The sequence below is a fragment of the Methylorubrum sp. Q1 genome, assembly GCF_004683995.1.
Lineage (GTDB): Bacteria > Pseudomonadota > Alphaproteobacteria > Rhizobiales > Beijerinckiaceae > Methylobacterium.
Genome location: NZ_SRHQ01000007.1, coordinates 1 through 209,508, shown reverse-complemented (window position 1 = coordinate 209,508; position 209,508 = coordinate 1). Strand labels below are relative to the sequence as shown.

General features: G+C 69.6%; 180 protein-coding genes, 1 other RNA gene and 2 pseudogenes. 99 read left to right on the top strand and 84 right to left on the bottom strand.

Annotated features, from left to right (window positions below):
• Positions 1–331: 331 nt before the first annotated feature.
• From E4V01_RS09435 to ettA, 4 genes are all read left to right on the top strand, one after another.
• A complete protein-coding gene (locus E4V01_RS09435) occupies positions 332–586 on the top strand; it encodes a hypothetical protein (RefSeq protein ID WP_135298172.1) in 255 nt (84 codons plus the stop codon).
• A gap of 7 nt (positions 587–593) precedes the next feature.
• Positions 594–1,487, top strand: coding sequence for a DNA/RNA non-specific endonuclease (locus E4V01_RS09430; RefSeq protein WP_060769496.1), 894 nt, complete (start codon positions 594–596; stop codon positions 1,485–1,487).
• A 10-nt stretch (positions 1,488–1,497) separates the two neighbouring features.
• Positions 1,498–1,776, top strand: coding sequence for a hypothetical protein (locus E4V01_RS09425; RefSeq protein ID WP_060769495.1), 279 nt, complete (start codon positions 1,498–1,500; stop codon positions 1,774–1,776).
• Between the two features lie 308 nt (positions 1,777–2,084).
• On the top strand, positions 2,085–3,737 hold the full coding sequence (gene ettA, locus E4V01_RS09420; protein ID WP_135298171.1) for an energy-dependent translational throttle protein EttA: 1,653 nt from the start codon (positions 2,085–2,087) through the stop codon (positions 3,735–3,737).
• Between the two features lie 195 nt (positions 3,738–3,932).
• Here the strand turns inward: ettA and E4V01_RS09415 are convergent, their stop codons facing one another.
• The 3 genes from E4V01_RS09415 to E4V01_RS09405 all read right to left on the bottom strand — a co-directional run bounded on the left by E4V01_RS09415 (position 3,933) and on the right by E4V01_RS09405 (position 9,073).
• Positions 3,933–5,153 carry a phosphopentomutase gene (locus E4V01_RS09415; RefSeq protein ID WP_135298170.1) on the bottom strand — a complete coding sequence of 407 codons (1,221 nt, stop codon included), beginning with the start codon at positions 5,151–5,153 and terminating at the stop codon, positions 3,933–3,935.
• A 4-nt stretch (positions 5,154–5,157) separates the two neighbouring features.
• Positions 5,158–6,786, bottom strand: a complete 1,629-nt coding sequence (locus E4V01_RS09410; RefSeq protein ID WP_135298169.1) for an ABC transporter ATP-binding protein — start codon at positions 6,784–6,786, stop codon at positions 5,158–5,160.
• Positions 6,787–6,892: 106 nt separating this feature from the next.
• Positions 6,893–9,073, bottom strand: a complete 2,181-nt coding sequence (locus E4V01_RS09405; RefSeq protein WP_135298168.1) for a molybdopterin-dependent oxidoreductase — start codon at positions 9,071–9,073, stop codon at positions 6,893–6,895.
• A 223-nt stretch (positions 9,074–9,296) separates the two neighbouring features.
• On the opposite strand from E4V01_RS09405, the gene E4V01_RS09400 reads away from it, so the two are divergent.
• Together E4V01_RS09400 and E4V01_RS09395 are read left to right on the top strand one after the other, a co-directional pair.
• A complete protein-coding gene (locus tag E4V01_RS09400; RefSeq protein WP_135298167.1) occupies positions 9,297–10,214 on the top strand; it encodes a lytic transglycosylase domain-containing protein in 918 nt (305 codons plus the stop codon).
• Between the two features lie 63 nt (positions 10,215–10,277).
• Positions 10,278–11,183: an alpha/beta hydrolase gene (locus tag E4V01_RS09395; RefSeq protein WP_135298166.1), complete on the top strand. Its 906-nt coding sequence runs from the start codon at positions 10,278–10,280 to the stop codon at positions 11,181–11,183.
• An 11-nt stretch (positions 11,184–11,194) separates the two neighbouring features.
• On the opposite strand, the gene E4V01_RS09390 is transcribed toward E4V01_RS09395, so the two are convergent.
• Both E4V01_RS09390 and E4V01_RS09385 read right to left on the bottom strand, forming a co-directional pair.
• Positions 11,195–11,464, bottom strand: a complete 270-nt coding sequence (locus E4V01_RS09390) for a hypothetical protein (RefSeq protein WP_083530815.1) — start codon at positions 11,462–11,464, stop codon at positions 11,195–11,197.
• A 113-nt stretch (positions 11,465–11,577) separates the two neighbouring features.
• A complete protein-coding gene (locus E4V01_RS09385; RefSeq protein ID WP_060769488.1) occupies positions 11,578–11,997 on the bottom strand; it encodes an acyl-CoA thioesterase in 420 nt (139 codons plus the stop codon).
• A 243-nt stretch (positions 11,998–12,240) separates the two neighbouring features.
• Between E4V01_RS09385 and E4V01_RS09380 the strand changes: the two genes are divergently transcribed.
• Positions 12,241–12,909 carry a transglutaminase-like cysteine peptidase gene (locus E4V01_RS09380; protein ID WP_060769487.1) on the top strand — a complete coding sequence of 223 codons (669 nt, stop codon included), beginning with the start codon at positions 12,241–12,243 and terminating at the stop codon, positions 12,907–12,909.
• Positions 12,910–13,086: 177 nt separating this feature from the next.
• Positions 13,087–13,410 carry a hypothetical protein gene (locus E4V01_RS09375; RefSeq protein WP_060769486.1) on the top strand — a complete coding sequence of 108 codons (324 nt, stop codon included), beginning with the start codon at positions 13,087–13,089 and terminating at the stop codon, positions 13,408–13,410.
• Positions 13,411–13,433: 23 nt separating this feature from the next.
• Here the strand turns inward: E4V01_RS09375 and E4V01_RS09370 are convergent, their stop codons facing one another.
• The 3 genes from E4V01_RS09370 to E4V01_RS09360 form a co-directional block, all read right to left on the bottom strand.
• A complete protein-coding gene (locus tag E4V01_RS09370; RefSeq protein ID WP_135298165.1) occupies positions 13,434–14,798 on the bottom strand; it encodes a hybrid sensor histidine kinase/response regulator in 1,365 nt (454 codons plus the stop codon).
• Between the two features lie 10 nt (positions 14,799–14,808).
• A complete protein-coding gene (locus E4V01_RS09365) occupies positions 14,809–16,005 on the bottom strand; it encodes an FIST N-terminal domain-containing protein (RefSeq protein ID WP_135298164.1) in 1,197 nt (398 codons plus the stop codon).
• 265 nt (positions 16,006–16,270) lie between these two features.
• Positions 16,271–17,809, bottom strand: a complete 1,539-nt coding sequence (locus tag E4V01_RS09360; protein WP_135298163.1) for a YifB family Mg chelatase-like AAA ATPase — start codon at positions 17,807–17,809, stop codon at positions 16,271–16,273.
• 149 nt (positions 17,810–17,958) lie between these two features.
• Here E4V01_RS09360 and E4V01_RS09355 point away from each other — a divergent pair, with 149 nt between their 5' ends.
• Entirely contained in the window at positions 17,959–18,219 is a 261-nt protein-coding gene (locus tag E4V01_RS09355; RefSeq protein ID WP_060769482.1) for a PepSY domain-containing protein, read from the top strand.
• A 34-nt stretch (positions 18,220–18,253) separates the two neighbouring features.
• Here the strand turns inward: E4V01_RS09355 and E4V01_RS09350 are convergent, their stop codons facing one another.
• Positions 18,254–18,742 (bottom strand): DUF5991 domain-containing protein, encoded by a 489-nt coding sequence (locus tag E4V01_RS09350; RefSeq protein ID WP_135298162.1) that lies wholly within the window; start codon positions 18,740–18,742, stop codon positions 18,254–18,256.
• Positions 18,743–18,844: 102 nt separating this feature from the next.
• Between E4V01_RS09350 and ffs the strand changes: the two genes are divergently transcribed.
• The 3 genes from ffs to E4V01_RS09335 all read left to right on the top strand — a co-directional run bounded on the left by ffs (position 18,845) and on the right by E4V01_RS09335 (position 21,278).
• Positions 18,845–18,943: signal recognition particle sRNA small type (ffs, locus tag E4V01_RS09345), an RNA gene on the top strand.
• Positions 18,944–18,996: 53 nt separating this feature from the next.
• Positions 18,997–20,865 (top strand): DNA polymerase III subunit gamma/tau, encoded by a 1,869-nt coding sequence (locus E4V01_RS09340; RefSeq protein WP_135298161.1) that lies wholly within the window; start codon positions 18,997–18,999, stop codon positions 20,863–20,865.
• An 89-nt stretch (positions 20,866–20,954) separates the two neighbouring features.
• Entirely contained in the window at positions 20,955–21,278 is a 324-nt protein-coding gene (locus E4V01_RS09335; RefSeq protein WP_012253408.1) for a YbaB/EbfC family nucleoid-associated protein, read from the top strand.
• Between the two features lie 550 nt (positions 21,279–21,828).
• On the opposite strand, the gene E4V01_RS09330 is transcribed toward E4V01_RS09335, so the two are convergent.
• A complete protein-coding gene (locus tag E4V01_RS09330; protein ID WP_135298160.1) occupies positions 21,829–24,243 on the bottom strand; it encodes an exopolysaccharide transport family protein in 2,415 nt (804 codons plus the stop codon).
• 221 nt (positions 24,244–24,464) lie between these two features.
• Between E4V01_RS09330 and E4V01_RS09325 the strand changes: the two genes are divergently transcribed.
• The 3 genes from E4V01_RS09325 (at position 24,465) to E4V01_RS09315 (ending at position 28,252) form a co-directional block, all read left to right on the top strand.
• The gene (locus E4V01_RS09325; RefSeq protein WP_135298159.1) at positions 24,465–25,043 is read left to right on the top strand and encodes a polysaccharide biosynthesis/export family protein; all 579 of its coding nucleotides are present in this window, start codon (positions 24,465–24,467) and stop codon (positions 25,041–25,043) included.
• A 255-nt stretch (positions 25,044–25,298) separates the two neighbouring features.
• Complete coding sequence (locus E4V01_RS09320; RefSeq protein ID WP_135298158.1) at positions 25,299–26,558, top strand: glycosyltransferase family 4 protein; 1,260 nt, start codon at positions 25,299–25,301, stop codon at positions 26,556–26,558.
• A 131-nt stretch (positions 26,559–26,689) separates the two neighbouring features.
• A complete protein-coding gene (locus E4V01_RS09315; protein WP_135298157.1) occupies positions 26,690–28,252 on the top strand; it encodes an undecaprenyl-phosphate glucose phosphotransferase in 1,563 nt (520 codons plus the stop codon).
• A gap of 103 nt (positions 28,253–28,355) precedes the next feature.
• Here E4V01_RS09315 and E4V01_RS09310 read toward each other — a convergent pair whose 3' ends face one another.
• The 10 genes from E4V01_RS09310 to E4V01_RS09265 form a co-directional block, all read right to left on the bottom strand.
• The gene (locus E4V01_RS09310; RefSeq protein ID WP_060769475.1) at positions 28,356–28,715 is read right to left on the bottom strand and encodes a hypothetical protein; all 360 of its coding nucleotides are present in this window, start codon (positions 28,713–28,715) and stop codon (positions 28,356–28,358) included.
• A gap of 201 nt (positions 28,716–28,916) precedes the next feature.
• On the bottom strand, positions 28,917–29,318 hold the full coding sequence (locus tag E4V01_RS09305; RefSeq protein ID WP_056111238.1) for an EF-hand domain-containing protein: 402 nt from the start codon (positions 29,316–29,318) through the stop codon (positions 28,917–28,919).
• Between the two features lie 416 nt (positions 29,319–29,734).
• Positions 29,735–32,254 carry a TonB-dependent receptor gene (locus E4V01_RS09300; protein WP_060769474.1) on the bottom strand — a complete coding sequence of 840 codons (2,520 nt, stop codon included), beginning with the start codon at positions 32,252–32,254 and terminating at the stop codon, positions 29,735–29,737.
• A 550-nt stretch (positions 32,255–32,804) separates the two neighbouring features.
• On the bottom strand, positions 32,805–33,434 hold the full coding sequence (locus E4V01_RS09295) for a hypothetical protein (RefSeq protein WP_135298156.1): 630 nt from the start codon (positions 33,432–33,434) through the stop codon (positions 32,805–32,807).
• Positions 33,435–33,444: 10 nt separating this feature from the next.
• Entirely contained in the window at positions 33,445–34,332 is an 888-nt protein-coding gene (locus tag E4V01_RS09290) for an ABC transporter permease (protein ID WP_135298155.1), read from the bottom strand.
• Positions 34,329–35,078 carry an ABC transporter ATP-binding protein gene (locus E4V01_RS09285; RefSeq protein ID WP_135298154.1) on the bottom strand — a complete coding sequence of 250 codons (750 nt, stop codon included), beginning with the start codon at positions 35,076–35,078 and terminating at the stop codon, positions 34,329–34,331. Before E4V01_RS09285 ends, E4V01_RS09290 begins: the two co-directional genes overlap by 4 nt.
• A gap of 10 nt (positions 35,079–35,088) precedes the next feature.
• Positions 35,089–35,367, bottom strand: a complete 279-nt coding sequence (locus tag E4V01_RS09280; RefSeq protein WP_135298153.1) for a hypothetical protein — start codon at positions 35,365–35,367, stop codon at positions 35,089–35,091.
• Positions 35,368–35,380: 13 nt separating this feature from the next.
• Positions 35,381–35,815, bottom strand: a complete 435-nt coding sequence (locus E4V01_RS09275; protein ID WP_060769469.1) for a hypothetical protein — start codon at positions 35,813–35,815, stop codon at positions 35,381–35,383.
• Between the two features lie 38 nt (positions 35,816–35,853).
• Positions 35,854–36,840: a YVTN family beta-propeller repeat protein gene (locus E4V01_RS09270; protein ID WP_060769468.1), complete on the bottom strand. Its 987-nt coding sequence runs from the start codon at positions 36,838–36,840 to the stop codon at positions 35,854–35,856.
• 178 nt (positions 36,841–37,018) lie between these two features.
• On the bottom strand, positions 37,019–38,287 hold the full coding sequence (locus E4V01_RS09265; RefSeq protein ID WP_135298152.1) for an ABC transporter substrate-binding protein: 1,269 nt from the start codon (positions 38,285–38,287) through the stop codon (positions 37,019–37,021).
• A 231-nt stretch (positions 38,288–38,518) separates the two neighbouring features.
• On the opposite strand from E4V01_RS09265, the gene E4V01_RS09260 reads away from it, so the two are divergent.
• The 8 genes from E4V01_RS09260 to E4V01_RS09225 all read left to right on the top strand — a co-directional run bounded on the left by E4V01_RS09260 (position 38,519) and on the right by E4V01_RS09225 (position 44,780).
• Positions 38,519–39,040, top strand: coding sequence for a DUF3280 domain-containing protein (locus E4V01_RS09260; RefSeq protein ID WP_060769466.1), 522 nt, complete (start codon positions 38,519–38,521; stop codon positions 39,038–39,040).
• Between the two features lie 45 nt (positions 39,041–39,085).
• Complete coding sequence (locus E4V01_RS09255; protein ID WP_135298151.1) at positions 39,086–39,796, top strand: (5-formylfuran-3-yl)methyl phosphate synthase; 711 nt, start codon at positions 39,086–39,088, stop codon at positions 39,794–39,796.
• 5 nt (positions 39,797–39,801) lie between these two features.
• Complete coding sequence (locus tag E4V01_RS09250) at positions 39,802–40,416, top strand: uridylate kinase (RefSeq protein ID WP_135298150.1); 615 nt, start codon at positions 39,802–39,804, stop codon at positions 40,414–40,416.
• On the top strand, positions 40,413–41,987 hold the full coding sequence (locus tag E4V01_RS09245; RefSeq protein WP_135298149.1) for a DUF6513 domain-containing protein: 1,575 nt from the start codon (positions 40,413–40,415) through the stop codon (positions 41,985–41,987). The genes E4V01_RS09250 and E4V01_RS09245 overlap by 4 nt, the downstream gene beginning before the upstream one ends.
• Before the next feature lies 1 nt (position 41,988).
• Entirely contained in the window at positions 41,989–42,585 is a 597-nt protein-coding gene (locus E4V01_RS09240; protein WP_135298148.1) for a DUF447 domain-containing protein, read from the top strand.
• A gap of 41 nt (positions 42,586–42,626) precedes the next feature.
• Positions 42,627–43,160 (top strand): SRPBCC family protein, encoded by a 534-nt coding sequence (locus E4V01_RS09235; protein WP_371688515.1) that lies wholly within the window; start codon positions 42,627–42,629, stop codon positions 43,158–43,160.
• Positions 43,161–43,225: 65 nt separating this feature from the next.
• A complete protein-coding gene (locus tag E4V01_RS09230) occupies positions 43,226–43,756 on the top strand; it encodes an SRPBCC family protein (protein ID WP_135298146.1) in 531 nt (176 codons plus the stop codon).
• Positions 43,757–43,766: 10 nt separating this feature from the next.
• Positions 43,767–44,780, top strand: coding sequence for a YncE family protein (locus E4V01_RS09225; protein ID WP_245517480.1), 1,014 nt, complete (start codon positions 43,767–43,769; stop codon positions 44,778–44,780).
• A gap of 2 nt (positions 44,781–44,782) precedes the next feature.
• Here E4V01_RS09225 and E4V01_RS09220 read toward each other — a convergent pair whose 3' ends face one another.
• Together E4V01_RS09220 and E4V01_RS09215 are read right to left on the bottom strand one after the other, a co-directional pair.
• On the bottom strand, positions 44,783–44,983 hold the full coding sequence (locus E4V01_RS09220) for a hypothetical protein (RefSeq protein WP_060769459.1): 201 nt from the start codon (positions 44,981–44,983) through the stop codon (positions 44,783–44,785).
• Positions 44,984–45,035: 52 nt separating this feature from the next.
• Entirely contained in the window at positions 45,036–46,070 is a 1,035-nt protein-coding gene (locus tag E4V01_RS09215; RefSeq protein ID WP_135298144.1) for a hydantoinase/oxoprolinase family protein, read from the bottom strand.
• Positions 46,071–46,073: 3 nt separating this feature from the next.
• Here E4V01_RS09215 and E4V01_RS09210 point away from each other — a divergent pair, with 3 nt between their 5' ends.
• Positions 46,074–46,769, top strand: coding sequence for a HisA/HisF-related TIM barrel protein (locus E4V01_RS09210; protein ID WP_135298143.1), 696 nt, complete (start codon positions 46,074–46,076; stop codon positions 46,767–46,769).
• A gap of 143 nt (positions 46,770–46,912) precedes the next feature.
• Here E4V01_RS09210 and fae read toward each other — a convergent pair whose 3' ends face one another.
• The 7 genes from fae to E4V01_RS09175 all read right to left on the bottom strand — a co-directional run bounded on the left by fae (position 46,913) and on the right by E4V01_RS09175 (position 53,869).
• A complete protein-coding gene (gene fae / locus E4V01_RS09205) occupies positions 46,913–47,425 on the bottom strand; it encodes a 5,6,7,8-tetrahydromethanopterin hydro-lyase (protein WP_003604760.1) in 513 nt (170 codons plus the stop codon).
• Between the two features lie 246 nt (positions 47,426–47,671).
• On the bottom strand, positions 47,672–48,541 hold the full coding sequence (locus E4V01_RS09200) for a triphosphoribosyl-dephospho-CoA synthase (protein ID WP_135298142.1): 870 nt from the start codon (positions 48,539–48,541) through the stop codon (positions 47,672–47,674).
• Positions 48,538–49,452: a RimK family alpha-L-glutamate ligase gene (locus E4V01_RS09195; RefSeq protein WP_135298141.1), complete on the bottom strand. Its 915-nt coding sequence runs from the start codon at positions 49,450–49,452 to the stop codon at positions 48,538–48,540. Before E4V01_RS09195 ends, E4V01_RS09200 begins: the two co-directional genes overlap by 4 nt.
• A 278-nt stretch (positions 49,453–49,730) precedes the next feature.
• Entirely contained in the window at positions 49,731–50,702 is a 972-nt protein-coding gene (mch, locus tag E4V01_RS09190) for a methenyltetrahydromethanopterin cyclohydrolase (RefSeq protein WP_060769454.1), read from the bottom strand.
• Positions 50,632–51,756, bottom strand: coding sequence for an ATP-grasp domain-containing protein (locus E4V01_RS09185; protein ID WP_135298177.1), 1,125 nt, complete (start codon positions 51,754–51,756; stop codon positions 50,632–50,634). Before E4V01_RS09185 ends, mch begins: the two co-directional genes overlap by 71 nt.
• 110 nt (positions 51,757–51,866) lie before the next feature.
• Positions 51,867–52,760 (bottom strand): NAD(P)-dependent methylenetetrahydromethanopterin dehydrogenase, encoded by an 894-nt coding sequence (gene mtdB / locus E4V01_RS09180; protein WP_060769452.1) that lies wholly within the window; start codon positions 52,758–52,760, stop codon positions 51,867–51,869.
• A gap of 110 nt (positions 52,761–52,870) precedes the next feature.
• A complete protein-coding gene (locus tag E4V01_RS09175; RefSeq protein WP_193763175.1) occupies positions 52,871–53,869 on the bottom strand; it encodes a beta-ribofuranosylaminobenzene 5'-phosphate synthase family protein in 999 nt (332 codons plus the stop codon).
• Positions 53,870–54,296: 427 nt separating this feature from the next.
• Here E4V01_RS09175 and fhcB point away from each other — a divergent pair, with 427 nt between their 5' ends.
• The 16 genes from fhcB (at position 54,297) to folK (ending at position 68,166) form a co-directional block, all read left to right on the top strand.
• The gene (gene fhcB / locus E4V01_RS09170; RefSeq protein WP_060769451.1) at positions 54,297–55,385 is read left to right on the top strand and encodes a formyltransferase/hydrolase complex subunit B; all 1,089 of its coding nucleotides are present in this window, start codon (positions 54,297–54,299) and stop codon (positions 55,383–55,385) included.
• Positions 55,379–57,025 (top strand): formylmethanofuran dehydrogenase subunit A, encoded by a 1,647-nt coding sequence (locus E4V01_RS09165; RefSeq protein WP_135298140.1) that lies wholly within the window; start codon positions 55,379–55,381, stop codon positions 57,023–57,025. Before fhcB ends, E4V01_RS09165 begins: the two co-directional genes overlap by 7 nt.
• 25 nt (positions 57,026–57,050) lie before the next feature.
• Positions 57,051–57,986, top strand: coding sequence for a formylmethanofuran--tetrahydromethanopterin N-formyltransferase (fhcD, locus tag E4V01_RS09160; protein ID WP_003597588.1), 936 nt, complete (start codon positions 57,051–57,053; stop codon positions 57,984–57,986).
• Positions 57,983–58,780, top strand: coding sequence for a formylmethanofuran dehydrogenase subunit C (locus tag E4V01_RS09155; protein ID WP_135298139.1), 798 nt, complete (start codon positions 57,983–57,985; stop codon positions 58,778–58,780). Before fhcD ends, E4V01_RS09155 begins: the two co-directional genes overlap by 4 nt.
• A gap of 148 nt (positions 58,781–58,928) precedes the next feature.
• Positions 58,929–59,135 carry a hypothetical protein gene (locus E4V01_RS09150; RefSeq protein WP_060769447.1) on the top strand — a complete coding sequence of 69 codons (207 nt, stop codon included), beginning with the start codon at positions 58,929–58,931 and terminating at the stop codon, positions 59,133–59,135.
• A gap of 108 nt (positions 59,136–59,243) precedes the next feature.
• Entirely contained in the window at positions 59,244–60,878 is a 1,635-nt protein-coding gene (locus tag E4V01_RS09145; protein ID WP_135298138.1) for a HAMP domain-containing sensor histidine kinase, read from the top strand.
• Positions 60,875–61,582: a response regulator transcription factor gene (locus E4V01_RS09140; RefSeq protein WP_003597598.1), complete on the top strand. Its 708-nt coding sequence runs from the start codon at positions 60,875–60,877 to the stop codon at positions 61,580–61,582. The genes E4V01_RS09145 and E4V01_RS09140 overlap by 4 nt, the downstream gene beginning before the upstream one ends.
• Positions 61,583–61,804: 222 nt before the next feature.
• Positions 61,805–61,894: a pyrroloquinoline quinone precursor peptide PqqA gene (gene pqqA / locus E4V01_RS09135; RefSeq protein WP_012317526.1), complete on the top strand. Its 90-nt coding sequence runs from the start codon at positions 61,805–61,807 to the stop codon at positions 61,892–61,894.
• A 48-nt stretch (positions 61,895–61,942) separates the two neighbouring features.
• A complete protein-coding gene (pqqB, locus tag E4V01_RS09130; protein WP_060769445.1) occupies positions 61,943–62,842 on the top strand; it encodes a pyrroloquinoline quinone biosynthesis protein PqqB in 900 nt (299 codons plus the stop codon).
• Positions 62,843–63,009: 167 nt separating this feature from the next.
• The gene (gene pqqC, locus E4V01_RS09125) at positions 63,010–64,110 is read left to right on the top strand and encodes a pyrroloquinoline-quinone synthase PqqC (RefSeq protein WP_135298137.1); all 1,101 of its coding nucleotides are present in this window, start codon (positions 63,010–63,012) and stop codon (positions 64,108–64,110) included.
• On the top strand, positions 64,107–65,261 hold the full coding sequence (pqqE, locus tag E4V01_RS09120; protein ID WP_135298136.1) for a pyrroloquinoline quinone biosynthesis protein PqqE: 1,155 nt from the start codon (positions 64,107–64,109) through the stop codon (positions 65,259–65,261). Before pqqC ends, pqqE begins: the two co-directional genes overlap by 4 nt.
• Positions 65,258–65,992: a hypothetical protein gene (locus E4V01_RS09115; protein WP_135298135.1), complete on the top strand. Its 735-nt coding sequence runs from the start codon at positions 65,258–65,260 to the stop codon at positions 65,990–65,992. Before pqqE ends, E4V01_RS09115 begins: the two co-directional genes overlap by 4 nt.
• A complete protein-coding gene (locus E4V01_RS09110; RefSeq protein ID WP_135298134.1) occupies positions 65,973–66,338 on the top strand; it encodes a hypothetical protein in 366 nt (121 codons plus the stop codon). The genes E4V01_RS09115 and E4V01_RS09110 overlap by 20 nt, the downstream gene beginning before the upstream one ends.
• 100 nt (positions 66,339–66,438) lie before the next feature.
• Entirely contained in the window at positions 66,439–67,308 is an 870-nt protein-coding gene (gene folP, locus E4V01_RS09105) for a dihydropteroate synthase (protein ID WP_135298133.1), read from the top strand.
• Positions 67,301–67,693, top strand: a complete 393-nt coding sequence (gene folB / locus E4V01_RS09100; protein WP_135298132.1) for a dihydroneopterin aldolase — start codon at positions 67,301–67,303, stop codon at positions 67,691–67,693. Before folP ends, folB begins: the two co-directional genes overlap by 8 nt.
• Positions 67,690–68,166, top strand: coding sequence for a 2-amino-4-hydroxy-6-hydroxymethyldihydropteridine diphosphokinase (folK, locus tag E4V01_RS09095; RefSeq protein WP_135298131.1), 477 nt, complete (start codon positions 67,690–67,692; stop codon positions 68,164–68,166). The genes folB and folK overlap by 4 nt, the downstream gene beginning before the upstream one ends.
• 104 nt (positions 68,167–68,270) lie before the next feature.
• On the opposite strand, the gene xoxJ is transcribed toward folK, so the two are convergent.
• The 6 genes from xoxJ to E4V01_RS09065 form a co-directional block, all read right to left on the bottom strand.
• On the bottom strand, positions 68,271–69,125 hold the full coding sequence (gene xoxJ, locus E4V01_RS09090; protein ID WP_135298130.1) for a rare earth element methanol dehydrogenase accessory protein XoxJ: 855 nt from the start codon (positions 69,123–69,125) through the stop codon (positions 68,271–68,273).
• The gene (xoxG, locus tag E4V01_RS09085; protein WP_193763176.1) at positions 69,125–69,676 is read right to left on the bottom strand and encodes a methanol metabolism c-type cytochrome XoxG; all 552 of its coding nucleotides are present in this window, start codon (positions 69,674–69,676) and stop codon (positions 69,125–69,127) included. The genes xoxJ and xoxG overlap by 1 nt, the downstream gene beginning before the upstream one ends.
• Before the next feature lie 192 nt (positions 69,677–69,868).
• On the bottom strand, positions 69,869–71,674 hold the full coding sequence (gene xoxF1 / locus E4V01_RS09080) for a lanthanide-dependent methanol dehydrogenase XoxF1 (RefSeq protein ID WP_060772211.1): 1,806 nt from the start codon (positions 71,672–71,674) through the stop codon (positions 69,869–69,871).
• A 704-nt stretch (positions 71,675–72,378) separates the two neighbouring features.
• Positions 72,379–73,152, bottom strand: coding sequence for an ABC transporter ATP-binding protein (locus tag E4V01_RS09075; RefSeq protein WP_135298129.1), 774 nt, complete (start codon positions 73,150–73,152; stop codon positions 72,379–72,381).
• Entirely contained in the window at positions 73,133–73,867 is a 735-nt protein-coding gene (locus tag E4V01_RS09070) for an ABC transporter permease (RefSeq protein ID WP_060769434.1), read from the bottom strand. The genes E4V01_RS09075 and E4V01_RS09070 overlap by 20 nt, the downstream gene beginning before the upstream one ends.
• Before the next feature lie 39 nt (positions 73,868–73,906).
• Positions 73,907–74,902, bottom strand: coding sequence for an ABC transporter substrate-binding protein (locus E4V01_RS09065; RefSeq protein ID WP_135298128.1), 996 nt, complete (start codon positions 74,900–74,902; stop codon positions 73,907–73,909).
• A gap of 229 nt (positions 74,903–75,131) precedes the next feature.
• Here E4V01_RS09065 and E4V01_RS09060 point away from each other — a divergent pair, with 229 nt between their 5' ends.
• Positions 75,132–75,509 carry a 4a-hydroxytetrahydrobiopterin dehydratase gene (locus tag E4V01_RS09060; RefSeq protein ID WP_135298127.1) on the top strand — a complete coding sequence of 126 codons (378 nt, stop codon included), beginning with the start codon at positions 75,132–75,134 and terminating at the stop codon, positions 75,507–75,509.
• 7 nt (positions 75,510–75,516) lie between these two features.
• Here E4V01_RS09060 and E4V01_RS09055 read toward each other — a convergent pair whose 3' ends face one another.
• Both E4V01_RS09055 and E4V01_RS09050 read right to left on the bottom strand, forming a co-directional pair.
• The gene (locus tag E4V01_RS09055) at positions 75,517–76,392 is read right to left on the bottom strand and encodes a dienelactone hydrolase family protein (RefSeq protein WP_135298126.1); all 876 of its coding nucleotides are present in this window, start codon (positions 76,390–76,392) and stop codon (positions 75,517–75,519) included.
• Positions 76,393–76,509: 117 nt separating this feature from the next.
• On the bottom strand, positions 76,510–77,412 hold the full coding sequence (locus tag E4V01_RS09050) for a LysR family transcriptional regulator (RefSeq protein WP_245517478.1): 903 nt from the start codon (positions 77,410–77,412) through the stop codon (positions 76,510–76,512).
• 158 nt (positions 77,413–77,570) lie between these two features.
• Between E4V01_RS09050 and E4V01_RS09045 the strand changes: the two genes are divergently transcribed.
• Together E4V01_RS09045 and E4V01_RS09040 are read left to right on the top strand one after the other, a co-directional pair.
• Entirely contained in the window at positions 77,571–78,674 is a 1,104-nt protein-coding gene (locus E4V01_RS09045; protein ID WP_135298124.1) for an NADH:flavin oxidoreductase, read from the top strand.
• Positions 78,675–78,814: 140 nt separating this feature from the next.
• A complete protein-coding gene (locus tag E4V01_RS09040; RefSeq protein WP_135298123.1) occupies positions 78,815–79,201 on the top strand; it encodes a RidA family protein in 387 nt (128 codons plus the stop codon).
• A gap of 138 nt (positions 79,202–79,339) precedes the next feature.
• Here the strand turns inward: E4V01_RS09040 and E4V01_RS09035 are convergent, their stop codons facing one another.
• From E4V01_RS09035 to E4V01_RS09000, 8 genes are all read right to left on the bottom strand, one after another.
• The gene (locus E4V01_RS09035; RefSeq protein WP_003597628.1) at positions 79,340–80,314 is read right to left on the bottom strand and encodes a CoA ester lyase; all 975 of its coding nucleotides are present in this window, start codon (positions 80,312–80,314) and stop codon (positions 79,340–79,342) included.
• A 187-nt stretch (positions 80,315–80,501) separates the two neighbouring features.
• On the bottom strand, positions 80,502–83,270 hold the full coding sequence (locus E4V01_RS09030; RefSeq protein WP_135298122.1) for a phosphoenolpyruvate carboxylase: 2,769 nt from the start codon (positions 83,268–83,270) through the stop codon (positions 80,502–80,504).
• 283 nt (positions 83,271–83,553) lie between these two features.
• Positions 83,554–84,444 carry a succinate--CoA ligase subunit alpha gene (gene sucD, locus E4V01_RS09025; protein ID WP_003597632.1) on the bottom strand — a complete coding sequence of 297 codons (891 nt, stop codon included), beginning with the start codon at positions 84,442–84,444 and terminating at the stop codon, positions 83,554–83,556.
• 22 nt (positions 84,445–84,466) lie between these two features.
• Positions 84,467–85,639 (bottom strand): malate--CoA ligase subunit beta, encoded by a 1,173-nt coding sequence (locus tag E4V01_RS09020; RefSeq protein WP_003597633.1) that lies wholly within the window; start codon positions 85,637–85,639, stop codon positions 84,467–84,469.
• A gap of 434 nt (positions 85,640–86,073) precedes the next feature.
• Positions 86,074–86,700 (bottom strand): methenyltetrahydrofolate cyclohydrolase, encoded by a 627-nt coding sequence (gene fchA, locus E4V01_RS09015; RefSeq protein WP_060769426.1) that lies wholly within the window; start codon positions 86,698–86,700, stop codon positions 86,074–86,076.
• A gap of 77 nt (positions 86,701–86,777) precedes the next feature.
• A complete protein-coding gene (locus tag E4V01_RS09010; protein WP_135298121.1) occupies positions 86,778–87,644 on the bottom strand; it encodes an NADP-dependent methylenetetrahydromethanopterin/methylenetetrahydrofolate dehydrogenase in 867 nt (288 codons plus the stop codon).
• A gap of 261 nt (positions 87,645–87,905) precedes the next feature.
• On the bottom strand, positions 87,906–88,850 hold the full coding sequence (locus E4V01_RS09005) for a D-2-hydroxyacid dehydrogenase (RefSeq protein WP_060769424.1): 945 nt from the start codon (positions 88,848–88,850) through the stop codon (positions 87,906–87,908).
• 255 nt (positions 88,851–89,105) lie between these two features.
• Complete coding sequence (locus tag E4V01_RS09000; RefSeq protein ID WP_060769423.1) at positions 89,106–90,314, bottom strand: aminotransferase class V-fold PLP-dependent enzyme; 1,209 nt, start codon at positions 90,312–90,314, stop codon at positions 89,106–89,108.
• 650 nt (positions 90,315–90,964) lie between these two features.
• On the opposite strand from E4V01_RS09000, the gene E4V01_RS08995 reads away from it, so the two are divergent.
• The 10 genes from E4V01_RS08995 to E4V01_RS08950 all read left to right on the top strand — a co-directional run bounded on the left by E4V01_RS08995 (position 90,965) and on the right by E4V01_RS08950 (position 99,609).
• Entirely contained in the window at positions 90,965–91,777 is an 813-nt protein-coding gene (locus tag E4V01_RS08995) for a UDP-2,3-diacylglucosamine diphosphatase (RefSeq protein ID WP_135298120.1), read from the top strand.
• A 127-nt stretch (positions 91,778–91,904) separates the two neighbouring features.
• Positions 91,905–92,981: a glycosyltransferase family 1 protein gene (locus E4V01_RS08990; RefSeq protein ID WP_135298119.1), complete on the top strand. Its 1,077-nt coding sequence runs from the start codon at positions 91,905–91,907 to the stop codon at positions 92,979–92,981.
• A gap of 208 nt (positions 92,982–93,189) precedes the next feature.
• A complete protein-coding gene (locus tag E4V01_RS08985; protein ID WP_135298118.1) occupies positions 93,190–93,840 on the top strand; it encodes a ribonuclease HII in 651 nt (216 codons plus the stop codon).
• 440 nt (positions 93,841–94,280) lie between these two features.
• On the top strand, positions 94,281–94,898 hold the full coding sequence (locus tag E4V01_RS08980) for a DUF1134 domain-containing protein (protein ID WP_060769419.1): 618 nt from the start codon (positions 94,281–94,283) through the stop codon (positions 94,896–94,898).
• Between the two features lie 218 nt (positions 94,899–95,116).
• Positions 95,117–95,854 carry a hypothetical protein gene (locus E4V01_RS08975; protein WP_135298176.1) on the top strand — a complete coding sequence of 246 codons (738 nt, stop codon included), beginning with the start codon at positions 95,117–95,119 and terminating at the stop codon, positions 95,852–95,854.
• A gap of 203 nt (positions 95,855–96,057) precedes the next feature.
• Positions 96,058–96,336: a hypothetical protein gene (locus E4V01_RS08970; protein ID WP_003597646.1), complete on the top strand. Its 279-nt coding sequence runs from the start codon at positions 96,058–96,060 to the stop codon at positions 96,334–96,336.
• A gap of 155 nt (positions 96,337–96,491) precedes the next feature.
• Complete coding sequence (locus E4V01_RS08965) at positions 96,492–96,842, top strand: hypothetical protein (RefSeq protein ID WP_060769418.1); 351 nt, start codon at positions 96,492–96,494, stop codon at positions 96,840–96,842.
• 199 nt (positions 96,843–97,041) lie between these two features.
• Positions 97,042–98,310, top strand: a complete 1,269-nt coding sequence (gene lysA / locus E4V01_RS08960) for a diaminopimelate decarboxylase (protein ID WP_135298117.1) — start codon at positions 97,042–97,044, stop codon at positions 98,308–98,310.
• A 70-nt stretch (positions 98,311–98,380) separates the two neighbouring features.
• Entirely contained in the window at positions 98,381–98,932 is a 552-nt protein-coding gene (locus E4V01_RS08955) for an alpha/beta hydrolase (protein WP_060769416.1), read from the top strand.
• A 290-nt stretch (positions 98,933–99,222) separates the two neighbouring features.
• Complete coding sequence (locus E4V01_RS08950; protein WP_060769415.1) at positions 99,223–99,609, top strand: hypothetical protein; 387 nt, start codon at positions 99,223–99,225, stop codon at positions 99,607–99,609.
• Positions 99,610–99,724: 115 nt separating this feature from the next.
• Here the strand turns inward: E4V01_RS08950 and E4V01_RS08945 are convergent, their stop codons facing one another.
• From E4V01_RS08945 to E4V01_RS08930, 4 genes are all read right to left on the bottom strand, one after another.
• Complete coding sequence (locus E4V01_RS08945) at positions 99,725–100,747, bottom strand: YcjF family protein (RefSeq protein WP_060769414.1); 1,023 nt, start codon at positions 100,745–100,747, stop codon at positions 99,725–99,727.
• Complete coding sequence (locus E4V01_RS08940) at positions 100,744–102,192, bottom strand: YcjX family protein (RefSeq protein ID WP_135298116.1); 1,449 nt, start codon at positions 102,190–102,192, stop codon at positions 100,744–100,746. The genes E4V01_RS08945 and E4V01_RS08940 overlap by 4 nt, the downstream gene beginning before the upstream one ends.
• 100 nt (positions 102,193–102,292) lie before the next feature.
• Complete coding sequence (locus E4V01_RS08935) at positions 102,293–105,667, bottom strand: PAS domain-containing protein (RefSeq protein ID WP_135298115.1); 3,375 nt, start codon at positions 105,665–105,667, stop codon at positions 102,293–102,295.
• Positions 105,664–107,079 (bottom strand): O-antigen ligase, encoded by a 1,416-nt coding sequence (locus E4V01_RS08930; protein WP_135298114.1) that lies wholly within the window; start codon positions 107,077–107,079, stop codon positions 105,664–105,666. Before E4V01_RS08930 ends, E4V01_RS08935 begins: the two co-directional genes overlap by 4 nt.
• A gap of 577 nt (positions 107,080–107,656) precedes the next feature.
• On the opposite strand from E4V01_RS08930, the gene E4V01_RS08925 reads away from it, so the two are divergent.
• Entirely contained in the window at positions 107,657–107,908 is a 252-nt protein-coding gene (locus E4V01_RS08925; RefSeq protein WP_060769410.1) for a hypothetical protein, read from the top strand.
• A gap of 372 nt (positions 107,909–108,280) precedes the next feature.
• On the opposite strand, the gene E4V01_RS08920 is transcribed toward E4V01_RS08925, so the two are convergent.
• Together E4V01_RS08920 and E4V01_RS08915 are read right to left on the bottom strand one after the other, a co-directional pair.
• Positions 108,281–109,267: a GTP-binding protein gene (locus tag E4V01_RS08920; RefSeq protein WP_135298113.1), complete on the bottom strand. Its 987-nt coding sequence runs from the start codon at positions 109,265–109,267 to the stop codon at positions 108,281–108,283.
• Positions 109,268–109,399: 132 nt separating this feature from the next.
• Complete coding sequence (locus E4V01_RS08915; RefSeq protein ID WP_193763174.1) at positions 109,400–109,984, bottom strand: TetR/AcrR family transcriptional regulator; 585 nt, start codon at positions 109,982–109,984, stop codon at positions 109,400–109,402.
• A gap of 186 nt (positions 109,985–110,170) precedes the next feature.
• On the opposite strand from E4V01_RS08915, the gene E4V01_RS08910 reads away from it, so the two are divergent.
• The 7 genes from E4V01_RS08910 to E4V01_RS08880 all read left to right on the top strand — a co-directional run bounded on the left by E4V01_RS08910 (position 110,171) and on the right by E4V01_RS08880 (position 114,989).
• Complete coding sequence (locus E4V01_RS08910; RefSeq protein WP_135298112.1) at positions 110,171–111,103, top strand: quinoprotein relay system zinc metallohydrolase 2; 933 nt, start codon at positions 110,171–110,173, stop codon at positions 111,101–111,103.
• 41 nt (positions 111,104–111,144) lie between these two features.
• Entirely contained in the window at positions 111,145–111,960 is an 816-nt protein-coding gene (locus tag E4V01_RS08905) for a quinoprotein dehydrogenase-associated SoxYZ-like carrier (protein ID WP_135298111.1), read from the top strand.
• A 17-nt stretch (positions 111,961–111,977) separates the two neighbouring features.
• Positions 111,978–112,565: a rhodanese-like domain-containing protein gene (locus E4V01_RS08900; RefSeq protein WP_060769405.1), complete on the top strand. Its 588-nt coding sequence runs from the start codon at positions 111,978–111,980 to the stop codon at positions 112,563–112,565.
• A 31-nt stretch (positions 112,566–112,596) separates the two neighbouring features.
• A complete protein-coding gene (locus E4V01_RS08895) occupies positions 112,597–112,992 on the top strand; it encodes a thioredoxin family protein (protein ID WP_060769404.1) in 396 nt (131 codons plus the stop codon).
• 426 nt (positions 112,993–113,418) lie between these two features.
• A complete protein-coding gene (gene panB / locus E4V01_RS08890) occupies positions 113,419–114,243 on the top strand; it encodes a 3-methyl-2-oxobutanoate hydroxymethyltransferase (protein ID WP_135298110.1) in 825 nt (274 codons plus the stop codon).
• Between the two features lie 153 nt (positions 114,244–114,396).
• Positions 114,397–114,564: a 50S ribosomal protein L33 gene (rpmG, locus tag E4V01_RS08885; RefSeq protein ID WP_003602581.1), complete on the top strand. Its 168-nt coding sequence runs from the start codon at positions 114,397–114,399 to the stop codon at positions 114,562–114,564.
• Positions 114,565–114,806: 242 nt separating this feature from the next.
• Positions 114,807–114,989, top strand: coding sequence for a hypothetical protein (locus E4V01_RS08880; RefSeq protein WP_060769402.1), 183 nt, complete (start codon positions 114,807–114,809; stop codon positions 114,987–114,989).
• Positions 114,990–115,021: 32 nt separating this feature from the next.
• On the opposite strand, the gene E4V01_RS08875 is transcribed toward E4V01_RS08880, so the two are convergent.
• On the bottom strand, positions 115,022–115,543 hold the full coding sequence (locus E4V01_RS08875) for a hypothetical protein (protein WP_135298109.1): 522 nt from the start codon (positions 115,541–115,543) through the stop codon (positions 115,022–115,024).
• 173 nt (positions 115,544–115,716) lie between these two features.
• On the opposite strand from E4V01_RS08875, the gene E4V01_RS08870 reads away from it, so the two are divergent.
• Positions 115,717–116,853 carry a PA0069 family radical SAM protein gene (locus E4V01_RS08870; RefSeq protein ID WP_135298175.1) on the top strand — a complete coding sequence of 379 codons (1,137 nt, stop codon included), beginning with the start codon at positions 115,717–115,719 and terminating at the stop codon, positions 116,851–116,853.
• A gap of 357 nt (positions 116,854–117,210) precedes the next feature.
• On the opposite strand, the gene E4V01_RS08865 is transcribed toward E4V01_RS08870, so the two are convergent.
• Positions 117,211–117,921: a DUF4142 domain-containing protein gene (locus E4V01_RS08865; RefSeq protein ID WP_060769400.1), complete on the bottom strand. Its 711-nt coding sequence runs from the start codon at positions 117,919–117,921 to the stop codon at positions 117,211–117,213.
• 170 nt (positions 117,922–118,091) lie between these two features.
• Here E4V01_RS08865 and E4V01_RS08860 point away from each other — a divergent pair, with 170 nt between their 5' ends.
• The 4 genes from E4V01_RS08860 to bfr all read left to right on the top strand — a co-directional run bounded on the left by E4V01_RS08860 (position 118,092) and on the right by bfr (position 121,339).
• A complete protein-coding gene (locus tag E4V01_RS08860) occupies positions 118,092–119,192 on the top strand; it encodes an acyltransferase (RefSeq protein WP_135298108.1) in 1,101 nt (366 codons plus the stop codon).
• A 114-nt stretch (positions 119,193–119,306) separates the two neighbouring features.
• A complete protein-coding gene (locus tag E4V01_RS08855; protein ID WP_135298107.1) occupies positions 119,307–120,170 on the top strand; it encodes a universal stress protein in 864 nt (287 codons plus the stop codon).
• A gap of 340 nt (positions 120,171–120,510) precedes the next feature.
• Positions 120,511–120,801, top strand: coding sequence for a bacterioferritin-associated ferredoxin (locus E4V01_RS26145; RefSeq protein WP_083530813.1), 291 nt, complete (start codon positions 120,511–120,513; stop codon positions 120,799–120,801).
• 40 nt (positions 120,802–120,841) lie between these two features.
• On the top strand, positions 120,842–121,339 hold the full coding sequence (bfr, locus tag E4V01_RS08845; protein ID WP_003604433.1) for a bacterioferritin: 498 nt from the start codon (positions 120,842–120,844) through the stop codon (positions 121,337–121,339).
• A 45-nt stretch (positions 121,340–121,384) separates the two neighbouring features.
• Here the strand turns inward: bfr and msrA are convergent, their stop codons facing one another.
• Together msrA and msrB are read right to left on the bottom strand one after the other, a co-directional pair.
• A complete protein-coding gene (msrA, locus tag E4V01_RS08840) occupies positions 121,385–122,107 on the bottom strand; it encodes a peptide-methionine (S)-S-oxide reductase MsrA (RefSeq protein ID WP_135298106.1) in 723 nt (240 codons plus the stop codon).
• A gap of 91 nt (positions 122,108–122,198) precedes the next feature.
• The gene (gene msrB / locus E4V01_RS08835) at positions 122,199–122,702 is read right to left on the bottom strand and encodes a peptide-methionine (R)-S-oxide reductase MsrB (RefSeq protein ID WP_060769396.1); all 504 of its coding nucleotides are present in this window, start codon (positions 122,700–122,702) and stop codon (positions 122,199–122,201) included.
• A 393-nt stretch (positions 122,703–123,095) separates the two neighbouring features.
• On the opposite strand from msrB, the gene E4V01_RS08830 reads away from it, so the two are divergent.
• The 3 genes from E4V01_RS08830 to E4V01_RS08820 are packed head-to-tail and all read left to right on the top strand — an operon-like array spanning position 123,096 to position 125,512.
• On the top strand, positions 123,096–124,313 hold the full coding sequence (locus tag E4V01_RS08830; protein WP_135298105.1) for a homoserine O-acetyltransferase: 1,218 nt from the start codon (positions 123,096–123,098) through the stop codon (positions 124,311–124,313).
• An 18-nt stretch (positions 124,314–124,331) separates the two neighbouring features.
• Positions 124,332–125,021 carry a methionine biosynthesis protein MetW gene (gene metW, locus E4V01_RS08825; RefSeq protein WP_060769394.1) on the top strand — a complete coding sequence of 230 codons (690 nt, stop codon included), beginning with the start codon at positions 124,332–124,334 and terminating at the stop codon, positions 125,019–125,021.
• The gene (locus tag E4V01_RS08820; RefSeq protein ID WP_135298104.1) at positions 125,018–125,512 is read left to right on the top strand and encodes a hypothetical protein; all 495 of its coding nucleotides are present in this window, start codon (positions 125,018–125,020) and stop codon (positions 125,510–125,512) included. The genes metW and E4V01_RS08820 overlap by 4 nt, the downstream gene beginning before the upstream one ends.
• A 3-nt stretch (positions 125,513–125,515) precedes the next feature.
• Here the strand turns inward: E4V01_RS08820 and E4V01_RS08815 are convergent, their stop codons facing one another.
• Complete coding sequence (locus E4V01_RS08815) at positions 125,516–126,307, bottom strand: 1-acyl-sn-glycerol-3-phosphate acyltransferase (RefSeq protein WP_135298103.1); 792 nt, start codon at positions 126,305–126,307, stop codon at positions 125,516–125,518.
• Between the two features lie 429 nt (positions 126,308–126,736).
• On the opposite strand from E4V01_RS08815, the gene E4V01_RS08810 reads away from it, so the two are divergent.
• Positions 126,737–127,690 (top strand): phosphotransferase family protein, encoded by a 954-nt coding sequence (locus tag E4V01_RS08810; RefSeq protein ID WP_135298102.1) that lies wholly within the window; start codon positions 126,737–126,739, stop codon positions 127,688–127,690.
• Here the strand turns inward: E4V01_RS08810 and ggt are convergent.
• Positions 127,654–129,474, bottom strand: a complete 1,821-nt coding sequence (gene ggt, locus E4V01_RS08805; protein WP_135298101.1) for a gamma-glutamyltransferase — start codon at positions 129,472–129,474, stop codon at positions 127,654–127,656. The genes E4V01_RS08810 and ggt overlap by 37 nt on opposite strands.
• A 115-nt stretch (positions 129,475–129,589) precedes the next feature.
• Between ggt and E4V01_RS25645 the strand changes: the two genes are divergently transcribed.
• Positions 129,590–129,832 carry a hypothetical protein gene (locus E4V01_RS25645; RefSeq protein WP_060769389.1) on the top strand — a complete coding sequence of 81 codons (243 nt, stop codon included), beginning with the start codon at positions 129,590–129,592 and terminating at the stop codon, positions 129,830–129,832.
• Between the two features lie 510 nt (positions 129,833–130,342).
• Here the strand turns inward: E4V01_RS25645 and E4V01_RS08795 are convergent.
• The gene (locus E4V01_RS08795; protein WP_135298100.1) at positions 130,343–130,639 is read right to left on the bottom strand and encodes a hypothetical protein; all 297 of its coding nucleotides are present in this window, start codon (positions 130,637–130,639) and stop codon (positions 130,343–130,345) included.
• Positions 130,640–131,049: 410 nt separating this feature from the next.
• Complete coding sequence (locus tag E4V01_RS08790; protein WP_060769387.1) at positions 131,050–131,241, bottom strand: hypothetical protein; 192 nt, start codon at positions 131,239–131,241, stop codon at positions 131,050–131,052.
• Between the two features lie 141 nt (positions 131,242–131,382).
• Between E4V01_RS08790 and E4V01_RS08785 the strand changes: the two genes are divergently transcribed.
• The gene (locus tag E4V01_RS08785) at positions 131,383–131,745 is read left to right on the top strand and encodes a hypothetical protein (protein WP_060769386.1); all 363 of its coding nucleotides are present in this window, start codon (positions 131,383–131,385) and stop codon (positions 131,743–131,745) included.
• 337 nt (positions 131,746–132,082) lie between these two features.
• On the opposite strand, the gene E4V01_RS08780 is transcribed toward E4V01_RS08785, so the two are convergent.
• The 6 genes from E4V01_RS08780 to E4V01_RS08755 all read right to left on the bottom strand — a co-directional run bounded on the left by E4V01_RS08780 (position 132,083) and on the right by E4V01_RS08755 (position 146,375).
• The gene (locus E4V01_RS08780; protein WP_060769385.1) at positions 132,083–132,763 is read right to left on the bottom strand and encodes an OmpW family protein; all 681 of its coding nucleotides are present in this window, start codon (positions 132,761–132,763) and stop codon (positions 132,083–132,085) included.
• 226 nt (positions 132,764–132,989) lie between these two features.
• The gene (locus E4V01_RS08775) at positions 132,990–134,243 is read right to left on the bottom strand and encodes a GGDEF domain-containing protein (RefSeq protein WP_060769384.1); all 1,254 of its coding nucleotides are present in this window, start codon (positions 134,241–134,243) and stop codon (positions 132,990–132,992) included.
• 144 nt (positions 134,244–134,387) lie between these two features.
• On the bottom strand, positions 134,388–135,371 hold the full coding sequence (locus tag E4V01_RS08770; protein ID WP_135298099.1) for a bifunctional diguanylate cyclase/phosphodiesterase: 984 nt from the start codon (positions 135,369–135,371) through the stop codon (positions 134,388–134,390).
• Between the two features lie 247 nt (positions 135,372–135,618).
• Positions 135,619–136,611 carry a DUF808 domain-containing protein gene (locus E4V01_RS08765; RefSeq protein ID WP_060769382.1) on the bottom strand — a complete coding sequence of 331 codons (993 nt, stop codon included), beginning with the start codon at positions 136,609–136,611 and terminating at the stop codon, positions 135,619–135,621.
• Positions 136,612–136,785: 174 nt separating this feature from the next.
• Positions 136,786–139,062 (bottom strand): CHASE2 domain-containing protein, encoded by a 2,277-nt coding sequence (locus E4V01_RS08760; protein WP_245517476.1) that lies wholly within the window; start codon positions 139,060–139,062, stop codon positions 136,786–136,788.
• A 35-nt stretch (positions 139,063–139,097) separates the two neighbouring features.
• A complete protein-coding gene (locus E4V01_RS08755; protein ID WP_135298098.1) occupies positions 139,098–146,375 on the bottom strand; it encodes an autotransporter-associated beta strand repeat-containing protein in 7,278 nt (2,425 codons plus the stop codon).
• Positions 146,376–146,893: 518 nt separating this feature from the next.
• On the opposite strand from E4V01_RS08755, the gene E4V01_RS08750 reads away from it, so the two are divergent.
• On the top strand, positions 146,894–148,834 hold the full coding sequence (locus E4V01_RS08750; RefSeq protein WP_193763173.1) for a glycosyltransferase: 1,941 nt from the start codon (positions 146,894–146,896) through the stop codon (positions 148,832–148,834).
• 150 nt (positions 148,835–148,984) lie between these two features.
• The gene (locus E4V01_RS08745; RefSeq protein WP_193763172.1) at positions 148,985–149,704 is read left to right on the top strand and encodes a FecR domain-containing protein; all 720 of its coding nucleotides are present in this window, start codon (positions 148,985–148,987) and stop codon (positions 149,702–149,704) included.
• Positions 149,705–150,896: 1,192 nt separating this feature from the next.
• Here E4V01_RS08745 and uraH read toward each other — a convergent pair.
• Complete coding sequence (uraH, locus tag E4V01_RS08740) at positions 150,897–151,292, bottom strand: hydroxyisourate hydrolase (protein WP_135298095.1); 396 nt, start codon at positions 151,290–151,292, stop codon at positions 150,897–150,899.
• 236 nt (positions 151,293–151,528) lie between these two features.
• Between uraH and puuE the strand changes: the two genes are divergently transcribed.
• The gene (gene puuE, locus E4V01_RS08735) at positions 151,529–152,941 is read left to right on the top strand and encodes an allantoinase PuuE (RefSeq protein WP_135298094.1); all 1,413 of its coding nucleotides are present in this window, start codon (positions 151,529–151,531) and stop codon (positions 152,939–152,941) included.
• A 32-nt stretch (positions 152,942–152,973) separates the two neighbouring features.
• Here puuE and E4V01_RS08730 read toward each other — a convergent pair whose 3' ends face one another.
• Positions 152,974–153,906, bottom strand: coding sequence for a LysR family transcriptional regulator (locus E4V01_RS08730; RefSeq protein WP_135298093.1), 933 nt, complete (start codon positions 153,904–153,906; stop codon positions 152,974–152,976).
• Positions 153,907–154,040: 134 nt separating this feature from the next.
• On the opposite strand from E4V01_RS08730, the gene E4V01_RS08725 reads away from it, so the two are divergent.
• The 15 genes from E4V01_RS08725 to E4V01_RS08655 all read left to right on the top strand — a co-directional run bounded on the left by E4V01_RS08725 (position 154,041) and on the right by E4V01_RS08655 (position 169,098).
• Positions 154,041–155,291 carry a urate hydroxylase PuuD gene (locus E4V01_RS08725; protein ID WP_135298092.1) on the top strand — a complete coding sequence of 417 codons (1,251 nt, stop codon included), beginning with the start codon at positions 154,041–154,043 and terminating at the stop codon, positions 155,289–155,291.
• A gap of 46 nt (positions 155,292–155,337) precedes the next feature.
• On the top strand, positions 155,338–156,177 hold the full coding sequence (locus tag E4V01_RS08720; protein WP_060769374.1) for a bifunctional allantoicase/(S)-ureidoglycine aminohydrolase: 840 nt from the start codon (positions 155,338–155,340) through the stop codon (positions 156,175–156,177).
• Positions 156,174–156,671 (top strand): ureidoglycolate lyase, encoded by a 498-nt coding sequence (locus tag E4V01_RS08715; protein WP_135298091.1) that lies wholly within the window; start codon positions 156,174–156,176, stop codon positions 156,669–156,671. The genes E4V01_RS08720 and E4V01_RS08715 overlap by 4 nt, the downstream gene beginning before the upstream one ends.
• Positions 156,672–156,796: 125 nt before the next feature.
• Entirely contained in the window at positions 156,797–157,438 is a 642-nt protein-coding gene (gene rutR / locus E4V01_RS08710; RefSeq protein WP_135298090.1) for an HTH-type transcriptional regulator RutR, read from the top strand.
• 262 nt (positions 157,439–157,700) lie between these two features.
• Positions 157,701–158,795, top strand: coding sequence for a pyrimidine utilization protein A (gene rutA, locus E4V01_RS08705; protein WP_135298173.1), 1,095 nt, complete (start codon positions 157,701–157,703; stop codon positions 158,793–158,795).
• Positions 158,795–159,541, top strand: a complete 747-nt coding sequence (rutB, locus tag E4V01_RS08700) for a pyrimidine utilization protein B (protein ID WP_135298089.1) — start codon at positions 158,795–158,797, stop codon at positions 159,539–159,541. The genes rutA and rutB overlap by 1 nt, the downstream gene beginning before the upstream one ends.
• 15 nt (positions 159,542–159,556) lie before the next feature.
• Entirely contained in the window at positions 159,557–159,949 is a 393-nt protein-coding gene (gene rutC, locus E4V01_RS08695; protein WP_135298088.1) for a pyrimidine utilization protein C, read from the top strand.
• A 4-nt stretch (positions 159,950–159,953) separates the two neighbouring features.
• Positions 159,954–160,736, top strand: coding sequence for a pyrimidine utilization protein D (gene rutD / locus E4V01_RS08690; RefSeq protein WP_135298087.1), 783 nt, complete (start codon positions 159,954–159,956; stop codon positions 160,734–160,736).
• 30 nt (positions 160,737–160,766) lie between these two features.
• Positions 160,767–161,387, top strand: a complete 621-nt coding sequence (gene rutF / locus E4V01_RS08685) for an NADH-dependent FMN reductase RutF (protein ID WP_135298086.1) — start codon at positions 160,767–160,769, stop codon at positions 161,385–161,387.
• 195 nt (positions 161,388–161,582) lie between these two features.
• Complete coding sequence (locus E4V01_RS08680) at positions 161,583–162,437, top strand: ABC transporter ATP-binding protein (RefSeq protein ID WP_135298085.1); 855 nt, start codon at positions 161,583–161,585, stop codon at positions 162,435–162,437.
• On the top strand, positions 162,427–163,335 hold the full coding sequence (locus E4V01_RS08675) for an ABC transporter permease (RefSeq protein WP_135298084.1): 909 nt from the start codon (positions 162,427–162,429) through the stop codon (positions 163,333–163,335). Before E4V01_RS08680 ends, E4V01_RS08675 begins: the two co-directional genes overlap by 11 nt.
• Positions 163,332–164,297: an ABC transporter permease gene (locus E4V01_RS08670; protein WP_135298083.1), complete on the top strand. Its 966-nt coding sequence runs from the start codon at positions 163,332–163,334 to the stop codon at positions 164,295–164,297. The genes E4V01_RS08675 and E4V01_RS08670 overlap by 4 nt, the downstream gene beginning before the upstream one ends.
• 103 nt (positions 164,298–164,400) lie before the next feature.
• Positions 164,401–165,390, top strand: coding sequence for an ABC transporter substrate-binding protein (locus tag E4V01_RS08665; RefSeq protein ID WP_210234745.1), 990 nt, complete (start codon positions 164,401–164,403; stop codon positions 165,388–165,390).
• A gap of 130 nt (positions 165,391–165,520) precedes the next feature.
• Positions 165,521–166,336, top strand: coding sequence for a xanthine dehydrogenase family protein subunit M (locus tag E4V01_RS08660; RefSeq protein WP_135298081.1), 816 nt, complete (start codon positions 165,521–165,523; stop codon positions 166,334–166,336).
• A complete protein-coding gene (locus E4V01_RS08655; protein ID WP_135298080.1) occupies positions 166,333–169,098 on the top strand; it encodes a molybdopterin-dependent oxidoreductase in 2,766 nt (921 codons plus the stop codon). Before E4V01_RS08660 ends, E4V01_RS08655 begins: the two co-directional genes overlap by 4 nt.
• Positions 169,099–169,110: 12 nt before the next feature.
• On the opposite strand, the gene E4V01_RS08650 is transcribed toward E4V01_RS08655, so the two are convergent.
• The 3 genes from E4V01_RS08650 to E4V01_RS08640 form a co-directional block, all read right to left on the bottom strand.
• Positions 169,111–170,034, bottom strand: coding sequence for a LysR family transcriptional regulator (locus E4V01_RS08650; RefSeq protein ID WP_135298079.1), 924 nt, complete (start codon positions 170,032–170,034; stop codon positions 169,111–169,113).
• A 187-nt stretch (positions 170,035–170,221) separates the two neighbouring features.
• Positions 170,222–170,458, bottom strand: coding sequence for a hypothetical protein (locus tag E4V01_RS08645; protein WP_060772207.1), 237 nt, complete (start codon positions 170,456–170,458; stop codon positions 170,222–170,224).
• Between the two features lie 278 nt (positions 170,459–170,736).
• A complete protein-coding gene (locus E4V01_RS08640) occupies positions 170,737–170,985 on the bottom strand; it encodes a hypothetical protein (RefSeq protein ID WP_135298078.1) in 249 nt (82 codons plus the stop codon).
• A 768-nt stretch (positions 170,986–171,753) separates the two neighbouring features.
• On the opposite strand from E4V01_RS08640, the gene E4V01_RS08630 reads away from it, so the two are divergent.
• Both E4V01_RS08630 and E4V01_RS08625 read left to right on the top strand, forming a co-directional pair.
• Positions 171,754–171,960 carry a hypothetical protein gene (locus E4V01_RS08630; protein WP_135298077.1) on the top strand — a complete coding sequence of 69 codons (207 nt, stop codon included), beginning with the start codon at positions 171,754–171,756 and terminating at the stop codon, positions 171,958–171,960.
• Between the two features lie 71 nt (positions 171,961–172,031).
• Positions 172,032–172,301: a hypothetical protein gene (locus E4V01_RS08625; RefSeq protein WP_060769361.1), complete on the top strand. Its 270-nt coding sequence runs from the start codon at positions 172,032–172,034 to the stop codon at positions 172,299–172,301.
• A 75-nt stretch (positions 172,302–172,376) separates the two neighbouring features.
• Here the strand turns inward: E4V01_RS08625 and E4V01_RS08620 are convergent, their stop codons facing one another.
• The 12 genes from E4V01_RS08620 to E4V01_RS08565 all read right to left on the bottom strand — a co-directional run bounded on the left by E4V01_RS08620 (position 172,377) and on the right by E4V01_RS08565 (position 186,822).
• Positions 172,377–173,450 (bottom strand): BMP family ABC transporter substrate-binding protein, encoded by a 1,074-nt coding sequence (locus E4V01_RS08620; RefSeq protein WP_135298076.1) that lies wholly within the window; start codon positions 173,448–173,450, stop codon positions 172,377–172,379.
• A gap of 477 nt (positions 173,451–173,927) precedes the next feature.
• Entirely contained in the window at positions 173,928–175,472 is a 1,545-nt protein-coding gene (locus E4V01_RS08615; RefSeq protein ID WP_135298075.1) for an ABC transporter ATP-binding protein, read from the bottom strand.
• Positions 175,473–175,479: 7 nt separating this feature from the next.
• The gene (locus E4V01_RS08610; RefSeq protein WP_135298074.1) at positions 175,480–176,199 is read right to left on the bottom strand and encodes a cysteine hydrolase family protein; all 720 of its coding nucleotides are present in this window, start codon (positions 176,197–176,199) and stop codon (positions 175,480–175,482) included.
• Positions 176,196–177,224, bottom strand: a complete 1,029-nt coding sequence (locus E4V01_RS08605) for a formamidase (protein ID WP_135298073.1) — start codon at positions 177,222–177,224, stop codon at positions 176,196–176,198. The genes E4V01_RS08610 and E4V01_RS08605 overlap by 4 nt, the downstream gene beginning before the upstream one ends.
• 9 nt (positions 177,225–177,233) lie before the next feature.
• Positions 177,234–178,154 carry an ABC transporter permease gene (locus E4V01_RS08600; RefSeq protein WP_135298072.1) on the bottom strand — a complete coding sequence of 307 codons (921 nt, stop codon included), beginning with the start codon at positions 178,152–178,154 and terminating at the stop codon, positions 177,234–177,236.
• A 22-nt stretch (positions 178,155–178,176) separates the two neighbouring features.
• A complete protein-coding gene (locus E4V01_RS08595; protein WP_060769355.1) occupies positions 178,177–179,334 on the bottom strand; it encodes an ABC transporter permease in 1,158 nt (385 codons plus the stop codon).
• Between the two features lie 104 nt (positions 179,335–179,438).
• On the bottom strand, positions 179,439–180,545 hold the full coding sequence (locus E4V01_RS08590) for a BMP family ABC transporter substrate-binding protein (RefSeq protein ID WP_135298071.1): 1,107 nt from the start codon (positions 180,543–180,545) through the stop codon (positions 179,439–179,441).
• 199 nt (positions 180,546–180,744) lie between these two features.
• Complete coding sequence (locus tag E4V01_RS08585; protein WP_135298070.1) at positions 180,745–181,671, bottom strand: ABC transporter permease; 927 nt, start codon at positions 181,669–181,671, stop codon at positions 180,745–180,747.
• Entirely contained in the window at positions 181,668–182,759 is a 1,092-nt protein-coding gene (locus tag E4V01_RS08580) for an ABC transporter permease (protein ID WP_135298069.1), read from the bottom strand. The genes E4V01_RS08585 and E4V01_RS08580 overlap by 4 nt, the downstream gene beginning before the upstream one ends.
• Before the next feature lie 62 nt (positions 182,760–182,821).
• Positions 182,822–184,438 carry an ABC transporter ATP-binding protein gene (locus E4V01_RS08575; RefSeq protein WP_135298068.1) on the bottom strand — a complete coding sequence of 539 codons (1,617 nt, stop codon included), beginning with the start codon at positions 184,436–184,438 and terminating at the stop codon, positions 182,822–182,824.
• Complete coding sequence (locus tag E4V01_RS08570; protein ID WP_135298067.1) at positions 184,438–185,802, bottom strand: 8-oxoguanine deaminase; 1,365 nt, start codon at positions 185,800–185,802, stop codon at positions 184,438–184,440. The genes E4V01_RS08575 and E4V01_RS08570 overlap by 1 nt, the downstream gene beginning before the upstream one ends.
• A gap of 24 nt (positions 185,803–185,826) precedes the next feature.
• The gene (locus tag E4V01_RS08565) at positions 185,827–186,822 is read right to left on the bottom strand and encodes a hypothetical protein (RefSeq protein WP_135298066.1); all 996 of its coding nucleotides are present in this window, start codon (positions 186,820–186,822) and stop codon (positions 185,827–185,829) included.
• Positions 186,823–187,329: 507 nt separating this feature from the next.
• On the opposite strand from E4V01_RS08565, the pseudogene E4V01_RS08560 reads away from it, so the two are divergent.
• The 4 genes and pseudogenes from E4V01_RS08560 to hpxZ all read left to right on the top strand — a co-directional run bounded on the left by E4V01_RS08560 (position 187,330) and on the right by hpxZ (position 190,121).
• Positions 187,330–188,000 (top strand): annotated as a pseudogene (locus E4V01_RS08560) (cysteine hydrolase family protein).
• A 101-nt stretch (positions 188,001–188,101) separates the two neighbouring features.
• Positions 188,102–188,305 carry a DUF4089 domain-containing protein gene (locus E4V01_RS08555; RefSeq protein WP_060772204.1) on the top strand — a complete coding sequence of 68 codons (204 nt, stop codon included), beginning with the start codon at positions 188,102–188,104 and terminating at the stop codon, positions 188,303–188,305.
• The gene (locus tag E4V01_RS08550) at positions 188,302–189,717 is read left to right on the top strand and encodes an AtzE family amidohydrolase (RefSeq protein WP_135298065.1); all 1,416 of its coding nucleotides are present in this window, start codon (positions 188,302–188,304) and stop codon (positions 189,715–189,717) included. Before E4V01_RS08555 ends, E4V01_RS08550 begins: the two co-directional genes overlap by 4 nt.
• Positions 189,714–190,121: an oxalurate catabolism protein HpxZ gene (hpxZ, locus tag E4V01_RS08545; RefSeq protein WP_060769347.1), complete on the top strand. Its 408-nt coding sequence runs from the start codon at positions 189,714–189,716 to the stop codon at positions 190,119–190,121. The genes E4V01_RS08550 and hpxZ overlap by 4 nt, the downstream gene beginning before the upstream one ends.
• A 46-nt stretch (positions 190,122–190,167) precedes the next feature.
• Here hpxZ and E4V01_RS08540 read toward each other — a convergent pair whose 3' ends face one another.
• Positions 190,168–191,568 carry a nucleobase:cation symporter-2 family protein gene (locus tag E4V01_RS08540; protein WP_135298064.1) on the bottom strand — a complete coding sequence of 467 codons (1,401 nt, stop codon included), beginning with the start codon at positions 191,566–191,568 and terminating at the stop codon, positions 190,168–190,170.
• Positions 191,559–191,902: pseudogene (locus E4V01_RS08535) on the bottom strand (integrase core domain-containing protein); the annotation flags it as partial. The pseudogene E4V01_RS08535 and the gene E4V01_RS08540, both read right to left, overlap by 10 nt.
• Positions 191,903–192,261: 359 nt before the next feature.
• Between E4V01_RS08535 and E4V01_RS08530 the strand changes: the two are divergent.
• The 3 genes from E4V01_RS08530 (at position 192,262) to E4V01_RS08515 (ending at position 208,903) form a co-directional block, all read left to right on the top strand.
• A complete protein-coding gene (locus E4V01_RS08530; RefSeq protein WP_135298063.1) occupies positions 192,262–193,926 on the top strand; it encodes an integrase family protein in 1,665 nt (554 codons plus the stop codon).
• Between the two features lie 791 nt (positions 193,927–194,717).
• Positions 194,718–203,312, top strand: a complete 8,595-nt coding sequence (locus E4V01_RS08520) for a hypothetical protein (RefSeq protein ID WP_135298062.1) — start codon at positions 194,718–194,720, stop codon at positions 203,310–203,312.
• Between the two features lie 8 nt (positions 203,313–203,320).
• Entirely contained in the window at positions 203,321–208,903 is a 5,583-nt protein-coding gene (locus E4V01_RS08515) for a hypothetical protein (protein ID WP_135298061.1), read from the top strand.
• Positions 208,904–209,508: the final 605 nt, after the last annotated feature.

The following is a 209,508-nucleotide window of genomic DNA, read 5'->3' as shown; positions in this document are numbered from 1 at the left end:
AAGCCTTCACCCGTCTCTCAATGCGTTTCCGTCGGCAGGGCGGCTCTTGCAGGGCCGCACGCCCGAATCCTCGAACGCGGCCTGCCTTCGGATTTCGCCCGCCCCCGGAAACAGCTCTCCCCGGGACATATCAACGATCATTCTAGCGCAAACCGATCACGGGATACCATGATCTTGCTGCAACAGCGGCGCGTCTTTCAGAGGATTCGGCCGTTTCGTCTGCCTTCAGAGTTAAGGCAGCCCCACGATTTCACGCGTGACGCGCCCTCAATTATGGATGAAGGCTGCCTTGATCAACATCTCGCCCGCTCATCCCTGAGGCCGCCGCCCGATGCCTATCACCGCAACGTTACCGGCCACGGCCGCGCTGGCGCTCGCCCTGATCGGTGGGAGCGCGGCCTGGGCGGCGGATGCCGACAGATTCCGGCCCGGCGCGGTGAGCTGCCCCGACGACGTCCGCTGCCGCCGCCCGCCGGGACCGCCGGACCGTGACATCCGGCCGCTGATCGATCCGCTCGGGCGCCCCTGCGGCTTCCGCTGGCGCGAGACGCCGTCCGGCCCCCGCCGCGTCCGGGTCTGCTACTAGGCCGGCGATGGCGCTGCGTCCGCTCCTTCCGGCTCTTCTCCTTGTCGTCGTCTCGCACGCGGCTTTGTCCCAGGCCCTGCCGGAGTCCCGAGCCCTGCCGGAGGCGCCGGCCTGCCGCGCCCTGTTCGCGGACGGCCGGGCGCCGACGCTCACCAACCCGAAGCTCGCCGACAGGGCCGTCCCGCTCTGCTTCGAGGCCTTCGCCGTGCTCCATTCGGGTGTCTCGCGCACGCCGCTCTACGCCGCAGAGCGGCTGACGCGCCGGAGCGTGTCCGCCGCCCGAAGGGTCGAGCGCGCCGACGCCTTCCACGACGAGGACCGCCTGCCCGAGGACGACCGCGCGAGCCTCGCCGACTACCTGCGGAGCGGTTACGACCGCGGCCATCTCGCCCCGGCCGGCGACATGCCGAGCGCGGTCGCCCAGGCTGAATCCTTCAGCCTCGCCAACATCGTGCCTCAGAACCGGGCAGTGAACCGCGGCCTGTGGGCGGCGATCGAGGAGAGCGTGCGCCGGCTCGCGAGCGAGCGCGGCGAGATCTTCGTCGTGACCGGCCCGATCTTCGAGGGCCGCTCGGTCGGGGCGATCAAGGGGCGGGTGCTGGTTCCGACCCGGATGTTCAAGGCGATCTACGATCCGCGCACCGGCGAGGCCGGGGCCTATCTCGTGCCGAATGCGGCGGGCGCGGAGTGGCGCGCGGTGTCGCTCGCGACCCTGCGGGAGACGGCCGGGATCGACGTGTTCCCGGCCTTGCCCGAGGCGAGCAAGGCCAAGGCGATGGCGCTGCCCGAGCCGCAGGAATTCTCCCGCGGCGGCCCGGAATCCTTCGCAGACTTCCTCAAGCAACTGGCTGTCGATGTCCTGCGCCGGCTCTGGCGCGAGTTGATGCGCGCGATCTTCTGAGGAGTCCCCGATGCCGCGCCGCAAAGCCGATCCCGCCCTTCCCTTCCAGCCCTTCTCGGAGGATGCGGGCGTCCAGACCTTCGCCGGGTTCTCGATCGAGAACGGCACGCGCCGCCTCATTCTGCATGGCAGCCTCGACCTCACCCGCGACCGGGCGGGGTTGAAGCGTGCGAGGGCACTGAAGAGCCTGCTCGATGCGGTGGTCGCCACCCTCGAAGCGGAGGATCTGCCCGACGCCGTGCCCGAGGAGCCGGAGACGGCCGAGCCGGTGCGCAACCCCTTCGCCTGAAGCCCCAGGGCCATCGCTCGAAGGCGATCACCCTGGTTTCCTGCTGGCCTCAGTCGCCGGCGCCCGCCTCCGCGCCGCGCAGCCGCTCATGCGGCTTCGCGCGAAGGTCGGGCCGGCGCCGGGCGCCGCCTTGCCCCTGCCGGGCGGCCCTGATACTCGAACTTGAAATTCTTCATCCGCGAGCGGACGGCGCCCCGCGCGGCATGGCTCGAGCATCTTGGCTCGACAGAGCCAGCCTCGCGCGAGAGGCCACGCATCCGCGAGCGCCGGCCCGACCGGCTCCCACGCTTCACGCAGGACGAACGCACATGGCCCGCGAATTCATCTACCACATGCGGGGTCTGACGAAGACCTATGTCGGGGGCAAGAAGGTCCTCGAGAACGTCAACCTGTCGTTCTATCCCGACGCCAAGATCGGTGTGCTCGGCATCAACGGTGCCGGCAAGTCGACGCTGCTCAAGATCATGGCCGGCATCGACAAGGACTGGACCGGCGAGGGCTTCGTCGCGCAGGGCGCGCGCGTCGGCTACCTGCCGCAGGAGCCGCAGCTCGATCCGAACAAGTCGGTGCGCGAGAACATCATGGAGGGCGTGGCCGAGAAGCAGGCGCTGCTCGACCGCTACAACGAACTCGCGATGAACTATTCCGAGGAGACGGCGGACGAGATGACCGCGCTCCAGGACCAGATCGAGGCCCAGAACCTCTGGGAACTCGACTCGAAGGTCGATCAGGCGATGGAAGCGCTCGGCTGCCCGAGCGACGAGCAGCCGGTGGCGACCCTCTCGGGCGGCGAGCGCCGCCGCGTGGCTCTGTGCAAGCTGCTGCTGTGGGAGCCGGAACTGCTGCTCCTCGACGAGCCGACCAACCACCTCGACGCCGAGACGGTGAACTGGTTGGAGGGCCACCTCAAGCAGTATCCGGGCGCGATCCTGATCGTGACCCACGACCGCTACTTCCTCGACAACGTGACCGGCTGGATTCTCGAGCTCGACCGCGGCCGGGGCATTCCCTACGAGGGCAACTACTCCGCCTGGCTGGTGCAGAAGCAGAAGCGCCTGGAGCAGGAGGGCCGCGAGGACATGGCCCGCCAACGCTCGATCGCCCGCGAGCAGGAGTGGATCTCGGCCTCGCCCAAGGCGCGGCAGTCGAAGTCGAAGGCGCGTATCACCCGCTACGAGGAGCTGGTCGCCAAGCAGAACAACAAGGTCGATGCGGCGGCTCAGATCGTCATCCCGATCGACGAGCGGCTCGGGCAGAACGTCATCGAGTTCGAACACCTCAACAAGGCCTTCGGCGACCGCCTGCTGATCGAGGATCTTTCGTTCAAGCTGCCGCCGGGCGGCATCGTCGGCGTCATCGGCCCGAACGGCGCCGGCAAGACCACGCTGTTCAAGATGATCACCGGCCAGGAGAAGCCCGATGGCGGGCGGATCGAGGTCGGCGAGACGGTCAGGCTCGGCTACGTTGACCAGTCGCGCGACGCGCTCGATCCCAATGCCACCGTCTGGCAGGAGATCTCGGGCGGCAACGACATCATCTACTTCAACAAGCGCGAGATCAATTCGCGCGCCTATTGCGCGGCCTTCGCCTTCAAGGGCGGCGACCAGCAGAAGAAGGTCGGCACGCTCTCGGGCGGTGAGCGCAACCGCGTGCATCTGGCCCGCACGCTCAAGGGCGGCGCCAACGTGCTCCTGCTCGACGAGCCGACCAACGACCTCGACATGGAGACCCTGCGCGCCCTCGAGGACGCGCTGGAGGATTACGCGGGCTGCGCGGTCATCATCAGCCACGATCGCTGGTTCCTGAACCGCATCGCGACCCACATCCTCGCCTTCGAGGGCGACAGCCACGTCGAGTGGTTCGAGGGCAACTTCTCGGACTACGAGGCGGACAAGAAGCGCCGCCTCGGGATCGAATCGATCATCCCGAAGAAGCTGAAGTACAAGAAGTTTTCGCGCTGATCGCCTGATGCGGGTCTCAGCCTGATCGGAGCAGATGCCGTATCAGCCGAGCCCGCGCGGCCCTTGAGAAAAAGCCAAATCCGCCATCCCGAAGGGGTCAAACGGATTTGGTATGAGTGTCACTCACAAAACTTCCGCCCTCCTCCCCTCCGCCTCCTCCTGAGGTGGATAGACGGGAGGACGGGCGTGAACCCCTCACCACCACGCCTGCCCGGCCCCGAGCGGCGGCAGGCCGAGATGGGCCGCCACCGAAGCGCCGATATCGGCAAAGCTCTCCCGGCGGCCGAGAGCGCGCGGCGTCAGCCCCGGTCCGAAGGCCAGCACCGGCACCTGCTCGCGGGTATGCTCGGTGCCCGTCCAGGTCGGATCGTTGCCGTGGTCGGCGGTGATCACGCAGAGATCGCCGGGCTTCAGCACCGCCTGGATCTCGGGGAGGCACCTGTCGAAGGCTTCCAGCTCGGCGGCGTAGCCCGGCACGTCGCGGCGGTGGCCGTGCTCGGTGTCGAAATCCACGAGGTTGAGGAAGACGAAGCTGCCCTCCGGCAATCCGGCGAAGGCGTCGAGCGCCGCGTCGAGGCAGGCGGCGTTGCCGGCGGGCTTGATCTCGCGGCCCGTGGCGCGGTGGGCGAAGATGTCGCCGATCTTGCCGACACTCACGACCACCCGGCCCGCAGCCTCCAGCCCATCGAGCAGCGTCCCGGCGGGGGGCGCCACGGAAAAGTCCTTGCGGCGGCTGGTGCGGCGGAAGCCCTCCGCCGCGCTGCCGAGGAAGGGCCGGGCGATGACCCGGCCGACGCGGTAGGGATCGCAGAGTTCGCGGGCGATCCGGCAGGTCTCGTAGAGCCGCTCCAGCCCGAATGCCTCCTCGTGGGCGGCGATCTGGAACACGCTGTCGGCCGAGGTGTAGCAGATCGGCCTGCCCGTCCGCACATGCTCGGCCCCGAGCGCCTCGATGATCGCGGTGCCGGAAGCGTGGCGGTCGCCGAGGATGCCGGGCAGCCCCGCCCGTGCGACCAGCGCCGCCGTCAGCTCCGCCGGGAAGGCGGGCTGCATATCGGGAAAGTGGCCCCAGGCTTCGCGCACCGGCACGCCCGCAATCTCCCAATGGCCTGACGGGGTGTCCTTGCCCGAAGCGGTCTCGACGGCGTGGCCCCAGAGCGCCCGCACGGGTCCCTCGGGCGCAAGCCCTGGCGGGACGCGCCCGGTGGCGCCTTTGCAGGCCAGCCCGAGGCCGAGCGCGGTGAGGTTCGGCAAGCGCAGGAGCCCGGCGCGCAGCCCCGGCCGGTCGCCGCGTCCGGCGGCGCAGGCCTCCGCGATATGGCCGACCGTGTCGGAGCCGGCGTCGCCGTAGCGGTCTGCGTCCGGAGCGCCGCCGATGCCGACGGAATCGAGGACGATGAGGAGGGCGCGGGCCATGCGTTCAGGCCGGCTCGATCTCGGCGGTGGTCGCGGCATCCATTTCGAAGGCCGCCGCGAACAGGGTGCGGGTGTAGTCGGTCTTGGGCGCGGCGAAAATCTCCTCGGCCGGGCCCTCCTCGACCACCTGGCCGTGCTGCATCACCATGACGTAGTTCGAGAGCGCACGGACCACCTTGAGGTCGTGGCTGATGAACAGGTAGGCGATGCCGCGCTCCCGCTGCAGGTCGCGCAGCAGCGTCACGATCTGCGCCTGCACCGAGCGGTCGAGCGCCGAGGTCGGCTCGTCGAGCACGACGAAGCGGGGCTTCAGGACGATGGCGCGGGCAATCGCGATGCGCTGGCGCTGACCGCCGGAGAATTCGTGCGGGTAGCGGTCCATCGCCGCCGGATCGAGGCCGACATCGGTGAGCGCCTTCGCCACCAGGGCACGACGCTCGTCGCCGCCCTTCACCAGCCCCTGCACCGCCAACCCCTCGGCGACGATGTCACCCACCGACATGCGCGGCGAGAGCGAGCCGTAGGGATCTTGGAAGACCACCTGCATGTCCTTGCGCAGGGGTCGCATCAGGGCGGGGCCGCGCGCCTCGATGCGCTGCCCGAGGAACACGATCGGGCCCTCGGATTCGGTCAGCCGCAGCAGGGCGAGGCCCAGCGTGGTCTTGCCCGAGCCGGATTCGCCGACGACGCCGACCGTCTCGCCCGCCCGCACCCTGAGCCGCACCCCATCGACCGCCTTGACGTGGCCGACGGTGCGCCGGAGCAGCCCCGCCTTGAGGGGGAACCACACCTTGAGCGGCCCGGCCTCGACCAGTTGCTCGGCGTGATCGGGCACGGGGTTCGCCCGGCCTGTGGGCTCGGCGGCGAGCAGCCGCTGCGTGTATTCGTGCTGGGGCCGGGTGAAGACCCGATCGACCGGGCCCGCCTCGACGATCCGGCCGGCGAGCATCACGCAGACCCGGTCGGCGATGCGGCGGACGATGCCGAGATCGTGGGTGATGAACAGCATCGCCATCCCGAGCCGCTTCTGCAGGTCGGCCAGCAGCGCGAGGATCTGCGCCTGAACGGTGACGTCGAGGGCGGTGGTCGGCTCGTCGGCCACCAGCAGGTCCGGCTCGCAGGCCAGCGCCATGGCGATCATGACGCGCTGGCGCTGGCCGCCGGACAGTTCGTGCGGATAGGCGCCGAGCCGCCGCTCGGCGTCGCGGATGCCGACGAGATCCATGAGTTCGAGGATGCGGGCCCGCGCCGCCTTGCCCTTCAGGCCACGGTGGATCTCCAGCACCTCGCCGATCTGCCGCTGGATGGAGTGGAGCGGGTTGAGCGAGGTCATCGGCTCCTGGAACACCATGGTGATGTCCGCGCCGCGCACCGCGCGCATCTCCCGCTCGGGCAGCGTGAGCAGGTCGCGCCCCTTGAACAGGATCTTTCCACCCGGGTGATGGGCGGCGCCGTCGAGCAGCCGCAGGATCGAGAGCGCTGTCACCGATTTGCCGGAGCCGGATTCGCCCACCAGAGCCAGGGTCTCGCCCCGCTCGATGGAAAAGCTGACGCGATCGACCGCGCGGGTCTCGCGCGTCCCGGAGCGGAAGGCGACCGAGAGATCCTCGACGGTCAGCAGCGTATCGGACATCGAACCCCGGCGAACGAAAAACGGCCCGCCGCGATCCGGTGTCGGAGCGGCGGGCCGAGGGGTTATAGCGCGCGGGGCCGGCCGCGCGAATCGTCTTCGCGTCGCGCTACTGCGCCAGCCCGACCTGCACGAGGTTGTCGCTGAAGGTCGGCGAGTGACCCATGCCGCCATAGGTCGAGGCGCTGATGACGTTCACCGCCCCGTCCCGGTTGAGCGAGTGCCAGTAGCCGAGCGAGGCAATCACCAGCCCAGGCGGCACCTCTTCGGTCACCCGCGCCTGCCCGTGGAAGGCGCCGCGGTCGTTGAACACCCGCACCAGCGCGCCCTCGCCGATCTCGCGGCTCTGCGCGTCGGCCGGGTTGATCAGGATCGTCTGCTCCCCCTGCGCACGGACCTTGTGCGCCTCGTTGGCGTATTGCGAGTTGAGGAAGCCGTGGCTCTTGGGCGAGACGATGTTGAGCGGGTAGCGCTCGGCTTGGGCCGGATTCGTCTCCGGCCGCTCGTTGGCCGGCACGTAGCCCGGCAACGGATCGAGGGCCTCGCCACCCTGGAACTGCTCGTACATCTGCCGGAAGGGCGGGGCGACGAAGTTGCCGCTCGTGACCGCGGCCTCCGAGTAGAACTCGCACTTGCCCGAAGGTGTGGGGAAGTTGCCCTCGGCATGCGGGGTGCGCGTGTCGGGATCGCCGATGTTCAGGCGGTACCAGCCATGCTGGCGGAAATGGTCCATGCCGATGCCGCCGAGCTTCGGGCTCTCCCAATCGAGATACCATTCCATGAGCTCGGTCTCGCTCATGGAGAACTGGGGCTCGGTGAAGCCGAAGGTCTTGGCCAGCCGCCGGAACAGCTCGGCATTCGAGACCGTCTCGCCCGGCGGTTCGATCGCCTTCTGGTTCAGGGTGAAGAAGAAGTGCCCCCAGGAGAACATCATGTCGTCGTGCTCGGCCGCCATGGTGGCCGGCAGCAGGATGTCGGCGTAGCGGGCGGTGTCGGTGACGAAGTGTTCGCTGACGACCGTGAACAGGTCCTCGCGGGCGAGCCCGCGCTTGATCTTGGCGGTCTCGGTCGAGTTCGAGACCGGGTTGGCGTTGTAGACCATCAGGGCATGGATGCCGGGCTCGATCCCCGCCTCGCCGGTCAGCACCTCGCCGAGCTTGAGCACGTTGAGCACCCGCGTCCCCTCCGGGATCAGGTCCGGCCGGCAGACCCGGTCCCAGTGCACCGGGAACTCCCACAGCGGCATCTGGTAGACGCCGCCGCCCGGATCCTTCCAAGACCCCGTCAGGGCGGGAAGCGAGAAGATGGCGCGCAGCGCCTGGGCACCGCCGGCGCTCCGCTCCACCGCCACGCCGGGCCGCAGCGCCGCGTTGCGGGTGGTGGCGTATTCGCGCGCGAGTTGCCGGATGTCGTCGGCCGGGATGCCGCAGATCTCGGCGGCGTATTCCGGCGTGAAGGCCTGCGCCCGTTCCTTCAGCGGCTCGAAGCCGACGGTGTGGCGGGCGATGTAGTCGTCGTCGGTCAGGCCTTCTTCGATGATGACGTGGATCATCGCCATGGCGAGCGCGCCGTCGGTGCCGGGTTTCGGCATCAGGTGCCAGTCGGCCTGGGCGGCGGTGCGCGAGCGGTAGGGGTCGATCACGATGACGCGGGCGCCGTGGCGCTGCGCCTCCTTCACCACGTGCCAGTGGTGGATGTTGGTCGAGACCGAGTTGCAGCCCCAGATCACGATGAGCTTCGATTGGGCGAAGCTCATCGGGTCGGTGCCGTTGGTCGGGCCGACGGTCAGCAGCCACGCGGTGCAGGAGCCCGAGCCGCAGAACGTCTTCTCGGCGACCGTCGCACCGAGCCGGTTGAAGAAGGCGTCACCCACGGTGAGACCCTGCACCACGCCCTCGTTGCCGAGATAATTGTAGGGAAGGATCGCCTCCGCCCCGTGCGTCTCGATGATGCCGGTGAAGCGGCGGTGGATCTCGGCGAGTGCCTCGTCCCAGCCGATCCGCTCGAACTGGCCGCTGCCCTTCGGGCCGGAACGGCGCATCGGGTAGAGGATGCGGTCGGGGTTGTAGTGGTGGCGGTCGAAGTCCTTGAGCTTGCCGCAGAGCGCGCCGCGGGTCATCGGATGATCCGGGTTGCCGCGCACATCGATCAGCCGCCCATCCTCGACGGTGTAGATCATCGAGCAGGTGTCGGGGCAGTCGTGTGGGCAGGCGCCGAGCCGGGTGACGGCTTCGGAAACGGACTTTGCAGCCGCCTCGGCATCGATCTCCGAGATGCGCTCTTCGAGCATCGTGTTCCTCCTCGTGAGGCCGGATCTTGGCGTCCGGCTCTTGCAAGCATCGAGCCTAGCGCGCGGAATACCAGAAAAATAGTGCCATTCTTAGAATCTCACTAAAGTACAACTCCCTCACGAAGCGTCGGGCGCGGCACAATGATGCTCCTCGGCAGGGCAAACCGTGCCGCGGAAGCGGGCAGCCATCCCCTTCCCGGGCCGGCGCCCTAAATCAGCCGCCGTGCCTCGTCTCGTCCTCGTTCTTCTGCCGGCCGCCCTCGCCGCGCTCGCCGGTCCCGCGCGTGCGGCCCCCTCGCCCGAGAGCGAGACGGTGGAGCAGGCGCTCTGCCGGCTGATCGAGGATTCGGCCAAGGCGCGGAAGCTGCCGGTGCCGTTCCTGACGCGTCTGATCTGGCGCGAGAGCGCGTTTCGCGTCGGCGTGGTGAGCCCGGCCGGCGCACAGGGCGTGGCGCAGTTCATGCCGGGCACGGCCAAGGATCGCGGGCTGACCGATCCGTTCGACCCCGAACAGGCGATCCCGCACGCGGCGCATTTCCTGGCCGACCTCAGGCGGCAGTTCGGCAATCTCGGGCTGGCGGCGGCGGCCTATAACGGCGGGCCGGGGCGCGTCTCGGCCTGGCTCGCCGGCAGCGGCGGCCTGCCCGCCGAGACGCGGGCCTACGTCATCGGCGTCACCGGGCGCCCGGCGGAGGATTGGCGGCCGAACGCCGGCGTCGAGATGCCGGAGGGCGCCGATCCGGCGGCGAAGACGTCCGAGGGCAAGAAGGCTGAAGACATGCCGCCCCCGCCAGAGGCCGAGACGCAGAGCTGCCTTCAGGTCACCGCCGCCCTGCGCATCCCGTCGCGCGGGGACCGCTTCGCCCTGTCCGTCGAGGGTGGCCCGGCCGCGCCCTGGGGCGTGCAGCTCGCCGGCAACTTCTCGAAGTCGCTGGCGCTCGCGAGCTTCCAGCGGGCGCGCGTGCGCTACACCAGCGTGATCGGCGAGGTGCGGCCGATGATCGTCGGCACCCGCCTGCGCTTTCGCGGCACCCGCACCTTCTACCGGGTGCGCATCCCGGCCGAGAGCCGGAACGCGGCCGACGGCCTCTGCCAGAAGATCCGCGGCGTCGGCGGCGCCTGCATCGTCCTGAGGACATAACTCCCAACGTCGCCACCCCGCGGCCATGAATCCGCCGCGACCGCCGGGTCAATCACGGGTCACATGATCAAGGCATTCGTCTCCCTCGTCTCGCTGGTCTGCCTCGGGCTCACCGCCTTAGGGCTGAGCGGATGCTCGCCGCTGGCGCTGTTCGATGCGCTCGGGCCGCGCGACAAGGGCGGGCGCCTCGCGATCCGCGACGCGGCCTACGGCGCGGATCCGCGCCAGCGCCTCGACGTGTTCGTGCCGACCGTTCCCGTGGCGCGGGCGCCGGTGCTGGTGTTCTTCTACGGCGGCTCGTGGAACAGCGGCAGCAAGGACGACTACGCCTTCGCCGCGCAGGCCCTGGCCGCGCAGGGCTTCGTGACCGTGCTGCCGGATTACCGGCTCTACCCGAAAGTGCGCTTTCCCGACTTCCTGAAGGACGGGGCGGCGGCCATCGCCTGGGTGCGCGACAACATCGCCGCGCAGGGCGGCGATCCCAGTCGGATCGTGCTCGCGGGCCATTCGGCGGGCGCCTACAACGCGGCGATGCTGGGGCTCGACCCCGAATATCTGCGCCAGGCCGGCGTCGATCCGCGGGTCATCCGGGCGGTGGCCGGCCTATCGGGCCCCTACGACTTCCTGCCCTTCGACCAGAAGACCTCGATCGACGTGTTCGGGCAGGCACCCGACCCGGAGGCGACGCAGCCCGTCTCCTACGCCGGCGCCCACTCGCCGCCGACCTTCCTCGCCACCGGCGACAAGGATACCGTGGTGCGGCCCCGCAACACGGCGAGCCTCGCCGCGCGCCTGCGCGAGGCCCGCGTGCCGGTGCAGGAACGGGTCTACGAGGGCCTCGACCATGCCGACACGCTGCTGTCGCTCTCGGTCAGCTTCCGCCGCAAGGCGCCGGTGCTCGCCGAGATGAGCGCCTTCCTGCACCAGCATGCGGGCGCGCGCCGGCTCACTACGCTGACGATGCACTGATTTTCATGCGGTCAGCGAAACTGGTGCTTGAAATCCCAGCTTCGATGCGCCGCCTCTTCTCCGTTGATCAGAAATTGTATATCGGCACCGCGATTTTCGGGCCAGACGACAAGGTCGCGCTCGCCAGCAAAATCGATTTGGACAGGGTGATCGTCTTCGTTTGCGATCCAAATCAAGGTTAATTCATCGCCCGGCTCGAGCTCGAAACACTCTGGCAACGGCTCGACTGATACATAGATCGGGCCGTCTTTGCGGTTCACAATTTTCTTCGTCACAAGCATGATCAAAACCCCAAGACCGCTTGGCCATTCGCGGCGAATGGCCCTCAGGGTTTAGAGCTGACGCAGGCTCTATAGAGCGCGTCCATGTCGCAGCGATCCGCCATTTGGAGACATCACCCCTCCCGCTCCTCCGGGATCGGCCGCGGCCGGCGGTCGGGCCCGATGGCGACGAAGGTGAAGAGGCCTTCCGTGACCTTCATGGTAGCCTCGCCCTCCCGCTCCCGGCGCCAGACCTCGACCTGGATGCGCATCGAGGTGCGGCCCGTCTGCACGATCCAGGCATAGAGGCTCACCTCGTCGCCGACGAAGACCGGGCGGTGGAAGGTCATCGCCTCCGCCGAGATCGTGGCGCAGCGCCCCCGTGCCCGGCGGGCGGCGACGTTGCCGGCGGCCATGTCCATCTGCGCCATCAGCCAGCCGCCGAAGATGTCGCCGGCCGGGTTCGTGTCGGTGGGCATGGCCACGGTGCGGATCACCGCCGGCCCTCGGTCGGTGGGCTGCACGGACTCGGCGCAGGGCAGTTCGCTGGTCATCGGAAGGCTTTGCGAATCCTAGGATAAGCCTAAGCCTAACGGTGCCGTGGCGGCGCGGCCACCGCACCCGGTGACGGTGCTCCGGACTTGTTTCGCGCTGGCCCCCGCACCTCACCGCGGGCGTCCCGGCCCCGATCGATCAAATGCGACGGATCGCGTTAACCGATTTTTAACTCGGCGATTGCGGGAACCGGACGGCCGTGAGAGCTTCATTAACGGAAGCTTAACTGCTCGGTCAGGGCCATGCGTATCGCGTTCTCCAAGCTCTGTGTCGTCCGGCCCGCCCTCACGACCCGCCTGCTGGCGGGCCTCGCCCTGGCCGGGGCTCTTCTCATCGCCCCGGCCCCGCGCGCCGAGGCGCAATCGACCGCCGCGCTGCCCGCCATGAGCCTGTCGGCGGTCACCACCGGTCCCGCCCGGCCGATCGCCGCCTGGGCCGAATTCTGCGAGCGCTATCCGGGCGAATGCGCGGTCGATCGCACCGAGGCCGCCAGCATCACCCTGACCCCGGCGCTGTGGCAGACGATCAACGCGGTCAACCGCCGGATCAACCGGTCGGTGGAAGCGGTGACCGATGGGGACCATTGGCACGCCGCCGACCGCTGGGATCTCGCCGAGGACGGCCGGGGCGATTGCGAGGACTTCCAGCTCCTCAAGCGCCGCCTGCTGGTCGAGGCCGGCCTGCCGCGCCGGGCGATGCGGATGACCGTGGTCATCGACGAGAAGGGCGAGGGCCACGCGGTCCTCACGATCATCACCAACCGCGGCGACCTCGTGCTCGACAACAAGACCAACGCGGTGCTGCCCTGGCGCCAGACCGGCTACACCTTCGTCAAGCGCGAGAGCCAGGAGGCGGTGGGCTGGATGGCGCTCGGCCGCGACGCCTCGCCGCTCACGGCGGCCAACCGCTGAGGGGAACTTTCTCAGCAATTTTTCCCGGTCCCAAATCGGGACCGGGCCCGGATCTGGTGCGTTAGCAGGCTTTAACGGTTCGGCGGCCAAGGTTGACGAGAGGTTTCCGCGAGCGCGTGCCGCCCCGGAAACCCCTGTCACCGCCTCAGGTTCGCCGTCCCAGGGTCCGCTCGTCCCATGCGTCGCGTCCTTCTCGCCAGCCTCACGACCCTTGCCGTCCTCGCCGCCCTGCCCGCGCGGGCGGAGAGCCCGGAGGGTGTGCGCCACGCGGCGTGGCAGGCCTGTCTCGACGAGGCGTTCGCAGAGCAGATCCGCACCACCAGCCGCAGCTTCGCCGCCACCAAGGCGGTTTCCACCTGCCGGGACCGCGAGGAGGCCTATCTCGGCGTGCTCGCCGGATCGCCGCTCCTCGACGGCGAGGACGTCACCCGCATCCGCCCCGCCCTCGTCGCCCGCGCGCGCGACCGGCTGATGGGTGAGCGGCGTTTCAGCGCCCTCTGAACCCCTTCCGGTGTCCCGACCCTTCACGCCAGCATGTAGGCGAGCAGCGAGCGCAGTTGCGCCGGCTTGATCGGCTTGTGGACGAGTTCGGCCCCCGTGGCCTGGGCGCGGGCGGCGATGTCGGCCCCGTGGTCGGCGGTGGTGAGGATCACCGGCGTCACCCAGCCCCGGTTGCGCCGCAGGTAATCCACCACGTCGAGACCGCAGGCGCCGTTGTCGAGGTGGTAGTCGATCACCATCACGTCCGGCCGCGCCAGACCGGCACCGAGGGCGGCCACCACGCCCGCAAGATCGCGAAACACCTGCACCTCGGCATCCCAGTTGCGCAGGAGCCGCTGCAGCGCCTCCGCCGTCGAGGCGTCGTTCTCGATCGCGAGCACCCGCGCGCCCGTCAGCGCCGTCGCCAGCGGTGCCAGGGTCACGCGCGGGTCCGGACGTTGGGTGGCGACCGGCAGGGTGAGGCTCAGCCGCGTGCCGTGGCCGGTGCGGGAATGCAGTTCGATGGCATGCCCCAGCGTCGAGGCCATGCGCTGCACGATCGACAGGCCGAGCCCGAGGCCGATCCCGCCATCGTCGCACTCGCGCGCGCCGCGATAGAACTCCTCGAAGACCAGCGCCCGCTCGGCCTCGGGAATGCCGCAGCCGGTATCGACCACGTCGATCCGGCAGAGCTTGTCCCGCCGCCGCGCGGCAATCAGCACGCCGCCGCTCTCGGTGTAGCGGATCGCGTTCGAGACGAGGTTCTGGAGGATGCGCTGGAGCAGGATCCCGTCGGTCTCCACCACGAGGTCGGCGCAGCGGGTGACGAGGCGCAGCTCCTTGCGCTCGGCGAAGGGCCGGAAGCTGGCTTCGATCCCGGCCACGAGGTCGGCAAGCCGCACCGGCTTGACCACGGGCCGCACGATGCCGGCATCGAGCTTCGAGATGTCGATGAGCGCCTTGATGAGGTCTTCGATCGTCTCCAGGCCGCGCTCGACCTGCCGGGCGATCCCCTGCGCTTCCGGCCCCGGCGCGAGGTCGGTCAGCGCGGAGAGCGAGAGCCGGGCGGCGTTCAGCGGCTGGAGCAGATCGTGGCTGGCCGCGGCCAGGAAGCGCGTCTTCGAGCGGTTGGCGGTCTCGGCCTCTTCCTTGGCGGCCTGCATCGCCGCGTTCGAGCGCTCCAGGCTGTTCATCAGCGCGGTCAGCTCTTCGGTGCGGGCGCGGACACGGCCCTCCAGCATGATCGCGGTTTGAAACAGCGAGTAGGCGCCGCCCTGCTGATCCATGGTGCGCTCGACATGGGCCATCAGCGCCGCGTTGATGCGCTCGAGCTTGGCCACACGATGCGTCAGGGCCTCGATGGTCTGCGGTTCGGAGGGCGGTTCCATCCAGAGGCCTGGGCGATTCATCGGGCCGTCGTCACGTCGCGATCTTCGCGCCGCGGCGGTCCGGAGACTCGGCCCGGCCGATGGCGATACCCGTAAAAGTCTGGTTCAGGTGCATCGAGCGGTACTGCTCGCCGTAGGTTTCGAAGCCGACCACGCCGTAGCGACGGTACAGGTCGGCGATGCGGTGGCGCACCTGCCGGCTCTCGGCATCGAGCCGGCGAAACACGCAATCGAAACCGATCACGAGGTCGAGCCCGCCGAGCGACGCGTCGAGGCTTTCGAGTTCGGCCCGCGTCGCCTCGACGATGTCGCGGGGCTGCGCCAGTGTCAGCACCACGCCCTCGCCGATGGCGCAGAAGAAGGTCATCGAGCCGTCCGGCTCCACCCGGCTGATCGAGCGGCAGTAATACTCCCCGCCGATCTTCACCGCGAGCGGGTAGGCGGCAAAGCTCATCGTCGAGAGGTTTTCCGGGTCGAGCCCCACCGCCATGGCGTATTCGCGTGCCGCGGGCTCGGCGTTGAGTTCGGTGACGCGCCGCTCGTCCTCGCGGGCGGCGGTGACCACGAACTTGCGGCTCGTCGGCTCGAAATTGTCGCTCTTGAAGATCCGGATCGGGAAATCGGTCTCGACCAGAAGGATTACCGCCGCCTCGCGGCAGACTTGGCCCTCGTGGATCAGCACGGTGCTGCGGAAGGCGAGATCGTCACCGGCCGAGCCGCCGATCAGCGGGATGCCGTCGAGCGCCCAGGCCACCGCCGAGACCACCGTCTCCTCCGCATTGGCGAGCGAATCGATCAGTGACAGGGCGAAACGGTGGCCGCTGCCGCCCTCCGGCCGCACCCCGTCGAGGGTCCGGCGCAGGCCGCGCACGGTCGAGGCCGCGCCCTCGACATCGAGCCGGGCAATGTCGGTGAGCAGGCCCGAGACGATCCGGAATCCCTGGCAGGGAAAGGCGATGGCGACGAGGCCGCGGTCGATCGAGCCCGCCGGGCTGATCCCGCCGGAGGTGGAACAGCCGGTGAGCCCGATGCCGGGAAACTGCGCCGCGAGCGCGGCCGTGAGGATTTCCGCGTCGTAAGCCGGCGAGAAGAAGACGATCAGATGGCCGACGACCGACCGGTCGATGGCCCCCGCCACGGCCGCGACCGCGTCCAAAGCCTCGCCCGCATCCGTCCAGGCCGTCTGGATTCCGCACAGATGCCGTTGCATCTGCGTGCCCTGCGCCACCGCCTCGCTCCCTCGCACAGGGTCTGTTCCGGCAGGCCAGCCGTCCCTGACATATTGTGCACGACTATGTGCGCCGCGAAGGGGCGTGGCAATGGCCGGACCCGCGCCGGCCAGGGCCATCGCATGAAGGCGATGCCCACGGTTTCTTGCTGGCCTCAGTCGCCGGCGCCCGCCTTCGCGGTCTCAGGCTCTCGCCCCGCGCGGCGCTGTTCGCGCCGCGAAGCCGCTCCTGCGGCTTCGCGCAATGGCCCTGGGGGCCGGCGGGTCACGCCGCGGCCGCCGGCCGCTCGCCCCGTGCCCGGTAGGACAAAGCCTCGGCCAGATGCAGCCGCCGCACCTGCGCCTCGCCGTCGAGGTCGGCCAGTGTCCGGGCGACCCGCAGCGTGCGGTGGAAGCCGCGGGCGGACAGCCGCATGGTCTCGGCCGCGTGGCGGATCAGCGCCGCACCCTCGGCATCGGGCGCGGCCGCCGTCTCGATGGCGGCGGCCGGGCAGGTCGCGTTGGTGGTGGCGGCGGGCAGGCCGAGGGCGGCGTAGCGCGCGCTCTGGAGGGCGCGGGCGGCGGCGACCCGCGCCGCGGCCTCGGCCGAGCCTTCCGCGGGCGGCGGCAGGATCAGGTCGGCGGCGGTTACCGCGGCGACCTCGATTCGCAGGTCGATCCGGTCGAGCAGCGGCCCGGAGATACGGGCGCCGTACTGGGCGACGCAGCGCTCGTTCGGCCCCCGGCGGCAGGCATAGCCGGGCTCCAGCGCCATGCCGCAGCGGCACGGGTTCATCGCCGCCACGAGCTGGAACCGCGCCGGGTAAGTCGTCCGGTGGTTGGCGCGGGCGATCATGATCTCGCCCGTCTCCATCGGCTGGCGCAGGGAATCGAGCACCTGGGGCGTGAACTCGGGCAACTCGTCGAGGAACAGCACGCCGCCATGGGCGAGCGAGGCCTCGCCGGGCCGCGCGTTGAGCCCGCCGCCGACCAGCGCCGCCATGGAGGCGGAATGGTGCGGCTGGCGGAACGGCCGCCGGTTCGAGAGGGCTCCGCCCTTCAGCTCGCCCGCGACCGACTGGATCATCGAGACTTCGAGCAGTTCGCGCGGGCCCAAGGGCGGCAGGATCGAGGGAAGGCGCGCGGCGAGCATCGATTTGCCGGCGCCCGGTGGCCCGTTCATCAGCAGGTTGTGGCCGCCGGCCGCCGCGATCTCCAGGGCGCGCTTGGCGCCCTCCTGGCCCTTGATGTCCCGCAGATCCGGCATCGGCCCGGCGGGGGCCGCCACCGCGGGCTGCGGCCGGGCCATCACTTGGCTGCCCTTGAAGTGGTTGGCGAGCTGGATCAGCGAGCGCGGCGCCAGCACGTCCATGTCGCCGGCGGCCCACGCCGCCTCGGGCCCGGTCGCGGCCGGGCAGATCAGGCCCAGGCCGCGCCCGTTGGCCGCCATCGCCGCGGGCAGCACGCCGGCCACCGCGGTGATCGAGCCGTCGAGCGCGAGTTCGCCGAGCACGCAATAGCCGCCGAGCGCGTCCGCGGGCAGCGCGCCGATGGCGCCCATCACCGCGAGCGCAATCGGCAAATCGTAATGCGAGCCCTCCTTCGGCAGGTCGGCCGGGGCGAGGTTGACCGTGATGCGCTTGGCCGGGAGCGCCAGCCCCGAGGCGATCAGCGCCGAGCGCACCCGCTCGCGCGATTCCGCCACCGCCTTGTCGGGCAGGCCGACGATGGTGAAGGCGACGGCGCCGGCTGCGATCTGCACCTGCACGTCGACGGCACGCGCCTCGATCCCCTCGAAGGCGACGGTGGCGACGCGCGTGACCATGGTGCTGCGGCAAGCTCCGAACCCGGAGGTTGCAACCTAAGCAGCACTACGCGCGCTGGCAATCACGAGCGGAGCCTTATGAAGACCGGCAGGAACAACCGGGACGATCAGCGGTTCGCCCGGCGTCTCTCTCAGTATTGGAGCGTCTCATGTCCTTCCGCCCCCTCGCCGCCTTCGCCATCGGCTTCGCTCTCCTCAGCGGTCCGGTGCTCGCCGACGAGAAGCTGCCGCCCGACCAGCAGGCCAAGGTCGAGGACGTCCTGAAGAAGGAGGGATTCACCAAGTGGAAGGAGATCGAACTCGACGACGGCATGATCGAGGTGGACGACGCCATCGACGCCAACGGCAAGCAGTTCGACCTCAAGCTCGATCCGAAGACCCTGGAGATCGTGAAGCGTAAGGCGGAGTAAGGCATCCGCTCCCGGAGGGGTCGCCCCTCCGGGACTACCGCAGTTTCTCGAAGTAGGCGCCGCTCTCGGCCACGCCCTGCCCGTCCGGCTTCAGTCCCTGCCAGCGCGTGACCAACGCCCGCCCCTTGGCGAGGGTGAAGAGGGGCTGGCCCGGCTTGTAGACCGCCACCCCGTACGTATTGACCGTTTTGCCATCGCCGTAGCGATCGAACGTCACCGCGAGATCCTGCCCCTCCTGGCGGGTCCGGCAGCGGAGCGTCTCGTCGGATTGGAAGCCCCGTATGGTCAGAACGCATCCGTCGCTGACATCGGGCGCCAGCAGCACGAGGTCGTAATTCACAACGACGCCCGTACCGCCGGCTGTGCGGCCGGCCGCGTGCTCGTAGCGGTAATGGCCCTGCCAACCTTTGAGCGCCCCCTCCTGTGCCGGTGCTCGGGCCCGATCCTGCGCGCCGGCGGGTACGGTTAGGCCCGCAACTAGCGCCAGGACGGCGAAGCGTGCCGGAATCGTGGTCGTCCGCATGGCCTCTCCCTGTTTCGGCCCTTCGCTTACCCGAAGCATGGCCGCGCTGTCGGAGGGGGGCAACCCGCTTGCATCCCGCCGCGCGGGCCGTCATATACGGCGCGGGAGGTTGGCGAGGGACGTTTCACTCGCCAACCGGGTCAGGTCCGGAAGGAAGCAGCCCTAACGAGACCGAGCGGGTCTTCGTCCAGCCTCCCACCCTCGCCGCCCGTGGGCCGGGCGGCCAGCCTTCCCCAAAAAGTCCGAACGGCGGCATGGACGAGACGCACGGCACGTTCCCCGACGAGCCGGGCCTGCCCGGCATGCCCGCCCCCGCGCCGGCCGCGGCCCCCTATCGCGTCCTGGCGCGAAAATATCGCCCCCAGACCTTCGATGACCTGATCGGCCAGGGCGCCATGGTGCGCACGCTGGGAAATGCGTTCGCGGCCAACCGCATCCCGCAGGCCTGGATGCTCACGGGCGTGCGCGGCGTCGGCAAGACGACCACCGCCCGCATCCTCGCCCGCGGCCTCAACTACCTGCGCACCGGCCAGCCGGATACCGGCCCCACCGTGTCGATGCCGGAACTCGGCCAGCACTGCCAGGCGATCATGGAATCCCGGCACATGGACGTGCTGGAGATGGATGCCGCCTCGCATACCGGCATCGACGATGTGCGCGGCATCATCGACGGCATCCGCTACTCGCCGGTCTCGGCCCGCTACAAGGTCTATATCGTCGACGAGGTCCACATGCTCTCGGAGAAGGCGTTCAACGCCTTCCTGAAGACGCTGGAGGAGCCGCCTCCCCACGCCAAGTTCGTGTTCGCGACCACCGAGATCCGCAAGGTTCCGGTGACGATCCTGTCGCGCTGCCAGCGCTTCGATCTGCGCCGGGTCGAGGCCGACGTGCTCTCCGCCCACCTGAAGAAGATCTGCGCAGCGGAAGGGGTGGAGGCCGAGGACGAGGCGCTCGCCGCCGTCACCCGCGCCGCCGAGGGCTCGGTGCGCGACGCGCTCTCGCTGCTCGATCAGGCCATCGCCCACGGGGCGGGCGCGGTCTCGGCTGCGGGCGTGCGCGACATGCTGGGCCTCGCCGACCGCTCGCGCATCGTCGATCTGTTCGAGGCCGTGATGCGCGGCGACGTGCCGGCCGCCTTCGCCGAGATCCGCGCGCAGTACGACGCGGGTGCCGACCCGGCGGTCGTGCTCTCGGATCTCGCCAGCTTCACCCATCTCGTCACCCGCCTCAAGCTGGTGCCGGGGGCGGAGGCCGACCCGACCTTGAGCGAGGCGGAGCGCGTGCGCGGCGTGGCGTTCGCCGGGCGCCTGCCGGTGCGGGCGCTGTCGCGGGCGTGGCAGATCCTGCTCAAAGCGCTGCCCGAAGTGCAGGCCGCCCCCCGCCCGCTCGCCGCCGCCGAGATGGCGATCGTACGGCTCGCCTATGCTGCCGACCTGCCGACGCCCGACGAGGCCCTGCGCCAGCTTCGCGCCGACATCGCCTCGTCCGAGGGCAACGGCGCCGCTCGCCCGAGCCTCGGGCGCGACGGCGGTTCCGCCATGGCCTCGCACGGCTCGGCCGCGTTGCAGATGGCGCCGCCCGCCCCGCAACCCTCGCCCCGGCCGACCCTGGCCGCGGTTCCCGCCCCCGTCACGGCCGCTGCGCCCCAACCCGCATCGCGCCCGGCTCCGGTGGCCCCTGCCGGTCCGCGGCTCGGGCGCTTCGAGGACGTGGTCGCCCAGGCCGAGGCGGCCCGCGACATCGCCCTCAAGGTGGCGCTGGAGCGCGACGTGCATCTGGTGCGCTTCGAGGAGGGGCGGATCGAGTTCCGCCTCGCGCCCGGCGGCCGGCAGAGCCTCCCGACCGATCTCGCCCGCGCCCTCGACGCCTGGACCGGACGGCGCTGGCTGGTGGCCCTCTCCAAGGAGCCCGGCGCGCCGACGATCGCGGAACACTCGCGGGCGGCCGAGGAAACCCGCCACCAGAACGCCGCCGCCCACCCGCTGGTGCGGGAAGTTCTGTCGCGCTTCCCCGGCGCGCAGATCGTCGATGTGCGGGACAAATCGCCGGAGACCGCCGACGCCGCGGCGGACGGCGCCGGGCCGGCGGCCCCTCCGCCCGAAGAGACGGACGACGACGCCTGAGGCTCACCCCTCACCCTGGCAAGCCGGGGCCCCTGCGCCTAAGTGCGGGGATCTGACCCTTTCTCGACCGGAACCGGAGCGAACCCACCATGCGCGACCTCATGGGCATCATGAAGCAGGCCCAGGCCATGCAGGAGAAGATGGCCTCGGTTCAGTCCGAACTCGAAGCGGTCGAGGTGTCGGGCGCCTCCGGCGGCGGCGCCGTGACCGTGCGGATGACGGCCAAGGGTCAGGTGCTCGGCGTTTCGATCGATCCGAGCCTGATGGTCGCCGACGAACGGGAAATCTTGGAAGATCTGATCGTCGCCGCCTGCAATGACGCCCGCGGCAAGGCCGAGGCGACGGCCCAGGAGAAGATGGCGGAGCTGACGAAAGGCCTGCCGCTGCCACCCGGCATGAAGCTGCCGTTTTAGGGTTGATTCGACGGGATCGGCGGCGGGCTGTTCGGTCCGCCGGCAAGGTCCCGGCAGAGTGGGTGCGGCGTCCTGCCGCATGCTGTCGTGAGGGCGAGATCGATCGCCCTCACACGACGTTCTCCCGTCGAATCAAAGCGACAAATCAGGGACTTGGCCTGATCCGGCCATGGCATCTCGGGCGTGCGGCCAAGGCCGCCATCTGAACGTTCGCCGAACGAGGCGGCACAACTCTAAATTTTGTTAAAGAACCGATTTCACCAAACAGGCAAGGTGGATGGGCCGGGTCGAACGCGGCCCCCCTTAGCGAGGCTCGGCGGTTCCGCCGGTTCCTCCGATCTGGACCGGCGGAACCACCGCCCTGATTCGGGGAGATACCGTGCCAATCCTGCTCTCGGCTCCTCTGGTCGCCGCGTGCGTTGCTCTCGCGGCCCTTGTGGGCACCAACCTCTGGGCCCTGCGGGTCGCCGCCGCGATGACCGCGACGGAAGAAGAGCGTGGGACGGGTTGCTGAGCCGGCGCCTCGCCCCTTCGGAGGTCAGCCGGCGTGTCAGGCCGAAAGCCGCAGAGGCGTCCCGTCCAGGGTCGGAGTAAGGTCCGCGTCCTCGCCGTGGCGGGCAACCACCACCCGGCCGACGCCGGTTTCCTTGGCGAGGCGATAGAGCGAGACCAGAGCCGGGTCGTCGGACGCCGCATCCGAGGCGATCACGATCGAATCCATGCAGGGTCCGACCGCGGGAATGAGCTCGGCGCCGTCCTCGGCATTGCGCGCATCGAGGCGGCAGAGCACCCAATCGTAACTCTGCGACAGGGCGTTGAGCCCGATGGCGAGACCTTGCGGCTCCTCCACCAGCACATCGAGAGGCGCCGAGCCGCGCTTCACCGCGTGGAGACGCGAGCCCCGCACCGGTTGGATCACGTCGAGGAAGTCGGCCGCACCGGCCACCAGATCGGTCAGTCCCGGCTCGGACGGCCCGGAGACCGCGCCATTCACATCAACCAGCAACGTCTGGCGGCGCGGGCCGAGCACCCGGGCGAGATTGGAGGCGAGACCGGGCGTGCCGTCGGCGCGCGGGGTTTCGACCACGAGCACACAGCCCCCCTTGGACGGCCCCGTCAACGGCCCGGTCAACGGCCCCTTGCCGTGCGACTTGCCCGCTCCGTTCTCCAACCGGGCGATCAGCCCATCGAGATCGGCATAGGAGGCGGAGGATTTCGCGGGGACGCCGAACCCGTCCCTGTCCGCTTTCGCCCCATCCGCTTGCGCGGCCGCCTCGGCTCCGATCGGCGCCGTGCTGGCGAAGACCGGGTGATGCACCGTCGCCGTCGCCCTCAGGGAATTGGCGAAGGCGAGGGCCGGGGCGAACCGCTCTGTCGCAGAGGCCGGATAGGCGCCGCCATAGACCGGCTCGTAGGCAGGACGGCGCGACGGGGGCGGCTCCGGCTCGGGATAGAAGTCGCGCGGGCGATCGGTTCGGGCGCTTTGAACGAAGGGCTCTCCCTCATCCCCGTTGCGGTCTCCGCCCGGCCCGGACGGCGTGACGAGGAGATGGCGGCCGATGACCCCTGCGCTCGCGAGCAGGAAGGCCAGCATCGTGGCGAAGGCGACGATCGGCAGCTTCTTCGGGAACGAGGGCAGGTCGGGCACGATCGCACGGGACACCACGCGGGCATTGGCCGGGCTGGCATTCTCGGCGTCACGCGCGGCGGCCTCGCGGTAACGGGCGAGATAGGATTCGAGCTGTTCGCGCTGGGACTTCGCCTCGCGCTCCAGGGCACGCAGTTCCACCTCGCTGGTGTTGCCCTTGGCGACCACATCCTGCTGGCCCTCGACCGCCGCGCGCAGGCTCTCGACCCGAGCGCCCGCGATCTTGGCGTCGTTCTCGAGGGTGCGCACCACCCGCTCGGCAGCGGCCTTGATCTGACTCTCGAGATCCTGGACCTGGGCCGTCAGCTCCTTGATGCGCGGGTGGGCCGGCAGCAGCGTGCGCGATTCGAGGGCGAGCTGCGCACGCATCGCCATGCGGCTCTCGACGGTGCGCCGAATCAGCTCGTTGTTGGCGACATCGGGGATCTCGAAGGCACGGCCCTCCTTGATCATGTCCTTGAGGAGCTTGGCCCGGGCGGTCAGGTCCGCCTGGATCGTGCGCGCCTGCGAGAGCTGGCTCGACAGTTCGGAGAGCTGCTGGGACGAGAGCGGCTGAGCCGCTGCACTGCTCCCCGTGCCGATCAGGCCGTGCTTGGCGCGGAACGCCTCGACCTTCGCCTCGGCTTCGGCCACGCGGGCGCGCAGGTTCGCGATGTTGTTGCCGAGCCAAGTCGAGGCGTAACGGGCGGTATCGACGGAGGCCGCCTCCAGCGAGGCGAGGTAGAGGTCTGCCACCGTGTTGGCGCCGCGCGCGGCGAGTTCGGGGTCGCGCGATCGGAACTCGACGGCGAGGATGCGCGACTTGCCGACCGGATAGACCAGCAGGTGGTCGAGGTAGCTTTCGAGAATCCGATCCTCGGATGGACGATCCATCGGCGCCGAGACGAGCCCGAGCATCATCAGCGTGCGCCGGATCGCCGAGCTGCCCTCGGCCTCCGGATCGAATTCGGGGTTTCCGACCAGCTTCAGGCTGCGAATCGCTTGGCGGGCGATGTCGCGCGACATCGCCACCTGCACCTGGCTCGCGACGGCCTGCTCGTCGATCGGCTGGGTCTGGTCCGTCCGCTCGGCGGCGGTGCGGGCGAAGGCAGGATCGCGGCTTTCCAACAGAACCTTGGCTTCGCCGGTGTAGCGCGGGGTCACGACCTGCACGAAGACGCCCGCACCGAGCGCGGCCACGAGCGTCGGCACCGCGATCCAGGCCCAGGAGCGGCGCAGGACGCCTCCAATCTGCGCCACCGCCAATCCATCGCCGGGCCCACCGGGCCCGCCGGTGGGCGGAAGAGACGGATCGGTCGACAGCCTGAGGCGCGGCATGGGCAGTCTTTACGAAGGCAGGACGCGGATCGGGGCGATCGATCCGTCTCGGGCCAGTAAAGGTCGTTAAGGTTGACTTCCCGTTAAGAGCCGCGGCCGGGCGTCGTCGGCATTCGAGACGAGGCGTCGAACCCGAGAGGTGATTCCGGTCGGTCGCGCGGCCGGATCAGCATTCGTTAACCATGCGCCGTTAAGTAACGCCGAGGTTCTTCACAACGGCGATGGCGATGCAGCGGCGCGCATTTCTCCTGGCCCTTCCGTCCATCCTGGCGCTCGGCGGCTGCCTGCGTCCGGATTTCCGGACCGTCGATCTCGATGCGACCGGCACCGGGTCCATTGGCACGCGCTACGCCCTGGCAGCGGGCGACAAGCTTAGGGTCATCGTGTTCGGGCAGGATAACCTGTCCAACATCTACGCGGTCGATGGCGGCGGACGGATCGCGATGCCGCTGATCGGCGTGGTTCAGGTGGGCGGGCAGACGACCGCGCAAGCTGCCCGGCTGATCGAAGCCAAGCTCGCCGCCGGATATGTGCGCGAGCCGCACGTGACGGTCGAGGTCGATGCCTACCGGCCCTTCTACATCCTCGGTGAGGTGACGACCTCGGGACAGTACCCTTACGTCAACGGCATGACCGTCGAGACGGCGGTGGCGATTGCCGCGGGCTTCGGCCCACGGGCGGCACGCGACTACGCGGTGCTGACCCGCGAGGGCCAGGGTGGGCTCATCAACGGCATCGTCCCGATGTCCTACCCGGTGCGGCCGGGCGACACGATCGTCGTCAAGGAGCGGTTTTTCTGAGTGTCTCTCACAAAACGCCCGCCGCGCTGTCATCGCCAGAGCGAGAACGGGCAGAGACCGGGAGTTTCGTGAGGCACTCTTAAGCCGTCTCATCGCAGCATTCACCAACGCCTAACCGCGATCCACGAAAGCCGGGCGGCAGAGGCCTCCGCGTGCCCTTTGCGCTTGCTCTTTAACCGGGTGCTGACCGCCCCGTGACGATCTTCCGCCGGATCGGGCCCCGCATCGGGGCCGTCCGCGCGGAGACCGACTGCCGTGGCCTCTCCCTTCGCCACTTCTCTGACCGCCGCCCTGACGCCCCAGGGGCCGACGGCTCACCCGGTCGCGGACCTGTCGTCCCGCGTGGGCACCGGTGAGCGGCACCGCATCCTCCATGTGTTCCGGGCCCCGGTCGGCGGCCTGTTTCGCCACGTCATCGATCTCACCCGCCTCCAGGCGGAGGCCGGGCACGCCGTCGGCCTCATCTGCGATGCCTCGACCGGGGGCGAGCGGGCCGAACGGACCCTGGCGGATCTGTCCCCCTACCTCGCGCTGGGCGTCACGCGCGTTCCGATGCGCCGGAACCCGCATGCGAGCGACCTTCAAGTCTTGCGCGCGGTGCGGGCGCAAGCGCTCGCCGTCGGCGCGGACGTGCTGCACGGGCACGGCGCGAAGGGCGGCGTGTTCGCCCGCCTCGCCCCGCTCGGCGCGGCCGGGCGCGGGGTGATCCGCGCCTATACCCCGCATGGCGGCAGCTACAATTACCGTCCGGGCACGGCCCTCCACCGGGTCTACATGGCCGCCGAGCAAGTGATGGCGCGGGCGACTGACCTGTTCCTGTTCGAGAGCGAGTACGTCGCCTCGCGGCATGCCGCTTTCGCGGGAGGCTCGCCGCGCCTTGAGCGTATCGTCCACAACGGCATCGCGGAAGCCGAGTTTGCCCCGGTGGAGACGGCGGATGACCCGTTCGATCTCGTCTATGTCGGTGAACTGCGTGAGGCCAAGGGATTGCCGGTGCTGTTGCGGGCGCTCGCGCGGCTGAGGGGCCAGGGCCGCGACCTCCGGCTTCTGATGGTAGGCTCCGGCCCTGATACCGAGAGCATCGCCGCGATGGCCGAAAATCTCGGTCTTCGCCATGCCATCGCGTTCGAGCCGCCTCAGGCAATCCGGCCCGTGCTCGGACGCGGCCGGGTCATGGTCGTGCCCTCACTCGCGGAATCCTTGCCCTACGTCGTGCTGGAGGCTGCGGCGGCCGGACAGCCCCTCGTGGCGACCAATGTCGGCGGGATCCCGGAGATCTTCGGGGCCTTCTCCTCCGATCTGGTTCCACCCGGCGATTGCGAGGCTTTGAGCACCGCCATCCTCCGTATCCTCGATGAGGAGCCATCGCGCCGGCAGGGCCGCACCCGAGCGCTCAGCAACTCGCTGCGCACCCGCTTCTCCATGAACCGCATGGCGACCGACGTGTTGTGCGGCTACGCCGCCGCCTTCAGCGCCAAACGCATGCGGACCGTGTCTGTCCCCGCGGCGGCTTGAAAGCGGACGGCGATACGCTCGATGTCCCCGTTTCCCACAGCCCAGCTCGCCCGCACATTAGGCTTTTGTGAAGGTCGTTCCGGCACACTCGACGGCCGGAGAGGCTCGATGTTTTCACGTGGAACATTCCGATGAGCGCCATCGACGTTCGGGACCTGCTCAAGGTCGCGCGGGAGAACGGCTCACTGACATCCGTGCCGGCGCCGCTCGCGCTCTACAGCGACGAGAATCCTGACTCCGCACCGTCCGTATCCGCATCGATTCCTGCCCCGCCCCCGCCGAAAGCGACTTGGCTGTCGCCGGTCGTGCTGGCCGGTTGCGTGCGGCTCGCTGAATTCTGCGGCTTGATCCTGCTTGGCTTGGCTCTGCATCAGGCCTTGCTGCGCGGCGTCGTGCCGCTCGCCCCGCGCTACCTCGCCGCCATTTTGGCGGTGACCATAGCGGCGCTCGGACTTTTCCAGGCTTCGGGCAGTTACCGGATCGGCGCCTTCCGCGATCTGCCGAGAACGGCCGTGAAGCTCGCCACCGGCTGGTCCATCGCGTTCCTGATGGTGGCCGCGGCCATGGTGCTCGGCAAGGTGGCCGACCATTATTCCCGGATCTGGCTGCTCAGCTACTACATGGCCGGCCTCGGAGTGCTGCTCGGCGGACGCGCAGCGCTTTCGGCCTTCGTGAACCTGCAGATGGCCAAGGGGCGTTTCGACCGACGGACCGCAATCGTCGGCGGCGGACCAGCGGCCGTGGAACTGATCCATGCCCTGGAAGCGAGCGGCGACAATGGGATCCGCATCATCGGGATCTTCGATGACCGGGGCGATGATCGATCCAGCACGGACGTCGCCGGCCACCCCAAGCTCGGCAATGTCAGCGACCTCGTCACCTACGCCCGCCACGCGCCCGTCGATCTCGTGGTGTTCACCCTGCCGATCTCCGCCGAGACGCGCATCCTGCAGATGCTCGCCAAGCTCTCGGTTCTTCCGGTCGACATCCGCCTCTCGGCCCATGCGACCAAGCTGCGCCTGCGCCCGCGCGCCTATTCCTATCTCGGCGGCGTGCCACTGCTCGACGTGTTCGATAAGCCGCTGGCCGATTGGGACGTCATTCTGAAGGGCGCGTTCGACCGCCTCGTCGGCCTGCTGCTGCTGCTGGTCCTATCACCGGCGATGATCGCCGTGGCCCTCGCAGTGAAGCTCACCTCGCCGGGGCCGGTCCTGTTCCGGCAGAAGCGCTACGGCTTCAACAACGAACTGATCGAGATCTTCAAGTTCCGCTCGATGTATGTCGATCTTTGCGATGCGGGCGCATCGCAACTCGTTACCAAGACGGATGCCCGGGTGACGCCCGTGGGCCGCTTCATCCGCAAGACGTCGCTGGACGAGCTGCCGCAGCTCTTCAACGTGATCCGCGGCGATCTCTCGCTGGTCGGGCCGCGCCCGCATGCGGTCCAGGCCAAAGCGGCGAACACCCTCTACGATCAGGTGGTGGACGGCTACTTCGCCCGTCACAAGGTCAAACCCGGCATCACCGGCTGGGCGCAGATCAATGGCTGGCGCGGCGAGACCGACACCAGTGAGAAGCTCCAGCGCCGGGTCGAGCACGACCTGCACTACATCGAGAATTGGTCGATCCTGTTCGACCTCAAGATCCTGCTCACCACGCCGCTGGCGCTCTTCAAGACCGACAACGCGTATTGAGGATCCTTGAGACCACGAACGGGACGGGGCCCAGGACCGCCAGAGCGCAGTCCTGGGCCTCTTCATGTTTCGAGAAATGATCCGACTTCGCCGTCGCGCCGGATCAGGGCAGTGCGCCGGCCTTCTCCTTCACCTTGGTCATCGTGTCCTGGCAGGCCGTCTCCTGGCCGGCTTTGTCCTGCTCCTTCGCCTTGGCGAGCAGGGTACGCGCTTCTTCCACGCCCGCTTTCGTCGGCTTAGTCGAGGGGTCGGATGGGGCGCCGGCCGGCGGCTTGTCGAGGGCCTTGGGTGAGTTCGAGGAGGTGACGCCGCCCGGCGGCTCCTTGCCCGTCACCTGCTCCGCCCCGGCACTGTTGAGCCGGCGCTCCACCGTGGAGATGTCGTCCTTGCAGTTGACGGCCAGGGCGGGGCCGGCAGTGACGAAGACGGCGAGGGCAACGGGCAGAGTCAGGGCAATGCGCATGGGGTGGGGGCTCCTCCGAATCAGCTTGTGACGAACAGGTCCCGTGACCGTCCGCCTCGGCCGGAACAGTCCTCGAAGGCCCCTCCGTGTTCCGCTCTGCGACGCTTCGCCCAACGCCGGAGAACCGCTGACGGACATAGAAAAGGGGTGCGGATCTCGCGATCCGCACCCCTGTTCGTCCCGGACGAAGTGTCGGGAAATTTAACGGATCAGGTTGACCAGGGCCGAGCCGGCCGGGCTTGCCAGTTCCTTGGCGTCGATGGTGCCGTCGTTGTCCGGGTTGGCGGCCTTGAACTGCGCCTCGACGGCGGCGAGGTATTCCTTCTTGTCGAGGGTGCCGTCGTTGTCCGGGTCGAGCTTCTTGAGGTCGGCTTCGCTGACGCGGCCCTTCAGCTCCTTGGCATCGAGCGTGCCGTCCTTATCCGGATCGAGCTTGTCGAAGGCAGCGGAGCCGGCGGCCAGGGCCTCCTTGAGATCGATCGTGCCGTCCTTGTCCGGATCGAAGGCGGCGATATCGACCTTCGTGGTCGTCGTCGGGGCGGCGTAGGCCGGAGCGGCGACGAGCGCGGCGAGAAGAACGGCAGAGGAGAGGCGGAACGCCATCGGGGGCAAACTCCTGATCGAAGAGGCCCGGCAAAACCGGGCAAACGGCAAAATCGCGGAGACGCTCGCGACCGCCATGCCTCGGGCAAACATGCCACGGGACAAGCGGCCGTTCGGCCTCGCTTCGATTGCGTAACTTGCCCGGGAGACATTGGCAATAGGCAGGATGAAAATCACAGATCGCGTCTGAAGCATCGTCCTGGATGCCGATCCGGGACGATGCTTCAGGCGCTTGTTTTCGCTTCACTTTTCCCGAAAGCCGGAGACCACCTTTCGGGATGGTGCTCGAGCCCGCCCCCTGGAGATGAGGTCGAATATGGAAGCGGCGCGGTTCAAGAGAACCGCGCCGCTCGCGTCGACCGAGAGATGTCCCGGACCGGATTCGGTCCGGGAGCGTGTTCGGGCCTGAGATCCGCTCAGCCCTTCCGGACCAGCGGGAAAGGCTCGACCACGGGGGCCGCAGGCGGCGGCTCGAACAGGATACGCAGACCACCGAAGGCCGCCACCGGCGCGCCGGGCGCGAGGCTGCGGTTCGAGGTGGCGTTGGGCACCCGGACGATCGGAACCTCGTTCACCGGCGAGAAGGTGCCGAAGGTCGCGTAGTTGGCGTTGAAGGCGTTCTCGACGTAGCCGTAGAGCTCGATGTTCGACGCCACGCGGTAGCTCGTGTTGAAGCCGAACACCGCGAAGTCGCCGGTGGTCTTGTTCTGGTTGGTCGGGTCGCCGACGAGGAACTTGCCCGTGGCGAAGCGCGCGAGCGCGCCGACCCGCCATTCCGGCGTCACCTGATATTGCACGCCGACCTTGAGCTGGTGCGGCGCGACGCCGGGCAGGCGGTTGCCCGGACGCACGAGCACGACACCGCTCTCGTCGCCGCCCGCGCTGTTGAACGGGTTGCCGGGTGCGGCGAGTTCGACCGGCGACTCGAAGGTCGCATCGACGAAGGCGTAGTCGATGAAGGCGTTCCAGCGCGGCGCGTTGTAGAACAGGCTCGCCTCGACGCCCTGCCGCTTGGTCGAGCCGACGTTGCGGAAGTAGGCGCGGCCGATCGTGTCGGGGGCGGGCACGAACAGGATGTCGTCGTCGTTGCGGGTCGAGAAGAAGCCGGCCTTCCACGACAGGATACCGCCGAAATACGCGTCGGGCTGCGGGATGCGGCCGCGGACACCGGCCTCGACCGTGCGCGCCACGACCTGCTTCAGCGGCGGATCGCCGACGAAGAAGTTGGTGAGCGAGCAGGGCGCCTGCGGGTCCGCGCAGGACAGTTCGGCCGGGGTCGGGGCGCGGTTGGCTTCCGTGTATCCGCCGTAGGCGACGAGGTAGTCGGGGATGACCTTGTAGGTCGCGCCGATGCCGGGGTTGAAGCGCTGGTAGTAGTGGTCGCCGTTCAGCGCCGTACCGATCTGGTCGCGCAGGATGATCTTGGCCATGTTGAACCGGCCCTGCAGCGTCAGGGTCAGCCGGTCGGTCAGGTCGGTGTTGTTGTTGAAGTAGATGCCGCCGTAATCGTTCGAGGTCCGCACCGAGACCGGCGTGATGATGCCGTCGTCGCTGGAGACGACGATGCCGGGGGGCGAGAAGCCACGGTCGAGCGTGAGGCCGCCGATGGAGTTGTCCGCCGTGAAGCGGGTGCGGCCACCGTCATAGGAGCCGCCGAGCACGAAGCGGTTCGGCAGGCCGAACAGCGTCTCGCGCACCACGGTCTGGACCGTGGCGCCGAAATTGTCGGTGTCGGTGCGGGTCTGGTTGAGGAAGGCGTAGGGTCCGCCCTCGTCGAAGCGGTCGGCGAAGGTCGGGTTGATCCCGCCGAAGTTGAAGGTGCGCAGCCGGTCGGTCCGCACGGGGTTGCCGGTGCGGTCACGCAGGAAGAACTGGTTGTCGTCCGCGCCCTCGGAGCAGACGAAACGCTCGTCGACCTCGCAGTTCTCCACGTCGGCGGCGTCACCGTTGGCGGTGCGCTGGCGGAACAGGCCGTAATAGGCGTTGCCCTGCACGGTGATCGTCGGGGTGACGTCGTAGGTGCCGGAGAGCTGGAAGCGCAGGAAGTCGTTCTTGGTCTGGTCGGGATAGGTGAAGACGTCGCTGCGATCGGCCTTCAGCAACTCGACCGGGGCAGTGCCGTTGCCGGTCAGGCTGTTGCTGGCACCGATGACGTTGAAGTGGAATTCGCTCTTCTCGCCCTGCACGCCGAGATCGGCATAGATCTGGTTGAGCCGTGAGGGCGAGTGCTTGCGCCAACCGTCCTCGCCGAGCTTGGTGCCGGCGACGTAGAGGCCGATATTGTCGATGCGCTGGCCGTGCTGGAACGCCACCGCGCCGCGCCCGAACGAGCCGCCGAGCACGTTGATCTCGCTGCCCTGGTAGGTGAAGCCGTTCTTGAGCGTCACCGCCAGCGAGCCGCCGAGCGCGTTGAGGCCGAAGGCCGGGTTCGAGCCCTCCAGCTCGATCCGATCGACGGCGATGTCGGGGATCAGATCCCACTGCACCGTGTCGCCGAACGAGGTGTTGAAACGGGCGCCGTTGAGGTAAACGGCCACGCCCTGCGGCGAGCCGCCGAGCGGCGAGGCCTCGAAGCCGCGATAGGTGATCGTCGGCTGGAAGGGATTGCCCTGGGCGTTGTTGACGCTGATCGAGCCGACGCGCTCGTCGAGCGCCCGCACCGTGCTGGGAAAGCCGACGCGCGAGACGTCGCCCGAGGTCAGCACGCTCGTGTTCTGCGGCAGCTTGTTGCGGTCGATGCCGTCGAGGACCGTGACTTCGCGCAGGCCCGACGCGGTCGAGGTGGAAACCACCCGGCGCGAGGCCGCGACCGGCGTATTCGAGACGACGCTGATCTCTTCGAGCGTAACGGCCTGTCCACCGCCCGCGCCTTGCGCCATCACATGTCCCGGAAGCAGTGCAACCGATGCGATGAGGCTGCCTCGCAGCACCCGCATTGTCATTCCCCAGCCCTTATCATTCGTGCTTGCGGCCCGTTCGAGCGGAACCGTCGCCGGATGTTGCTGAAGGAGGGGGGCAACGACAATCGCTGCCGAGCTTCTACAGGACCAATTATGATGAGACGCTCAAGCTTCCGCCGAAGCGTGGTGTTCCGGCAACATGTTTCTGCCGTTCCGTCAAAGACTTACGGATAAAAAGGCAGACCCAACCAGGATCATTCGGCAACGGCTGGGCAGCTTTTGTCAGCCGCTCCGAACAAGATCGCGACAGGTCTTTCTCGCCCGAAAATCGGGCTGCCCGCACATCCCGCCGCTTCGTCACAACCAGAACAGCCGATCCCGGAACGCAGCCCGAAGTCGTTTCGCCCGAGCCAAGGCCGCATTGCATCAGACAGCAAAAATGCAGGGCGGCAGTTCTCAAGGCAAAACGCTTCCACCTCCGGGGCCTGGCCTGAATCCCGGCACGGACTCGCGGACCGGCCGGCTCAATACGCTCGTGCCGCGGCGTTCGGCGGAAACGGATTCGTCCATTCCGACCGCAAGCGGGTCAGAGATGCGCCTGGATTCGGCGGGCAATCTCGCCCAGGCGCTGCTCCAGAATCGTCGGTACCTCGCAGACATAGGAGACCGACTGGTTGCGCTCGTCGAAGATGCGACGGTCCCAGTTGAACCGGCTTTCCAGGTCCGCGACGTCCTTGGAGGCGACCTTGGTGGAATCGGATTCCGGGCTGTCCTTGAGTTCGCTCACCTTGTCCGCCTCGTCGCGGATGCGTTCGGCGAGACGGCGCTGGCCCTGGGCGTAGCGGCTGATCCCGTTCATCACCGTGCTGCGCTCGCCGTTGATGATCTCGAACACGCCGGCGAAGACGCGGGTCAGGCGCTTGCCCTTCTCGGCCGGATCGGCCTTCTGCGCGAACTCATCGAGCAGGGTGTCGACCTCACGCAGTTCGGTGCGGCGGGAGGCGAGCTTGCGGGCGAGCTGGGCCGCCTCGCGGTCGCTGCCCCATTCACCGGCCTCGGCGAGATCCGGTCCGGTCCAGAACGAGCCGTAGCCCAAAGTCGTCACCTTGCGCTGCGGGCAGGGCCAATCCGGATCGGCCTTGGGCTGCGCGAGCGCAGGAGCCGCCGCGAGGACCAGGGCGAGGCAAAGCGGGGCACGAACGGAACGAGGGATCATGGGAGGTCTCTCAGGCGGCTTCGCCGGCCGGTCCGCCGCGCCGGGCCATGATGCCGCGGCCCGGATCGTAGGCGATCGCGGCGAGGGTGAAGAACAGGAGGCCGGTGCCGATCACGACGGCGCAGGCGACCGGCTCGAAGCGCCCGTAGAGAGCGAAACGCACCAGTTCGACCGCGTGGGTGAACGGGTTGGCCTGGCAGATCAGGTAGAGCCACTCGCTCGATGCCCGAACCTGCCAGAGCGGATATAGGGCAGAAGAGGCAAAGAACATCGGGAAGATCACGAAATTCATGACGCTGGCGAAGTTCTCGAGCTGCCGCACCAGCGAGGACAGGAACAGGCCGATCGCACCGAGCATCAGCCCCGAGGCGAGGAAGGCCGGCAGGGCGGCGAGGTAGCCGATGGGCGGAATGTCGGTCTCCCAGAACCACGCGATCGCCAGGAACGCATAGGCCTGGACGATGGAGACGCTGACGCCCGCGATCAGCTTGGCCAGCAGCAGCGACCAGCGCGGATAGGGCGAGGTCAGCAGCACCTTCATCGAGCCGACCTCGCGGTCGTAGACCATCGAGAGCGAGGACTGCATGCCGTTGAAGAGCTGGATCATCACCGCGAGCCCCGGCACCACGTAGGCCTCGTAGAGCACGTAGGTCTCGTAGGGCGGCGTGATCGAGGTGCCGAGCGTGTTGCGGAAGCCCGCTGCGAAGATGAACAACCAGACGAGCGGGCGCACCATCGCCGAGAAGAACCGCTCCTTCTGATGGAAGAAGCGCAGCAGCTCCCGCCGCACGATGCCGCCCAGCGCGATGAGATAGCCCACCGCATCGAGCCGGCCCGCATGGGGGACGGGCTTGGCGGCGCCCTCGGTGCGGCCGGCGGTGTTGGACGAGGAACTCATGCGGCGGACTTCACGGCTCTCTTGTCGGGCTCGGCGACAAGGCGGCGGAAGGCGGCCTCCAGCGTCTCGCCGGGGCCGCCGATCTCCCCGGCGCGACCGCGGGCGACGATGCGGCCCTTGTGCAGGACCACGGCGTCGTCCTCGGGCGCGATCTCCTCGAAGATGTGGGTCGCCCACAGCACCGACAGGCCTTCCTCGCGCACCAGGGCGCGCACGATGGCGACGATGTCGGCGCGGGATTCGAGGTCGAGGCCGACGGTCGGCTCGTCGAGCAGCAGCAGGCGCGGCGCGTGGATCAGCGAGCGGGCGATCTCGATGCGCCGCGACTGGCCGCCCGACAGCGTGCGGATCTTGTCGTCGCGCCGCTCGGACAGCCCGACGCGGGCGAGCAGAGTCTCGATGCGCGCACGCGCGGCCGCCCGGCCGATGCCGTGCAGGCTGGCATGGTAGTGCAGGTTCTGCGCGACGGTGAGGTCGGTATCCAGCGTCCGCGCCTGGAACACGACGCCGAGGCCGGCGAGCGCCCGCGACGGCTCGCGGTCGAGGGGATGGCCGAGGATCGAGACCCGGCCCTCCTGATTGTTGTAGAGCCGGGTAATCACCGAGAACAACGTGGTCTTGCCCGCGCCGTTGGGCCCGAGCAGCGCCATGAAATGCCCGCGCTCGACGGTGATCGACACGTCGGACAGTGCGGCGCGCTGGCCGAAGCGGTGGCTGACGCCGGCGACCTCAAGAGCCGCGCTCATCGTGCAACGCTCACTTCGGCAGCGCCCGCTTGGCGTCGTCGAGCGCTTCCAGGCACTCGTCGAACTCGCCCTCGCCCTGTTCGCGCTCGGCGATCTTCAGCGCGCGGGTGAGTTTTTGCGGGACGGCCTCGGGCACCAGCTTCTCGACGCGTGCCTTCACCGCGGCAATGCCGTCGGCGCAGGCGGCCTTGTCGTCGGCGAGCGCCGGGGTGGCGAGCACCACGAGCGCAAGCAGGGCGCCACCGCGGAAGCCTCTGGGTGCGGCAAGGGAGGTGCGTGTGCGCATCATGAGATGTCCCCCGTCACTTGACCGTAATCGTGCCGGCCATGCCCTTCTCCTCAAGCCCTTGCGCGTACCACTTGTAGGCACCCGGCTTGATGGCGACGAATTCGATGGCGATCTCGCCGGGATCGTCGAACTCGAGATGGTCGGGCGGGCCGCCGCCGTGGATCTCCTTGTGCTCGATCACGATCTGGTTGAACCAGATGTAGCGGAAGAACTCGGGCGCGTAGAATTTGTATTCCTGCCGCCCCTTGGCGACGATGCGCAGGCGATACGCCTTGCCGGCTTCCAGCTCGATATCCTTGTTCTCCACCACGAAGTCGTTGCCCTCCTCGTTTCCGAGCACGAGGTCGGGCAGGTTCTGCCGCTTCTTGGTGAGGTCGAGGGCGCCCGCCGGGGCGCTGGCGAGCATCAGGGCCGCAGCGGCGAGGCCAAGGCGCGTCGTCCATGTCATGTCGCTTCCTCCCATCGCCGTTAGCCGGCGAACTGAACTCATTTCTTCGAGATCGCCACGCCCCAGGGCAGCAGCCCGACCGGGATGCTTTTCACCACCTTCAGCCCGTCGACATCGATCACCGACACGTCGTTGGAGGTGCCGTTGGTCGTGTAGAGCTGCTTCTCGTCGGGCGTGAAGGCGAGTTGCCAGACGCGCTGTCCGACGGGCAGGTACTTCTGCACCTCGTAGGTCTTGGCATCGACCACCGCGACGCGGTTGGCCGGCCCGAGCGCCACGAAGGCGCGGGTGCCGTCCTTGGTCAGGCGCACGCCGACGGGCTGGATCTGCTCGTCGGTGACGCTCGGAATCTTGAAGGTGATCTTCTTGATGACCTTGCGGGTGGCCACATCGATCACCGAGACCGTGCCGCCGACCTCCGCCGACACCCAGAGGAACTTGCCGTCCGCCGAGAACTCGGCGAAGCGCGGCCGGGCATCGACCAAGACGTTGTCGATCACCTCGAAGGTCTTGGTGTCGATGAAATGGGCCATGTTGGTGGTCTCGGAGGTGTTCACGAGAATCTTGCCGTCCGGCGACAAGCCCATCCCCTCCGGCTCGACGCCCACGGGCACCTCGGCCAAAACCTTGTTCTTCTCGATGTCGAGGATGGTGACTTGGCTGTCGTCCTCGTTGGCGACGTAGAGCGGGTTGCCGCTCTGATCGAGGATGAACTGTTCCGGGTCGGGCCCGGAGCGCAGGGAGCGGACCACCTTGCCGGTCGCGGTGTCGAGCACATCGATGCGGTCGTCGTCGCTGGCGCAGACGAACAGCTCCTTATCGTCCTTGGAGAGCGTCACGCCGCGCGGGCGCCGCCCGACCTTCCAGGTCCCGGTCACCGCCAGAGTCTCGGTATCGATGACCGAGACGGTGTTGGCCTTTTCGTTGGTGACGTAGGCGGTAAAGGCTTGCGCGCTCCCTGCGCTCCCGAGCGATACGCCCGCGAGCAGCGCGCATCCCAGTCCTGCCCTCAAGCGAGCGACCATCGGCGTCCTCCCTGTCGTTTCCGGCGCGTCGTCTTGCGCGCCTGCGTCCACATCGGCTGGAGCGACATGGCCCCCGCGGCCCCGTCGCTCAAAGAAGAAACAGATGATCGGCAGAACCTCACCGGGCGGTGGATTGCCGCATCGCCCGCAGACACGCCCGGATCGCTCTCGCGACCGGTCACGGCAGCTTGCACGCGGTCTCCGGCATGTCGGCCCCCAGCGTATCGAGCGGCGTGCGCTGGTGGATGAAGCCCTGCTCGGGCGCCACCGAGACCATCGCCTTGGGCTGCACCACGATGACCGGCTGGCGCAGCTGGTGGTCCCAGGGCCGATAGGTCAGGGAGACGCCCTTGTAGGCGGGCAGCGAGAATTCGGGCTTCACGAGGTGGGCCGCGAGCGTGGCCGGATCGGTGCTGCGCGTCTGCGTCGCCGCCTCGCCGACCGTGCGCACCGCTGCCCAGACCTGATAATCGAGCGGCCGCATCAGGCGGCTCGCGAGCCGCCGGAAACGGTTCTGCGCCTGGGCCGCGCCCCAGGTCTCCAGGGTCGGGTGCCATGTGGTCGCGATCAGCCCCTGCGTGCCGGCCACGGGGCGCGGATCGACGGTGCGGAACGGGACGTAATCACCCCAATCGCCCTCCTCGTCGGCGACCACCGCCAGATCGTAGTCGAGCCCGCGGGTGAACACCATCGCCTCGGCCCGGGTCGGCGTGTCGCCGCGGGCCTTCGCCAGGGGCCCGAAGGTCCAGGGTTTTTCCGCGGTGATCTTGAGGCCGAACTTGCGGGCGGAGTTCCGCATCGCCTCCGCGTAGGCCTTGTCGCGCTCGGTCGGGCCGGTGATCAGAAAGAGCTTCCGCCAGCGCATCAGCGTCAGGTACTGCGCCAGCGCATCCGTCTGCATGGCGCGGCTCGGCAGCACGTGGAACAGGTTGGCGCGGCAATCGGCCCCGCGCAGGCGGTCGTCCGGCGCGCCGGCATTGAGGACGACCGCGCCCGTCTCCTTCAGCGCGTCGGCCACCGCCAGCACCTCGGTGGCGGGCAGGGCCAGCACGAAGAACCGCACGCCCTTGGCCGAAAGCGCCTTGGCCGCCTCCACCGGATCGCGCTCGCCGTCGAGGGCGACCTCGTCCAGTGCGAAGGTCTGCTTGGTGAAGCGGCCGGTGGTGTTGTTGTCCTTCACCGCCATGCGCGCGCCGGCCACGCCGAGGTCTTCAGGATCGGCCTCGGCATCGTAGGACGAGGGCGCCGGCACCGGGCGATAGAGGATGGCGATGTGGGTCTCGGAGCCGGGGACCGGCGCGGGCGTCTCGGCGGCGGGGGAACCCGGCGGCGGCTCGCCGGTGGCCGCCTTCGGCTCCTGGGCGCGGGCATGGATGGGAGCGGCCAGGAAGGCGGCCGGGCTGGTCGCGAGACCGGCGGCGAGGAGGAGCGGAACGGACAAACGCATTGCCCGGCACGCTAGCAACATCTTGCCACCGGCCTCAACGAGAGAAGCATAAGATTTTCATAAGATGCGCGATCGAGCGACCGCGGGGCCGGCTTTGTCACGCGTCGCATCGCCGTTGCCGAACATGCCGACACGCTCCGGGGGCGGTCGCGCCGACGCTTGCCAAATCCTCCGGGAAACCGAGTTAAAGCCCGTCCGCGCGGCCCCGCGCCCGTCCGAGGCTCTCACCCCATGCGACTTCGCGCCCTCCTGCCCGCCCTCGCTCTCCTGTCCACGCTGAACGGTGCAGCCTCGGCGGAGGATGCGGCACGCAAGGCTGCGATCTTCCCGGCGGAGGTGAACGATCCGACGCTGGCCTACGGCCGCAAGCCGCTGCCGGCCGACCAGAAGCGCCTCGACCTCGTCACCGACGTGCTGCGCAAGCAACTGGCCGAGAAGGGCGGCCTCGAGAGCGTCGATCTCGGCCCCCAGGCGGAAGAAATCCGCAAGGAGAGCCCGCTCTACAAGTGCAACGACTGCGTCGCTCCGATCGCCAAGGCGCTGGGCGCGGAACTCGCCGTGACCGCCTTCGCCGACAAGGGCGCCAACCAGTTGTTCAGCCTCGTCGTCACCATCGCCGAGGCCGAGACCGGCAAGGTCGTGCGCCGGGGCCAGGTCGTGATAAGAGCCAACACCGACGACGATTGGTCCCACGCCACGCGGTGGATCGTGAAGAACCGCCTCCTGGCCGAGCCGCTGCCCGGCCGTTCCTGAGGCGGGGCTTGTGCGGGCGCGCAAGGCTGAGCAAGAACGTTTCCCGTGTCCGACATCGTATCGATTTCTTCCGCGCGTCCCCGCCTGCTCGTCAGCGTCCGTGGGCCCGACGAGGCGCTGACGGCGCTCCGGGCCGGTGCGGACCTGATCGACGCCAAGGATCCCGAGCGCGGGGCGCTCGGCGCGCTGCCGCCCGAGACCGTGCGCGCCATCGTCGCGGATGTCGGCGGGCGGGCGGTCACCAGCGCCGTGGCCGGCGACGGCACCGGATGCGAAATCGCTGTGGCCATCGCGACCATTGCCGCAACCGGCGTGGATTTCATCAAGATCGCTGTCGGTGCCGCGGACGATGCGGCTTTGGCCGAGGCCGCCGCGCGGGCGCCGGGCCGCGTCATCGGCGTGCTCTTCGCCGAGGATGACGTGGCCGCGGATGGGCCGGCACGCCTCGCCGCAGCCGGCTTTGTCGGTGCGATGATCGACACCCGCGGCAAGAACGGCACCACGCTTTGCACTCTCATGGCCGCGCCGCAGCTGGCGGACTTCGTCGCCGGATGCCGCGCGCACGGCCTGATGAGCGGGCTTGCCGGCTCGCTCGGCCTCGGCGACATCCCGGCGCTCGCGCGGCTCGACCCCGATTATCTCGGTTTCCGCGGCGGCCTGTGCCGCGCCGGCGACCGGCGGCAGGCGCTGGACGGCGCGCGGGTGGCGCAGGCTGTGACCGCGATGCGGGACGGCCCACGGGCCGACGCGGCGTAAGGCATATGACAGGCGTCCCCCCCGCCCCTCCCCGCTTCACGGGAAAAATCGACGGCGCCGTGGTCAAGATCGGCGGCAGCCTCGTCGCCGACCGCGCGCGGCTTTGCGCCATCCTCGCCGAATGCGTGGAGGAACCACCGGTCGCGATCGTGCCCGGTGGCGGCGCCTTCGCCGAGGCGGTGCGCACGACCCAAGCGGCGCTCGGCTTCGACGACACCCTCGCCCACTGCCTCGCCCTCGACGCCATGGGCCGCATGGCCGAAGTGTTTTGCGCCCTCGAACAGCGCCTGACCATCGCCGCGAGCCCCGAGGCCGTTGCCGATGCCCTCGCACAGGGCCGCTCCGTGATCTGGGATCCGGTCGCGCTCAAAGCGGGTCATGCCGAGATCGCCGAAAGCTGGGATGTCACCTCCGACAGCCTCGCCCTGTGGCTCGCCGGCAGGCTCGGCGTCGATCGTTGCACGCTTGTAAAGTCGGCAAAACTTCCGCTTCAGGCCGATCCTGCAGCCCTCGCACGAGCCGGCTTCGTCGATGCCGCGTTCCCGCGTTTTGCCGCCGCTTATCGCGGCGCGATCGTGATCCGGGCCCCCGAGGATGTCCGCCAAAGGCACGCCGCATGAGCGCGCCCGAACATCTCGTCTTCATCACCGGCAAGCTGGCCCATGCCCGCCTCGAAAAGGTCGCGGCCACGCTGCCGGCCGAGCGGTTCACCTGGAGCATCGCCGATGCCGGGGTGAAGGTCGCCGCGCTGATGACCGAAGAGATCATCAAGCGCCGGGTGCAAATGCCGGAGGGCGCGACCCGGATCGTCCTGCCCGGCCGCTGCCGTGCCAACCCGGAGGCGCTGAGCGCCCATTTCGGCCTTCCGGTCGAGCGGGGGCCGGACGAGATCGTTGATTTGCCGGCTTATCTTGGCCTGACCGGGCGCAAGGTCGATCTCTCGCGCCACGACCTGCGCATCTTCTCCGAGATCGTCGATGCCTCGAAGATGACGCCCGACCAGATCCTGGCCAAGGGTCTCGACCTCGCCCGTCGCGGCGCGGACGTGATTGATCTCGGGGGACTGCCCGACACCGCGTTCCCCCATCTCGAAGACAGCGTGCGGGCCCTCAAGGGCGCCGGTCTGAAGGTCAGCGTCGATTCCTTCTCGCTGGACGAGTTGACCCGCGGGGCGCGGGCCGGCGCCGACTATCTCCTCAGCCTCAATGAGGAGACGCTGGACCTCGCCTTCGAGACCGACGCGGTGCCGGTCCTCGTGCCGATGCGGCCCGACGACCTGCCCTCCCTCGACCGCGCCATCGAGCGGATGGAGCGGGCCGGCCGGCCCTTCATGGCCGACCCGATCCTGGAGCCGATCCATTTCGGCTTCGTCGATTCGATCTGCCGCTACCGCGAGATCCGGGCGCGCTGGCCGAACATCGAGATGATGATGGGCACCGGCAACCTCACCGAACTGACCGAGGCCGACAGTCTCGGCGTCACGGCGCTTCTCGTCGGCATGTGCTCGGAACTCAGCCTACGCAACGTGCTGATCGTGCAGGTCTCGAACCACACCCGCCGCACGGTGGAGGAGCACGACGCCGCCCGCCGGGTGATGTACGCGGCCAAAGAGGACGCCGCCCTGCCCAAGGGCTACGGCCGCGACTTGCTGGCGCTGCACGACAAGCGCCCCTTCGTGCAGACCTCCGATGAAATTGCGGCTCTCGCCGCAGAGGTGCGCGATCCCAATTACCGCATCGCCGTCGCCGAGGACGGCATCCACGTCTACAACCGCGACCGTCACACCACCGGCACCGACGCGATGGCCTTCTTCCCCGAACTGAGCGTGGAGAGCGACGGCGCGCACGCCTTCTATCTCGGCGGCGAGTTGACCAAGGCCGAGACCGCGTTTCGCCTCGGCAAGCGCTACGTGCAGGACGAACCCCTCGATTGGGGTTGCGCTGCCGACCGCACCCAGGAAGACACCACCGCCTTCAAGGCAGCCGGACCGACGAAATCGGCGCACACCAAGCATAGCGGCCCCGCGGCGCCCGCCGCCGAGCGCGCGACCCAGGCCGATCCGGAGCGCGACGCCGCACCGCCGCGAACCGAGACCGGGGATGGTACGGCATCGGAGCGCGACCCGCTCAGCGAGCCGAAGGGCGGCCGCATCGTCTGCGGCCGGCTGGTGCCCGACGAGGACGGGAATTGAGATGCCGCTGATCTTGGAGACCGTCGTCACCACCCTGTCGGCGGCCGGCGCACTGCATCTCGTGCCGTTCGGCCTGATCCGCGAGGGCGAGGATTTCGTGCTCGCCCCGTTCCGCCCCTCGCCCACGATCGACAACCTCGCCGAGCGCCCCTACTTCACGGCCTCGGCCCCGAGCGACGTGCGGGTGATCGCGGGCGTCGTCACCGGGCGGCGCGATTGGCCGGTGGTGGATTGCGATCACATTCCCGGGAGACGCCTCGCCGAATGCTTCGGCCATGCCGAGTTCGAGGTGGCGGCGATCGAGGACGATCCGCAGCGCCCGCGCTACCGCGGGCGGATGGTGCATGCGGTGAGCCACGTGCCGTTCATCGGCTACAACCGGGCGCAGGCCGCGGTGATCGAGGCGGCGATTCTGTCCACGCGGCTCCACATGCTGGAGCCGGAAAAGGTCCTGACGGAGATGGCCTATCATGCCATAGCCATTTCCAAGACCGCCGGCCCCGCCGAGCGCGAGGCCTGGGACTGGATCGAGGACAAGGTCGCGGGAGCCCTGGGACGCACCGGCCGCGTCCTCGACGGGACGAGCCGCCCCCTGTGAGGCGCCGACAGACTGAACCGATGCTCAAGGAGATTTCCGGTTTGAAGCGGATCGCATGGCTCGCCGCCGCGGCGCTCGCCGTCACCACGGTCGGGGCCGAGGCGCAGCACGCGCCGACCCGGCGCAAGATCGTCGAGAGCGTCACCATCGACGCCTCACCCGACAAAGTCTGGGCGGTGGTCGGCAACCCCGCCGATGCGGGCTGGATCGAGAACGTGGCGCGCGGCGAACGGCAGGGCAGCGCGGACAAGCCGATCTTCCGGCTGACGCTGAAGAACGGCCACGTCATCGTCGAGGAGAGCCGCAAGCTCGATCCGGAGCATAGAAGCTTCGGCTATTACATCCTCGAGAGCGAGGTCACCGACCTGCCGGCCAAGGATTACTCGGCCACGATCTCGGTGCAGCCCGAGGGCGCGCAGGCGCGGGTCGAGTGGCGGGCCGCGTTCTACCGCGGCCATCCGAACAACGACCCGCCGCCCGAACTCAACGACGAGAATTCGGAGAAGCGCGTGCGGGCCTGGATTCATGCCAGCCTTGAGAACCTCAAGGCCCGGCTTGAGAAGAGCGGCTCCTGACACAAGTCGCTCGAACGAGGGGTGAGGCTGCCATGCTGGGCGGCCTCAACGGGAGGAGAAAAACGATGAAATTCAGGACGCTCGCCGCCGTGGCGGCGCTTGCCACGGTGACCTTCGCCGCGCAGGCCCACGGCCCGACCCGGCAGAAGGTGTCGGAGTCGATCGAGATCAACGCCCCCGCCGACAAGGTCTGGGCGATCGTCGGCAACTTCCAGGACGGAAGCTGGATTCCGGTGGTCGAGAAGACCGAGGGCAAGGGCGGCAACGAGGTCAAGGCGACCCGCACGCTGACCCTGAAGGGCGGCCCCACGGTCGAGGAAGAGCTCGCCAAATACGACGCCGAGAAGAAGCTCCTCATGTATCGGATCACCAAGGTCGACGTGAAGACCCTGCCGGTGAACGATTATTCCTCGACGATCGAGATCGAGGGCGACGGCGCCAAGACCAAGATGACGTGGCGCGGCGCGTTCTATCGCGGCTACATGAACAACGATCCGCCGCCCGAACTGAACGACGAGGCCTCCAAGAAGGCCGTGCTCGGCCTCTACAAGGCGGGGCTGGAGAACGTGAAGGCCAAGGCCGAAAAGGGTTCGTAAGGGCTCGACGATGCGAAAGGCCGGCGCACTTCGATTCACTCGGCGGAGGCGCCGGCCGTCCCACCCTCTCCTCCGCAGCGGGGGGAGATTTTGGGCCTGGGGCCTCGTCTGCTTGGCTTGGCTGCCCGCCCACGCCCTGGCACAGCAAGCCCTCGTCACGGCGCAGCTCGGCAACGCCGTCGAGATCATCGACCTCGGGTCCAAGACAATCCTGCAATCGATCCCCGTACCGGGGGCGCCGGCGGGCATCGCTCTCTCACCCGACCGGAAGACCGCCTATGTCACCCGCCCCGAGGGCCACGGCGTCTCGGTCATCGATCTCGACGCGCGCCGGGTGACCGCGAGTCTCGATCTGCCCGGTGGCCCGCTCGGCATCGGCGTCAATCCGAAATCCGGCGAGGTTTACGTCGCGGACTGGTACGGTACCCGTGTCTTCGTGCTGCGTCCGAATGCGGCGGGCCTGACGCTGGAGGGCGAGATCGCCACCGGGAAATCCCCCTCGGGCATCGCGGTGACGCCGGACGGCGCCACGCTGCTGGTGGCCAACCGCGAATCCGACACGGTCTCGATCGTCGACGTGGGAAGCCGACGGGAGACGCGGCAAGTGTCCGTGGGCCAGCACCCGTTCGGCCTGACCCTCTCGGCGGACGGTCGCCACGCCTACACCGCCAACGTGGTCTCGAACGATGTCTCGGCCATCGACGTCGCCGCCGGCCGCGAAACCGGCCGCGTCACCACCGGCCAGCGGCCCTACGTGATCGCGTTCGCTGCCGGCAAAGGCTTCGTGACCGACCAGTATTCCAACACCGTGACGGTGTTCGACCCCGCCACCTTGAAGACATTGGCCGCGATCGATGTCGGCGATCACCCCGAGGGCATCGCCGCCACCCACGACGGGAAGACGATCGTCGTCGCCAACTGGGGCGACAACGCCCTGAGCCTGATCGACCCGTCGAGCCTTCAGGTCACCGGCACGATCGGGACCGGCGACGGGCCCCGCGCCTTCGGGGACTTCCTGCGATAGCGTCAGGCGGCCGCGGGCGGCTCACCCGAGCCCGTCTCGGCCGGCGAATTGAGGACGTCCTCCAGCTCATCCACGAGGCGGTCGATCTGGTCCTCGCTCGCCAGCACCCGTGTGGTCCGGCCGTCCTCCGTGACGAAGGCCAGCTCGATCGCCTCCCCGGTGCGGGTCGCCAGGATGCGGGCGAGCTTGTTTCCTGCAGTCATGCGCATCTCCTCGTGACATGTCCCCGTCAACGCGCGGGAACGGCCGCGTTCCTCACCCGATCAAGCCGACGGCCACCGCCGGGCCGCAGGTCGAGACCCAGGCAGCATCGTCACCGTTCAAGCATCCGGCGATGGTCTCGGTGAGCGGCACCGGGCGGCGTCCGAGCCGGGCGGCCAGCCGCTCGGCCAGGAAGCGGCCGGCGCCGCAGACCACGAGCGGCGCATCCGCGGGCAGATCGGGGCGCGAGAGCAGTACGGCGGCGGCATCGTGCAGGGGGCGCAGTTGCGCCTCTGCGAACCACGCGGCCAGCGCCCGCCATTCCTCGGCACTCCCCTCCCCCCGGTCGCGGCCGACCATGCGGGCGAGCCGGATCTCGGTCTCGGGGATCGACTTGCCCTTGAGGTCGGCGCTGTATTGCTGGTCGGCGCCCTCCGGCAGATCGCCGGTGAGCCGATAGATGTCGGCGGTGCTGGCGAAGGTCTCGGCCATCAGCCGCGTATGCCGGCCGCGCCAGGGCGCATGGGTGGCAAAGGCCAGGAGCGGCGTGCGCACCACGCCGGTATAGACGAGTTCGCCCGTCTCCAGCCGCTCGGCGTCGCTGTAGCCCTGCGCGGCGGGCCGGCCCGCCACGATCGGGATCAGGTCGGCGGTGGTCGAGCCGATATCGACCAGCAGCGCTTGAGGGACGTGCCGGCCGATCAAGGCGGCGGTGGCGTGCCAGTTGGCCGAGGCGATATCGGCCGCATGCGCGCGGGCGTTGTCGGCCGAGACGAAGCCGGCGCGGCCGGCATAGATCCGCACGCTGCCTTTGAGCGCCGCCGCCGCCCAGGCCGAAAGTTGATGCACCCCGTCCGCCCGGTCGGCGAAGCAATCGGTCAGCTCGCCGGTCATGGTGACGGCGTGCACGGCCTCGCCCCGCACCCAGTCCGGCAGTTGCGCGAAGGTCTCGTCCAGGGCGGGGACGCCGCGCCAGAGCCGGCAGGGCGCCTGCACCGCCTCGACTACGCGGCCCTCCTCGACGAGCGCCGCCTTGACATGCACCCCGCCGAGATCCCACCCGATGACCCTGGTTCCAGTCCGGTTCACGCGATGTCTCACGGTTCTGAGGGGCGGCCGTTTCGGCTGATCCCGGTGATCGACCTGCGCCACGGGCAGGTGGTGCGCGCCCGCGCGGGCGAGCGTGACGCCTATGCCCCGATCGACACCCCCTTGGCCAGAGGCTCGCGACCCGCCGACGTGGCCCGCGGCCTTCTCGATGCCGTCGGGGGGGACCGGCTCTACGTCGCCGACCTCGACGCGATCATGGAGGGCCGGGCGCCCGACCATGCCAGCCTCGAGGCGGTGGCCAGCGCCTGCCCCGGGGTGACGCTGTGGGTCGATGCCGGCTTCTGTGATTTCTCGGGCGTCGCGCGTTTCACCGCGTTCGGGCTCGGTCGCCCGGTGATCGGCAGCGAGAGCCAGCGGGATGCGGACCTCGTGCGCGCGCTCGGCAACCGTGCCGTGCTCTCCCTCGACAGCCGGGGCACGGAACGGCTCGGACCGGACGCCCTGCACGACGATGCGGAGACGTGGCCCGAGGATGTGATCGTGATGACGCTGGCACGGGTCGGCACCGGGTCCGGCCCCGATGTCTCAGGGGTGTCGCGGGCCGTCGAGGCGGGCGGGGGTCGGCGGATCTACGCGGCCGGCGGCGTGCGCGGGCCGGAGGACGCGGCACGCCTCGAAGAGGCCGGGGCGGCCGGAGCGCTGGTCGCCTCGGCGATCCATGACGGGCGGCTGCGCTGAGGTTCAGGCACGCGCCCAAAAAGAAAGGGACGGCCGAAGCCGTCCCGATCCATCAACTATCGTCCAAGGAAGATCGAAGCCAGTCGCTGGAGCAGACCCCGCGGTGCGGGCGGAGGCTCGCTCTGCCCAGGACTGCCTCCGATCTAAGCGTTGGCGGCGAAGGGGTGGGTCGCCGACTTGCGCTGCTCGGTGACGACCGAAGCCTTCGGCTCGCCGTTAACGGCGCGCTGGATCGAGAGCTTGGTGGCCTCGTAGTTGTACTTCTGGATCTTGGCGTCGTCGGCCGCTTCCCAGTGGATGAACACGCCGACCAGCACGTACAGGTCGTCGGCTTCGTCGGCCGGGATGATGCCTTCGGCAACCGCGTCCTGCACGGCCATGGCGACGCCATGCTGGGCCGGGCCGAACATCTGAACGGCCTGACGGGCGTCGTTGATGGTGACCTTGTTGAACATCAGCGTGTTCGGCTTGCACGGCAGGTTCGGCGCGATCACGGCGAGCAGGCTGGTGAAGCCGTGCTTGTTGTTGACCAGACCGTTGCAGAAGGCCGTCTCGGCGGGCGAACCGCGCGGTCCGATGATGAGGTCGATGTGGGCGACTTCGTTGCCGTCGCCGACGAGGGCCTCGCCGACCTGAACCTTGGTGATCTTTGCCATTCGGGGTCTCTCCCTGGATTCCGGAAAAAAGGCCTGGCCTGAGAGGAGGCGAGGCCTGGAAGCCATCCTTGTTTGCGGCGCCCGGCTGAGAGCCGAGCCGGTTTGCCCGGATAGCGGGGCGGACCCTACAGCGGGCCATTCCGCCGAACAACCCGCGCAAAGCCCTGAAATCGGCGATTTTTTGGAAGCCGGGGGGCCTTGACGCGACAAGATTCGTCCCCTCGCGGGCGAGGGCCCGACAAACGCTCAGACGGTCTCGCCACGGGCGGACAGGAGGGCGTCGAGAAACAGCGTCGCGACGGTGAAGTCGGCGCTCGTGCCGGGATTGAGGCCGGCCTGCTTCAGCGCGCGGTCGTAGGCGAGGAGCTGCTCGACTGGCGCCGTTGCGAGATCGAGGTCTGCGAGAGTCGCCTGCGCTTGCACCCGCACCGCCTCGGCCCGGTCGGGGCCGTGCTTGCGGGCGATGTGGCTGTCCGGCACGGCCATGAGATAGGCGAGATGAACCGCGGTCGTCGTCCAGGGCGGGACGAGCCCGCGCGCCCGCGCGCCCACCAGCGCCGGCAGGCCGATCGCGAACAGGTCGCGAAAACCGTCCGTGTAGGCGCGGGCGATGCGGTCGCGCGGGGCGGCCTCCGCCATCGCCGCGCGCAGCGGCGGGACCGCTCCGTCATCGGTTCGGGACACGTCGTGGCGCTCGGCCCGGCCGAGGCCGCCGGGATTGGCCCGGCGGATCGCCGCGAACACGTCGCGGGAATCGGAGGCATCGAACCCCGCCAGCACGGCGTTCAGGGCCTCGGTCAGCGGGCCGGGCTGCTCCGCGGCATAAGCGAGCGGGGCGCAGAGGAGCAGGATGCCGAGATTGGTGTTCTGCTCGACGGCGGCGAAAGTCGCCTCGACCCCGCCGCGCACCCGCTGCCCGACGCGCGCCCCCGCGCCAGCGAGCGGCGGTGCCGACACGTCGGCACTGGTGACGAAATCAGCCACGACCATGCGGTGGCCGGGGGCGTAGCCGTGGACGTTGCCGGGTTTCAGCGCGTCGAGTTCGGCGAGGCAGGCGGCCCGGTAGAGGTCGGCCACCGTCGCCGCAGACAGGCCGCCGGGCGGCGTCCCGCTCATCCGAGCGCCGAGACCAGCCGCGGCGGGCGAGCGGCGCGCACCGCGTTGAGGAAGCCGCGCGCCACCGCCCCGGCGATGTCGACCTCCGTCACCTGCTGCAGGCCGGACCAGGCCGGCATGGAATTGACCTCCAGCACCAGAAAGCCGCCTTCGCCATCCTCGACGAGGTCGATACCGGTATAATCGACGCCGACCGCGGCGGCGGCGGCCTCGGCGAGTTCGGCGGCGCGGGCCGGCACGTCCCAGGCGAAGGGCCGGCCGCCGCGGTGGACGTTGGTGATCCAGCCGTCGCCCTCGCGGATCATGCCGGCGATCGCCCGGCCCTCGCAGACGAAGACGCGGTAGTCGCGCCACAGCCCGTCGGCACGGGCGACGTAGCGCTGAAGGTAATAGACACCGCTCACCGCCTCCTGCGCCGGCAAATCATCGGGGTTTTCGAGGAGCATCAGCCCTTCGCCCTGCGAGCCGAACAGGGGCTTGAGCACGATCGGTTTTCCCGGCCGCGCCTCGCGGGCGACGATCTCGGCCGCCGCCTCGCGCTTCGAGACGACGAAGGTGTCGGGCGTCGGCAAGCCGGCGCGGGCGATCAGAAGCGAGGTCGCCGCCTTGTCCACCGAGCGCTCGATCGCCGTCGGCCCGTTCCAGACGGTGACGCCCGAGGCGACCAGCGCGTGGAGCACGCCGAGCCGCATGGTGGTGGCCTCGAACGTGCCGCCGGCGATGGTGCGCAGCAGGACGCCGTCGGGCAGGCCGTCCTCGAAGCCGGGCACCCGCAGCGGCTCACCGCCGCCGGTGACCACGGCGACGTCGGCGAGCGAGAACAGCACCGGCTCGATGCCGAAGCCCCGCAAGGCCTCCCGCAGCCGCGCCTTGTGCCAATTGCCGTTGTCGGCCGCGAGCCCGATGCGCATTCGCTCTTTTTTCCGTTTTTCTCAGAGCCTGTTTGACCGAGCTGATCGGGTGTTCGTGCCGGTCCTCATGCTGAGGTGCCGAGCGAAAGCTCGGCCTCGAAACACGCCGGAACGACCGATCCTGCGGCACCGGTCCCTTGGGGTCCGCGTCGCGGCGTGCTTCGAGGCGGCTGACGCAGCACCTCAGCATGAGGAACGAGAAGCTTGCCAGAGCACTCCGGTCAAATCGGCTCTCGACGAACCTCTCCCGAGAGGGGGGAGGGTCTCACATGGGCGCGTTACGCGAACGACGCGTCCACGAGCTGCGGCTCCAGCCGGCCGCCGCGGAACGACTTGCCGGTCTTGACCGAGGTGACGATGGCCTCGGCCGGCGAGAACAGCGCGCCGTCGATCTTGTAGAAGTCGCCGTTCACCCGCGAAAAGATCTCGGCGAAGGGCGCGCCGTGATCGGCCGAGGTGGTGGAGGGGATCTGCTCGGCGAGCTGCTTGGCATCCGCATCGTCGGCATCGACGAAGAGCTGCACCCGGCCGCCGTAGATGATGGCGTCGTTGGTGCGGCCCATCGCCTGGATGAAGTCCGGGTGCGGCGGCGAGAGCGGAGCCGAACCGATGCCGTCGAGGATCTTGTGCAGGTCGAAACCGACGGTGTGGGCCTTGTGCAGCGCCACTTCCAGCACGCGGGCGACGACCTGGGTCGAACCGGCCAGACTCTGGGTCGGGGCGTAGATGAAGGTCACGTTCTCCGGGGCGATGCCGGTCTCGCGGGCAACCTTGTTCACCACGGAGGCCGGCGGGGCGCTACCGGATTCGAGGACGAGCGCGGTCGTCGTCGCATTGTCGCGATAGCCGAGCTCCTTGTAGAGTTCCTCCACCACGGCCACCGCACGGCCGGGCCCCGAGCCGAGGGCGAAGAAGCCGGAATCGCCCTCCTCGTCGGCGAGGCTCCAGCCGGCATATTGCGAGCCGAGGCAGGCCAGCACCGGATCGGCGGAGTGGACGACGACGGTGTAGGGCCAGGAGGCGACCGGGCCGACCGGCGCGATCGTCACGGTGCCGAGGCCGCCGAGGCAGATCTCGGCGATGCGCCGGCCGGCCTCGATCGAGCCGCGGGCGTTGGCGCCGGCATCGACGGTGCGCGCGCCGTTCTCCTGGGCGACGATGAGCCGGAGCTTGGCCGCGTCAGCGACGAGGCTCTCGACCAGCGGCCCGGCCAGGGCGTTGAGGCTCGGCGCGCTCGTGTTGGAACTCATGACTGTTCTCCGTCTCCTCCAGCAGCACGCGGACCGTCTCGGCCCTCGCCCGCAATTCTTGCTTGACCGCCGCGGCGTCCGGCCCGGAGGCCGTCACCGTGCAGAACGGCGCGTCGCGCGCCACATGGCTGCCGGCCCGCGGCCGGTCCCGCACGTGATCCGGCCAATCGAGCGGCGGCACCGCCGCGCAGGTCCGGGCCGCGTAACAGATCTCGGCGCCCGTCGCATCCGCCGGGGCGGCCTCGATTGACGGCATCTGGCCGAGCGCCGCCTCGATATGCTGAATCAGGAGCGGCGTCGGGCGCCTGTCGAGCACGTCGAGGGTGGCGCCGGGGCGCGGATTGATCTCCAGCAGCCACCATGTGTCGCCATCGACGAGGCAATCGGCGCTGGCGAGGCCGGAGAGGCCGGTGGCGCGAGCGAGCCGAAGCGCCGCCTCGGCGATCTCCGCGGTGACCATGGCCGGGACCGGCTCCGCCTCGCCGCGGCCGCGGGCGAGCGCGCCGGCATAGCGGAACGCCCGCAGTGGCGAGGGCGCCTGCCACTGCTCGGTCAGCGCCAGGGGTTCGATGCGGCGGCCATCGGACAAAAAGTTCAGGGCAAAGGCACGGCCGGGCATCCGGGCCTGGAGGTAGTGACCCGGCGGGGCGGTGCCGGCCGCACTCGCGCGGATATGCGAACCGCCGCAGCCCCCCGTCTGCTTGAGGAGCCAAGCGCCGCGCTCCGTGACCGGGCCAGCGGTGATCGGCGGATGCGGAATCGCGAGGCGTTCGCACAGGTCGGCGAAACGGAACGGATCCTTGAGGGCAGCGACGGTCTCGGGGCTGGCACCGAGCAGGCGATGGCGGGCGGCGATCTCGGCGATGAGATCCGGCGCGCCCTCGAATCCACTGCCGAGCACCACGCCGAGGACGCCGCCGGCTTCCTCCGACAACGCATCGAGCCCTGCCAGCACGCCGGCCCGGTCGCGGGCACCTGCACCGAAGCGGCCGGGCAGCGGGCGGTGGCTCTCGGCCAGCGCCAGCGTGTCCTCGTCGCCGAACAGATCGAGCACGAACGGGCGAAAGCCCGCCCGCCGTGCGGCCTGCGCCAGCGCCCGACCGGACTGGGCAGCGATCAGGATCGCGTCGCCCTCCCGATGCGGAGGTGGGTTCAGGTTCGGGCTCAGCCGGCGATCTCGACGGCGAGCTTGTAGGCGTCGCGGAAATCGAGACAAAGCGGCTCCTGCGCCTCCAGCATCTTGCGGAACATGCGGCACTGGGTCTGGTACTTGACGTTGCCGACCGCCAGCGCGCCGATGCCGACGCCCTTGCCGGTGGGCAGGGGCACGTCGACGGCGTTCACGTCGATGCCGGCGATGCCGGCGGGCGGTACGGCGTTGACGTCGGAGGCCACCAAGAGCTTCGGCGCGGATTCGAGATCCTCCGCCGTCAGGATCGAGACGCCGGCGGGGCCGGCCGAGAGGATCACGTCGGCGTCCGTAATTGCGGCGCGGCGCGCCTCGGGCAGGGTGCCGTCCACGGCCCCGACCTCGATGCCGAAGCGCCACTTCATGGTGAAGGCGATCTTCGAGACGCGCTCCTCGCCGTCATGGCCGACGAGCACGCTGTGCGCCCCCTCCAGCGCGCCGATCACCGCCGCGACGTAGGCGACCACGCCCGCGCCGCCGAAGATGACGATACGCTTGCCCTTCAGGTCGGTGCCGAACCGCGCTTTCAGCGCGCGGGCGACCTCGGCGACCATCGCCGCACCGGTGGTGAAGGAGCCGGCCGGGTCGGCGAAGACGTGGTTGACGAAGGGAGGCACGAAGGCCTTCTTCGCCCGGTCCACCATGTCGAGCGCCAACTCGGCGTTCTTGCCGCCGATGAAGATGCCGGTGCGCACGCCGTCCTGCGGCGCGCGGGAGAAGATCGAGTCCTGCGTCAGCGAGACGACATCGGTGAGATCGACACCCGTATAGGGGATCAGCGTCTCGAAGCCGGCATCGATCGCCATGTTCACGTCGAACGGGCTCATGTGTTTGAGCGGCGTCAGCATGTGCAGGATCGAGCGGGCCATGGTGTTCGTCCTCTCGTGACCGCGCCTTTGCCGGGCGCTTCAGCTGCAAAACCGGAACGATTGGCGCCGGTCAAGCGCAGGTTTCTTTGAACCGGGAAAAAGAAAAAGCTCTAAACTTCCGCAACCGAGGCGCCGACATTGCGTCCGCGGGCGATGACGAAGCGCAGGCGGCCGGGCCGCGCCAGCCCCGCCACCAGCGCCTCCGCCTCCCTCTGCGAGGGCACGAGTGCGAAGCCGGTCGGCCCCCAGGAACTCTGACCGTAGCCGGGCACGCCGGCCTGCGCGATCGCCGCGAGAGCGTCGGCCACGGCAGGGCTGGCGAAGCGCCCGCCCTGGTGCGGGGCGAAATGGTCGCCGATCCGCTTCTGGATCGCGGTGATGCCGGCGCCGAACCCGTTCGGCTCGGCCGTCGCGGCGGCGGGCAGCACCTGCATCAGCACGATCCGGCAGATCTCGGCGGCCTGCCCCGCATCGAAGGGCGGCAGGTCGCGGAACGCCTCGGTCTCGCGGGAGCCATGCACACCGGTCATGGCCTCATCGAGGATCAGCACGACCCGCCAATCCTCCGGATAGGGCAGCCGGGCGATGACGGGCGGCGGCGCACCGGAGCCGTCGCGCCCGCCGTCCACGATCAGCCCGCCCTCGGTGAAGGCGGCGAGCCCGACGCCGGAACGGTTGCCGCGGTCGAGCACGTCGGCGAAGTCCGCCGGCGCGAAGGGACGTCTATTGAGGCGCGCCAGCGCGGCGGCGACGGCCAGCGCGAGCTGCGTGCCCGAACCGAAGCCGGCATGGGCGGGAATCGATTCCTCGACCTCCACCGCCACGGCCTCCGGCACATCGAGATAGGCGGCGGCCGCCAGCAGGTTGGCGCGCACCCGCTCGGCCTCCGGGCCGCTGGCGGAGGCTCGCTTGGCGGGGCGGGCGACGAGTTGCACCGCCGGTGCGTCGAGGGCGAGCCCGATGCTGCCGAAGCGGCGCCCGAGGCCGCCATTGAGATCGAGGAAGCCGAAATGCAGGCGCGCGGGCGCGCGGACCCGCACGCCGACCCCGGCCGGCCGGGATGTCGTCGCGCTCACGATCTCAGCCGTCTGGTCCGGGACCTCGGCCACGGTCTCATTCCCTTCCGCCGACGTTGCCGGCCCAGCCGGCGCGGACGCGCCCAACGGTGGGGGCGGCTTCTCACATGCTGCGGCGCCCGCGACAACCTCACTCGCGACAACCGCATCGGCATCCTCGCAAATGCCGATGCGGTTGTCGCCGCGCCGAACCCTTTTCGCGCGAAACCCCGGTGATCGGAGAGAGTGGCTCGACGAACGAAATCCTGATGCAAACTTCGGCGGGGGCTTGCGGCCTCCGGCACAGGAATGCAAAACCACCCGGCTCCCTTCGCGGAGCCGGTCCGAGCCACTTCCCCCGAACCCGCATTCCGGATTTCGAGGCATTGAGGCTCCACCAGGGGCGCCCGCGCCCTTCGGACGTGACCGTCTTTCGCCCCGCCTCGACGCGGGGATGCCCGAAGAAGCACGGTGAGGAAGCATGGCAGCCTGGGTGAAGGGAGGCGCAGCGGATGGTGACGCTGCGGTCGAGGCCGCGGCCGACCTGCTCGCCGCCTCACGCGTGCCGGTGCTGGCGGGCTTGAGCGCAGAAGTCTCGGCGCTGCGCGCCGCCTACCGGCTGGCCGAGACCCTCGGCGCCTCGCTCGATCCCGTTTCCGGCCCCAGCGTCTACGCCGAACTCGGTGCGCTCAGCGCGGGTGGTGCGATGAGCACGACACGGGCCGAAACGATCGGCCGGGCGGACGTGGTTCTGATCGTCGGCAACCGTCCCTGGGACGGTGATCTGATCGCCGAGATCGCCGCCGCGGCCCCGAGCCGCGGACGCGCGGCGGGTACCGAGCGTGCCCTGCTCTCGCTGGGCGGCCCTCAGAACGGCGCGATCCGCCACGTCGCTTATGCGGCGGATGCCGGTGGCCTCGCCATTTCGCTCGGGCACCTGCGCGCCTTCGCCAAGGGACATCTCGCCGGTGAGGCCGCCTTTGCCGACCTCGCCAAGCGCCTGTTCGCGGCCCGGTACGGCGTCGTCGTCTACGACCCGGAGGAGGTCGGCGAACTCGGCGCGGAAATGCTCCAGGGTCTGATCCGCGACCTCAACGAATCCACCCGCTTCTTCGCCCTGACGCTGGCCGACCCGTTCCAGGGCCGGGCCGCCGTACAGCTCTCCGCCTGGACCACGGGACAGGCGCCCCGCGTCGGTTTCGGCCGGCATCAGCCCGAGCACGATCCCTGGCGCTTCGACAGCGCCCGGCAGATCGCCGAGGGCGAGGCCGACGCCGCCCTGTGGCTCGCCTCGCTTCCCGCCCCGCGCCCCGCCTGGCTCGGCAGCCTGCCGACGATCGCCATCGTCGGCGAGGGCTCTCAGGAGGCCGCGGGCGAGACGGCGGAGGTCGTCATCACCGTGGGCGTGCCCGGCCAGAGCGTCGGCGGCGCTCTCTGGAACGACCGGCGCGGCGTCATCGCCTATGCCGAGGCCAGCGATCCATCGAAGACGCCGGCTGAAACGGAGACTGCGGCCGGCGTGCTCACCCGCATCCGCGACCGCCTGATCGAGAAGGGTGTCTCATGCTGACCCGTATCCACGGTGGACGGGTGGTCGATCCCACAGCCGGGCGCGATGCCGTCGGCGACGTCTGGATCGAGGATGGCCGCGTCGTCGCCCCGAGCGAGCGCGCCCCCAATCAAACCATCGACGCCACGGGCTGCGTGGTGATGGCCGGCGGCGTCGAGGTGCACTCGCACATCGCCGGCGGCAACGTGGTGATGAGCCGCCTGCTGCTGCCCGACCTCTACGTCAGCGAATCCGCGCCCAACGGCCATCCCTTCGCCCATGCCGGCGGCTCGGGAAGCTGGATCGGCGCCAATTACGCGCGGATGGGCTACACCACGGCGGTCGAGCCGGCGCTGCCGCCCTCGAACGCGCTCGCGACCCATCTCGAACTCGCCGACATCCCGCTGCTCGACCGCGGCGGCCTCGCGGTGCTCGGCAACGACGATCACCTGCTCCAGCTCCTGCGCGACGGCGAGGGCAAGCAGGCTGTGCGCGATCTCGTGCAGCAGACGCTGGCCCATTCGCGGGGCCTGGGCGTCAAGTGCATCAACGCGGGCGGCGCCTCGGCCTTCAAGGACGGCGTGTTGAAGCTCAGCCTCGACGACGAGATCCCCTGCTACGGGCTCTCGACGCGCACGATCATGTCGGCGCTGCTCGACGCGGTGGAAGAGATCGGCGTGCCGCACCCGCTGCACGTCCACTGCAACAATCTCGGCCTGCCCGGCGCCGACGACTCGCTCGTCGCGACTTTGGAGGCGGCCGAAGGCCGGCGCATCCACTTCGCCCACGCCCAGTTCTACGCCTACGGCGTGGTCGATCCCGAGAACCCGATGACCGGCGGCTTCCGCTCGGCGGCCGAGCGGATCAACGCGGCGATGGAGGCGCATCCCAACGCGACCTACGACGTGGGTCAGGTGGTGTTCGGCCAGACCGTGACGATCTCGCTCGACATCCTGCGCCAGTTCGGCGGCCGCAAGGGCGCCAAGCCGAAGAAGTGGGTGATCTCGGCGGGTGATGCCGAGGGCGGCGGCGTGGTGCCGTTCCTCTATCGGCCGCGCGGCCCCGTCTCGTCGCTGCAATGGGCGATCGGCCTGGAATTGATGCTGCTCTCCTCGAACCCCGAGCGCACCATCCTGACGACCGACCACCCCAATGGCGGCGTCTTCACCGAGTATCCGCGCATCATCCACCTGCTGATGGATGCCGAAGAGCGCGCCAAGGAAATCGCGACGCTGCCGGCGATCGTCGGCGAACGCTCCGGCCTGCCGAAGATCGAGCGCGAGTACAGCTTCAGCGAAATCGCCCAGCTCACCCGCTCGGGCCCGGCCAAGCTGCTCGGCCTGACCGATCGCGGCCACCTGCGCGAGGGCGCCAAGGCCGACGTCGCGATCTACCGCGACGAGCGGGATCGCACGGCGATGTTCTCGCGCGCGAAACTCGTGCTGAAGGACGGCCGCCCGATCGTCGAGGATGGCGAGGTCGTCGCTTGGTTCTCGGGCAAGACACTCAGCCTGAATGTCGAGGCCGATGCGGGCATGGAAAAGCGCGCAGAGAGCTACCTGCAGGACCGCTTCGGCGCCGGGCTCGACACCTTCGCGGTGCCGGACGCCGCCTTCCCGGAGAATACCGGGACGTTCGAAGACGTGGCGTGCCGGGCGTGATGTCGAGGGTGATGGAATCGAATCGATGAGCGACTTCACCCTCAACGGCATCAAGGTCGAGGATACCTTCGCCGAGGCCTTCGACGTCGCGGGCACCGCGATCATCGTCACCAACGACACGCCGAAATGGGCGATGATCGCGGCGACGGTGATGACGGGCTTCGCCACCTCGGTGATCGGCTGCGGCGCCGAGGCCGGCATCGATGCCGAACTCTCCCCCGACGAGACGCCGGACGGACGCCCGGGCGTGCGCATCCTGCTGTTCGGCTTCGAGCCGAACGGGCTGAAGGACCAGCTCCTCAAGCGCGTCGGCCAGTGCATCCTCACCTGCCCCGGCACAGCCTGCTTTGCCGGCGTCGAAGGCCCGACCAAGATCAAGCTCGGCGGCGCGATCCGCTATTTCGGCGACGGCTTCGCGGTCGCCAAGCGCCTGCCCGACCATGAGGGCAAGATGCGCCGCTACTGGCGCATCCCCGTCATGGACGGCGAGTTCCTGTGCGAGGATTCGGTGCGCGCGGTCGACGGCGCGGTCGGCGGCGGCAACCTGCTGTTCCTCGGCCGCAAGCATGCCGACACGCTCATCGTCGCCGAGATCGCGGTCGAGGCGGCCAAGGCGATCCCCGGCGCGATCCTGCCCTTCCCCGGTGGCATCGTCCGCTCCGGCTCGAAGGTCGGCGGGCGCACCAAGGGCATGATGGCCTCGACCAACGACGCCTACTGCCCGACGCTGAAGGGCCGGGCCGGCTCGGCGCTGCCGCCCGAATGCGGCGTGGTGCTGGAAATCGTCATCGACGCCCTGACCTCGGCGGCGGTCGCCGAATCAATGCGCGCGGCGCTGCACGCCGCCACCGAGATCGGCGCACAGCACGGCCTCGTCGCCGTCACCGCCGGCAATTACGGCGGCAATCTCGGCCGGCACCACTACCACCTCCGCGACCTGTTGGAGAAACCCGCTGCATGAGCACGCTGAGACTGCGCGGTGATCTGCCGGAGCGGGTCGACCTTCTCAACATCACCCCCCTCGCCCTGAGCGGATTGTCCGAGGCCGAGGCGGGCAAGCTCGCCATCGGCACGAGCCGCCGCGGCCTGACCCTCGGCGACGTGTTCGAGATCAGCCTCGACGGCTCCGACAGCCTCGTGATCGAGGGCGGCTCGTCCCGGCTCGACCGGGTGGGTGCTGCGCTCTCGCAAGGCTCGATCCGGGTCGAGGGCGATGTCGGCCAGCGCCTCGGCGAAGGCATGGCGGCCGGCTCGCTCACGGTGACGGGCTCCGCCGGCCCCTATGCCGGCACGGGCGCCACCGGCGGCACGATCACGATCGAGGGCGATGCCGGCGACCACGCGGGCGGCGCCGTCTATGCCGCCAAGGCCGGGCTCGACGGCGCGACGCTCGTCATCAAGGGCGCGGCCGGCGACCATCTCGGCGACCGCATGCGCCGGGGCATGATCCTGGCGGGTTCGGCCGGTGCTTACGCCGGCTCGCGCATGATCGCGGGCACGATCCTCGTCTCCGGCGCGCTGGGCGACCATCCGGGCTACGGCATGCGCCGCGGCACACTGGTCGCGGGCAGCCACGGAACCCTGCTGCCGACCTTCGTCGAGACCGGCACCCCCGACCTCGTCTTCATCCGGCTGCTGGCCCAGAGCCTCAAGCATCTCGGCGCGGCGCAGGCCAGCCTCCTCGGCGGCACGCTGCGGCGCTACTCCGGCGATCTCGCGACGCTCGGCAAGGGCGAACTGTTCGTGCCGGCCTGATCCGGCACGATTTTTCCGAAAGCCGCCGGCAAGTCGCAGAAAAATGACTTGCCGGCCTGCCGGATTCTCCCACCTTGCCTCGGATCAGAGGCGCGGGACACCGATCCGGTCGAGCCGACCGCGCCCCCTCCGAGCCGAGGCCGCGCGCATGTTCCTGCTCCTGTCCGTCTGCCTGATCGCCCAGCCGGCGAAGTGCCACGACGAGCGGATCAACCTGAACTACGACAATCCGAACCCCTTCCTGTGTCTGCGCAACTCGCAGAGCACGCTCGCGGCGTGGCAGGAGGAGCATCCGGACTATCACGTGAAGAGCTGGCGCTGCGCCCCCAAGGCCAGCCTGCCGAACGACCTGTAGGAGCGACCTGCGAGCGGGCCGGGAAAAGCCGGCAATGCGAGCCGGCTTGAGACCCCGCCCCGGCGGTGACATGGTCCGCCCGCCGCCACCGCGGCGGAGAGGGAGACCATGCGTTCGCTGAGAGTTCGGTTCGCCCTCCTGCTCGGCGGCACGGCGCTGATCGCCCTGCTGGCGGCGACCGGCGTTTTGTGGTCGATCCGGCTGACCGAGAACGTCATCGAACGCACGCTGGCCGCCCAGCACCGGCTGGAGCTTCTGGCGGAACTGTCGGGACGGCTGGCGCAGTACGGCTTTGCCGCCATCGACAGCGTCGGCAATCCGGACGCGCCGCCCGAGGCCCTGTCGGTGACCCGCGACCGGGTCGATCAGGCGCTCAACCATGTCGATGACGCCATCGGCAACGGCATGGCGACCAGCGCCAACCTGGAGGACCGGATCCAGTACGTCGCCCGCACCCGGCCGCTCGCCAATGTGCGCGCGGCCCGCGCGATGCTCGACCGTCAGGTCACCCTGGTGCGGCGCGAAACCGATCCCGACCGTCGCAAGACGGCGATGCAGGGCGCGCTCAACGCCTTCGGCGCCATGACGGGACCGCCACTCTCCCTGCTGATCGAGGCGGAGCGGCGCAGCATGACCGCCGGCTCCGAGGCGGCCCGAACCCTTTCACGGCGGCTCACCGCCGCCGCGCTGGCCGCAACGGTGCTGGCGCTCGCCTTCGTCGGGGTGCTCTACCGTTCGGTCACACGGCCGACGCTGGCGCGCATCGAGGAGATCCGCCGGGCGGCCGGGGCCGTCGGCAGCGGCGCGCTCGAGACCCGGCTCTCGGTCGAGACCCGCGACGAACTCGGGCTTCTGGTCGCGAACTTCAACCGCATGGCGGCGCGCCTCGCCCGCCGCGAGGGCCGGCTCGCCGCCGACCGGGCCGCCCTGGAGGACACGGTGGAGGCCCGCACCGCCGATCTGCGCGCGGCCAACGAGCGGCTGGAGATGGTGGACCGCTCCCGGCGCCGCTTCTTCGCCGATGTCAGCCACGAGTTGCGCACCCCGCTCACCGTCATCCTGGGTGAGTGCGACCTCGCCCAGCGCTCGGCGGAGCGCGCCGCCGGCCGAACCGTGGAGTACGGACCGGTCTTCACCACCATCCGCAAACGAGCCCAGCGCCTCAAGCGACGGGTCGAGGATCTGCTTCGTGTGGCCCGCTCGGAATCCGGTCAGATCGAGCTCGACCGGCGCGCCGTGAGCGCCGTCGAGGTGCTGACCGACGCCGTCGACAGCGCCGGCTCGGAGGCCGCCCGCCGCCGGGTCGAGCTGGTGCTGGAACCGGGCGACCACGACATCGAGATCGCCGCCGATCCGGAATGGCTCCGCCAGGTTGTCGAGAGCCTGATCGACAACGCGCTGCGCCACGCCACCGGCCTGACCCGCATCACCGTCTCGCTGAGCGAGCACGACACGCCGCAGGGCAGCCGGGCGCTGGTCACCATCGACGATGACGGCCCCGGCTTCCCCGCGGGCGGGGACGGGCTGTTCGAACGCTTCCGCCGCGAGGCCCGATCGGGAGAAGCGGGATTCGGCATAGGTTTAGCTCTGGCGCGATGGGTCGTTGAGCGCCATGATGGCGCGATCAGCCTCGGCGGAGCCGAACACGGCGGCGCCCGGGTGGTGATCGACCTGCCCTCGCTCGACGATGGCGTCGCGCCGGAATCCTACGGGGCAGGACACGAGAGGATCGGCGCCGCATGACGACGCGCGTATTGATCGTTGAAGATGATATCGACATCCGCGGCATCCTGGCGCGCGGCCTGGAGGCGGAAGGGTTTTCCGTCGGCGTGGCCGGCCGGGTCGAGGACGCGTTGAGTGCCGCCCGCGACGAGGCGCCGGAGGCGGTGGTGCTCGACATCACCCTGCCCGACGGTTCCGGCCACGACGTCTGCCGCAGCTTGCGCGAGGGCGGCTATCCCGGCGCGATCCTTTTCTTGAGCGCCCGCGACGAGGTGCGCGACCGGGCCGAGGGACTGGCGCTCGGCGCCGACGACTACATCGTCAAGCCGTTCGTGTTCGACGAACTGCTGGCCCGGCTCCAAGTCCACCTGCTGCGCCGCCGCGAGGCGGACACCCCGCGCACCGTCTTCACCGCAGGCCGGCTGACCCTCGACGTCAACATCCGTCAGGTCAGCTTCGGCGAGGCCTCGGCCCGGCTCACCCCGCGGGAGGCGGAGCTGCTCGCCCTGCTGATGCAGGAGGTGAACCGGCCGATCTCGCGCGGCGAGATCTTCGACCGGCTGTGGGCGAGCCAGGGGGGCCTCTCCCTCAACGTGGTCGATGTCTATGTCGGCTACCTGCGCTCGAAGCTCTCGGATTTCGTGCGGCTGGGCGGTCCGGTAATCGTCACGGTGCGCGGCAAGGGCTTCATGCTCGATCTGCGCGGCCAGGATTTTCGCCACTGACCCCCGCGGCATTTCGCTCCGGCCACTGGCGTTAAACGAAAGTCTACCCCGCCTCCTCACGCGAACTTTGGGAAGAAACGGCAAGCTGGCTCTTGCAGGCGGGGCCGGAATTGGCGATATACCTCCAGCGTGCGAAAACGAGTGCGTCGCCAGTATCTTACGATCCTCTTAATCAATGGGATCGAAGGGTGCCGGCGTTCCATAAAGTCGAGGAGAAACACCATGAAGTGGGCTGCCCCCATCGTTTCCGAGATCTGCGTCGGCATGGAAGTCACGAGCTACGAGTCGGCCGAGATCGACACCTTCAACTAAGGTGTTTCGAGCCGGGCCGCAGGGCGCAGACATCAGCGGGTTCTCACCATGCATGTCGTGATCCTCGGTTCGGCCGCGGGCGGCGGCGTTCCTCAATGGAATTGCCGCTGCTCCATTTGTTCTATGGCCTGGGCGGGTGATCCTCGCGTCAAGCCACGCACGCAGTCGAGCATCGCGGTCTCCCCTGACGGGGAACGCTGGCTCCTGCTGAACGCCTCCCCCGACATCCGCCAGCAGATCCAGGCCAATCCGCAGATGCACCCGCGGCAGGGCCTGCGCCACTCGCCGATCCACGCGGTGCTGCTGACCAATGGCGATGTCGATCACGTCGCGGGCCTTCTGACCCTGCGTGAGGGCCAGCCCTTCACGCTCTACGCCACGCCCGGCATCCTGGCCTCCGTCTCCGATAACCGCGTCTTCGACGTGATGGCCGCCGAGGTGGTGAAGCGGCAGACGATCGCCCTCAACGAGACCTTCGAGCCGGTGCCCGGCCTCTCGGTGACGCTGTTCTCCGTCCCCGGCAAGGTGCCGCTCTGGCTGGAGGACGCCTCGATGGAGATCGGGGCGGAGACCGAAACCACCGTCGGCACGATGATCGAGGCCGGAGGCAAGCGCCTCGCCTATATCCCCGGCTGCGCCCGGGTGACGGAGGATCTGAAAGCCCGCGTCGCGGGGGCCGACGCGCTCCTGTTCGACGGCACGGTGCTGGAGGACGACGACATGATCCGCGCGGGTGTCGGCACCAAGACCGGCTGGCGCATGGGGCATATTCAGATCAACGGCGAGACCGGCTCGATCGCCTCCTTCGCCGATGTCGAGATCGGCCGCCGGGTTTTGATTCACATCAACAACACGAATCCGGTCCTGATCGAGGACTCGCCGGAGCGCGCCAGCGTCGAGGCGCGTGGCTGGACCGTCGCCCATGACGGGCTGACCCTCGATCTCTGATCGGACGGGACGCTGCCGGTCCGGGTCGGCCTGGAAATTTAGTGCCGGACTGATTATGTTTTGCACGATCCAATCGCGCGGCAGAGGCCCTGCCCCGATCGGTACCGGGCCCCATTTAAAAATAACGCCAGGAAATGCGACTCGAAGCTCGGGGGAAACCGAACGCCATGACCGCCCAATTCCCGCCGCCCGTCCCGGACACTGAGCAACGCCTGCTGAGCCACAAGGAGCTCGAAGCGGCGCTCCGCGACATCGGGGCGCGGCGCTACCACAACCTCCACCCGTTCCACCGGCTGCTGCACGACGGCAAGCTCTCGAAGGACCAGGTCCGGGCCTGGGCACTCAACCGCTACTATTATCAGGCGATGATCCCGGTGAAGGACGCGGCGCTGCTGGCCCGTCTGCCGGATGCACAGCTTCGCCGGATCTGGCGCCAGCGCATCGTCGACCACGACGGCGACCATGAGGGCGACGGCGGCATCGAGCGCTGGCTCAAGCTCGCGGAAGGCGTCGGCTTCACCCGCGACTACGTGCTCTCGACCCGGGGCATCCTGTCGGCGACCCGCTTCTCGGTCGATGCCTATGTCCACTTCGTCTCCGAGCGCAGCCTGCTCGAGGCCATCGCCTCCTCCCTGACCGAGATGTTCTCGCCGACGATCATCTCCGAGCGCGTCGCCGGGATGCTGAAGAACTACGACTTCATCACCAAGGACACGCTGGCCTATTTCGACAAGCGCCTGACCCAGGCCCCGCGCGACGCCGACTTCGCCCTCGATTACGTCAAGCGGCACGCCACCACGCCCGAGATGCAGCGGGCGGCGATGGACGCGCTGACCTTCAAGTGCAACGTGCTCTGGACGCAGCTCGACGCGCTCTACTTCGCCTACGTCGCCCCCGGCATGATCCCGCCGGACGCGTGGCAGCCGGGCGAGGGCCTTGTCGCCGAGAACAACTCCGCCGAGGCCAGCCCCACCGCGGCGACGGCTGAACCCGCGGCCTTCTCGGGCAGCGACGTTCCGCGCCTGCCCCGCGGCGTGCGCCTGCGCTTCGACGAGGTCCGCAACAAGCACGTGCTGCTCGCCCCCGAGCGCACCTTCGACCTCGACGACAACGCCGTCGCGGTCCTCAAGCTCGTCGATGGCCGGAACACGGTTTCGCAGATCGCCCAGATTCTGGGCCAGACCTACGACGCCGACCCGGCCATCATCGAAGCCGACATCCTCCCGATGCTGGCTGGCCTCGCGCAAAAAAGGGTTCTGGAGCGATGAATGCACCGACCCCCGCCCCCTCCCCCGCGGAAGTCATTCCGGCGCCCGTGGGTCTGCTCGCCGAGCTGACGCACCGCTGCCCGCTGCGCTGCCCGTACTGCTCGAACCCGCTGGAGCTCGACCGGCGCTCGGCCGAGCTGGATACGCAGACGTGGCTGCGGGTGCTGACGGAGGCGGCGGGTCTCGGTGTGCTGCACGTCCACCTGTCGGGCGGTGAACCGACCGCCCGCCCCGACATCGTCGAGATCACGGCCAAATGCGCCGAACTCGGCCTGTACTCGAACCTGATCACCTCCGGCGTCGGCGGTGCGCTGGGCAAGCTCGACGCGCTCTACGACGTCGGCCTCGACCACGTGCAGCTCTCCGTACAGGGGGTGGACGCGGCCAACGCGGAAAAAATCGGCGGCCTCAAGAACGCGCAGCCGCAGAAGATGCAGTTCGCCGCCCGCGTCACCGAACTCGGCCTGCCGCTGACGCTGAACTCGGTGATCCACCGCGGCAACATCCACGAGGTACCGGGCTTCATCGACCTCGCGGTCAAGCTCGGCGCCAAGCGGCTGGAGGTGGCCCATACCCAGTATTACGGCTGGGCCTACGTGAACCGCGCCGCGCTGATGCCGGGTAAGAGCCAAGTCGACGAATCGATCCGCATCGTCGAGGCCGCGCGCGAGCGCCTGAAGGGCCAGCTCGTCATCGACCTCGTGGTGCCGGACTACTATGCCAAGTACCCGAAGGCCTGCGCCGGCGGCTGGGGCCGCAAGCTGATGAACGTGACGCCGCAGGGCAAGGTTCTGCCCTGCCACGCCGCCGAGACCATCCCCGGCCTCGAATTCTGGTACGTCACTGACCACTCGCTCGGCGAGATCTGGACCCAATCCCCGGCCTTTGCCGCCTATCGCGGCACATCCTGGATGAAGGAGCCCTGCCGCTCCTGCGACCGGCGCGAGAAGGATTGGGGCGGGTGCCGCTGCCAGGCGCTGGCGCTCACGGGCGACGCGGCCAACACCGATCCGGCCTGCTCCCTTTCGCCGCTGCACGCGAAAATGCGGGATCTTGCCAAGGAAGAGGCTGCCGAGACCCCGCCCGATTATATATACCGCAGCATCGGGACGAATGTGCAAAACCCGTTGAGCGAAAAGGCACCCCTTTGAGACGATCCTTTCTGGCGGTCGCCCTCTCGGCCGCCCTCGTGACGACGCCTTCCGCCTGGGCGGCTTCCGACACCACTCCGGCGGCGCCCCAGGATACGGCGGTCAAAGATCCGGCAACCAAGGGCACCGCACCGGACGCCAGCGACCTGCTGTTCGAGCAGCCGCAAATGAAGAACACGGCGCCCGGCAGCACCCTGACCTACGATTACGCGCGCCGCAGCGGCATCGAGCGCGGCCCCTACGGGCCGCCGCTCAGCGACACGATCAAGCTCACGGTCGATCCCGGCAAGAGCGCCGAGAGCCGCGACATCCGTGTGCAGATGTTCTCCGGCGGCAACCGCCTCCCGGCCGGCCCCTTCACCGACATGCCCGGCAACCCCGTGCTGAGCCTGTTCCTCGAGAACCACCTGAAGGGTCTCGCCAGCCTGCTGGAGGCCAACCCGCGCTACATCAAGAACGCGATCCGAAAAGGTCTGCGCGACAAGGCGACGGTGACGCCAGCGCCGGTGTCCTACAAGGGCCGGACCGTCGAGGGCTGGCGCGTCGAGATGAAGCCGTTCGCGGGCGATCCTCAGTCGGAGCGGATGCGCGGCTTCGAAACCATCACCTATACCTTCGTCGTCGCGCCTGACGTGCCGGGAGAGATCGTTTCGATCCAGGCCCGCGCCCTGAAGCCGGATGGCGGCGAACTCCTCGAAGAGAGGCTCGATTATGACCAGAAGGATTCCTGAGGCGCTCGCCGCCGCGATGCTCGCTGCTGCGATGCTCGCCGCGCCCGCTTTTGCCGACGACAACGACTATCCGACGGATGTGCGGGCCGATTACGTGTTCGGCTGCATGGCCGCCAACGGGCAGACCCGCGAGGCGCTGGAGAAATGCTCCTGCTCCCTCGACGCGCTGGCGTCGATCCTGCCCTATGACCGCTACGTTCAGGCCTCGACCATCCTGTCGATGCGCCAGGGCATCGGCCAGCGCACCGCCGCGTTCAAGTCGACCAAGATGTTCGACGACAAGGTGGCCGAGCTGCGCCGCGCCCAGGCCGAGGCGGAGATCCGCTGCTATCGCGGCGCCTCCTGAGACGCGTCGGGCCGGGGATGGGGTCGAGGCCGATTGGATCTGGCGCAACCCCGCCGGAGGGGCTAGGCCGGCAAACCCGGCCCCTCACCCTCGAGACGCGATGCCGCCCGACGACTCTCCTCCGCCGACGCGCCTGAAGACCCTGCTGCCCGGCCTCGGCCGGCGCACGCTGGTGATGGGCATCCTCAATGTCACGCCGGACTCGTTCTCGGACGGAGGCCGCTTCGAAGGCGTCGAGCCGGCGCGCGCTCAGGCCGCTGCGCTGACGGAGGCCGGAGCCGACATCCTCGACATCGGCGGGGAATCGACCCGGCCCGGCCACACGCCGGTCCCGGCCGCCGAGGAGCAGGCCCGTGTCCTGCCCGTGATCGAGGCCGTGGCACCGGGCCTGTCCGTCCCGATCTCGATCGACACCTACAAGGCGTCGACGGCGGAGGCCGCGCTGAAGGCGGGTGCCACCCTCGTCAACGACGTTTGGGGTCTGCAGCGCGAGCCGGACATCGCCCGCGTCGCGGCCGACCATGGCGCACCGGTCATCGTCATGCACAACCGCGAAACGATCGACGGCTCGCTTGACATCGTCGCCGACATGCTGCGCTTCTTCGAGCGCTCCCTCGACATCGCCCGCCGCGCCGGCATTCGCGACGCCGACATCGTGCTCGATCCCGGCATCGGCTTCGGAAAGAGCTGGGAACAGCATCTCGAAGCCCTGCGCCGCCTGCCCGAAATCCGGGCGCTGGGCTTTCCCCTCCTCGTCGGCGTCTCGCGCAAGAGCCTGCTCGGGCGCCTGCACGACCGCGAGACGGCCCCGCGCGACCGACTCATCGGCTCGCTCGCCGCGCACGTGCTCGCCGGTTCGCTCGGAGCCGACATCGTGCGCGTTCACGACGTGGCGCCGCATGTCGAGGCGCTGCGGGTGCTCGACGCGGTGATGCGCCCGGAGGGCGGGCGTGGGACGATCCATGGCTGACCGCATCCTCGTCCACCGCCTCGCGGTCTTCGCCCGTCACGGCGTGCTGCCGGAGGAAGAGCGGCTGGGCCAGCGCTTCTACATCTCGCTGGAATGCCGTCTCGACCTCGGGCCGGCCGGCCGCAGCGACGACGTGGCCGCCACCGTGAGCTATGCGGATCTCGCCGAGATCGCCCTCGACATCGCCACCCATCGGCGCTTCGCCCTGATCGAGGCCTTGGCCGAGGCGATTGCCGAGACCTGCCTCGCGCGATTTTCCCGGATCGAGACGATCGCGGTGCGGATCGACAAGCCGAGCGCGCCGATCCCCGCCGTGCTCGACTACGCGGCCATCGAGATCGTGCGGGGCCGTGCCGACAGAGCCGCGACGACGGAGACGCCATGACGCGCGCCTATCTCGGGCTCGGCAGCAATATCGGTGATAAGGCCGCGATGCTGGCCCGGGCCGTCGAGCACCTCGCGGCGACGCCCGGCATCCGGGTCGTGGCGCGCTCCGCCGATTACCGCACGCCGCCCTGGGGCGATACGGATCAGGACTGGTTCCTCAACGCGGCAATCGCCATCGACACCGAACGGACACCGCACGGGTTGCTGGAGGTCTGCCTGTCGATCGAGGCGGCGCTCGGGCGCGTCCGCGAGCGACGCTGGGGGCCGCGCGTCATCGACATCGACGTGCTGGCCTATGAGGGGGCGCAGGTGTCCGACGAACGCCTCGTTCTGCCGCACCGCTTCGTGCGCGAGCGCGCCTTCGTGCTGGTGCCGCTCGCCGAGATCGCCCCCGACCTCGTCATCGGTGGCGAGACGGTCACGGAGGCCCTGGCCAAGCTCGATCCGACGGGGATCGAACGGGCCGAATGAGAAAAGGCCCGAACCGGGGTTCGGGCCTTTCAGAGCGCATTCCGAAAAAGCCGTGGCTGGTTTGTCGAAAGAAGGCGCGCTCTCCCGCGTCTTCTGATCCGGCATCACTCGTCCGCGGCATCGAGAGGCTTGTTGTCCTCCTCCGCCAGCAGCGGCACCTCGTATTCCCGCAACACCGCCTCAATGTCGGCCTTGCGCTTGCGCAGCACGGTGTTGAGGCTGCGCTTCCAGTCGTTCTCGTTGTGGCGGACGCCCATGGAGACACGGAAGGTCAGCGGCGGCCGTCCCGGCTCGTGGAGCAGCGGCACGACATCCATCGGCACGCCGCTCTGCTTGGCCAGCCAGCCCGCAGCCGGCCCCCAGAGGATCGCCACGTCGATCTTCTTCTCGGCGAGATCCGCGATTACTTCCGCCGCGACCGTCTGATGCTTGCGCTCGGCCCCGAAGGCGTAGGGCGCGTAGGCATGGATCCGCTCGCCGACGAGTTTCAGCTCGCTCAGGCGGTTGGAGGGCGGCGTCCCGGCGATGATGCCGATCTGCTTGTCCTTCAGCCGCGGGTCGTCGAGGCGCTTGAGGTCCGACAACGCGCCCTTGCGCGCGACCAGAACGTAGGCCGAGCGGTAATACGGGTTGGTCGCCTGGACGATGTCGCCGCCCGACGTGCCGATGATCAGGTCGCACAGACCGGTGCCGAGGGTATTGCGGACGAATCCGGGCCCCTGGGTCAGCCAGTAATAGCGCAGCTTGACCTTCAGCTCGTCAGCGACGATCTGCGCGATCTTGTTCTCGAAACCGCCGCCCTTGCGCTCGGAGAACGGCATATTGCCGGGATCGCTGCAGACACGCAGGACATCCTGCGTGACCAGATCGGGCAGATGCTGCGCATGAGCGGGCCGCGCCCCTGCCGAGAGCAGGAGCGCGGCGACCGCGACCGAAACGGGTGCGCTTGAGCGGGTCATCAGCCGCCCAGGCACTCCTTCTCGACGGTCTTGGCGCTTTCGGGCTTGTCTTCCTTCTCGCCCGGACGGGCCCGGCCCCAGGCACCGGCGGCGCGGGCGCGCAGGTACACGTAGAGGTCGTTGGCGTAGCACATCACGTTCTTGTTGTCGCCGAAGGCGGGCATCACCTGGTTGGCGGTGTTGCTGACCTCCTGCTTGCCGCCGGCGAGGATGCCGTAGAACTCCTCGTAGGAGAGGCGCTTCAGCGAGTCCTTGAGAGCGGGCGCGTAGGTCGAGCCCATGCCGTCCGGGCCGTGGCAGACGTGGCACTCGGCGTGATAGCGGCGATAGCCGGAATAGGTGAACCAATCGACCTTCTTGCCGTCGTTGGTGATGCGGAAGGTCGGGTGACCGTCCTTATCGAAGTACTTGCCGTCCTCTTCCTTCGCCGCGGCGGCGGCCTTGAGCACCGGCTCGTCGATCTCTTTGGCGTTCGGATCGAGCTTGTTGGCGAGTTCGGGCTTGGCATCCTGGGCGAAGGCAACGGTGGCGGCGGGAACCGCTCCGAGCAAGGCTGCACCGACGAGACCAAGAAGAGCGGTTCTTTTCATCGAAGACAACGACGTTTCTCCCGAGACCATCATGTTGCACCGCAACGTAGTCGTGCGGCTACCAAGCAGGCCCTACAGCATAATCATAAAATCATAAAGATGCCGGCGCGATTTCCCGCGCCGGCATCCTTCAGGCTCTATGTCGCAAGCGACTTAGTTGTTCGGCAGCGAGAAGACCGTGAGCTGGCCACCGAGGTTGGTGTAGCTCGACAGGGCCGCATAGCCACCCACCGCGCCGAGACCGGCGTTCGGGTCGGTCAGGCCGGCCGCGAGGCCGATGCCGGCCCAGCCGCCGACGCCCGAGAGCACGGCGACGTGCTGCTTGCCCTTGTGCTCGTAGGTCATCACGTTGCCGATGATGCCCGACGGGGTCTTGAACTTGTACAGTTCCTTACCCGTCTTCGAGTCGACGGCCTTCAGGAAGCCTTCGAGCGTGCCGTAGAACACCACGTCACCGGCAGTGGCGAGCGCGCCGCCCCAAGCCGAGAACTGCTCGGGGTTGGACCACTTGATCTTACCCTGGAGGTTGTCCCAGGCGATGAAGTTGCCCATGCCGCCATGCGAGCCCGGAGCCGGGTACATGGAGAGGGTCGCACCGACGTAGGGCTGGCCCGGGGTGTAGGTCACCCGGAACGGCTCGTAGTCCATGCAGACGTGGTTGGTGGGCACGTAGAACAGGCCGGTCTTGGGCGAGAAGGCCGCCGGCTGCTGGTCCTTGGTGCCGAGAGCCGCCGGGCAGATGCCCTTCGAGTTCACGTCTTCACCGTTCTGCTCGGTCGAGTACTTCGACACGACCAGCGGGCGGCCGTAGGTCTTGGAACCCTTGTCCAGGTCGACCTTGGTGGCCCAGTTCACGACCGGATCGAACTTCTCGGCGACGAGCACCTCACCGGTGGCGCGGTCGAGCGTGTAGCCGAAGCCGTTACGATCGAAGTGCGTCAGCAGCGGACGGTCCTTGCCGTCGAACTTCTGATCCGTGAGGATCATCTCGTTGATGCCGTCGAAGTCCCACTCGTCGTGGGGGGTCATCTGGTAGACCCACTTGGCCATGCCGGTGTCGGGGTTACGCGCCCAAATGGTCATCGACCACTTGTTGTCGCCCGGACGCTGCTTGGGGTTCCAAGTGGAGGGGTTGCCCGAGCCGTAGTACATCAGGTCGAGCTTGGGATCGTAGGAGAACCAGCCCCAGGTGCAGCCGCCGCCGGTCTTCCACTGATCGCCTTCCCAGGTCTTCAGCGAGGAGTCCTTGCCGATCGGCTTGCCGAGCGAGGTGGTCTTCTCGGGGTCGACGAGGAGCTGATCGTCCGGGCCGATCGAGTAGCCGCGCCACACCTTCTTGCCGGACTTCAGGTCGTAGGCGGTGACGTGGCACTGCACGCCGAACTCGCCGCCGGAGATGCCGACGATGACCTTGTCCTTCACCGGGAGAACGGTGGCGGTGTTGGTCTCACCCTTGGACGGGTCGCCGTTCTTGACCGACCAGTTCACCTTGCCGGACTTGGCGTCGAGCGAGACGAGCGTGGTGTCGGCCTGGTGCAGGAGGATCGCGCCGTCGGCATAGGCCAGACCACGGTTGACCGTGTCACAGCACATGACCGGGATCACGGACGGATCCTGCTTGGGCTCGTACTTCCACACGATCTTGGCGCCCTGGTCGAGGTCCAGCGCGTAGACGATGTTCGGGAAGGGGGTGTGGACATACATGATGTTGCCGACGACGAGCGGAGAGCCCTCGTGGCCGCGCAGCACGCCGGTCGAGAAGGTCCAGGCGACCTGGAGGTTCTTGACGTTGCTGGCGTTGATCTGGTCGAGCTTGGAATAGCGGGTATTGGCGTAATCGACCGTCTGGAGCACCTGCTCCGCCGGGTTGGCGACGCCCTTCATGACGCTTTCGTTGGCAAGGGCCGGGCTTGCAGCCGCGAGACCCGCACCGAGTGCGAGGAGATGTACCGCTCTCATGGATTCCTCCGACAAGTCTTATCCGCCGCTGGATAGCAGCCCGCTACCCACCGTTGATTGACCTGCTGTTTGCGACAGGGATGATATTCGCTCCGGCAGCTCGCGCCTGCCGCACAGGAATTAGGATTATTCCATACTTCCCGGCGACTTACCCGGCTGGGCCCGCATCCCTCAGCGGCTCCCCGAAACCGAAGCTTGAACGAACTCTAAGAAAATTTCGGGCGCCGTCAACTCGCTTTCGCGCGTCGAATGTCGCAGTCACGCCGGCCTTTATCAGGAAAGTTGCCCGCTAAATTCAGCTTATTGCATTGCACAATTTGATGGGCGGCGCACACTTCTCAAGTTTGTTTTGACGACCTCCGCCCCTCTACCATGGATACGAATGCGCCAACCGCATGGGATGACCAAATTTTCCCATCGCCCATGCGTCCGTAGCACTTTAATTCCTGCCTTCGGCGCCGGGCATGCGCGTTCGCGATGCCGCACTGCAAACAGTCCGGCCCGTCGCACGACGCGTCAACGGGGCCGAGGGCTGCCCGATCCTCCTCGTGCGGGGCGGGAAATTTTTGCAATGAACCGCTCCGTTTATCCTTAAGGAACGGCCGCCATCCCCAATGGGACACCGCAGAGGGGCTGCGATAGCCTCCGATGAGCCTTCGACGCGCCTGCGGCTTGAGCAGCGCGCGATTCTCTGGGGCGTGATTCTACTGAGCGACGATGCCGGGAAAGCGGGCGGCGAGACCCCGGCGGGTCGCGTCGGCCCAAGGCCGGTCCCGCTCGCCGCGCGGCCGGTCGAGGGGCAGGCTCGCCAGCAGCCGGGCGGGGCGGGGCGAGACCAACAGCAGACGGTCGGCGATCTCGATGGCCTCGGCGACGTTGTGCGTCACCATCAACGCGCTCGTGCCCGAGCCGGCCACCGCTTCGACCACCAGCGCCCGCAGGGATGCGGCGGCCGCGTCGTCCAGGGAGACGAAGGGCTCGTCGAGAACGAGGATGCGCGGCTCCAGCGCCAGCGCCCGTGCCAGCGCCACCCGGCGCTGCATCCCGAGCGACAGCGCGCCGGGATAGTGTGCGCGCCATGCTGCGAGCCCGAGCGACGCGAACAGGCCGTCGAGGTCGCGCGCCCGGCGCTCGCGCGGCAGGCCGAGCCGCACGTTCTGCTCGATGGTGCGCCAGGGCAGCAGGCGCGGATCCTGAAACACCATCGCGATACCGGCCTGGGAGGGCTCGGGCGTCACGCTGCCCTCGAAGTCGCGGTCGAGGCCGAGGAGGATGCGCAGTGTCGTGGTCTTGCCCGCGCCCGAAGGCCCGATCAGACAGGTGATCTCGCCGGCATGGAGTTCGAAGGCGAGGCCACGCACCGCTTCGACGGCCTCGGTGCGCGCCTTGCGGCCACGCTTGCGGTAGACCTTGCGGTCCACGCGCACCGTCAGCAGCGGCGCGGTCTCGGCGCCGGGTTCAGCGCCAGCGGCGGACATGGGCGTCGAGGGGCTGGAGGAGGAGGGAGTCGAGGGCGAGCATCACGCTCATGAAGACGAGGCTGTAGCCGATCACCGCGGTGACGTCGAAGAGCGTGAAGTAGTAGTTGATGGCAAAGCCGACCCCGTTGGGACGGCCCAATAGTTCCACCACCAGCACGATCTTCCAGGCGAGCGAGATGCCGGAGCGCGCCGCCGCCACCATGAAGGGCTGGAGTTGCGGCAGCAGCACATGGGCGATCCAGGTCCGCCGGTCGAAGCGATAGGTCGTCGCCATCTCCTCCAGCCCCGGATCGAGGCCGCGGGCGCCCTCGCGCATGATCACCGCGACATTGGGCAGCTTGTTGAGCGCCACCGCGACGATGGCCGCGGTCTCGGTCAGCCCGAGCCAGACATAGGCCAGCACCGTGATGACGAGGGCCGGCGTGTTGAGGACGACGAGAAGCGGCGTATCGAGCAGCCGGTCGGCAAGGCGCGAGCGGCCGAGGGCGATGCCGAGCAGCACGCCGAGGCTCATGGCGATCACGAAGGAGACCGCGACCCGGGCGAGCGTGACGCCGACATTGAAGAACAGGCTGCCGCTCTGCGCCTCGCGCAGGATGAACGCGAACACCGCGCTCGGCGCCGGCAGGGTCCGCGTATCGGCATAGGCGGAGATGCCCTGCCAGAGGACGAGAAGGACGGCGAGGGAGAGGAGGCGCGCGAGCAGGGCCATGCGGAAGGTCAGCGGACCGGAACCGTCATCGTGCCGTCGTCAGCCATTGCCCGAGGCGTCGAGATAGAGGTCCGGCGGCAGGCTCTTGCCCACGCCGAGGAGTTGCGCACCCGCGAGCCGATCCAGCGCCGCATAGATGCGCTCGCCATCGGCGCGCTCGGCGGCGATGGTCCGGCGCGGGATGCCGGCGAGGAAATCGCGCTTGAGCGTGGCGAAGGTGGCGTCGTCCTCCGCCGCCATCAGCGGGCGGACCGTCTCCCACAGGGCCGGCTCGTTCGCGAGCGCGTCCTTGGCGGCGGCCGAGGCGCGGGCGAAGCCTCGCACCACCTCGCCGCGGTCGGCCACGGTGTGGCCCTCGTAGAGATAGCCGATCAGCGAGACGGCGCCTTTGGCGCCAAAAGCCCGCATGACGTCGTCCGCCGAGATCAGCCGCCTGAAGCCCTTGGCTTCGAGACGGGCGCAGAACTGCCAGTAGAGCAGAGCTGCGTCGAGTTCGCCGGTCTCCAGCTTCTGCGCCAGCAGCGGCGGCGCGCCGTAGGCGATCTGCGCGACGTTCTCGAGGTCGAGCCCCGCCGTCTCGCGACCCTGTGCCCTCAGCAGGATCCAGTTCTTGTCGAGCGCACCGCCCGCCACGCCGAGCCGCTTGCCCGAAAGCCCCTTCAGATCCGTGATCGGACTTCCCGCGGGCACCATCAGTGCCCCTTCCGTGGTCGAGTAGGGCGAGAAACGCACCCCCCGCCCCTCGTTGCCGAGGCGGGCGGCGAAGATCAGGTCGCCGACGATGGCATCGACCTGACCGCCGAGAAAGGCGATGCGGGCGGCGTCGTTGCCGGCAAGCTTGACGATATCGAGGGTGAAGCCGTTGGCCGTATCAAAGCCGCGCGCCTTGATGACGGCAGCCTCCCAGGCGGCGGTGCCGAAAGGCAGCACGCCGAGCCGGAACGTCTCGCCCGCCGCCTGCGCGCGGCGCCCCGTCGGCAGCGTCACGGCCAGCGACAGAGCCGCCGTCGCGAGCATTCCGCGCCGTGACAGCATGGGCGTCCTCATGAATTATCGGTCAGGCCGTTCCGTCCCCGGCGGAGGCGGAAGGTTTCTGTTGAATTTTTTAATAGGGACTCGCCTCCGCCCCGTCCACAGCCGGTCCCAGCGTTTCCGCTGCGACATGCGGGCCGCCGCCGCTCAAGGGTCAAGCTCCCACCGATCCCGGCTTGCGCCGCCGCCCGTCCCGACGCAGGTTTTCACCGTATCGGATGGGAGTGAGACGATGACGCAAGCACGCGAAGACGTCCTCGACGACGCGACGGTCGAGCGGCGGCTGAAGGAAGATCTGCCGCATTGGCGGCTGGAGGAGGGCTGGATCCGGCGCACCTACAAGACCGCTTCGTGGAAGAGCACGCTGATGGTCATCAATACGGTGGGCCATCTGGCCGAGGCCGCATGGCACCACCCCGACATCACCGCCTCCTACGCCTGGGTCGAGGTCCGGCTGATGAACCACGCCGCCAAGGGCATCACCGAGAAGGATTTTTCGCTGGCAAAGAAGATCGAGGAGGTGGTGGGCTGGCAGCCGGGCGCGGAGGGCGGCGCCCTCGAAGGGACGCCGACCGATCCGCGCTTCGCCTACATCAAGTACGACAAGTGAGCCGGATTCAGGCGACGCCGTGCTGCCGGAACCAGTCCTGCAGCCGCTTCCAGCCGTCCTGTGCCGGCTCCGCGCGGTAGCTCGGACGGTAATCGGCATGGAAGGCGTGCGGTGCCTCGGGATAGACGACGAAATCGCAGGTCTTGCCGGCGGCCCGGCAGGCCTCCTTCATCCGGTCGATCGTGGCGACCGGAATGCCCTGATCGGCCCCGCCGTAGAGGCCGAGCACCGGCGCCTTGAGGTCGGCGGCGACATCGACCGGATGCTTCGGCGTCAGGGCCGAGCTATCGCCCACGAGCCGCCCGTACCACGCCACGCCCGCTTTCACGCCCGGATTGTGCGCGGCGTAGAGCCAGGTGATGCGCCCGCCCCAGCAGAAGCCGGTGATCCCGAGGCGGGCCGTGTCGGCCTTGCCCGTGCTCTTGGCGAAGGCGACCGCCGCATCGAGGTCGCTCATGACCTGCGCGTCGGGTACCTTTGAGACGACCTCGCTCACGATCTGCTGAATGTTGGTCAGCGCCGAGACGTCGCCCTGTCGGGCATAGAGTTCCGGCGCCAGGGCGAAGTAGCCGAGCTTGGCCAGCCGGCGGCACACATCCTTGATGTGCTCGTGGACGCCGAAGATTTCCTGCACGACCAGGATCGTCGGAAAGGGACCGCCCTCGGCGGGCATGGCCCGGTAGGCCGGGATCTCGCCGTCCTGCGTCGGAATCTTCACCTCGCCGGCGATCAGGCCGTTCGTATCCGTGGTGATCGTGGTCTGGGCCGCGACGGGCTGCGCGGCGAGCGCGAAGCCCGTGGCGAGACTCGTGGCGATCACGGTGCGCCGTGAGAGGGTCGTCTGAGCCGCGAGGCTCCGCAGGTCGGCATCGAACGCGGTCATGCGCACCACTCCGGGGTGAGAACATCGAGCGGGCCGAGGCCCGGCGATGGAAGTAGCGGCGCATCGGCGAATGGCGACGGTGGCACGCGGCGTTCCTCGCTTTCGCTGGGCGTCCGGCTAGGCCCCCTCGCTGGAGACAGCCGGGGCCGCGCCCAACTCCGCCTTCAGCGCATCGAGGAAGTGGCGCACCCGTGCCGGAAGGTGCTGCCGCGTCGGGAGGACGGCCCAGATCGCCAGCAGTTCGGGCTCGGTCTCGGTCAGGTTCAGTGCGACCAGGGTGCCGTCGGCGAGGTCCTGAGCCACGTCCCAATAGGTCAGCAGGGCGAGGCCGGCCCCGGCGAGGCAGGCTTCGCGCACGGCGTCGACGCTGTTGGCCGCCAGGCGACCGCCGACTCGTTTGGTGAAGGGCCGCCCGTCTCGGCGGAACGGCCACGCATCCATCGCATGCAGCGTCAGGCAGGCGTGGTCATCGATCTCCGCGAGCCTCTGCGGGCTTCCGCGAGCGGCCAGGTAGCTCGGGGCGGCGCAGAGAATGCGCGGGTTGTCGGCCAACCGGACGGCGACGAGATCTGATGTCTGCAGGGTGGCCACGCGCAACGCGACGTCGATCCCCGAGGCGACGATGTCCACGATGCTGTCGCTGAAGGTCAGGTCCACCTGCAGCAGCGGGTTCTCGGCCATCAGACGAACGGCAAGCGGCACGACGAGCGCCCGCCCGATCCGGTTGGGCGCCGTGACGCGCAGGACGCCGCTCAAGCCTTCGTGGCGCTCGACGAACAACGCCGCCGCGGCCTCCCGCGCTTCGAGCATCGCTCTCGCGAAGGGGAGGAAGGTCTCGCCGTCCGTGGTCAGGGCGACCGCTCGGGTCGTGCGATGCAGGAGGCGGACTCCGAGTTCCGCTTCCAACCCGGCGAGGCGGCGGCTGACCGCCATCGGCGAGTGTCCCGACAGCCGCCCGGCGGCCGACAGGCTGCCGGTCGTGACGATCGAGCAGAACAGGGCGACGTCGGACAGATCCATCGTCATATCATGGGGCGATAAGATCCTTATCGTCCAGCCGCGCTACCGCGTATCGGCGGCGGCCGCTACCTCGGGATAGACACCGGCGCAATACGCCGGCCGCTCCCTCGTACGGAAATCTTCCGGACGGACAGGAGAGCGTCGAGGCGGAGACCGCAATGAGCACGAGCCACGATCCCTTCTTCACGCCTATCGATATAAACGGCGTCGCGCTGCGCAATCGCTTCGCGGTCGCGCCGATGACCCGGGTGAGCGCGACCGAGGACGGGAGCGCGACGGCGGAGATGGCGCGCTACTACGAACGCTTCGCCCGCGGCGGCTTCGGCCTCCTGATCACCGAGGGCCTCTACACCGACCGGGCCTTCGCCCAGGGCTACCAGCATCAGCCTGGCCTCACCGACGCGGCGCAGGCGCACGCGTGGCGCCCGGTCGTGGAGGCCGCCCACCGTCACGGAGCGCGCATCGTCGCGCAGCTGATGCATGCGGGCGCGATCAGCCAGGGCAACCGCTTCCGCGACGGCACCCTCGGCCCCTCGGCGGTTCAGCCCCGGGGCCAGCAGATGGCGTTCTATTACGGGCAAGGTCCCTATCCGACGCCGCGCGCCATGACCGAGGAGGCCATCGCCGACGCCGTGCAAGGTTTCGCCGATGCGGCCGGCCGGGCCGTCGGCGAGGCCGGCTTCGACGGCATCGAGATCCACGGCGCGAACGGCTACCTCATCGACCAGTTCATGACCGATCACAGCAACCGGCGGACGGATCGCTGGGGCGGCGATGCGTCCCGGCGCGTCGCGTTCCTGCTGGCGGTGTTCGGCGCCGTGCGGGCGAAGGTCGGCGGGCGGGTGCCGGTCGGCGTTCGGATCTCGCAGGGCAAGGTCAACGACTTCGCCCACAAATGGGCCGGGGGCGAACGGGACGCCGAGGTCATCTTCGGCGCGCTCGCGGATGCGGGGGCCGACGCCATCCACGTCACCGAGCACGAAGCCTGGGCGCCCGCCTTCGAGGGCGTCTCCGACAGCCTCGTCGGCCTCGCGCGGCGATACGCGCCGAAGATGCGCCTGATCGCGAATGGCGGCCTCCACGACCTGGCGAGGGCGCGGGAGACTTTTGAAGCCGGGGCCGACCTCGTGGCGCTCGGCAAGGGCGCGCTCGCCAATCCGGATTTCCCCGACCGCATCCGCACCGCGCGGAACGTGGCCGCGTTCGATCCCGCGCTCCTCGGGCCGATCGCCAACATCAAGCCGAGTGAGCTGGCCGCCTGAGTGTCTCTCACAAAACGCCCGCTGCGCTGTCATCGCCAGAACGAGAACGGTCAGAGACCGGGAGTTTTGTGAGGCACTCTGAAACGCGAGCCCGCGGGCGGCGGACCGAACGCCATCCGACCCCAGGAAGGAGCAGGACGATGCTGGAACAAGTGATCACCGAGCCCGACAACTACGCGCCCTTCCTGCTCTCTCAGGGCATCCGCTACGGCAACCTGCTCTTCATCTCCGGCCAGGCAGGCGCGGGCGACGATGGCCGGATCGTCGCGGGCGGTTTCCGGGCCCAGGGCGAACAGGCCTTCGCCAACCTGCGCCGCGCCCTGGAGGCCGGCGGATCGAGCCTGAAGGACGTCGTCAAGGTGACGATCTTCGTGACCGACATGGGTCACTTCCCGGATGTGGTCGAACTGCGCCGCCGGTTCTTTTCGGCTCCCTACCCCGCCGACACGATCGCGGAGGTGAAGGCGCTCTATGATCCAGAGGCGATGATCGAGATCGAAGCGATCGCGGCCGTGCGGGCGGCGTGATGCCGGCGGGGCGCTGATCCGGCTCTCTCCATCGGACGAGCCGCCGCCACGCGACAGCGATGGCCGGCTCCGGGCGATGGGCCAAAAGAAAATGGCCGGGCGAACCCGGCCATCCTCCGTTCTACCGGTGGAAAGAGATCACTTCCCGCCCATCGCGTCGGCCTTCTGGATCAGCGCCTCGGCCATGCGGATCGAGGCGATGTCGATGAGGCGGCCGTCGAGCGAGACGGCGCCGCGGCCGGCCTTGGCGGCCTCTTCCATGGCCTCCAGAATGCGGCGGGCCTTGGTGACCTCGGCCTCGGAGGGGGTGAACACCTCGTTGGCGAGATCGATCTGCGAGGGGTGGATCGCCCACTTGCCCTCGAAGCCGAGCGCGGCGCAGCGGCGGGCGGCCGAGGTGTAGCCGTCCGGATCGGAGAAGTCGCCGAAGGGACCGTCGATCGGGCGCAGGCCGTAGGCACGGCAGGCGACCAGCATCCGGTTCTGGGCGAACAGCCACGGATCCTGCCAGTGGGTCTGGCGGTTGCCGGCCTCGTCCTTGTCGGTGAGCACCGAGTAATCGGCGTTGACGCCGCCGATCACGGTGGAGCGGGCGCGGGTGGAGGCGGCGTAGTCGGCGACACCGAAGGACATCGCCTCAAGGCGCTTGGAGGAGGTCGCGATCGCCTCGACATTGGCCATGCCGAGCGCGGTCTCGATCAGCACCTCGAAGCCGATCTTCTTCTCGCGCTTCTTGGCCTGCTCGATCTGCGTCGTCAGCACGTCGATGGCGTAGACGTCGGCCGGCACGCCGACCTTGGGGATCAGGATCATGTCGAGGCGCGGGCAGGCCTCGACGATGTCGACCACGTCCCGGTACATGTAGTGGGTGTCGAGACCGTTGATGCGGATCATCATGGTCTTGTTGCCCCAATCCAGGTCGTTGAGGGCCTGGATGATGTTCTTGCGGGCCTGCTCCTTGTCGTCGGGCGCGACCGCGTCCTCGAGGTCGAGGAAGATCACATCGGCCTTCGAGGCGGCCGACTTCTCCATGAAGGTCGGGTTGGAGCCGGGAACCGCGAGTTCCGAGCGGTGCAGGCGCGGGGTGGCCTGCTGAATCAGGGTGAAGCTCATCGGGAATCCTCCGTTCTGTGAGACCGTCTTGTCGTGCGCGTGGTCACGCGTGGGAGACACGTGCCGCACTTGAAAAGCATCGTCCTTTTCCGAAAGCCGGCGGCCACCTTTCGGGACGATGTTCTATCTCGCGCGCCCGGGCCGGCCGTCCAGCCGGGCCCGGAACACGTCGCCGAGATTGTATGCATTATCCAGTCGCGCCGAAGCCGACGGCGATGCAGTTGATCGACAGCAGCAGCGCGGACTTCACCGCCTCGCGCTTGTCCTCGTCGGTCTCGTTGCGGTAGCGGCGCAGGAGCTCGACCTGCTCGCGGCTGACCTGATTGATGGTCGGCAGCCGCCCGCGCAGGCGTTCGCTGAATTGCGGGAAGCGCTGGGCGAGTTCACTGTCGCCCGACACCCGCAGGACCATTTCCCGCGTCAGCGCGTATTCCGCCTCGATCATGCCGAAGATGCGCGCGCGGACGGCCTCGTCCTCGACGAGGCCGGCATAGTCGCGGGCGATCTCGAGATCGACCATCAGCAGCGTCTTCTCGACTTCGTCGAGGACGAGGCGGAACACCCGGCAATCCCGGAACAGGCGCTTCAGCAGGGCTTCGCCCGCCTCGCCGCGCACGTCGATGAAGCTCTTCAGGCCCGAGCCGACGCCGTACCAGCCGGTGATGACGTGCCGGTTCTGCGACCACGCGAACACCCAGGGGATCGCGCGCAGATCCGAGAGCGACTTGGCGCCGAAGCGCCGGGCCGGGCGCGAGCCGATATTGAGCAGCGAGATCTCGTCGAGCGGGCTCGCCGCCTGGAAGTAATCGACGAGGCCCTCGGCCTGGAGCAAATTGACGTAGGCCGCCCGCGAGGCGCCCGAGAGCGCTTCCAGGGCGTCGTCGAACTCGGCGCGCGAGCCGTTGCCGTTGCCCTCCGAGAGCAGGGCGTGCTCGAACACCGAGGCCGCCAGCAGCTCCATCTGGTAGGCGGCGGTGCCGCGGTTGGCGTATTTGAACGAGACGACCTCGCCCTGCTCGGTGATGCGGAAGCGGCCCTGGATCGAGCCCGGCGGTTGGGCGGCGATGCCGCGATGGGTCGGCACGCCGCCGCGGCTGACCGAGCCGCCGCGGCCGTGGAAGAAGGCGATCGGCACGCCGAGATGGTTGCCGAGCGTCGTCAGCCGCACCTGCGCCTTGTACAGCTCCCAGTTCGAGGCGATGAAGCCGCCGTCCTTGTTGGAGTCGGAGTAGCCGATCATCACTTCCTGAACCCCGCCCTGCCAGCGGGTGGAGCGGCGCACCACGGGGATGCCGAGCAGCTCCTTCATGATGGCCGGCGCGGCGCGCAGGTCGTCGATGGTCTCGAACAGCGGCACGATCGGCAGCGGGCAGATCTCGGTGCCGGTCGCGTCGAGGAAGATGCCGGCCTCCTTGGCCAGCAGGTAGGCGCCGAGCACGTCCACGGTCGAGCGCGTCATCGACAGAATGAAGGCGCCGAACGCCTCGCGGTCGAGGGTATCGCGCATCTCGCCGACCAGGGCGAAGGTGGCGAGCGTCTCGCGCGCGTCGTCGGGCAGCCGGTCGGCGAAGTCCTCGAACGAGGTCTCCGGCGTCCGCGGCCGGGCGAGTTCGGTGAGCAGCCACTCCTTCCAGGCGGGGGAATCGAGCGCCGGCGGCTCGCGGTCGCCGTTGCGGAGCTTCCACAGGGCGTGCAGCGTCTTGGTGGTGCGGGTCGAGTTCTCGCGCAGATCCAGCCGCACGGTCGAGAAGCGGAAGATCTCGACCATCCGCCGCACCGGCCGCACGATGTCGGTGGCGAGCGCGCCGCACTTGGCGTCGGCCAGCCCCTTCTCGAGGGTGCGCAGATCGTTGATGAGCCCGTCCGCGCTCGGATAATCCGGCCCGACCGAGCGGGCGCCCTTGTTGCGGGCGATCGTCGCTTCGAGCTTGCGCAGCACGCAGGAGAGGAACTGGCGGTAGGCTTCGCCGGGATTGCGGTTGGCGATGGCCCGCGCCTCGCCGGACTCGGCCAGCATGTGCGCGAGTTCGCTGCGGAAGGTCTCGGGCACCGGCAGCGAGCGCTCGGTGATCGAGAGCACCCGGCCGAGATGGGTGATGCCATCGCGGTAGCGACGGAGCGATGCCAGCGCGTTGCGCTGGAGCGTCTCGCGGGTCACGCTCGCCGTGACGTAGGGGTTGCCGTCGCGGTCGCCGCCGATCCAGCTACCGAACTGGAAGAACGGCGGCACCTCGAAGGTCTCGTCGGGATAGTACTGCGCGAGGCTCTCTTCGAGCGAGAGCAGCATCTCGGGCAGCATCTCGAACAGGGTCTCGTCGAAGAAGTGCAGGCCCCAGGCGACCTCGCGCTCGACGGTGGCCTTCTCCAGATGCAGCTCACCCGTCATCCAGATCAGCTCGATCTGGTCGCGCAGCTCGTTCATCAGGCCGTTGCGCTCGCGCTCGGTCCAGCGCGGCAGTTCCAGCTCGCGCAGCACGAGGTAGATCCGGCGCAGCTTCTCCAGCACCGTCACGCGCTTGCCCTCGGTGGGATGCGCGGTGATGGTCGGGCGGATGCGCAGGTCCTTGAGCAGCGCGTGGATCCGCTGCGGGCCGATGCCCCGGGCGGAGGCCTCGGCCAGAACCTTGGCGAAGGAGCCGTTCAGCGCCTCGCGGCCCTGGTCGCGCTCGACGTGGCGGCGGCGGCGCATGGCCGCGTTCTGCTCCGCGATCGAGACGAGCTGGAACCAGATGCCCTGCACCTGAAGCGCGCGCGCCAGCATCTCCGGCGTGAAGGAGGAGATGTCGGCGCGGCCATGCAGCACGTCCTCCAGCTCGGGCTCGTGGCGGCGGGCCACGTCGAGCAGGGCGTGGAACAGGATGTCGAGGGCGTCCTCGGTGGCCGTGCCGGTGATGATCGGCGGCGCGAAGGTCGTGTCGGTCGCGGCTGACGGCCGGGCGTGCAGCGTCTTGGTCATGGGATCCCCCCTGGCGAGGTTCTCTTTTCGGAGTTCCGCAGGCTGATGCCTTCGGGCGGGCAGATGGATTCGATCGTCGGGGCGCTTCCTCTCCGCAGGCCGGAATGGAGACCTCGTGCGTGTTTGCCCCAACCCTCACCCTCATCCTGAGGTGCTGGAGCGGAGCGGAAGCCTCGAAGGATCTTCCAGGAATCGCACGCGATCTGGAGGACCCTTCGAGGCCGCGTCGCGGCACCTCAGGGTGAGGCGTCGGATAGGAGAAGCGCCGCCGACGGAGAGTGCCTCACGCCGCGCGGGCGAGCACGTCGGCCACGGTGCTGCCGAAGGAGCCCGGATCGGGCGCCACGGTCAGGCCGTAGGAGCGCATGATCTCGGCCTTCTCTGCGGCGCTGTCGCCGGTCGCCGAGATGATCGCTCCGGCATGCCCCATGCGGCGGCCCTTGGGGGCGGTGAGGCCCGCCACGAAGCCGATCACGGGCTTGGAGAAGTTCTCCTTGATCCAGGCCGAGGCTTCGGCCTCCTGCGGCCCGCCGATCTCGCCGATCATCAGCACGGCTTCCGTCTCGGGATCCTGCTCGAACAGGGCGAGGTGGTCGAGGAAGGAGGAGCCGTTGATCGGGTCGCCGCCGATGCCGACCGAGGTCGAGATGCCGATCCCGAGTTCCTTCATCTGCGCGGCGGCCTCGTAGCCCAGGGTCCCCGAGCGCGAGATGACGCCGACCTTGCCCGGCAGGTAGATGTGGCCGGGCATGATGCCGAGCATCGACTTGCCGGGCGAGATGATGCCGGCGCAGTTCGGGCCGACCACCATCGTGCGCTTCTCCTTCGGATAGCGCCGGAGGTAGCGTTTCACCCGCATCATGTCCTGAGCGGGGATGCCGTCGGTGATCGAGCAGACGAGCTTGAGCCCGGCATCGGCCGCCTCCATGATCGCGTCCGCCGCGAAGGGGGGCGCCACGAAGGTGATCGAGGTGGTGGCGCCGGTCGCCTCCACGGCCTCCTTGACCGTGTTGAACACCGGCACGCCGCAATGGGTCTTGCCGCCCTTGCCCGGGGTGACGCCGCCGACGACGTTGGAGCCGTAGGCGATCATTTCCTTGGCGTGGAAGGTGCCCTTGTCGCCCGTGATACCCTGGACCAGGATCGGGGTCTTCTCGTCGATGAGAATGCTCATGGCGTGATTCCTCCCCCGTTCGTCAGTGCTTGGCGCCGTGGCAGGCTTCGACAGCCTTGCGCGCGGCTTCCGTAAGGGTGTCGGCGGTGATGAGGTCGAGCCCGCTCTCGGCGAGGATCTTCTTGCCTTCATCGACGTTCGTGCCGGCGAGCCGTACGATGAGCGGCACGTCGATCTTCACCTCGCGCGCGGCCTTGACCACGCCCTCCGCGACCCAGTCGCAGCGATTGATGCCGGCGAAGATGTTGACGAGGATCGCCTTCACGTTGCGGTCCGAGAGGACGAGGCGGAAGGCCGTGGCGACGCGATCCGGGCTGGCACCGCCGCCCACATCCAGGAAGTTCGCCGGCTCACCGCCTGCGTGCTTGATCATGTCCATGGTCGCCATGGCCAGGCCCGCGCCGTTGACGATGCAGCCGATCTCACCCTCCAGCCCGATATAGCTGAGATTGTGCTCGGCGGCCTGGGCCTCGCGGGGATCGCCCTGGGACGGGTCGTGCATGTCCGCGATGTTGCGGCGGCGGAACAGAGCGTTGTCGTCGAAGGACATCTTGGCGTCGAGTGCCAGCACCCGGTCGTCCTTGGTGACGACGAGCGGGTTGATCTCCAGCATGGTGCCATCGCAGTCGCGGAACGCCCGATAGGCGTTCATGATGGTCTTCACCGCGGCCGAGACCTGCTTGATGTTGAGGCCGAGCTGGAACGCGATCTCGCGGGCCTGGAATTGCTGCAGGCCGACGGCCGGCTCGACCACGACCTGGATCAGGGCCTCCGGCTCCTTGGCGGCGATCTCTTCGATATCCATGCCGCCGCGCTGGGAGGCGATGACGCGGACGCGCTCGGCCTTCCGATCGAGGACGTAGCCGAGATAGAGTTCACGCTCGAACGGATCGGCGGTCTCGACGTAGACGCGCTGCACCGGCTTGCCCTCGGGGCCGGTCTGGAGCGTCACGAGACGTTTTCCCAGCAGGTCGCGGGCGGCGTCGCGCACTTCGTTGTAGGTCCGGCAGAGCTTGATCCCGCCCGCCTTGCCGCGGGCGCCGGCATGGATCTGCGCCTTCACCGCCCAGAACGAGCCGCCGAGCTCGGTCGCCGCGTAGACCGCCTGATCCGGGCTGAAGGCCACGGCGCCCTTCGGGACGGCGACCCCGAAGCTCGCGAGCAGCTCCTTGGCTTGGTACTCGTGAACGTCCATCGAGACCTCCTTCGCGTTTCCGTCGTTCTTGTTGGGCCGACCTTCGCGGAAAAATTACTTTTCGGGAAGCGGGTCAGCTCTCAATTTTTTCTTTTGTAGTGCTTCAGTTTGCTTGCCCGTCAGTGACTTAGCGGGCTTCCAAACTGCGAATCGTCCCGGGTGGGGACGGAGCATAGCAACGCTCGTCCGATCCGCCTCCTCATCCTGAGGCGCCGGCGCGAAGCGTCGGCCTCGAAGGGTGCTGCGGCGGCCGCGCGATCCCTGGAGGATCCTTCGAGGCCGCTTCGCGGCTCCTGAGACACAGGGTCGGACGGCGGGCATCCGCACGCTGTCCTAGCGAGCCGACGCCATCGAGCGCTCAGCCCCGTCCGGAAACGTCCCGCCCCTGAACCGCCTCGCGTTCGATCGCGAAGATGGCAGGAGGCGCGATCGGCTCAGTTCACCTTGGACTTCACGGCCTCGTAGATCCGCTCGTTGAGCGCGCCCGCCTCGGCCAGCAGGCCCTCCAGTTCCTTCAGCCGCTCCTCGGCGAAGGCGCGGTCGTCCAGGCCCTTGGCGTTGACATAGACGTTGAGAGCCGCCGAGCGCAGGCCGGCATAGGCCGAGAGCACCGCGACGCCCGCGTCCGAAATCACGTTGAGATTGCCCTTCTCGGCGACGATCCCGGCCAGATCGATGACTTCGCGGCAGACGCGGCAGCAGGCGAGCGGCACGTCGGTCGCGGTCTTGAGCGCTTCCTGAATTTTTTGGGCACGCGCGGACTTCTCTTCGTCGGTGTTCTTCGGCAGCCCGTAGGCGCCCATCACCGCGTCGAAAGCCTCGACGTCGTCGGCGATCATGCCGGTGAGCGTACGGCGCAGGCCTTCCGACTTCTCCAGCACCTGCTTGAGGTCGGCCTCGACCTCGACGTACTTCTTCTTGCCGATGGTGAGGTTGCACACCATCGAGACCAGCGCCGCGCCCATGGCGCCGGAGATCGCGGCGGCACCGCCGCCTCCGGGGGTCGGGGCCGAGCTCGCCAGGCCGTCGAGGAATGTTTCGATCGTCTCGTTCGCGGCCATGGGTCCCTCCCCGTCCGGTTCTTGCTTGCAGTGGGCAGCGCCGACGGAGGCCGGCGCCGCCTCTCAGGCTGTGAGCGTCAGGCCATTTCCTTGGCCAGCGCGTAGATCTCCTCGGCGTCGAACACGCCCTCGGTCGATTCGAACAGCTTGGCGATGCAGGCGCGGTGCAGCTTGAGCTTCAGGCCGCCGATGCCGAGCGCGCCGAAGCTCTTCTTGCTGTGGCGCTCCTTGGCCTTGTCCATGGCGTCGATGCCGCCGAAGCCGAGCGGGGGCTGGGCATTGTAGTCGGCAACGATCTCGATCGAGGCCTCGTCCTTCCAGCCGGATTCCGGCAGCAGTTCGATACCGATGGCGCCGGCCGAGAAGATCAGGTTCTGGCCCTTCACCAGGGCGACGCGGGAGGCCTCGTCCGGGGTGGCGGCGGCCGTCACGTTGACGCCGAAGCGCTTGTTGACCGCATCCGCCGCCGCCTGTGCCCGGTCCTGCTGGCGGGCGGCGATGATCACCTCGGCGCCTTCCTTGGCCAGCAGCGCGGCCGAGCGCATGCCGACCGGGCCGGTGCCGGCGAGCACGACCGCCTTCTTGCCCTGGACCGAGCCGCCGGCCGCCTTGACGACGAGGGCGACGCCTGCGGCGGCCGTGGTGTTCGAGCCGTTCGAGTCGAGCATGGTCGAGACGCGGAACGGGCCGAAGAAGCGCTTCTTCACCGCCTCGAACACCGCCTCGCCCGCGGCCATGTTGCCGCCGCCGACGAAGATCGCGGTCGACTTCTTCTCCGAGCCGCCGCGGGTGTAGATCGTGCCGTCCACGAGCGCGCCGACATTGTCCGTCGTCACGTTGCCGTAGCCGGTGATGTGGTCGGCCCCGCCGTCGTAGCCGACGACCGTGTCGAACACGCTCGGAACCGCGTCGGTGTCGAACAGGAAGAGAAGTTTTTTGGTCATTTCGCCTCTGGCTGCTTGAGGACCGCGCGGGTGAGAGAGCACGGCGCGTTTCGTAGAGATGGCTCGGCACCGAGCGCTGCGGCGGCCCGACGCCCGAAAATCTCGCTTACTCGAATGCCCTACCCTCGTCCTCATCCTCGGGTGCCGGAGCATAGAGCAAGCCTCGAAGGGTGCTCCAGGGCGCGCGCGGGACCCGGAGGATCCTTCGAGGCCGCTTTGCGGTACCTCAGATGAGGCTTTCAGGTGGGACACCCGTAGGGACTACGCCTCGACGACGTTCTGCGGCTTGCCCGCGACGAAGGCCTCGACGTTGTCCACGAGCTGGTCGGCGAGAATCTGCATCGCCTCCTTGCTCGCCCAGGCCACGTGCGGGGTGACGATCAGGTTCGGCAGATCGGCGTCGCAGAGGATGTTGCCGTCCTTCGGGGGTTCCTGGGCCACGACGTCGAAGCCGGCGCCGCCTATGGTGCCGTCCTTGAGCGCCTGGAGCAGGGCCGCCTCGTCCACCAGCCCGCCGCGGGCCGTGTTGATGAGGATCGCGGACCGCTTCATCTTCTTGAGTTGCTCGGCCCCGATCATGTTCTTGGTGTCGGGGGTCAGCGGAACGTGGAGCGTGATGACGTCGGACTGGGTCAGGATCGTCTCGAGATCCACGAGCCCGTCCTGCGGGAACACGTCGAAAGCCAGCACCTTCATGCCGAGCGCCTCGGCGCGCTTGGCGATCGACTTGCCGAGCGCCCCATAGCCGATGATGCCGAGCGTGGAGCCGGCGATGTCGTAGATCGGGTAATCGAAGTAGCAGAACTGCTTCGACTTGTTCCAATCCCCCCGGCGCACGGAGTTCGCGTAGGGCACGATCGCCCGGCGCAGCGCGAACATCAGGCCCACCACGTGCTCGGGCACGGTGTTGAAGGCGTAGTTGCGGATGTTGACGACCGTGATGCCCTGCGCCTTCGCGGCGGCCTTGTCGACGACGTCCGTGCCCGTGGCGGCCACCGCGATCAGCTTCAGGTCGGGAAGCTGCTTCAGCGTATCGGCGCGCATCGGCACCTTGTTGATCATCGCGATCTCGGCGCCCTGAAGGCGCTCGACGATCTCCTCCGGCGTCCAGGTCGACTCGTATTCCTTGTACTCGTGCGGAAAGTTGAATGCGCGCACGGTCGCGTCGAGCGACTCGCGATCGAGGAAAACGACTTTCTTTGTCATTCTGGGCCCCTTCCGGATCGACCGGCGGGCAATCGTGTCTCTCACAAAACCCCTGCCGTCCCGTCGTCGCCGGAGCGAGAACGGTCGGTGACCGGGCGTTTCATGAGGCACCGACGCCGGCCTCGTTTCCTCACCTGTCTCGAAGCGTCTCCCGCGGAACGCCGGCAAGCCGGACGTTTCCACGGGGCGCCCTTCTCATCTAGCGGAAGCGGCGCCGTTGGAACCGGCGTCGCCCCCAAAAATCAGGCGCTCAGATCAGGCCTTGGCGAGCGGATTCTCGCGCAGGTAGCTGGAGGCGGCGGCAACGCCCGAACCGGGGGTCACGTTCACGCCGTTGTCGATGAGCGACATCTCGGCACCGGCGATGGCGCCGAGCAGGGACAACTCGTTCAGGTCGCCGACATGGCCGATGCGGAACACCTTGCCCGCGACCTGCGACAGGCCGGCGCCGAGTGCGAGGTTGTAGCGCACATAGGCGTGCTTGATGATCTTGGCCGCGTCCACACCCTCGGGCGCCAGGATGGCGGTGACGGTGTCGGAGTTCCATTCCGGCGACTTGGCGCAGGTCTTCAGGCCCCAGGCCGCGACGGCCTGACGGGTCGCCTCACCGAGCACGGCGTGGCGGTGGTAGACGTTCTCCAGACCTTCTTCGAACAGGCAGGCGAGCGCCTCGCGCAGGCCGTAGAGCAGCGGCAGCGGCGGGGTGTAGGGGAAGTAGCCGGTCGGGTTCTGCTTCTTCTGGTCTTCCCAGTCGAAGTAGACGCGGGCGAGCCGGTCGTTGCGGCCGGACTGGCCCTCGGCGGCCTTGAGCGCCTTCTGGCTGACGCAGATCACGCCGAGGCCGGCGGGCAGCATCAGGCCCTTCTGGGAGCCGGCGATGGCGCAGTCGACCTTCCACTCGTCGGCCTTGAAGGGCAGCGAGCCGATGGAGGACACGCCGTCGACGAACAGCAGCGCCGGGTGGCCGGCGGCGTCGATCGCCTTGCGCACGGCGCCGATGTTGGAGGTCACGCCGGTCGCGGTCTCGTTATGGACCACCATGACGGCCTTGATCTCATGGTTCTTGTCGGCGCGCAGGGCCTCCTCGATCTTCTCGGGCTTGGCGCCGGTGCCCCACTCCTCCTCCTGGACGATCACGTCCAGGCCGAGGCGCTGGGCCATGTCGATCCAGAGATGGCTGAACTGGCCGAAACGGGCGGCCAGCACCTTGTCGCCACGGGCGAGCGTGTTGCTCAGCGCCGATTCCCAGATGCCCGTGCCGGAGGCCGGGAACAGGAAGATCGTGCCTTCGGTCGAGCCGAACACCTTCTTGGTGTCCTCGAACAGCGGCTTCGTCAGCGACGGGAAATCGACGGAGCGGTGATCCTCGGACTGCACCATCATGGCGCGCATCACCCGATCCGGGATGTTGGTCGGGCCGGGAACGAACAGGTGGTTGCGTCCCGGACGTCTCGTTGCCGCCATGAGAATTTCCTCCAATCGAATTGTTCTGGGCAGAGCGGCCCTTCGCAGCCGCGATCCCGCCCGATCCTGATGGCGGGCGCAAGCCCGCCGCGAAACGTCGTTCAGTCCCACCGCAAAGCCGCGCGCAAAAGGCCTTCCGCCGACCGGGACCGTACCACTGCGATGTCGGATCGTTGACCGTCCCGGAGCGGCGAAGCGGCCGTCGTGCCGTCCGCGTCGCGGCGCGTGCAGCCGCGCCGGTCGCCTCCAAAGGACCGAACCCTCGATAACGTCAGCCCGGCGCCGCATTCAAGCGCGCTCCTGCTGAGTGTCCAGCGCTCCCATCCGTCGCGGCCATTCCCACACCTCTGTCGGGTGCTGCTGCGCATGCACGAGGCACGCGCGGCGGATGACCTTGGCTGCCGTTATGCCTCCCCCGCCGGGGAATGGAAAACGGAAAAAACTGAACCGAAAAACAAAAAGATTTTTGCATGCACCGGCCGCGGGGAGGGTCTGCGGCGAGCCGTGGGTGGGCGCGGCGCCTGAAACCGGGGAGACCGCGAAGCGCGGAAGCGGGGCAGAACGATGCACCCCGCCGTCATCAAACTGAGATCGGAATGCGATTTGGCTCTCCCCCGTCGCGGTGCGGTTGTGAAGAGCCGAGGGCGCCAGTGTCACAGGATCCGGAATCGACCATCCGCGTTCGGACGCTCTTCTTGTCCGATCTGCATCTCGGCACCAAGGGCTGCCAGGCGGCCCTGTTGCTCGACTTCCTGCGCGACGTCGATGCCGACACGATCTACCTCGTGGGCGACATCGTGGACGGCTGGCAGCTCCGTTCCGGCTGGTACTGGCCGCAGGCCCACAACGATGTGGTGCAGAAGCTCCTGCGCAAGGTGCGCAAAGGCGCTCACGTCGTCTACGTGCCCGGCAACCACGACGAGTTCCTGCGCGACTATATCGGCATGACCTTCGGCGGCATCGAGATCGCCGACAGCCGGATCCACGTCGCGGCCGACGGCAAGCGCTACCTCGTCATCCACGGCGACCAGTTCGACATGGTGGTGCGCCACTCCAAGTGGCTCGCGCATCTGGGCGACTGGGCCTACACCACGGCGCTCACCGTCAACACCGTGGTCAACCGGGTGCGCCGCCGCCTCGGCCTCGCCTATTGGTCGCTCTCGGCCTGGGCGAAGCTCAAGGTGAAGAACGCGGTCAACTTCATCGGGCAGTTCGAGACCTTCCTCGCCACGGAAGCCCGGCGCCAGGGCGCGGACGGGGTGATCTGCGGCCACATCCACCATGCGGCCCACCGCGAGGTCGAGGGGCTGATCTACCTCAACACCGGCGATTGGGTGGAATCCTGCACCGGCATCGTCGAGCATTACGACGGCCGCATGGAGGTGCTGCACTACCCGACCCTGCTGCGCGAGCGCCGCGGGGCGGAGGCCTTCGAGCCCGAGATCCGCCGCGCTGTCGCCTAGAGCGTCGCCCTGGATATCGGATCCAGGACGGCGCTTCAGGCTCTTGTTTCTGCATCATCTTTTCCCGAAAGCCGGCGGCCGCCGTTCGGGATGACGCCCCGCCCCCTCACGGACAGACGAGACCCGCATGAGGCTGCTGCTCGCCACCGATGCGTGGCACCCGCAGGTCAACGGTGTGGTGCGCTCCGTCGAGCGCATGGCCGAGGCCGCGGCCGGCCTCGGCGTCGAGCCGCTGATGCTGACGCCGGCCGACTTCCCCTCCCTGCCGATGCCGGGCTACCGCGAGATCCGGCTCTCGCTGGTCACCCGCGGCCGGGTGCTGTCGCGCTGGAAGCGGCTCGCGCCGACCCATGTGCACATCGCCACGGAAGGCCCGATCGGCCACGCGGTGCGCGCCGCCTGCCTGTCGCGGGGACAGGCCTTCACCACGAGCTACCACACCCGCTTTCCCGAATACCTCGCCGCCCGCGCGCCCGTGCCGGAGGCCTGGAGCTATGCGTGGCTGCGCCGCTTCCACGCCGCGGCGAGCGGCACCATGGTCAGCACGCCCTCCCTCGAACGGGAGCTGGCGGGGCGCGGCTTCACCCACCTGATGCGCTGGACGCGCGGCGTCGACACCGACCTCTTCCGCCCCCGTGACGGTGAGGCCGGGGCGAACCCCTTTCCCGATCTGCCGCGGCCGATCTTCCTCTCGGTCGGCCGGCTCGCGGTCGAGAAGAACCTCGCCGCCTTTCTCAGCCTCGATCTGCCGGGCTCCAAGGTCGTGGTCGGCGACGGGCCGGACCGGGCGCGGCTCCAGGCGCTGGCGCCGGACGCGCACTTCCTCGGCGCCCTCACCGGCGAGGCGCTGGCACGGGTCTACGCGCGTGCCGACGCCTTCGTGTTCCCGAGCCTGACCGACACCTTCGGCATCGTGCTGCTCGAAGCGCTCGCCTCCGGCCTGCCGGTGGCGGCCTATCCCGTGACCGGCCCCCTCGACGTGATCGGCGGCACCGGCGCGGGCGCCCTCGATGCGGATCTGCGCGCGGCGGCGCTCACCGCGCTCGCGATCCCGCGGGAGCGCTGCCGGGCGGAGGCGATGCGCTACACCTGGGCCGAGAGTGCGCGCCAGTTCTACGACAACATCGCGACCGCCCACGCGCTCGGATCGGTTCAGCGCTCCGCCCGCCATCCGAGCAGCGCCCCGCTGCCGCGCCCCGGCTGAGCGAGGCCGGCATTCCGCGAGGATCGACCGGATGTCGCCGGATTCATGGTCGGGCCGCCCCCTTGTCCGCGGGGTTTGAGTGCCTCTCACAAAACGCCCGCCGCGCCGTCATTGCCAGGGCGAAAACGGTCGGAGACCGGAAGTTTTGTGAGGCACTCTTACCTGCCCCGGGATGACGGGGGAGCGTGAGAATGCCAGGGTCCGCGCCATGGCCCTTCGACCGAAATCCGTCAAAGCCCCACGCCCGTTCGATCCTGCGCTTGCCGCGACCTATCCGGCGGTGATCGGCTGCGACGAGGTCGGGCGCGGCGCCCTGTGCGGTCCGGTGATGGTGGCGGCCGTGTGGTTCGACCCCGTCGCCTTCCCGCCGGAGATCCTGGCCCGGCTCGACGACAGCAAGCGCCTGGACCGTGCCGTGCGCGAGGCGCTGACCCCGCTGATCCGGGCGCATGCGCGGGTCTCGCTCGCGGCGGGCTCGCGGGCGTTGGTGGACCGGGTGAACGTGCGCGGGGCGACCCTCGACGCCATGCGCCGGGCCGTCACGGGCCTCGGGCTCGACGCGACCGTGCTGGTGGATGGGCGCGATCCGATTCCCGGCCTGGCGCAGAGCTGCCGTGCGGTGATCGGCGGCGACCGCCTCGTGCCGCAGATCGCCGCCGCCTCCATCGTCGCCAAGACGTTTCGCGATGAGATCATGCGTCGGCTCGCCCCGCGCCACCCGGCCTATGCCTGGGAGCGCAACGCCGGCTACGGCACCGCCGCCCACCTCGCCGGCCTCACCGCGCAAGGCCGCAGCCCGCACCATAGACTGAGTTTCACGGGACGGTTTGAGGCCGCGCGCGGCATCTCGGACGCGTGACGGCGTACCGGTTGGCTCCTTGCCGGTGCCATCGAGTCCCCCCCTCTTGCCAGCAGCCATGGCCGTCCGGGGGAAGTCGAAGGCGAGCCGAGTCCGATTCCCGGAAGCCCTCGCGCTCATCCGCGGTGCCCTTCGGCGCGCGCCGCTTTCGCACGTTCACCTCGCCCGTCGAATGTTCGGCGAGACTTTCGACCATGCCTCGGTTTCCGACGGATCGGCGAGATTGCATTCGCGACGGGACCGGATCGGGCGTCTCCCGCCATCCGCACGACCGCCTTGCTTAACCGCCCGTTAACCCAAACTTGACTTGATCGGACCTGAGACTGCGCGCTCCCTGCGTGCCTCGATCCGATGCCGCTTCCGTTCAGGGAAGCGCCTGCGCGCCGGGCAAGCCTGGGCGGGCATCAGGGCGGGCCAAGGGAGCCGGTAGGGAGACCGACATGCCGCACGATCCCATCCGAACGGGGGGTACGACCCGCCGCGCCGCCCTGCTCGGCCTCTCGGCCGGGCTGTCCGGCGGCCTCCTGGCCGGGGCCGCCCCCGCTCTGGCCTATCAGGACGACGGCGTGCGCCCGGACTCGTTCCGCGCCGCCGAGGTGGTCGAGAACGGGCACCGCTTCTTCGGCAGCGTATCCCGCGGCCTCGCGCTGACCGTCGAGGAGGCGACCCGGCGCTGGGGCGAGCCCAACGGCTACATCCTCGGCCAGGAGGCGTCCGGCGCCATCGTCGGCGGCCTGCGCTTCGGCGAGGGCACGCTCTATACCCGCAATGCCGGGCAGCGCCGGATCTACTGGCAGGGGCCGACGCTCGGCTTCGATGTCGGCGGCGACGGCGCGCGCACCATGATGCTCGTCTACAACCTGCCCGCCGTGCGCGACCTCTACCGCCGCTTCGGCGGCGTCGACGGCTCGGCCTACTTCATCGGCGGCTTCGGCATGACGGCGGTGACCGACGGCGGCATCGTCGTGGTGCCGATCCGCTCCGGCGTCGGCGCCCGGCTCGGCATCAATATCGGCTACCTGAAATTCACCGGCCGCCCGACCTGGAACCCGTTCTGATCTTGTCCCGAACGGCCACAGCCCGACGCCGTGCAGTCGCTCGGAGAGAGTGGGCAGGGCGCCCCCTGCGACAAGCGCCCGCGGGTGCGGTCGCCGACGCTTGAGGGCCGAGGGAAGACACGGCGCTTGCCTCCGCGCGGGCAAGACGGGCAAAAGACGCAGCGGCCGGACCTGCCCGGCCGAGGCGGCGTGAGGGCCCCTGCGTGATCGAGACCGTGATGATCTTCGGGCTCGGCTTCCTGCTGGCGAGCCTGTGCGCCCTGACGATCCTGCCGACCGTGAGCGCCCGCGCCAGCCGTCTCGCCCGGCGGCGGATCGAGGCGACCCTGCCGGTGAGCGTGTCCGAGGTCGTGGCCGAGCGCGACCATCTACGCGCGGAATTCGCCGTCGTGCAGCGGCGGCTGGAACGGAAGGCCGAAGCGGTCGCCGCCCGGCGCCACGCCGACATGGCCGCCATCGGGACCCGCACCATGGAGGCCGAGGCTGCGGTCGCCGCCCGGATCCGCAGCGAGGCCGAGGTGGCCCGCGCCCTCGAGCGCATCGCCGGGCTCGACCGGGACCTCGCTTCGGCGCGGGCCGAGGGCGAGACGGGGCTCGCCACCCTGCACGCGCTGGAAGAGGCCCACCGCGCGATCCTCGACGATCTCAAGGCGACGCGCCGGATGCAGGCCACGACCGCGCCGTCGGGCGCCGAGGGCGAGACCGTCGGGCCCGCCTCCACGGCGGCCGAGATCGAGGCGCTGCGCGCGGAATTGACGGCGGCCCGGGCTGCGCTGGCCGCACGCGGGAGCGACGACACCGCCGAGCTGCGCCGCCGCATCAGCGAAGTCGCCGACGCCTTGGTGCGGCACGACCGCCTGCCCCAAGACCGCCTGCCCCAAGATCGCCTTCCTCAAGATCGCCTTCCCCAAGCCGGAGCCTTTTCGGCCACCTCCCCTGCGCTCGCCGAGAGCTGAAACGCACCGAGCGGCGCCGGCCGGGGGGACTACTCTGCCCCTGTCCCATCGAGCGTCCCTTGCAGCGTCCCGCACGAGCCCGTAAGCACCGAACCATCTTGCGTTTGCCCCGGACCCGCCTTGTTTCGAACAAGCGGGGGCATCATCGCGCCCGGACCTCCTCTCACGAATCTCTCCCCACGAACCGCGATCGAGCGAACATCATGGCTTTGAAGCTGACGCCTCTGGTTCTCGCCCTCACGGGTGCGGTCGCCGTGTTGGCTGCTCCGGCACAGGCGCAGCAGTCGAAGCGCGGCAACGAGACGCTCAAGAAGTACTGCACCGGCGATTACCTCAGCTATTGCGGCAATCTCGACCCGGACGATCCGGCCACCGATCAGTGCTTCAAGACCAACTGGGCCAAGCTCTCCGAAAACTGCCGCCGGGCGATCGACGCCTACGCGCCGCCGAAGGATTCGCAGCGCGGCAACAAGAAGAGCTGACAACCGCGCGGGGGGAACCTGACGGAAGCGGGTGCGCACCGGGCCTCCCCTGTCTCGCGCGTCGTCCCGCCCGAGACGTTGCGGCCTACCTTTCGGGGCGAGGCTCCAACGGCTAAGCTAGCGCCGCCCAGCCGGAAAGACCGCCGGAAACACCGATGCCCGCCCCTTCCGCCCGCCTCTCGATCCTGATCGCGCTCGGCCTCACCCTGGCCTGCACGGCCTGTGGCCGGCGCGGCAGCCTGGAGCCGCCGAATGCGGCCCTCTCCGAGACCGCTCCGGGGACGCGGCCCGGCGTTCCCGCCTCGGCGCGGAGCCTGCCGGGCAGCACGGTCTCCGTGGGCGATCGCGGCGCGGCCCCCGATCCGGAAGCCGTGCAGGCGGGCGACGAACTGAGTGCCGCGGCGATCCCGGCGGGCGGCGACGGCGTTCCGGTCACGACCTCCCGCGGATCCAAGCGCGGCTACCGGATCCCCAAGGAGCCGTTCATCCTCGATCCGCTTCTGTAGCGGGCCGCCGGAGCGCGCCCGTACCGAGGCAAGGCTCCGGTTCGAGAGGGGTACAGAACTTCCGATCGTCGATCCTCCCCCTGCGGGCATTCCGGTGCAGCGGGAGTTTTGCGAGAGACACGTAGACAGCGCACCGCGCGCGGGGGCATTCGGATGCGCCGATCCCCATCCGGCGGGCGCGGCGGCGGATTCTCCTGACATGCACCACTTCCACTACCGGGACGGGCGCCTCCACGCCGAGGACGTCGATCTGACCGCGCTGGCCGAGGAGGTCGGCACGCCGTTCTACTGCTACAGCACCGCCACCCTGGAGCGGCACTACCGCGTCTTCGCCGAGGCTTTCGCGGGCGACGATGCGCTGGTGTGCTTTGCCATGAAGGCGAACTCGAACCAGGCGGTGCTCGCCACCCTCGCGCGCCAGGGTGCGGGCATGGACATCGTCTCCGAGGGCGAATTGCGCCGGGCGCTGGCCGCAGGCGTGCCGGGGGAGCGCATCGTGTTCTCCGGGGTCGGCAAGACCCGCGAGGAGATGGCCGCGGCGCTCGATGCGAACATCCTCTGCTTCAACGTCGAGAGCGAGCCGGAACTCGCCGCCCTGTCCGAGGTCGCCGCCGCGCGCGGGCGCAAGGCGCCGGTCTCGATCCGCGTGAACCCGGATGTCGATGCGCTGACGCATGCCAAGATCTCGACCGGCAAGTCCGACAACAAGTTCGGCATCCCGATCTCCCGTGCTCGCACGGTCTATGCCGGGGCGGCCCGTCTGCCGGGTCTCGAGATCGTCGGCGTCGATGCGCATATCGGCAGCCAGATCACCGACCTGACTCCGTTCGACAACGCCGCGCGCCTGCTCTGCGAGCTGGCCCGCGATCTGCTCGCCGACGGGCACCGGCTGCACCACGTCGATTTCGGCGGCGGCCTCGGCATTCCCTATCGCGACGACAACGCGCCCCCGCCCGATCCGGCGGCTCTGGCCGCGATCCTGCGCCCGCATTTCCAGCCGCTCGGCCTGCGTCCCGTCTTCGAGATCGGGCGGATGATCGCCGGCAATGCCGGCATCCTCGTCACCCGCGTGATCTACGTGAAGCCGACGGACGAGAAGACCTTCGTCATCGTCGACGGGGCGATGAACGACCTGATCCGCCCCACGCTCTACGAGGCGTTCCATGCCCTGCGCCCGGTGCGCGAGCCCGCTCCCGACACGCCCCGGCTGACGGCGGACGTGGTCGGCCCGGTCTGCGAGAGCGGCGACTATCTCGCCCTCGGGCGCGAGATGCCGATGGTGGCACCGGGCGACCTCATCGCGGTGATGAGCGCGGGTGCCTACGGTGCGGTCCAGGCCGGCACCTACAACAGCCGCCGCCTCGTGCCCGAGGTGCTCGTGACCGGCGACCGCTCGGCCATCGTGCGCCCGCGCCCGAGCTACGACGACCTGATCCGCCTCGACCGCCTGCCCGACTGGCTCGCGTGACGCTCTCGGCGGAGCCCGCGTGGTCCGCCGCCCGTTGCGTGAGGACGCCGCCCGTCCGAGAAGACCGCCCATGAAGACTGCCGATTGCGACATCCTGATCCTGCCGGGCTATGCCGGCTCCGAGGAGGAGCACTGGCAGGCGCGCTGGGCGGCCCGGCTCAAGACCGCGCGGATCGTTGCGCAGGACGACTGGCACCAGCCTGACCCGGAAGCGTGGCGTGCCCGCGTCGCCGAGGCGGTGGCGGCGGCGACCCGGCCCGTGATCCTCATCGCCCACAGCCTCGGCGTCGTCGCGGCGGTGGAGGCCGCGCCGCGCTTCCCCGAAGGTGTCGTGCGCGGGGCCCTGCTGGTGGCCTTTCCCGACATCGAGGCGGGGGCCGACCTGCCCGAGAGCGTGCGCGCCTTCGCGCCGGTGCCGCGCGATCCGCTGCCCTTCCCGTCGCTGCTGGTGGCGAGCCGCACCGACCCGCACTGCACCTACGAGCGGGCGGAGGACTATGCCTATGCCTGGGGCTCGGCGCTGGTGGATGCGGGCGAGGCCGGCCACATCAACGTCGCGAGCGGGCACGGGCCCTGGCCGGAGGGCCTGATGCGGCTGGCTGGCTTTCTAGCGCCGCTTTAGAGCGCCCCACAGAGCTCCCGGTCTCTGACCGTTCTCGTTCTGGCGATGACAGCGCGGCGGGAGCTTTGTGAGAGACACTCAGTCGTGCGGCCCCGCCGGGCGGTCGAACAGGGTATTGCGGATCAGGGGGTTGCCCGATTTTCCATCAAATGCTTGGGCACAGGGATGGGAATGCAGTTCTAAAAAGTTTCTTCGATCCAGGGCGAATCGGGAACTTAAATTTCCTCAATTGCTTTCTCCGGGCAGACCGACCGGCAGTGTCGGTCGGACAATTTGGGAGGGACGCCATCGTGACGCTCACGAAGACCATCGCTACCGCCACCGCTTTTGCCTTCATCGCCGGCTCTGCGCTCGCCGCTCCGTGCAACACCGGCAGCACCAACGCCAAGGCCCCTGGCGATTCCTCTGCTGCGAACAGCAGCACCAGCAGCGGCGCCGATGCCGGCTCCAAGAACCTCGCGGGTGGCCAGCAGCCGGCTTCGCCCGGCACCGTCGGCGCGATGAACAATGTCGGGGCCGGTCAGGGTGTCGGCAACAAGCCGGGCTCGGACCAGACCAGCTCGGCCAAGAACACCGCCGGCGGCGACCAGCCGGCCGCGCCGGGCACGGTTGGCGCGATGAACGCCGCCGGCCATGACCAGAAGCTCGGCGAGAAGAAGGGCGGCGACGACTGCTGATCGCTGCGCTCAATCCGTCCATAACGGAAGCTCCCAGGCCGCCCGGCCTGGGAGCTTCTTGCTTTCGGGGCGCTGCCCCGGTCCCCGCCAAAGGGATGATCCCTTTGGAAACTCTCTATTCCTTGGGCTCGCTACTCCGAAAAAGCTGGCCGGCGACGTCGTTGACGGTGGGCGGGCTGACGCGGACGAACGGCAAGGGCCGACAGACGGCCAGCGCCGCGAGGCCGAAGCGCGCGGTCATGAGGCCGTTGAGCACGCCCTCCCCGAGCTTGGCCGAGACGCGGGCAGCGAGCCCGAGGCCGAGCACTTGGTGCAGCATACCCTCGCCGACCGCCATGCCGCCGGTGACGGTGAGATGGGCGAAGGCCGCACGGGCGAGCCGCAGGAAGCCGAGCAGGCCGGGCCGCCCACCGTAGATCGCCGCGATCCGGCGGAGCAGCCGGGCGGCGGAGAACACCACGAAGGCGACATCGACGATGGCCCGCGGGCTGAGCGCCGTCACCGCCGAGACCTGGCTCGCAGCCTGGGCGATGGCCGCCTTGGCCTGCCGGTCGAGGGGGATAAGCAACTCGCCCTCGGCCAAAGCCAGCCGGTCGTCCACGTCGAGGATCGCGTCGCCGACCGCGTCGAGCCGGCGGACGGCGCCTGCGAGCGCCGGCCGGTCGGCATAGAAGCCGCGCAGCTCCTGCACCACGCCCTGCGCTGCGGTGTGGTCGCGGGTCGCGAGGGCGGCCAACGCGCGCTCGCGCAATGCCTCGATCTTGCGCTCGCGCCAGACGCCGAGCGCCTCGCGGGCGACGATCGCCGTGAGCGCGATCACGGCGACGGCGAGGAGCGCCAACGCGACCCAGCCGAGCCAGGGTGCGGTGGCGAACAGGTCGGCGATCAGCCGTTCCAGCGAAAGCCCGACGGCGATGGTGACGAGGCCGCCGAGTGCGCTGAACAGGATCGACAGCCAGGGCGCGCGGCGCTTGGGTGCGACCGGCACGGCAACGCCGTCGGCGGCGTCCACGATCTCGTAGGGCTCGTCGACGAGGCGCACCTCCGGCCGCGGCGGGGCTTCGGCGGTCGCGGCCTCCGGCGGAGGCTGGTCTGCGGCGGGGATGCGGAAGGCGCGCGGGCGCTGCGGGTTGGTCACGTCAGCTTGTCCCCGATCAGGAACTGCATGGCCCGGTCGAGCCGGATTTGCGGCAGGTGGCCCGCTCGGCCGAGCGCGTCGGGCTTCACCGGCGGCGGGCGGAAGCGGGGGAAGCGGAACGAGCCCGCCGGAACCGCGCCGTCGAGCACCGCCTGCGGGTCGGCGGGCAACTCGCCGGGGAACACCGCGGCCTCCGACAGCCCGTCGAAGATCTCGTCGCCGACATGCTCCCCCGCCTCCGGCGTGCCGGAGACCGCGCGGAGCACTTCGCCGCCGTCGTGGACCGTGGTCTCGCGGGTGGCGCGGACGGAGGCGAGCGCCACGGTGCCGACCCGCGCGCCCGCGGCCTCGGTGCGGCGCATCGCCCGCGAAACGAGAAGGCGCAGCAGCGCGTCGAGCCGGTCGTGGCTCGACTGGTGCAGATGGTCGGCCTTGGTCGCGGCGAACATGATCCGCTCGGCCCGCGGCGCGAAGAAGCGCGAGAGCAGGCTGTTGCGCCCGATCCGGAAGGCGAGCAGCACCGCGTCCAGCGCCTCCTCCAGTTCGGCGAGGGCGGCCGGGCCGGAATCGACCGCCGAGAGCACATCGACCAGCACGATCTGCCGATCGACGCGCTGGAAATGCTCGCGGAAGAACGGCTCCACCACCTTGCTCTTGTAGGCCTCGAAGCGGCGCTCCATCAGCGCGCCGAGGCTGCCGGGGACTTGGCTTTCCTCCAGGCGGTCGAGGGGGGCGAAGGTCAGCATCGGCGAGCCGGCCAGATCGCCCGGCATCAGGAAGCGACCCGGCGGCGTGGTGGCGACCGATTCCGCGCCCGCGCGCAGCGCCCCGAGATAGGCCTTGAAGGCGTTGGCGGCGCGCTCGGCCAACACCTCGTCGAGGGGGGCCGCGGGGTCGAGCTCCTGCATCAGCGCGAGCCAGGGCGCGGCGATCTCGGCCCGCCCCGCCCGGCGGGTGCCGGCGATGGTCGCGCGCGACCACGCCACGTAGCTCTGATCGACCAGGGCGAGGTCGAGCAGCCACTCGCCGGGATAGTCCACCACGTCGAGCATCAGCGTGCCGGGGCCCGAGCGCCAGCCGCCCGAGCGCTCGTACTCGATCTCCAGGCGGAGCTGGCTGATCCGGTCGGTCGAGCCGGGCCAGCGCCGGGCCTCGGTGAGGGCGGAAAAGTTCTCCTCGAACGGGAAGCGCGGCACGTCGTCGTCGGGTTGCGGCACGAGCCGCGCCCGGCGCAGACGGCCCGCCTGCGTCGGCTCGAAGGCGGGCAGTGCGTGGCCCTCCACGAGATGGTGGATCAGCGCGGTGGTGAACACCGTCTTGCCGGAGCGGGCGAGACCGGTGACGCCGAGCCTCAGCGTCGGCTGGATCAGGAGGTCGCTGGAGGCTTCCGCGAAGGCCTTGATCGCGGAGCCCGCTTGCGCGGCGTAGTCGAAGAGGGGCGGCAAGGCAGGCTCTGGCGGCAGGCTTCGGCGGGGAAGCGGGACGGGCTGTCAGGTGGCGCGGGGAGGCTGCGATCTCAAGACGCGGAAAGGTTTCGGAGGCATCTCACGCCGCCCTGAGGGCCCTGATCGTTCCGAGCGTATCCGTCCGCAGCGTCGCGAGGCGGTGGATCAGGGCGGGAAGCGCGCTGCCGTCCCGGCAGGCGTCCTCGATCTCCCGGCACAGCTCGGAGAGGGCGATGAAGCCGAGGGCGCCCGCCGCGGCGACCATGGCGTGGGCGTCGTAGGCGAGCTGGTCGCGGTCGAAATCGGGCCGGTCCGGCTCCGCCCCGTCCGGGAGGAGCCACAATTCGAGGTCGAGTTCGAGCAGGGACAGGAGCGACAGCACGCGCTCGCGGCCCATCGTTTCCTGCACGGCGGCAAAGGCGGCGCGGTCGAGCAACGGCTCGCCGTCACCGTGCCCGCGATCCGCGAAATCCGGCGGCCCGGTTTCGGGGCGAGGACCGAGGATGTCTTCGGGCGGACCTGCCGGGGATGGCGCCTCCCGCGCCCGCTCGGCGCCGACGGCGCGCCAATGCTCGATCACCGCGCAGAGCTGGGCACGCTTGAACGGCTTGCCGACATGGTCGTCCATGCCCGCCGCGATGAATTCCTGCACCTGCCCGTCGAGGACGTTGGCGGTCATCGCCACGATCGGCAGGCGGGCGGCGGGGCCCGGCATGGCGCGGATGCGGCGGGTCGCGGTGAGACCGTCCATGCCCGGCATCTGCACGTCCATCAGCACCACGGCGTAAGGGTCGGCGCCGGCCTCCGGACCGTAGGTGGCCTCGATCGCCGCGAGCGCCGCCTGCCCGTTACCCGCCACATCGACGCGGTAGCCCTGCACTTCCAGCACGGCGCGGGCCAGCGTCTGGTTGATCGGCACGTCCTCCACGAGCAGGAGCCGGGCCGGTCGCGCCGCCTCCGGGCGATGCGGTCCGGTCGCCGGCTGGGCGGCGGGCGGCGTGGCGGCGCGCGGCAGGGCCAGGGTGAACCAGAAGGTCGAGCCGGCGCCCTCCCGGCTCTCGACGCCGATCTCGCCCCCCATCATGGTGACGAGGCGGTGGCAGATCGCGAGCCCCAGGCCCGACCCGCCGAAGCGCCGGCTGATCGAGCCGTCGACTTGGCTGAAGGGCTTGAACAGCCGGTGCCGCTGCGAGGGCGCGATGCCGATGCCGGTGTCGCTGATTTCGAAGCGCAGCGCTTCCGCGGTGTCGCCGTCAGCACGAGGAGCGGAGCCCTCGTAGCGGGCCGTGAGGACGACGGAGCCGGCCGGCGTGAACTTGACCGCGTTGTTGAGCAGGTTGAACAGCACCTGCCGCAGGCGGTTCGCGTCGCCGACCACGCTCGCGGGCAGATCCGGATCGATCCGCGCCTCGACGGTCAGCGCGCCCTTGAGGGCGGTGCCGCGCATGATCGCGACCGTGTCCTCGATCAGCTTGCCCAGAGCGAAGGGAAGAGGGTCGAGTTCGAGTTGGCCGGCCTCGATCTTGGAGACGTCGAGAACGTCGTTGACGACGGTGAGCAGGGACTCCCCCGAGACGCGGATGAGCTCCAGGCGGCGCTGATCCTCCGGATCGTGGTCCTTCCGGTCGAGGAGCAGGTCGGCATAGCCGAGGATCCCGTTCAGCGGCGTGCGGATCTCGTGGCTCATGGCCGCGAGGAACTCGCTCTTGGCCGCACTCGCCCGCTCGGCCTCCACGGTGGCGGCGCGGGCCTCGGCGGTGGCGGCGCGCAGGGCCGCCTCGGCCGCCTTGCGCTCGGTGATGTCGAGATGCAGCCCGAGCATCCGGTAGGGGCGGCCGTCGCCCTCGTAGAGCGTGCGGCCGGAGGTGTAGAGCCAGCGCTGGCCCACCCGGTATTCCGCGATGAAGCGGGACCGCGAATCGACGGCGTGGTGGATCCGGTTCCACGCCTCGACGACGTCGTCGGGGTGGATGGTCGCGGTCCATTCCGTCGGCGACAGGGCGCGCGGTTCACCGGTTTCGGGCAGGCCGTAGAGGCGCACGCTCTCCGGCGAGAGCACCGTGATGCCGGTGCGCAGGTTCCAGTCGAAGGTGCCGGCCTCCGCACCCTCCAGGGCGATGCCGAGCAGGCGGCTCGTATCCTCCACGGACAGCCGCGCGGAGACGATCTCGTCGATGTCGAGCGCGGTGCCGATCCACTCGGTCACCTCGTCCGGCTTGGCCACGCTGCGGATCGGCGTCAGCGACAGCTTGTGCCAGCGGTAGGAGCCGTCCCGCGCCTTCAGGCGCCACTGGCCGTCGTACCCCCGCCCGCTGGCCCGCGCCGCCTGCCACGCCGCCTCCATGGCGGCGGCGTCTTCGGGATGGTTGCGGGCGAGCCGGTGCGCCCGCGCGGCGCCGATCGGTCCGTAGTAGTCCTCGAAGCGCGCGTTGACGTAGGTCGCCTCGCCGCTGCCCGGATCGATGGTCCAGACGAGAAGCGGCAGGGCGTCGGCGAGGCTGCGGTAGCGCATCTCGCTGCGGCGCATCTCCGCCTGGATCTGCACGCGGTCGGTCACGTCCATGAGGATGCCGAACAGTCCGATCGTCCGGCCCGCCTCGTCGTTCTTGCAGGTGCCGCGCACCATCACGTCGCGGATCGTTTTGTCGGGCCGCACGAACCGCGTCTCGAACTCGAAATCCTGCCCGCCCGCGATCGCCGCGGCGATGATGGCCTCGACGCGCGCGCGATCCGCAGGATGGCACAACTGGGCGAGGCCGGGATGCCGGGCCGTCGGCGCTGCGGTGTCGAGGCCGGCGATGCGCAGGAGACTCTCGGAGTAGATCGGTCGGCCGCTGGCGAAGTTGAGGCGCCAATGCCCGACCTGGGCGATCTGCTCGGCCATGGAGAGGAGGGAGTTGGCGCTTGCCCGCAGCTCGATCTCCACGCCCTGGGCGCGGATCGTGCTCTCGTGGATCTGCCGCAGCGCCCGCTCGCTGGCGAAGGTGAGGTTGTCGCGCCGCAGCCGCATCTGCGCCGTCACGATCTCGGCGAGATCGCGCAGGGCTGCCGCGTCCTCCGGGGTGAAGTCGCGCGGCTGCGGATCGACGAGACAGAGGGCGCCGAGCCGCACGCCCGGCCGCAGGATCAACGGTGCGCCGGCATAGAACACGATGTGAGGCGGCCCGGTCACGATCTCCAGGCTGGAAAAGCGCGGGTCGCGGCGGGCATCGGGAACGACGAGCATCGCATCCTGCGCGATCGTCCAATCGCAGAAGGAGCCTTTGCGCGACGTCTGCGTCGGCATGATGCCGGCGCAGGCCTTCAGCCATTGCCGCTCGGCATCGACCAGGGAGATGTAGGCCGTCGCGACCCCGAACAGGCGCTGCGCCGTCCGGCACACGGCGTCGAACTGCGCCTCGGGATCGCTATCCAGAATGCGCAGCGCGTGCAGGGCCGCGAGGCGCTCGGCCTCGCTCGCCGCTCCCGTGGTCACGGCCTCACCTCCGGTCCCGACACCGCGCCCCCGCCTCCGATCCTACTCGCGCGCGCTCCGCCTGTCCCTGCCGGCGATACAACGCTTGGATGTCCTCCGATGCGCCGCGGGAGGAGGAGGGTCAAGGACGCACGTGCCGCGCGCAGGCGAGCCACCTCCAGCGCCCAGACCATCCCCAGCATCATGTAGACGTGGCGCCACTTCTCCACGTCGATCTGCATCGCCTGGAGGAAGAACATCAGCAGCGCCGGGAACACGATCTGCGCGTAGGCCCGGTAGGGCGAAGGGCGCAGCATCAGCCGGAAGCCGACGAAGGAGGTCGCCGCCACGAGGGCGATGAAGGCGGCGCCCGCGAGCCAGCCGCCGTTGGCGAAGCTGCCGATGTAGGAGTTATGCGGCTCCAGGTTGAAGATCTGGCGCCAGCGCAGGGGGCCGAGGCCGAGCGGCTCCTCCAGCAGCATCCCCATGCCGCGGATCTGGTTGCCGAAGCGGCCGGTCTCGCCCTCGTCGTAATCCTGCGTGACCGCGGCGCGGGTCTGGAAGGTCTGGGCGACGCTGTCGATCGAGAGCAATCCCGCCAGCGCGACCACGCCGAAGCCGATGGTGACGAGACCGAGCGTGACGATCCGCCGCCGCAGGGCCCGCGAGCGGCTCGTCGTGTAGAGCGCCACGACCATGACGGCGACCGCCACCACCGTCCCGCCCCAGGAGCCGCGGGAGAAGGACAGGAAGATGCCCGCCATCACGACGACGAGGCTGAGCAGCGACAGGATCGGCCACCGGGTCGCGCCGGAGAGGAGACGGTGGATCAGGTAGAGGGCGCCGAGCGTCAGGAAGGAGCCGAACACGTTCGGATCCTGGAAGGTGCCCGAGGCGCGGCCGTACTTGTAGAACAGATCCTCGATGCCGAGCAGTTGCAGGTAGCCGACGATGCCGAGACCCGCCGAGAGCACACAGCTCGCGGTATAGGCCTTGAGCGCGACCTCGATGCGCGCCTGCGTGTCGTCGGCGTAGAGCATCGCGAAGAAGATGCAGGTCGCCGCGAGGTAGAAGAGCTGCACGGTCCATGTCACGGACAGCGGCTCGTCGAGATAGGGCAGCAGCGCGATCCCCATCGCCGTGAGGTAGGCGAGGAGCAGGAGCACGAGGGGCAGCGCCCCCCGGTGCAGGCGGATGCCGAGCGCCAGCCACAGCACGATCGTCGGAATCGCCACGAGGTCGTAGGGCGAGGCGTCCGAGAAGGCGAAGCAGGCAAAGAAGATGAACGCCGCGTGGAGGCCGCTCGCCAGGCCCTGGACCGCGCGGCGGGCGGGGACGCGGCCCCAGGCGCCCGCGGCCCATGGTGATGAACCCGCGGCCCACGGCGAGGCGGTGGCCGTCGCACCTGTCGGCGCGGCTGTCATGGAGGACATCGGCGAACTCGAACTCTCGCGGGGCACCGCGCACGCCACCCGCCCGAGCCCCGCGACGCGGCACCCGGCGGGATTGCGGCCCCCTCAACCGGGCTGATCGAACCACCGAAAGGTTGCGTTTTAACCAACAGCCCAGGATGCGCAGCACGCTCCGCTCATTTCAAGGTGCGGGCGCGGCTTCCAGCAAACCTGAGATCGTCATTCCGTGCGTGCACGGGGTCAGCCGCCCCTGCCTGCGAGCGATGCCGGGACGGGGACGTACCGCCTCCCGAACGACAAGACCGAGACGGCGCGCTCGATGAGCGCGGACACATCGCGACGGCTGATGTGCCCAAGCTATCTGTCGGAATGATCGTTCTCCCCGAATAGGATCGGTCCAACGGTGGATTTTCAGCCGGACCGGATCGATCTCGACTTTGACGAGACGGCGCCGAACAATCAGCTGCGCGATTGTTCCGGTTCACCGCGTGCGCCACGGCACGGCGCTGCGGACAAGCACTCCCCATCTTCAGTCTATCGAAGAACATGGAAGTCTGGACCGCCAGACTATCCCGAGACTGAGTGTTGGAGAAATTTGATGAAGACTCGTATCGCCGCTGCCGTTGCCGCCGTCGTCCTGGGCATCGCCCCGGTCACATCCGCCCTGGCCTTCAGCGAAAGCCATGGTCGCCCGATCCCGATGGCGTCCGGCTGGACCAGTTCTCTCGGCGTCCATGACGGTCCGTACCACGCTGCCTGCCCGATGAACTCGGCCGCGGAAGGCAACGCCAACCAGCAGAACTTCCCGGTCAAGCAGTATGGCCAGACCGCGGGCGGCAACCGCTGCTGAGTCCCCGGCTCGATCCGGCCGGATCAGGCATGATTTCTCAAAACCTCGCTTTTTAACGCGCCCCGTCTCGCCGAAACGGCACTGACATCGGTGATGGGCGTTTCGATCGGATACGAATGGAGAATTTCGACAGATGCGGATGATGCAGGCATTTTCTTACGGGATGATCGGTGCTCTCGCGATCGGCCTCGCGACCACCGCGATCGGCTCCGCGAACGTGTTACTCAACCTCTGACGCCGAACGCGCCCCCCTTGATTGCCCCTGATCGAAGGGTCTGGCCGGCAGGCCGGCTCGGAGATCGGCAAAAAGAAAGGGCCGCCCGCGAGGGTGGCCCTTTTTCGTGCGCGGTGCCGGATCGGCGGTGCGTCAACTCAGACCTTGCAGGCGAAGAAGCCTTCGCGGATCGCTTCCGGATCGAGGTTGCGGCCGATGAAGACGACGCAGGAGACGCGCGGCTCGTCGGCGCCCCACTCCCCCTGGACGTCGCCGTCGAGGATCATGTGAACGCCCTGGAAGACGAAGCGCTTGGGCTCGTCGGGAAAGGCGACGATGCCCTTGCAGCGCAGGATGTCCGGCCCCTGAACCTGGGTCAGGTTCGAGATCCAGGGCATGAACTTCTCCGGATCGACCGGGCCGTCGATCTTGGCCGAGACGGACTGCATCTGCTCGTCGTGGTGATGGTGGTGGCCCTCCTCCAAGAAGTCGGGCTCCACATCGAGGATGCGCGCGAGGTCGAAGGCGTTGCGGTCGAGCACCTGATCGAGCGGGATCGCGCAGCGCTCGGTGCGGTGGATCTTGGCCCAGGGGTTGATCGCGCGGATCTGGCCCTCGACCCGGTCGAGATCCTGGCCCGAGACGAGATCGGCCTTGTTGAGCAGGATCACGTCGGCGAAGGCGATCTGGTTCTTGGCCTCGGGCGCGTCGGCGAGCCGGTCGGTGAGCCACTTGGCGTCGGCCACCGTCACCACCGCGTCGAGCCGGGCGGCCTCGCCGACATCCTGATCGACGAAGAAGGTCTGGGCGACGGGGGCCGGGTCGGCGAGCCCCGTGGTTTCGACGATGATCGCGTCGAACTTGCCGCGGCGCTTCACCAGCCCGTCCATGATGCGGATCAGGTCGCCGCGCACGGTGCAGCAGACGCAGCCGTTGTTCATCTCGAACACTTCCTCGTCGGCGCCGACCACGAGGTCGTTGTCGATGCCGATCTCGCCGAACTCGTTGACGATCACGGCGTAGCGCTTGCCGTGCTGTTCGGTGAGGATGCGGTTGAGCAGCGTCGTCTTGCCGGCTCCGAGATAGCCGGTGAGCACGGTCACGGGGATCTTTTGGGAGGCGGCGAGGGCGGAAGCGTCGGACATGGAAGGCCTGGGTCGATTGCGCGGGGACGGAACGTCAGGCTGTCATATTGTATCAACGGGCGTCCATGAAAGGCCGCGCCGTTGCAACGCAGCGTCTTGGCAGCCTGCTGGCAGCCTCTTGGCAGCCTCTTGTCAGGCTCCGCCGTTCGAACGGACCGGCCGCAGCCCGTCGCTCAGGGCCGCCAACGTCCGCCCGAACCCCTCCGGCCCGGCGAGAAACCGCTCCAGCAGCAACGACCCCTCCAGCGTCGCCACGATCATCCGGGCATGGGCCTGCGGGTCGAGGCCGGCGCGGACGCTGCCGGAGATCTGGCCCTCCTCGATCACGCCGGCGAGCCAGGCGATGTGCTTCTCGAAGAAGGCGGTGATGGCGCGGCGCAGGGCCTCGGGCAGCGTCTCCAACTCGACGGCGAGCGCCGCGCACAGGCAGCCGAGTCCCCGTTCGACCCCGCCGAGATAGAGCCGGCCATAGGCCTCGACCCGCGCCACCCCGTCGGCGGTCTGGCCGGAGATGTCGTCGAGCGCCGCGTCATAGCGCGCGTCGTAGGCCTCGATCAGCGCTTGGGCGAGCGCTTCCTTGGTGCGGAAATGGTGGTGGATGCTCGCCTTGCGGATGCCGACCGCCTCGGCGAGGTCGGCGTAGCTGAAGCCGGAATAGCCCCGGCCGCGCACCAGGATCTCGGCCTCGCTGAGGAGCGATGCGCGCGTGTCTCTCATCATCCGTCCGTTCGTATCAGGCCGATCACGTGCTCGCGATGGCGCCGCTCATTTCGCGATCGTGGCACTTGACGGCTCAAAAATCTACCTACTAGATGGTTTGCACTATATCGATAAATACACCGGGGAGAAGCGGCCGATGGCGGCACGGATGTGCCTGGGTGACGGGTCCAGCGGAGGCGGGTGTTGAGCGCCCCCGTCACACGTCGCGCGGCTCTGTTCGGCGGGTTCTGCCTGTGCTGCCTGCCGCGGGCGGGCTTTGCCGTCGATGCCCTGACGATGGAGGAGGTCGCACCCGGCACCTTCATCCGGCGCGGGCCCGATGCCGAGGCGACGCCGGAGAACGCCGACGGGATCGCCAATATCGGTTTCATCATCGGGCGGGATGGGGTGTTCGTCACGGAATCCGGCGGCAGTCTCGCCGACGGGCAGTGGCTGCGCCGGGAGATCGCTCGGCGCACCGACAAGCCGATCCGCTACGTGATGCTCACCCACGTGCATCCCGACCACGTCTTCGGCGCTGCGGCCTTCCGCGGCGACAACCCGACCTTCGTCGGCCATGCCGGTCTGCGCGGCGCCCTCGATGCGCGGGGCACGTTCTACCGGCAGCGGCTCGCCGAGATCCTCGGGGAGGAGAAGGCGGGCGAGGTGGTCTACCCGACGATGGAGGTGAAGGAGGGCGCCGAGATCGATCTCGGCGACCGCACCCTTCGGCTCACCGCCCACGGCCATGCGCATACGAGCTGTGACCTGTCGATGCTCGACACCGGCAGCGGGCTGCTGTTCCCGGCCGACCTGCTCTTCGTCGGCCGAATCCCCTCGCTCGACGGCAGCCTGCTCGGCTGGCTCAAGGAGATCGAGCGGCTGAAGATGGTGGGCGCCACCGACGCCGTGCCGGGCCACGGCCCGACGCGGGTGGCCTTCGCGCCGGCGATGGCCGACCTCGCGCGTTATCTCTCGGCGCTCCGCGACGAAACCCGCAGGGCGGTGGCCTCCAGCGTGCCGATCGAGACCGCGGTCCGGACCGTTGCGCTGGGGGAAAAAGACAATTGGGCGCTGTTCGACACCTATAACGGTCGCAACGTCACCCAGGCCTACCAAGAACTCGAGTGGGAATAGATTCACCCCCGCCTCGGGGGCTTCCGGGAAGGAAACGCGCCATGAAACGCCTGATGCTCGCCCTTAGCCTGACGCTCTCCGCGGCGGTGCTCGCGCCCGCTCCGGTGCTGGCCGGCGCCACCGACACCGACGAGGAGCGCGCCGCCCGTTGGGCTGAGATCAAGACATCCATCTTCGGTGACCGGAAAGTCGAGGCCGGCGAGAGCGCCGTGACCATCGACGCGCCCGCCCGCGCCCTCGACGCCGCCCTGGTGCCGATCGGCCTGACGCTCGCCGACAAGGACAGCGTGAAGGGCCTCTACTTCATCATCGACGACAACCCGTCGCCCTATGCCGCGCATTTCACCTTCGGCCCGGCCGCCGACCCGGGCGAGATCAAGATGCGGGTGCGGGTGAACAACTACACCAACGTCCACGCGGTGGTGGAGACCAAGGACGGGCGGCTCCTCGAATCGGCCAAGTTCGTCAAAGCCTCCGGCGGCTGCTCGGCGCCGATGGGCATGAGCGACGAGGAGGCGATGAAGGGCATGGGCGAGATGCGCATGAAGTTCGTCGGCGACGTCCAGCCCGGCAAGCCGGCCGAGGCGACGCTGATGGTGCGTCACCCGAACTTCTCGGGGATGCAGATGAACCAGATCACCCGCGACTACACCCCGGCCCGCTACATCCAGAAGCTCGACGTGACCTACGGCGACCAGCTCGTGTTCAGCCTCGACGGCGACATCTCCATCGCCTCGAACCCGGTCATCAACTTCGCCTTCAAGCCCGAGGGGCAGGGCCCGATCAAGGTCGTGGCCTCCGACAACCAGGAAGGGCGCTGGCAGCAATCCTTCCCCGTTCCGTCCGCGAGCAACTGACGCCGATGGGGAGAAGCATGCGGGTGATCGCCAGACATGCGGCGTTGGCCGCCCTCGGCCTGATGCTGGGCGCGGCTGGCCCGGCCGACTCGCCGGTCAATGTGCCGGAGCCGGAGGGTCTCTATACCGGGCCGCCGAAGGGCTACACCCCGGCGACGCTCAAGGGAGCGACGGTCATCGACCTGAAGGGGCTCGAAAAGCTGCTGCCGGAAGGGCCGGTCCTCATCGATGTGGTGCTGGCCGACCGCCGGCCCGAGGGCTTGCCCGCCGACCGGCCCTGGCTGCCGACGCACCGCTCGCTCCCCGGCGCGGTCTGGATGCCGGGCGCGGGCGGCGCACCGCTGGCGCCGGAGAAGGAGGAGATCTTCCTGCGGCGGGTCGCCGAACTGACCGGCGGCGACCGGGCCAAGCCCGTCGTGACCTTCTGCCGGCCGGAATGCTGGGGGAGCTGGAACGCCGGCAAGCGGCTGGTCGCGGCCGGCTATAGCCGCGTCCACTGGTTCCCCCTCGGCGTCGAGGGCTGGCAGGACGACCACGACACCGCCGTCGCCAAGCCCGATCCGGCCTGGATGCGCGCGGACAGCGAGCGCGCGCCCCAGCGCTGAGCGTGTGAGCGAGAATGCCGTGAGGACACCGATGACGAACCGCCGGCACGTTCTCGCCCTCGCGGCGGCCTTCCTGGTCGGCGGCCAGCCCGGTTCCGGACGGGCCGCCGATTCCGCTGCCTACGACCAGAACGCCTTCGAGGCGGCGCAGGCGGCGGGGCGGCCCATCCTCGTGCAGATCTCGGCGCCGTGGTGCCCGATCTGCCGGGCGCAGAAGCCGATCCTGGCCGCGCTCTCCGCCGACCCGCGCTTCAAGACGCTTGCCGTCTTCACGATCGACTTCGACGCTCAGCGCGACCTCGTGCGCCGGTTCGGAGCGCAGATGCAGAGCACGCTCATCGTCTACAAGGGCGGCAGCGAGGTTGCCCGCTCGGTCGGCGAGACCCAGCCCGAATGGATCGAGCAGCTCCTCGAAAAAGCCCTCTGACACGTTTTCGCCACGATTCGGCCAAGTCCTCCCAAGAGTCTAAATTTCGAGCAATCTCAACCGCCTCGATCTTCGGGCTATACCATTGACACCGGCCGGGATGTGGCGGAAAAACGGCAGGCCCGGAGGCGGTCCGAAGTCTAGGGAGGAAACGCCCGAAAAGGGCGAGCAGGGCGACCGAAGCGCATTTCACGTTGATGGCCGGCCGCCGCTTTCGGCGGCCGTCGCGTGAAGGAGCCGGTACGCCGCAGGAGAAGGCAGGCCCCTCCGGGCGATCCTTCTCGTCGTGACACTTCGCATCCGATCCACCGGAACCGGCCCAATGGCCTCCTGCGGGGCGGCGCGAACGGGCTTATAGAGGCGTTCCGCACGCCGCGCCCGATCCGACGGGCGCCCCCGGGAACGCCAGACTCCGGATCACGAGCCATGTCGCAGGTCGTTCAAACGCGCCGTCTCCAGGCGGTCGATCTGATCAAGCGCAAGGCCGAGGGGCGCAAGATCATCGCGCTCACCGCCTATCACGCCCACACCGCGGGCATCGTCGATGCCTATTGCGACTTCGTGCTGGTGGGTGATTCCCTCGGCATGGTCATGCACGGCATGGAATCGACCCTGCCGGTGACCCTGGAGATGATGATTCTCCAGGCCCAGGCCGTGATGCGCGGCACCTCACGCGCCCTCGTCGTGGTCGACATGCCGTTCGGCTCCTACGAGGCGAGCCGCGAGCAGGCCTTCCTCAACGCCGCCCGCGTCCTCAAGGAGACGGGGGCCGGGGCGATCAAGCTGGAGGGCGGGGCGCGCTTTGCCGAGACGGTCGCCTTCCTGACCGAGCGCGGCGTGCCGGTGATGGGCCATATCGGCCTCACCCCCCAATCGGTGAACACGATGGGCGGCTTCAAGGTGCAGGGCCACGGGGCCGGCGACGAGGACCGCCTGCGGGCCGATGCCCGCGCGATCAGCGATGCGGGCGCCTTCGCCATCGTGCTGGAAGGCATCGTCGAGCCGGTGGCGCGGGCCATCGCCACCGACCCGGCGATTCGCGCGGCGACCATCGGCATCGGCGCCACCGCGGCCTGCGACGGGCAGATCCTCGTGCTCGAGGACATGCTGGGCCTGAGCGACCGGGTACCGCGCTTCGTCAAGAGCTACGGCTCGCTGCGCACCCATATCGAGGAGGCGGTGCGCGCCTATGCCGACGAGGTGCGGGCGGGCCGCTTCCCGGACGAGGGGCACACCTACCCGCCGCGGTGAGCGGGCGGTACGGTCCGTGGCTTGACGAGACGCCCCTCATCGGGCATTGACCGCGCCGGAATTCGGCCGGGGCTTCCCGGCCTTTTGCGTTTCGCCCGCGCTGGCGCCGCCACCAGCGAATCGCCCCTCGACCCGCTTTAGGAGCGCCACGCCATGGCCAAGGCCGTTACCGTCAAGATCCGCCTCGTCTCGACCGCCGATACGGGCTACTTCTACGTCACGAAGAAGAACTCCCGCACGCAGACCGAGAAGATGGTCATGAAGAAGTATGACCCGGTCGCGCGCAAGCACGTCGAGTTCAAGGAAGCCAAGATCAAGTAAGGCGCTCTCGCGGAACGCCCGGACGCCGACCGCCTTCGGGTCGCGTCGGCGCAAACGGGGGCGAGACACGAAGCGTCGGCTTCCTCGGGAAGCGATGCGGCAAGGCCGCTCCGGCATCGGGGCGGCTTTTTCGCATTCCGGTGCCCGCTTCATTCCGGCATCGACACATCTTCACGGATTGCTGAAGAACCGGGGCGGTCCGGCGTAACGCTCGCGCAAGGGATCGCGTCTAGGGTCGGCGCATGAACGCCTTGCCCAGCTGCCTCGCTCCGGCCGGTATCGGCCTCACCATCGCCTCGGCCGCCACCGTCCTGGAACGGTCCGGCTACGCGCATTCAGCCGAGATCACCGTGGGGGCCGCCCTGGTGGCGACCGCGCTCGTGGTGTTGATGCGCGCCGCCCCGACATGGTTCCGGGCGAGCTGACGCTTTCGATAGGACACGGCCGGTCGTGGGAGTCAGGCGCGGTCGAGCCGGGTGGTCAGCATCCGCACCTTGAGGCGGGGCGAGAACGGCAGGCCCGCGAGCACCCGCTCCCGCCGCACCACGTCGCCCGCCCGCGGTTCGCGCGCGCCGACGACGCCTTCCCCTCGCGCGGCGATCCGAGCGGGTAGAGCACTGTGCGCCCGCCGCATCCGGCCGAGCGCCATATCCGGCCGCGCCGTGCCGACGAAGCGGTCGAGGCTGCGGATCCAGCCCTCCGCCGGGATGTCGCCGGGCTCCAGGCAGAGCAACCACTCGCGCCGCGCCATCCGCGCGCCCGCGCCCCATGGGTTGGCGCCGGGCGGGCGCACCACCAGGGTCGCGCCGCTGCCCTCGGCCACCGTCTCCAGCGCGGGGCAGGCCTCCGCCGTCACGATCACCGCATCGCCCACGAGCCCGGCCGCCACGCCCGCGACGAGTGCGCTCAGCGTGTCGGCGAGGCACTCGATCGCGGCGGGGTCGGCGGATCGCGCCACGTGGATGAGGCCGGAGATCATGCGGGGGCGAATACCCGATTTTCCGCCTTCGCAAAGCACTCGTTGCGCTGTCTTGGCCTTCGACGGCCCCGGAGGGCGGACAAAGCCTACACCTGCACGAAACTTGTGCATCCCCGCTTTTCATGTTCGCTTTATGTTCTTAAAAAGGACCCGAGCGTGGCAGCGGCAAGATGGTGGGGCTCAGGGTGGGGAACGGACAGACGCCGCTTCGGGGCGGGCCGGGCGGCTTCTCGCACGGCGGTTCTCGGGTCGCGCCGGAGGCGCGGCGCGGTCGCGGGGCGACCGCCAACCCGGAGGGACGCTTCGAGGCGACCCGTCACGAGACCTTCGACGATGGCTGGCCGGAGGAGGGAGAGCGCGTCCGGCGCACGGAGGTGACGCCGGAACGCACCCGCCACATCATCACCCGCAACGCCTCGCCGGACATCTCGTTCGACCGGTCGATCAACCCGTATCGCGGCTGCGAGCACGGCTGCGTCTATTGCTTCGCCCGGCCGAACCACGGCTATGTCGGGCTCTCGCCGGGGCTCGATTTCGAAACGCGCCTGTTTTCCAAACCCGATGCCGCCGTCCTGCTGGAGCGCGAGCTGTCGGCGCCGGGCTACCGGCCGCGGACCATCGCACTCGGCACCGCGACCGACCCCTACCAGCCGATCGAGCGCACGCACGGCATCACCCGCGCCGTGCTGGAGGTTCTGGCCCGCTTCCGCCATCCCGTCGGCATCGTCACGAAGTCGAACCTGATCCTACGTGACCGCGATCTCCTCGCCGAGATGGCGGCGCAGAACCTCGTGAAGGTGGCGATCTCCGTGACCACCCTCGATCCGGATCTCGCCCGCCGCATGGAGCCGCGCGCGCCGCATCCGCGCAAGCGCCTGGAGGCGATCCACGCTTTGAGCGAGGCGGGCGTGCCGGTGATGGCGATCGCTGCGCCCATCATCCCCTCACTCAACGATCACGAGATCGAAGCGATTCTCGAGGCGGCCCGGATCGCGGGGGCGCGAGAGGCCAGCTACGTGCTGCTGCGCCTGCCCCACGAACTCGACGAACTGGTCGGCGACTGGTTCTCGGAGCATTATCCGGGGCGCAAGGCGCACGTCTTCTCCCTGCTGAGCGGGGCCCGCGGCGGCAAAACCTACGACGCCGCCTTCGGCACCCGCATGATCGGCCAGGGCCCCTATGCCGACCTGATCCGCCGCCGCTTCGCCCTTGCCAAGCGCCGCCTCGGCTATCCGGAAGAGCCGGTGCGCCAGACGACGGAGCTGTTTCGCCGGCCGGAGAGAGCGGGGGATCAGCTCGCTCTGTTCTGAACGCGACTCTGGCGCAACGAGCGTGGGATTTTCGGAGGAACGAAGCGAGCGTGACGGTTCGGCGATAAGTGTCCCGACTTGCCCGCGGCAACCGGGGCCATCCTGAGGTTTACGGTGCTGTCCGCCCACCGCTCGCGGCGGCATGCGCGGGGCGATCGCCTGAAGGGGCAGATGCCCGATCCGACAAACGAAAAGAAGCGGCGGACCCGAAGGTCCGCCGCTTCGCAATGTTCGTATCAGGCCGGTGCGTATCGGCTTGGCGCGCGATGGGCCGCCTTGGTGTCCTCCCGAAACTCCCGCTGCGCCGTCCTCGTCAGAGGAAGAACAGTCAGAGATCGGGCGTTTGGCGAGGCCCTCTTAGCGGGCGCCGGGAAGGCGCTGGGCGTGGGCGTAGTGCTGCTGGAGCACAGGCAGGGCCTGCTGAGCGTAGTTGCGCAGAGCCGGGTTCGGGCCGGACTGGGCGTAGGACTGCGCCATGCTGATCGACATCTGATGCGCCATCACCTGCTGCTGGCCGTAGAGGCGGTCGAAGCGGGCGCCGGGCGGGGTGGCGTTCAGCTCGGCCAGCATCTGCTGCTGCTGCGGGTTCGGCGGCACCACGGTGGTGCCCGCGGTGGTGTCGACGTCGAAGGCCTGCGCCCCGGCGGCCGCGCCGCGGCTCAGGCCGGTGCCGGCCCCCTCGAGCGCGCCGATCGGGCCGCCCTGCAGGGTACCGCCGACCACGCCGGTCGCGACACCGGTGGCCGCACCGACCGCGCCGCCGGCGATGGCGAGCGGAGCCTCGACCAGGCCGCCGACGAGACCGCCGGGGCCGGCCTGACGGGCGGCCATGTAGTTGCGCTCGCCGCCGGCCAAGGCGACGTTCGCGGCCTGATGGTCACGCAGCGCCTCGCGGGCATAGGCCCGCACAGAAGGATTGCGGCTCTTCTGAAGTGCGATCTGGGCGGACTGGATCTCGAAGGCATTTGCCTGCATGGCATCCAGACGGAAATCGCCCCCGACCTGGGCGAAGGCGGGGGTCGCCATGGCGACGACCAGAGCGGACGCAGCAACGTATTTCTTCAGCATACCAAACCTCAAATATCGGATTTTCGACATACGAACTGACCTCAGAAACCGGATCAACCGATCGAGGCCGTGAAGATCTCTTCGACGCGACAACGACGACCTTCCACACTGGTTCCCGAAATTTGAATAAGCTTTTTCGTCCCGACCCCATCCGGGGAAAACTGGTCCTCGTGCAGGGGCTACGGGCCCTGGCCGCGCTGATGGTGGTCGTTCACCACGCGCAGAACGAGGCTGCGGCCCTGGCTGGGCGGACGGGAACGGACTTCGTCGCGCGTCACGGGCTGCCCTGGCCGGCGGGCGTCGATATCTTCTTCGTCACCTCCGGCTTCATCATCGTCCACGCGGCGGCACCGCTCTACGGACGCCCCGGAGCACGGAGCCGCTTTGCCGCGCACCGCATCGCTCGCCTCGTCCCGCTCTACTGGCTGGTGACCGGGCTCTACCTCGCCCTCGGTCTCGCAGCGCCGACTCTGCTTAGCGGCGAGGGTGGCGCGCCCGACGTCGCACGCACCCTCGCCTCGTTCCTGTTCTGGCCGATGGCCCGGCCCGACGGGGCGGTGCTGCCGCTCTACGGCCTGGGCTGGACCCTGAACTACGAGATGGCCTTCTACGCCCTCTTCGCCCTCGGCCTCGGCTTCTCGCGGCGCGGGGCCGTGGCGTGGCTCGCCGGCGCCTTGGTGCTCCTCGTTCTCGCCGGGCAGGCGGTGCCCGCGCCGCCGGTCCCTCTCGCCTTCTGGTCCGATCCGATCGTCCTCGAATTCGCACTCGGCGCCGGGCTCGCTCTCCTTAGGGCCGAGGGGATGCGCCTGGGTTCGCCGGTTCGGATCGCGCTCGCCGCGGCGGGTCTGTTCGGGCTCGCCGCCAGTGCAAGCCTGTTCTCCGAGCCGACGCTGCGCCTTCTCGCCTGGGGCCTGCCCGCCGCGCTCCTCGTGGCGGCGGCGGCCCTCGGCCGGGATCGGCCCGAAGCCGTGCGCGGCGGGATCGCCGCCTGGTTTCTCGGCGCGGCCGAACGGCTGGGCGACGCCTCCTATGCTCTCTACCTGATCCATCCGTTCGTGCTGCGGGCGGTCCGCGAGGGGCTGCTGCGCACCGGCCTCGCGCCCCTGCTCGGACCCTGGCCGAGCCTCGTCGTGATGGTCGCGTTGACCCTGCCGGCCGCGCTCCTCGTCCACCGGCTGGTGGAGCGGCCCCTGAACCGCCTCGTCCGCCGCGGGCTCGACCCCGCACCCTCCGTCGAAGCCTCGAAAAGCGCCGCGACGCCCGAGAGATGAGGCACGGATGACAGCGGGGATGACAGCGTGATGGGCGGTTTTCCCGAACCCCGTTTCGCACTAGCCTCCGGCCGTCACGTCCCTCTCGTTCCTCGCACGCTGCGGAGGCCGGCCATGAAGACCCTGCTCGTTCCGGTCACCCTCCACGACGCCCTGCCCTCTGTCTTCGCCACGGCGGTGCTGGTGGCGCGCCGCTTCGGCAGCCTGATCGAGGGCGTGGCCCTGCGCCCGGCGCTCGCCGAATACGTGCCGGTCGACATGGTCGGCGGCATGACGTGGCTGCGCGACGAGGAGGCCGACCAGGCCGAGGCGCAGGATGCGGGCCAGCGCTTCGTGGCGGCGATGGAGGCGGCCGGTCTGCCCCGGCGCGAGCCCGGCGCCTCCTGCGCCCCGGATGCGGCGGCCAATGCCGGTCCGCGCTACCGCTGGCAGCCCGACGTGCCGCCGGGCGACGCCTTCCTCGGCCAGTATGCGCGGCTGTTCTCGGCCACCGTCGTCGGGCGCCCCGGCGCCGATGACGGGTCGCCGCGCATGACCACCTTCGAGACCGCCCTGTTCGAGAGCGGGCGCCCGATCCTGCTTGCGCCGCCGGTCGCGCCGGCCTGCCTCGGGGAGGCGGTCCTGATCGCCTGGAACGGCTCGACCGAGACGGCCAGAGCCGTCGCCTTCGCCATGCCCTTCCTGCGCCGCGCCCGGCGGGTGCTCGTGGTCAGCGCCGAGGGCGGCATGGTGCCGGGACCGAGCGCGGAGGACGTGGCCCGCTCGCTGGCCTGCGAAGGCATCGAGGCCGCCCACAAGGCGCTGCCGGCAGGCCGCCGCACCCCTGGCGAACTCTACCTCGACACCGCCGAATCGTTCGGCTGCGACCTTCTGATCAAGGGCGCCTACACCCAGAGCCGCCTGCGCCAGATGATCTTCGGCGGGCCGACCAGCCACATCCTGTCGCATGCGACCGTGCCGGTGCTGATGGCGCATTGAGCCGCGCGACCGGCAGCGCCAGAGTTCGGCAGGCGAATTTCACGTTTTCGGCGAAGGCGTTCGCTTAGGCGTGCACCGGCGGATGACAATCCCGTAGCGCGGAAAGGCCGGTCGCGACGAAGGCTCGTGCCGCATTCAATCGTGCCCGTCAGGAGTTGCCAGAGGCCGGATCGGCCGCTAAAGTGCTGAAAAGCTTGAAGTTTTCAATCATTCTAATCTGCATCTGCCTCAAATCGGCCGGTTTCCGGTGGCTTTGAGCGGCGGGAATGATCGGAGACTTCGGGCTGCGCGGCTCACGCGGGCCGGGCTTCCCGACAGGCACGACAGGTTGCGATCCCGCATGATTGTCTGCTCTTGCAACGTCCTCTCCGACGGACAGGTGCGCGCGTGCCTGCAGCCGGGTCCGGGCTGTCCCCGCACCCCGGCCCAGGTCTATGGCTGTCTCGGCTGCAGTCCGAAATGCGGACGCTGCGCGCGCACCATCCGCTCGATCCTGCGCAACGCCATGGACGAAGCGCAGGCGCACACCGCCGCGCATGGCGGTGCACATGCCTGTTCGACGACCTGTGAAGCGTCTTGCAGTTTGGGATCATTCCAAACTACAAGGGAGCCCGAGGGCGTCGCAGCCTGAGACGATCATTCGTCCCGACGCCTCGCGAGGAGAGAGGTGAATGAAGGGCGACGCTAAGGTCATCGAGTATCTCAACCGCGGCTTGCGCAGCGAGTTGACGGCGGTCAGCCAGTACTGGCTGCACTTCCGCCTGCTGAACGATTGGGGTTACGTCGATCTCGCCAAGTTCTGGCGCAAAGAATCCATCGAAGAGATGAACCACGCGGATCGGTTCATCGACCGGATCCTGTTCCTCGACGGCTTCCCGAACCTGCAGGAACTCGATCCCCTGCGGATCGGCCAGAACGTTCAGGAGATCATCGAGTGCGACCTCGCCGCCGAAAACGAGGCGCGCTCGCTCTATCTCGAAGCCGCCAAATACTGCGACTCGATCAATGATCGCGTCTCCAAGCGGCTGTTCGAGGATCTGGCCGAGGACGAGGAAGGCCATATCGACTTCCTCGAGACCCAGCTCGACCTGATCGGCCAGATCGGCCTGCCGCTCTACGCCCAGCGCCATGTCGGCGGCCTGGAGCAGATCGCGCCCGAGAAGGAGTGATCGCTCTTTCCCCTCCCCCTCTCGTGGGGAGGGGAGAAAGTCTCCTCAAGCCGGCGGGCGGCCCACCAGAACCGGCTGCGCGTTCGCCCGCTCGGGAAACAGGGCCTTCAGATCCCGCAGCTTCGGTGCGTCGTTGACGGCGATGTAGCTGTTGGTCGGGTGCAGGCTCATATAGTCCTGGTGATAGGCTTCCGCCGGGTAGAAGGCGCCGGACTCGATCTTGGTGGCGATGGGCTTCGAGAACACCTTCGTCCCGTCGAGCTGGGCGATGTAGGCCTTGGCGACCTTGGCCTGCTCCGCATCCGCGGGGAACAGCGCCGAGCGGTATTGCGGGCCGGTATCGGGGCCCTGCCGGTTCACCTCGGTCGGGTCGAGCGCCACCGAGAAGAAGATCTGCAGCAGCTCGTCGTAGCGGACCAAAGCCGGATCGTAGGTGACCTGCACCGCTTCCGCATGGGCGGTGCGGCCGGTGCCGACCTCGTCGTAGCGGGCGCTCGCCCGGGTGCCGCCGGCATAGCCCGAGACCGCGTTCTTCACGCCTTTCACGTGCTGGAACACGCCCTGCACGCCCCAGAAGCAGCCGCCCGCGAAGGTCGCCGTGCGCAGGCCCGAACCCTCCTTCGCGGTCATCGCCGCCTCGGGCAGGCGTTGCCCACCCTCCTCCGCCGCGGCGGGCGCCAGGGGAAGGGCTGCACCGGCGAGCAGGGCGAGGCCGACTAGGCCGCCGACGAGGCTGGATGTGCGGGGACGGAAGCGTTCGCGGGTCATGATCCTGAATCCTTCCAATGCATCATCCCGAAAGGCGGGCTTCGGCTTTCGGGAAAAGGGTGATGCAAAAACAAGAGGATAGAACATCGTGTCAGGCGGGGCCGTCGGCGGCGGGCTCGAAGCGCAGGGACACGCCGTTCATGCAGTAGCGCAGGCCGGTGGGCTTCGGGCCGTCCTCGAAGACGTGGCCGAGATGGCCGCCGCAGCGGCGGCAATGCACCTCCGTGCGCCGCATGCCGTAGGCGCCGTCGACCTGCGTGCCGACCGCACCGGGGAGCGTTTCGAAGAAGCTCGGCCAGCCGGTGCCGCTCTCGAACTTGGTCTTCGACGAGAACAGCGGCAGGTCGCAACCGGCGCAGACGAAGCGGCCCGGACGCTTCTCACCGTTGAGCGGGCTCGTATAGGCCCGCTCGGTGCCGTGCTCGCGCAGCACCCGGTAGGCGGCGGGCGAGAGCCGCGCACGCCACTCGGCGTCGGATTTCTCGACCTCGAAGCCCGCCGCGGAGGCGGGACCGGTCATCACGGATGTCAGGCGGGAGGCCGCGAGGAGCCCCAGCAGCGAGGCTCCGGCACGCAAGGTCTGGCGGCGGTTCATGCGCGAGGACTCCGATGGACTGCGGTCCGCCGGCTCCGAAGGGAGACGGGGTGCCTCCGATGCCGGCGACGTGACGGGGATGATCAATCGCGCGCAATCGATAGCACGGAACCGGTAGGACCGCCGCGAAGACGAACCGCCGCAGGCCGTTCCGGCCTCGGCGTCACCGGCGCAACTCTCACGCGTCTCTTCAGCCCGGTTGTCCCGGATCCGCCCTCGCGCCGCGTTGACGCTCGGGGATGCGCACACTACCTGCTATGAGCAGCCGGCCAAGACAGGCCCCCGAGACAGGCTCGCGGGTGCATCGTCTCACCCGCCCGCCCTCAAGACCGGCGGGACCGTCGGTGCCGGGCCGCTTGGGACCGGTTCCAGGGCCGGCACCCGGGACACGCGATGGATTCCACCCTCACCCAGAACGCCGAGCGCGGCGCTGAGATCATCCAGCGGGACGATGCGCGCCGAGCGGTCTACGAGACCTCGCTGGCGTCCGACCCGCGCAGCCCGGTGATGCTGTTTTCCGCCGACGAACCACTCGCGATGGATTCCGGGGCCCGACTTGGCCCGTTCCAGATCGCCTACCAGACCGCCGGCACCCTCAACGCCGCGCGCTCCAACGCGGTGCTGATCTGCCACGCGCTCACCGGCGACCAGCATTTCGCGCAGCCCCACCCCGTAACGGGAAAGCCCGGCTGGTGGGAGACGTTGGTGGGGCCGGGCAAGCCGGTCGATACCAACCGCTACTTCGTCGTCTGCTCGAACGTCATCGGCTCGTGCATGGGCTCGACCGGACCCGCCTCGCTCAACCCCGAGACGGGCCGCCCCTACGGGCTCGACTTCCCCTTGGTGACGATCCGCGACATGGTCCGCGCCCAGGCGATGCTGCTCGACCGGCTCGGCATCCCCGACCTGTTCCTCTGTATCGGCGGCTCGATGGGCGGGATGCAGGTGCTGCAATGGGCCTCGCTCTTCCCCGAGCGGGTGTTTGCCGCCATGCCCATCGCCACCGGCGCGCGGCACTCGGCCCAGAACATCGCCTTCCACGAGGTCGGCAGGCAGGCGATCATGGCCGATCCGGCCTGGGAAGAGGGCCGCTATCTCGAGGCCGGCACGAGGCCGTCCAAGGGGCTGGGCGTCGCGCGGATGGGCGCGCACATCACCTACCTGTCCGAGCCGGCGCTGCACCGCAAGTTCGGCCGCCGCCTGCAGAACCGGGCGGCGCCGACTTTCTCCTTCAACGCCGATTTCCAGATCGAGAGCTATCTGCGCCACCAGGGGCTCAGCTTCGTCGAGCGGTTCGATGCCAACGCCTACCTCTATCTGACGCGGGCGATGGACTATTTCGACCTCGCCGAGGACCATGGCGGCGTGCTCGGCAACGCCTTCCGCGGCTCGAAGACCCGCTTCTGCGTGATGTCCTTCACCTCGGACTGGTTGTTCCCGACCGCCGATTCCCGCGCCATCGTCCACGCGCTGAATGCGGTCGCCGCTCCCGTCGCCTTCGTCGAAGTGGAGAGCGACAAGGGCCATGACGCCTTCCTGCTCGACGAGCCGACGATGTTCTCCGCCGCGAAGGGTTTTATCGACGCGGCCGCGCGCGCCAGAGGCCTTTGAGAGCTGGACTGTGAGACGATGAGCGAGAGCTTCACCGATGCCGCCTCCGGCGTTCCCTGGGAAGCCGCCGAGGCGCTGCCCCGTGGCGAGGGCACGGCGCGCGTCGATCATATCGTCGTGCTCGGCCTCGTGCCGCCGGGCGCGCGCGTCCTCGACATCGGCTGCGGCGACGGCTCGCTGCTAGCGCTCCTGCGCGACCGCCGCGGCGTCGATGGCCGCGGCATCGAATTGTCGCGCGAGGGTGTGAACGCCTGCCTCGCCCGCGGCCTGCCGGTGATCCAGGGCGATGCCGACACGGATCTCGCCAACTACCCCGACGACGCGTTCGACGTCGTGGTCCTGTCCCAGACGATTCAGGCGACCCGCAATCCGCGCATCGTGCTGGAGCACCTTTTGCGGATCGGGCGGCAGGTCATCATCTCGTTCCCGAATTTCGGCCATTGGCGGGTGCGGGCCGAACTCGCCTTCCGCGGGCGGATGCCGGTCACGGAGATCATGCCGGAGACGTGGTACGAGACCCCCAACATCCACCACTGCACGATCCGCGACTTCGTCGGCCTGTGCCGGGATGTCGGCGCCCGCATCGAGAAGGCGACCGCCCTCGACGTGCGGGGACGGCCGATGCGCTTCTCGATGCCGTGGTGGTTCTGGAACCTGATCGGCGCGCAGGGCGTGTTCCTGCTCCGGCGCGGGGCCGGGCGAGGGTGAGACGGGTAGTCGTCCTCGGGCCGCCCGGCAGCGGAAAATCGACCCTGGCCCGGCAACTCGGCGCCCGGCACGGCCTGCCGGCGTTCCATCTCGACCGCGCCTATTGGCGCCCCGGCTGGATCGAGGCCGAGCCCGCCGCCTTCCGCGCCGAGGTCGAGCGGATCGCCGCCCTCCCCGCCTGGGTCATCGACGGCAACTATACCGACACGATCGCGCCCCGGTTCGCGCGCGCCGACACGGTGATCTACCTCGACATGCCGGCTTGGCGCTGCACGGCGCGGGTGCTGCGGCGGACGCTGTCGAGCTTGGGGCGGGTGCGGCCCGCAGGACCCGAGGGCTGCCCGGAGCAGCTCACCCTGGAATTCCTGCGCGACACCGCACGCTGGAACCGCATCCGCCGGGTGCGCAACCTCGCCCTGGTCCAGAGTTTCGCCGGACGCCGGATCGTCCTGCGTGGGTCCTCCGCCGTCCACCGTTTCGCGGCCGGCTGATCTTCACAGCGTCCCGGACGTATCCGGTGCGGGCGTCGAACCGCCCATCGCCACGGCGATCGGGTGGCCGTGGCGGGCGAGGTCGTCCCGGCCCTCCGCCAGCAGCGCGTCGGAGGCCGTCTCGATGCGGGTCTGCAGCTCCTTGAGGAAGGCGGGACGCGCCAGCCCCGGCGGGATGACCGGCAGAAACTCGATCACCGTGGTGCCCGGCATCCGGCGAAAGCCGCGACGGCGCCAATAGAGGCCGGTGTTCAGCGCCACCGGCAGGCAGGGCACGTTCAGCGCGGCGTAGAGGTGGGAGGCGCCCTGCTTGTACGCGGGCGGGGCGCCGGCCGGGCGGCGGGTGCCCTCGGGGAAGATGATGAGCTGGCGCCCGTCGCGGATGGCCTGCGCCGCCGCCTTGTTCATCGCCGCCATCGCCCGAGTGCCCTTCGAGCGATCGATCGGCACCATGCCGCCCCGGGCGAAGTACCAGCCGACCACCGGAATCCACATCAGCTCGCGCTTGAGCACGTAGCCGAAATCATCGAACGGGATCGTGAGCGCCAGCGTCTCCAGCGCGGATTGATGCTTGGCGGCGACCAGCAGCGGGCCCTTGGGGATGTTCTCCAGGCCGCGGAACTCCACCCGCGTCCCGCCGATCACGCGCAGCAGAAACACCACCGTGCGGCCCCAGAACTGCGCCACCCGGATCGTGGCCTTGCGCGAGGCAAGCGCCGGACTTCCCAGGATCGCGATCAGGGCCGTCGCGACGTAGAAGGAGAGGTTGAAGGCGAGCGAGCGGAAGAGGAGCATCGGCGGTCCGCGTGAGGATGGCGCTCCTTTACCGTGTGCGCCTGCGCTTGCCCACCGCCGGGCCGAGGAAACCCGTCGCGCGGCGTAGCACCCGCCTCCACCGCTTTTCCGGCCAGCCGCCGATCCGATGAAAGGCTTTCATCCGGGGGGATTCAGCGCCTGGTGCCGTGATCGGCGCGCGATGCAGGGCAAGCCGCGGAGATTCCCGGCATACACTATGGTGCCGTCTTGGTTTTGTAATTTTGATTATAGAAAATTACTTTTGTTACTTTAAATTAGCGAACTTGAACGCCGACAACGAGCACGTATTCGAATTATCAAATGAGATTTTCCGACGAATAGCCTGGCTGTATCAAGGTAGCGAGGGGGACGGATGGGCTTGTTCGCACGCGAGCGAGCCTTTCTCGGAGCGTGCTCGGAGCCGCAGCCATGATCCGTGCCCTGTCGATCCGTGCCCTATCCTTGCCTGGACATGCCCCTCCCGTCGCGGTGCCGGATCGCATCGGGGCCGGCCGCAGCTCCGAGGTGTTCGCCGAAGGGCCGGACCGGGTGGTGAAGCTCTACCGGCAGCCCTTCGAGCCGGAGGCGGTTGCGAACGAGTGGGCCGCGAGCCGCCTCGCCCATGGTTTCGGCCTGCCGGTGCCGAAGGCGCTCGGCATTGTCCGACGGGCCGGGCGCACCGGCATCCTGTTCGCGCGCCTCGATGGTTCGCCGATGACCGTGCGCTATGCCTGCAACCCGGTCGGGTTGCTCCTGGCGCTGCGCCGGGTGGCGCGGATCCAGCACGCGATCCATGCCTGTCCCGCCCCCGGCCTGCCCTCGCAGCATGCCCGTCTCCGGGGCCAGATCGAGGGGGCGCGGGTGCCGGAGCCCCTGCGACAGGCGGCACTCGCCGCCCTCGACCGCCTGCCGAGGGGCGACCGCCTCTGTCACGGCGACGTGCATCCCGGCAACGTGATCGCGACCTCGGCCGGGCTCCGCCTGATCGACTGGCAGAAGGCCGCCGCGGGCGATCCGGCCGCCGACGTGGCCCGCTCCGAACTGGTGCTTCGCTACGGGCGGCTCGGCCCGGCCTGGTTCAGCCGGCTTCACGCCGTGCGGATGGCGCGTCGGCTGAGCGCGGCGTGGTACGTGGAAGCCTACCGCGCGGCGAGCGGCCTGCCGCGGGACGCCATCGCCGCGTGGCGCCTGCCGGTCGCGGTCTCACGCCTGTTCGGGCGCCCCTCCGACACCGACGCCGAATTGCTGGCGGCGATCGAAAGGCTGGCGCGCGAAAGCCCTGATTTCGAACAGGCGAGCCTTTTCGCGGGCCCAGGACAGAGCCCTGCTCGAGGGCAGTCCGGGCGTTATCGCTCAGGCCCCTCGGCCAGCGTCCCCCGCTGACGCGGGTCGGAGGCGCCGGCGAGCAGGCCCTCCTCGGCCATCACCGAATTGGCCGAGCCCGAAGTCGCGCCGACCTTCACGTTGTGGCCCTTGGCCCGCAACAGGGCCAGCGTATCGGGTGAGACGCCTTCCTCGGCCATCAGCACGTCGGGCTGCCACTGGTGGTGGATGCGCGGCGCGGCGACGGCCTGGGCGAGGTTCATGCGGAAATCGAGCACGTTCACGATGACCTGAAGCGTGGTCGTGATGATGCGGCTGCCGCCGGGACTGCCGGTGACGAGAAACAGCTTGCCGTCCCGGAACACGAAGGTGGGCGTCATCGAGGAGAGCGGGCGAGCACCCGGCGCCACGGCGTTGGCCTCGCCGCCGACGAGGCCGTAGGCGTTGCGCGCCCCGGTCTTGGCGGAGAAGTCGTCCATCTCGTTGTTGAGCAGCACGCCCGTCCCTTCGGCGACCAGCCCGATCCCGTAGGAGAAGTTCAGCGTGTAGGTGTTGGAGACGGCGTTCCCCTCCGCGTCCACCACCGAGAAATGCGTGGTCTGATCGGACTCGTAGGGCAGCGGGTTGCCGGCGCGCACCTCGGCGGCGGACTTCGCCCGCTCCGGATCGATCTTTTCGCGCAGGGTGGCGGCGTAGGGCTTGGCGGTGAGCCCTGCGACCGGAACCTGCGTGCGCGACGGGTCGCCGAGCCAGGTGGCGCGGTCGGCATAGGCCGGCTTCATCGCCTCGGCGAGCGTGTGAAGCGCCCCCGCGCTGCCAGCGCCCATGCCGGCGAGATCGTAGCCCTCGAGGATGTTGAGGATCTCGATGAGATGCACCCCGCCGGAACTCGGCGGCGGCATCGAGACGATCTCGTAGCCGCGATAGGTGCCGCGCACGGGCGTGCGGATCTCCGGCCGGTAGGCGGCGAGGTCGGCGGTGGTCATGATCCCGCCTGCGCCCTGCACGGCCGCGGCGATCTTGTCGGCGATCGGCCCCTCGTAGAAGGCATCCGGTCCCCGCTCGGCGATCGCCTTCAGAGTGTCGGCGAGGTCGCGCTGGATGAGCGTCGCGCCGCGGGGGAGCACGTGGTCGCCCTGGAAGAAAACCGCCCGGCTCGACGGCCATTGCCCGAGCAGGCCGGACGCCCGCGGCAGGGAATCGGCCAACCCCGATTCGACCGGGATGCCGTCACGGGCGAGCTTTTCTGCAGGGGCGATGAGGTCGGCCAGCGTGAGCTTGCCCGAACCGTAGCGCCTGTGGGCCTCGGCGAGGCCGCGCACCGTGCCGGGCACGCCCACCGCCTTGCCGGTCCGGGTGGAGGCGGCGCGGTCGGGCTCCCCTTGCGGGTTCAGGAACATGTCGGCGGAGGACGCGGCTGGGGCGGTCTCGCGGTAATCGATCGCGATGGTTTCCCCAGCGGCTTCCTTCGGTACTTGCCGACCCGTTTCCTCGCCCACCTCCTTGGCCGCGGCGCGGTGCACCATCATGAAGCCGCCACCGCCGAGATTGCCCGCCCGCGGCAGGGTGACGGCGAGCGCGAAGCCGACCGCCACCGCCGCATCCACGGCGTTGCCGCCCTTCCTCAGGATCTCGACGCCGACGCGGGTGGCGAGTGCGTCCTGCGACGACACCATGCCGCGGCGGGCGAGAACCGGCAGGAGGCGGGCCTCGTCCGACTGGATCGGCGGCGGTTCGGGCGCGGGCGGCACCGCTTGGGCCTGGGCCTGGGCCGGAAACGGCACCGCCAAGGAGGCGATGAGGAGAAGCGCGCGGGCGGAGCGAACGGGTGAAGTCGGGCTCATGCCCCGAGCTTATCGCAAATGTGGGGCGCAGCCACGCTCCCCGCGAACGACCATTTGTCCCCTGGCGCGCCCCATCGGGTACGAGGCGCGCCTTGTTCGGGCATCGTTGCATCCGATGCCGGTCGCGGCGAAGCTCTATCGCCCGCTCAACGCCGGCCCGCCCGCAGTGCCGCCGGTGCCGGGCGGTCCGCTGGTGGGCGTGCCGCCGATCACGGCGCCGGGTGTGCCGCCGACGACGGCCGGCTTGTTCGGGGTGCCGACCGGGGCGCCGGCCGTGCTCGGGCCGGGCACCGGCTGCGAGCCCGTGGCCGAAGCCTTCGGGCTCGGCGGCGAGGGCCGTGCATCCGCGCCGGCCTGAGCCATGGCGGCTGCCGGGAGGCTCACGGTCAGAGCCAGCGCGATCGTCGTGAGCCGCATGAGATGTCCTGTCCGAGGCAAAGGGTGTCCCTCAACCCGGCGGATCCGGGAAAGTTCGCCTCGGCCGATCACGATCGCCCTCGGTTCGGGAACGTTCCTCGACGCGGTGGACCCCGGTTCGGCGATCAGAAAGCGCGCCGAAGCAAACATCGCCAGACGCCGACCGGATGTCGTCGGGTCGGATACGGCAGGGCGCGAAGGGCGCCCCGCGAAAGCCTGTCCAAGGGGCCGAAACGGTCGCTCGGACGTCGAGCGGAGCGAAAAGTCGAGGCCACGGCGGCCGTCGGCGTTTGAGGCCCGAGGAAAACAGGGTGATCGCGTCAGGCGATCACCCCGTCAGGTCAGTTGCTCAAGCATCGTCCTGGATACCGGAACCAGGACGATGCTTGAGGCCCTTGCTTTCGCATCAACTTTTTCCCGAAAGCCGGCAACCACTTTTCGGGACGATGCTCTAGCGATTGCCGAGCCGGTATCGGGGGGCAGCCCATGCCGGGTCGCGCAGTTGCGGCTCCGTGCGCCGCATACGGCGGATCCGGTGCTCGGCTTCCGTCGGCTGGTGATAGCGCAGCGAGTCCTGATGCGCGTGGAAGTGATGATCCCAGTGACGGGTGCTGGGATGCCAATCCACGGTCTGGGCCGGGTGGCCGGCGATGACATCCGGCTGCGGCAGGGCGGGAGCGGCGGAGGCCGCCGTCGCGCCGATGGTGCCGAGCACGAGGCCGGCGGCGAGGATGGGGACGATCCGCATCTTCCGTGTCTCCTCCACGCACGATGATCGCGCGTTCCGATATGTCATAAAACGTTCACAAACCGATTTTTCGTCCCGTGCGATCGGACGAAGCCGTGATAAAAATCTTTGAAATGACCGGAATTTAGTGGGCGACGTGCCGTGCCGCACCGGCTCGGACATTCCGTCTCGCGCGCCCGGACAATTCGTGCGCTGCGTGTATCGGCGTGCAACGCGTGTCGGGATTCGACGCCGTGGGGGGGGCCGAGTGCCGTTCCGCCATCGTCCAGCGGCTGGGAGGCCGGCATCGGAGTGCCGGCGTCCGCCCCCCCGAATCGGCGGAGGCGCGGCGCCGACACCGGTCATGAATCGCAGGGGGGGCTGTGACGGCTGGTGCCGGGCTCGGACCTTCGCCAGCCGTACGCGCGGGTTTAGGCGGCGTCCTCGACGTCGTCGCCGTCAAGGATCGTCTCCAGATCGCCGGTGAGCGCATCGAGTTGATCGGCGCTCGCGCGGATCTTGAACTTGGTTCCGTCCTCGGCTTCCACCGCGATCTCGATGTGGTCCTCGACCTTGGCGGCGAGCGCCTGCTTGAGCGTGTAGGTGGTCACGTCCTTGGCCATGCGGCTTCCTGTCGGCGGTGTGTCGTTGGGAGGTGGGAAGCGCCGGGAGGCAGAGTCGTTCCTTCGATCGTCCCGTCATCGGCGCCGGCGGCCGGGGACCCGTTAAGTCGGCCTTGATGGCTTCGGGAGCATCTCGCCGCTATGAACGCGCCACGGATTCTCCTTGCCCTGTTCGTGATCGGCGGCAGCCTCGGCGCCGACGCTGCGGCGGCGCGCACGCGCGACCTCGGAGATCTCGAAGCGGCCTGGCATGACTGCGTCCGCGAGGCCTCTATCCGGCAACCGCCGGGTCAGAGCCGGGCGGGGGCGCAGCGCAACGTCCTCGACGAGTGCCGGGAACACGAGGACCAGTTGGTGGCCGCCACCATGCTCGAACACGCCCGCGAGGACGAGGCCGCGAGACGGACCGGCCTCCCCCTGACGGCCCGGGCAGGCGCCTGGGCCGCCTCCGTCGCGGCCTACGTCGTCGATCCCGTCACATCCTGGCTGCTGGGGTGGCGCTAGAGCATCATCCCGAAAGGTGGTTGCCGGCTTTCGGAAAAAGGATGATGCAAAAACAAGAGGATAGAGCATCTTCCGACGAAGGGGCAGCGGTTCGTCGATAGAATGCGCGTCGCAACAAGGACCGAGAGACGCCGGCCTGATGCCATCAGGTCGGAGCCGGCTCCCGGCGCTCCCGTCACGCCCACGCGATCCGATGTTTCAAGGCCCGTGTCCGCGAGCCCGGACGGTGACGGGACACGGGCCTTGCAGCATGGCCCCGGCCATCGTCGCCCGCTTTCGCGATGGACGACGCTTTCGGGACATGCGCCGATCGGGCCGGACCGAGACCGGCCGCCGATCAGAAGCGGTAGCCGATGCCCGCGCCGACGATCAGCATGTCGAGCCTCACCGTTGTGGTGCCGGAACCGATCCGGGAGACCTGCGGCGGCAGGAAGATCTTCTTGATCTCCATGTTGGCGTACCAGTCGCCGCCGAGGTGATAATCGAAGCCGGCCTGAAGAAGCGGCCCCAGTTGCGGATCGGCCTTCATCTCGGTGATGAGAGGCTTGGCCGGCTCGTAGGCGATCGGGTGCGTGTAGCCCGCGCCCGCACCGATATAGGGGTTGAAGGTGCCGTGCGGCAGGAAGTGGAACTGGACCGCGCCGGTCATGGCAAGGCTCCAGGTCGAGCCGATCGTCAGGTCGCCGATCAGCGACCCGCGGATCGAGGTCCGGGTCGACGCCACGCCGACCTGACCGGCCAACGCGAAATGATCGGACAGGAAATACGTCACGTCGAGATCCGGCAGGGCGCGTGCCGGGGTGATGACGCGGCCGCCGATCGGCTCGACCCGGGAGAACTGACCGACCGGGATGGAGCCGACGACGCGTCCGCGGACGAGGAAGCTGCCCGCGGTCAACCCGCCTCCAGAGGCCGTCATCGTCGCTGGCTCGGCGGCTTGACAAGGGGTCGAGAGCCCGAACAGGCCGCCGCCGAGCGCGCCGAACACGGCCGCGAAAAGGCTCGATCGCGCCGGCATCGGCTTCGCTCCCGACGCTTCGCGCCGAACGGGTCCCCACCTGCGTGGCGCGCAGGCGAGACGATGGTCCCGCCCGGAGGACGGAAGGGACGAGGGAGGGCGGTCGAGCATGGGTTCTGTTTTCGGACCTTGAGGAAAATCGTTTCGGCGCGCCTCACGGCATGCCCGCCCACGGACTGTTTTCTCTGGGTCCGCAGCGGTCCGAGGGTCGGTCCCTGAGTGAGGCTCAGGCGAGTTCGGATCGCGGCTGGCCGACGACCTGGATGACCTCCATGGCCTCGCGAAGCCCGGAGGGCGGCTCCGTTCGGGCGGCGCGGGTGTCCGGCTGAGGCGGCGGCGGTTCGAGGCACACGCGATTGCGGCCGGCTCTCTTGGCGTCGTAGAGGGCCGCGTCCGCCCGTGACAAGGCGGCGTCGATCCGCTCCTCGCCGACGGCCACGAACGCAACCCCAATGCTGGCGGTCACGGGCACGGACGCTCCGTTCACGGTGAAGGGCTGCCCGGCGACGGACTTTCGCAGGCGCTCGGCGACGGCGGCGGCCACGGTGGCGTCGGCTTGGTCGAGCACGACCAGGAACTCCTCGCCGCCCCAGCGGGCGACGAGGTCGTCCTTGCGCATCGCGCCGCGCAATCGCTCGGCGAAGCCGACCAGGGCCGCGTCGCCGCCGTCATGGCCGTAGGTGTCGTTGATCGCCTTGAAGTGGTCGATGTCGGCCATCAGGATCGCGCATCGCAGCGGGGAAGGAGACAGGCCGGCCCGCCGGCTCATCGCCGTGAACAATCCGCGCCGGTTCGCCAGCCCGGTGAGCCAGTCGGTGTCGGCCAGGCGGATGAGCTTCAGGTGCGCGCGCTCGCTCACCATGGCGAGATAGCCGACTTGGATGAAGACGCCGCACCACAGATCGAACACCAGCGAGTAGACCCCGCTCTCGGGCGAAGCGAGGCGCTCGCTCGCGAAATGGACCACGCCGATCGTCAGGATGAAGACGCAGAAGTATCCGCAGAAACCCGCCAGGACGATGTACTGCGTCCACAGGCGCATCGAAGCGGGCGTTCTCAGGATTTCCCAGATGCACAAAGCCGTGCTCAGCGCGGTGCAGGCGAACACCGCAATCAGACTCCACGACATCGGTGCACCGGCCTGGAGCAGAATGCCGTAGGACAGGCCGCTGAAGAGGGCGAGCCCGACGGTCGGCAGGATGAGGGGCGTGCGCTCGTGGAAGAGGCGCAAGCCGACCCAGGACACGGCGAGGCTTGCCCCGTACAGGACGTAGATGGCGCTTCCCCTGACGGCATTCAGCGGCACGCTCGGCGGATCCCCGAGCATCAGGATCGAGGCCGTCAGCGAGCAGCAGAGCGCGCCGGCCCAGATCCCGAAATAGATCTCGCGCGGATGCCGCAGCAGGGTGACGAAAAACACCAGAACAAAAGCGAGGCGGCTGCTGATACTGGCGACCTGAAGGGTGTTGAAGTCGAGCATGACCGTCCAGGTCCTTTACGGAAGACCCGCGCGTGGGAGCGCTCCTGCCTCGGAGCGGATTGCCGGTTCGGCGAATGGCACTCTAAACAGTGGTCCGGAGTCGATCTCGTTTGCCCCGGCCGCGAGGTCGGGCGGCAGGGCGCATCACGGGGCTGCGCGTTTCAAGGATTTCGTTCGTCGTCCGGCCTCGCCCGATCGCAGCCTGTGCGCCTGCTCCCTCAGGAGCGCCGTCGCGGCCGCGCCCGTGACAGGCCGGCTGAACAGGAAGCCCTGCAGGTCCGTGGCGCCGATCTCGCGAAGCATCCGGGCTTCATCCTCGGTCTCGATTCCCTCGGCGGTCACCGCCATCCCGAAATGATGGGCGATGTCGTGCATCGTCCGGACGAGGAACCAGCTCTCGCGCGCCTCATCGAGGCCTGTGATGAACGTGCGATCGATCTTGAGCCTGTCGAAGGCGAAGCGCTGCAGGTAGCCGAGCGACGAGAAGCCGGTTCCGAAATCGTCGAGGGCGATGCTGACGCCGAGGGCACGGATGGCCGCGACGCCCTTGAGCGCGACGGCGACGTCACCCATCGGAACCCCCTCGGTCAGTTCCAGTTCGAGCCGACGTGCCTCAAGTCCGCTGGCTCGCAACGCGGCGATGACCCGGTCCGCGAAGTCCGGATCCTGCAGTTGAACCGGGGAGACGTTCACCGAGACCCGGCAGAAATCCGGCCATGCCGCCGCCTGCTGGCAGGCGGCCTCGAGAACCCAGGCTCCGATCGGGCCGATCGCTCCCGTCTCCTCGGCCAGGGGGATGAAGTCAGCGGGTGATACCGGCCCCAGGGACGGGTGCTGCCAGCGCAGCAACGCCTCGCAACTGGTGATCGCTCTCGTCGCCGCGGACACGATCGGCTGATAGACGAGAAAAAACTCCCCCCCGGCCAGGGCCGACCGGAGATCCTCGGCCTGCAGATCCTCGATGCGAGCCGGGACCTGCGGAGCGGCCATGGCGCCGGTCGCGGAGCGCTCCGAATCGAGGCGCTGTGCAGTCAAGCCGGCCACGGCCGAAAGCTTGACCGGATCGATGCAGTGCCCGTCCTCCGAACGATGCAGGCGCTGCGACGGAACAGCAGGCTCGAGTCTCATGGAAGGCGCTTTATGTAGAATGCTGCACGCATCGTGGTTCGAGCCGCCCTCACGCTTGTTCCGAATCATCAGCTATCGGACGTTCAAGCCAACAAAAGATAATCGGCAGAGCCTAAGGAAAAGTTATCGTATGTTTGCGTAATTTCCCTCCTCGGCCACCCCTAACAAATTCTGAAGCACAGCAACGGCTCGAGACGCTTGCTCTCAGCAGAACAGGATACGACGCTCGATCCTTTTCTCGGTTTCATCAGGTTTCTTTTCTTCGCATCGGGAGGAGCTGTTTGACCGCTCTCGAGGCCGGCGCCAGGATTTTGCCGGCGATCGGGATCAGCGCGAAGCCGGCGAGCAGTCCGACCACGCCCGCGCCGCCCGCCGTCACCAGCCACGCGATGACGCCGCCGAGTGCCGGCACGGCCCCGCTCGCGGCCACGGCCGCCTCGTGGATCACGTGCTCAGGGCCGGCGAAGCCGTAGCCCGCGAGACTGTGGACGATGATGCCGCCGCCGACCCAGACCATGGCCGCCGTGCCGACGAGGGCCAGCGCCTTGAGGAACACGGGCATGCCGCGCACCAGCCCGCGGCCGATCGCGGCCAGCACGCCGCTGCCCCGCCGGGCGAGCGCCAGACCGATGTCGTCGGCCTTCACGATCAAGGCGACGGCGCCGTAGACCGCGAGCGTGATGCCGATCGCGACGAGCGCCATCACCACGGCGCGTGACCAGACCGTGCCATCGCCCAAGCCCGACAGGGTGATGGCCATGATCTCGGCCGAGAGGATGAAGTCGGTCTTGATCGCGCCGGAGACCCGCTGGTCTTCCAGAACCTGCGCATTCGGTGCGGCCGCCCGCGCCTTCGCTTCGGCCGTGTGATCGTGAGCCGCGTGCGGCACGATCATCTCGTAGATTTTCTCGGCACCCTCATAGGCGAGGTAGAGGCCGCCGAGCAGCAGGAGCGGGGTGATCGCCCAGGGCGCGAAGGCGCTGAGCAGCAGCGCGGCCGGCAGCAGGAACACCAGCTTGTTGATGAGCGAGCCGCGGGCGATGCGCCAGACGATCGGCAATTCGCGGTCCGGCGAGAAGCCGACCACGTAGCGCGGCGTGACCGCGGCATCGTCGATCACGACGCCGGCCGCCTTGGTCCCGGCCTTGGCGGCCTGGGCCGCAACATCGTCCAGCGACGCGGCCGCGACCTTCGTCAGGGCGACCACGTCATCCAAGAGGGCTAGCAGTCCGACGCTCACAGTCGCCTCATCCCGTTCTATGCTCGGCGAGCATATGGCGCAGCGTAGCGGTTAAGCGAGGAGGCGGCCCGCGAGGCAGGGCGCGGATCGCTCTCACGCCAAGAGCCGCGCGCCCGTACCGGCCAGAGCATCGTCCTTCGTCGAAAGCCGGCAGCCGCCGTTCGGGGCGATGCTCTATTTCGCGGTGGCGACCGTGACGCCGTCCCAGTCCTCGGGCGGCGGCTCACGGCGGAAGGCTCCCGCACGGGCCGCGTAGAGCGCGTAGAGGCCGTCGATCCGTAGATCCTGCGCGAGCCCCTTCGCGAGCATGCGGCAAGCCTCCGCACCCGCGTGGGTCTCGTCCCATTGCCGGGCGCGATAGGCCGCGATCATCGCGGCGTGCCGGGCCGCGAGCTGCCGGAACGGCTCGGACCGCCGAAAACCCTCGTCGCCGACGAGGGTGAAGAGCGTCTCGGGCTCGCGCTTGCCCTTCACCCGCACGCGGTCGATCTCGATCACCGGGTAGCGGTCGCAGAGAGCCTCCGCTGTCGCCGCGCCGAGGACGATCTTCACCCCGTAGAGCTTGGATTGTCCCTCCAGGCGGGAGGCGACGTTCACGGGGTCGCCGAGCACCGAGTAGTCGAAGCGCAGGTCGGAGCCCATGTTGCCGACGACGCAGGCCCCGGTGTTGATGCCGATGCCGATGTCCAGCGGGAGGACCGGGTGCCCGCCCGCTTCCGCCTCGCGCCGACGCGCGGCGTTCAGGGCGTCCATCCGCGCCAGCATGTCGAGGGCGGCGGCCGCCGCCTGGGCCTCGTGGTCGTCGACGGGCAGCGGCGCGTTCCAGAATGCCATGATCGCGTCGCCCATGTATTTGTCGATCGTCCCCTGCCGCTCGAGGATCGCGTGGGTGAGCGGCGTGAGGAATCGGTTCATCAGGGCCGTCAGCCCGGCGGGATCGTCCTTGTAGAACTCCGCGATCGCGGTGAAGCCGCGCACGTCCGAGAACATGATCGTCAGGCGCCGTTCCTCGCCGCCGAGTCGCAGCGGCTCGGGCGAGTGGGCGAGCTGCTCCACGAGGTCCGGCGACAGGTAGCGGCCGAAGGCGGTGCGGATCCGCTTCCGTCCGGCCTGCTCGCGAAAGTAGTTGGTGAAGACGAGAGTGAGGTAGACGAGGAAGGTCGTCAGCAGGGGGTAGGTGGCATCGAACAGGATGCCGTGCGCGGAGAACCGGTACCACGACAGAAACACGAGCTGCGCCGCGACGATGCCGCCGAACAGCAGCAGGCCGAGCGCGCCGAGGATCGGGGCGAACAGGATGATGGCGAGCGACACCGCCGCCGTGGCGCCGGCCTCGATCAGGGTCGCCTCGTTCGGTACGGTGAGGGTGGCGCCGGTCAGCAGGTTTTCGAGGAGTTGCGCGTGGATCTCGACGCCGGGCATCGAGCGGTCCAGCGGCGTGGTGCGGTTGTCGAGCAGGCCGACGGCGGAGGTGCCGACGAGGACAATTTTCCCGCGCAGCCGTTCGGGTGGAGTCGTACCGTTCAAGACATCCTTGGCGGACACATAGAGCCCCGGATCATGCGGGCTGAAACGCACCCAGATCTGCCCCCGCGGATCGGTCGGCACCGTGAGGTCGGGCAGGCGGATCGAGACGACGCCGGTGTCGTTGGTCCGGATCAGCAGGGTGTCCGCCCCGGTCGCCACCCGCAGGATGTCGAGCGCCAGGGTCGGGACGACGGTGCCGCCCGCCCGCAGCACCATCGGCACCCGCCGCACCACGCCGTCCCGCTCGGGGCTGATGGTGAAGACGCCCCGTCCCGCGGCGGCCCGCTCCAGCACCGGCAGGTTGCGGATCAGGCCGGGAAAGCCGATCAGCGCCGCCTCCGGATCGAAATCCGTCCCCACCACGGCGGTGCCGGTCTGCGGCGGCGGCCCCTCCCCCGTCCAGGCGATGGGCGTGCTCGCGGCGGTCTGGCCCAGCACCACCGGCATGCGCCCGATCGCCTCGGCGAAGACCCTGTCGCTGTCGGGCTGCGCCCGCAGGTCGGCGCGAGCGGCCTCGCTCAGGTCCGGCAGGGTCTGCGCCAGGAGCGGCGGCGACAGGCGGTCGGGCTCGGAGAAGACGATGTCGAAGGCGACGATCGCTGCCCCGGCCTCTTGGAGTTTCCGGCAGATTTCGGCGAGCCGCGTGCGCGTCCAGGGCCACTGGCCGAATTCCTTGAGGCTGGCCTCGTCGAGATCGACGATCGCCACCGGGCGCTCGGCCGGCGGCACCCGGGGTGCCAGCACTTGAAGCGCGTCGAAGGTCCGGACGCGCAGGGTCTCGACCGCCGGGGGATCGGAGATCCGCAACAGCAGCAGCAGCACGAGCAGGCCGCCGGCCAGCAGCCGGCCCGGCCCGATGCGGCGGCCGAGGCGGCCGACGGGGCCCCGGCTCGCGGACAGGGCGGGCATGACCGTCCTGCGCATGCGCGGCCCTTCCCGCCGATCCTCGTGCAGCGGCGTCAGAACGCGTAGCGCACCGAGGCGCCGCCGTGGATGGTGTCGCCGACGGGCTGCGGCCCGAGCGTGCCGAGGACGAACCCGTCGAGCGCGAGATCCTGCTGGATCCGGTAGCTGATCCGCGCCCCGTATTCCGCCCAGGTCAGATCCTTGATCGGTGTCGTGAACGGCACGTCCGCCACCGTCCCGTTCAGGCCGCTCTTCAGGCCGAAGCCGTGGGCGACGCCGAGATTGAGCTGCGCCTCGATCGCGGTGCCGAACAGGTGCGTGTATTGGCCGCCGAGCTTGGCGATGTTGATGATGTCCGTGCCACCGCGGCTCGCCAGGGCGTAGGGGTTCGGGGCGAGCAGACCCTCGTTATAGGCGCCGGCATATTGCCAGCCGCGGCTGTACTCGACGGCCGCCGCGACCTCGTCCTGCGGCGAAAGCCGGGCGACATAGCCGACCCGGCCGAAGACCGAACCACCGAGGCTCGACACCCGTCCGGTGCCCTGGCCGGTCATGTTCCCGAAGGTGTATCCTCGGCTGTAGGTCGTGTTCTGGCTCGGCGCGAACAGGCCGCCGACATCCACGAACGGCCGCGCCGAACCGAAACCGGCGGGATCGTAGCGCAGCAGGCCGGCGAAGATCGGCCCGCCGGAGACGCGGACCCGGCCGCTGTCGTAGCCGGTATAGGCGAAGCCGCCGATAGCCATGAGTTCGTCGGTGAGCGCCTTACGTCCCTGCGCGCCGACGCTGTAGGAGCCGGCCATGCCGAAGCCGCTGAAGCAGTCGCCGCAACTGATCTGCTGGTTGAAGCCGGTGAGCACGCTGCCGAGGACGCGCTGCGTCACGAAGGCGCCGAAACGGTCGCGCGCCAGCCCCTGCGCCGAGGCGATCGCGCTCGTCAGATCCGGTCCCGGCGGCTCGGCCGGGCGGCCGGGTTCGGCCTCGCCGAACTGGAGGTAGGCGCTGCCCGCGTCGTAGCCGACGATCGGTTGGAGGCCCCGCACCGGTGCGGTGAAGCGAACCGTGGTGAACTGGCCGGTCAGCCCCGCGCTCGCCACCAGGATCGGCAACCGCACCGGCGTGGTGTAGGCGAGGCTGGAGGGCGTGATCTGCAGGATCCCCCCGGAGGCGATCGTCGCGGTCGCCGGGGTGACGAGCCGGCTCGCCGCCGTCAGCGACAGCGTCGTCGCCAGCGTCGAGCCCGCGCCGAGCACCACCGGCCCCTCCGCCGTCAGGGTGCCGGTGGGGTCGGCCGCGTTGCCGGGCGCGACAAATCCCCCGGATTGGACCGTGAGCGCGCCGACCCGGCCGGTTCCGGTCAGGCCCGCGCCGGGCTCGACCGTCAGGATCGACGCCCCCGTGAGCGCCCCGTCGACCTGGAGGATGCCGGCCGTGACTGCGGTGGCGCCCGTATAGGTGCCGGTGCCGGACACCACCAGCGTGCCGAGGCCGGTCTTCTCCAGAGCGCCGGGCCCGGAGATCGAACCCGACAGGGCGACCGCTCCGGAGCCGGAATCGATCGTCGCGGCGGCGGGGCCTTCGAGGCGGATCGCGTTCTCCACGGTGTAGCCGCTGCCGAGGAAGGCAAGACGGGTGCCGGAATCGAGCGCGATGGCGCCGCTGCCCGCGGCCCCCGGACGGCCGAGCGCCAGCGTGCCGCCGGTGACCGTGGTCCCGCCGCCATAGGTGCTCGCCCCCGTCAGGGTCAGCGTGCCGGACCCGACCTTCGCCAGTGCGAGGGCGCCGCCCGCGCCGTCCTGCAGCACGGTCCCGGCGGTGCTGCCGGCTCCCAGCGTCAGCACCGCCGCCGGGGCGCCGGCGTTCTGGATCACCCCGCCCTCCCCCGTCAGGGTGCCGATGCCGAGAGCGTTGCCCGCCAAACTCACGGTGCCGGCATTGGTCAGGGCAGTGAGGTCGGCCAAGGGCCCGGACAGCGTGAAGCTTGCGCCGGCCCCGTTCGTCACCGCCCCCGCGATCCGGCCCTGTACCGTGACCGTGGCGCCGTTCGTCAGTGCGCCGGTGACAAGGCTGCCGGGGCCGAGTGCGAGGCTGCCGCCGGTGACGGTCACCTCGCCGTTCAACGTCCCGGTATTCGTCACCGCGCCCGCCGTGCTCGTCAGCGCACCGGCCGTACCGCGGTTGGCGAAGCTGCCGCTATTGGTGACCGGCCCACTGAGCGTGCCGTCGTTGGTGGCGGAGCCGGCATTGGTGAGACCGCCGCCCACCGTTCCCAAATTGGCGAAAGCGCCGCCGGCCCCTGTCGTCACCGAGGAGGCCAGCGCGCCGCCGGCCACGAGCGCCAGCGTGCCGGCCTCGACCGTCGTCGCGCCGGTATAGGTGCCGGCGCCCGTCAGGGTCAGCGTGCCGGATCCGAGCTTGCGCAGGCCGATCCCCGCCGCCTGCCCGGTCAGTCCGGTGGCGATGGTGGCGGAGACGCCGGCATCGACGGTGACGAAGCTCTGACCTGCCGTCGTGAAGGGGTCGCCGGTCAGGTTGAGCGTGCCGGTCCCGCCGAGCCGATAGCCGTCGGCGGTGAACTGAAGGCCCTGGATGTTCCGAGCCCCGGCCACCGTCACCGTCCCGGCGCTCCCGGCGAAGAGGCCGACGCCGGAGCGCCAGACGTCGTTGATCTGCCCGCCGGGCAGGCGGGTCCAGTTGGTGCCGCCCACGCTCCACGTGCCGGTGCCACCCTGGCCGCCGGCCGCGGCGCCGGTGGTGTCGGCGCCATCCCAGAGCTGCACCGACTGGTTGCCGTTGACCAGCAGCACGTTCACCTGGGCCGGGATGTCGGTATAGACCAGCGCGCTCGTGCCGGCGCTCGGCGTGGCGATGCGATCGAAGCCGCCCGAGACCGTGCCGCCGTAATTGAACAGCCGGTAGGCGCCCGAGACCGGCGCGGCCGTGGCGCCCGCCGCCGAAACGAGGCTGAGCGTGCCGCCGAGCCCGAGATTGCCGCCGACATTGATGAGGTCGTTGCTCGCGCCGCCGACGATTCCCGGGCTGCCGAACTCGAACAGCGAGGTCGAGCCGGGGTTGAGGGTGTAGTTGCCGGCGACCGTCAGCGTACCCGGCGAGTTGCCGGCCGAGACGGTGCCGCCGTTGACGATCACCGAGCCCGCCACGGTGCCGGCCCCCAGCAGGGTGCCGCCGGCATTGACGTTGACGCTTGCCGTGTTGGCCGTGGTGTCGCCGAAGGTGCCGTTGACCGCCAGCGTCCCGGCATGGATGGCGGCCGTGCCCGTGAACCGGGCCGCCGGCCCGTTGCTGCCGGTGAGCGTCGTGATGCCCGTGCCCGATTGGCTCAGGGTGCCAGAGCCGGAGATGACGCCGGCAAAATCCAGCCGGTCCGAACGGTTGAAGGTCAGCGTGCCATTGGCGACGACATCGCCGGGGATCGCGCCGGCCGTGCCGCCGTTGCCGAGTTGCAGGGTGGCGCCGGCATTCACTGCTGTGCCCCCGCCATAGCTGGCGGTCCCGGTCAGGACCACGCGGCCGGCCCCGCCCACCGTGAGCCGGCCGGGGCCGGCGACCACGCCGGTCAGGGTGAGGCTCGCGCCTGCATCCGGCGCCAGCGTGCCGCCCGCGGCGCCGAGCGTGAGCGCGCGGCCGGTGGTGAAGTCGGCTCCCGTGGCGAGCGCACCGCCGCCGAAGCTCAGGCCGCCCGTCGCCGCGCCGAGGCTGGCATCCCTCGAGACCAGGATCGTGCCGCCGTTCAGCGCCGTGCCGCCGCTATAGGTGTTGGTGCCCAACAGCGTCAGCGTGCCTGCCCCGACCTTGATTAGGCTGCCCGCGCCGGAAACCGTCCCGGAGAAGCCCGTTGAGCGTCCGTCGCTGCCCGCGGTAAGCGCGCCAGCCCCCAGCGTGACGCTGCCGGCGCCAGCGAGCGACCCAATGGCTTGTCTGAAACCGGCGAGGTCGAGGGTCGCGTCTCCGGCCACGGTGAAGGCAGAAGTGCCTGCGAAGGCATTGTTGATCCCGGCCCGCAGCGTGCCGGCCGAGACGAGGGTTGCGCCGGTATAGCTGCTCGGGCCTGCGAGCGTCTGCGTCCCACCCGCGAGTGTCAGCCCACTGGCGCCGGTGATCGCGCCGGAGAAGGTGCCGGCGGCGTTAGTGAGCGTCAGGCGATTGAAGCCGAGGTTCACCGTTCCAGTTTGACCGACGGCGGTGTCAGACAGGCCGGCGATCGCGGTGCCGCCGTTGGCCAGCCCCGCGATGTCAAAGCTGGCACCCGTTGCCAGCGCTACACTGCTCGACGATGCAATCGCGCCCGAACTAGTGAGCGCCAGCGTGCCGCCGCTCACAGTGGTGGCGCCGGTATAGGTGTTGCTGCCCGTGAGCGTCAGCCGGCCGCCCGCGAGGGCAAGGCCGCCGCCGGTTGTGTTGAAGAGGCCGCCAGCATCGCGGATTGTGCCGGCGAAGCTGCTCGAGCTCTCAGTGATGGTGAGCGTCTGCGCGCCCAGCGTGACGGTTCCGGAACCCGACAGGGCGATGAGGCGCGCGCCCGCAGTGGTCTGCGACAAGTCGAGTTCGCCACCGACACCGACCGAACGCGAGGCGGCGATCGCGCCCGGGCCGGCGAGCGCCAGCGTGCCATCGCTCACGGAGGTGATGCCGGTATAGGTATTGGTGCCCGTAAGCGTCAGCTGGCCAGCACCAAGAGTGAGGCCGCCCCCCGCTGCATTGACGAGGCCTCCGGTATCGCGGATCGTGCCGGCGAAGCTGGTCGAGCCTCTGGTAACGGTGAGCGTCTGTGCGCCGAGGGTGACCGTCCCGGAGCCCGACAGGGTGACAAGGCGCGCGCCCGTGCTCGTCTGCGACAGATCGAGTTCGCCGGAGACGCTGACCGAGCGTGAGTTGGCGATCGTGCCAGAGCCCGCCAGCACCAGCATCCCGGCCTCAATTGTTGTCGCGCCGGTATAGGTGTTGGCACCGCTCAGGGTCAGGGTGCCGGCCCCGGTCTTCGTCAGCCCGCCCGTGCCGGCAAGCGGCCCAGCCGCGACCATCGCCACGCCCGGAACCGCCTCGATCGCCCCACCGGCCGGCCCCAGGGTGACCGTCCGCGCCGTCGAGAGGGCGGCGGTGGCCCGGAGCGTTCCGCCGTTCAGCAGGATCCCGCCCGACGGCGCGCCGAGACCGGCATCCGCGCTGATCGCGAGCGTGCCGCCCAGAACCTGCCAGGGGGTGACCGCCGGCGTCGTTCCGGTGAGCGTCCAGACCCCCGTATCGACCTTCTGGAAGATGCCGAAATTCTGGTACTGCGGCCCGATCGCGGCCACGGAGAACGTGCCGTCGGCGGCACCGCCGAGGCTGAGCCGGTCGGAGGCGCTGAAGGCGGCGACCGTTCCCTCGATCTGCGCGGTCGAGGTCAGGGTGAGGCTGTTGAGCCCGCCGGTGAAGCTGATGGCCCGGCCCGTCTCCGCCGCGGCGGGGCCGGTGGCGCCCGCGCCGACGGCGATGAGGCCCGAATTGACGACGGCGAGATTGGCGCCGACGACGGCCGTTCCACCCAAGCCACCGCCTGCCACGGCGCCGCTCGCGCCGGTGGCCCCCGCACCGCCTGTAATCCTCCCGGCATTGATCAGGGTGCCGCCGCCGGGGGCGAGCACGCCGATCCCGCCGGCGCCGCTGCCGGTTCCGCCCGTCCCACCCGCGACGAGACCCGCAGCGAGGTTGGTGAAGCGGCTCGCGCCCTCGAGCAAGAGGCCGGCACCGCCCGTGCCGCCGATCCCGGCCGCGCCCGTCGCGCCGGAGACTTCCAAGAGGCCAGCGGCCCCGCCTGCCCCGCCCCGGCCACCGGCGATGCGACCGGAACTGGTGAAGTCGGTGCCGATGAGCTGCGCTCCGATGCCGCCCGCGCCGCCCTGGCCGCCGGCTCCGCCCCGGCTCTCCGGGCTGAAGCCCGGCAGACCGCCTGCTCCGCCCTGTCCTCCGTCCCCGCCGAGAAGGGTCCCGGCATTGCCGGGGGCGGTCGCGCCACTGATCCGCAGCCCGGTGCCGCCCGTGCCGCCGATGCCGCCCGTGCCGCCGGAGGCATCGGGCGGACCGATCGGCCCTTCGGAGTTTCCGGTGGCCTGGCCGCCCACGCCACCGATGCCGCCCGCTCCGCCGGCCACGGTGCCGATGTTGCCGAAGCCGTCCGCACCGGTCAGTTGCACGCCGACCCCGCCGCGGCCGCCGGCCCCGCCCGTCCCCCCGGTCCCGCCGATGGCGACCGGCGCTCCCGACGGTCCCACGAATTCGACGAAGCCGGGCGCGCCGACGGCGCCGCCGCCGCCCGTGCCGCCGGTGATGGTTCCGGCATTGGACAATCTGGCGCCGGCCGGCCCGGAGAGCCCGGCGCCACCTTCGCCGGCCGCGCCGAGGATTGTACGCGGAGCCTGGCCGGGAAATCCGAGGCCGCCGCCGAGGCCGCCGGCCCCACCCGCAATCGTGCCGCCCGCCGCGTTGAGGAAGGGGCTGCCGCCGGACAGGAACACGCCGATCCCGCCCGCGCCGCCAGCCCCTGCAGTGCCGCCATCGGCCCGCGCCGTGCCGCCGCCGGCACCACCGCCGCCGCCCAGGATCGCCCCGGCATTGGTGAAGGAGACCGTTCCCGCGTTGCGAAGCCCGATGCCGCCCTCGCCGCCGCCGCCGCCGGCTTGCGCGTCGCCGCCCGCGCCGCCGGCCCCGCCCTGCAGGATTCCGCCGGCCCGGTTGGCGCTCGCCCCCCCGCCCCCCGCGACGATCGCGCCCTCGCCACCGGCCCCGCCGCCGCCGCCGCCCTGAAAGCTGCCGGGCGCCGTGGCATCGTAGTTCGTCGCGTTTCCGCCCCGGCCACCGTCGCCGCCGGCCAGCGTCGCCGCATTGTCGATCAGGGGACCGGTGCCGTTGCCGCTCGCGCCGCCGCCACCGCCGCCCGCGCCGCTGGTCGAGAAGATCGGCGCCTCACTGCCGTCGCCGCCGTTCGGGGAGCCGCTCGTGCCCCCGGCGCCGGACGCGCCGCCCGGGCTGGTCACGAGCGGTCCGTCGCCGTCGGGGAAGGCATAGCCGCTGCCGCCGGCCCCGCCGGCAAGGCCCGGCCCGCCGCCATTGCCGCCCCCGCCGGCCCCGGAATTCCCCAGGTTGCCGCCGGGATCGGCGCTGCCTGCGGGCGCATCGGCACCGGGCCTGCCATTGCCGAGCGTGCCGCCCGACGAACGGCCGCCGGCTCCCCCGCTCGCCGGCCAAGCCGGTGCGCCCTGGAGCAACACGGCGAGCACGGCACTCCCGACGAAGACGGTCGTAAGCAGCGCGTCGCGCTGATGCTGAGCCATGCCCCTAACCCCGTCTCGCCGTCGCACCGAGACCGCCAAGTCTCGGAACATGCAGAACCGCGCGCTTTTTTCCGTGATATTCAGTCACGAGCCCGAAGCCGAGCCCTATTTATCAAATCGTCTCACGCATAGCCGGCGCTTCCAGCGGCGTTGCGGCTCCATCGATTGTGCATCTCCGAGTCAGAATCTGCACGCATCGGCGGAAAAATCTCTCCGACCGGAACAGTCCCTACCCGGAGGCGGGTTTGCCGGCGGAATGATTGCGCCTCTGCTGTCATGCCCGGTCGATGGCCGCGGGACGATACCGTCTTGCTCCCTCGCCATGAAGCCGGACACTGTCGGCCTTGCCCGTCTTCTAGTTACGGAGGATACGAAAACCTCACGATGCGTGGCAAATGGGCAACAGGACTGCGGGTCTCTTGCCGACGTCATCCGGTCGTGTTTCCCAGGATCGAGACGGAGACCGGTGATGCGGACAGGCGTCGGACCCGTTCGGACATCGGGGCATGAGGGGGCGGATGCCGACGATCGGCCTGTGCATGATTGTCAGGGACGAGGCGCATGTCGTGGAGCGCTGCCTCGACAGCGTCCGCCCGCTCATCGACGCCGCTCTCATCGTCGATACCGGCTCCGGGGACGGCACACCGGAGATCGTGCGCACCTATCTCGCCCGCCACGGGATTCCCGGCTCGGTGATCGCAGAGCCGTGGCAGGACTTCGCCCACAACCGCAGTGCGGCGCTCGCGGCCCTGCGCCGGAACCCCGCGATCGACTACGCGCTGGTGATCGATGCGGATGACCGGCTCGTCTTCGCGCCCGGTTTCGACCCGGTGGCCTTCAAGGCCGGCTTGGTGGCCGACGTCTACGACCTCGCCATCCATCACGGGCCGGCCGTGTACCGCCGCCCACAGCTCTTCTCGAACCGTCTGGCCTTCCGCTACCGCTCGGTGCTGCACGAGTTTCTCGACATCCCGGCCACCGCGCGGTCGCACGACGTCGCGGCCGGGCTGCACGTCGTCTATGGCGGCGACGGGGCGCGCTCGCGCGATCCCGAAACATTCGCCCGCGACGCCGCCCTGCTCAAGGCGGCTTTGGCCGGCGAGGACGATCCGTTCCTGCGCGCCCGCTACACCTTCTACCTCGCCCAGAGCCTGCGCGACGCCGGCCGGTTCGATCAGGCGATCGAGGCCTATCGCGCGCGGGCCGAACTCGGTTTCTGGGAACAGGAGGTGTTCGAGAGCGGGCTCAACGCCGGCAAGCTGATGGCACACCAAGGCGCGCCGACGCAGGCGGTCCTGTCGGTGCTCGACCGCGCGATCGCGGCCGTGCCGGAACGCGCCGAGGCGCATCATGCCGCCGCCCTGATCTGCCGCCAGCGCGGCGCGTGGGACCGCGGGCTCGCGGCCGCGCAAGGCGGGCTCGGCCGTCCGCAGCCGGAGGCCGGCCTGTTCCTTCAGCCCTGGATCTACGAGATCGGATTGCTCGACGAGTTCGCGGTCAATGCCTACTGGGCAGGCCGCGACATGGACTGCCTCGTCGCCTGCGCGATCATCCTGTCGCGCGAACACCTCGATCCGCCGACCCGCGAGCGGGTGCGGGCCAACCGCGACTACGCCTATGACCGCCTGCAGGCGCGCGGCTCGCTCTGGACCGGGACGCTGAAGGACCGCACCCCGCGGATCGCTGTGGTGACGGCCTACCGCGCGGACGATTCCAAGGCGCTCCGGCGCTGCATCGCCTCGGTGGCCGGCCAGACCGTGGCGGCGGACCATCTCCTGATCGCGGAGGGCCCGCCGCAGGAGGGGCTGGATGCTCGGGTCGCCGGTCACATCCGCCTCGGCGGGAGCCATGAAACGGGCACCCGCGCGGCCTGGGCGGCCGGCGGGCTGCTCGCGGCCGCGAAGGGCTATACGGCAATCTGCTTCCTCGATGCCGGGTGCTGGTACGATCCGGACCATATCGAACGCTGCCTCACGGCGGCGCTCCGCGTCGGGTTCGAGCGGTGCGGGATCGTCACGGCCTCCCGCCGGCTCCGGCGCCCCGACCTGACCGCTCTGCCGCTTCCCGAGGAAGCCGCGGACCGCTTCGTCGATGCCAGCGGCTACCTGTTCCTTCCGGTGGGTTTTCGCCTGTTCGGCCATTGGGCGCTGACGCCCCGGCCGCTGGCCGAGATCGAAGACCGCGTGTTCCTGCTCGGCGCAAGGGCGAGCGGCCTTGCCATGGGCCGAACCCAGTCGGCGACGGTCAACCGCATCGCCACCTACGCGGCCGCCTATCGGGCGCTCGGCGAGACGCCGCCCGCCGGCGCCCGGAACCAACCCGACCACGCCGGCTTCCGGGCCTGGATCGAGGCCCTGCCGCCGGAGGCGATCGCGACCATCCGGCAGCAGACCGGCGCCGATCTGCGCGACCTCTACCGGCCCGATCCGTCGGCCTCGGATGCCGGGGGTGCCCCGTAGGCTCCCTGTCTTGGCCCGACGCGGACACTTCGAAACCGGGTCGTGCGCGCGCCGTCGATTTGCAACACCGCCGGGAAAAGCTTGTGGCAGCGTTGCTGCGGCCGGTTTCGCGTCTACGATAGTGTGACGTCACCAATGGACCGCGCCGCGATGAGCCTTGCCAGACGGATCTGTGTCGCCGGCTTGGGCAATGGCGTCGCGCTCGGCCTCGCGATCGGCCTGGCCGGACCGGTATCGGCCCAGCAGATCGGCGCGACGACGGTCGTGAAGAACGACGTGTCCCGCCTGAAGGGGGCGCAGAAGAACAGCCTCGCCGAGGGCGACACGGTGTTCCGCGACGAGGCGGTGCAGACCGGGGCGGACAGCCTCGCCAAGCTCGTCTTCCTCGATCAGACCAATCTCTCGATCGGGCCGAACGCACGCATCGCCCTCAGCCAGTACGTCTATTCGGACGAGCGGCCGGCCGGGAAGGTGGCGCTCAACCTGTTGAAGGGCACCTACCGCTTCGTCACCGGCGACCTCGACAAGAAGGCCTACGAGGTCAAGACGCCCGTAGCGACGATCGGCGTCCGGGGAACCGTGTTCGATGTCTGGACGACGGGCGCGCGCTCGGTGATCACCCTCGTCGACGGCGAGGTCCGGGTCTGCACGCGCCAAGCCAGCCCGCAGGCCTGCCTCACCCTGGACCAGCCCGGCGCCGTCGCCATCGTGACCGCCGGCGGCGTGAGCCCGGCCCGGCCCGGCTCCGCGACGCGTTTCAGCTTCGGGGGCTATTGCGGAGCCAATCCCGGCCTGTGCACGCCGACCCGCTTCTCGGAGAAGGGCAGCGGACCGCAGCCCGCCGCCTTCGCGGCGCTGTGCGGCCGCTGAGGCCATCTCCGAACGCAAGCCTGCGCGGGGTCGCCTCCTTCCCAATTCCGGCCGGTCGTCTCCGGCAAAAGCCTCGTGACAGAGCCCACCTTCACCACCCGCGGTGACTCTTCCGGACACCTCGAACGCACTGCGCGGGGAGGTTCTGTTCTTCCTGTCGAACGTTCGGGCCGCCGCCTGACGACCGGAGCCCTATCCGACCTGATGGCATCGGGCGGACATCTCCGGTCCACTGCTTTGGCGCACATTCCAAAGAACCGGCGATCACTTCGCCGGAATGCGCGCTCAAGGCGACGCGGGTTCCACCGTCATGGCGTCGGGCGCGGGTATGCTGCCATCGGACCGGCCGGAAACCCGCCGGGCGGGGCCCGTGCGGGACACGCGCATCACGGCCCGCCCCCCGGAAAAGAGTCGCCAGCGCGCAACACTTCGTCTTTTCTTGTGAAACAGGGCGCCGACCTCTCCAAATCCGTCAAGGTTTGGCTATCAGCCTGATCCGGTCACCTCGTGATTGATCGCCGCCATGCTGTCCGTCTCCCGCGCCGTCGTGTCGAAGCACCGTGAAATTTCCGCGCTGCTCGCGACCTATGCCATGTTCCTCAGCGGCGTCTTGATTCTGGCCTGGGCAGCATAAGAGTGCCGCCCGAAACGCCCGGTCTCCGACCGTTCTCGCTCTGGCGATGACGGCGCGGCGAGAGTTTTGGGAGAGACCGAGAGCATCGTCCCGAAAGGTGGTCGCCGGCTTTCGGAAAAAAGATGATGCGAAAACAAGAGCCTCAAGCATCGTCGTGGATCAGGTATCCAGGACGATGCTCTAAGTCCTCCGATCAGAACGCGACCTGCCGCGGCGGCGCAGGCACCGCGACGTCCCCTCGATCGGATCCTGCCGTTCTCGGTCGCGATCCGCTCGGGCGGTGCCCGGAGCCCGTGCGAGGGCTGCTGTGAGCGGTGGCGTGTCTTCGTTCCATCGGAAGGTGTCGGGCGGCTTGTTCCGCCCTGCCTATGCCTGATCGAGGATCGCGGAGGCGTCGAGCCCGTTGGCCGTGACGAGGCTGCCGCCCTTCGATGCTCTCACCCTGCGGGCTGCCTCGGCATCGGCCTGCCGCACGACACCTGTCCCTGACCCTGCACGCACTTTGAACTCGGCGCCCGCGTGGAGCCGAGCGGCGTCAGCGGCGGAGCCGTGCGGGGCTCAGCTTCCGCGATAGGTGCTGTAACCGTAGGGGGAAATCAGGAGCGGCACGTGGAGATGAGCGGGAGCGTCCGGACCCTGCGGCGCGATCCGGAAGCGCACGGGCACGATGTCGAGGAAGGACGGCGGCTCGCCGCCGGCGGCGCGGGCGAAATAGGCGCCGACCTCGAAGGCGATCTCGTAGATGCCGGGCGCCATCGCCTCGCCCGAGAGGAGGGGCGCGTCGCAGCGGCCGTCGGCATTGGTGGCGGCCGTCTTGAGGAGCGTGCGGGATTCGCCCTCGATGCGCAGGAGATGAAGGGTCAGTCCCGCCGCCGGGCGTCCGGCGGCCGTGTCGAGCACGTGGGTCGTGAGTCGCCGGGCATCCGTTGGTGCGGCGGGGTTTGCGACGGCCATGGGATGCGGCTCCTCCACCGGAATTGCCGGGCGACGAGCGGCTGCCCGAGGGCCGCGCTTTGCCGGCACCGCAACCCTTGCAGATCGTCTCCCCCGCACCAACCCGGATTTTCGGGAGCAGCTTTCGAAAAGTCCGACAGATCCGGAATCCGCGCGGCGCTATCGTTGCATCTTGGCAACCTTCCGAAGCGAGTCGGAACGATCCGCGCACCTGCGCGGCAGACCCGGGGTCATCGATGCACACCTCCCGCGACCTGATCGGATACGGCCGCAACGTGCCGCAGGCGGATTGGCCCGGCGGCGCCCGGATCGCCGTGCAGATCGTGCTCAACTACGAGGAGGGGGGCGAGAACTGCATCCTGCATGGGGATGCGGCCTCCGAGGCGTTCCTGTCCGAGATCGTCGGCGCCGCGCCCTGGCCGGGCATGCGCCACATGAACATGGAATCGCTCTACGAGTACGGCGCCCGCGCCGGCTTCTGGCGACTCTGGCGCCTGTTCACCGAGCGGGGCGTGCCGGTGACCGTGTTCGGCGTCGCCACCGCGCTCGCGCGCAACCCGGAGGTCGTGGCCGCGATGCGGGAGGCGGATTGGGAGATCGCCAGCCACGGCCTGAAATGGATCGATTACCGCGACATGAAGCGGGCGGAGGAGGCCGCGCAGATGGATGCGGCGATCCGCTTGCACGAGGAGGTGACGGGCGAGCGCCCCCTCGGCTGGTATACCGGCCGCTCTTCCGTCAACACGCTGGAGCTCGGCCTGGAACGGGGCTTTGCCTATCTCGCCGATTCCTACGCCGACGACCTGCCCTACTGGCTGTACGGGCGGGCCGGCACCGGCCTCGTGGTGCCCTACACCCTCGACGCGAACGACATGCGCTTCGCCACCGCGCAGGGCTTCAACACCGGCGAACACTTCTTCACCTATCTGCGCGACAGCTTCGACGCGCTCTACGCGGAGGGCGCCGCCGCGCCGAAGATGATGTCGGTGGGGCTGCACTGCCGCCTGGTCGGCCGGCCCGGCCGCATCGCCGCGCTCGCGCGCTTCCTCGACCACGTCGCCGCCCATGACGGCGTCTGGCTGGCGCGCCGCATCGATATCGCCCGGCACTGGACGGCGCGGCACCCGGCCGAAGCCCTACGCCCGAGCACCATGAGCGCGGCTCAGTTCCTCACCCGGTTCGGCGACATCTTCGAGGACACGCCGGAGATCGCGCTCCGGGCGTGGCAGGCGGGCCTCACCGCCCGCGAGGACAGCGCGGAAGGGCTCCATGCCGCCCTCGTCGGCGCCCTGCGCAGCCGGCCCGCCGAGCAGCAGCGCGCCCTCATCCGCGCCCATCCCGAACTCGCGGGGCGGCTCGCCCAGGCGGGGCAGTTGACGCAAGACTCCACCGCCGAGCAGGGCAGCGCCGGCCTCGGCGCGCTCTCGGCCGAGGAGCTGGCGCGGTTCGAGCGGCTGAATGCGGCCTACCACGCGCGCTTCGACCTGCCCTTCGTCATGGCCATCAAGGGCAGCGGCCGCGAGGCGATCCTGACGGCGTTCGAGCAGCGGCTGCGCAACGATCCCGAGCAGGAATTCCAGGAGGCTTTGCGCCAGATCGAGCGGATCGCGTGGCTGCGCCTGAAGGACCGGCTGCCCTCGGAGAGCTGATCCGCGCGCGAGCGGCCTCCCGGCGCCCAACCCTACCGCGCTAAGCGCCGGCCGATCAGGTCGAGCCCGGCGCCGACATGGGCGCGCAGGGCCTCGGTCGTCATCTCGATGAAGGTCTTGGCGCGGGCCGGCAGCATCTTTCGCGAGGGATAAACCACGCCGAGGGTCACCGGCATGGGCGGCGTGCCCGGCAGGACCGGCACGAGGCGGCCGTCGGCGAGGTAGGGCGCCACCTCGAAGACGGGCTTGAGGGCGATGCCCTGCCCCTGGAGCGCCCATTCCGTCAGCACGTCGCCGTCATCCGCGTCGATGCGCCCGGAGACCGGCAGCGTCACGATCTCGTCGCCGTCGCGCAGGCTCCAGCGGAACTGCTCGGATCCGGGAAAGCGCAGCAGCAGGCAGGCATGATCGATGAGGTCCGCCGGGCTCTCGGGGGCGGGATGCGCGGCGAGATAGCCCGGGGACGCGCACAGGATCCGTTCGACATCGGCGACCTTGCGCAGGGTGAAGGTCGAGTCGCGCATCTGCGCGAGGCGGACCGCCACGTCGACCGCCTCCTGCACGAGGTCGAGCAGATGATCGGACAGCCGGAGGTGGACGTCGGCCTCCGGATGGCGCCCGCGGAAGGCGGGGATCAGCGGCGCCACGACGCGCCGGCCCAGGGTCAGCGGGGCGGTGACCTTCAGCGTCCCGCGCGGCGCGGCGCCCTGGGTCTCGACGCTCTTCTCCGCCCGCTCCACGGAGGCGGCGATGTCGAGGCAGCGGTCGTAGAAGACGCGGCCGGCTTCCGTCAGGTTCATCCGCCGCGTCGTGCGGGTGAGCAGCAGGCAGCCGAGATGCTCCTCCAGCGTCTGGACGCGGTAGCTGACCACCGAGGGCGACAGGCGCAGCGAGCGGCCGGCCGCCGAGAAGCTGCCGCTCTCCGCCGCGCGCATGAAGATGCGAACACTCTCCAGGGACAGCATCCGCCCTCCGAGTCCTGCGGCCTCCCGACACGGCCCCGATTTCGCGAAAATTTCGAAAACTGGCAAGGAATTTGATGGGCATACAGGCCCGCCGACAGCGGTAGAATTGCAGCCGGACACTGGAGGGAGAGGCCGTGGAGAGCTTCGTCTGGGAATGGGGGAGCCTGCTGCTGCGCTGGCTCCACATCGTCGCGGCGATGGCCTGGATCGGCTCGTCGTTCTTCTTCATGCATCTCGACGCGTCGCTGAAGCGGACGCCGGACATCCCGGCCGGGGAAGGCGCCGCGGCTTGGCAGGTGCATGGCGGCGGCTTCTACGAGATGCGCAAGTATTTCGTCGCGCCGGAGCATCTCTCCCCGGACCTCACCTGGCACAAGTGGCAGGCCTATACGACGTGGCTGTCGGGCTTCGTGCTGCTGGCCTGGATCTACTACGCGCAATCGCGGCTCTACCTCGTCGATCCGGCGGTGATGGACCTGTCGGCCCCGGTCGCGGCGGCGCTCGGCGTCGGGGCGCTGGCGCTCGGCTGGCTCGTCTATGACCGCATCTGCCACTCAAGGCTCGGCGAGAGCGAGGCCGGCCTCGCCACGGTCGGCCTGCTGGCCATCACGTTCGCCGCCTTCGGCTTCTCGCAGGTGTTCAGCGGCCGCGGCGCCCTGATCCATACCGGCGCCCTGATGGCGACCTGGATGGCCGGCAACGTCTTCTTCATCATCATCCCGAACCAGCGCAAGGTCGTCGCCGCGCTGCTGAAGGGCGAGCGGCCGGACCCGAAGCTGGGCAAGCAGGCCAAGCAACGCTCGGCGCAGAACAACTACCTGACCCTGCCGGTCGTCCTCCTGATGATCGCGAACCATTACCCGATGCTGTTCGAATCGAAGGCGACGATTCCGCTCATCGTCGCGCTGGTCACCGCCTCGGGCGCGGTGATCCGCTACTTCTACAACGTGCGCCATGGCGACCACGCCCGCTCGCCCTGGTGGGCCTGGGCCGCGGCCTCGGCGGGTCTGGCCGCCGCCTTCGTCCTCGCCGTCGCCGGAAGCGCCGGGGGGCGTGCGGTGCTGGGCCTGCCGCCGCAGGCCGAAGGCCCGCCGGCCACCGCCCTCGCCTCGGCCGGTCACGGGGGCGCTGCGCCGCCGGACCCCATCGTCGAACTCGTCGCGGGGCGCTGCGCCATGTGCCACGCAGCCGAGCCGATCTGGGACGGGATCGGCGTCGCGCCGAAGGGCGTTCGGCTCGATACCGCCGAGGCCATCGGCCGTCAGGCCGAAGCGATCCGGCGGCAGGTCGTGCTGACGCACAACATGCCGCCTAACAACGTGACCGAGATGACCGAGGCGGAGCGCGGCGTGATCGCAGCCTGGCTGGCGGACGCTGCGCACTGAGATCCCCGCCCCGACTTCGCCATTCACGACAACGGAATTCCTCCGAATGACCGCTTCCCCCTACAATCCGCCCTGCGGCGGCCTGCCTCCCCAGACGGCGCTGATGACGGGCCGGGCCGTATTCACCGAGGCCTACGCCGTCATCCCGAAGGGGGTGATGCGCGACATCGTCACGAGCGTACTGCCGTTCTGGGAGGGCACGCGGGCCTGGATGCTGTCGCGGCCCCTGTCGGGTTTCTCCGAAACCTTCGCGCAGTACCTGATGGAGGTGGCGCCCGGCGGCGGCAGCGAGCGGCCGGAGCCGGACCCACGCGCCGAGGGCGTGCTGTTCGTGGTCGGCGGTCGCCTCCGCCTCGTCCTCGAAGGACAGGCGCATGCCCTGCGCCCCGGTAGCTACGTCTACCTGCCCCCGGGGGCGGCCTGGAGCCTGCACGGCGAAGGGTCCGAGCCGGCGCGCTTCCACTGGATCCGCAAGGCATACGAGCGCGTCGAGGGCCTCGCCTGCCCGCCGGCCCTCGTCACCCACGAATCCGAGATCGCCCCGGTGGCGATGCCGGGCACCGACGGCGCCTGGGCCACCACCCGCTTCGTCTCGCCCGAGGACGTGCGCCACGACATGCACGTCAACATCGTCACCCTGCGGCCCGGCGCCTCGATCCCATTCGAGGAGACGCATGTGATGGAGCACGGCCTGTTCGTGCTGGAGGGCAAGGCGGTCTACCGGCTCAACCGCGACTGGGTCGAGGTGGAGGCCGGCGACTTCCTGTGGCTGCGCGCCTTCTGCCCGCAAGCCTGCTACGCGGGCGGCCCCGGCCCCTTCCGCTACCTGCTCTACAAGGACGTGAACCGGCACGCTTCGCTCGCGCCGTTCGGAGCCTTCCGATGAGCGAACGGCGGATCCCCGTCGAGCCGCTGACGCGGGAAGCCTTCGCGCCGTTCGGCACGGTGATCGACAGGGCGGCCGTCGCCCCGCAGCCGATGAACGGCGGCCGGGCCCGCCGCTTCCACGACCTCGCGCGGGTGGTCGTCGCGGGCGCGGAGGGGCAGGTGGTGATCGGCTTCGTCGAGGCCGATCCCTACGCGCTGCCGCTCCGCCTGAGCCTCGTCGAGCGACACCCGCTCGGAGCCCAGGCCTTCATCCCCCTGAATGCCGCGCCGTTCCTCGTCGTCGTCTGCCCGGACGAGGGCGGCAAGCCCGGTCGGCCGCGGGCCTTCCTCACCGCTCCCGGCCAGGGCGTCTGCTACGCGCTCGGCACATGGCACGGCGTTCTCACACCGCTCGACCGCCCCCAGGATTTCTGGGTGATCGACCGGGGCGGCCCAGGGGTGAACCTGGAGGAGCATCCCTTCGGCGAGCACTGGATCATCGCGCACGCGTGACGGTCTTCGACCGCGCGGGAGGAGCGGCCCGGTCGCTGCGCGGTGCCGGCGATTGGTCGCGCGCGCGGGATCGGATACGTGATCCGAGAGCCGCGCAGGGCGGTGACGGATCGGGAGGCTCGGGCGTGGTCGGAAGCGAGATCGGGGCCCCGGCACGCCGACAGCGCCGCGACGGTGCCCTGCGCCGGGAAGCCGTGCTCGATGCCGGACTGGAGGTCTTCTCGACCGTCGGCCTGCACGGCGCCAGCCTCGACCAGATCGCCCTGCGCGCCGGGCTCTCGAAGACGAACCTGCTCTACTACTTCCGCACCAAGGAAGACCTCTACGTCGCCGTGCTGCGGCGCGTGCTCGATGTCTGGCTCGACCCGCTTCATGCGCTCGACGCGGAATCCGAGCCGGCCGAGGCGCTCAAGCGTTACATCCGCTCGAAGATCACCCTGTCCCGGGACGCGCCGCGGGCCTCGCGGCTGTTCTGCCTGGAGATCGTGCAGGGCGCGCCGCTGCTCCGCGCCGAACTCGAAGGCCCCCTGCGGGACTTGGTCGAGGCCAAGGCCGCGGTGCTGCGCGGCTGGATCGCGGACGGGCGCATCGCCCCGCACGATCCCCGCCACCTCGTCTTCGCGATCTGGGCCGTCACCCAGCACTATGCCGACTTCGCGGCACAGGTGGAGGCCATCACCGGGCACGACCTCAGCGACGAGGCCTTCTTCGAGCAGACGGTGGAGAGCACCCAGAGACTGATCCTGGCGAACCTCGGACTGACCTGATTCGCCCTTTTCCCGTCTCGATATCGGAAGACGTCGGCGGGAACCGCACCAAGCGTAAGCAGAAGCGGCCCGCCGCGCGGGCATCGCGCGGAGAGTTTGTGCAAACGGTCAAATATCGGCTCTCAGAGTTTGACCAAATGGTCTGATTCGCTACCGTCCAGATCTGTCGCCGGCCCTTCAAAGCGCCGGCCGGACGAGCGAGCGAGGGTTTGTCATGACCCAGGCCACAGATCACGCCAAAGATCACGCCAAAGATCACGCCATGAATATCGGCGTCTTCATTCCGATCGGAAACAACGGCTGGCTCCTGTCGGAGAACGCCCCGCAATATCTTCCGAGCTTCGAGCTCAACAAACAGATCACGCTCAAGGCGGAACAGTACGGCCTCGACTTCGTGCTCTCGATGATCAAGCTGCGCGGTTTCGGCGGCAAGACAGAGTTCTGGGACCATAATCTCGAATCCTTCACGCTGATGGCCGGGCTCGCCGCGGTTACGAGCCGGATCAAGCTCTACGCCACGGCCCCGACCCTGTGCCTGCCGCCGGCGATCGTCGCGCGCATGGCCTCCACCATCGACTCGATCTCGAACGGCCGCTTCGGCATCAACCTCGTCACCGGCTGGCAGCGGCCGGAATACGCGCAGATGGGCCTATGGCCCGGCGACGAGTATTTCGGCCGCCGCTACGAGTATCTCTCGGAATACGCGCAGGTCCTGCGCGAGCTGTGGGGGACCGGCCACAGCGATCTCAAGGGCGAATTCTTCCAGATGGAGGATTGCCGCCTGAGTCCGCGCCCGCAGGCGGAGATGAAGATCATCTGCGCCGGGCAGAGCGCCGCCGGCATGGCCTTCACCGCCACCTATGCCGACTACAATTTCTGCTTCGGCAAGGGGGTCAACACGCCGACCGCCTTCGCCCCGACCGTGGAGCGGCTGGAGGAGGCCAAGGCGAAGACCGGCCGCGAGGTGTCCTCCTACGTCCTGTTCATGGTCATCAGCGACGAGACCGACGAGGCGGCCCGCGCCAAGTGGGAGCACTACAAGGCCGGCGCCGACGCCGAGGCGATCGCGTGGCTCGGCCTCCAGGGCGCGGCCGACACCAAGTCCGGCGCCGACACCAACATCCGCCAGATGGCCGACCCGACCTCGGCGGTGAACATCAACATGGGCACCCTGGTCGGTTCCCACGCCACCGTCGCCGCCCTGCTCGACGAGGTGGTGACGGTGCCGGGCACCGGCGGCGTGCTGCTGGTCTTCGACGACTTCCTGAAGGGCCTCGACGATTTTGGCACGAAGATCCAGCCGCTGATGCGCTCGCGCCGGCACGTCACGGGCGAAGCACTGGCGGCGGTGGCGTGATGGCGGCCGATGCCCCCGCGGGCTACCGCGATCCGTCCGGCCGCCACGGCGCGGTCGCGCTGCCGGCGCGGCCCGAGCCGATCGCCTTCGACGCGGACACGACCGTGCTCATCGTCGTCGACATGCAGAACGCCTACGCGACGAAGGGCGGCTATCTCGATCTCGCCGGCTTCGACGTGTCGGCGACCGGCCCTGTGATCGAGCGGATCGCCCGGGCCGTGGCGGCGGCCCGCGCGGCCGGTATCCGCGTGGTCTGGTTCCAGAACGGCTGGGACCCGGACTACGTCGAGGCCGGGGGGCCGGGCTCGCCGAACTGGCACAAGTCGAACGCGCTCAAGACCATGCGCCGCCGGCCGGAGATGAACCAGAGGCTCCTGGCCAAGGGCACGTGGGATTACGCCCTCGTCGATGCGCTGACGCCGGAGCCCGACGACATCGTCCTGCCCAAGCCCCGCTACAGCGGCTTCTACAACACGCCGCTGGACAGCATGCTGCGGGTGCGCGGCATCCGCACGCTGGTCTTCACCGGCATCGCCACGAATGTCTGCGTGGAATCGACCCTGCGCGACGGCTACCACCGCGAGTATTTCGGGATCGTGCTCGCCGACGCCACCCATCAGGCCGGCCCGCCCGCCCTGCAGGAGGGGGCGCTGCGCAACATCGAGACCTTCTTCGGCTGGGTGTCGGACGTCGCCGCCTTCGAGGCTGCGCTCGCTCCGAACGAGACCCGCCGCATCCCCGCCTGACCGGAGACTGCCCCCATGCCCAAGACCGTCGTGATCCCGCCCGGCACCGGCAAGCCGCTCGCGCCCTACGTGCCCGGCACCCTCGCCGACGGCGTGCTCTATGTCTCCGGCACCCTGCCGCTCGATGCGGAGGCGAACGTCGTCCACGAGGGTGATGCCGGCGCGCAGACCCGGCACGTGCTGGAAACGATCAAGGGCGTCGTCGAGGCCGCGGGCGGCTCGATGGACGACGTCACCTTCAACCACATCTTCCTCAAGGACTGGGCCGATTACGGCGCGATCAACGCCGTCTATGCGGCGTATTTCCCCGGCGAGAAGCCGGCGCGCTACTGCATCCAGTGCGGGCTGGTGAAGCCGGACGCACTCGTCGAGATCGCCTCGGTGGCCCATATCGGCAAGCCGGCCTGAGCCGATGGCCGCGCTCATCCACCACGCGGTGCACGGGCCGGAGGGCGGGCGCGCCGTGCTGCTCTCGCCCGGGCTCGGCGGCTCGGCCCATTACTTCGCGCCGCAAGTGCCGGTGCTGGCCGAGCGCTTCCGGGTCGTCACCTACGATCACCGCGGCACCGGGCGCTCGCCGGGTCCGCTCGAACCGGGCCACGACATCGCGGCCATGGCCCGCGACGTCCTCGACCTGCTCGACCATCTCGGCATCGGCACGGCCGATATCGTCGGCCACGCGCTGGGCGGCCTCATCGCCCTGCAACTCGCCCTCACCCATCCCGAGCGGGTGGGACGGATCGTGGTGATCAACGGCTGGGCGGCGATGGACCCGGCGACCCGCCGCTGCTTTTCCGCCCGCAAGGCGCTGCTGACGCAATCCGGCCCCGAGGCGTTCGTGCGCGCCCAGGCGATCTTCCTCTACCCGGCGCCCTGGCTCTCCGAGAACGCCGCGCGGGTCGCGGACGACGAGGCGCAGGCGCTGGCGCATTTCCCCGGCGAGCAGACGGTGCTGGCGCGCATCGCCGCGCTGGAGGCCTTCGACGCGACCGGCGCACTCGGGCGCCTCCCGCACGAGACCCTGCTGATGGCCGCGCGCGACGACGTCCTCGTGCCCTTCACCGCCTCGGAAATCCTCGCGGCCGGGCTCCCCAACGCCCGCCTCGACCTCGCGCCCGAGGGCGGCCACGCCCACAGCGTCACCCGCCCCGAAACCTTCAACCGCACGCTCCTCGACTTCCTCGCACGTCCCTGAAGCGACCCGACCTCACGAAAGGCCGCCGCCATGACCGAGTTCAAGACCGAGTCCGAGAGCGCCGCAGCCGTCCCCGTCGATGCGGCCGCCTACCGCGAAGCGATGTCCCGGCTCGCGAGCGCGGTGCATCTGATCACCACCGACGGGCCGGGCGGGCGGGCCGGCTTCACCGCCTCGGCCGTGTGCAGCGTCAGCGACGCGCCGCCGACGCTCCTCGTCTGCGTCAACCGCGCCTCCTCCGCCTACGCCGCCCTCACCCAGAACGGGACGCTGTGCGTGAACACCCTCGGCGAGGGCCACGAAACGGTGGCGGGCCTGTTCGGTGGCCGCACGCCCGTGGACGAGCGCTTCGCGGCCGGCACGTGGCGGCGGCTGCGCAGCGGGGCGCCCGCGCTCACCGACGCCCTCGTCAGCTTCGACTGCCGCATCGTCGGGCGCCACGGCGTCGGCAGCCACGACGTGCTCTACTGCGCGGTCGAGGCTGTCGCCGCGTCGGGGCAGGCCGACGCGCTGCTCTACAGCGAGCGCCGCTACCGCACGCTTCCCCGCGCGCCGCGGAGCGGATCCGCCCCGGCCGAGCCGGCGCGCGCCGCCCGCGCCGTCGGAGCCCGGCCCGCCGAAGGGCCGGCTTTGGCCCTCAGGAGCGCCTGAGCGGCGATCCGGCGCGGCCAATCTCGGCCGCCGGGCGCCTTCGCGCCGTTCGGCGCGGACGGCACGGAAAATGCTCGATCCGGTGCTGCGAAGATGTCCGGCGGCGGGCCTTCCTTCCCCTCCCCCTCGGCCTGCCCCCGGCTCCCGGACGCCCCATCGAGAGCCGACCTGAAACCCACGGAACGAAAGCCTGCCATGTCGCGTGCCGGCGCCCTCGCCCTCAAACAGCCGCCCGAGTTCGAGCAACCGGCGCCCTGCGCGGTGCCGGCCGCGCCCGTCATCGCCGCGCGCGGGCTGTCGCTGACCTACACCACCGCCGACGGGCCGGTTCACGCGCTTGCCGACGTCGATCTCGCGGTGGCGCCGGGCGAGTTCGTCTCCTTCATCGGCCCGTCCGGCTGCGGCAAGACCACGTTGCTGCGCTGCGTCGCCGACCTCGAACGGCCGACCGGCGGCGAACTGACCGTCAACGGCGTCGGCGCCGAGGCGGCGCGGCTGCGGCGCGACTACGGCTTCGTGTTCCAGGCGCCGGCGCTCTATCCCTGGCGGACGATCGCGCGCAACGTCGCCCTGCCGCTCGAGATCTTCGGCGTGCCGCGCGTCGAGCGGCGGGAACGCGTGGCGCACTACCTCGACCTTGTCCAGCTCACAGGCTTCGCCAACAAGTATCCCTGGCAGCTCTCCGGCGGCATGCAGCAGCGGGCCTCGATCGCCCGCGCCCTCTGCTTCGATCCGAAGTTGCTCTTGATGGACGAGCCCTTCGGGGCGCTGGACGAGATCGTGCGCGACCACCTCAACGCGCAGCTCCTCGCGCTGTGGCGCAAGACCGCCAAGACGGTCCTGTTCGTCACCCACTCGATCCCCGAGGCGGTCTACCTCTCGACCCGCGTCGTGGTGATGTCGCCGCGCCCCGGCCGGATCATCGACATCGTCGACTGCACCGCGCTCGGGCGGGAGCGTCCGCTGGAGATCCGCGAGACGCCCGAGTTCCTGCGCCTCGGCCAGCGGGTGCGCGAGGGCCTGCGCGCCGGTCATGCCTATGACGCGTAAGGCGGCGTCCTTTCCCCGCGGCCGGGCGCTGCCGGTGGCCGGCGTCGTGCTGGCACTTCTCGTTGGCTGGTATCTCGCTGCCCTGCTCGGCAACTGGAACGCCGCCGCGGACGCGCTGGCGAGGGCCGGCGCGGCGCCCGACGCCGCGGGCATCGCCGCGGCGACGATGGCGCAGGAGCGGCCTGTCGTGCCGGCACCGCATCAGGTGGTCTCGGAGCTGTCGCGCAGCGTCCTCGGCGTGCCGCTGAGCTCGAAGCGCAGTCTCGTCTATCACGCCTGGGTCACCCTCTCGGCGACGCTCACCGGCTTCGTCATCGGCGCGCTGTTCGGCATCGCCCTCGCGGTCGCGGTCGTGCACCTGCGCAGCGTCGAGGCGAGCCTGATGCCCTGGATCGTCGCCTCGCAGACCGTGCCGATCCTGGCCGTGGCACCGATCATCATCGTGGCGCTGGGCGCGGCCGGCCTGACCGGCCTGCTGCCGAAGGCGGTGATCGCGGCCTATCTCTGCTTCTTCCCCGTCACGGTCGGCATGGTGAAGGGGCTGAACGCCCCCGACCGGATCCAGCGCGACCTGATGCGGACCTATTCGGCCTCCCGCGGGCAGATCCTGGCGCGCCTGCGCTGGCCGGCCGCCCTGCCCTACCTGTTTGCGAGCCTGAAGATCGCCGTCGCGGCGAGCCTCGTCGGCACCATCGTCGCCGAACTGCCGACCGGGGCGCAGGCCGGGCTCGGGGCGCGGCTGCTCGCCGGCTCCTATTACGGCCAGACGATCCAGATCTGGGCGGCCCTGTTCGCGGCGGCGGCGCTCTCGGCGCTCCTCGTCCAGGGGATCGGCCTCGCGGAACGCGCGACCGCCCGCGCCCTCGGCGCCCGGCCCTCAGCAGGAAGTGCCCGATGACGCATCGCGCCGCACGGATCGGCCTGCTCACGCCCGCCGCGCTGATCGGCGGGGCGGCGCTCGCCATCGCCGCCCACCGGCCCGGCCTGGCCGGCGCGGCGGGGCCGGGCTTCTGGCTCGCCGCCTTCCTGGTCTGGCTCGCCGCCACGCTGGCCGCGCGCGACCTCGCCGCCCTGGAGCCGGGCCATGCTGCGGCCCGCCGCCTCGTGCGGCTCGCCGTGCCGGTGCTGTTCGGGATCCTCATGCTGGTGCTGTGGGAGGTCGTCGTCGTGGGCGCGGGCGTGCCCGCCGTGCTGATGCCGCCGCCCTCGGCGATCGCCGCGCGCTTCGCGACCGCCCTTCCCGTCCTCGGGGCGGATTTCGTCCAGACCTGCCTGAAGTCGGCCCTGCCGGGGTATGTCATCGGCAGCCTGTCGGGCCTCGGCGTGGCGATCCTGGCCGACCGGCTGCCCGTTCTCGGGCGCGGCCTCCTGCCGGTGGCGAACGTCGCCTCCGCGCTGCCGATCGTCGGCATCGCCCCGATCATGGTGATGTGGTTCGGCTTCGACTGGCCGTCGAAGGCCGCGGTGGTCGCGGTGATGACCTTCTTCCCGATGCTGGTCCAGGCCGGCGCCGGCCTCGCCGCCACGGGTTCGATCGAGCGCGACCTGATGCGCACCTACGCGGCGGGCTATTCGCGCACGCTCCTGAGCCTGCGCCTGCCCATGGCGCTGCCCTTTCTGTTCACCGCCCTGAAGGTCAACGCGACGCTGGCGCTGATCGGGGCGATCGTGGCCGAGTTCTTCGGCACGCCCATCGTCGGCATGGGCTTTCGCATCTCGATCGAGGCGGCGCGGCTCTCCCTCGACATGGTCTGGGCCGAGATCGCCTTGGCGGCCCTGGCGGGGTCGGCCTTCTACGGCCTCATCGCCCTGGCCGAGCGCGCCGCGACCGGCTGGCACCCGTCCGTGCGCGCCGGCTGACGGAGGAGGCCGCCCGCATTCGTTCGAAAAACCACGGCCGAAGGCCGCAGGGGTAAGTCCCGAAGGGGACAGGTTGAAGGAGTCTGAGATGGCGGGGAAAACGATGAGAGCGCTCCTCTGCGCCGGGGCGGCGCTGCTCGGGCTCGCGGCGGGCGGCGCGCGGGCGGCGGAGCGGGTGACGCTCCAGCTCAAATGGGTGCCCCAGGCGCAGTTTGCCGGCTACTACGTCGCCCAGGCCAAGGGCTACTACGCCCAAGCCGGGCTCGACGTGACGATCAAGCCGGGCGGGCCCGACGTGGCCCCGCCCCAGGTCATCGCGGGCGGCAGCGCCGACGTCGTCGTCGATTGGATGCCCTCGGCGCTGGCCTCGCGCGAGAAGGGCGTGCCGCTCGTCAACATCGCGCAGCCGTTCAAGAAGTCGGGCCTGATGCTGACCTGCCGGGCGGATACCGGCATCAAGTCGCCCGCCGACCTGAAAGGCCGGACGCTCGGGGTCTGGTACGCCGGCAACGAGTACCCGTTCCTGGCCTGGATGGCCAAGCTCGGCCTCAAGACCGACGGTTCGCCCGGTGGCGTGACGGTGCTGAAACAGGGCTTCAACGTCGATCCGCTGATCCAGAAGCAGACCGACTGCGTCTCGACCATGAGCTACAACGAGTACTGGCAGGTGATCGATGCCGGCTTCAAGCCGGAGCAGCTCGTCGTCTTCCGCTACGAGGACCAGGGCGTCGCCGCGCTCGAAGACGGGCTCTACGCCCTCGAACCGAAGCTGAAGGACAAGGCCTTCGTCGCCCGGCTGGCGAAGTTCGTGGCGGCCTCCGAGAAGGGCTGGGCCTATGCCGCCGCCCATCCCGACGAGGCGGCCGAGATCGTGCTGGAGAACGACGCCAGCGGCGCCCAGACCGAAACGCACCAGAAGCGGATGATGCGCGAGATCGCCAAGCTGCTCGACACGTCCGGCGGCCGGCTCGACCCCGCCGATTACGAGCGCACCGTCGCCATCCTGCTCGCCGGCGGCACCGACCAGCCCGTCATCACCCGCAAGCCCGAGGGGGCCTGGACGCATGCGGTGACGGCGGCCGAGGGTCAATAGCGCCGGAAGCGGCGGCGACGCCCGGCGCCGCGCGGCCCCGGACGTCGTATAAGGCGGCTTCGGCCGTCTCCGCCGTCGAACGAAGCCTCGAACGAAGTCTCGAACGAAGTCTTGCAGCCCGGCCTCCCCGATGGATCTCGACACGATCACCGCCGTCCTGAGACCGGGCTCCCTCGACGCGTTGCCCCCTTGGCGCGAGGGCGATGCGTGGCTCGCGGGCGGGACGTGGCTGTTCTCCGAGCCGCAGCCCACCCTGGCCCGGCTGATCGACCTGTCCGCTCTCGGCTGGCCGGCGGCCGAGCTGTCCGAGGCGGGCCTGCGCCTGTCGGCGACGGGGACCATCGCCGAACTCGACCGGCTCGACCTGCCGAAGGAATGGATCGCCGCGCCGCTCGTCGGGCAGTGTTGCCGGGCCCTGCTCGGCTCGTTCAAGATCTGGAAGCGGGCGAGCGTCGGCGGCAATCTCTGCCTCGCCCTGCCGGCCGGCCCGATGATCGCGCTCACCGCCGCCCTTGACGGCACCTGCGTGCTGCACCGCCCCGATGGCAGCGAGCGGCGCCTGGCCGTCATCGACTTCGTGCTGGGGCCGCAGTGCACGGCGCTCGCCCCCGGCGAGATCCTGCGCTGTATCGAACTGCCGGCGACGGCCCTGCGGCGGCGCACGGCCTTCCGCCGTATCGCCCTCTCTCCCGAAGGCCGCTCGGGCGCGCTGGTCATCGGAACACGCGACCGGGGCGGCGCCTTCGCCCTCACCGTGACGGCTTCGACGCCGCGCCCGGTCCAGTTCGGCTTCGACGCCCTGCCGACGATGGATGCTCTGCAAGGCGTGATCGCGGCCGCGATCCCTGCGGACGGCTGGTACGACGACGTCCACGGCGCCCCGGATTGGCGCCGTCACGTCACCGGGCGGCTCGCCGAAGAGATCCGGGAGGAACTCGCCCGATGAGGCTCACCGTCAACGGGCAAGTTCAGGAGGCCGCAGCCCGGCCCGGCCAGTGCCTGCGCACGCTGCTGCGGGATCTCGGCTGGTTCGGGGTCAAGAAGGGGTGCGACGCGGGCGATTGCGGCGCCTGCACCGTCCATCTCGATGGCGAGCCGGTCCATTCCTGCCTCATGCCCGCCTTCCTGGCGGAGGGGCGCGGCGTCACCACGATCGAGGGCCTCGCCGGCCCCTGCGCACCGGGGGACGGGCCGCCCGAACACCTCCACCCGATGCAGGACGCGTTCTGCGCCGCGCAGGGCTTCCAGTGCGGCTTCTGCACGCCGGGCATGATCATGACGGCGGCCGTCCTCGACCAGGGCCAGCGGCAGGATCTCGGCACGGCGCTCAAGGGCAATCTCTGCCGCTGCACCGGCTACCGGGCGATCCGCGACGCGGTGGCGGGGATCGCCCATGCCGATTCTTCGCAGATGGCGGAGGGCGGCCCGGTCGGCCGCTCCCTGCCGGCCCCGGCGAGCCGCGCCCTCGTCTCCGGCCGGGCTGCCTACACCTTCGACACCGCCGTGCCGGGTCTGCTGCACCTGAAGGTGCTGCGCGCCCCCCACGCCCATGCCCGTATCCGGGCCATCGACCGGGCGGCGGCGCTGGCGGTGCCCGGCGTGGTCGCGGTGCTCGCCCACGAGGACGTCCCACGCCGCCGCTTCTCGACCGGGCGGCACGAGAACCCGCTCGACGACGCCGCCGACACGAGCGTGCTCGATTCCGTGATCCGCTTCCACGGCCAGCGCGTCGCGGTGGTGGTCGCCGAAAGCGTGGCGGCGGCAGCCATGGGCGTGCAAGCGCTGCGGGTGGAATACGACGTGCGGCCCGCCGTGTTCGATCCGGAGGCGGCTTTGCACCCGGATGCGCCCCTCGTCCACGATCCGGCCGACCGCGACCCGCCGCGGCCCGGCGACGATGCACCGCCGCTCCTCGCCCACCCGAACCTCGCCGCCGAGGCGCACGGGGCCATCGGCGATGTCGAGGAAGGCTTCGGCCAAGCCGACCATATCCACGAGGCGGAGTACGTCTCGCAGCGGGTGCAGCACGTGCATCTCGAAACGCACGGCGCGCTCGGCTGGCTCGACGCGGACGGGCGGCTGACCCTGCGCTCCTCGACGCAGGTGCCCTTCCTGACCCGCGACGCCCTGTGCCGCCTGTTCGATCTCGACCGGGACCGGGTGCGCGTGCTCTGCGGCCGGGTCGGCGGCGGCTTCGGCGGCAAGCAGGAGATGCTGACCGAGGATCTCGTGGCGCTCGCCGTGCTGCGGACCGGCCGCCCGGTCTCCTACGAGATGACCCGCGAGGAGAATTTTTGCGCGGCGACGACACGCCATCCGATGCGGGTGCGGGTGAAGGCCGGCGCGCGGGCCGACGGGCGCCTCACCGCGCTCTCACTGAAAGTGCTCTCGAACACCGGCGCCTACGGCAACCATGCCGGCGGCGTGCTGCACCACGGCTGCAACGAGAGCATCGCCGCCTATGCCTGCCCGAACAAGCGGGTGGAGGGCTACGCCGTCCACACCCACACCCTGCCGTCCGGGGCCTTTCGCGGGTACGGTCTGAGCCAGACCATCTTCGCCGTGGAGTCGGCGCTGGACGAACTGGCCCGGGCTCTCGGGATCGACCCGTTCGCGATGCGCCGCCTCAACGCGGTGCGGCCCGGCGACCCGATGGTGTCGACGAGCCTGGAGCCGCACGACGTCGTCTACGGCTCCTACGGGCTTGACCAGTGCCTCGACCTCGCCCAGGCCGCCCTGGCGGACGGCAGCGGCGAGGCGCCGCCGGGGCCGGACTGGCGCGTCGGCGAGGGCATGGCGATGGCCATGATCGACACGATCCCGCCGCGCGGCCACGTCGCCCATGCCCGCATCCGTCTCGAACCGGACGGAACCTATGCCCTCGCGGTCGGCACCGCCGAGTTCGGCAACGGCACCAGCACCGTGCACGGACAGATCGCCGCCGAGGTGCTCGGCACCACGCCCGAGCGCATCCGCCTGATCCAGGCCGACACCGACGCCGTCCGGCACGATACCGGCGCCTACGGCAGCACGGGCACCGTGGTGGCGGGCCAAGCGAATGTCCGCGCGGCCACGGCGCTCGCGGACCAGCTTCGCGCGGCCGCCGCCGAGCGGTCCGGCGTCAAGGCGGACGCGTGCCGCCTGACCCGCGACGGCGTCGAGACGCCCGCCGGCCTCATCGCCCTGACCACCCTCGCACAGGGCGCCGCTTTTGAGGCCGCGGGCGAGGCCGACGGGACGCCACGCTCGGTCGCCTTCAACGTCCAGGCCTTTCGCGTGGCCGTCCATCCGCAGACCGGCGAGATCCGCATCCTCAGAAGCGTCCAGGCGGCGGATGCCGGCCGGGTCATCAACCCGGTGCAGTGCCGCGGGCAGATCGAGGGCGGGGTGGCGCAGGCGCTCGGTGCGGCCCTCCACGAGGACTATCGCTTCGACGAAGCGGGCGCGGTCGTCACGCGGACCTTGCGCAACTACCACATCCCGGCGATGGCCGACGTGCCGGTGACCGAGGTTCGGTTCGCCGACACCCACGACACGGTCGGTCCGCTGGGCGCGAAATCGATGAGCGAGGCGCCCTACAACCCCGTCGCCGCCGCCCTGGCCAACGCGATCCGCGACGCCACCGGCGCGCGGCTGACCGCGACGCCGTTCGCCCCCGACCGGATTTTTCGCCAGGTCATGGCGGCGCAGGAGACGGCGGACGCATGACCTCTTCGCCCGTCAGGCCGCCCGCGCCGCCGCCTCGCGCTCCGCCTGCTCGACCAAGCGGCGGATCAGCCAGCGCCCGGCCGGTCCCGGGGGATGGTCGGTGCGGTAGATCACGGTGAGCGGCAGCCGGCGGCGCCGGGCCTCGGGCAGGTTCAGCTCGACGAGGCGGCCCGCGGCGATGTCCGCCTCGACCATGTGCGCGGGCATGCTGCCCCAGCCGATCCCGGCGAGCAGCAGGGTGTGCTTGGTGCTCAGATCCGACAGCCGCCACGTGCGGTTGGCGACCACACCGAACTCCTGGTCCTGCGACAGCGGGGAGCGATCGGTGATGACGAGCTGGACATGCTCGCGCGCCGCCCCCGGCACCAGGCCGTCCGCCCCGGCAAGGGGATGGTTCGGCGCGGCCACGGGCAGCATCTCGACGTCGCCCACAGAGATCAATTCGAGCGGGTCGCTGTCGCGGGTCCACAATTCCACGGTGATCCCGAGATCGGCCCGGCCGTCTGTGACGAATTGCTGAGCTGCACCGAGCGCCTCGACATTGAGGCGCAGGGACACGGTCGGGAAGGCGGCCTGGAACGCGGTGAGCGCGTCGATGAGCCGGGCGCCGGGCATCAGCACGCTCGACACGAAGCCGAGTTCGGCTTCGAGACCGCTGAGCAGGCCGCTGACCTTGGCCCGCAGCGTGTCGATGCCGTGGGCAACGGTGCGGGCCTCCGCCAGCACCGCCCGGCCGCCTTCGGTGAGTTGGGGCCGGCGCGTCGCCTCGCGGTCGAACAAGGCCAGACCCAGCTGAAGCTCCAGATTGGCGATCGTGTAGCTGATGACGGAGGTCGCGCGGTTCAGCCGCCGCCCGGCCGCGGCGAAGCTGCCGGTCTCCACCACGGTGAGGAAGACCCGGAGCTGGTCGAGTGTCGGCGTCCCCGGACCCTGCATGCGCTCTGCCCCCAACCCGGCGTCCCGCCGCCGCGGCGAGACCTCCGACAAGCAAGCGCGAGGCCGCGGCCGAGAACGACCGAAGCCGACCCCCTCGCGAGGGCCGGCTTTAGGATGCGCACGGATTTCGGGACCGTCCGCGCCGAGGAATCCCGGCGATCGGGCGTTTCGCTCGAACGGACGGCCGTCAGCGTGCGTGATGCATCCGCCGCACCGAGCCGGTGTTCAGCTCAGCGTCCGCCGGCAGGGTTCCGAGACGGGCATCGCGCGCCGAGGAACGCTGCACGGCACCGACATCGGCGATGAGGCCACCCGGGGCAGTGACGGCGGGGATGCCCGCCGGGGCGTTATAGCTCTGGGCCAAGGCCGGGCCGGTCACACCGACGGCGAGGGAGAAAGCGAGAGCGGCAATGATGCGGGTCATGGGATACTCCATCGGCGAGTGGCGGGGACGGCCGGTTCATCCGTCCTCTGATGCAGCGAAGATGGACCCCTCTGAGCTTTCCGAAAACTGGAATAAGATCGAACGAACCGTTCGAGAAAGTTGAAAAGCCGAAGGTGAGTCTCCGGCCTCGGCGAGGCCGGGCCCGTTCGAAATCGGGCGAGTGGGCCCGATTGGGCCAATGAAAAGGGCCGACCGCTTTGGTGTGCGGCCGGCCCTTCGGGCCGTCGAGACGGAGGTCGTCAGATCGTTTGGATGCGTCAGCGCCCGTGATCGGCGCGAGCGCCCCGCACGGTGGAGCCGGTGGTGTAGACGCCATCGACAGACACCGTGCCGTGGCGGCCGTCACGATCCAGGTAGCGCTCGACGTTGCCCGGGCCGGCGATGCCGACGAGGCCGCCCGGAGCGGTGACGGCAGGGATGCCGGCCGGCGCGTTGTAGCTCTGGGCCGAAACCGCGGTGGTGAGGGCGAGGCCGAGGATCGCGCCTGCGGCAATGCGTGAGATCATGTCGTCAATCTCCGAGTCGGGCTGCGGCGTCGCGATCAGAACATCCGACGTCGTATGTCCCAGAAACTGAGCATCGATGCCTCGCAAAACAACAGGAAGTGCTTTGGCCCTGTGCACATAGATACGGCACAGCCGAGATGTGAGGTTCGAGCCCCTCGGCGTTCGAACCTGAAAACACAAATTCGCCTATGGCCTTAGAACGAATTTGCGGAATTTTTCGACAAAGCGGGGGACCTGGCACGCCTCTTTCGCGAGGAGTGCTGTTGCGCACCCATCCCCCTTTCCGTGCCCCCCAATGCGGGGCGGCCTCACCGCTCAGAGCTTTATAGGGCGGCAGCCCTCTTGCGACGGTTTCATCGATGTCGGCATCGCGCTCCTGACGGTCACCGACGCGGAGAGGCTGAACCATATATCGAAACGCACGCGGCGCCCGGCATCTCGATCGCCAACCCGCACGTCCGCACGCTGCCGGAGGGCACCCGGCACAGGCGGCGGAGACCGACCAAGTCGGCGTCGAGCGGCCCACCGACCGGACGGGCCTGACGAACCCTGGCGACATGCGGACTTTCACGCCCACAGGCGCGGCGGCCCGAGCGGCCTGTTTCACGTGAAACACATTCTTTACCTTTACAGCCAGCCGCTGCCGCGGGCGTTACGGCCGCGGCAGCGGCTTCCCGAGTGAGCTGCTTGAACGGTTCCGGCGGCACGGCCCTTGCTCACGCCAACAGCGCAAAGGGTGGCCGCGACGGCCCCACGGGAGCCTCGACAATGCGCGTGAGACGGACCTTTCTCGGCCTCGGCCTGCCCCTCCTCGCCTGGTTCGTCGCAGCCTTCTGCCTCGGCAGCGGCGTCGTCACCGCCCCTGGTGCCCGTGCGCAGGGCACGGTGACGCCCCCGGCCGGCCAATCGCGCGTCACCGCTCCGGGCGGACGGCGCGGAAAGACCGCCCGTTCGCACCGGAAGCGTCATCGGTGAGGCGCATCCCAAGGGTCCTGCCGCCCGGCGACATCGCCCGCTCCCGCCTCCGCAACCGGAAAGTCCGTCCCATGCGTCTCATTACGACAGCCACGCTCGCCCTGGGCGTTCTCGCGGGCCTGGGTGGTGCCGCCTTCGCCCAGGGATCGACCGGTGCCCCGGCCGGCAGCCCGGGAGCGACCGCCCCGGGCGGCACGGAAGGGGCAGCTGCCCTCCCGAACGAGCGGGAGGCGTTCCGCTCGGGCGAGGCGATCCCGGCCGCACCCGGCACCGGCGTGCCGGTGGAGACGGCCCCGCCCCCGGCCGAGGAGCGCCGTCTGCCGCCCCGGCCGCGTCCCTGACGGGCATCGAAACGCGAAGAGGCGCCGCCGGATCGCCCCGGCGGCGCCTCCTTTTTCAGGGATTTGCGCCCGCTTCTACTGCGTCAGCCGGTCGTCGATCCCCTTCACATACCAGTTCATGCCGAGGATCATCGGATCGGGGGCCTGATCGCCCTCCTTCACCGCGACCGAGCCGTCCTGCTTGAGCACCGGCCCCTGGAAGGGGTGAATCCTGCCCTCGACGATCCCCTTCTTGGTCTCCTCGGCCAGCGCCTTCACGTCGTCGGGCATGTTGGTGAAGGGTGCCAGCACGACCATGCCGTCCTTGATGCCGGCCCAGGTGTCCCCGCTCTTCCACGTGCCGTCGAGAACGGCCTTGGTCTGCGCGATGACGTAGCCGTTCCAATCGTCGACGATCGAGGTGAGCTGCGCCTTGGGGGCGAAGCGGTACTGGTCGGAGGATTGGCCGAAGGCGAGCTTGCCGGCCTTCTCCGCCTCCTGCAACGGCGCGGCGGAATCGGTGTGCTGGGTCAGGATGTCGGCGCCTTGGGCCAGGAGCGCCTTGGCGGCCTCCGCCTCCTTGCCGGGGTCGAACCACGTGTTCACCCAGACGATCTTGATCTTGATGTCCGGGTTGACCGATTGCGCGCCGAGCATGAAGGCGTTGATGCCGCTCACGACTTCGGGGATCGGGAAGGAGGCGATGTAGCCGACGGTGCCCGACTTCGACAGCTTGCCGGCGATCTTCCCGCAGATGTAGCGGCCCTCGTAGAAGCGGGCCGAGTAGGTCGAGACGTTATCGGCCCGCTTGTAGCCGGTGGCGTGGGCGAACTTCACCTTGGGGAACTTCTTGGCGACCTTCAGGGTCGGCTCCATGAAGCCGAAGGAGGTCGTGAAGATCAGGCCGGCACCCGAGCGGGCGAGCTTCTCGATCGAGCGCTCGCTGTCGGCCTCGGGCACGTTCTCGAGGAAGGTCGTCTCGACCTGGCCGGGCAGCGCTTCGGCGAGCGCCTTGCGGCTGAGGTCGTGCTGGTAGGAATAGCCGTAATCGGCGACCGGGCCGACATAGACGAAGCCCACCTTGAGCTTGTCCGCCGCCCGCACCGGAGCCGCCGCGACGGCCGCGCACAGAAGTGCCCCGGCCACGCGCGTGACGATGCTGCCCATCATGAATGTCTGCCCCTTTTCGACGGCGTTGCCCGCCGCGGCTTGCCGGCGCTGCGCATGGGCGCCCGAGGGGATTTCAGAGCAAGACCAGGGCCAGGACAGGCCGCGGGAGCGGGAAGCGCTGAGCGGATGCCGATGGAGCCGATCGATGACAATCAGCGGTTCGGCCGGTTTTTGGGCATGGGGATTAGTGCGCCGGTCTGGCGTCAAAGCCATGCTGATCCGGCGCTGCCGGGCAGCGTGCCCCTGAGACGGCGCATCCAGCCCGCCCATGTCATCGCATCGCCGCCCTGGCGGACGAGCGCATCAGGCGGCCGCGCGCCAAGCGCACCTCAAACCCCGTGCCTCCGGCGCAAAACGACGGCGACAGCGCCAGCCGCCCGACACGGCAAACTCCCAACCACACCGTCATCGAACGCAACTGTAATGCTCACCAAGCGGATCAAGGTGTGACCCCGTGAACCTGAAGCAGTCCCCGACCTAGTGATGCCCCGCCATGTGGCGGCCGATCACCCCGGCCTCGGCCGCCGCGGCGGGCGTTTCGTAGACGAGGCGTCCGTCCGACATCACGCAGATGCGGTCCGACAGTTCCAGAATCTCGTCGAGATCCTCGCTGATCAGCAGCACGGCGGCGCCGGCGTTGCGCGCCGCCACGATGCGGGAGCGGATCTCGGCGACCGCCGCGAAATCGAGGCCGAAGCAGGGATTGACGACGATCAGGAGGTCGACCGGGTCGGTGAGTTCGCGCGCGAGCACGGCGCGCTGCACGTTGCCGCCCGACAGCGTGGCGATCGGCGCCTCCGAGGAGGCGGTCTTGACCTTGAAGCGGGCGATCAAATCCTTCGCCCGTCGGCTCATGGCGCGTCGGTCGAGCCAGAGGGTCGGGGCACCGGCGGGATCGTCGCCGCGCCGGTCGAAGGCGCGGAAGGCGAGATTTTCGGCCACCGACATCCGCGGCGCGCAGGCGTTGCGCAGGGGCTCTTCGGGAATGAAGCGCACCCGGTGCCGACGGCTCTGCGCCCGCGTGCCGCGATAGGGCTCGCCCTGCACCGTCACGCGCCCACCCGTCGCGCGGATCTGGCCGCCGAGCACGTCGGCGAGTTCCTTCTGCCCGTTGCCGGAGACGCCGGCGATGCCGACGATCTCGTGGGCGCGCACGCGCAGATCCGCGACATCGATCCGCCGCAGGCCGGAGACATCGGTGGCGGTCAGGCCGTCCACCCGCAGGATCTCGCGCTCCGGGTCGGGTTCGCCGACCCGCGCGGCGACCGTCCGCACGGTGCGCTCGCCCACCATCATCGCCGCCATGTCGTCCCGCGACAGCGCGCCGACCGCGCCGCCGCCGACGAGCCGCCCGCGCCGCAGGACGCTGAGCGTGCGGGCGAAGGCTTCGACCTCGCGGAACTTGTGGCTGATCATCAGCACCGTGAGCGCGCCCGCATCGGCCATGCCGCGCAGCAGGCCCAGCACCTCCTCGGCCTCGGCCGGCGTCAGCACGGAGGTCGGCTCGTCGAGGATCAGGAACCGGGCCTTGAGGTAGAGCTGCTTGACGATCTCGAGCTTCTGCCGCTCGCCCGCCGCGAGTTCCGCCACCGGCCGGTCGAGGTTCAACCGGAACGGCATCCGGGCCATGAAGTCGGCCAAAGCTGCGCGCTCGGCCTTCCAATCGAGGATGGCGGGGGCGTCGGCCCGGCCGATGACGAGGTTCTCGGCGCCGGTCAACGAGGGCACCAGCGTGAAATGCTGGTAGACCATGCCGAGGCCGCGCCCTTGCGCGCCCTTCGGCCCCGTGATCTCGGCCTCGCGGCCATCGACGAGGACGGAGCCGGCGGTCGGTGCGTAGAAGCCCATCACGCATTTGACGAAGGTCGATTTGCCCGCCCCGTTCTCGCCGAGCAGGGCGTGGAAGCCGCCGGCCTCGATCTTCATCGAGACGTCGTCGAGGGCGGTGAAGCCGCCGAAGCGCTTCGTCATGCCGATGGTCTCGACGCCGAGGGCGCCGGAGAGGGAGGCAGCACTCGCCATGGCGGCCTCAGCCCATCGCCGCGAGGATCGCCGCGGAGGAGGCGACCGCGCCGAACACGCCGCCCTGCATCGTCACCATCTTCAGGGCCGCCTCGTGGTTGCCGCGGTCGGTCGCGGCGGTGCCGTCGGAGACGATCACGCATTCGAAGCCGCGGTCGTTGGCCTCGCGCATCGTGGTGTGGACGCAGACATCCGTGGTGATGCCGGTCAGGATCAGGTTGCGGATGCCCCGCGTCGTCAGGATCAGTTCGAGGTCGGTGGCGCAGAACGAGCCCTTGCCCGGCTTGTCGATGACGATCTCGCCCGGCAGCGGCGCCAGTTCCGGGATGATCTCCCAGCCCGGCTCGCCGCGCACCAGCACCCGCCCGCAGGGGCCGGGATCGCCGATGCCGGCCCCGATCCGGCGCGAGCGCCAGCGCTTGTTGGCGGGAAGATCCGCGAGATCCGGCCGATGGCCCTCGCGGGTGTGGATCACGGGGTAACCGCCCTTCCGCGCGGCGGCGAGGAGTTGCCCGATCGGCTCGATCGACGCGCGGGTCAGGGCGAGGTCGTAGCCCATGGCATCGACGTAGCCGCCCTTGCCGCAGAAGTCGGTCTGCATGTCGATGATGACGAGCGCCGTGGCCTTCGGATCGAGCGAGCCGTCATAGGGCCAGGGATAGGGCTCGGCGGCGACGAAGCGTCCCCCGTCGCTCGCATCGGTGGAGGGGAAGGGGATGACGCTCATTCCGCCGCCTCCCGAGCCGGGGTCGTCGGGTCTTCACCATAAGCACGTGTCGGGGCGGGGAAACCGCACGACGTGCCGTCCGTCACCTGCACCGCATTCTCCCACGGCAGGCGGTAACGGCCGGCGGCGAGGTCGTGCATGTAGGTGTAGGGGCAGTCCCCCGCGCCGCCCTTCACCGCCGTGTAGCCGCGGTGGCCGAGCTGGTAGATGTTGTTCTCGACGCCCCAATGCGCCCGCGCCTCGCGCACCAGATCCGGCCGCACCTCGGCGGTGATGATCTCGTCGACGCGGCCGGTGGTGCCGTGGGCGATGATCGCGCCGTCGAAGTCGACGATCATGCCCTCGCCCATCGAGTCGAAGGTGCCGTCGGAACCGCACATGCAGACGTTGGCGGTCACCATCAGGTTGCAGAAGGCGTTCGCCTGGTTGGTGAAGCGCCAGGATTCGCGGATCGGCGCGGTGTAGCCGGCCGTGCGGATCATGATCTCGGCGCCCTTGTAGGCGCATTCGCGCGCCATCTCGGGGAACATGCCGTCGTGGCAGATGATGAGGCCGATTTTGGCCCCCCTCGGCCCCTCGATCACCGGGATGCCGAGATCGCCCGGCTCCCAGGGCTCCACCGGCACCCAGGGGTGCATCTTGCGATAATAGAGCTTCAGTTCGCCCGTATCGTCGATGATGAGGCCGGAATTGAACGGGTTGCCGTTCGGGTTGGCCTCCATGATCGAGAAGCAGCCCCAAATCCGGTTGTCGCGGCAGGCCCGCTTGAAGGCGGAAACCTCGGGCCCGTCGAGCGTGCACAGGATCTCGGGACGGGTGTCCATCGACAGGCCGTGCAGCGCGTATTCGGGAAAGACGACCAGATCCATCGTCGCCAGATTGGCGCGGGCCTTGGCCACCATCGCGACGATGCGGTCGGTCTGTGCCGCGATGTCGGCCCGCGTGGCGATGGTCGGCAATTGAAGCTGCACGAGGCCGATGACGACGCCGTTCGGGGATTTGTTCAGTCCACCGAGACCATTCATGAGGCGACCTTACTTGAGGGACAATTCGCCCGGCGCGCCCGTCAGCGCCCGGTCCGGCGAGGAGGTGGCGATCAGGAGCGCCAGGGTGAGGACGTAGGGCGCGGCGTAGAACAGGTAGTAGCCCTGCGAGATGCCGACGGATTGCAGGGCCGGCCCGAGCGCCCCGGCGCCGCCGAACATCAGGGCCGCCCCGAAGCAGGCGAGCGGATTCCAGCGGGCGAAGATGACGAGTGCCACCGCCATCAGACCCTGCCCGGACGAGATGCCCTCGTTCCAGGAGCCGGGATAGTAGAGCGAGAGATAGGCGCCGCCGATCCCGGCGAGCACGCCGCCGACGGCGGTCGCGAGAAGCCGCACGCGGTCGACGTCGTAGCCCATGGCGCGCGCCGCCTCCGCGCTGTCACCGACGACGCGCAGGATCAAACCGGCCTTCGTGTTGCGGAAGGCCCACCACAGGAACACCGCCAGCGCGGCACCGGCCAGGAACAGCACGTTGACGCGCAGCGCCGCCTGCACCTGCGGCTGATCGGACCAGAAGCCGAGGGGGATCGCCGGCAGCGGCGGGGCCGAGGGCTGGATGAAGGGCTTTCCGAGGAAGAAGGCGAGGCCCGAGCCGAACAGCATCAGAGCGATGCCGATCGCCACGTCGTTGACGCGGGGAAAGCGGCAGATGAAGCCGTGCAGCCCACCGAAGGCGCCGCCCGCGAGTCCCGCGACCGCGACGCCCGCCCACGGGCTCCCGCTCAGCACGGCGGTGGCGTAGGCCGACATCGCCCCGAAGACGAGGATGCCCTCCAGCCCGAGATTGATGCGTCCCGAGCGCTCGGTGATGGTCTCGCCGAGGCTCACGAACAGGAACGGCGTCGAGACGCGGATCGCCCCGCCGATCACGGCGAGCACCACGGTTCCCAGGCCGAGATCGTCGCTCATTCCGTCGGCCCCCTACCGGCTCTCACGACGCCGCTCCGCGCTTCTCGGCCCAGAGATGCGGGCTGAACAGCTTGAAGCGCCCGTAGAGCGTCTCGCTGACGAGCACGACGAGGAAGAGCAGCCCTTCGAGTACGAGGACCGTGGCGTCGGGCAGCTGCATCCGGCGCTGGATCAGCCCATTCGAGGCTTCGATGCCGCCGAGCAGGAAGGCCACGGGCAGGATCGCCAGGGGATTGTGGCGGGCGAGGAAGGCGACGAGGATGCCGGTATAGCCGAAGCCCGCATTGAGCGAGGCGTTGGCGTTGCCGTGCACCGCCGCGACCTCGAAGAAACCGGCCAGCGCCGCGCAGGCGCCGCCGAGCGCGGTGAAGCCGACGACGAGCCGCCCGACCGGCAATCCCTGAATCTGCGCGGCCCGCACGTTGCCGCCCGCGATGCGCGCGGCGAAGCCGATCGTGGTGCGCTCGGTCAGCCCGTAGGCGGCCAGGCAGGCGAGAATGCCGATGCCGAGGCCCCAGTGAACCTCCAGGCCCGGCATGGGGCCGACCGCGAACGCCTCGCCGATCGGCCAGGTGGAGGGCTTGTTGAGGCTGCCGGCGTCGCGCAGCAGGCCCTCGATCAGGTGGTTCGAGAGCGCGATCGCGATGTAGGACATCAGCAGGCTCGCGATGGTCTCGTTGACGCCGCGATAGGCGCGCAGCGCGCCGACGGCGCCGATCCAGGCCGCCCCGGCCCCTGCCGCGGCGAGTGCCATCAGCGGCACCGCGAGCATCGGTGGAAAACCCTGGAGCGGCTGCGCCGCAGCCGCCGCGGCGACGCCTCCCAGCACGATCGCGCCCTCGCCGCCGATCACCACGAGTCCGAGCCGGGCGGGCAGAGCCACGCAGAGCGCGGCGAGCAGCAGGGGCGCGGCACGCTGCAGGCTGTTCTGAAGGGCGAAGGGCGAGCCGAAGCCGCCGCGCCAGACGAGGTCGAGGAAAGCGAGCGGGCTCTTTCCGAGGGCGAGGAGGAAGAGGGAGAACAGCAGGAAGCCGGCGATGACCGCTCCGATCGGGATCGCCAGGGCCTCGGCCCGGCGCGCGAGCCAGGCCCGGGCCTGGAGCGAGGCCGGCGGATGGTCCGGGCTGCTCACGGTGCTCTCCACGAGCGGCCGTGCAGGGGCGGTGGTGTCAGCGGCCATCGCTCAGTCCTCGCCCGCCGAGCGGCAGAAACCGTGCCAGGCCGTCCTCACCGCCCCACCCCGATGCGCAGGCTCGCCGGCACCGCGCGACGGCGGGGGCCGCATCAGGCCGAGCCCTTCACACCCTCGACGAGGTAGTTGGTCTTCTCCAGCTCGATCGCGTTCTCGGCCAGGGCCGTGCCGGGGCCGGCGATCTCGTTGCCCTTGTTGTCCTTGAGCGGGCCCCTGATGATGGCGAAGCCGCCCTTCATCATCTCGGCCTTGACCGCGTCGGCGTTGCGGCGTGCCGCCTCGGACACCGCGGGCCCGTAGGGGCTCATCTTCACGAATCCGTCCGGCAGGCCGCCGCGCACGAAGTTCGGGGGCGCCTTGCCCGCCTGCATGTCGGCGACGAAGCCCTTGTAGATCGAGGCCCAGTTCCACTCGGCGCCGGTCAGGTACTTGTCCTTGGCGAGCGCCGACTGGTCGGCGTGGTAGCCGCAGACGAAGGCCCCGCGCCGCGCGGCGGTCTCGACCACGACCTTGGGGCCGTCGACGTGACAGGTGATCACGTCGGCGCCGCCGTCGATGAGCGCGTTGGTCGCCTCCGCCTCCTTGACCGCGAGCGACCATTCGCCGGTGAAGATCACCTGCAGGGTGATGGACGGGTCGACGCTGCGCGCGCCGATGAGGAAGCCGTTGACGTTGTTGAGCACCTGCGGGACCGGCTTGGCGGCGACGAAGCCGAGACGCTTCGACTTCGAGGCGTGGGCGGCGGCGATGCCGTTCAGGTACTGCCCTTGCGCGATGTAGCCGAAATACGAGCCGGCGTTCTTCGGGTTCGCCTCGGTCCAGAGGCCGCCGCAATGGCGGAACTGCACCTTCGGGTTCTTCTTGGCCTCAATCAGCACATGCGGGTCGAAATAGCCGAAGGAGGTCGGGAAGATGAGACCCGCCCCGTCCAAGTTGATCATGCTCTCCATGGACTTCTGGACGTCGGTGGTCTCGCGGACGTTCTCCTCCTCGACGACCTGGAGGCCGGGGATCGCCTTGAGGGCGGCGGCCCCTTGGGCGTGGGCTTGGTTGTAGCCGTAATCGTCCTTCGGCCCGACATAGATGAAGCCGACGGTGAGCGGGCCGGCGGCCCGGGCGCGGCCGAAAGGCAGCGCGCCGAGCGAGAGGGCGGCCGCACCGCCGAGCAGGTGCCTGCGGGAGAAAGAATGGGCTGACACGAGGCGTGATCCGTCTTTCAAGGCCGGCTGCACAATCTTGGCCAGCATTGATCCGGTTCCAGGCGGAGAAAAGAGCAAAGTTTCAGCACCGAAACTCCGATCAACCGTCAGGGAAAATCCTGTCGAATCGGATGATGCGCCCAAAAAGACGTCCGCCCATGCATCCTTTCGCGCCAACCATCCTCCGGGGCGGCCCGCCTCATCGACTCGGGGCGAAGACGCGGCCGAGCGCGGCCGGCGCCAGCGAGCCGCCCCGGCGCCGGCCGAGCGACAGCAGGACCAGCGCCAGGATGGTAGCGAGGTAGGGGGCCGCCGAGAGCAGCTGGCCGGGCAGACCGAGACCCGCGGCCTGGGCGTGGAGCTGGAGCACGGTCGCCCCGCCGAAGAGCAACGCCCCCGCGGCCACCCGCAGCGGCTGCCAGGAGGCGAAGACCACGAGCGCGAGCGCGATCCAGCCCCGTCCCGCGGTCATCGCTGGCGCCCAGAACGGCGTGTAGGCCAGCGACAGGTAGGCGCCCGCCAGCCCGGCGCAGGCGCCGCCGAACAGAACGGCGAGGAAGCGGACCTTGCGCACCTTGAGCCCGAGGGCGTGGGTCGCGGTGTGATCGTCACCGATGGCGCGCAGCGTCAGCCCGGCGCGGGTGCGCCAGAGGAACCACCACACCCCCGCGACGAGGAGGAGGGCCGCGTAGACGAAGGCGTCTTGTCCGAACAGCAGCCGGCCGATCCCCGGCAGGTCGGTGAAGCCGGGCAGGTGGAGATGGGGCGCGGGATCGCGCTTCATCCCGACATAGCCGGCGCCGACGAGGCCGGAGAGCCCCAGCCCGAGGATGGTCAGGGCCAGTCCCGAGGCGACTTGATTGGCCGCCAGCCCCACGGTGAGAACGCCGAACAGCGCGGCGAGCAGCAGGCCCGCTCCGGCCCCGCCGAGGGCGCCGAGCCCGGTCGATCCGGTCTCGGTGGCGACGGCGAAGCCGGCGGCCGCGCCGAACACCATCATGCCCTCGACGCCGAGATTGAGCACGCCGACGCGCTCCACGACGAGTTCGCCGATGGCGGCCAGGATCAAAGGGGTGGCCGCCGCCAGCACCGTGACGAGCACCATCTGGACGATGTCGAGGCTCATGGTGTCACCCGCGTGCTCGTGCCGCCCGGCACGATCCGAACGTGGTAGCGCGTGAGCACATCGGCCCCGAGCACGAGGCAGAGCAGCAGCCCTTGGAAGGCGCGGGTCAGGTCGAGCGGCAGCTTCAGGTCGATCTGCGCCCCCTCCCCGCCGATCGTCGTCAGGGCGATGACGAGCGCTGCAAGCAGGATGCCCGGCGGGCTGAGGCGCCCCAGGAAGGCGACGATGATCGCGGTGAAACCGTAACCGGGGGAGATCTCGGGCTGGAGCTGGCCGATCCGCCCGGCCACCTCGCAGATGCCGGCAAGACCCGCCGCGCCGCCGGAGATCGCGAAGACCGAGAGCGTCAGGCGCGCGTCCGAGAAGCCGGCAAAGCGCGCCGCCCGCGGGCTCGCGCCGACGGCGCGCACCTCGAAGCCGAACAGGGTGCGCGCCAGGACGAGGGCCGCCAGCACGATTCCCAGAAGGCCGATCAGCACGCCCGCATGGAGCGACTCGCCCTCCATCAGCAGGGGCAGCCGGGCGGCGTCCTCGAAGCCGACGCTTTGCGGGAAGTTGTAGCCCTGCGGATCGCGCAGGGGCCCGCGCACCATGTAATCGAGCAGCAATTGCGCGACGTAGACGAGCATCAGGCTGGTCAGGATCTCCGAGACGCCGAGCCTGACCCGCAGCAGCGCCGGGATCATCGCATAGGCGATGCCGGCGAGCGTGCCGGCGAGCAGCATCGCGGGCAGGATCCAGAAGGTGGGCCCCTGGAAGCCGTGCGCGGCGACCGCGACCCAGCCGCCCGCGAGGCCCCCGGCCACGTACTGGCCCTCCGCCCCGATGTTCCACAGGTTGGCGCGGTAGCAAAAGGCGAGACCGGTCGCGATCAGGGCGAGCGGCGCGGCCTTCAGCGCGACCTCCTGCAGCGACCAGACCTCGCTCAAGGGCGCGACGAAATAGGTGAGGAAGGCCTGTTCCGGCGGGACGCCGAGGGCCGCCACCGCGATCCCGCCGATCAGAACCGCGGCGAGGAAGGCGAGCGCGGGCGCGAGCAGGTCGAGCCAGGGCGACCGGCGCGCGCGGGGGAGGAGATCAAGGCGCATCGCGCATCCCGTTCATTCCTGGCTCGGCTCTCGCACCTAGGGGGATCGGGTCCGGCAGGGGCTCAATGCACCGGCGCGGCGGTTCGGATCGCAGGTGCCGAAGGTTCGTCGGATTGCGGTTCGCCGGACTGCGGCTCCGGCTCGCCGGCCCCGCCCATCAGGAGCCCCAGGGCCGCGCGGCTGGTCGCAGCGGTCGGGACGGGCCGCGAGAGCGCGCCGGCATGCAGGACGGCGATCGAGTCCGCGATCTCGAACAGCTCGTCGAGATCCTGGCTGATCACGATCACCGCGGCACCGCGGCCGGCGAGATCGAGCACGGCCTGCCGGATATGGGCGGCGGCGGCGGCATCGACGCCCCAGGTCGGCTGGTTGATGACGAGGATGCCCGGCTCGGCCAGGATCTCGCGCCCCACCACGAATTTCTGCAGGTTGCCGCCCGAGAGCGTGCCGGCCGCCGGGTCCGGGCCGGCGCCGCGCACGTCGAAGGCGTCGATCACCCGCCGGGCGAGCGCCCGCGCTGCGCCAAGCCGCAGCAGGCCCAGCCAAGTGAGTGGCGCTGTGGCGTGGCGGGAGAGCAGCGCGTTCTCCGACAGGGTCATGGACGGGACGGCGGCGTGGCCGTTGCGCTCCTCGGGCACGAACGCGGCTCCGAGCCGGCGCCGGGCATTGACGCCGAGCTGGCCCGCCGCCCGGCCGTCGAGGCGCACGGCCCCGGCCGCCGGGGCCCGGCTCTCGCCGGACAGGACGTCGAACAGCTCCGCCTGCCCGTTGCCGGCGATGCCGGCGATGCCGAGGATTTCCCCGCCCGCGACGCAGAGCGCGATGTCCCGCAGCGGCGTCCCGTGCAGGCCGGGCGCGGGCAGCGACAGACGCTCCAGCACGAGGCGCTCGGCGCGGCCCGCACGGGCCGCCTTCGGCCGCACCTCGCTCACCCCCGTGCCGACCATCATCGCGGCGAGCGAGCGGGCGGTCTGCGCCTGCGGATTGCAGGCGCCGACGACCCGGCCACCCCGCAGGATCGTCGCCCGGGTGCAGAGGCGGCGCACCTCGTCGAGCCGGTGGGAGATGTAGAGCACGGCGCGGCCCTCGTCGCGCAGGCGTTCCAGCACCGAGAACAGCACCTCCGCCTCGCCCGGCGTCAGCACCGAGGTCGGCTCGTCGAGGATCACGAGCTTCGGGTTCTGGAGCAGGCAGCGCACGATCTCGATGCGCTGGCGCTCGCCCGCCGAGAGCGACCAGACCGGCCGCGCGGGATCGAGATGCAGGCCGTAATCCTTGCCCAGCCGGGCGATCCGCTCCGCCAGCGCCCGGCCCGTCAGCCCGGCGGGCATGACGAGGGCGATGTTCTCGGCGACCGTCAGGTTCTCGCACAACGAGAAGTGCTGGAAGACCATGCCGATGCCGAGCGCCCGCGCGGCCTCGGGGTTCGCCAGCCGCACGATGTCGCCCTGATGCGTGACGACGCCTTCCGTCGGCTCCAGGAGGCCGTAGAGGATCTTCATCAGGGTCGATTTGCCGGCGCCGTTCTCGCCGAGCAGGGCGTGGATCTCCCCGGCGCGGATCTCCAGATCGATGCCGTCATTGGCGGTGAAGGCGCCGAAGCGCTTGACGATGCCGTAGGCCCCGAAGAGCGGGGTCGGGCCTTCCCGCAGGCCCGGCACGGCGGATGCGGCCGCCATCACGCCGTTCCGAACAGGGTGCGTGCCAGCCGGCCGTGCTCCTCGCGCAGGCGCCCCGTCTCGATACCGAGGGGCTGCCCGTCGATCACCCGCCAGCGCCCCGCCACCATCACCCGGTCCGCCCGGTGGGCGCCGCAGAGCACCAAAGCCGCGAGCGGATCGTGGGCGCCGGAGAAGCGGAGTTCGTCGAGGGTGAACAAGGCCAGATCCGCCTCGCGGCCGGGCTCGATCCGGCCGATGTCACTGCGACCGAGGCAGGCGGCGGAGCCCTTCGTCGCCCAGCGCAGGGCGTCGAGATGGGTCACCGCCTCGGCGCCGTAGGTCAGGCGGTTGATCATCAGGGCGTGGCGCACGCCCTCCATCAGGTTCGAGCTGTCGCTCGAGGCCGAGCCATCGACGCCGAGGCCGACCGGGGAACCCGCCGCCTCCAGCTCGCAGGTCCGGCACTGGCCCGAGGCGAGGACCATGTTCGAGGTCGGGCAATGGCACACGCCGACGCCCGCCGCGCCGAGGCGCCTCACTTCCTCGTCGTTGAAGTGGATGCCATGGGCGAGCCAGGCCCGCGGCCCCATCCAGCCGACCTCTTCGAGATAGTCGACCGGGCGCTGTCCGAACGCCTCCAGGCAGAAGGCGTTCTCGTCGAGCGTCTCGCCGAGATGGGTGTGCAGGCGGCAATCGTGGCGCTCGGCCAGGGCCGCGCTCTCACGCATCAGCCGCTTCGTGACGTTGAAGGGCGAGCAGGGGGCGAGCCCGATCTGCACCATCGCGCCGGGCGCGGGATCGTGGAACAGGCCGAGCACCCGCTCGCTGTCGGCCAGGACGGTGTCGTCGTCCTGCACCAGCGTCTCGGGCGGCAGGCCGCCGTCCTTCTCCGACAGGCTCATCGAGCCGCGGGTGACGAAGGCGCGGATGCCGAGGCTGCGCGCTTCCTCGACCTGGATGTCGACGGCCGCCTCAAGCCCTCGCGGGAACAGGTAATGGTGGTCGCCCGCCGTGGTGCAGCCCGACAGCAGCAGTTCCGTATAGGCGAGCCGCGTCGCCAGCCGGAAGGCGTCCGGCGTCAGCCTCGGCCAGATCCCGTAGAGCGCCTGAAGCCAGGGAAAGAGCGGCTTGTTGATCGCGATCGGGTGCGCGCGGGTGAGCGTCTGGAAGAAGTGGTGATGCGTGTTGACGAGGCCGGGGATGACGACGTGGCGCGAGGCGTCGAACGTCTCATCGACCGGGTGGGCGGGCCGGGCGCCCGCGGCCACCACTTCGGCGATGCGGGTGCCCTCCACTACGAGCCCGCCGCCGGCCCCGTCCGCGAGGATTGCCAACGGATCGCGAAGCCAGAGACGGCGGGGGCGGGCACTCGGTTCCATCATCCGGCCTCGTGTTCCTGTCGGGGATCAGAAGATGTGGAAGGCGACGCCGGCGAGGAAGCTCTTCTCCTCGGTGCCCTTGAAAGTCGCCCTCTCCTGATTGCCGAACTTGTTCAGCCAGTACTGGAAGCCGATGAAGACATCGACCTTGTTGGGCTGATCGTAGACGAGCTTGCCGAGATCGAGCACGAGGTTGGTGCGCGACAGGAATTCCAGCCCGCGCGGCGGGTTGAAGGCGAAGGCGGCGGGGTTGTTGCTGATGCCGCGGCCCTTGGGCAGGACGATGTTGTTGAAGCCGGCCAGCGTCAGCGGCAGGCCGGTGAAGGTCAGCGGCAGGCTGTAGACGATCTCGAATTCGGGGACCGTGTTGAAGCTCTGGTCGCGGTCGGGCTGCGTGTTGAAGCCGTTGCGGTTCCATTCCTTGTAGGCGTGGACCGACAGGTTCAGGAAGCCGGCCGGCACGTCGAAGGCGAAGTTCAGGCCGCCGACGACGTCGCGCTTCTTCGAGCCGAAGGCGTCGTTCTGCGAGTTGGCGTCGAAGCCGAAGGAGAGCGACACCTCCTTGACGATGCCCGGGACCATGAAGGCCTTGGTGTTGGTCAGGGCGTTCAGGCTGAGCGTGCCGCGGTAGAGGCCGTAGGCTTCGGTGTTGCCGTAATCGGCGAAGGTCGGAATGCCGCCGGGCGCGTTGGTCGTGCCGGCGGGGAATTGCGAACCGGACTTCAGGATGTCGAGGGTGAAGAAGTTCGTGCCGTAGGCCCAGGCATCCGCGTGCGAGATGTTGAGGATGTGCTTGGGCGCCTCGCGCGAGCGGAAGCTGCCGTCGGGGCGCTGGATCTGGATGCCGGGCGTGACGGTCGGGAATTGGTAGCGGTAGCTGACCTGCGTGTCCGCGAAGAGGAAGAACGGCACTTCCTTCGCGGCCACCGCCTCGGGCGCCCGCTTCTCCCCGAGATCGGCCGCAACCGCCGTACCGACCGTGAATAGCGACAGCGCAACCGCTGCAAGCCCTCGAACCGACATTCTTCGTTCTCCCGGACCTTCCGTGGATCGGGCGGCAGCAACGGGGGTGCCAACACAATGCAGGCCGCGGCCCTCGGCGCCGGCGCGGCAGCACAAGTCACAAATCCGCAACACATTCTCGGACTTGCCCGGCTGGGTCGCCAGTGCATGGCCGGGATCAGGACTCCTTTTTACAGCCGGCAGGCGTTGGCGGACGAGCCTTCATCGCGACGGGCCCCCCATGGAACCTTTTCCAGGCCGCCCACCATCCGCTCATGCTGCGCATGTCATGGACATGATGCCGGCAGGACCGCGGAGTGGAAGCCGTTTGCGAGCACGGCCATTCGCGCGATGCGACGGGAGCCGACGGTATGCCGCCGCCGGATGCACAGCCCGGCGCCAGCCTGACGACACTTCGTGCATCGGAGACGATGATCGGGCACGATTTTTCGGGAGCCGAGCGCCATCATCGCGGCGGCCCGGACGCGCTCCGGCCTCCGGCCCCGCGCGATCGCTCCGAGGTAGCCCATGCCCGCCCCGCAGCCCCTTCTCGACGCCGAACCCGCACCCCTGCCGTTCGATCCGGCCCGGACGGCCCTCGTCGTCATCGACATGCAGCGCGACTTCCTCGAACCCGGCGGCTTCGGCGAGAGCCTGGGCAACGACGTCTCGCTGCTCGCCGCCGCGGTGCCGCCCGCCCGCGCCGTCCTGACCGCCGCGCGCGCGGCCGGCCTCCTCGTCATCCACACCCGCGAGGGACACGCGCCCGATCTCTCGGACGCCCCGCCGGCCAAGCTGGAGCGCGGCGCGCCGACGGCGAGCCGGGCCCGATGGGCCGCATTCTGATCCGCGGCGAGCCCGGCCACGACATCGTCCCCGAACTGGCCCCCCTCGGCGGCGAGCCGGTGATCGACAAGCCGGGCAAGGGTGCCTTCTACGCGACCGGGCTCGCGGCCCTGCTGGAGGCACGCGGCATCGAGACCCTGATCGTCTGCGGCGTGACGACGGAAGTCTGCGTGCACACCACCGTGCGCGAGGCCAACGACCGCGGCTATCGCTGCGTCGTCGTCGCCGATGCCTGCGGCTCGTACATTCCGGCCTTTCACGAGGCGGGCCTCGCCATGATCAAGGCCCAGGGCGGCATCTTCGGCTGGGTCTCGCGCTCCACCGCGGTGACCGCCGCCCTCGGCCAAGCGTGAGCCGCTCCTGAACGGCGGAACGCGCCGTGGGCGGGCCCCGCCGGAGTGGCGCGGCCATTGCACCGGACCGGCCGCGAAGCGCCCGATCCCCGAGGATGCCGATGACCGATCACGCTGCGGAGACGCCGACGCCCGATCTCGACACCTACGCCGCCGCGGCGGCAGCCCTGCTGGGCCTCACCCTTGATCCGGCCTGGACCGGGTCGGTCGTCGCCAACCTGCGGGTGCTCCACGCGGCGGCAGCGCTCGTCGGTGGGTTCCCGCTGCCCGACACCGCCGAGGCGGCGCCGGTCTACACGGCGTGAGCGCGACGACGGATTGGAGCCGCGCCCCGGCCGCCGACATTGCCGGGGCCGTATCGGCGGGGACGGTCAGCGCCCGCGACGTGGTCGCCGCCGCGCTGGATCGCATCGCCCGCATCGATCCGGCGGTGAACAGCTTCACCGAGCGCTTGGCCGAGCGCGCCACCGCCCGCGCCGCGGACCTCGACGCCGCGCAGGCTCGGGGCGACAGGCTCGGCCCCCTGGCCGGAGTGCCGTTTGCGGTCAAGAACCTGTTCGACGTCGCCGGGCTTCCGACGCGGGCGGGCTCGCGGATCAATCGCGAGCGGGCGCCGGCCTCCCGAGACGCCGCCCTGGTCCGGCGGTTGGAGGCGGCGGGCGCCATCCTGGTCGGGACGCTCGGCATGGGCGAGTACGCCTACGACTTCACCGGCGAGAACATCCACGACGGCAACACCCGCAATCCGCACGCCCTCGGCCACATGTCCGGCGGCTCGTCCGGCGGATCGGGCGCGGCGGTGGCCGCCGGCCTGGTGCCGGTCGCACTGGCCTCGGACACCAACGGCTCGATCCGCGTGCCCTCCGCCTTCTGCGGCTGCTTCGGGCTCAAGCCCACCTACGGGCGGTTGAGCCGGGCCGGGAGCTTCCCCTTCGTCGGCAGCCTCGATCATCTCGGCCCGATGGCGCGCTCGAGCCGCGATCTCGCCCTCGCCTACGACGCGATGCAGGGCCCCGACCCCGAGGACCCCGCCATGGCGCCCCGCCCGGCCGAGCCCGCGGCGCCGGACCTCGACCGGGGCGTCGCCGATCTGCGCATCGCGGTGGCCGGAGGCTACTTCGCGCGAGGGGGCGACCCGGACGCCTTCGCCGCCGTCGCGCACGTCGCCCGCGCGCTGGGCGCGCGCCGCAGCATTGCGATCCCGGAGGCGGCCCGCGCACGGGCGGCGGCGTACCTGATCACCGCGGCCGAGGGCGCCGCGCTGCATCTCGACCGGCTGCGCGGCCGGGCCGGCGACTTCGATCCGGCGGTGCGCGACCGGCTCATCGCCGGGGCGATGCTGCCCGCCCCCTTCGTCGAGCGGGCGCAGCTGTTCCGCCGCTGGTATCGCGACGCCGTGCTGGCGCTGTTCCGCGAGGTCGATGTGATCCTCGCGCCGAGCACGCCGGTCCGGGCACCGCGCTCCGGCCAGACGACCTTCGTCCTCGACGGCGTCGAAATGCCGGTGCGGCCCAATATCGGCGTGTTCACGCAGCCGATCTCGTTCATCGGCCTGCCCGTGGCCGCGGTGCCGGTCTGGCTCGACGGCGGCCTGCCGCTCGGTGTGCAGGTCATCGCCGCGCCCTGGAACGAGGCGCTTTGCCTGCGGGTGGCGCATCACCTCGAACGCGAGGGCGCGGTCCGGGCGCCGGTCGCGGCCGTGGAGGACACGCGATGATCATCGACGATCCCGCGGTGAAGGCCGAGGTCGAGGGGGTCTTCGCGCTCTACGAGGCGGCGCTCGTGAGCAACGACGTCGCGACGCTCGAACGGCTGTTCCACGACGATCCCCGCACGATCCGCTACGGCGCGGCGGAGAACCTCTACGGCATGGACGCGATCCGCGCCTTCCGCCGGGCGCGGCCCTCGCAGGGCCTCGCCCGCGACCTCTCTGGCACCGTCATCACCACCTTCGGCCGCGACTGCGCCGTGGCGATGACGCTGTTCCGGCGCGAGGCGGCCCCCGGCCGCGTCGGACGCCAGAGCCAGACCTGGCTGCGCTTTCCCGATGGATGGAAGGTGGTGGCGGCCCATGTCAGCGTCATCGACGACGCGACCGATGGGGACGCGAGCGCCCTCTGACCCGGCGGCCGGGGGCCTGATCGATTGCGACGGGCCCGCGGTGACGTCAGTGGGCTTGCGCGACCTCGGCCTGACGGATCGCCGCCTCACGGGATTCCGCCCTGCCGCCGAATCCGTTGAAGAACAGGTTCAGCCCCACCGCCGAGATCGCAGCGAGCAGGATGCCCGATTCCAGAAGCGGATGCAGCGCGTGCGGCATCTGCTTGAAGAAGTTCGGCGCGACGAGCGGGATCATGCCGAAACCGACCGAGACGGCGACAACGAACAGGTTGTTGCGGTTGCGCGCGAAATCGACGCCGCCGAGGATGCGCGTGCCGGTCGCGCCGACCATGCCGAACATCACGAGGCCGGCTCCGCCGAGCACGCATGGCGGCACGGCCTCGACCAGGGCTGCGAGCTTCGGGACCAGTCCGAGGCCGAGCATGATGATGCCCGCGGCCACCGTGACCCAGCGCGAGCGGATGCCGGTGACGCCGACGAGCCCGATATTCTGCGAGAACGAGGTGTAGGGGAAGGTATTGAAGATGCCGCCGATGACGGTGCCGAGCCCGTCCGCGCGCAGGCCGCGCGTCAGCCGCCGCTCGTCGACCGGGTCGGCGGTGATCTGCGACAGGGCCAGGAACATCCCGGTCGATTCGATCATCACGACGATCATCACTAGGCACAGGGTGACGATCGAGACCGGATCGAAGCTCGGCCAGCCGAAGGCGAAGGGGCGCACCATGTCGAACCAGGGCGCCGCGGCGACACGGTCGAGTTCCACCAGCCCGGCAAAGCCGGCCAGCACCATGCCGAGCGCGATCCCGATCAGCACCGAGGCCGAGGCGACGAAGCCCGTGGCGTAGCGGGTGATGGCGAGGATCGCGCAGAGCACGAAGGCCGCGATGCCGAGATAGACGGGGGCGCCGTAGTTCGGGTTGCCAAGGCCGCCGGCGGCCCAGTTCACCCCGACCCGCATCAGCGAGATGCCGATGACCAGAATGATGGTGCCGGTCACGACCGGCGGGAACAGCGGCAGGAGGCGTCCGATCACCGGTGCGGCGACGAGGCCGAACAGGCCGGAGGCGATGACGGCGCCATAGATGCCGGTGAGGCCGATCGCCGGGTTCGTGCCCATGGAGAGCATCGGGCCGACGGCCGCGAAGGTGACGCCCATCATCACCGGCATGCGGATGCCGATGCCGGGCAGGCCCCAGCTCTGGATCAGCGTGACGATCCCGCAGGCGAACAGGTCGGCGCTGACCAGCATGGCCACCTGCTCGGGCGGCAAGTTGAGCGCCCGGCCGATGATGAGCGGGATCGCCACGGCGCCCGCATACATCACGAGCACGTGCTGCAGCCCGAGCAGACCGAGGGCCGCGGGGGGAACCCGTTCCTCGGGCCTAAGGGCCACCCGACCTTCGATCTCGGACGCGGAATCCGGCGGGGAAGACGCCATCAACACCATGGGGGAGATGCTCCGAACATCCGGGCACGGCTGCAGGTGTTGTGCCAAAGAGCGACCACGGCCTGTGCCGCCTTCGGCGAGCAGACGATCTCCTGTCGCAGGCACTCGTTGCGCAGCTTGCCGACGAAGCTCTCGCAAGACCTGTTCTCCCGCGGCGCGCCCGGCGCGATGTCCTGGATCTGCGGCCCCGTCTTGGCGCCCACTTGCGCAGCGCCTTCGAGATCGTCTCAGGACCATCGTCGCCGCCGATGTGCTCGGGGATGCCGCCCAGGCACATCGCGTCAGCCAGCGCATCGATCACGCTGAGACCGTTGATGCGCCGTTCCACCTTCAGTCTGCGTCTTCAGGAAAGAGGCGGTGCTCCAGCCGACGCCTTGACGACCGGGAGCGACAGAGCGCTGCGCTGAGGGATGGTACAGAGGTCGTGCAAGGCACGACCGGGTGCCGGGCAGCGTCCTCGAAGAACTGGCCGACGCATTGCTTTGATCGGGGATTTGGTGGAGCGGGCGATCGGGATCGAACCGACGACATTCAGCTTGGGAAGCAGAGTCGATCGAGATCCGGAGTTTAGGCGAATTAAATCGAGACAAGTTTATCGGCTTCAAGTCGTTGATCTTCATGTGTTTAGCGATTGTATGAGGGGGCGTATCCCGTAGCATTCTGTTGTACGGGGCCCGTTGTACGGAGGCACCGATGAGCGAGGGCGAAACGAAGGTACGGTTCCAGCCCTGCCCCCCTGTCCGGCTTCCGGCAGCGGGCGACGGAACGAAGGTCGTAATGCCTCTCGAGAGCGTGACCGTGGTGATGACCAACGACATCGTGGTGCAGGCCAAGCGATACGTCGATGGCGGCCGTCTTAAAGGAACGATGATCGAGTGGAGGGACGCGAGCGAACCTGGGCTCGTGCTGCGCCTGCGACCCAAGTCGGCGACTTGGTTCCTTCGCGGCCGACTCAGGACGTTCCGCCTTGGGAGTGTCCAGGACACCTCCCTCTCCATTGCCCGCGAACTATGCCGTGGCGCCGCCCAGGTCGACCGGCTGAAGTCGGACGGCCGTACGTACATCAAGGTGATGAGGGGCGTCCTCGACGCCCGCGGAGGCGAGGCGTTTTACTACGCGAACAATAAGGCGTGGATCGACGAAGAGGGGACCTTCAACGGTCCCGAGGTGCCCATGACCGGAGACGTCTGGACCTTCCACTACCTGCGCAAGGCATTCATCGAGGAGAGAACCGCGGACATGTCCCCCCGCTGGGTGTCCCAGTACGCGGCGATACTGCACAACCCCGCCTTTGAGGCACTGGAAGCGGTAGAGGTGCCGAAGCTCTGCCTCGCTGACTTTACCGCCGCGGAGGCGCGCATGAAGAGCGCTGGAATGCCGAAGTCGATGATCTGGCGGACGGTCTGCCAGACGAAGGCGATGATGGAATGGGCGCTCTGCGAACGGTCGGGTTACTGTGGCTTCAAGGGTGACGAGGTCGCGTGGTGGTCGCGCTGGAAGTTCCGGCATAAGACGGGATCGGTGGAGAGATCGCCGACCGTCTCCGACCTCGCGCGCACGTTGGTGCTGGTCGAGCATCTACGGGACACTACGCCGCCCGGTCGCCGCCAGGTCGCCGCCGGCACAGTTGGAGCGCTGTGGGCCATCGTGCTGACCGCCCAGAGGATCGCGCAACTCGTTGGAACTCCAGCCAACCGCATCTTCGATCTTGCCGAACCGGATCCTGATTGGCGGACGCTGAACTGGACCGCCGACGAGATGAAAAGCGTGCTCGGAAGCCGGCGGCCGCACGCTCTTCCGGTCCCGGAGAAGGGGATCGCGATCCTTGAGGCGTACCGGTCCTATGCCGAAGGCGGAAAGAGCCGGTGGCTTTTTCCGAGCGGCCAGGGCGTCGGACATGTCAGCAGCGCGGGAGTGGAAGGACTGCTGCGACGACTTCGCGGTGTCCGCTACAAGCGCAGGCCCAAAGCCGAGACCCAGCGCCGGACGGGCCGTCGGCCGACGCCGCGAAGCGGGTTTTCGCGGACGACGTCCGACAGCCTCTTCGCAAAGTACGGGATCGAAGAATGGACTCCCCACGATGTCCGGCGGTCGCTCGCGACCTTCCTCGACGAGGAGGAGATGGGCGGTGCGGGCTCGGCAATCCTGGCGCACGCCGACGACCGCAAGACGGACGCGAAGATGGCGGATCGCATGATGGCGGTCACCCGCCTCCATTACAGCAAAGCACAACGCATTCCCTTGAAGATGAAGGGAATGCGCCTTTGGACGGAGGCAGTGTTTGCTGCCTATGAACACGAGACGAAGACATTCGGCGAGGCGTTGCGACAGGGTACGATTGTGCCTCTCGATAGGTAGCTTTAGAGATTCGCCTCCTTTGCGTCTTCGGCTTGAGACGTGGCGGATAACTGATGCGCGAATACGCGTGCTTCTGCTTGCACTCTTGGGCCTGTCGCACTCTCGGTGCCGTCGGCCTTACCCAGCGTGATTCAGCCGTGCTTCAAGCAGATCAAGTTCGGCTCGACCGCACACCTGTCGCTTTACGAGTTTGAGGCGGGTGATTCGCTCCTCAATCTGGCCATTCGACCAGGGCCCGGCCAGCGCCGCAACAACATCTACGGCCTTGATCATCGTCGAGCGACAGCGGCCACGGCTATCTTCGCCAGCCGCCTCGCTCCATCCGGCGTTCGATCCTAAGCTCTCCTCGCTCAAAAAATCAGGGCCTATGCTCGGATAGAATCCCCAACCCCTATTTGATGTCGCTGTTCCGCCATTTCGGGGTGACTTGCAGATAATGCCTTAACGAGTATTGATTTTAATTAATGACATATTTTGTCCGTGCGTGATCGTTTCGATCTGTCGCAACATCCAATTGTAGCAGATGTTCGCGTTACGCCCACCCCCGACGGTCCGGCTGCTCGTTGCATCCTCTCTTGGCTGCATCACCCAAAAATTCCGTAGCCAAGCGGAGAATGATTTGTAATCTTGAGTTTAATCATCTTGGATTCCTCGGCTGAGTCGTCGTCCAAGAGGTGGTGGGGGCGGCGATGACGGCAGACGGAGGAGGCAAGACAAGGCCGAAGCCTGGGTGCGCTCGATCAACAACTGCGCGCGTCACGAGGCGCACAGTCCTCGGCGGCGCGGCCTCCTTGGTCGCCACGAGCGCGATCGGAGCGGCGCAGGAGGAGGCCTCCCCAGATTACCGACTCGCCTATCTGGATGCCGAGCGCCGCGACGCCGTGGCTCTACTCGATGCTAACGAGCGAGTTCACCTGACCTGGCGGACCCGCGACTTCGGTGACAGCGCGGCCTTCTCGATCGACCGCGCGAGCATCCCGCGGATCGAGCTGACCGGCAAGGCCGAGGAAGCCGGGATCAGGGTCCCGCGCAACGGCGGCGACATCCAGGAACTCCGCTACGTCCCGGGCCGGTGGACCCTCACCGTCACCAGCGCTTCGCTGCCCGACCCGAGGGGACGGACGTTCACGATGACGTTTGTCATCGAGCGCCCGACGCCGCAGGCGCCCTGGACAATCCGCCTTTCATCGACGGGGTGGTGGGATGGGCGCGATGACCTGACGTTCGGGAGGATGCTCCTCAATACCTTTCTCGCCCACGACCCCAACGCGCCCGCTCTGACGGGACTTCTGGCCGAGATCCCCGAGCGCCGCGCCGGCCCCGTGCTCAAAGGCCTGTTCGGACCGCGCATCGAGGGAAGGGGGTCGCTCCGCCTGCAACTCAACAGGGACTTCACCTGGCGCCTGGAACCGAAAGACCGGGCGACGGGCGAGTTTTATATCCTGCACGTCTTCCTGACCTTCCGTCGGCTCGACGTGCGGCGCCTGTTCCGAGAGGGCGAGGACAGGGCCACCGGTGCCATGAGGGACACGCTTCTCTTCGACGCGGAAGCGCCGCCGGGGGCCGGAAGGGGCACCACGCTCGGCCTCTACGGGACCGTCGGCGGCATCAAGGCCGAGGATGCGTTTCCGATCCTGGAGCGCCCGCAGGGGCGCGCCCCGGTCCTGGGCTTTGTCGCCGGCAGCCGCGACGGCGCCGGCAACTCGGTAGCGGTGCGCGTGCGCTTCGACGACGCCGTTCCACCGCGTCTCGCGGCAGAGTTGCAGGCGAGGCTGCGCCACTGGGGCGATCCGGAGAGGACCGTCGCCGGCTGCATCCTCCAGGCGAACCGGAAGGGCCGGATCGGGACGGTGGCGGTGGTCACCCGTGAGGCCGGGACCGAGCGCACGGACGCGGCCTTCGAGGTCGCTGACATGGAGATCGTGCGCCAGGGCGAGCCGGGCCGGCCGGTCAGAACCCGGCTCCGCTTCGCCCCCGTTGCGGAGGACCACCGGGTCGCGACGAGCCTTGGCGTCTACGACGTCGCGGCCCTGCCGCCGCTCAGCCCGCGGCCGGGCTCCCCAGGCCGGGTCGAGCCGATCGAGATCGTCACCGCCGATACGGGGGGCGACCGCACGCTGCGGCGCTTCTCGGCGCGCCTCGCCCTGACCCATGCGGCGATCCCGCTGCCCGAGCGGCACGACGAGGCCGACCCCGGCAGCCCTCGCCGGCAGCGGCACACCTCCCGGCTCGACTTCGACGCCGCGGAAGCGTTCTTCCACATCCCGCTCGTCGAAACGCCGCATCCGGGCTCGGCGGACGCGGTCGTACCTCTCGGCCTGCCGGGTCCGGTCCCGAGCCACGGCGAGCTCGCCCTCGACCGCGCCCGCCTCACGGTCATCCGGCCCGACGACCTGCTCGCGCTCAAGTTCCGGTTCGCCGACCTCGTGCTGACTCTGCCCTGGCGCGGCGCCGGCGGGCCGCAGGCGCGCCTCGCCCCACGCGGCGGTCGCTCGCCGGCCCGGGCGGCGCAGCCCGATGCCGGCGAGCGACCGATCCCGTCCCGGGATGGGCGGCCGCTGCTCGCCGTGGAGTTCCCACCGCAGCACGTCTTGGAGCAGGCGATCTTCCGCCAACTCCCCGAGCCTGTCACGTTGCCGGAACTCGTGCCGGCCAAGGACGCGGAAGCGTTCGCAGCTCACTTGGCGCTCCTTGGCCGGCCGAAGCGGTGGCGCGGCCTCCCGGTGGACGGGACGCTGGCCTCCCAGCGCATCGAGGCTCGTAAGGCCCTTCAGGCCCTCAATGACGTCTCCGGCGAGCGGGCAGCCGTCAAGACGCTGATCGAGCGGTTCGCCGAGGAGGCCGCCGCCCGGACACTGCCCAAGGAACAACGGCTCTATGCCGGGCCCGCCTTCCTCGATCCGGATGCGCGGCGGCTCGCCGAGGCGATCTGGCGCGATCTCGTCAGGCCCCCGGTTGAGCCCGAGCCGCTCTGGCCGGATGTGACGCTGCCGCGGGACGTGCGCCAGCGAGTGCTCAGAGAGGCGGGACTCTCCAAGCCCGAGGAGCTGTGCAAGCCCGATCGGGACTTGGACCTGCCCGCCCAGGATGCGATCCTGCGCGAGAAGGACCGTCGTGACGCCGGCTTCGTCGCCTTCCGTCACGCCTATCACCGGCGCTACGAGGCGCTGGTGGCGGGCGACACGGCGCAGAAGCCGGATCCAGCCGCAGCCGATTATCGCGGTCGCGAGTGGCTCACGCGGAACAAGGTTCTGCTAGGTCCGGACTTGCTGCAGTTCGTCAGGGACTCGATCTCCCCCGCGGGGCGGATCCCGCTTCCCGCCGAGGCACGTCTGTCGGGCCCGAGCCGGATCGTATTCCGCATCAATCCCGACGACCACGAGGGCGAGCGGGCGGGAGGAGCGATCCCGTTCTCGCTCGAGGGGCTGACCAACTGGGCCAGCATGGACATGGCGGTGGTGCGCCGGGCGGAACGGCTCATGGCGCTGCCCCTCTCCGGCCGCCTGCCGCCGCGCTGGCAGCGCGAGGTTCTTGCCGACGACGCCGCGATCCTGACCTTCCAGGGCTTCACCCGCGCCGACCGGCCCACACGTGCCGCCGACGCCAAGGATCTGGGGCGAGAGAACCGCGACGTCAGCCGCGTGAGCACGACCGAGCGGCTCGCCGAGGTCTACGAGGCGTCTCGCCACGAGCCGGGCCCGTTCGAGACCGCCCTCGAGCTTCCCGCCCGCCTGCACCTGTCGCCGGCCCAGACGGCGACCTGGAAGACGCCGTCTGCCGCCGTCCAGCGCGCAATTGCGCCGGCCGGGGCCGCTGGCGCGGAGGTCCGGCCGCTCTGGACGGCGAGCCTCGTCGACGTAGGCGAAGACGCGGGCGTGCGCGCCGTCTGGTCACCCGACTTCCGGCCGGCGGCCCTGCTGTCGGCGGACGGACCAGGCTCGCCCCCGCGCGGGCCGTGGAAGCCTTGGGCGATCCGGCGCGGGCTCGGGACGCGCAGCGACCTTGCCGAACTCGAGGGGCAACGCTTCCTCACGGGCCTCGACGCCTACGACCGGCACGAGGTCGTGGCCCTGAGTTCGGTGCACGGCCTGCCCGTCGCCGGGCGCTGGAAGGCCGGGGGGGGCCTCGATACGAAGGGCAGCCAGATCGAGCCGCCGCCGGGCTTCCGCCTTCGCGACATCGAGCGCACCACCGGGGACGGGCAGCTCGCAGGAGAGGACCTGCGGGACTGGACTGCGATCTACCAGCCGCGACCGCTGTCGGTAACGGAGCTGTCGCTCAGCGCGCTGGGCGGGTCGATCAACCTCGACACGACCTTCGTCCCACCGGCCGCCGCGCGCACGAAGGCGGGCAACCTGTTCGATGCCTTCTCGGTCGAGCGCTGGCGCCAGCGCACGGTGCTCGGCCGCGACGTCGTCGTCGAGGTGGTCTATAAGGGCTTCCTGTTCCCGCTTGGCCACACCGCGAGCCTCGTCAAGCTCACCGAGAGGCTGATCGTCGATGCGGGCGACGGCGCGCCGACGGCGGTCCTGATCCAGCGCAAGTTCCTGAAGGTCGCAGACCCGGTCAAGACCTATCCCGCCGAAGGCCAGCCCAACCGCAGCCGGCGCTGGTCCTGCCAGGAGCTCGAGATCCTCACGCTCACGACGCCGGACCTCGTGGATCCCGCCGCGGAGTTAGGAGGGACCGCGGACTGCCCCGGCGGGCCGCTCGAGGTCGAGGACGTCCTGGCTAGCGGGCGGCTGACCTTCACCGGGCCCGGCGCCACCGGCCTCTGCTTCTGGCCCCGGATCGCTGGCCGCGACGGCGCCGAGGTCTGGTTCGAGATGCGGGTCGCCGGCGAGGCCGTGCCGCTGCGCCTGCCACTCCTGTTCGTCGACAACCAGGCCGCCAACGACCCGGCGACCGTTGGGGCTGTGGTGAGGTACTACAACGACCGGGTGCCGGAGGACGGGGCCAAGGCCGGGACCGGGCCGGTCCGCTACCTCGACCGCCGCGGCCAGCCCGTGCGCATGGCCCCCGAAACCACTCCCGGCGACACCACCTACGAGACCGCTTGGTGGAGCGTGAAGGCCGAGGGGCGCGAGAGCCCGGCGCCGCGGACCGGCGATCCGGACACGCCGCAGAACGACCACTACGTCCGCAGCCCCCTGATGATCGGGCGGGACCAGCCGCCCTTCTATCCGCTCGTCGCGGCGGCGTCCTGCCGCCTCACCCAGGCCGAGCGGCTGTCCGGGAGCGGCCCGATCTGGCGGACGGTCGCTTACGATCCGTTCTATGTCCGCGCCGGCTTCGGGGAGGACAACCCGATTGCGGGCGGTGAGACGAAGAACGTCCCGGAAGCATTCCTGATCGTGCGGGACGAGGTCCACAAGCTGGAATTCGCGGGCCGGGGCAATCTCGCCGGCGGCGTCGCCCATCCCAACATGAACATCGTCGCGCTCTCGCGGCGCTACGGGCCTCTCAGCGTCAACGCCGCGCCGCCGAGAGCAGCTCCGCTCCCGCCCGGAGAAACCGCCCCCGAGGCCCGTCCCGTCGCTACCTCCTACCTCACCGCCAACGACGGCAAGAGCCCGTTCGATGCCGGGAATCCGTTGAAGGCGATCCTTCCTGACGACGCCCGCCTGCTCGGGCTCGTGTCCCTAGCGGACCTGCTGAAGGTCGCGGTCGGCCAGATCGCAAACCGGCATCCCGAGCTGCGCGAGGTGGTGGATTACGGCTCGCGGACGCTGCGGGAGGGCGCGCGGGAGGCGCGTGCGCTCCTGCGCGACACGGTGATCCAGCCGCTCAAGGACATAATTACGGCGGTTGAGGCCAAATGGGCCGAGATCGCCGCGCGGCAGGCCGGAGACGGATCGACGACGGCCAGCCTCGGCAAGGCCTTCCCGCAGATCGGCGAGGCGATCGGGGCGCTGCGCGGGAGTCTCGAGAAGTGCCTGAACGCGGGCACGAGCGACGCGGAGTTCATGGCGAACCTCGCCGCCACGCAGGCGGCCGGGCAGCGGCTGATCCGGACCCTCGACGCGATCGCGCAAGATCCGCTCGCGTCAATGTCCGACCAGCAGCTCGGCATCATCCGCGAGCTGAAGAGCCGGTTCGACGCCGTCCTGGCCCTGGTGCGCGGCCTGACGAAAGACCTGAAGTCGCTCCCCGGCCTGCTGCTGGGGCGTCTCGTCGCCCCCCTCGTCGCGGAGGCGGGCGTCGCGGTGCGCCGCTTCCTCGTCACCGTGCCGATCCCGGCGGAGGCGGAGTCGCTGCGCGCGAAGGTGTCCGTGCAGGTGGACTTGGCCGTACGCGGCGCTTTGGCGGAGGCGCTGTGCGTCGGCGCCGTAGCGAATCCCTGCACCGTGCCGGTCGACACGCTGGGCGCGCGTCTCACTGCGCTGCCGGTGTCAATCACGACGAAGCTCGAGGCCGCCGCTAAGGACCTCGACGACGATCCCGATCTGAAAGATGCGCTCAAGCGCCTCGTCACACGGCTGGCCGACACGCAGCTGCCCGCGGCCATCGGGCCGATCAAGGACGCCCTCAGCGGCTTCGACCCCGGCGGCGCGCTAGACAAGGAGCTAGAGACGCTCCGGGGCAGGCTCGAGGAGCGGTTCATCACCCCCGCCGTCGCGCCCCTGCTCCAGGCTCTCGGGGCCGGGACCCTGAGCGCCGCGCCCGCACGCATCGAAGAGTTGGCGCGGATGCTCTCGGGGGACGCCCTCCTCAAGGATCCCGCCGCCTTCCTTCGGGAATTAGGAGCTTTCCTGCCTCCCGTGGCGACGCTCCTCGCCAAGCTCGACGAGTCCGCGCGGATCGGCGAGATCGGCGCTGCGTGTGCCGCCCTCCGGCAAGGCCTGTCGCGAGCGGCCGACGCCGTCCTCCCGAGCGCGGACGACATTGACAGGCTTGCCGGCTGCATCGTGCGCCTGAAGACCTCGACTGGGTCCGGCACCTGCACGGTCACGGCCAGCGCGACGTTCAGCAGCGCCGCCCTCGCTGCGTTGACGACGCTGCAGGAGGCGGAGCAGGCGGCGTCCGGTTCGGATCAGGAGGCAATAAAGCGTGCCCGGGACGCACTCTTCGCTACAGCAGGCGCGCTCGCGGACGCGCTCGCCGGCTTAGCCGATGTCCGTCGTGAGCTCTCGGCCCTGCTGGCGGGCGGTCAGACGGGCTGCGTCGTCTCGGGCGCCGACCTTCCCGCCGCGATGCGTCGCCTCGCAGGCGCACAGAAGCTTCTCGTGCTCGCCGTCATGGCGTTCGGCCGGCAGGCCGCGCAGGCGCGCGAGGCTCTCGAAAGCATGCTCCTCGCCGCCGCTGACCAGACTGCCAAGCGGAAGGCCGGGGAGGCGATCGCGGCGCTGCTGGACTTGGCGGCCGGAGGCGTGCGCACCGTCGCGGCCGTGACGGCAGTTAAGGCGCCGGATGCGCTCGCGGGGGTCCAGGCCGCCCTGAAGGAGGCGGGGGACGCTCTGGAGCCGCAGTTGCCCGCCGTCGCCGGGGAGCTAAAGGCAGCGGCCGGCCAGATCGGCGAGGCGATCCCGCTCGCCAGAACCGGACAGGACGATCTCAAGGATCTCGCCAACAGGCTAGACGCCGCCGCCGACCGGATCCGCACGGCTCAGCCCGCCGCGCTCGCAGATGCCGCGCAGGCGGCGAAGACCGTCCTCGACGGCGTCGCCGCACGGATCGAGAGCCTTCGCAGGACGGTCCTCGCCGTCATCGAGCAGGCCGCGCTCGACCTGCTAACGCGTCTGGCGGCGCAGGGTGAGGCCCGGCTCCAAGACGCGCTCAAGGGGATCGTCACGGCCCTTCAGGCGCCGCTCGACGGCCTCGTCGCGTTCTACGCGGCCGTGACGGTGCGCCGGACCGAGATCGCGGCCGCGGTCGCGAAGGTTCGGGCCGAGACCCCGCTCGTCGACACCCTCCTGCGCAGCCTCGAGACGCAGCTCGGCGTGGACGACCTCTTCGTCGTCCACGATACGGTCGGCGGCGCGAAGCAGGATCGTCTCGCGCGGGAGCAGGATCTCGTGAAGCAGGCCCGCGACGCCGCCAAGGACGGCAAGGCCGTCGCGGTCTTCGCGGCGCTCGACGGGCTCGGCCAGATCTGGGCGGCCCCCGCGCTCGTCGAGTTGGTCGAGCGCTTCGGCCGGATCGACGCGTCGCAACTGCGCGTCGCCCTCGTGCGCGCTCTCGACCTGCGGGCATTCCGTCACGAGATCGAATCCCGCATCCGCGAGCTCATCCCCACCCGCGCCCGGCTGTCCTATGACCTTGGCGGCGAACTCGACGAGTTCCCGAAAGGCGGCAACCCCTTCCTCAAGCCCGAGGGCGACTCGAGGCTCGCGATCCAGACCCTGGCCGAGGTTGACCTGCTCGACGCGGCCACACCGGCGAAAGTCACGGTCACCGGTTCGGTCGGCCCGTTCAAGATCAACCTGATCCCCGGGATCTTCGAGGCGGTGACTATCGGCTTCCGTGGGCTCACCTTCACGGCGGGCACGGGGCGGTCACCGGATTTCGACGTGCGGTTCGGACGGACGGAGATCGGCAAGGACGCGAAGTTCCTGGACGACCTCCAGGCCTATCTCTCGCCGCGCGGGGGCGGGCTCAAGGTCGGGCTCCTGGCGGAGGAGCCCGGGATCGAGGCGGCCTACGGGGTCAATCTCGGCAGCTTCGGCGTCGGCACCCTGAGCTTCTCGAACGTGGTCCTGTTCGCTGGCGCGGAGCTGCCGTTCCAGAACAGCCCGGCCCGCTTCCGGGTCTCGATCGGCCGGCCGGAGGCGCCGTTCCTGATCTCCTCGACGATCTTCGGCGGCGGCGGCTATCTCAGCTTCGTCACGGACACGCAGTCGGGCTTCAGGTCGTTCGAGTGCTCGTTCGACTATGGCGGCGTGTTCGCCTTCGGCTTCGGCCCCTTGAGCGGCAACGGGCAGGTGACGCTCGGGCTCTACGTCAGAATCGGCGCGACCGCGGAGGATTCCGAACTCGGCGGCACGTTCATGGCCCGGGGCTCCGCCTCCATCGCCTGCTTCGGCTTCTCGACCTCGCTCTTCGTGCGCCTGAAGCAGCAGGGGCGCGGAGGGCCGGTCAAGGGCGAGGCGACCTATACCTTCTCGTTCTCGCTCGGCATCGACGACATCGAGTTCAGGGTCCGGGTCAGCAGCGACCAGGGCACCAAGATGGGCTCGCAGCAGGGAACGGGAACGGCCTCGCTTCCCTCCGACCTCCTGCCGCCCTTCGTCCGCGTCGAGTGGGCCGCGATGACGCCCGGCAAGAAGCCCGCAAGCCGAGCTCCGAGGCCGCCGCGCCTCAAGGTCGCCTCGCGGTCGCAGCGCGCCGACTGGACGGGCTACCGCGACTACTTCGATGCCAGCCTCTCCCCCTGCCAACCGATCTGAGGGGCGGCATGCCCGACGACACCAATCATCCCCCCATTCCCGTCGGCGTCGGTGTCCGGATCGTGCCGGCCGGAATCGTGTGGCGGGCTCGGCACCGCTTCCTGCGCGCGGCGCTGATCCTTTCGCCCGTCGCGCCCGACCGCCGGAACATCGGCAGGACGGTCGATCTCCGGCAATGGCCAGAACTGATCGAGCGCGACCTCGCCGGCGCCGATATCGGCAACTTTGCCGAGATTGGCGGGAGCCCGGTCGCCGTCATAGTCGCGCCTGTCGACCGGGAGCATCCTGCTCCCGGCGCGAATGGCGGCGCGGCGCGGCGAGTGCCCGCCATCCGGGCCATGTACCACGACCGCCGCGCCCTTCCGGGTGGCTCCCCACCGGACATCGCGAGCTGGAAGTCCCGGCGCGCGGCCGACGTCACGGCGATCGGAATGCTGTGGCGCAAGCTCCTCGCCCCGGCGGACAAGCCGGAGGACAAGACGAAGGAGTGGGAGGCCCTTGCCCGGGTCATCAAACCGGGCGGTACGAAGTTGCTCGAAGAGCTGAAGGTGCCCGCCAACCCGCCCGCCGGGCCGCCCGACGCGTCGGGCGTGTCGGGCATGCAGCCCGGCGGGACGGCCGCAGAGACCGTCGCGGTGAGCCCGATGGGCCGGGCCGCGGCCGCCCTTGTCCTGTCGACGGAGCGCGCCCGCTGCCTGATCGAGCGGCTGAAATCCTCCAGATCGGCGGGTGCCGCCGCCCCGCGGCCGGTCAACCTCGCCTACGAGCCGTTCGAGCCCCTCGACTGGGGCAGAGGCTGGCCAAGCTGGGCCGGCCCGGTGCCGAGCCTCGTCCGGCACGCCAGTGCCGAAGGGACAGGCGCGCCGGCCGGGCCGCAGGCGCTGCAGGAGCGGCTGCTCGCCGCGGACGTCGCGGCAGCCGCAGAGCAGGCCCGCAGCGCCGCGGCCGGTAAGGCCTCTCCCCGGGATCCGAGCCCCGCGGCGAGCATCATCGAGCGGGCGGCCACGAGGCGCATTGACGAGATCTCCAGGGCCGTCGACGACGCAGTCGACCGCCACGGCAGTGCCACGGTGCACGGGACTCCGCCGCCGGAGCAGCCCGGCAGGTGCCCGCAACTCCCGATCGACGAGCAGGCCCGCGCCCGCCTCCTCGGCATCCAGTCGCAGCCGTCCCTCGCCCGCCTGTTCAATCTCGTCGTTGACGTGCTGATTCCGATCGAGGAGGTCGAGGCGGTGGTCCTCTCCTCCCAGGCCGTCGCGACGCGGGAGGGTATTGCGAACCGGGTGCGCTTCGCGTTCCTCGCCGGCGTGATCGATGCGCTCGGTGCGGAGCGGCGGGTCTGGACTGCCGCCAAGGCCCGCCTCTCGGACGAAGGCGGTCCCGACGTGTTCGCGTGCACGCAGGACGAGATCAAGGCGGCGCTCGAGGCGACCAAGCCCGAGGATTATCGGAATGCGCTGATCGGCGGCGCCATCGAGTTGGTGGACGGCTACCTGCCGCTCGCCGCGTCCGAGACGACGGCGTGCAAGGCCGACTACCGTTTCGACGTCACGTCGATCGATCTGAGTCAGGCTCTGGACCACCGGCGGACGGCCCTGTCCGATCCGGATGCGAAGGGCCGCCAGTTGCTGACGCTGCGCACGGCGGGGCTCGCGCTGCTTGATCACGGCCGGCGACGCGCCGCCACCGGCGCCTTGCTGCGCAGCCTCTCGCGCACCGCGCCGGACGCGGTCGAGATCGTTGACGCCACGGACCTGACGGCGGGTTACCGCCTCGACGTCGGCGTCCAGCAAGGCGGCGTGATCGAGTGGCGCGACTTGTGCCGCCGCACGATTGCGTTCGGCGACCCATCGGACGTGACCCAGCCGGTGATCCGGGACACCGAGTTCGGCCGCCTGCTCGCGCAGGTGATCCCGCTGGCCGCCGACCGGGCGGCCTATGACGGCGCGACCCTCGTGCTGCCAGCGCGACTCCAGCCGGAGGGCAAGGGGCAGCGGGCCTACGTCGACGAGACCGTGGCCAATTGGCTCGGCGCTCCTCTGGGGATCGATCCCGAGGCGGACGAGATCGCCCTGAGGGAAGGCTGCGCGCCGCTGCGCCTGTCGCAGACCTATTCGCTCGCGCCGCCAGCCGGATGGACCGCCGGAGCGGCATGGCAGATTCCGCGGCTGGTGCTCGGTGCGGGCTATTACATGCGCATGCGCGCCGTGCTGGCTGGCGGCATCGTGCGTGGCGGCGGTCCTGGCCTGGGAGATGACGTGGCGCCTCACCTCGCGATCCCGAACGAGACGGCCGGGCCGCGCCGGCACCTGCGCCACGAGCGGATTGAGGCGCCGCTTGTCTCGACGCCCCAGCCGATGCTCGAGCGCCCCCTCGACGGGGTGCGGGACGGGCTGCGGGAGACGGGGACGTCGGTGATCCTGCGCTCGCGCAGGCAGTCCGACGGGACCATGGCGGTTGATCCGCCCCATGCGCGCTCCGTCCGGGTCGTCGTTCCGCCGGGGGTCTCGGCCACGTTCGCCGACGAGCACAAGCAGGCCCTTTCCGCCGTCGAGGCCGTCATCGCGTTCCAGGACGAGCGGGTCGGGTCCTGGATGGGACCGCGCGACGGGATGAGGGACGTCGATTTCGATCACGCCCGGGCCGGCGGCTTCCCGGTCTGGACCTTCGATGCAGGGACGGCCGGGGCCCTCGACGACGGCGTCGGCTTCGGGCAGCCCTTCTCGCCGAAGGCCAATGGCGACAGCGTCTTCCGGCCGCGGACCGTCGACCGGCCGCGCCGGCTGCCCTATCATCCCGACCCGATGGCGGAGTACCTCGTCATCCAAGTCCGGGAGGAGGCAGGCAAGCCTCTAGCGGACAGGCCGCTCGTCGTTCCAGTCCGTCCCCGGGGCGTGACCGCCCCGGATGTCCGACCGGTCGCAATCGAGTTCGTGGCGCAGCCCGTCTCCTCTAAGACCACGACCTCCTCCAAGGGCGACGCCGTCCTCGGGCTTGAGGCGGAAGACGGGACGATGATGCATGCTGACGCGGCGTTGTCCGTCGCGAAGCGCCCTGCCCTCTTTACCCTCGACGCTGCCGGACGCCTGCTGCGTGGGACCCCGCGGGCGGGCGTGAGCGTCGGCGTCTCGCGGGTCGAGGTGAGGCTCCCGCCGGGAACGGTGGCCGACGTCGTGATCTGGTGCCTGCCCACGGCGACGAACCTCGCCCGCCATTTCGACGTCGTCGAGACGGCGGCGCTCCTCGCCAGCTACGATCCGGGGAGTGGCGAGGCCTGCAAGCCGGGCCAGGACTTGGCGCGGACGATCGCCGACCGGATCGGCGCCGGGGAGAGCGAGGTCCGGGCAGCCCTTGACAGGGAGGCGAAGGTGCGCGCGGGCTCGGTCACGACGCTCGGCCAGCGGCAGCTCGAGGGCGCGACGATCCGCGCCGTCAGCGGATTCGTCCACGCCATGGCGACGGCGGCGGGCGCGCCGGAGATCGCTGCCTCGATCGTTATTCGGACGGTGCACGCCGTCGATCAGCCCCTTTCGGTGCCCACCGGCGTTCTGTCCGTGCATCGCCTGAGCACGGCGACGCGAACGGCCGTGCTGGAGCGCGGGGAGGCGATGCCGCCCGCGCCTGAGCCGGGCGAGGCGGGGATCCTGATCGCCGGCACGGTCACGTTCGATCCGGCCACCACGGGCTTCGTCGAGATCGTCGCCGAGGGTGAGAGCCTCGTCGGCGGCCGATTCGATGATCCGGACGAGCGCAAGCGCAGCCTCGATCAAGTCGCGCGCGGGCTGTGGCCGATCGACCCGGCCAGGAACGCGCCCAAGGACCCCCGCGACGTGTACGGATTCTCCGTCGCGCCGGACGACTCGGTCACCTTCGAGCGCGAGCAGGCCGTCCTGCTGCGCATCGATTCGCCGGCCGGGATCTGGCCGTCCTCCGATCTCCTAGAACTGCAGCGAGCGGCGGCCAAGGCGGAGCAGGCTGCCAAGGCGGGGAATGTGGACCGGCTGGCGCTGCGGGCGACGACCCCCTTCGTACTCGCCGACACGCGGGCGCGCCGCCTCTCGCTGACCGTGCGGGTCGGATCGCGCACCGCCAACTCCTTCCGGAACGGCGCGAGCGGCCGGATGCTTGAGGCCGCGAAGACGGTCCTCACCGGCACGGCGCAGACGGTGATTCTCCCGGCCACTAAGGCGCCGGCCCAGCTCGTTCCGCTGACGGTCGCGCCCTCGGCCCGGATCACACCCGCGTCGCGAGGGCCGGGCTCCGCCGTGGTCGTGCGCGAGCCCATGCTGCGCGTGACCTGGCGCCGGCCGGGCGCCACCTCGGGCGCGAACGAGCGGCTCGGCTTGGTGCTCTGGCCGCCTGAGATCCTGAGCGACCGCATCGGCCCAGATCACGATACCGTCGTGCGCGACTACGATGGGGCGGACTACCTGGCCGCTTTGCAGCGGCGCGACATCGACATGCGGGGCTTCTCCGACGCCGATCTCGGTCCCGGCGGCGTCTACGTGACCCGCTGGGGGCGCGACCCGATCAAGAGCGGGCCGGGGCCGCTGGGCTGGCTCATGCCCGCGGATGCCTTCGCGGATCTCGGCACAGCGCCGATCGACAGCCCGTCCGCTCCGAAGGCGCAGCGTTGGGACGCGCTCGCATGCGCCGATGCGGAGGTCGTCTACGTGCCGCGGGCTACGATGCCGATCCCGGGCGGGACGCCGGGCGCTGACGGAACCGGAACCACCATGGAGGTGGCGCTGCTCACCTATCGACCCCGCTTCGATGCCGACCGAGAGGTCTGGTACGCGGACGTCGCGTTGAGCGGCCTCGGAGTGGCCGCGCCGTTCGTCCGCCTCGGCCTCGTGCGCTACCAACCGCTGGCCGAGAGGGTGCTGAGGGTCTCGGAGCCCGTGGTGGAGTGGGCGCAGATCATGCCCGGCCGCCGGGTGGTGGCTACGGCGTCCCGCACAGAGCGCGGCCTCGTCACCGTGACGGTCACCGGTCCGGGCTCCTTCCACGCGGCGGCGGAGCCGGACGGGCACGACGCAGCCCGCCTCTCATGGTGGCGCCAGCGCCCGCTAATGCGGATGACGGTGCTCAGGCGCGGTCCCGACGGCGTCGAGACTCCGGCCCGGCTGGCGGATCCCGATGGTACCATCCGGAACGGCAAGCGGCACCCCTGGGCGGAGCGGACCTTCATCCCCCGGACCCAGGCCGAACTCGACTGCTACCTGACGCGGTTCGACGCCGACAAGCCATGCCCTGACCCGCCTCCGGGCATCCACCTGCCGCTGCCGGACTGCGCCGTCCTCCCCAACCCTGATCGACAGGCGGCGGGATCCCTGTGCTGGACGGGGACGTTCCGGCTCGCGACGGACCCGCTCGACGACGCGCAGGTCGAGCATGTGGTCTTCGTCGAGGAAATCGATGCGATGCGGCCGGCGACCTACGCGCAGGAGCCTGTCGACGAAGGCGCTGCCGACTTCCCCAACGACGATCAACTCGTGCTCTCGGGCCCGCGCTTCGCCGCCCGCGTCGAGATAGGTCCGCATGCAACGGAGGCGGACAATTCTGCCAAACGGGGACGAGGAGCTTCGTGAGCATCCCCGTCCCCGCCTAGTCTCGCGTCCCGACATCCGACAGGAGATCGCCATGACAGGTTACCGCACGCTTGCCGTCATCGTCCTCTGCCTCGCTGCGATTGGCGCCGCCCACGCACAAGGCGCGACTGTACCGATTCAAACCTGTGGCGATCTCGGCACCGACAATCGTCCCAATTGGTGCGCGCGCCCGACCAACGGCGGGCCCATCCAGGGCAAGTCCGGATGCCGAAGGGTCAGTGACACGAAATTCGAGTACATACATTGCTCAGGATCAGTCCATGAAATTTCAGGATCTTCCCTTTGCTGTCTCAGTAGCAGTCAATGCCCCGGTGCAACCTATGTCGGAGATTGTTTGAATTAAGCATTTTCGGAGGGAGCGGGTTCTGCTTTGGCGAAGGCGTCGATCGAGAGGGGAGTGGCTCCTGCTTCGGGGGCCGTACTGTTGGAAAACCGATCGAAGGCGCTCCCGCCCGCGAGCCGCGAGTTTGGACCAGACAGGAGGAACGCTGTGGACCGCATCTCACGCCAATTCGCCTTGCTGGCTTGGCTGCTCGTGGCCCCGATGGCGGGGCCAGCGATCGCCCAGGAGATCAATCTCGGTA

Coding starts and splice junctions, on each gene's coding strand:
- E4V01_RS09000 (WP_060769423.1), bottom strand. CDS start 90,314: ATGGCGGCAACGAGACGTCCGGGACGCAACCACCTGTTCGTTCCCGGC.
- E4V01_RS08565 (WP_135298066.1), bottom strand. CDS start 186,822: ATGTCGGTTCGAGGGCTTGCAGCGGTTGCGCTGTCGCTATTCACGGTC.
- E4V01_RS08895 (WP_060769404.1), top strand. CDS start 112,597: ATGACGAACCGCCGGCACGTTCTCGCCCTCGCGGCGGCCTTCCTGGTC.
- E4V01_RS09410 (WP_135298169.1), bottom strand. CDS start 6,786: ATGTCCGATACGCTGCTGACCGTCGAGGATCTCTCGGTCGCCTTCCGC.
- E4V01_RS08660 (WP_135298081.1), top strand. CDS start 165,521: ATGGATCTCGACACGATCACCGCCGTCCTGAGACCGGGCTCCCTCGAC.
- E4V01_RS08785 (WP_060769386.1), top strand. CDS start 131,383: ATGAACGCGCCACGGATTCTCCTTGCCCTGTTCGTGATCGGCGGCAGC.
- rutB (WP_135298089.1), top strand. CDS start 158,795: ATGGCGGCCGATGCCCCCGCGGGCTACCGCGATCCGTCCGGCCGCCAC.
- E4V01_RS08770 (WP_135298099.1), bottom strand. CDS start 135,371: ATGAGACTCGAGCCTGCTGTTCCGTCGCAGCGCCTGCATCGTTCGGAG.
- E4V01_RS08920 (WP_135298113.1), bottom strand. CDS start 109,267: ATGTCCGACGCTTCCGCCCTCGCCGCCTCCCAAAAGATCCCCGTGACC.
- rutD (WP_135298087.1), top strand. CDS start 159,954: ATGGCCGCGCTCATCCACCACGCGGTGCACGGGCCGGAGGGCGGGCGC.
- E4V01_RS08855 (WP_135298107.1), top strand. CDS start 119,307: ATGAAGACCCTGCTCGTTCCGGTCACCCTCCACGACGCCCTGCCCTCT.
- E4V01_RS08570 (WP_135298067.1), bottom strand. CDS start 185,802: ATGATGGAACCGAGTGCCCGCCCCCGCCGTCTCTGGCTTCGCGATCCG.
- E4V01_RS08720 (WP_060769374.1), top strand. CDS start 155,338: ATGACCGCTTCCCCCTACAATCCGCCCTGCGGCGGCCTGCCTCCCCAG.
- E4V01_RS09305 (WP_056111238.1), bottom strand. CDS start 29,318: ATGGCGTTCCGCCTCTCCTCTGCCGTTCTTCTCGCCGCGCTCGTCGCC.
- E4V01_RS08675 (WP_135298084.1), top strand. CDS start 162,427: ATGACGCGTAAGGCGGCGTCCTTTCCCCGCGGCCGGGCGCTGCCGGTG.
- E4V01_RS09335 (WP_012253408.1), top strand. CDS start 20,955: ATGCGCGACCTCATGGGCATCATGAAGCAGGCCCAGGCCATGCAGGAG.
- E4V01_RS09435 (WP_135298172.1), top strand. CDS start 332: ATGCCTATCACCGCAACGTTACCGGCCACGGCCGCGCTGGCGCTCGCC.
- E4V01_RS08630 (WP_135298077.1), top strand. CDS start 171,754: ATGCGCGTGAGACGGACCTTTCTCGGCCTCGGCCTGCCCCTCCTCGCC.
- E4V01_RS09260 (WP_060769466.1), top strand. CDS start 38,519: ATGCGACTTCGCGCCCTCCTGCCCGCCCTCGCTCTCCTGTCCACGCTG.
- mtdB (WP_060769452.1), bottom strand. CDS start 52,760: ATGGCCCGCTCGATCCTGCACATGCTGACGCCGCTCAAACACATGAGC.
- E4V01_RS08915 (WP_193763174.1), bottom strand. CDS start 109,984: ATGAGAGACACGCGCGCATCGCTCCTCAGCGAGGCCGAGATCCTGGTG.
- E4V01_RS09145 (WP_135298138.1), top strand. CDS start 59,244: ATGCGTTCGCTGAGAGTTCGGTTCGCCCTCCTGCTCGGCGGCACGGCG.
- E4V01_RS08880 (WP_060769402.1), top strand. CDS start 114,807: ATGAACGCCTTGCCCAGCTGCCTCGCTCCGGCCGGTATCGGCCTCACC.
- E4V01_RS08760 (WP_245517476.1), bottom strand. CDS start 139,062: ATGCGCAGGACGGTCATGCCCGCCCTGTCCGCGAGCCGGGGCCCCGTC.
- E4V01_RS08555 (WP_060772204.1), top strand. CDS start 188,102: ATGACCGATCACGCTGCGGAGACGCCGACGCCCGATCTCGACACCTAC.
- msrA (WP_135298106.1), bottom strand. CDS start 122,107: ATGACCCGCGAACGCTTCCGTCCCCGCACATCCAGCCTCGTCGGCGGC.
- E4V01_RS09165 (WP_135298140.1), top strand. CDS start 55,379: ATGCTGACCCGTATCCACGGTGGACGGGTGGTCGATCCCACAGCCGGG.
- E4V01_RS09150 (WP_060769447.1), top strand. CDS start 58,929: ATGTTCCTGCTCCTGTCCGTCTGCCTGATCGCCCAGCCGGCGAAGTGC.
- E4V01_RS08750 (WP_193763173.1), top strand. CDS start 146,894: ATGCCGACGATCGGCCTGTGCATGATTGTCAGGGACGAGGCGCATGTC.
- rpmG (WP_003602581.1), top strand. CDS start 114,397: ATGGCCAAGGCCGTTACCGTCAAGATCCGCCTCGTCTCGACCGCCGAT.
- folP (WP_135298133.1), top strand. CDS start 66,439: ATGCCGCCCGACGACTCTCCTCCGCCGACGCGCCTGAAGACCCTGCTG.
- E4V01_RS09200 (WP_135298142.1), bottom strand. CDS start 48,541: ATGAGCGGGACGCCGCCCGGCGGCCTGTCTGCGGCGACGGTGGCCGAC.
- E4V01_RS08930 (WP_135298114.1), bottom strand. CDS start 107,079: ATGTCCTCCATGACAGCCGCGCCGACAGGTGCGACGGCCACCGCCTCG.
- E4V01_RS08655 (WP_135298080.1), top strand. CDS start 166,333: ATGAGGCTCACCGTCAACGGGCAAGTTCAGGAGGCCGCAGCCCGGCCC.
- E4V01_RS08795 (WP_135298100.1), bottom strand. CDS start 130,639: ATGCGGATCGTCCCCATCCTCGCCGCCGGCCTCGTGCTCGGCACCATC.
- E4V01_RS08745 (WP_193763172.1), top strand. CDS start 148,985: ATGAGCCTTGCCAGACGGATCTGTGTCGCCGGCTTGGGCAATGGCGTC.
- bfr (WP_003604433.1), top strand. CDS start 120,842: ATGAAGGGCGACGCTAAGGTCATCGAGTATCTCAACCGCGGCTTGCGC.
- E4V01_RS09355 (WP_060769482.1), top strand. CDS start 17,959: ATGTCCTTCCGCCCCCTCGCCGCCTTCGCCATCGGCTTCGCTCTCCTC.
- fhcD (WP_003597588.1), top strand. CDS start 57,051: ATGAGCGACTTCACCCTCAACGGCATCAAGGTCGAGGATACCTTCGCC.
- E4V01_RS08990 (WP_135298119.1), top strand. CDS start 91,905: ATGAGGCTGCTGCTCGCCACCGATGCGTGGCACCCGCAGGTCAACGGT.
- E4V01_RS09010 (WP_135298121.1), bottom strand. CDS start 87,644: ATGACCAAAAAACTTCTCTTCCTGTTCGACACCGACGCGGTTCCGAGC.
- E4V01_RS09210 (WP_135298143.1), top strand. CDS start 46,074: ATGTCTCACGGTTCTGAGGGGCGGCCGTTTCGGCTGATCCCGGTGATC.
- rutC (WP_135298088.1), top strand. CDS start 159,557: ATGCCCAAGACCGTCGTGATCCCGCCCGGCACCGGCAAGCCGCTCGCG.
- hpxZ (WP_060769347.1), top strand. CDS start 189,714: ATGATCATCGACGATCCCGCGGTGAAGGCCGAGGTCGAGGGGGTCTTC.
- E4V01_RS09250 (WP_135298150.1), top strand. CDS start 39,802: ATGACAGGCGTCCCCCCCGCCCCTCCCCGCTTCACGGGAAAAATCGAC.
- E4V01_RS08640 (WP_135298078.1), bottom strand. CDS start 170,985: ATGATCTCACGCATTGCCGCAGGCGCGATCCTCGGCCTCGCCCTCACC.
- E4V01_RS08680 (WP_135298085.1), top strand. CDS start 161,583: ATGTCGCGTGCCGGCGCCCTCGCCCTCAAACAGCCGCCCGAGTTCGAG.
- E4V01_RS08585 (WP_135298070.1), bottom strand. CDS start 181,671: ATGAGCCTCGACATCGTCCAGATGGTGCTCGTCACGGTGCTGGCGGCG.
- E4V01_RS08530 (WP_135298063.1), top strand. CDS start 192,262: ATGAGCGAGGGCGAAACGAAGGTACGGTTCCAGCCCTGCCCCCCTGTC.
- E4V01_RS09040 (WP_135298123.1), top strand. CDS start 78,815: ATGCTGGAACAAGTGATCACCGAGCCCGACAACTACGCGCCCTTCCTG.
- E4V01_RS08875 (WP_135298109.1), bottom strand. CDS start 115,543: ATGATCTCCGGCCTCATCCACGTGGCGCGATCCGCCGACCCCGCCGCG.
- msrB (WP_060769396.1), bottom strand. CDS start 122,702: ATGAACCGCCGCCAGACCTTGCGTGCCGGAGCCTCGCTGCTGGGGCTC.
- E4V01_RS09380 (WP_060769487.1), top strand. CDS start 12,241: ATGCGTATCGCGTTCTCCAAGCTCTGTGTCGTCCGGCCCGCCCTCACG.
- E4V01_RS08865 (WP_060769400.1), bottom strand. CDS start 117,921: ATGCTGAAGAAATACGTTGCTGCGTCCGCTCTGGTCGTCGCCATGGCG.
- E4V01_RS08670 (WP_135298083.1), top strand. CDS start 163,332: ATGACGCATCGCGCCGCACGGATCGGCCTGCTCACGCCCGCCGCGCTG.
- E4V01_RS09065 (WP_135298128.1), bottom strand. CDS start 74,902: ATGCTGTCACGGCGCGGAATGCTCGCGACGGCGGCTCTGTCGCTGGCC.
- E4V01_RS08810 (WP_135298102.1), top strand. CDS start 126,737: ATGATCCGTGCCCTGTCGATCCGTGCCCTATCCTTGCCTGGACATGCC.
- E4V01_RS08595 (WP_060769355.1), bottom strand. CDS start 179,334: ATGGCCGCTGACACCACCGCCCCTGCACGGCCGCTCGTGGAGAGCACC.
- E4V01_RS09425 (WP_060769495.1), top strand. CDS start 1,498: ATGCCGCGCCGCAAAGCCGATCCCGCCCTTCCCTTCCAGCCCTTCTCG.
- E4V01_RS09315 (WP_135298157.1), top strand. CDS start 26,690: ATGAGCGCCATCGACGTTCGGGACCTGCTCAAGGTCGCGCGGGAGAAC.
- rutA (WP_135298173.1), top strand. CDS start 157,701: ATGAATATCGGCGTCTTCATTCCGATCGGAAACAACGGCTGGCTCCTG.
- E4V01_RS08515 (WP_135298061.1), top strand. CDS start 203,321: ATGCCCGACGACACCAATCATCCCCCCATTCCCGTCGGCGTCGGTGTC.
- E4V01_RS09285 (WP_135298154.1), bottom strand. CDS start 35,078: ATGAGCGCGGCTCTTGAGGTCGCCGGCGTCAGCCACCGCTTCGGCCAG.
- E4V01_RS09070 (WP_060769434.1), bottom strand. CDS start 73,867: ATGGCCCTGCTCGCGCGCCTCCTCTCCCTCGCCGTCCTTCTCGTCCTC.
- E4V01_RS08780 (WP_060769385.1), bottom strand. CDS start 132,763: ATGCCGGCGCGATCGAGCCTTTTCGCGGCCGTGTTCGGCGCGCTCGGC.
- E4V01_RS09290 (WP_135298155.1), bottom strand. CDS start 34,332: ATGAGTTCCTCGTCCAACACCGCCGGCCGCACCGAGGGCGCCGCCAAG.
- E4V01_RS09155 (WP_135298139.1), top strand. CDS start 57,983: ATGAGCACGCTGAGACTGCGCGGTGATCTGCCGGAGCGGGTCGACCTT.
- E4V01_RS08790 (WP_060769387.1), bottom strand. CDS start 131,241: ATGGCCAAGGACGTGACCACCTACACGCTCAAGCAGGCGCTCGCCGCC.
- xoxJ (WP_135298130.1), bottom strand. CDS start 69,125: ATGACCCGCTCAAGCGCACCCGTTTCGGTCGCGGTCGCCGCGCTCCTG.
- E4V01_RS08665 (WP_210234745.1), top strand. CDS start 164,401: ATGAGAGCGCTCCTCTGCGCCGGGGCGGCGCTGCTCGGGCTCGCGGCG.
- E4V01_RS09275 (WP_060769469.1), bottom strand. CDS start 35,815: ATGACATGGACGACGCGCCTTGGCCTCGCCGCTGCGGCCCTGATGCTC.
- E4V01_RS08905 (WP_135298111.1), top strand. CDS start 111,145: ATGAAACGCCTGATGCTCGCCCTTAGCCTGACGCTCTCCGCGGCGGTG.
- sucD (WP_003597632.1), bottom strand. CDS start 84,444: ATGAGCATTCTCATCGACGAGAAGACCCCGATCCTGGTCCAGGGTATC.
- E4V01_RS09265 (WP_135298152.1), bottom strand. CDS start 38,287: ATGCGTTTGTCCGTTCCGCTCCTCCTCGCCGCCGGTCTCGCGACCAGC.
- puuE (WP_135298094.1), top strand. CDS start 151,529: ATGCACACCTCCCGCGACCTGATCGGATACGGCCGCAACGTGCCGCAG.
- xoxF1 (WP_060772211.1), bottom strand. CDS start 71,674: ATGAGAGCGGTACATCTCCTCGCACTCGGTGCGGGTCTCGCGGCTGCA.
- E4V01_RS08730 (WP_135298093.1), bottom strand. CDS start 153,906: ATGCTGTCCCTGGAGAGTGTTCGCATCTTCATGCGCGCGGCGGAGAGC.
- pqqA (WP_012317526.1), top strand. CDS start 61,805: ATGAAGTGGGCTGCCCCCATCGTTTCCGAGATCTGCGTCGGCATGGAA.
- E4V01_RS08615 (WP_135298075.1), bottom strand. CDS start 175,472: ATGGCGAGTGCTGCCTCCCTCTCCGGCGCCCTCGGCGTCGAGACCATC.
- pqqB (WP_060769445.1), top strand. CDS start 61,943: ATGCATGTCGTGATCCTCGGTTCGGCCGCGGGCGGCGGCGTTCCTCAA.
- E4V01_RS09110 (WP_135298134.1), top strand. CDS start 65,973: ATGACCAGAAGGATTCCTGAGGCGCTCGCCGCCGCGATGCTCGCTGCT.
- E4V01_RS09350 (WP_135298162.1), bottom strand. CDS start 18,742: ATGCGGACGACCACGATTCCGGCACGCTTCGCCGTCCTGGCGCTAGTT.
- fae (WP_003604760.1), bottom strand. CDS start 47,425: ATGGCAAAGATCACCAAGGTTCAGGTCGGCGAGGCCCTCGTCGGCGAC.
- E4V01_RS08600 (WP_135298072.1), bottom strand. CDS start 178,154: ATGAGCGACGATCTCGGCCTGGGAACCGTGGTGCTCGCCGTGATCGGC.
- E4V01_RS09325 (WP_135298159.1), top strand. CDS start 24,465: ATGGCGATGCAGCGGCGCGCATTTCTCCTGGCCCTTCCGTCCATCCTG.
- E4V01_RS08610 (WP_135298074.1), bottom strand. CDS start 176,199: ATGAGCGTCATCCCCTTCCCCTCCACCGATGCGAGCGACGGGGGACGC.
- panB (WP_135298110.1), top strand. CDS start 113,419: ATGTCGCAGGTCGTTCAAACGCGCCGTCTCCAGGCGGTCGATCTGATC.
- E4V01_RS08645 (WP_060772207.1), bottom strand. CDS start 170,458: ATGACCCGCATCATTGCCGCTCTCGCTTTCTCCCTCGCCGTCGGTGTG.
- E4V01_RS08980 (WP_060769419.1), top strand. CDS start 94,281: ATGCCGCACGATCCCATCCGAACGGGGGGTACGACCCGCCGCGCCGCC.
- E4V01_RS09390 (WP_083530815.1), bottom strand. CDS start 11,464: ATGCTTGTGACGAAGAAAATTGTGAACCGCAAAGACGGCCCGATCTAT.
- E4V01_RS09300 (WP_060769474.1), bottom strand. CDS start 32,254: ATGCGGGTGCTGCGAGGCAGCCTCATCGCATCGGTTGCACTGCTTCCG.
- E4V01_RS08925 (WP_060769410.1), top strand. CDS start 107,657: ATGAAGACTCGTATCGCCGCTGCCGTTGCCGCCGTCGTCCTGGGCATC.
- E4V01_RS08620 (WP_135298076.1), bottom strand. CDS start 173,450: ATGATGGGCAGCATCGTCACGCGCGTGGCCGGGGCACTTCTGTGCGCG.
- E4V01_RS08605 (WP_135298073.1), bottom strand. CDS start 177,224: ATGAATGGTCTCGGTGGACTGAACAAATCCCCGAACGGCGTCGTCATC.
- E4V01_RS08985 (WP_135298118.1), top strand. CDS start 93,190: ATGGCCCTTCGACCGAAATCCGTCAAAGCCCCACGCCCGTTCGATCCT.
- pqqE (WP_135298136.1), top strand. CDS start 64,107: ATGAATGCACCGACCCCCGCCCCCTCCCCCGCGGAAGTCATTCCGGCG.
- E4V01_RS09270 (WP_060769468.1), bottom strand. CDS start 36,840: ATGGTCGCTCGCTTGAGGGCAGGACTGGGATGCGCGCTGCTCGCGGGC.
- E4V01_RS09230 (WP_135298146.1), top strand. CDS start 43,226: ATGAAATTCAGGACGCTCGCCGCCGTGGCGGCGCTTGCCACGGTGACC.
- E4V01_RS09240 (WP_135298148.1), top strand. CDS start 41,989: ATGCCGCTGATCTTGGAGACCGTCGTCACCACCCTGTCGGCGGCCGGC.
- fhcB (WP_060769451.1), top strand. CDS start 54,297: ATGGCAGCCTGGGTGAAGGGAGGCGCAGCGGATGGTGACGCTGCGGTC.
- ettA (WP_135298171.1), top strand. CDS start 2,085: ATGGCCCGCGAATTCATCTACCACATGCGGGGTCTGACGAAGACCTAT.
- E4V01_RS08815 (WP_135298103.1), bottom strand. CDS start 126,307: ATGCTCCTCTTCCGCTCGCTCGCCTTCAACCTCTCCTTCTACGTCGCG.
- E4V01_RS09005 (WP_060769424.1), bottom strand. CDS start 88,850: ATGACAAAGAAAGTCGTTTTCCTCGATCGCGAGTCGCTCGACGCGACC.
- E4V01_RS08900 (WP_060769405.1), top strand. CDS start 111,978: ATGCGGGTGATCGCCAGACATGCGGCGTTGGCCGCCCTCGGCCTGATG.
- E4V01_RS09295 (WP_135298156.1), bottom strand. CDS start 33,434: ATGATCCCTCGTTCCGTTCGTGCCCCGCTTTGCCTCGCCCTGGTCCTC.
- lysA (WP_135298117.1), top strand. CDS start 97,042: ATGCACCACTTCCACTACCGGGACGGGCGCCTCCACGCCGAGGACGTC.
- E4V01_RS08715 (WP_135298091.1), top strand. CDS start 156,174: ATGAGCGAACGGCGGATCCCCGTCGAGCCGCTGACGCGGGAAGCCTTC.
- E4V01_RS09430 (WP_060769496.1), top strand. CDS start 594: ATGGCGCTGCGTCCGCTCCTTCCGGCTCTTCTCCTTGTCGTCGTCTCG.
- E4V01_RS08650 (WP_135298079.1), bottom strand. CDS start 170,034: ATGCAGGGTCCGGGGACGCCGACACTCGACCAGCTCCGGGTCTTCCTC.
- E4V01_RS09385 (WP_060769488.1), bottom strand. CDS start 11,997: ATGACCAGCGAACTGCCCTGCGCCGAGTCCGTGCAGCCCACCGACCGA.
- E4V01_RS09405 (WP_135298168.1), bottom strand. CDS start 9,073: ATGCTCGAAGAGCGCATCTCGGAGATCGATGCCGAGGCGGCTGCAAAG.
- E4V01_RS08625 (WP_060769361.1), top strand. CDS start 172,032: ATGCGTCTCATTACGACAGCCACGCTCGCCCTGGGCGTTCTCGCGGGC.
- fchA (WP_060769426.1), bottom strand. CDS start 86,700: ATGGCCGCGAACGAGACGATCGAAACATTCCTCGACGGCCTGGCGAGC.
- E4V01_RS09245 (WP_135298149.1), top strand. CDS start 40,413: ATGAGCGCGCCCGAACATCTCGTCTTCATCACCGGCAAGCTGGCCCAT.
- E4V01_RS09020 (WP_003597633.1), bottom strand. CDS start 85,639: ATGGACGTTCACGAGTACCAAGCCAAGGAGCTGCTCGCGAGCTTCGGG.
- E4V01_RS26145 (WP_083530813.1), top strand. CDS start 120,511: ATGATTGTCTGCTCTTGCAACGTCCTCTCCGACGGACAGGTGCGCGCG.
- E4V01_RS08970 (WP_003597646.1), top strand. CDS start 96,058: ATGGCTTTGAAGCTGACGCCTCTGGTTCTCGCCCTCACGGGTGCGGTC.
- E4V01_RS08975 (WP_135298176.1), top strand. CDS start 95,117: ATGATCTTCGGGCTCGGCTTCCTGCTGGCGAGCCTGTGCGCCCTGACG.
- E4V01_RS09050 (WP_245517478.1), bottom strand. CDS start 77,412: ATGGATCTGTCCGACGTCGCCCTGTTCTGCTCGATCGTCACGACCGGC.
- E4V01_RS25645 (WP_060769389.1), top strand. CDS start 129,590: ATGCCGGTCGCGGCGAAGCTCTATCGCCCGCTCAACGCCGGCCCGCCC.
- E4V01_RS09370 (WP_135298165.1), bottom strand. CDS start 14,798: ATGAATCGCCCAGGCCTCTGGATGGAACCGCCCTCCGAACCGCAGACC.
- E4V01_RS09140 (WP_003597598.1), top strand. CDS start 60,875: ATGACGACGCGCGTATTGATCGTTGAAGATGATATCGACATCCGCGGC.
- E4V01_RS09375 (WP_060769486.1), top strand. CDS start 13,087: ATGCGTCGCGTCCTTCTCGCCAGCCTCACGACCCTTGCCGTCCTCGCC.
- E4V01_RS09395 (WP_135298166.1), top strand. CDS start 10,278: ATGATCAAGGCATTCGTCTCCCTCGTCTCGCTGGTCTGCCTCGGGCTC.
- E4V01_RS08955 (WP_060769416.1), top strand. CDS start 98,381: ATGAAGACTGCCGATTGCGACATCCTGATCCTGCCGGGCTATGCCGGC.
- E4V01_RS09045 (WP_135298124.1), top strand. CDS start 77,571: ATGAGCACGAGCCACGATCCCTTCTTCACGCCTATCGATATAAACGGC.
- E4V01_RS09055 (WP_135298126.1), bottom strand. CDS start 76,392: ATGACCGCGTTCGATGCCGACCTGCGGAGCCTCGCGGCTCAGACGACC.
- E4V01_RS08775 (WP_060769384.1), bottom strand. CDS start 134,243: ATGCTCGACTTCAACACCCTTCAGGTCGCCAGTATCAGCAGCCGCCTC.
- E4V01_RS09060 (WP_135298127.1), top strand. CDS start 75,132: ATGACGCAAGCACGCGAAGACGTCCTCGACGACGCGACGGTCGAGCGG.
- folB (WP_135298132.1), top strand. CDS start 67,301: ATGGCTGACCGCATCCTCGTCCACCGCCTCGCGGTCTTCGCCCGTCAC.
- E4V01_RS09280 (WP_135298153.1), bottom strand. CDS start 35,367: ATGATGCGCACACGCACCTCCCTTGCCGCACCCAGAGGCTTCCGCGGT.
- E4V01_RS08575 (WP_135298068.1), bottom strand. CDS start 184,438: ATGGCGGCCGCATCCGCCGTGCCGGGCCTGCGGGAAGGCCCGACCCCG.
- E4V01_RS09340 (WP_135298161.1), top strand. CDS start 18,997: ATGGACGAGACGCACGGCACGTTCCCCGACGAGCCGGGCCTGCCCGGC.
- E4V01_RS08755 (WP_135298098.1), bottom strand. CDS start 146,375: ATGGCTCAGCATCAGCGCGACGCGCTGCTTACGACCGTCTTCGTCGGG.
- E4V01_RS09035 (WP_003597628.1), bottom strand. CDS start 80,314: ATGAGCTTCACCCTGATTCAGCAGGCCACCCCGCGCCTGCACCGCTCG.
- E4V01_RS09225 (WP_245517480.1), top strand. CDS start 43,767: ATGCGAAAGGCCGGCGCACTTCGATTCACTCGGCGGAGGCGCCGGCCG.
- pqqC (WP_135298137.1), top strand. CDS start 63,010: ATGACCGCCCAATTCCCGCCGCCCGTCCCGGACACTGAGCAACGCCTG.
- E4V01_RS09195 (WP_135298141.1), bottom strand. CDS start 49,452: ATGCGCATCGGGCTCGCGGCCGACAACGGCAATTGGCACAAGGCGCGG.
- E4V01_RS09360 (WP_135298163.1), bottom strand. CDS start 17,809: ATGGTCACGCGCGTCGCCACCGTCGCCTTCGAGGGGATCGAGGCGCGT.
- E4V01_RS09330 (WP_135298160.1), bottom strand. CDS start 24,243: ATGCCGCGCCTCAGGCTGTCGACCGATCCGTCTCTTCCGCCCACCGGC.
- E4V01_RS08540 (WP_135298064.1), bottom strand. CDS start 191,568: ATGGTGTTGATGGCGTCTTCCCCGCCGGATTCCGCGTCCGAGATCGAA.
- E4V01_RS09415 (WP_135298170.1), bottom strand. CDS start 5,153: ATGGCCCGCGCCCTCCTCATCGTCCTCGATTCCGTCGGCATCGGCGGC.
- E4V01_RS08830 (WP_135298105.1), top strand. CDS start 123,096: ATGGATTCCACCCTCACCCAGAACGCCGAGCGCGGCGCTGAGATCATC.
- rutF (WP_135298086.1), top strand. CDS start 160,767: ATGACCGAGTTCAAGACCGAGTCCGAGAGCGCCGCAGCCGTCCCCGTC.
- mch (WP_060769454.1), bottom strand. CDS start 50,702: ATGAGTTCCAACACGAGCGCGCCGAGCCTCAACGCCCTGGCCGGGCCG.
- E4V01_RS09220 (WP_060769459.1), bottom strand. CDS start 44,983: ATGACTGCAGGAAACAAGCTCGCCCGCATCCTGGCGACCCGCACCGGG.
- uraH (WP_135298095.1), bottom strand. CDS start 151,292: ATGGCCGTCGCAAACCCCGCCGCACCAACGGATGCCCGGCGACTCACG.
- E4V01_RS09075 (WP_135298129.1), bottom strand. CDS start 73,152: ATGTCCGCCGCTGGCGCTGAACCCGGCGCCGAGACCGCGCCGCTGCTG.
- E4V01_RS09030 (WP_135298122.1), bottom strand. CDS start 83,270: ATGACCAAGACGCTGCACGCCCGGCCGTCAGCCGCGACCGACACGACC.
- E4V01_RS09310 (WP_060769475.1), bottom strand. CDS start 28,715: ATGCGCATTGCCCTGACTCTGCCCGTTGCCCTCGCCGTCTTCGTCACT.
- ggt (WP_135298101.1), bottom strand. CDS start 129,474: ATGAGCCCGACTTCACCCGTTCGCTCCGCCCGCGCGCTTCTCCTCATC.
- E4V01_RS08965 (WP_060769418.1), top strand. CDS start 96,492: ATGCCCGCCCCTTCCGCCCGCCTCTCGATCCTGATCGCGCTCGGCCTC.
- folK (WP_135298131.1), top strand. CDS start 67,690: ATGACGCGCGCCTATCTCGGGCTCGGCAGCAATATCGGTGATAAGGCC.
- E4V01_RS08580 (WP_135298069.1), bottom strand. CDS start 182,759: ATGCGCCTTGATCTCCTCCCCCGCGCGCGCCGGTCGCCCTGGCTCGAC.
- metW (WP_060769394.1), top strand. CDS start 124,332: ATGAGCGAGAGCTTCACCGATGCCGCCTCCGGCGTTCCCTGGGAAGCC.